Annotated in this window: 186 protein-coding genes and 2 tRNA genes (2 of these 188 cut by a window edge); 81 read left to right on the forward strand and 107 right to left on the reverse strand. The window is 40.0% G+C overall.

All coding sequences use genetic code 11. The annotated features are described in order from the left end of the window. The 8 genes from NXS00_RS13550 to NXS00_RS13585 all read left to right on the forward strand — a co-directional run. A protein-coding gene (locus NXS00_RS13550; RefSeq protein ID WP_258099754.1) for a sensor histidine kinase crosses the window boundary here: on the forward strand, positions 1–1,368 show its final stretch. It extends 1,431 nt beyond the left edge of the window; only the last 1,368 of its 2,799 coding nucleotides appear in the window; the start codon falls outside the window, past its left edge; the stop codon is at positions 1,366–1,368. A gap of 36 nt (positions 1,369–1,404) precedes the next feature. Continuing rightward, entirely contained in the window at positions 1,405–4,233 is a 2,829-nt protein-coding gene (locus NXS00_RS13555) for a sensor histidine kinase (RefSeq protein ID WP_258099755.1), read from the forward strand. A gap of 89 nt (positions 4,234–4,322) precedes the next feature. Continuing rightward, positions 4,323–7,076, forward strand: a complete 2,754-nt coding sequence (locus NXS00_RS13560; RefSeq protein WP_258099756.1) for a sensor histidine kinase — start codon at positions 4,323–4,325, stop codon at positions 7,074–7,076. A gap of 38 nt (positions 7,077–7,114) precedes the next feature. Next, complete coding sequence (locus NXS00_RS13565; RefSeq protein ID WP_258099757.1) at positions 7,115–9,931, forward strand: sensor histidine kinase; 2,817 nt, start codon at positions 7,115–7,117, stop codon at positions 9,929–9,931. Between the two features lie 80 nt (positions 9,932–10,011). Next, positions 10,012–10,509 (forward strand): NADPH-dependent FMN reductase, encoded by a 498-nt coding sequence (locus NXS00_RS13570; RefSeq protein ID WP_258099758.1) that lies wholly within the window; start codon positions 10,012–10,014, stop codon positions 10,507–10,509. A 2-nt stretch (positions 10,510–10,511) separates the two neighbouring features. Continuing rightward, positions 10,512–11,090 carry an RNA polymerase sigma factor gene (locus NXS00_RS13575; RefSeq protein WP_258099759.1) on the forward strand — a complete coding sequence of 193 codons (579 nt, stop codon included), beginning with the start codon at positions 10,512–10,514 and terminating at the stop codon, positions 11,088–11,090. Position 11,091: 1 nt separating this feature from the next. Then, positions 11,092–11,460, forward strand: coding sequence for a hypothetical protein (locus NXS00_RS13580; RefSeq protein ID WP_258099760.1), 369 nt, complete (start codon positions 11,092–11,094; stop codon positions 11,458–11,460). 89 nt (positions 11,461–11,549) lie between these two features. Next, complete coding sequence (locus NXS00_RS13585; RefSeq protein ID WP_258099761.1) at positions 11,550–11,765, forward strand: RNA-binding S4 domain-containing protein; 216 nt, start codon at positions 11,550–11,552, stop codon at positions 11,763–11,765. Between the two features lie 11 nt (positions 11,766–11,776). On the opposite strand, the gene NXS00_RS13590 is transcribed toward NXS00_RS13585, so the two are convergent. Both NXS00_RS13590 and NXS00_RS13595 read right to left on the reverse strand, forming a co-directional pair. Then, complete coding sequence (locus tag NXS00_RS13590; RefSeq protein ID WP_258099762.1) at positions 11,777–12,628, reverse strand: endo alpha-1,4 polygalactosaminidase; 852 nt, start codon at positions 12,626–12,628, stop codon at positions 11,777–11,779. 3 nt (positions 12,629–12,631) lie between these two features. Continuing rightward, positions 12,632–14,008 carry a TlpA family protein disulfide reductase gene (locus NXS00_RS13595; protein ID WP_258099763.1) on the reverse strand — a complete coding sequence of 459 codons (1,377 nt, stop codon included), beginning with the start codon at positions 14,006–14,008 and terminating at the stop codon, positions 12,632–12,634. A gap of 116 nt (positions 14,009–14,124) precedes the next feature. Here NXS00_RS13595 and NXS00_RS13600 point away from each other — a divergent pair, with 116 nt between their 5' ends. Then, entirely contained in the window at positions 14,125–14,661 is a 537-nt protein-coding gene (locus NXS00_RS13600) for a YfiT family bacillithiol transferase (RefSeq protein ID WP_258099764.1), read from the forward strand. Here the strand turns inward: NXS00_RS13600 and NXS00_RS13605 are convergent. Both NXS00_RS13605 and metG read right to left on the reverse strand, forming a co-directional pair. Further along, positions 14,658–18,458: a two-component regulator propeller domain-containing protein gene (locus tag NXS00_RS13605; RefSeq protein ID WP_258099765.1), complete on the reverse strand. Its 3,801-nt coding sequence runs from the start codon at positions 18,456–18,458 to the stop codon at positions 14,658–14,660. The genes NXS00_RS13600 and NXS00_RS13605 overlap by 4 nt on opposite strands. A 199-nt stretch (positions 18,459–18,657) precedes the next feature. Further along, positions 18,658–20,715, reverse strand: coding sequence for a methionine--tRNA ligase (gene metG, locus NXS00_RS13610; protein ID WP_258099766.1), 2,058 nt, complete (start codon positions 20,713–20,715; stop codon positions 18,658–18,660). A gap of 187 nt (positions 20,716–20,902) precedes the next feature. Here metG and NXS00_RS13615 point away from each other — a divergent pair, with 187 nt between their 5' ends. Continuing rightward, positions 20,903–22,759 carry a M61 family metallopeptidase gene (locus tag NXS00_RS13615; RefSeq protein ID WP_258099767.1) on the forward strand — a complete coding sequence of 619 codons (1,857 nt, stop codon included), beginning with the start codon at positions 20,903–20,905 and terminating at the stop codon, positions 22,757–22,759. Between the two features lie 282 nt (positions 22,760–23,041). On the opposite strand, the gene NXS00_RS13620 is transcribed toward NXS00_RS13615, so the two are convergent. Continuing rightward, a complete protein-coding gene (locus tag NXS00_RS13620; protein WP_258099768.1) occupies positions 23,042–23,773 on the reverse strand; it encodes a LytR/AlgR family response regulator transcription factor in 732 nt (243 codons plus the stop codon). A 740-nt stretch (positions 23,774–24,513) separates the two neighbouring features. Here NXS00_RS13620 and NXS00_RS13625 point away from each other — a divergent pair. Next, positions 24,514–26,289: an ATP-binding protein gene (locus NXS00_RS13625; RefSeq protein WP_258099769.1), complete on the forward strand. Its 1,776-nt coding sequence runs from the start codon at positions 24,514–24,516 to the stop codon at positions 26,287–26,289. A gap of 43 nt (positions 26,290–26,332) precedes the next feature. Here the strand turns inward: NXS00_RS13625 and NXS00_RS13630 are convergent, their stop codons facing one another. Both NXS00_RS13630 and NXS00_RS13635 read right to left on the reverse strand, forming a co-directional pair. Then, positions 26,333–28,219, reverse strand: coding sequence for a tetratricopeptide repeat-containing sensor histidine kinase (locus tag NXS00_RS13630; protein ID WP_258099770.1), 1,887 nt, complete (start codon positions 28,217–28,219; stop codon positions 26,333–26,335). 20 nt (positions 28,220–28,239) lie between these two features. Further along, entirely contained in the window at positions 28,240–28,872 is a 633-nt protein-coding gene (locus NXS00_RS13635; RefSeq protein ID WP_258099771.1) for a hypothetical protein, read from the reverse strand. 358 nt (positions 28,873–29,230) lie between these two features. Here NXS00_RS13635 and NXS00_RS13640 point away from each other — a divergent pair, with 358 nt between their 5' ends. The 12 genes from NXS00_RS13640 to NXS00_RS13695 all read left to right on the forward strand — a co-directional run bounded on the left by NXS00_RS13640 (position 29,231) and on the right by NXS00_RS13695 (position 43,470). Further along, positions 29,231–29,596 (forward strand): hypothetical protein, encoded by a 366-nt coding sequence (locus tag NXS00_RS13640; protein WP_258099772.1) that lies wholly within the window; start codon positions 29,231–29,233, stop codon positions 29,594–29,596. 21 nt (positions 29,597–29,617) lie between these two features. Then, complete coding sequence (locus tag NXS00_RS13645) at positions 29,618–34,555, forward strand: 2-oxoacid:acceptor oxidoreductase family protein (RefSeq protein WP_258099773.1); 4,938 nt, start codon at positions 29,618–29,620, stop codon at positions 34,553–34,555. Next, complete coding sequence (rsxC, locus tag NXS00_RS13650; protein WP_258099774.1) at positions 34,530–35,903, forward strand: electron transport complex subunit RsxC; 1,374 nt, start codon at positions 34,530–34,532, stop codon at positions 35,901–35,903. Before NXS00_RS13645 ends, rsxC begins: the two co-directional genes overlap by 26 nt. After that, the gene (locus NXS00_RS13655) at positions 35,896–36,894 is read left to right on the forward strand and encodes an RnfABCDGE type electron transport complex subunit D (RefSeq protein WP_258099775.1); all 999 of its coding nucleotides are present in this window, start codon (positions 35,896–35,898) and stop codon (positions 36,892–36,894) included. Before rsxC ends, NXS00_RS13655 begins: the two co-directional genes overlap by 8 nt. Before the next feature lie 97 nt (positions 36,895–36,991). Beyond that, positions 36,992–37,663, forward strand: coding sequence for an RnfABCDGE type electron transport complex subunit G (locus tag NXS00_RS13660; RefSeq protein ID WP_258099776.1), 672 nt, complete (start codon positions 36,992–36,994; stop codon positions 37,661–37,663). Beyond that, positions 37,660–38,316, forward strand: coding sequence for an electron transport complex subunit RsxE (gene rsxE / locus NXS00_RS13665; protein ID WP_258099777.1), 657 nt, complete (start codon positions 37,660–37,662; stop codon positions 38,314–38,316). The genes NXS00_RS13660 and rsxE overlap by 4 nt, the downstream gene beginning before the upstream one ends. Then, positions 38,309–38,887, forward strand: a complete 579-nt coding sequence (locus tag NXS00_RS13670) for an electron transport complex protein RnfA (RefSeq protein ID WP_258099778.1) — start codon at positions 38,309–38,311, stop codon at positions 38,885–38,887. The genes rsxE and NXS00_RS13670 overlap by 8 nt, the downstream gene beginning before the upstream one ends. 152 nt (positions 38,888–39,039) lie before the next feature. Beyond that, positions 39,040–39,234: a hypothetical protein gene (locus tag NXS00_RS13675; RefSeq protein WP_258099779.1), complete on the forward strand. Its 195-nt coding sequence runs from the start codon at positions 39,040–39,042 to the stop codon at positions 39,232–39,234. 11 nt (positions 39,235–39,245) lie between these two features. Beyond that, positions 39,246–40,103, forward strand: a complete 858-nt coding sequence (locus NXS00_RS13680; protein WP_258099780.1) for a ferredoxin reductase domain-containing protein — start codon at positions 39,246–39,248, stop codon at positions 40,101–40,103. A gap of 161 nt (positions 40,104–40,264) precedes the next feature. Beyond that, the gene (locus NXS00_RS13685) at positions 40,265–41,128 is read left to right on the forward strand and encodes an RnfABCDGE type electron transport complex subunit B (RefSeq protein ID WP_258099781.1); all 864 of its coding nucleotides are present in this window, start codon (positions 40,265–40,267) and stop codon (positions 41,126–41,128) included. A 769-nt stretch (positions 41,129–41,897) separates the two neighbouring features. Further along, a complete protein-coding gene (locus NXS00_RS13690) occupies positions 41,898–42,899 on the forward strand; it encodes an IS110 family RNA-guided transposase (RefSeq protein ID WP_258099782.1) in 1,002 nt (333 codons plus the stop codon). A gap of 379 nt (positions 42,900–43,278) precedes the next feature. After that, positions 43,279–43,470 (forward strand): hypothetical protein, encoded by a 192-nt coding sequence (locus tag NXS00_RS13695; protein ID WP_258099783.1) that lies wholly within the window; start codon positions 43,279–43,281, stop codon positions 43,468–43,470. A gap of 365 nt (positions 43,471–43,835) precedes the next feature. Here NXS00_RS13695 and NXS00_RS13700 read toward each other — a convergent pair whose 3' ends face one another. The 18 genes from NXS00_RS13700 to NXS00_RS13785 form a co-directional block, all read right to left on the reverse strand. Beyond that, positions 43,836–45,014, reverse strand: coding sequence for a sialidase family protein (locus tag NXS00_RS13700; protein WP_258099784.1), 1,179 nt, complete (start codon positions 45,012–45,014; stop codon positions 43,836–43,838). A gap of 12 nt (positions 45,015–45,026) precedes the next feature. After that, the gene (locus NXS00_RS13705) at positions 45,027–46,322 is read right to left on the reverse strand and encodes a TRAP transporter large permease (RefSeq protein WP_258099785.1); all 1,296 of its coding nucleotides are present in this window, start codon (positions 46,320–46,322) and stop codon (positions 45,027–45,029) included. After that, positions 46,309–46,773, reverse strand: a complete 465-nt coding sequence (locus tag NXS00_RS13710; RefSeq protein ID WP_258099786.1) for a TRAP transporter small permease — start codon at positions 46,771–46,773, stop codon at positions 46,309–46,311. Before NXS00_RS13710 ends, NXS00_RS13705 begins: the two co-directional genes overlap by 14 nt. Continuing rightward, positions 46,770–47,741 carry a TRAP transporter substrate-binding protein gene (locus NXS00_RS13715; RefSeq protein ID WP_258099787.1) on the reverse strand — a complete coding sequence of 324 codons (972 nt, stop codon included), beginning with the start codon at positions 47,739–47,741 and terminating at the stop codon, positions 46,770–46,772. Before NXS00_RS13715 ends, NXS00_RS13710 begins: the two co-directional genes overlap by 4 nt. Continuing rightward, a complete protein-coding gene (gene eda / locus NXS00_RS13720) occupies positions 47,738–48,394 on the reverse strand; it encodes a bifunctional 4-hydroxy-2-oxoglutarate aldolase/2-dehydro-3-deoxy-phosphogluconate aldolase (RefSeq protein WP_258099788.1) in 657 nt (218 codons plus the stop codon). Before eda ends, NXS00_RS13715 begins: the two co-directional genes overlap by 4 nt. Beyond that, the gene (locus NXS00_RS13725; protein WP_258099789.1) at positions 48,394–49,416 is read right to left on the reverse strand and encodes a sugar kinase; all 1,023 of its coding nucleotides are present in this window, start codon (positions 49,414–49,416) and stop codon (positions 48,394–48,396) included. The genes eda and NXS00_RS13725 overlap by 1 nt, the downstream gene beginning before the upstream one ends. Positions 49,417–49,418: 2 nt before the next feature. Next, the gene (gene uxaC, locus NXS00_RS13730; protein ID WP_258099790.1) at positions 49,419–50,825 is read right to left on the reverse strand and encodes a glucuronate isomerase; all 1,407 of its coding nucleotides are present in this window, start codon (positions 50,823–50,825) and stop codon (positions 49,419–49,421) included. Positions 50,826–50,922: 97 nt separating this feature from the next. Further along, entirely contained in the window at positions 50,923–51,690 is a 768-nt protein-coding gene (locus NXS00_RS13735) for an SDR family NAD(P)-dependent oxidoreductase (protein ID WP_258099791.1), read from the reverse strand. A 4-nt stretch (positions 51,691–51,694) separates the two neighbouring features. Next, positions 51,695–52,084: a VOC family protein gene (locus NXS00_RS13740; RefSeq protein WP_258099792.1), complete on the reverse strand. Its 390-nt coding sequence runs from the start codon at positions 52,082–52,084 to the stop codon at positions 51,695–51,697. Further along, the gene (gene kduI, locus NXS00_RS13745) at positions 52,084–52,920 is read right to left on the reverse strand and encodes a 5-dehydro-4-deoxy-D-glucuronate isomerase (RefSeq protein ID WP_258099793.1); all 837 of its coding nucleotides are present in this window, start codon (positions 52,918–52,920) and stop codon (positions 52,084–52,086) included. The genes NXS00_RS13740 and kduI overlap by 1 nt, the downstream gene beginning before the upstream one ends. A 169-nt stretch (positions 52,921–53,089) precedes the next feature. Continuing rightward, complete coding sequence (locus NXS00_RS13750; protein WP_258099794.1) at positions 53,090–53,695, reverse strand: NUDIX hydrolase; 606 nt, start codon at positions 53,693–53,695, stop codon at positions 53,090–53,092. A gap of 202 nt (positions 53,696–53,897) precedes the next feature. Beyond that, positions 53,898–55,640, reverse strand: coding sequence for a right-handed parallel beta-helix repeat-containing protein (locus tag NXS00_RS13755; protein ID WP_258099795.1), 1,743 nt, complete (start codon positions 55,638–55,640; stop codon positions 53,898–53,900). A gap of 5 nt (positions 55,641–55,645) precedes the next feature. Continuing rightward, entirely contained in the window at positions 55,646–56,554 is a 909-nt protein-coding gene (locus NXS00_RS13760) for an alpha/beta hydrolase (RefSeq protein ID WP_258099796.1), read from the reverse strand. Then, positions 56,535–57,848 carry a pectate lyase gene (locus NXS00_RS13765; RefSeq protein ID WP_258099797.1) on the reverse strand — a complete coding sequence of 438 codons (1,314 nt, stop codon included), beginning with the start codon at positions 57,846–57,848 and terminating at the stop codon, positions 56,535–56,537. Before NXS00_RS13765 ends, NXS00_RS13760 begins: the two co-directional genes overlap by 20 nt. Positions 57,849–57,947: 99 nt before the next feature. After that, on the reverse strand, positions 57,948–61,166 hold the full coding sequence (locus NXS00_RS13770; RefSeq protein WP_258099798.1) for a T9SS type A sorting domain-containing protein: 3,219 nt from the start codon (positions 61,164–61,166) through the stop codon (positions 57,948–57,950). Between the two features lie 67 nt (positions 61,167–61,233). Further along, entirely contained in the window at positions 61,234–62,784 is a 1,551-nt protein-coding gene (locus tag NXS00_RS13775) for a DUF4957 domain-containing protein (protein WP_258099799.1), read from the reverse strand. Between the two features lie 12 nt (positions 62,785–62,796). Further along, positions 62,797–64,581 carry a RagB/SusD family nutrient uptake outer membrane protein gene (locus tag NXS00_RS13780; RefSeq protein ID WP_258099800.1) on the reverse strand — a complete coding sequence of 595 codons (1,785 nt, stop codon included), beginning with the start codon at positions 64,579–64,581 and terminating at the stop codon, positions 62,797–62,799. 19 nt (positions 64,582–64,600) lie between these two features. Continuing rightward, positions 64,601–67,846, reverse strand: coding sequence for a SusC/RagA family TonB-linked outer membrane protein (locus NXS00_RS13785; protein ID WP_258099801.1), 3,246 nt, complete (start codon positions 67,844–67,846; stop codon positions 64,601–64,603). Between the two features lie 543 nt (positions 67,847–68,389). On the opposite strand from NXS00_RS13785, the gene NXS00_RS13790 reads away from it, so the two are divergent. Together NXS00_RS13790 and NXS00_RS13795 are read left to right on the forward strand one after the other, a co-directional pair. After that, positions 68,390–70,003, forward strand: coding sequence for a glycoside hydrolase family 43 protein (locus tag NXS00_RS13790; protein ID WP_258099802.1), 1,614 nt, complete (start codon positions 68,390–68,392; stop codon positions 70,001–70,003). Then, positions 70,003–70,944, forward strand: coding sequence for a pectinesterase family protein (locus NXS00_RS13795; RefSeq protein ID WP_258099803.1), 942 nt, complete (start codon positions 70,003–70,005; stop codon positions 70,942–70,944). Before NXS00_RS13790 ends, NXS00_RS13795 begins: the two co-directional genes overlap by 1 nt. A gap of 4 nt (positions 70,945–70,948) precedes the next feature. On the opposite strand, the gene NXS00_RS13800 is transcribed toward NXS00_RS13795, so the two are convergent. Next, entirely contained in the window at positions 70,949–72,148 is a 1,200-nt protein-coding gene (locus NXS00_RS13800) for a DUF4861 family protein (RefSeq protein ID WP_258099804.1), read from the reverse strand. Between the two features lie 279 nt (positions 72,149–72,427). Between NXS00_RS13800 and NXS00_RS13805 the strand changes: the two genes are divergently transcribed. The 8 genes from NXS00_RS13805 to NXS00_RS13840 all read left to right on the forward strand — a co-directional run bounded on the left by NXS00_RS13805 (position 72,428) and on the right by NXS00_RS13840 (position 79,695). Next, positions 72,428–73,465: a LacI family DNA-binding transcriptional regulator gene (locus tag NXS00_RS13805; RefSeq protein ID WP_258099805.1), complete on the forward strand. Its 1,038-nt coding sequence runs from the start codon at positions 72,428–72,430 to the stop codon at positions 73,463–73,465. Between the two features lie 116 nt (positions 73,466–73,581). Then, positions 73,582–74,976: a tagaturonate reductase gene (locus NXS00_RS13810; protein ID WP_258099806.1), complete on the forward strand. Its 1,395-nt coding sequence runs from the start codon at positions 73,582–73,584 to the stop codon at positions 74,974–74,976. A gap of 5 nt (positions 74,977–74,981) precedes the next feature. After that, positions 74,982–76,631, forward strand: coding sequence for a UxaA family hydrolase (locus NXS00_RS13815; RefSeq protein WP_258099807.1), 1,650 nt, complete (start codon positions 74,982–74,984; stop codon positions 76,629–76,631). Positions 76,632–76,661: 30 nt separating this feature from the next. Further along, positions 76,662–77,858 (forward strand): glycoside hydrolase family 88/105 protein, encoded by a 1,197-nt coding sequence (locus NXS00_RS13820; RefSeq protein WP_258099808.1) that lies wholly within the window; start codon positions 76,662–76,664, stop codon positions 77,856–77,858. A gap of 149 nt (positions 77,859–78,007) precedes the next feature. Beyond that, positions 78,008–78,337, forward strand: a complete 330-nt coding sequence (locus NXS00_RS13825) for a hypothetical protein (RefSeq protein WP_258099809.1) — start codon at positions 78,008–78,010, stop codon at positions 78,335–78,337. Positions 78,338–78,443: 106 nt separating this feature from the next. Continuing rightward, the gene (locus NXS00_RS13830; protein WP_258099810.1) at positions 78,444–78,725 is read left to right on the forward strand and encodes a type II toxin-antitoxin system RelE/ParE family toxin; all 282 of its coding nucleotides are present in this window, start codon (positions 78,444–78,446) and stop codon (positions 78,723–78,725) included. A gap of 9 nt (positions 78,726–78,734) precedes the next feature. Further along, on the forward strand, positions 78,735–79,025 hold the full coding sequence (locus NXS00_RS13835; protein ID WP_258099811.1) for a HigA family addiction module antitoxin: 291 nt from the start codon (positions 78,735–78,737) through the stop codon (positions 79,023–79,025). Between the two features lie 85 nt (positions 79,026–79,110). Then, the gene (locus NXS00_RS13840; RefSeq protein ID WP_258099812.1) at positions 79,111–79,695 is read left to right on the forward strand and encodes a hypothetical protein; all 585 of its coding nucleotides are present in this window, start codon (positions 79,111–79,113) and stop codon (positions 79,693–79,695) included. Between the two features lie 101 nt (positions 79,696–79,796). Here the strand turns inward: NXS00_RS13840 and NXS00_RS13845 are convergent, their stop codons facing one another. The 12 genes from NXS00_RS13845 to NXS00_RS13900 form a co-directional block, all read right to left on the reverse strand. After that, on the reverse strand, positions 79,797–80,765 hold the full coding sequence (locus NXS00_RS13845; protein WP_258099813.1) for a pectinesterase family protein: 969 nt from the start codon (positions 80,763–80,765) through the stop codon (positions 79,797–79,799). Beyond that, positions 80,762–81,556 carry a rhamnogalacturonan acetylesterase gene (locus NXS00_RS13850; RefSeq protein WP_258099814.1) on the reverse strand — a complete coding sequence of 265 codons (795 nt, stop codon included), beginning with the start codon at positions 81,554–81,556 and terminating at the stop codon, positions 80,762–80,764. The genes NXS00_RS13845 and NXS00_RS13850 overlap by 4 nt, the downstream gene beginning before the upstream one ends. Next, complete coding sequence (locus NXS00_RS13855; protein WP_258099815.1) at positions 81,556–82,302, reverse strand: rhamnogalacturonan acetylesterase; 747 nt, start codon at positions 82,300–82,302, stop codon at positions 81,556–81,558. Before NXS00_RS13855 ends, NXS00_RS13850 begins: the two co-directional genes overlap by 1 nt. Before the next feature lie 2 nt (positions 82,303–82,304). Further along, entirely contained in the window at positions 82,305–83,966 is a 1,662-nt protein-coding gene (locus NXS00_RS13860) for a glycoside hydrolase family 28 protein (RefSeq protein WP_258099816.1), read from the reverse strand. A gap of 151 nt (positions 83,967–84,117) precedes the next feature. After that, positions 84,118–85,266 (reverse strand): alpha-hydroxy acid oxidase, encoded by a 1,149-nt coding sequence (locus NXS00_RS13865; RefSeq protein ID WP_258099817.1) that lies wholly within the window; start codon positions 85,264–85,266, stop codon positions 84,118–84,120. Then, positions 85,263–85,592, reverse strand: coding sequence for an L-rhamnose mutarotase (locus NXS00_RS13870; RefSeq protein WP_258099818.1), 330 nt, complete (start codon positions 85,590–85,592; stop codon positions 85,263–85,265). Before NXS00_RS13870 ends, NXS00_RS13865 begins: the two co-directional genes overlap by 4 nt. After that, a complete protein-coding gene (fucP, locus tag NXS00_RS13875; RefSeq protein WP_258099819.1) occupies positions 85,589–86,890 on the reverse strand; it encodes an L-fucose:H+ symporter permease in 1,302 nt (433 codons plus the stop codon). Before fucP ends, NXS00_RS13870 begins: the two co-directional genes overlap by 4 nt. A gap of 17 nt (positions 86,891–86,907) precedes the next feature. Then, positions 86,908–87,690 carry an L-fucose dehydrogenase gene (locus NXS00_RS13880; protein ID WP_258099820.1) on the reverse strand — a complete coding sequence of 261 codons (783 nt, stop codon included), beginning with the start codon at positions 87,688–87,690 and terminating at the stop codon, positions 86,908–86,910. After that, positions 87,690–88,520 (reverse strand): amidohydrolase family protein, encoded by an 831-nt coding sequence (locus tag NXS00_RS13885; RefSeq protein WP_258099821.1) that lies wholly within the window; start codon positions 88,518–88,520, stop codon positions 87,690–87,692. The genes NXS00_RS13880 and NXS00_RS13885 overlap by 1 nt, the downstream gene beginning before the upstream one ends. Beyond that, positions 88,517–89,365, reverse strand: coding sequence for a fumarylacetoacetate hydrolase family protein (locus NXS00_RS13890; RefSeq protein ID WP_258099822.1), 849 nt, complete (start codon positions 89,363–89,365; stop codon positions 88,517–88,519). Before NXS00_RS13890 ends, NXS00_RS13885 begins: the two co-directional genes overlap by 4 nt. Positions 89,366–89,386: 21 nt before the next feature. Beyond that, entirely contained in the window at positions 89,387–90,166 is a 780-nt protein-coding gene (locus NXS00_RS13895; RefSeq protein WP_258099823.1) for an SDR family NAD(P)-dependent oxidoreductase, read from the reverse strand. Next, entirely contained in the window at positions 90,163–91,767 is a 1,605-nt protein-coding gene (locus NXS00_RS13900; RefSeq protein ID WP_258099824.1) for a UxaA family hydrolase, read from the reverse strand. Before NXS00_RS13900 ends, NXS00_RS13895 begins: the two co-directional genes overlap by 4 nt. Before the next feature lie 93 nt (positions 91,768–91,860). On the opposite strand from NXS00_RS13900, the gene NXS00_RS13905 reads away from it, so the two are divergent. Further along, the gene (locus NXS00_RS13905; RefSeq protein WP_258099825.1) at positions 91,861–92,883 is read left to right on the forward strand and encodes a LacI family DNA-binding transcriptional regulator; all 1,023 of its coding nucleotides are present in this window, start codon (positions 91,861–91,863) and stop codon (positions 92,881–92,883) included. A gap of 3 nt (positions 92,884–92,886) precedes the next feature. Here the strand turns inward: NXS00_RS13905 and uxuA are convergent, their stop codons facing one another. The 3 genes from uxuA to NXS00_RS13920 are packed head-to-tail and all read right to left on the reverse strand — an operon-like array spanning position 92,887 to position 96,184. Further along, positions 92,887–94,071: a mannonate dehydratase gene (gene uxuA / locus NXS00_RS13910; protein ID WP_258099826.1), complete on the reverse strand. Its 1,185-nt coding sequence runs from the start codon at positions 94,069–94,071 to the stop codon at positions 92,887–92,889. Between the two features lie 12 nt (positions 94,072–94,083). Then, a complete protein-coding gene (locus tag NXS00_RS13915; protein ID WP_258099827.1) occupies positions 94,084–94,911 on the reverse strand; it encodes an SDR family oxidoreductase in 828 nt (275 codons plus the stop codon). A 49-nt stretch (positions 94,912–94,960) separates the two neighbouring features. Continuing rightward, positions 94,961–96,184 carry a DUF4861 domain-containing protein gene (locus NXS00_RS13920; RefSeq protein ID WP_258099828.1) on the reverse strand — a complete coding sequence of 408 codons (1,224 nt, stop codon included), beginning with the start codon at positions 96,182–96,184 and terminating at the stop codon, positions 94,961–94,963. Positions 96,185–96,410: 226 nt separating this feature from the next. On the opposite strand from NXS00_RS13920, the gene NXS00_RS13925 reads away from it, so the two are divergent. From NXS00_RS13925 to NXS00_RS13950, 6 genes are all read left to right on the forward strand, one after another. Then, the gene (locus NXS00_RS13925; protein ID WP_258099829.1) at positions 96,411–97,673 is read left to right on the forward strand and encodes an IPT/TIG domain-containing protein; all 1,263 of its coding nucleotides are present in this window, start codon (positions 96,411–96,413) and stop codon (positions 97,671–97,673) included. A 525-nt stretch (positions 97,674–98,198) separates the two neighbouring features. Then, the gene (locus NXS00_RS13930) at positions 98,199–99,896 is read left to right on the forward strand and encodes a S8/S53 family peptidase (RefSeq protein WP_258099830.1); all 1,698 of its coding nucleotides are present in this window, start codon (positions 98,199–98,201) and stop codon (positions 99,894–99,896) included. 247 nt (positions 99,897–100,143) lie between these two features. Further along, positions 100,144–100,683 carry a hypothetical protein gene (locus NXS00_RS13935; protein WP_258099831.1) on the forward strand — a complete coding sequence of 180 codons (540 nt, stop codon included), beginning with the start codon at positions 100,144–100,146 and terminating at the stop codon, positions 100,681–100,683. Between the two features lie 135 nt (positions 100,684–100,818). After that, a complete protein-coding gene (locus NXS00_RS13940; protein ID WP_258099832.1) occupies positions 100,819–102,837 on the forward strand; it encodes an AIPR family protein in 2,019 nt (672 codons plus the stop codon). Between the two features lie 143 nt (positions 102,838–102,980). Beyond that, the gene (locus NXS00_RS13945) at positions 102,981–103,403 is read left to right on the forward strand and encodes a hypothetical protein (RefSeq protein WP_258099833.1); all 423 of its coding nucleotides are present in this window, start codon (positions 102,981–102,983) and stop codon (positions 103,401–103,403) included. 86 nt (positions 103,404–103,489) lie between these two features. Next, complete coding sequence (locus tag NXS00_RS13950) at positions 103,490–103,954, forward strand: hypothetical protein (protein WP_258099834.1); 465 nt, start codon at positions 103,490–103,492, stop codon at positions 103,952–103,954. 179 nt (positions 103,955–104,133) lie between these two features. On the opposite strand, the gene NXS00_RS13955 is transcribed toward NXS00_RS13950, so the two are convergent. The 7 genes from NXS00_RS13955 to NXS00_RS13985 all read right to left on the reverse strand — a co-directional run bounded on the left by NXS00_RS13955 (position 104,134) and on the right by NXS00_RS13985 (position 119,673). Beyond that, positions 104,134–106,563 (reverse strand): glycoside hydrolase family 2 protein, encoded by a 2,430-nt coding sequence (locus NXS00_RS13955; RefSeq protein ID WP_258099835.1) that lies wholly within the window; start codon positions 106,561–106,563, stop codon positions 104,134–104,136. A 1-nt stretch (position 106,564) separates the two neighbouring features. Further along, on the reverse strand, positions 106,565–107,737 hold the full coding sequence (locus tag NXS00_RS13960; protein WP_258099836.1) for a glycoside hydrolase family 88 protein: 1,173 nt from the start codon (positions 107,735–107,737) through the stop codon (positions 106,565–106,567). 7 nt (positions 107,738–107,744) lie between these two features. Further along, entirely contained in the window at positions 107,745–109,331 is a 1,587-nt protein-coding gene (locus NXS00_RS13965) for a RagB/SusD family nutrient uptake outer membrane protein (protein ID WP_258099837.1), read from the reverse strand. Next, positions 109,331–112,327, reverse strand: a complete 2,997-nt coding sequence (locus NXS00_RS13970) for a SusC/RagA family TonB-linked outer membrane protein (protein ID WP_258099838.1) — start codon at positions 112,325–112,327, stop codon at positions 109,331–109,333. The genes NXS00_RS13965 and NXS00_RS13970 overlap by 1 nt, the downstream gene beginning before the upstream one ends. A 224-nt stretch (positions 112,328–112,551) precedes the next feature. Beyond that, positions 112,552–116,706: a hybrid sensor histidine kinase/response regulator transcription factor gene (locus NXS00_RS13975; protein ID WP_258099839.1), complete on the reverse strand. Its 4,155-nt coding sequence runs from the start codon at positions 116,704–116,706 to the stop codon at positions 112,552–112,554. A 49-nt stretch (positions 116,707–116,755) separates the two neighbouring features. Then, positions 116,756–118,384 carry a right-handed parallel beta-helix repeat-containing protein gene (locus tag NXS00_RS13980; RefSeq protein ID WP_258099840.1) on the reverse strand — a complete coding sequence of 543 codons (1,629 nt, stop codon included), beginning with the start codon at positions 118,382–118,384 and terminating at the stop codon, positions 116,756–116,758. Continuing rightward, a complete protein-coding gene (locus tag NXS00_RS13985; protein ID WP_258099841.1) occupies positions 118,381–119,673 on the reverse strand; it encodes a T9SS type A sorting domain-containing protein in 1,293 nt (430 codons plus the stop codon). Before NXS00_RS13985 ends, NXS00_RS13980 begins: the two co-directional genes overlap by 4 nt. Positions 119,674–119,838: 165 nt before the next feature. Between NXS00_RS13985 and NXS00_RS13990 the strand changes: the two genes are divergently transcribed. Then, entirely contained in the window at positions 119,839–120,855 is a 1,017-nt protein-coding gene (locus NXS00_RS13990) for a Gfo/Idh/MocA family protein (RefSeq protein WP_258099842.1), read from the forward strand. Between the two features lie 96 nt (positions 120,856–120,951). Here NXS00_RS13990 and NXS00_RS13995 read toward each other — a convergent pair whose 3' ends face one another. The 3 genes from NXS00_RS13995 to NXS00_RS14005 all read right to left on the reverse strand — a co-directional run bounded on the left by NXS00_RS13995 (position 120,952) and on the right by NXS00_RS14005 (position 124,349). Then, positions 120,952–121,815, reverse strand: coding sequence for a hypothetical protein (locus tag NXS00_RS13995; RefSeq protein ID WP_258099843.1), 864 nt, complete (start codon positions 121,813–121,815; stop codon positions 120,952–120,954). A 114-nt stretch (positions 121,816–121,929) separates the two neighbouring features. Further along, on the reverse strand, positions 121,930–122,799 hold the full coding sequence (locus tag NXS00_RS14000) for a polysaccharide lyase (RefSeq protein WP_258099844.1): 870 nt from the start codon (positions 122,797–122,799) through the stop codon (positions 121,930–121,932). A gap of 71 nt (positions 122,800–122,870) precedes the next feature. Next, positions 122,871–124,349: a serine hydrolase gene (locus NXS00_RS14005; RefSeq protein WP_258099845.1), complete on the reverse strand. Its 1,479-nt coding sequence runs from the start codon at positions 124,347–124,349 to the stop codon at positions 122,871–122,873. A gap of 1,115 nt (positions 124,350–125,464) precedes the next feature. Between NXS00_RS14005 and NXS00_RS14010 the strand changes: the two genes are divergently transcribed. After that, positions 125,465–128,083 carry a carbohydrate-binding protein gene (locus NXS00_RS14010; protein WP_258099846.1) on the forward strand — a complete coding sequence of 873 codons (2,619 nt, stop codon included), beginning with the start codon at positions 125,465–125,467 and terminating at the stop codon, positions 128,081–128,083. Positions 128,084–128,291: 208 nt separating this feature from the next. Here NXS00_RS14010 and NXS00_RS14015 read toward each other — a convergent pair whose 3' ends face one another. Next, complete coding sequence (locus tag NXS00_RS14015; RefSeq protein ID WP_258099847.1) at positions 128,292–130,079, reverse strand: glycoside hydrolase family 2 protein; 1,788 nt, start codon at positions 130,077–130,079, stop codon at positions 128,292–128,294. Between the two features lie 298 nt (positions 130,080–130,377). On the opposite strand from NXS00_RS14015, the gene NXS00_RS14020 reads away from it, so the two are divergent. Further along, entirely contained in the window at positions 130,378–130,809 is a 432-nt protein-coding gene (locus NXS00_RS14020) for a hypothetical protein (RefSeq protein WP_258099848.1), read from the forward strand. Positions 130,810–131,036: 227 nt separating this feature from the next. On the opposite strand, the gene NXS00_RS14025 is transcribed toward NXS00_RS14020, so the two are convergent. From NXS00_RS14025 to NXS00_RS14035, 3 genes are all read right to left on the reverse strand, one after another. Further along, a tRNA-Thr gene (locus tag NXS00_RS14025) sits at positions 131,037–131,110 on the reverse strand. A gap of 102 nt (positions 131,111–131,212) precedes the next feature. Further along, positions 131,213–133,228 (reverse strand): DUF349 domain-containing protein, encoded by a 2,016-nt coding sequence (locus NXS00_RS14030; RefSeq protein WP_258099849.1) that lies wholly within the window; start codon positions 133,226–133,228, stop codon positions 131,213–131,215. A gap of 55 nt (positions 133,229–133,283) precedes the next feature. After that, a complete protein-coding gene (locus NXS00_RS14035) occupies positions 133,284–133,862 on the reverse strand; it encodes a YqgE/AlgH family protein (protein WP_258099850.1) in 579 nt (192 codons plus the stop codon). A gap of 168 nt (positions 133,863–134,030) precedes the next feature. Between NXS00_RS14035 and pdxH the strand changes: the two genes are divergently transcribed. Then, entirely contained in the window at positions 134,031–134,672 is a 642-nt protein-coding gene (gene pdxH / locus NXS00_RS14040) for a pyridoxamine 5'-phosphate oxidase (protein ID WP_258099851.1), read from the forward strand. 77 nt (positions 134,673–134,749) lie between these two features. Here pdxH and bshB1 read toward each other — a convergent pair whose 3' ends face one another. From bshB1 to NXS00_RS14075, 7 genes are all read right to left on the reverse strand, one after another. After that, a complete protein-coding gene (bshB1, locus tag NXS00_RS14045; RefSeq protein ID WP_258099852.1) occupies positions 134,750–135,469 on the reverse strand; it encodes a bacillithiol biosynthesis deacetylase BshB1 in 720 nt (239 codons plus the stop codon). A 54-nt stretch (positions 135,470–135,523) separates the two neighbouring features. Next, positions 135,524–136,480, reverse strand: a complete 957-nt coding sequence (gene trxB / locus NXS00_RS14050; protein ID WP_258099853.1) for a thioredoxin-disulfide reductase — start codon at positions 136,478–136,480, stop codon at positions 135,524–135,526. 100 nt (positions 136,481–136,580) lie between these two features. After that, positions 136,581–137,444: a sigma-70 family RNA polymerase sigma factor gene (locus NXS00_RS14055; RefSeq protein ID WP_258099854.1), complete on the reverse strand. Its 864-nt coding sequence runs from the start codon at positions 137,442–137,444 to the stop codon at positions 136,581–136,583. Between the two features lie 64 nt (positions 137,445–137,508). Further along, entirely contained in the window at positions 137,509–139,650 is a 2,142-nt protein-coding gene (pnp, locus tag NXS00_RS14060) for a polyribonucleotide nucleotidyltransferase (protein WP_258099855.1), read from the reverse strand. A 120-nt stretch (positions 139,651–139,770) separates the two neighbouring features. Then, positions 139,771–140,040 (reverse strand): 30S ribosomal protein S15, encoded by a 270-nt coding sequence (rpsO, locus tag NXS00_RS14065; RefSeq protein WP_258099856.1) that lies wholly within the window; start codon positions 140,038–140,040, stop codon positions 139,771–139,773. A gap of 77 nt (positions 140,041–140,117) precedes the next feature. Beyond that, entirely contained in the window at positions 140,118–141,818 is a 1,701-nt protein-coding gene (locus NXS00_RS14070) for an LptF/LptG family permease (RefSeq protein WP_258099857.1), read from the reverse strand. A 61-nt stretch (positions 141,819–141,879) separates the two neighbouring features. Further along, on the reverse strand, positions 141,880–142,272 hold the full coding sequence (locus tag NXS00_RS14075) for an START-like domain-containing protein (RefSeq protein ID WP_258099858.1): 393 nt from the start codon (positions 142,270–142,272) through the stop codon (positions 141,880–141,882). 345 nt (positions 142,273–142,617) lie between these two features. Here NXS00_RS14075 and NXS00_RS14080 point away from each other — a divergent pair. From NXS00_RS14080 to NXS00_RS14105, 6 genes are all read left to right on the forward strand, one after another. Further along, positions 142,618–142,691: transfer RNA gene (locus NXS00_RS14080), tRNA-Met, on the forward strand. Between the two features lie 176 nt (positions 142,692–142,867). After that, positions 142,868–143,122, forward strand: coding sequence for a GIY-YIG nuclease family protein (locus NXS00_RS14085; RefSeq protein WP_258099859.1), 255 nt, complete (start codon positions 142,868–142,870; stop codon positions 143,120–143,122). A 215-nt stretch (positions 143,123–143,337) separates the two neighbouring features. Further along, entirely contained in the window at positions 143,338–143,802 is a 465-nt protein-coding gene (locus NXS00_RS14090) for a hypothetical protein (RefSeq protein WP_258099860.1), read from the forward strand. Positions 143,803–143,893: 91 nt separating this feature from the next. Next, positions 143,894–144,748, forward strand: coding sequence for an ion transporter (locus NXS00_RS14095; RefSeq protein WP_258099861.1), 855 nt, complete (start codon positions 143,894–143,896; stop codon positions 144,746–144,748). 70 nt (positions 144,749–144,818) lie between these two features. After that, complete coding sequence (locus tag NXS00_RS14100; RefSeq protein ID WP_258099862.1) at positions 144,819–145,379, forward strand: DinB family protein; 561 nt, start codon at positions 144,819–144,821, stop codon at positions 145,377–145,379. 89 nt (positions 145,380–145,468) lie between these two features. Beyond that, positions 145,469–146,140, forward strand: a complete 672-nt coding sequence (locus tag NXS00_RS14105) for a hypothetical protein (RefSeq protein ID WP_258099863.1) — start codon at positions 145,469–145,471, stop codon at positions 146,138–146,140. A 19-nt stretch (positions 146,141–146,159) separates the two neighbouring features. Here the strand turns inward: NXS00_RS14105 and argJ are convergent, their stop codons facing one another. From argJ to NXS00_RS14145, 8 genes are all read right to left on the reverse strand, one after another. Further along, positions 146,160–147,377 (reverse strand): bifunctional glutamate N-acetyltransferase/amino-acid acetyltransferase ArgJ, encoded by a 1,218-nt coding sequence (gene argJ / locus NXS00_RS14110; RefSeq protein ID WP_258099864.1) that lies wholly within the window; start codon positions 147,375–147,377, stop codon positions 146,160–146,162. 23 nt (positions 147,378–147,400) lie between these two features. Further along, entirely contained in the window at positions 147,401–148,438 is a 1,038-nt protein-coding gene (gene argC, locus NXS00_RS14115; protein WP_258099865.1) for an N-acetyl-gamma-glutamyl-phosphate reductase, read from the reverse strand. Further along, positions 148,439–149,635, reverse strand: a complete 1,197-nt coding sequence (locus tag NXS00_RS14120; protein ID WP_258099866.1) for an aspartate aminotransferase family protein — start codon at positions 149,633–149,635, stop codon at positions 148,439–148,441. Positions 149,636–149,638: 3 nt separating this feature from the next. Then, positions 149,639–150,493 carry an acetylglutamate kinase gene (gene argB, locus NXS00_RS14125; protein WP_308709192.1) on the reverse strand — a complete coding sequence of 285 codons (855 nt, stop codon included), beginning with the start codon at positions 150,491–150,493 and terminating at the stop codon, positions 149,639–149,641. A gap of 100 nt (positions 150,494–150,593) precedes the next feature. Continuing rightward, entirely contained in the window at positions 150,594–151,412 is an 819-nt protein-coding gene (locus tag NXS00_RS14130) for a hypothetical protein (protein ID WP_258099867.1), read from the reverse strand. Further along, complete coding sequence (alr, locus tag NXS00_RS14135; RefSeq protein WP_258099868.1) at positions 151,412–152,572, reverse strand: alanine racemase; 1,161 nt, start codon at positions 152,570–152,572, stop codon at positions 151,412–151,414. The genes NXS00_RS14130 and alr overlap by 1 nt, the downstream gene beginning before the upstream one ends. Beyond that, positions 152,566–154,554 (reverse strand): hypothetical protein, encoded by a 1,989-nt coding sequence (locus NXS00_RS14140; protein WP_258099869.1) that lies wholly within the window; start codon positions 154,552–154,554, stop codon positions 152,566–152,568. Before NXS00_RS14140 ends, alr begins: the two co-directional genes overlap by 7 nt. A gap of 82 nt (positions 154,555–154,636) precedes the next feature. Then, complete coding sequence (locus NXS00_RS14145; RefSeq protein WP_258099870.1) at positions 154,637–155,860, reverse strand: ATP-grasp domain-containing protein; 1,224 nt, start codon at positions 155,858–155,860, stop codon at positions 154,637–154,639. Positions 155,861–156,132: 272 nt separating this feature from the next. On the opposite strand from NXS00_RS14145, the gene NXS00_RS14150 reads away from it, so the two are divergent. The 7 genes from NXS00_RS14150 (at position 156,133) to NXS00_RS14180 (ending at position 160,248) form a co-directional block, all read left to right on the forward strand. After that, positions 156,133–157,212, forward strand: a complete 1,080-nt coding sequence (locus NXS00_RS14150) for a TlpA family protein disulfide reductase (RefSeq protein ID WP_258099871.1) — start codon at positions 156,133–156,135, stop codon at positions 157,210–157,212. A 67-nt stretch (positions 157,213–157,279) separates the two neighbouring features. Then, on the forward strand, positions 157,280–157,834 hold the full coding sequence (locus tag NXS00_RS14155) for a BLUF domain-containing protein (RefSeq protein WP_258099872.1): 555 nt from the start codon (positions 157,280–157,282) through the stop codon (positions 157,832–157,834). Positions 157,835–157,895: 61 nt separating this feature from the next. After that, positions 157,896–158,078, forward strand: coding sequence for a hypothetical protein (locus NXS00_RS14160; protein ID WP_258099873.1), 183 nt, complete (start codon positions 157,896–157,898; stop codon positions 158,076–158,078). 116 nt (positions 158,079–158,194) lie between these two features. Then, on the forward strand, positions 158,195–158,854 hold the full coding sequence (locus NXS00_RS14165) for a DUF6090 family protein (RefSeq protein WP_258099874.1): 660 nt from the start codon (positions 158,195–158,197) through the stop codon (positions 158,852–158,854). Continuing rightward, a complete protein-coding gene (locus NXS00_RS14170) occupies positions 158,844–159,365 on the forward strand; it encodes a GNAT family N-acetyltransferase (protein WP_258099875.1) in 522 nt (173 codons plus the stop codon). The genes NXS00_RS14165 and NXS00_RS14170 overlap by 11 nt, the downstream gene beginning before the upstream one ends. 99 nt (positions 159,366–159,464) lie before the next feature. Next, positions 159,465–159,758, forward strand: a complete 294-nt coding sequence (locus tag NXS00_RS14175) for a type II toxin-antitoxin system TacA family antitoxin (protein ID WP_258099876.1) — start codon at positions 159,465–159,467, stop codon at positions 159,756–159,758. After that, positions 159,739–160,248, forward strand: coding sequence for a GNAT family N-acetyltransferase (locus NXS00_RS14180; RefSeq protein ID WP_258099877.1), 510 nt, complete (start codon positions 159,739–159,741; stop codon positions 160,246–160,248). The genes NXS00_RS14175 and NXS00_RS14180 overlap by 20 nt, the downstream gene beginning before the upstream one ends. Positions 160,249–160,342: 94 nt before the next feature. Here NXS00_RS14180 and NXS00_RS14185 read toward each other — a convergent pair whose 3' ends face one another. From NXS00_RS14185 to proB, 7 genes are all read right to left on the reverse strand, one after another. Continuing rightward, positions 160,343–160,762 carry a VOC family protein gene (locus tag NXS00_RS14185; protein WP_308709148.1) on the reverse strand — a complete coding sequence of 140 codons (420 nt, stop codon included), beginning with the start codon at positions 160,760–160,762 and terminating at the stop codon, positions 160,343–160,345. A gap of 15 nt (positions 160,763–160,777) precedes the next feature. Then, positions 160,778–161,086: a hypothetical protein gene (locus NXS00_RS14190; RefSeq protein WP_258099878.1), complete on the reverse strand. Its 309-nt coding sequence runs from the start codon at positions 161,084–161,086 to the stop codon at positions 160,778–160,780. Between the two features lie 48 nt (positions 161,087–161,134). Then, positions 161,135–161,407: a hypothetical protein gene (locus NXS00_RS14195; protein WP_258099879.1), complete on the reverse strand. Its 273-nt coding sequence runs from the start codon at positions 161,405–161,407 to the stop codon at positions 161,135–161,137. 453 nt (positions 161,408–161,860) lie between these two features. After that, positions 161,861–162,274, reverse strand: a complete 414-nt coding sequence (locus NXS00_RS14200; protein ID WP_258099880.1) for a hypothetical protein — start codon at positions 162,272–162,274, stop codon at positions 161,861–161,863. A gap of 149 nt (positions 162,275–162,423) precedes the next feature. Then, positions 162,424–163,548, reverse strand: coding sequence for an aspartate aminotransferase family protein (locus NXS00_RS14205; RefSeq protein ID WP_258099881.1), 1,125 nt, complete (start codon positions 163,546–163,548; stop codon positions 162,424–162,426). Positions 163,549–163,578: 30 nt separating this feature from the next. Then, positions 163,579–164,832 carry a glutamate-5-semialdehyde dehydrogenase gene (locus NXS00_RS14210; RefSeq protein WP_258099882.1) on the reverse strand — a complete coding sequence of 418 codons (1,254 nt, stop codon included), beginning with the start codon at positions 164,830–164,832 and terminating at the stop codon, positions 163,579–163,581. Between the two features lie 2 nt (positions 164,833–164,834). Then, positions 164,835–165,593, reverse strand: coding sequence for a glutamate 5-kinase (gene proB / locus NXS00_RS14215; protein WP_258099883.1), 759 nt, complete (start codon positions 165,591–165,593; stop codon positions 164,835–164,837). A gap of 202 nt (positions 165,594–165,795) precedes the next feature. Here proB and NXS00_RS14220 point away from each other — a divergent pair, with 202 nt between their 5' ends. The 5 genes from NXS00_RS14220 to NXS00_RS14240 all read left to right on the forward strand — a co-directional run bounded on the left by NXS00_RS14220 (position 165,796) and on the right by NXS00_RS14240 (position 169,171). Continuing rightward, positions 165,796–166,620, forward strand: coding sequence for an alpha/beta hydrolase (locus NXS00_RS14220; protein WP_258099884.1), 825 nt, complete (start codon positions 165,796–165,798; stop codon positions 166,618–166,620). Positions 166,621–166,691: 71 nt separating this feature from the next. Beyond that, positions 166,692–166,862: a PLDc N-terminal domain-containing protein gene (locus NXS00_RS14225; protein WP_258099885.1), complete on the forward strand. Its 171-nt coding sequence runs from the start codon at positions 166,692–166,694 to the stop codon at positions 166,860–166,862. A gap of 42 nt (positions 166,863–166,904) precedes the next feature. Continuing rightward, positions 166,905–167,891: a c-type cytochrome gene (locus NXS00_RS14230; protein ID WP_258099886.1), complete on the forward strand. Its 987-nt coding sequence runs from the start codon at positions 166,905–166,907 to the stop codon at positions 167,889–167,891. Between the two features lie 125 nt (positions 167,892–168,016). Continuing rightward, the gene (locus NXS00_RS14235; protein ID WP_258099887.1) at positions 168,017–168,511 is read left to right on the forward strand and encodes a hypothetical protein; all 495 of its coding nucleotides are present in this window, start codon (positions 168,017–168,019) and stop codon (positions 168,509–168,511) included. Positions 168,512–168,586: 75 nt separating this feature from the next. After that, positions 168,587–169,171 carry a hypothetical protein gene (locus NXS00_RS14240; protein ID WP_258099888.1) on the forward strand — a complete coding sequence of 195 codons (585 nt, stop codon included), beginning with the start codon at positions 168,587–168,589 and terminating at the stop codon, positions 169,169–169,171. Between the two features lie 15 nt (positions 169,172–169,186). On the opposite strand, the gene abc-f is transcribed toward NXS00_RS14240, so the two are convergent. Then, complete coding sequence (abc-f, locus tag NXS00_RS14245) at positions 169,187–171,079, reverse strand: ribosomal protection-like ABC-F family protein (protein WP_258099889.1); 1,893 nt, start codon at positions 171,077–171,079, stop codon at positions 169,187–169,189. Positions 171,080–171,225: 146 nt separating this feature from the next. Between abc-f and NXS00_RS14250 the strand changes: the two genes are divergently transcribed. From NXS00_RS14250 to NXS00_RS14265, 4 genes are all read left to right on the forward strand, one after another. After that, positions 171,226–175,452 carry a CHAT domain-containing protein gene (locus NXS00_RS14250; protein ID WP_258099890.1) on the forward strand — a complete coding sequence of 1,409 codons (4,227 nt, stop codon included), beginning with the start codon at positions 171,226–171,228 and terminating at the stop codon, positions 175,450–175,452. Between the two features lie 93 nt (positions 175,453–175,545). Further along, entirely contained in the window at positions 175,546–176,388 is an 843-nt protein-coding gene (locus tag NXS00_RS14255) for an ion transporter (RefSeq protein WP_258099891.1), read from the forward strand. A 26-nt stretch (positions 176,389–176,414) separates the two neighbouring features. Beyond that, positions 176,415–177,605 (forward strand): PQQ-dependent sugar dehydrogenase, encoded by a 1,191-nt coding sequence (locus NXS00_RS14260; protein WP_258099892.1) that lies wholly within the window; start codon positions 176,415–176,417, stop codon positions 177,603–177,605. A 28-nt stretch (positions 177,606–177,633) separates the two neighbouring features. Then, complete coding sequence (locus NXS00_RS14265; protein WP_258099893.1) at positions 177,634–178,605, forward strand: ABC transporter ATP-binding protein; 972 nt, start codon at positions 177,634–177,636, stop codon at positions 178,603–178,605. Between the two features lie 221 nt (positions 178,606–178,826). Here NXS00_RS14265 and NXS00_RS14270 read toward each other — a convergent pair whose 3' ends face one another. From NXS00_RS14270 to NXS00_RS14305, 8 genes are all read right to left on the reverse strand, one after another. Further along, a complete protein-coding gene (locus tag NXS00_RS14270; protein ID WP_258099894.1) occupies positions 178,827–179,225 on the reverse strand; it encodes a rhodanese-like domain-containing protein in 399 nt (132 codons plus the stop codon). A gap of 12 nt (positions 179,226–179,237) precedes the next feature. Next, positions 179,238–179,849 (reverse strand): rhodanese-like domain-containing protein, encoded by a 612-nt coding sequence (locus NXS00_RS14275; RefSeq protein ID WP_258099895.1) that lies wholly within the window; start codon positions 179,847–179,849, stop codon positions 179,238–179,240. An 8-nt stretch (positions 179,850–179,857) separates the two neighbouring features. Then, on the reverse strand, positions 179,858–180,460 hold the full coding sequence (locus NXS00_RS14280) for a YeeE/YedE thiosulfate transporter family protein (RefSeq protein WP_258099896.1): 603 nt from the start codon (positions 180,458–180,460) through the stop codon (positions 179,858–179,860). Position 180,461: 1 nt separating this feature from the next. Then, a complete protein-coding gene (locus NXS00_RS14285; protein WP_258099897.1) occupies positions 180,462–180,995 on the reverse strand; it encodes a YeeE/YedE thiosulfate transporter family protein in 534 nt (177 codons plus the stop codon). A gap of 2 nt (positions 180,996–180,997) precedes the next feature. Next, positions 180,998–181,939, reverse strand: coding sequence for an NrfD/PsrC family molybdoenzyme membrane anchor subunit (gene nrfD, locus NXS00_RS14290; protein ID WP_258099898.1), 942 nt, complete (start codon positions 181,937–181,939; stop codon positions 180,998–181,000). A gap of 6 nt (positions 181,940–181,945) precedes the next feature. Beyond that, a complete protein-coding gene (locus NXS00_RS14295) occupies positions 181,946–182,479 on the reverse strand; it encodes a 4Fe-4S dicluster domain-containing protein (RefSeq protein WP_258099899.1) in 534 nt (177 codons plus the stop codon). Next, a complete protein-coding gene (locus tag NXS00_RS14300; protein WP_258099900.1) occupies positions 182,476–184,713 on the reverse strand; it encodes a molybdopterin-containing oxidoreductase family protein in 2,238 nt (745 codons plus the stop codon). The genes NXS00_RS14295 and NXS00_RS14300 overlap by 4 nt, the downstream gene beginning before the upstream one ends. Before the next feature lie 335 nt (positions 184,714–185,048). Further along, positions 185,049–186,824, reverse strand: coding sequence for a methyl-accepting chemotaxis protein (locus NXS00_RS14305; RefSeq protein WP_258099901.1), 1,776 nt, complete (start codon positions 186,822–186,824; stop codon positions 185,049–185,051). 189 nt (positions 186,825–187,013) lie between these two features. Between NXS00_RS14305 and NXS00_RS14310 the strand changes: the two genes are divergently transcribed. Beyond that, complete coding sequence (locus NXS00_RS14310; protein ID WP_258099902.1) at positions 187,014–187,496, forward strand: deoxycytidylate deaminase; 483 nt, start codon at positions 187,014–187,016, stop codon at positions 187,494–187,496. Positions 187,497–187,502: 6 nt separating this feature from the next. On the opposite strand, the gene NXS00_RS14315 is transcribed toward NXS00_RS14310, so the two are convergent. The 9 genes from NXS00_RS14315 to NXS00_RS14355 all read right to left on the reverse strand — a co-directional run bounded on the left by NXS00_RS14315 (position 187,503) and on the right by NXS00_RS14355 (position 201,968). Then, positions 187,503–189,638: a T9SS type A sorting domain-containing protein gene (locus NXS00_RS14315; protein WP_258099903.1), complete on the reverse strand. Its 2,136-nt coding sequence runs from the start codon at positions 189,636–189,638 to the stop codon at positions 187,503–187,505. A gap of 243 nt (positions 189,639–189,881) precedes the next feature. Continuing rightward, positions 189,882–191,297 carry a T9SS type A sorting domain-containing protein gene (locus NXS00_RS14320; protein WP_258099904.1) on the reverse strand — a complete coding sequence of 472 codons (1,416 nt, stop codon included), beginning with the start codon at positions 191,295–191,297 and terminating at the stop codon, positions 189,882–189,884. A 146-nt stretch (positions 191,298–191,443) separates the two neighbouring features. Continuing rightward, on the reverse strand, positions 191,444–194,056 hold the full coding sequence (locus tag NXS00_RS14325) for an ABC transporter permease (protein ID WP_258099905.1): 2,613 nt from the start codon (positions 194,054–194,056) through the stop codon (positions 191,444–191,446). Then, on the reverse strand, positions 194,053–194,391 hold the full coding sequence (locus tag NXS00_RS14330) for a PadR family transcriptional regulator (RefSeq protein ID WP_258099906.1): 339 nt from the start codon (positions 194,389–194,391) through the stop codon (positions 194,053–194,055). The genes NXS00_RS14325 and NXS00_RS14330 overlap by 4 nt, the downstream gene beginning before the upstream one ends. A 195-nt stretch (positions 194,392–194,586) precedes the next feature. After that, a complete protein-coding gene (locus NXS00_RS14335; protein ID WP_258099907.1) occupies positions 194,587–197,043 on the reverse strand; it encodes a TonB-dependent receptor in 2,457 nt (818 codons plus the stop codon). A 99-nt stretch (positions 197,044–197,142) separates the two neighbouring features. Then, the gene (locus NXS00_RS14340) at positions 197,143–198,402 is read right to left on the reverse strand and encodes a sensor histidine kinase (RefSeq protein ID WP_258099908.1); all 1,260 of its coding nucleotides are present in this window, start codon (positions 198,400–198,402) and stop codon (positions 197,143–197,145) included. Then, positions 198,399–199,079 (reverse strand): response regulator transcription factor, encoded by a 681-nt coding sequence (locus tag NXS00_RS14345; protein WP_258099909.1) that lies wholly within the window; start codon positions 199,077–199,079, stop codon positions 198,399–198,401. The genes NXS00_RS14340 and NXS00_RS14345 overlap by 4 nt, the downstream gene beginning before the upstream one ends. A 43-nt stretch (positions 199,080–199,122) precedes the next feature. Then, the gene (locus NXS00_RS14350; RefSeq protein WP_258099910.1) at positions 199,123–201,510 is read right to left on the reverse strand and encodes a heavy metal translocating P-type ATPase; all 2,388 of its coding nucleotides are present in this window, start codon (positions 201,508–201,510) and stop codon (positions 199,123–199,125) included. Continuing rightward, positions 201,510–201,968: a universal stress protein gene (locus NXS00_RS14355; RefSeq protein ID WP_258099911.1), complete on the reverse strand. Its 459-nt coding sequence runs from the start codon at positions 201,966–201,968 to the stop codon at positions 201,510–201,512. The genes NXS00_RS14350 and NXS00_RS14355 overlap by 1 nt, the downstream gene beginning before the upstream one ends. A 136-nt stretch (positions 201,969–202,104) precedes the next feature. On the opposite strand from NXS00_RS14355, the gene NXS00_RS14360 reads away from it, so the two are divergent. The 4 genes from NXS00_RS14360 (at position 202,105) to NXS00_RS14375 (ending at position 206,601) form a co-directional block, all read left to right on the forward strand. Further along, a complete protein-coding gene (locus NXS00_RS14360; protein ID WP_258099912.1) occupies positions 202,105–203,415 on the forward strand; it encodes a PAS domain-containing sensor histidine kinase in 1,311 nt (436 codons plus the stop codon). A gap of 15 nt (positions 203,416–203,430) precedes the next feature. Beyond that, on the forward strand, positions 203,431–204,474 hold the full coding sequence (locus NXS00_RS14365; protein WP_258099913.1) for a response regulator: 1,044 nt from the start codon (positions 203,431–203,433) through the stop codon (positions 204,472–204,474). A gap of 63 nt (positions 204,475–204,537) precedes the next feature. After that, entirely contained in the window at positions 204,538–205,884 is a 1,347-nt protein-coding gene (hemN, locus tag NXS00_RS14370) for an oxygen-independent coproporphyrinogen III oxidase (RefSeq protein WP_258099914.1), read from the forward strand. A gap of 108 nt (positions 205,885–205,992) precedes the next feature. Then, positions 205,993–206,601, forward strand: coding sequence for a YceI family protein (locus NXS00_RS14375; protein ID WP_258099915.1), 609 nt, complete (start codon positions 205,993–205,995; stop codon positions 206,599–206,601). A 55-nt stretch (positions 206,602–206,656) separates the two neighbouring features. On the opposite strand, the gene NXS00_RS14380 is transcribed toward NXS00_RS14375, so the two are convergent. Then, positions 206,657–207,928, reverse strand: coding sequence for a hypothetical protein (locus NXS00_RS14380; protein WP_258099916.1), 1,272 nt, complete (start codon positions 207,926–207,928; stop codon positions 206,657–206,659). A gap of 24 nt (positions 207,929–207,952) precedes the next feature. After that, positions 207,953–208,483 carry a YceI family protein gene (locus tag NXS00_RS14385; protein WP_258099917.1) on the reverse strand — a complete coding sequence of 177 codons (531 nt, stop codon included), beginning with the start codon at positions 208,481–208,483 and terminating at the stop codon, positions 207,953–207,955. Positions 208,484–208,649: 166 nt separating this feature from the next. On the opposite strand from NXS00_RS14385, the gene NXS00_RS14390 reads away from it, so the two are divergent. Beyond that, on the forward strand, positions 208,650–209,489 hold the full coding sequence (locus NXS00_RS14390; protein WP_258099918.1) for a sulfurtransferase: 840 nt from the start codon (positions 208,650–208,652) through the stop codon (positions 209,487–209,489). A 318-nt stretch (positions 209,490–209,807) separates the two neighbouring features. Here NXS00_RS14390 and NXS00_RS14395 read toward each other — a convergent pair whose 3' ends face one another. From NXS00_RS14395 to sppA, 7 genes are all read right to left on the reverse strand, one after another. Next, positions 209,808–210,176, reverse strand: a complete 369-nt coding sequence (locus NXS00_RS14395; protein WP_258099919.1) for a hypothetical protein — start codon at positions 210,174–210,176, stop codon at positions 209,808–209,810. 98 nt (positions 210,177–210,274) lie between these two features. Beyond that, positions 210,275–210,904 (reverse strand): response regulator, encoded by a 630-nt coding sequence (locus NXS00_RS14400; RefSeq protein WP_258099920.1) that lies wholly within the window; start codon positions 210,902–210,904, stop codon positions 210,275–210,277. Then, a complete protein-coding gene (locus NXS00_RS14405; protein WP_258099921.1) occupies positions 210,891–212,603 on the reverse strand; it encodes an ATP-binding protein in 1,713 nt (570 codons plus the stop codon). The genes NXS00_RS14400 and NXS00_RS14405 overlap by 14 nt, the downstream gene beginning before the upstream one ends. 15 nt (positions 212,604–212,618) lie before the next feature. After that, a complete protein-coding gene (gene bioB / locus NXS00_RS14410) occupies positions 212,619–213,605 on the reverse strand; it encodes a biotin synthase BioB (protein ID WP_258099922.1) in 987 nt (328 codons plus the stop codon). A gap of 602 nt (positions 213,606–214,207) precedes the next feature. Then, positions 214,208–216,463, reverse strand: coding sequence for a tetratricopeptide repeat-containing hybrid sensor histidine kinase/response regulator (locus NXS00_RS14415; protein ID WP_258099923.1), 2,256 nt, complete (start codon positions 216,461–216,463; stop codon positions 214,208–214,210). A gap of 60 nt (positions 216,464–216,523) precedes the next feature. Further along, complete coding sequence (locus tag NXS00_RS14420) at positions 216,524–217,459, reverse strand: archaemetzincin (RefSeq protein ID WP_258099924.1); 936 nt, start codon at positions 217,457–217,459, stop codon at positions 216,524–216,526. 145 nt (positions 217,460–217,604) lie between these two features. Further along, complete coding sequence (sppA, locus tag NXS00_RS14425; RefSeq protein ID WP_258099925.1) at positions 217,605–219,344, reverse strand: signal peptide peptidase SppA; 1,740 nt, start codon at positions 219,342–219,344, stop codon at positions 217,605–217,607. 91 nt (positions 219,345–219,435) lie between these two features. Here sppA and folK point away from each other — a divergent pair, with 91 nt between their 5' ends. Together folK and NXS00_RS14435 are read left to right on the forward strand one after the other, a co-directional pair. Beyond that, entirely contained in the window at positions 219,436–219,933 is a 498-nt protein-coding gene (folK, locus tag NXS00_RS14430) for a 2-amino-4-hydroxy-6-hydroxymethyldihydropteridine diphosphokinase (protein ID WP_258099926.1), read from the forward strand. Next, positions 219,930–220,682, forward strand: a complete 753-nt coding sequence (locus tag NXS00_RS14435) for a sulfite exporter TauE/SafE family protein (protein WP_258099927.1) — start codon at positions 219,930–219,932, stop codon at positions 220,680–220,682. Before folK ends, NXS00_RS14435 begins: the two co-directional genes overlap by 4 nt. On the opposite strand, the gene NXS00_RS14440 is transcribed toward NXS00_RS14435, so the two are convergent. Next, complete coding sequence (locus NXS00_RS14440) at positions 220,679–221,995, reverse strand: DNRLRE domain-containing protein (RefSeq protein ID WP_258099928.1); 1,317 nt, start codon at positions 221,993–221,995, stop codon at positions 220,679–220,681. The genes NXS00_RS14435 and NXS00_RS14440 overlap by 4 nt on opposite strands. Positions 221,996–222,118: 123 nt before the next feature. Between NXS00_RS14440 and NXS00_RS14445 the strand changes: the two genes are divergently transcribed. Genes NXS00_RS14445 through NXS00_RS14470 form a run of 6 tightly spaced genes read left to right on the forward strand, consistent with a single transcriptional unit; the run spans position 222,119 to position 228,098 of the window. Continuing rightward, positions 222,119–223,609 carry an oligosaccharide flippase family protein gene (locus NXS00_RS14445; protein WP_258099929.1) on the forward strand — a complete coding sequence of 497 codons (1,491 nt, stop codon included), beginning with the start codon at positions 222,119–222,121 and terminating at the stop codon, positions 223,607–223,609. Then, a complete protein-coding gene (locus tag NXS00_RS14450; protein WP_258099930.1) occupies positions 223,602–224,345 on the forward strand; it encodes a class I SAM-dependent methyltransferase in 744 nt (247 codons plus the stop codon). Before NXS00_RS14445 ends, NXS00_RS14450 begins: the two co-directional genes overlap by 8 nt. Continuing rightward, positions 224,342–225,289, forward strand: coding sequence for a hypothetical protein (locus NXS00_RS14455; protein WP_258099931.1), 948 nt, complete (start codon positions 224,342–224,344; stop codon positions 225,287–225,289). Before NXS00_RS14450 ends, NXS00_RS14455 begins: the two co-directional genes overlap by 4 nt. Positions 225,290–225,294: 5 nt before the next feature. Next, positions 225,295–226,050: an FkbM family methyltransferase gene (locus NXS00_RS14460; protein ID WP_258099932.1), complete on the forward strand. Its 756-nt coding sequence runs from the start codon at positions 225,295–225,297 to the stop codon at positions 226,048–226,050. A 12-nt stretch (positions 226,051–226,062) separates the two neighbouring features. Beyond that, a complete protein-coding gene (locus NXS00_RS14465; RefSeq protein ID WP_258099933.1) occupies positions 226,063–227,343 on the forward strand; it encodes a glycosyltransferase family 4 protein in 1,281 nt (426 codons plus the stop codon). After that, positions 227,340–228,098 carry a glycosyltransferase family 2 protein gene (locus NXS00_RS14470; RefSeq protein ID WP_258099934.1) on the forward strand — a complete coding sequence of 253 codons (759 nt, stop codon included), beginning with the start codon at positions 227,340–227,342 and terminating at the stop codon, positions 228,096–228,098. Before NXS00_RS14465 ends, NXS00_RS14470 begins: the two co-directional genes overlap by 4 nt. Here NXS00_RS14470 and NXS00_RS14475 read toward each other — a convergent pair. Further along, complete coding sequence (locus NXS00_RS14475) at positions 228,095–229,345, reverse strand: glycosyltransferase (RefSeq protein ID WP_258099935.1); 1,251 nt, start codon at positions 229,343–229,345, stop codon at positions 228,095–228,097. The genes NXS00_RS14470 and NXS00_RS14475 overlap by 4 nt on opposite strands. A 162-nt stretch (positions 229,346–229,507) precedes the next feature. Here NXS00_RS14475 and NXS00_RS14480 point away from each other — a divergent pair, with 162 nt between their 5' ends. Continuing rightward, positions 229,508–230,299: a hypothetical protein gene (locus NXS00_RS14480; RefSeq protein WP_258099936.1), complete on the forward strand. Its 792-nt coding sequence runs from the start codon at positions 229,508–229,510 to the stop codon at positions 230,297–230,299. Here the strand turns inward: NXS00_RS14480 and NXS00_RS14485 are convergent. Further along, positions 230,268–230,686 carry the final stretch of a YfhO family protein gene (locus NXS00_RS14485; protein WP_258099937.1) on the reverse strand. It continues 2,002 nt past the right edge of the window, so the window shows 419 of its 2,421 coding nt (coding positions 2,003–2,421); the start codon falls outside the window, past its right edge; it ends in the stop codon at positions 230,268–230,270. The two genes, NXS00_RS14480 and NXS00_RS14485, sit on opposite strands and share 32 nt — an antisense overlap.

Below are 230,686 nucleotides of genomic sequence, written 5' to 3' on the forward strand. Positions count from 1 at the left end.
ACGAATGGATCTGGCGTTTATTACCTTGATGAAAACAATAAACTTGAAAACATCAATCAAACAAATGGTCTTAGTAATAATTTCCCTGACAAAATCTCTTCTATAGGTGATGACATTTACTTAATGTATGCCGATGAAATTGACATAATTAGAAATGCTTCAAATGACAAACTAGCAGAGTTGAAAATTGACCATTTATCAGGAATACCTGGTAATCTTATCGATTTCTCAAGTACAGACTCCACTATATTGGTTGTAACAGATAAGGGACTATATTCCATCCAACCTAAATTAAGTATAACCAAAAACAATGAGCCAATTCCATTAAGAATTGAGCATCTAACTGCTGACGAAATACAGATAAAATTAAGTAAAGATATAGAAGTAAGTCTACCTGCAGGAACAGAGCGGATCAGGTTTAAATATTCTGCACCTTTTTTCCAATTTGGCCAAGAAGCCATTTTCAGGTATCGAATTAGTGAACCTGACAGCAAGAATGATAGCTGGAATCAAACGAATGAAACCTTCCTTACTTTTGACAAACTAAAATCAGGTAGATATACATTTGAAGTGCAATGTCGTTCTAATATTTCTAGCTGGTCGGACACCCAAGCAGTATCATTTCAATTATTACCATACTGGTACGAACAAGTGTGGTTAAAATGGATAACCGCATTTTTCTCTTCGATTGTAATCATTCTTACTATTCAACAAATTAGAGCAACCATATTATCAAAAAAGAAGCTCAAAACGGAAAAGGTTTTTGCAGAATTATCTGCTAAAAAAGCTCAGTTTAAATCCCATTTTATATTCAATGCATTAAACTCCGTTAGAAATCACCTGTTAACAAATGAGTTAAAAGAAACGGATGATTTTCTAGTAGCCTACTCCAAATTGATGCGTAAAATGCTCGATGTATCAAATCAAGTATTAATTCCTCTTAGAGAAGAACTAGAACTCATTAACCTATACATGGGCCTTGAAAAGATGAGATTAAGAGATCAGTTTGAATATGATATCGAAATAGCCAACAATGTACAACTCGACAAGTTGAAATGCCCTGCAATGATTATGCAAGTCTTCGTAGAAAATGCTATTTGGCATGGAATCATGCCCTTAAGCGATACCGGGTTTCTAAGTATCTTCATTACTCAAAAAAAACACCAATATATCATAAGAATCACTGATGATGGAGTCGGGTTTAAAAGCTCGGAAATTAACAACAATCGCAAATCGTGGGGTACGCAAATCGTTAATGACAAAATCAATTTGATAAAAGAAACCTACGATACAGATATTCAAATCGAAATCGAAAGTAACAAAGGTGTAGGAACATCAGTTGCCATTTCTCTACCCATTAACTTCTGACTAATTTTAAGTCATCAACCACAATTACCTGCATAAGTGAGAGATCAACTACTGTTAATTGTATTTCTTATACTCATTAGCAATTCCCTTGTTGCACAAAACCTCGGTGAATCAATTAATTACACCGTTTCAGATGGTCTTCCGTCTAATACTATTTATGCTATAGAACAGGATTCCTTAGGTTACATATGGCTGGGAACCAATAAAGGACTAAGTAGGTTTGATGGCACTGAATTCGTTAATTACAGTCCAAAAGATGGTCTGGCTGATACTGAAATCCTTAAATTCTTCAAAGACTCAAAAAATAGAATCTGGTATTACACGCTCAATGGCAAAATCGGATACATAAAAAATGGTAGACTATACACAAAAGAAACAGGAAGCAATATAGATCCTATAAATCATCAAATTACCAGCATAATTGAATACAATAATCAGATCTATTTTTCCTCTAGAAGAAGAATCTTTAGTTATAATGATTCTCTAGATGAGTTCATCTCTGATAATACGATTTATCTGCTACCGAAATATTTTAAATCACACTCCGGATTATTACTAAAAACAGACACAAGTATCTTAAAGGTTTCCAAGACGGAATCGGGACATCTCTCTCTTTGGGATTCACATAACCTTAGAAACATTGGCTTCATGATTTCCAACAATCATAAACTTTATGGTATTTCGTCTTTAGACGACACAGGAAAGGAAAGCAGATACCTTCATGATTCCTCCTATTTAATTGAATATGATATCAGCAAAAAGCGATTACAAAAGACAATTTTAAATATTGGGTTAACTCATAATATGAAAAACCACACGGACAGCTCTTTCTTCATCTTTGCTGCCTCAGGAGTTTATCAATATCAACTAGCGAACCATGAACTAACTCAAATAAGTCCAGTCTACAAACCAACTGACATACTGGAAACCAAAAATGGTGATCTCTTAATTACCACTTATAACAATGGGTTGTTACTTTTCCATGAAAGCCCTAACACCAATTGCCTTATCCAAACTGACAGCATCAAATCAAGTTATTTGATAAATAATAAGATTTACTATGAAACTCTTTTTGCAAAAATAGGATCGTATGATTCCACAGGGTCCATTAATAACATTGACCTAAGTGACCTTCGGTCCATTGAAGATACTAAAAGTGGCGAACCATTAATTATTGGCTATCATCAAATAATATATGGTAAGACTGAAATAACTACATACTTAAGTGCTGTAACCAATGATCATGAAAATTTATGGTATGCAAAGCTTGATAATATTTATCAATTGAAGATTACTCCTGACTCCTTAATGCCGGTTAAGACTATTAAAAAACCTGTGCAAGGTAAGATTAGACATATGACTAACATTGATTCATGCCACTTCTTGCTTTTCAATGATTTAAATACCTACCATTTTGACTTATGTTCGTCCAATATTGATCTACTACCAATTAACTCTAGAATTAATGAAATGGTGAAAGCTAGAGATGGAACTATTTTGATGGCGACGAATGGAGATGGAATAATAGCATTCTCCGAAAAACATAAGATTTCAACGATCAATACGAATGACGGATTAACAGATAATTTTATTGACAAAATCGTTGTAGGAAATAATAATATTTGGGCATTAAATCGCAAAGGAGTTGACATTATTCAATTTCCTGTAGACTCTGGAGAGGTCAACATTCAACACCTTTGGGACCTCCCTGGTACTGTCAGAAGTATTTCGCCCACTACTTCTGGAATTTTAGCAACCACATCAACAGGTATTTATCACGTCAATGAAAACTATAGTCTCCCATATTCGCAAAGGCCAGTGGTTTTTATCGATTGGTATTCGATTAATGGCTCCAAGAGGAACTATGAATCTCAAAACATCCAAATTAGCCCCAAGATCAATCAAATTCAATTTCGGTTTTCGTCCCCTCTTACCAATATAGGAGAAAAAGCAAGCTACCGTTATCGAGTGATCAATCAAAATAACCTAACTGAATGGATTGATATTTCTGACAACACCCTAACCTTTGCCAATTTACAGCCTGGTCATGTAACATTGGAAATTCAAGCGAAATCAAATGAATTGGGGTGGTCAGAATCTACTCTGGTCAATTACGAAAAACATCCATATTGGTATGAACAATATTGGCTAAAGTGGCTAATTGCTTTTTTAACTTCTCTCCTACTAATTACCGTAATTGGCAGAATAAGGAGTTCTATCCAATATAGAAAACGACTTAAATCTGAAAAACTATTTGCTGAACTATCCGCTCGCAAGGCTCAGTTCAAGTCACACTTTGTATTTAACTCCATCAATTCAGTTAGGAATTATCTACTCAATAATGACCAAAAAACTTCCGATGACTATTTGGTAGCCTACTCCAAATTGATGCGTAAAATGCTGGATGTGTCCAATAAGGTATTAATCCCTCTCAATGAAGAGCTAGAATTAATTGAGTATTACATGTCTTTAGAACAAATGAGACTAAGACATCAATTTGAATATCAAATAGAAATAGCTAAGGATATCCGTACTGCTGACTTAAAATGCCCAGCCATGATTACACAGGTATTTGTAGAAAATGCAATCTGGCATGGTATTATGCCTCTAAATGACACAGGATTCATCAATATTTTCGTTGCTCTCCAACAACAAGATCATTACGTTATTCGGATCACTGATGATGGTGTCGGGTTTGACCAAACCGATATCAAACAGAAAGATCAGACATCCTGGGGTACGAGTATTGTTAAAGACAAAACCAAACTCATTAAAGAGACCTACAATGTCGATTTAAAAATTGAAATAGAAAGTAAAAAAGGAGTAGGTACTGAGGTCTCCATTTTATTGCCAATTAACTTCTAGTTAACTTCACCATCATTAAGAACAACCATCGCATTCTTTTGAGAAGATATTATCTGTTTGTATTTCTCATTTTAGTAATAAACGATTTTTTGAGTGCTCAGCATTATGAGACTACTGTAAACTATACAGTTGAAGACGGACTTCCATCTAATACCATTTATGCAATAGAACAGGACTCTCTAGGGTACATCTGGCTAGGAACTAACAAAGGGTTAAGCAGATTTGATGGTTCCGAATTCATTAATTATTCTGAAGAAGATGGATTGCAAGACACTGAAGTCCTGAAGTTTTTTAAAGACTCTAAACAAAGAATCTGGTACTACACAATCAACGGAAAGTTAGGGTATATCCAACATGCACAATTGCATAAAACAACCTGGCACCAGGACACTAAGCCCAACTTAAGGCAAATAATTTCTATAAAAGAGTATGAGAATCAAATCATTGTTACTACCCAGGCCCATATATACATCTATTTGGATAGTCTAAATCAATTCCAATCAGATAATAAAAAATATCGACTCGCTCGGGCATTTGAATCAGAAAATGGTTTATATCTTCTGACTGAAGATAAAATCTCCATTCTCAAATCTTCCGATATTTTCAATCCCCTATTTTGGGATAGTCTCATTTGGCAAAACAATTATTTTGTAGTGAATATCAACGACCATATTTATGGCTTCAGTAATATTACTGACTTTAAAAAAAACAGCTATTTCGATTATTCCATTCCAGAGAAAAAACAATCATTTTACTCTACAAGTTTATCAGGAATTTATAATGCCAAGATAGAGTCCGATACTACTATTTTTATTTTCAACGTCTCAGGAATTTATAGGTTCAACATTCTGAACAAAAAAGTTGAGTCGGTTTTATCCGCCTATATGCCAACTGACTTCATTAATACTACTAATGGTGACAGATGGATGACCACTTATCATAATGGACTTATTTTCTCACATAACAACTCATCCATCAAAGAAGTACTAAAAAGTGACAGTATTAAGTCTGCGTTCCGCATTAATTCAAAAATTTTCTTTCAAACAATGTTTTCTGACGTTTATGAAAAAGACTCTTCTCAATGCAGACTTATTTTCAACTTTCCAAATCTTAGAGAAATTATAGCATTTAATGGTGACACTCCATTATTTATAGGGTATCATGCCATCAAATATCAAAACTCTTATTCTAAAGCTTATCTTCCTTCCTATGCTTATGACAGTACGTCAATTTGGATTTCAGAGGGAGAACTCATACATCTCAATAAAGTTAGTCCAGACTCACTCATACGGATAAATTCAAGAGTTAGACCTAACCATGGAAAAATAAGACATTTTCAACCTCTCGACTCATGTTCCTTTCTTATCTACAATGATGTTCTAACCTTTACCTATAATTTTTGCACTCAACAAACCACCGCAGTTCCTATTCAATCAAGGTTGAATAAAATGATCAAAGACGAGAATAACCGAATATGGATTGGAACTAATGGAAAAGGAATCTACGTATTTCACAATACAGATTCAATTCAACATATAGGACTAGATGAAGGCCTTGATGACAATTATGTTGAACAAATAGTTATTGCAAGTAATCACGTGTGGGCCATGCACCGCAAAGGAATTGATTTGATCACAATAAATCCTAATTACGAAATTCAAAGCATTGTTTACATACGGGATTTACCAGGAGTACCAAGATCAATTTCCAAATCAAAAAATGGAATACTAGCCACAACATCTAGTGGAATCTATGAAATCAGTGATAAATATAACTCACAACCTCACAAAGCACCTGAGGTATTTATTGACTGGATACTATTAGACAATGATCAAAAGGCAATATTAAATGACGACCAATTTCAAATCCTTGAAACAACAGAGCAATTACAGTTGAAACTTTCTTCCCCAATCAAAAATTATGGACAACAAGTATTCTATCGATACAAATTAATCCAAAATGAAAAAGGTGGAAACTGGATCAATATTTCCACAAAAACACTAACATTTGGAAGGCTCCAGCCCGGGGATTACACTATTATCATTCAAGCAAAGTTTAATAATTCAAACTGGGGAAATTCGAGGGTGATACAATTTTACAAACATCCTAAGTGGCACGAAATCACTTGGCTTAAATGGCTAATTGCATTTCTAACCTCTCTTCTCCTAATCGCCATCATTGGCAGAATAAGGAGTTCTATCCACTATAGAAAACGACTTAAATCAGAAAAACTATTTGCGGAACTATCCGCTCGAAAAGCTCAATTCAAATCTCATTTTGTATTTAACTCCATCAATTCTGTTAGGAATTACCTACTCAATAATGACCAAAAAACTTCTGATGACTATTTGGTTGCCTACTCCAAATTGATGCGTAAAATGCTGGATGTGTCCAACAAGGTATTAATTCCACTCAATGAAGAGCTAGAATTAATTGAGTATTACATGTCTTTAGAACAAATGAGACTTAGACATCAATTTGAATATCAAATTGAAATAGCTAAGGATATCCGTACTGCGGACTTAAAATGCCCAGCCATGATTACCCAGGTATTTGTGGAAAATGCTATCTGGCACGGTATCATGCCTCTAAATGAAACAGGATTCATCAATATTTTCGTTGCTCTCCAACACGATCATTACGTTATTCGGATCACTGATGATGGCGTCGGGTTTGACCAGACTGATATCAAACAGAAAGATCAGACATCCTGGGGTACGAGTATTGTAAAGGACAAAATCAAATTAATTAAAGAGACCTATAATGTCGACTTAAAAATTGAGATTGAAAGTAAAAAAGAAGTAGGTACTGAGGTCTCCATTTTATTGCCAATTAACTTCTAGTTAACTTCACCACCTTCAACAACAACCATCGATTTCTTTTGAGAAAATATAACCTTTTCGTATTTCTCATTTCAGTAATACATCCTTTTTTGAATGCTCAGCACTATGAGACTACTGTAAACTATACAGTTGAAGACGGACTTCCATCCAATACAATATATGCCATAGAACAGGATTCTCTAGGATACATTTGGTTGGGTACTGATAAAGGTCTTAGCAGATTTGACGGAACAGAATTCATCAACTATACAGAGTCAGATGGCCTTACGGATAGCGAAATTCTAAAATTCTATAAGGATCCAGAAAATAGGATCTGGTACTATACCTTAAATGGAAAAATCGGATTTATAAAAAATGGTAAAATCCATAATCAGTTTAGAGGAAGCGCGATAGATATAGGAAGTCGCGTTCAAAGCATCTTTTTCTTTCAAGGTGACTTATTCACGCTTTCAAATTCAATAAATACAACGGCCAACATTGATGTTTCAAACACTCACCCTACAGTTAGAGCATTCATTGGTGACGAGCAAAACCTATATCTATTAAGCTTTTATTCAATCTATTATTTGGACAGTACCTCTTCTACTTTCAAAGAGATACCAATTTCCAACAAAACATCCGGCAGTTCTCTTAAAACAGAATATGAATATGCGACCTACGTAAACAAATTTATCCTTTCATATCGAACCAGACGATTTCTCACGTCAAAGACCCAATCACTTTTATATACTTTCAACACAACTAACAATCGTCTGGATTCAATTTCATTTAACAATGGCAACATATTAAATATTAAAAAGGCGACTGACTCTACGGCTTATTATTTTACCACACAAGGAGTTTTTTCATTTAACCCAAAGTCCGCGGCATTTATCAATATTAATTCATATGACTATGCTACAGATTATCTAATTGATGATTATGGAAACAGATGGACAACAACTTATCAGAATGGACTTTTTCTTGATTTAGCTAATAAAGAGATCAAACAGATCTATAAATCGACTGGTTTTAAATCAAGTTTTGAAATTGACTCAATAAAATATTTGGTCTCCAAAGATGACTTAATTTATACCTATTCGGACTCTGTGCTTTCACATCCCATACTAAGGCAGAATCAAATTGAACTAATCCATCCAACCTCATTTAAAGATCCGTTGTACATTGGTCGTTATGGCTATTACTATAAAAAAGATCACCTCAATGCTTACCTATCAGCATACACCATTCATTCAGATACCTTAAGTTATTATAGAGCTAACAAAATTGTACAATGTAAAATTACTCGAAATGGCTTAGATGAAATAAGAACCTTGCCTACCCTCAAAAAAGGTATAATCAAAAAGTTCATATCAATGAGCTCCAACGATTTCTTAGCGTATGATGATCGGGAAATTCTACAATTCAACTATGCAAATAGCAGCGTTAATTCAACAGTTGTGGATTCAAGGATAAATCACCTTTCGATAGATGAGAAACAAAGAATTTGGATAGGCACCAATGGAAACGGAGTTTTTTATGTTAAAGACGAAAAAGATACTGTTCATTTCAACTCAGCGCTAGGCTTGGGAAATGATTTCATTAAGTCGATCAGTCACCAAACTGATATAGCATGGGTTTTACATAATAATGGAATTGACCTTATCGAGGTAAATAAACCAATAGAACAAGCTATTACTCATGTAAAACCTATTCCCGGAAATATATACCATATATCGAGTTCAAAAAACGGAATACTGGCAACAACATCTAAGGGTATTTTTGAGGTTACCAATGATTACCCGTTAAATATTAAAAAAACACCTCAGGTGAACCTAGATTGGATCAAGACAGACAAAACTAAATTCATCACTTCTAAAGAAAACTTAGATTTTATCCCATCTACTCAACAAATTCAAATAAAATTTTCCTCTCCCTACTGGCAGCATGGTCAATCTATCGTTTACCGATACAAACTTGCTGAAACTACCGAGAGAAGTCAATGGATTCAAACCAGTAAAAACCTAATCACTAGTGACAATCTAAAACATGGAAAATATACCTTAGAAATTCAAGCACGGGCGAATAACACCAACTGGTCAGAGTCTTTTCTCTTACATTTCGAGATGAGACCTTATTGGTATGAGCAGGCTTGGCTTAAGTGGTTATTCGCTTTTTTATCTTCTCTCCTACTAATTACCATCTTTGGTCGTATAAGGAGTTCTATCCACTATAGAAAACGACTTAAATCTGAAAAACTATTTGCTGATCTATCCGCCCGAAAGGCTCAATTCAAATCTCATTTTGTATTTAACTCCATCAATTCTGTTAGGAATTACCTACTCAATAATGACCAAAAAACTTCTGATGACTATTTGGTAGCCTACTCCAAGTTGATGCGTAAAATGCTGGACGTGTCCAACAAGGTATTAATTCCACTCAATGAAGAGCTAGAATTAATTGAGTATTACATGTCATTAGAACAAATGAGACTTAGACATCAATTTGAATATCAAATTGAAATATCTAAGGATATCCGTACTGCTGACTTAAAATGCCCAGCCATGATTACCCAGGTATTTGTGGAGAATGCTATCTGGCATGGCATCATGCCCCTTAATGACACAGGATTTATTAATATTTTCATTGCTCTACAACAACAAGATCATTACGTTATTCGGATTACTGATGATGGTGTCGGGTTTGACAAAACTGATATCAAACAGAAAGATCAGACATCCTGGGGCACGAGTATTGTAAAGGACAAAATCAAACTTATTAAAGAGACCTACGATGTTGATTTAAAAATTGAGATTGATAGTAATAAAGGAGTAGGTACTGAGGTCTCCATTACTTTACCTATTTCATTCTCTTAATTCGCTGCTAAAAATAATTCTATCAATTTAAAATATAGTTGCTATGTAATCGTCTTTGAACTCAGGCAAAACGACGAACAATGAAAATTGCACTAATCATCAGCGATCACACCTCCGAAAGAAACTCTCTGAAAGTTGGGCTAGAACTTGAAGAAAGACTCAATGCATTAGGAGTTGACAACACATTATTTGATCTTCAAGACGACCACAATATCCAAATTGGAAGTTATGACTCAATAATTTTAGTAACCGAAAATCAGGGACCACTAATCAGTTTTGAGCTATACAGTATGATATTAACTAATCGTTCAGAATGGGCGGGGAAACTTCTTCTACCAATAATTACTACAGAAGAGGCCATTCTTGGTGAATCAGCTTATCAACAAATCAAAACCATAGTAAAATCACTAGGTGCTGAAGTAATCACTGAGCACACCATATTCACCAAACTTAGAAACAAATTTGACTCTGACATGAACCTTAAGGATCAGGAGCTTAACTTCGTGATTGATCGGCTGATACTTCTTATTCTTAGTGAAAGTAAACCTACACGCTCTAGAATGCGAATCATCGCCTGATCATGGAAGCCTATAGTATCAGCGTGAAGCAAAAGGACGAGCATATAGAACGGACCGTCAAGGAAAATAGTGGCAAACTACTTTCCTTCATTAGACGGTTTGTCAAACGTGATGAAGAAGCTCAAGACATTTTGCAAGACGTATTCTACCAGTTCGTAGTAGGCTATGATCAAATCAAATCCATTGATCAGATAACCTCCTGGTTATTCCGAGTTGCACGAAATAAGGCAACTGATAATCACCGAAAGATGAAACCTGATTCATTTTCTGAATTAGCATTCTCAGCTTCTGGTGACGAAGAGCCTCTTATGCTTGAAGACATTCTCCCAGACACAAGTGATCTTCCAGATAGAGAGTTGTTGAAAGATGTCATTTGGCAAAAACTCGAAGAGCTACTCGCTTTAATGCCTCCGAAACAACGTGAAGTATTTGTTCAGCATGAGTTCGAACAAAAAAGCTTTAAAGAAATGGCCGCCGTGACAGGCGAAACTGTCAACACGCTGATATCTAGAAAACGATATGCAATACTGATGCTACGTGAAGGATTGACAGAATTATACGATGAATTAATTAATGAATAATATGAGAAGGTTTAAGTTTTTAAAAATCATTTTGATGGTACTCATCTTCTTCTCACTGGTGAGTGCTGTAGTAATGACCCTTTGGAACTGGTTGATGCCAGAACTATTCGATCTAACTGAAATAGATATCTGGCAAGCCGCTGGAATACTGCTGCTTTCTAAAATCCTTTTCGGAGGATTTAAGAAAAACCATTATGGGCCAGATGGACCACCTTGGAAAAAGCATTGGCAGAAAAAATGGCAAAATATGCCCCAGGACAAGCGTGAGAAATGGAAACAACACTTTGCAAGCAAATGGTGTACCCCACAAGAGTCATCGGAAGAAAACACTTCCACAATAGAAGAGGAAAAACTGAAGGATGGTCATTAGACCATCCTTTATTATTTTTGAGGCCTATCGTAATTTTTACATCCGATTAATCCATTTTTATTAATATCATTCCTGCAATCAAAAACCCCATGGAAAAATTTAAACTAAAAGAAAACGAAGAGTACATTCAATTAAATGACTTAATGAAAGTCCTTAACTGGGTCAATTCAGGAGGAGAAGCTAAACAGGTGATTTTAGGCGAGCATGTAACGGTCAACGGTAGTATTGAAATGCGTGTTAGAAGAAAATTGCATACTGGAGATAAGATACAATGGGAAGATCAGTCTGCTGAAATTACATCCTGACATACAATTAGTTATTCAACGCAGTTGTAATGTTTGTAAGATTTGGTATTCTCATCCTCACAGATGTAGGACACTCCATCTCCATAAAATTCTAAATAATCAGCATATACTTTGTTGCATTGAGATTCTCCGTAGTGGTTGATAATAACCAACTTACCTTCAGACAAAAACTCTTTTGCTCCTGTGGTGTCCCACCAGTTTTTATCATCCGAATACGATTCATAAAGGACACCTTCAAACTGACTAACACCTTCGGTCATATTCTTGGCCATACATTTCATCCCTTTGCTGTGCACATAGTCGCATAGTGTATTACTATAAGCGATCCCCTCCTCTACGGTGACATTGAAACCATAGGCACTTCGATAATCATCATCAAACACCCAATCCATATTGTCAAACTCTACCCAATCACACCCAATTTCAGCTAACCAATCAACTCGCTTTTTTAGCACATCTACAATCCCAGTAGTAGTTTCATTGACAAAGTATTCACCTTCCCAATCACCCCATTGCTTAGTTACAAGAAATGGTTTCAGTTCATTAAAATCATCACGCCAATTTTCTCCTGCACCAATACTAATATAGGCTCCAACTTCGTTGCCCTGTGCCTGTATGCGAGCAATATCCTCTTCACTCACATTCTCGTAAGGATCGATCAGCACATAACCTGATTTAGCTTCTGAAAGTATCAAGGAAATTGGATCAGGATCATAGTTTTCCTGATAGGCGTGATTAAATACACATACAGCACCAACTCCTCCTATCGGTGCTATTTCTAAATCTGGTTCTGACGGTTCATCTCCCCCACAAGAGATCATTGCAATGGATAATAAAAACAATGTATATAGGTTTTTCAACATTGATTAAACTGGATTCAGTAGTGCTTCTATATCCTTTGCGATGTTTCCCGAAGGTCTTTGTGCTGTAGCATCCACTATATAACCCTCCTGATCTATTAATACAAATCGTGGAATACCTTTTATCAAATAGTCTTTCATTATTTGTGCGTCCCAAGCACCAGGAGCAAAAACGTGTACTCCTCCAAGCTTTTTAGCTACAACCATTTTCTCCCATGGTTCCTTTGTACTATCAATACTCACAGCTAAAAAAGTCACATTTTGATCTTTAAAACGTTCTTGTAACTTCTCCATGGCAGGATGCTCACCAATACAAGGCCCACACCACGTAGCCCAAACGTCAATGTACACTACACTACCTCTAAAATCCTCAATTGATAGCGTATCTCCATCTATACTCTCATAAGCAAAATCTGGTGCTGGCTTACCTTTAGCCAGCTTATTCCAAGATGCTACCAATTCGCTTATCTCAGACAACTTTTCAGTATCAGGATTCCAGGATTTCCATTTTTCGATAAGTTCTGATCTAAAATCTTCCGACAAATAGGCATATGATTGAATTATAACTTCCTGGATAAGCTCAATTTTTAAAGGTTTCAGCGAAACAACTGAGTCAACAGCTTGCGAATAACCTTCGTAATATGAAATTGAATTATCACTTTGTCTAATTTCCGAGGAGACATACCTAACCAACCCTCTTACATACCGCTTGAAGGATTTATTTTCAAGTTTCGATGAATCACCAATATTCAGCTCTGTGATAAACGAGTAAAACCCTTCACTGACATTGAAATCCTCCATTGGAATCTGAAGATAATATTCGTGTGACCCTTCATAATCCAACCGGTCAGTATAAGTATCCCAGTACAAATTTTCCTTTGTTTCTTCTACGAATTCCTTATCCAATAAATCTTTCAAATAGCTTATTTTCAAATTATTGATAGAATCCTGAGTTCTGATAAAATCATCTTCTTCCAGAATCATCAGATCTTGAAAGGACAACAAGCTATCATTCAACAAAGTCATGGAAGCTAGATAATTATTAACATCAGCAGCATCACCTTGGAAAACCAGCGTTTCATCAAATAAATCAGTATCTAAAGTAAAAGAGATCTCATCACCTGGATGAGCATATAAATACCCGATTTCATCTCCATGTTTGAATCTGATTCTTCCTGCCTTAGTCAAATCAATTTTAGAGGTAAAAGCACCAAGTTCATTGAGTGTATCTACTACCTGAAGTTCTCCATGTGTAAATGTTATGGTCTCTCCTTTCGGATTTGTGATTGTTCCAGAAATGGAAACCATCTTTTGCTCTTCTACTTTATCAGCACAAGAAATGATAAAAAATATGGAAACAATCAAAATGGCTAAGTTTTTCATGAGTGTGGTTTTACAGTTAATTACCTAAACTAAAATTTAATTAGACAATTAACCAGTTAATAGCCATATTATTATCAAATTGAACGTTATTAGCCACTTACATTATCAGCAACAAAATGAATCTTGAACTATTGAAATTTCCCATTGGACCATTCAATAAACCATCAGAATTCAGCGAAACCGATATCTTGGAATGGATTCGTGTAATTGAAACATTCCCTAATGAACTAGAAAGCTTATGCTCAGGACTTGATATTGAAGCATTAAACTGGGTCTATAGACCAGATGGATGGTCTATTAAGCAAGTAATTCATCACTGCGGAGATAGCCATATGAATAGCTTGATCCGCTTTAAGCTGGCACTTACAGAAGAACAACCAACTATACGCCCCTATCACGAGGATCTATGGGCAAAGTTGGAAGACAGTCAAGACGATGATATCTCCTATTCGCTGAGTCTATTGAAAGGGCTCCATTACCGATGGGTAAAGCTCTTGAAATCACTAACTCCTGATCAACTAGCGAGAACCTTTGTTCACCCTGAACATGGAGAGACATTTACCTTAGTAGAAACTATTGCCAACTATGCCTGGCACTGCAATCACCACAAAGCTCACATTGAGCAAGCTATTCAATACAAAGGCAGTTTTTAATCTTTCTTAAGCGTAAACTGATTTACCTTTTCCTTTAGGTTTTCAACAATATCGGATACTTCTCTGGTCTTGTTGGTATACTCTGACATTCCTGTGCTCAATTCTGAAGAAGAACTTGCTATTTCTTCTGTACCAGATGCGGTCTGTTCGGATATGACCACTACGCTTTCCATCAACTCTACAACTTTACCAACATCTGCAGTCTGTTGCCTGGTTGCCCCTACTATACGCTCAGAAAGTCTTAATGTTTGCGAATAGCTAGCTGCGAGTTCTTCAAAAGATACAGATGCGTGCTGCGAGGCTTCCACACCACCTTCTACGTTGGTGCTCATTTCACCAATTAATGCTGCTGTTGTAGATATCGCATACTGAACCTCACTTATCATCTCTTCGATTTCTTTAGTGGAGCTCCCTGAATCCTCAGCTAGCTTTCTTATTTGCTCTGCAACAACTGAGAACCCTCTTCCGGACTCACCAGCCTTTGCAGCCTCGATTGCTGCATTCAATGCTAACAAGTTCGTTTGACCAGCGATTTCCTTTATAATATTCAACACTCTGGATATTTCTTCAGATCTATTGGAAAGAATATTGATAGCTTTAGTCGTATCACCGCTAATCGACATTATTCGCTTCATAGTATCATCCACCTTATCAATCAGGTCCTTACCAACTGTGCTTTGATCAACGCCTCTCTCTGCTGCTGCATTAATAGACTCTGCCTGGTCTCCTACCTCTGTGGAGAACCTTAAGATACCTTCTAATAAGCTAGAAGCCTCGTCGATTCTTTGCACCTGACTCTGGGCACCTCTGCTCATCTCAGCAATTGATGCAGCAATCTCTTTGGTGCTGACATTCATTTCCTCACTGGTAACTTGCATTTCATCAGAGGATGATTTGATGGAATCTGTCTGGTCAATAATATCATCCAGTAATCCTGACAAATTTTCAAGTGCGACGTTGAGATTATCGGTAATCTTTTTCACATCACCTTTTGTTTCACCTGCATACCGAATACTAAGATCACTTTCAGCCATGGAATTAATGACCTTGTTGATCGCTGTAAATGGTGTGAGAATGGAGTCAAACAATTTGTTAATTGATTCTCCCAAGTCTCGCCATTCACCTTCTTTTGATTCCAAATCAATTCTGGCACTAAAGTTCCCAGACTCTACGGCTTCTCTAATGACATAATTGGTATCCTCAATTGCACCCTTGAGACTCTCCTGCTGAGCTTGAAGACTTCTGTTTCTCTCCATCACCTGGGACGTTGCCTCGTCTACCTTTTTCTGAAGCTCCCACTTCTGATGCTTAATTTGCTTTTGTCTCCAAATGGTCACTACTACAATAGATCCCATTACCACGATAAATAGAATCGTTCTGAACCACCAGGTAGCCCACCATGGCGGACGGACTGTTAGCGTCAGAATTTTTTCCTGACTAGACCAAACACCATCACTATTCGTTCCTTGAATATGAAGTAAATAGGTATCTGGATCCAGATTAGTATATCTAGCCTGACGATCTTCTGCAGAGGTATACACCCAGCCTTCATTAAACCCTTCTAGCTTGTATCTATATTTATTTGACAGTGGAGAAGTAAAGTCTAAAGCTGCAAATTCTATTGACAAAACATTCTGATCATGATCCAATGTCAATTCCTGCAAATCCACCAGGGATTTAGTAATCCACTTAGATCCATCCTTATTTGTGTATTCTTTAATTGACTTGTCAAATAAACGGATATCCGTAATCTCGATTTTCGGATGATAACTGCTTAATATCACCTCATCGGGATGGAAATAATTGAGCCCTTTTATACCTCCAAAATACATCTCACCAGTACTTGTAGTTACTGACGAAGTGTAATTAAATTCTGTCCCCTGAAGTCCATCGGCTACCGTAAAATTGATAATATCCTCTGTTGCTGGATTATATTTACTTAAACCTTTGTTGGTACTTATCCAGAGATTTCCCTTTCCATCCTCCTGAATTCCATTGATTACTGGATTCGCCAATAATTTTGTAACATTAGACTGACGAATAACTTGAGTATTTAACTCCATTATACTCATTCCATCAGCTGTTCCAATCCACAAATTACCGTAAGAATCCTCATGAAGTGCTCTAATATTGTTATTTGGAATCGTAGTTGAATCTCCTGCTACATTTCGAAAAACGGTAAATTTGCCTGTACTCCTATCCAGAAGATTCAATCCACCATCTTCTGTTCCAACCCAAAAATTCCTTTTGCTATCCTCAAATAGCGTGATAATAAGGTTACTGCTTAAAGTGCCCTCTTCGCCTCCTTGCATATAGTGGGTAAAACCATCAATAGCTGGATTATACCTGGCCAATCCACCACCTAACTCCCCCAACCAAATTACTCCTTCACTGTCTTCCAGAATGGCCCAAACATTTTTGCTATTCACTGAATATGGATTGTCTGCTTCTGGCAAATAGCTTTTAAACCTGCCCGTTTGTCTATCCAACTTACTAACTCCACCTGAGTATGTTCCAACCCATAAATATCCTTCACGGTCTTCTTCAAGAGAAATTGCTACATTACTGCTAATAGAATATGGATTGTTTTCTGAATGTTGATAATGTACAAATCGATTGGTTTTAGGATCCAGCCTATCCAATCCACCACCGTCTGTTCCAATCCAAACATACCCGTCTTTGGTTTCGTCTATGGCAATAACCGAATTGAAACTGATAGTATTCTGTACTCCTGGTTCTTCCTCAAATAATTTAAACTTCTTTCTAAACTTACTGTAGATATTCACACCCCCTCGGAAGGTACTAATCCATACTACACCCGAATCATCTTGTTTAATCTCATAAACAGCATTACTCGTTAGGCTTTCGTCATCAATGACATTTGAAGTTAATCTGGAAAAGTGTTTGGTATTAGGGTGGTATATATCAATTCCGTTTCCATCTGTTCCGATAAAAATTTCACCCGTTTCATCTTCATAGAAACAGGTCACAATATTCATCGACAAACCATTATCTGTTGTGAAATATTCAAATTTGTTCTGGCTTATCTGATATTTAATAGCCCCTTTCCCATCAGTTCCTATCCACAAATTTCCCTTCGAGTCTTTTAACAGAGGCTTTCGGTTGATCTCAGTTACTCTATGAGAACTCTTGTAAGGAATAAGTTCGAATCGTCTTTCTTTATAATAGAACTTAACAATCCCCTGTATATGCAGTCCAATCCAATAAATACCTGGCGACTCCTCCACAATATCAAACACTGTATTTGATGGGATACTACTCTCCTTTTCTGGATCATTAGTCAGTATTTCAAATTGCTGTTTCTCAGAATCAAAAATAGCCATACCACCTCCCTGGGTTGCGATGAGTAAATTATTATCTGGAGTAACAACTATTTTGCGGGCCTGAACGTGGGGAATTGGACCTTCGAAATTGGATTCATTTACTCTGGTAAAACGCTCTGTTTCCCAATCAAAAATGCTTAATCCACTTGTTCTTGTCCCGATCCAAATTCTTCCATCTTTATCTTCGGCCAGAGCAGTTATAACATTTCCACTTATGCTATTTGGATCAGCTGCATCCGCTTTATAAACCGTAAGTTTATATCCATCATATCTATTAAGACCATCAACTGTACCAATCCAAACAAACCCTTTAGAATCCTTAAGAGTGCAATTAACGGTTCCTGTAGACAAACCCTCATCTGGGGTTAGATGTGTGAATTTCCAACTTTCCTGTCCAGTGGCATACAAACTCGCCCACATCAACGTAAAAAATGCGAAAAGTCTGAATATCATTGTTTTTTGGTTTAAATGGTCGGGTTCAATTTACTATAATATCTTACTAATAATATAATGATTATGACAGACCTATTCAAAGTGATGATGAATCAGCAGTTAAAGGGAATGAAACCAAAACCTACTTTGTTGAAATAAACAAAAAAAGGCGCTCAACTGAGCGCCTCCATTTATTATTCTTTCAATTTAACACAAACCATCAACTGATTGTTGCCCCATTATCTGCCTCACTATTTGGAGTAACAGCTTTCAATGACCCATCGGCGTTTTCTGCAAAAAGTAACATTCCTTGCGATTCAATTCCCATTATTTTTCTAGGTGCAAGATTGGCCAAAACAGTTACTTTCTTTCCAATCATTTCCTCTGGAGTAAAGTGCTTGGCAATTCCACTAACTATCGTTCTTTGATCCAATCCTGTATCTACAGTAAACTTGAGTAGTTTGTTTGACTTCTCTACTTTCTCCGCAGTTTTAATCTCTCCTACTCTTAGGTCCATTTTCATGAAATCATCAAAAGTCATCTCCTCTTTTGCAGGTGTTACTTTTGACGCTGAAGCCTCAGCTTCATTTGCTTTCTTCGTATCCATCAATTTTTGTACTTGTTCTTCCACTACTTTATCCTCTATCTTTTCAAACAATAATACTGGCTCATCTATTTTCTGCCCTTCGTTCAACAAATCAATTGAACCTGCATCGCTCCACTTGGTATTTTCCTGATTCAACATACCTCTTAGCTTCTCAGATGTAAACGGCAAGAAAGGTTCAGACAATATGGTAAGACTACCAGCAATCTGCAATGCTAGATTCATGATGGTAGCAACTCTTGTTTCGTCTGTTTTAATCAACTTCCATGGTTCAGTGTCAGCGAGGTATTTGTTACCTACTCTGGCAAGATCCATCAGGTGATTAAGTGCTTCTCTGAATCTAAATTGTTCTAATGAAGACTCAACCTTGTCTCTGAATGTTTTTATTTCATCAATTACCTCTTGATCTCTGCCATCTAATGCACCTCTTACTGGGATTTTTCCATCAAAGTATTTGTGAGTAAGCACCACTGCTCGGTTGACAAAGTTTCCGAAAATGGCAACTAATTCGCTGTTGTTTCTTGACTGGAAGTCTTTCCAGGTAAAATCATTATCTTTTGTTTCTGGTGCATTTGCTGTCAACACATATCTCAAAACATCCTGTTTTTCAGGAAACTCTTCTAGATATTCGTGTAGCCAAACCGCCCAATTTCTTGAAGTTGATATCTTATTGGATTCCAGGTTCAAAAATTCATTTGCCGGCACATTATCAGGCAAAATGTAATCTCCATCAGCTTTAAGCAATGCAGGGAATATCACACAGTGAAATACGATATTGTCCTTACCTATAAAATGAACTAGACGAGTATCCTCTTTTTTCCAATAATCTTCCCAATTCTTGCCCTTATCCGCAGCCCAGTCTTTTGTGGCAGAGATATAACCAATTGGAGCATCAAACCATACATAAAGCACTTTACCTTCAGCGCCTTCCACAGGCACTGGAATACCCCAATCCAAGTCACGAGTCATTGGTCTTGGTCTTAACCCATTGTCCAACCAGCTCTTACACTGGCCAGCCACATTCGATTTCCATTCTTTGTGATCTTCAAGAATCCATTGACGCAACCAATCTTCATATTCGTTCAAAGGAAAATACCAATGTTTGGTTTCTTTCATTATTGGTGATTCTCCGCTAAGCATTGATTTAGGGTTGATCAATTCCGCTGGGCTCAAAGTGGACCCGCAGCTCTCACACTGATCGCCATAGGCTTCTGGAAAACTACAAGTTGGACAAGTCCCTTTGATATATCGATCTGCTAAAAATTGCTTTTCCTTTTGATCATAGAATTGTTCTGAAGAATGCTCTTCAAACTTTCCATTCTCATACAACTTCTTAAAATAATCTGAGGCAGTCTTATGGTGGGTTTCAGAACTGGTCCTTGAGTAAATATCAAAGCTGATTCCAAACTGCTCAAATGAGTTTTTTATTTGATTATGATATTTGTCTACAACCTGCTGAGGAGTAACCCCTTCTTTTCTTGCTCTTAACTCTATTGCTACTCCATGTTCGTCAGAACCACATATAAAAGCAACATCTTTCCCCTGCTGTCTCAGAAATCTCGCATATATATCTGCGGGCACATACACTCCAGCCAGGTGACCTATGTGAACAGGACCATTGGCATAAGGAAGTGCAGCTGTTAATGTGAATCTATTGTAATTTTTATTAGACATATCTCTCGTTGAAATTGAGGGCAAATATAGAAATAAAAGAGTCGGCCTGTCAACTGATATGGACGTATTCCAGTATAGAAATTAAAGCCTTACCACTAAGAGTTAACCAGTGCCTTTTGCATAATTTATAGACGAGGGTGAGTCTAAATTCATTTTCTTTGCCCGAATTTAAACCGAACAATGATTTATGAAGAAGTTGCTAATAGGAGCGCTCGGGCTCGTGCTGATGAATACATCTTTTTCTCAGGAAAAATATCAGGTAAACATTGATCTAGCTGCTACAGCTGATGACAAGGTACCTGTAGAGGTGTATATACCCCAGTCAGATAGTGAATTTGTAGAGTACCACATGGCTAAAGTAGTACCAGGGACTTACAGTATTTCAGATTTTGGTCGATTTGTTTCTGAGTTCAAAGCATACGATAGTGCTGGCAATGAACTGAGCACGGAAAACATCTCTACTAATAAGTGGAAAATAGCTAATTCCGGTAAGCTTGCGAAAATTTCATACCTGGTAGATGATACCTGGGATGAGTTTGAAGGGTATGGTGACAACATTATCTTCGAACCAGGCGGAACCAATATTAATAAAGAAGAAAACGCATTCGTATTAAACACTTTTGGTTTCATTGGATATATCGATGGACAGAAGTTCGTGCCATATGAAGTGGCAATTAAACACAGCGAAAATACGTATGGCGCTACTGCGCTTAAAAAAGAAGCAATCAGCTCGACAGAAGACGTATTTTATGCGGATGACTTCAATTATTTAGCAGACGGTCCAATCATGTACTCTGTGCCTGATACGGTGACAAGAAAAATTGCAAACGCTGAGATTATTGTGTCAGTGGTATCTCCGAACAAAATGCTTTCTGCTAAGGATGTAATGGATAACATCTATGACTTGATGGTTGCACAGAGCAACTATTTAGGTGGTGAGCTACCTGTTGATCGATATGCCTACCTGATCTACCTCAATGATGAATCAACTCTTTCTGGATCAATGGGAGCATTAGAGCATTCTTACTCCTCTGTGTATTCTCTTCCTGAGGCTGGAGCAGATAGAATTGGTCAAACTGTAAGAGATGTAGCAGCACATGAATTCTTCCACATTGTTACACCGTTAAACATACATTCTGAGGAAATTGGCAAATTTAACTACATAGAGCCTGAGATGTCAAAACACCTATGGCTTTATGAGGGAGTAACTGAATACAGCTCCATGCATGTACAGGTAAAATACAACTTGTATGGTCCCGACAAATTCATGTCTGAGATTCAGGATAAACTTAGAGTAGCAGAGAGATTCCCTTCTGTTTCATTCACTGAAATGAGTGAACGCATCCTGGAGCCAGATTTTGAGCGGATGTATTCCAATGTGTATTATAAAGGAGCATTGATTGGTATGTGCGTTGATCTTTATCTAATTAAATACTCTAATGGAGAAAAGGATCTTCAGTGGTTAATGAGAGAATTAGCGAAGAAATATGGCAAAGAAATATCCTTTCAGGATGACGAGCTTTTCGATGTTATCGAAGAATTGACTTATCCTGAAGTAAGAGCATTTTTAGATACTTATGTAGCAGGAAATGAGCCGCTACCAATCGCTGAAGTATTGGGTTGGGCAGGAATTAACTACACAGAAGAAAAGACCATAAAACAAACGTCTAGCTTCAGAAGCGGAATAGGCATTACCTTAAATGAAGATAGAGAAATTATGGTTGAAGAAGTGGATCCAGAAAGTGCATTTGCCACTGCTCTTGGTTACCAAACAGGTGATGTCATTACAGAAATCAACGGAATGGAATTCAATCTGGGTACCGCTCAAGAAGTAATTGAGGCTTACCAGGAAGAAGTGAAGGTTGGTGACAAGGTGAAGATTGTGGTGAAGAGAGAAACTAAAAAAGGTAAAATCAAAGAAAAGACTTTAAAAGCCAAAGCTCTAGAAGTCGATACCACTGTAAAACACTTCCTTGAACTGGACAAAGACCCTACAGAAGATCAATACCGCGTATTGCAATCCTGGATAGTAGCAGGAAAGTAAGGTATTGTAGAGATAAAGTTAAAAAAGCCACCTGAAACACAGGTGGCTTTTATTTTTTGTACTGGTTAGAAGTAGTTAGGCTTCTTAATACAAAACAGTTTTAGCTAAACGACCATGGCTGGGTCAGTTATTAGTTAGTCATTCTGGCTAGTCAATCATTATGATTTACCAAACGCTTGATTCGAAATTAGGTCGTCTAACTATCAAATGATAGCAATTGGTTATTTATCGTCCCAAGTGGTCATATATCAGGACTAACAGCCAATTAACTACTCAAGTAGACTATAACTGACCAAGCTCTTTCAACAATTGATCTTTCTTATTACGAGCAACATCCACAATTTGACCTGATTTTAATATCAATTGACCACCTCTACCCTTCTTATATACTTCAACCTGATCGAGGTTAACAAGAAAGGATTTATGAACTCTACAAAAACGATAACCATCAAGCGTACGTTCGAAATCCGCCAATGGTTTGGTCGCAATAATCTTCCGCCCTTCGTCCAAGTGAAAAATAGAATAATTCCTATCTGCTTCTACAAAACCTATTGTAGAAGGCTCTATCATATGTATTTCTTCTGCTGATGAGATCGGAATTCTTTCACTTTGATTTTTATTCAAAAGGTCTTTCAAACTGGCAACACTGACCATATTCTGACTATCTCTTACTTTACGTATTGCGTTGAGTAAATCTAGTTTGTCGACCGGTTTGACCAGATAATCAATGGCAGATGCCTTTAAAGCCTGGAGAGCATACTTCTCATGACCAGTTGTGAAAATAATCTTAGGAAGGGGAATTTGATTTCTTTGAATAAGGTCGAATCCAGAATATTGAGGCATGTCTACATCTAAAAAAACCAGATCAGGTCTCAACTTCAAAATCACCTCTTCGGCTTCAGGAACATTGCGTGCCTCTCCTATCACATGCACGTCTGTACTATTCTGGGCTATTAATAGCCTTAAGTTTTCCCTTGCTGATAACTCATCATCTATAATGACTGCATTTATCATGTGCTATACGGTCTAATGTCTTCAATTATGTAAGCTAGTAGGTCACACTTAATATATCAGTTGATAGTAAAAACCGAAACGCCCCATATCGACACAGCTGATGATTTAAACAAGCGTGTTAATTACTTTTCAACGATCACTACTTCAAAAAATTGCTGGTAATGGAGGATAAACAATAATCATTCCACTAATCGAAAACTTGAGAAGTTTGTAAGGCATCATGCCGACAACAGCAACTAAACTATAATACCGTTATGATCAACTAACTAATCTCCTTCTTACTTCGCAGGTTCCACACTCTTAATCAAAGTAGTTAATCTCGCATGACTATCTCAAATCTATCATTTACTAAGTTAATTCCCCCATTTAGAAGGAGTTTCTTTAGCTCATTGTAAAAATGAGAATTGATTTTATAGACTGTCGATTAATATCCCAGAGCTTCACATTTTCACAATCAGTGATAATTGTCCTTACCAACTAATCATCAACATCACTCCCAGAGACTTGGAGGAATTGCACCAACGTAAAAAATCAAGTTTGTCGTTCTTAATCCATTCAAACTATCTCTATACTGTTCACAACATCTACCCGCTGTAAAGGTTAATTATTGAAGCTGATACCGACTCACCTTTGAGTCGATAGCACCATGCAGCATATAGTTTAATCTATATCAGATTATATTGGCTTATTTTTAGGTTTGACTATGAGCCATATATATATTCGAGTATCAGTTACTACTTATGAAAAAACTGTTAGCCAGCTTAAGTCAGATTATCGAGGCATATGACACTCCTTATTACAAGATTCATCAAATGGCACTTCCATTTTTTGCAATTATTGGAGCAATTTGCAACCTGTTCTTTTATATTTTTCTGAAGTTTTTCACTGATTATGAAGAGAATATTTGGCTTAGAATCATCGTCATAATTCTTTTTGGAAGTCTTTTAATTTTACCAAGAGATAGAAAACTAACCAAAAAAGAAGCCTGGTACATGGAGTTTGTATGGCTCGCTACGCTTCCTTTGTTTTTTTGTATTCTGCTGTTCCTCAATGATCTGAATACCTATTGGACTATTTCGCTCTTACTTGCTGTAACATTTTATGCGTTGTTAGCCGATCCCATCAAGGGGTTGATTTTATATCCGTTAATATTCATTGGTGTCTTTAGCATATTCGTATTCTACTTAGGCTTTTCCATTGAAAACATGCAGTCGGTATACGAAAGCTTTTTCGTCACCAATCTGATGAATATAGTTATTGGAGGCTTACATGCTGTCACCAGGTCTGTTTTTCTGAAATTTGAGCTCACTAATGATATTATTGAAGAGAATAAAGTAGAACTCATCAAGCGACAACAAATTGCTGAAAAAGCGAGTAAAGCGAAAACGGATTTTCTGGCGAACATGAGTCATGAAATTAGAACCCCTCTCAATTCAATCATAGGTTTTAGTAGAGCGCTGGAAGAACAAAGTGAAGAACATCACTTTCCTGAAGAGTCAAATACTCTAATCGGATATATTAGAAACGCTGGAGAGCATCTAACAGAGCTCATCAACAATGTATTGGATCTGTCAAAGATAGAGGCTGGAAAACTGGAACTTTTCAAGCAACCTTTTAGGTTGAGACGCTTAATTGAAAATGTGTACCATCTTCATTTTCAACAAGCACAAAATAAAGGTCTTAATTTAGAATTTTCAATTGACCCTAAACTTCCAGAATTCATCTTATCAGACAGGATTAAGCTCAATCAAATTTTAACAAATCTGGTAGCCAATGCTATTAAATTTAGTCATTCAGGAACCATTTCTATTCAGGTCAACCATCAAGAAAACAAATTACTAATAGCTGTATCGGATGAAGGTATAGGCATTTCACCCGATCGACAAGCGGCAATATTCAACTCTTTCGAACAAGCGGACAATACAACTACCAGACGTTTTGGAGGAAGTGGTCTAGGTTTAGCGATTAGTAAGAAAATGGCCGAATTATTGGGAGGAAATATCACTTTAATCAGTCAACCAGGAAAAGGGTCTACGTTCTTTGTTCTTTTACCTTTCGATAAGGCCTACAACGACTATGCAGACAGTAAAGAGACCAATCAAATTATTAAATCTATTCCTACCAATAAGCAAATTCTGATCGTTGAAGACGATCTTATGAATCAACTGGTTATTAAAGGAATGCTCGCAAAGACTAAAGTTCCTCTTAAAATTGTTTCTAACGGCAAAGAAGCAATAGATTATTTGAAAAATGGAATGGAAACCAATTCGTTACCTGATTTGGTATTTATGGATCTACACATGCCGATTATGGATGGAGTGGAAGCGCTTGGACATATTCGTAATGAAATGAATCTTGGAAGCTTACCAGTTGTAGCTCTTACTGCAGATGCTCTAGCAGAGCAAAAAGCCAATGGACTTAGAATGGGTTTTTCTGAGTATATCACCAAGCCAATTGTACAAGAAGAATTGTTCCTTGTGCTGAATCAATTCTTAAACCAACCTACCAATATTTAGAGTTGTAACAACTGTTGTAAAAGACAGGAAATTCCTACTTGACCTACTTACCAGCTAAAGGAAGTTCTACAATAAATTTGGTACCCTCATTCAATTTACTGGTTACAGTCAGATTACCCTTATTCTTGTGTGTAAAGTCATTCACCAATTGTAAGCCAAGTCCCAAACCTGTTTCTCCAATAGTACCTACAGAAGTGTTCAGTTCTTCTGGGTTGAACAGATTGCTTAATCGCTCTTGGGAAATCCCCACTCCTGTATCTGAAACCTCAATTTGACAATACCCATTCGACTGAGTGGCCGAAATATTGACCGAACCGCCCATATGAGTATATTTAATACCATTATGAACCAGGTTTCTAATAATAGTAGAAATAGTGTTTTTATCACCGAAAAGGAATATTTGTTCTTCAGAATGCGTGTATTTCAACTTGACATCTTTTGCAACTGCATTGTCTTTGTACATATCGACAATTCGGTTCACTATTTCATTTAAGTCCAATTTCTCTGGAACATACGGAAATTGCCCTCTTTGATTCATTGCCCAGTTTAGTAGATTATCAAGAAGCATGATCAAGCGCTGCACTGAGCCTCCCATTTGTTCCACTATACCCGTAATCTTTTTAGGGTCACCATCTTTCAGGTACATCTGACAGACAGTAATTAATCCACCCAAAGTATGCACAGGCTCTCTCAAATCGTGGGAAATGATTGAAAAGTATTTATCCTTCGTATGATTCAATTGTTCCAGGTCGTCGTTCTGCTTTTCTAACTGCTTACTGAGCCTATTTTTTGATCGGAAAGATGTGAACACGATAATTATAAGGAAAACAAATGCGGCTAGCAATAGAGCTCCAGTAACAATAACTATCCGTGTATTCTTCTGTTGCTCCACCAGATAGTCTACTTCCTTCTGCTTGAGCCCAACTTCATATTCGGTCCGTAAATCCCCTAGTCGTTGTGTGGTTTGGAGATTTTGAATACTATCCTTATAGGCGTAATACTGTGTTTGATATTGAATAGCATCCTCTAGATTGTTCTTCTTTAATGACAGGCGATACAATATCTGTGATGCATCTCTTGCTTGCTCTTTTAATCCTGCATTTTTTGCGAGTTCTAATCCCTTTAAGGTATAGGTAAATGCCTCATCCTCTTGTTTCTCTTCTAGAAAGATTTTCCCAAGATGATTATAATAATCAGCCATACCATAATCATCACCTATTGGCTGTAGCATTTCTATGGCCTCAAACAACCCCTTTTTAGCCAAGTCTCTATCTCCTTTTTTCCAATAGATTAATGCCCTATTTCCAATGACATAGGCAATTCCAATTTGCATATCGATCTTCCTCAAAATTGTCTCTGACTCATCATAATAAGTCATTGCAGAGTCGTAATTACCAATGAGGTAATGATCATATCCGATATTTATAAGACTTAAAGCGAAATATTGTCGTCGATTGGATTTTCTTAGGATATTTACCGTTTTCACTCCATAGTAAAGTGCATTTTCAGAATCACCATTTTGGGTGTAACAAGTCGATATTTCTCCATAAATATCTTCTGCTAGTAAATCTCTAAACTGCTCTTTACCTTCTGCTTCCTCCGCGCTTTTAAACAGATATTCAAGGGCTCTGCTCAGATTACCCATAAAACGGTGAGCAATACCAATTTTGCAATTGGCCTTAATGCGGTATTCTAGGCTATTGGCTTTTTCTGCCAAAACCAATAATTTCTCCCCATATTCAAGTTTTTCATAAGCATCACTCGCAAAGGTAGATAGCCAGTAATAGGCCTCGAGTTCCTGACTAGGTGACAAAATTCCTTGTTCAATTACTTGTTTGATACTATCCGCCTTTAATTGATTTTGAGCAGATATATCAATGGAAATGAAACTAAAGATGAGTAAGAATATGGAAAATTTATAGCTGGCCATTGTAATAGAATATAGATCAATTAGTTTCCTGTACCATCATTCAAATCAACTTCAACCTCTACATCTACTATCCCGTTTTTTATCTGAATCTTTGGGTCTAATCGAACTTTCACACCCGCATAATCTTTTGACTCATATACAATATCGTACTTCAACATATTATGATCAGAATCATAATCATCAGGCACTTGCACAACCCACATTTTATAATCTTTAATTTCACTTGGTAAATCATCCAAAAACTCCAATGATTGATCATCAAAATCGATACTGTCAAGTGAATTAATACCTGCGCCAGAAAACCAAAAAATCATTTCACCAGGCATTACAGATGCCGTTATCGTGGTTTCTTCAATTTTCTGGTATCCATTAATTGAATCCGTATTCGTATTGTAAACCAATTCACCCTTATGAAACTTTATGACGGTAATGGACTTCTTTATTTTGTCAATTGCATCTTCTGCTCTACCATTCGTATTGCTTGATCCATAAGTAGTAGACAAATAAGAATCAACCAGTTCGGTTGCTGATTCCATATCATGATCTACCTCCTCAATAACCATAGGAAAATCATTATCCTTACAAGACAATAAACATGAAAAAAGGATTAGAACGATTATGGGAACTTTCCAATGTGTTTTGATGATGGTCATAATTTATATAGTAACAGGGTGGATTTAAGTAGCAACCAAAACAAAGGTCTTTAAAATAGTCTCAATTGGCAGCCATCACCCCAACCTCTTAGACTAACATTAAAATTTGAGCGATGAATAGCAGTATTTACGTGATCAACCTTAAAACATCACACAATCAACTATAAATCAATTATTTACACATAAATCAATCACTTTCCCATTCGCGAGATCCACTAAAAACCCTCACTAAAGTTTCAATTCTCACTTACTCTCTGACAAAAATCAACGATGTTGGTGACCATCTTCATGAGTACGGTAGGGTTTAGTAGATAATTTCATAATCAGAAATTCATCCTTTCTACTAAATCCTACAATCATGGAAAATCTACAATTAAATCTGGCTTTTGATAAAGGCGAAGAACTGCTTCGTATTGCTCAAGATGAACTATGCAGACCTGAAGAGGATGTGGTTCCTTACATGGTTTATGAAAAAGCTAAACTGGCTACTGCTGAGTATTTGATTAGCTATCTCACTCATTACGGCATAGAAGTACATTCAATAGATCCTGAAGTGCTACTCAATCAATGCCGAGAAATCAATAACACCTTTTACGAACTCAACATCACTCCACTTATCCAAGTAGGAAAAGACGATGATGTTTTCGTCAATATCAGCTCTGCTAGAGACTTTGTGACAATTGCTGAAAACACTAGGGCCATAGTGCTTCGAATATTCGGCTAGTCCAATTCACTAAGGAACAGTGTGAAAGGACGAATAATAGACGTAATAGAGCAATTCATCATGAAAGATTCTTCAAAACAATTCAAATATCCTGGTAAACGAATGGCATTGGATGGCAACACGGCCGCCATCATGTGTGAGCGTGAGTCCTCCGATGCTGCAGGTGCCTACCCAATCACTCCATCCACGCAGATGGGTGAATACTGGGCAGAAGAAGCGGCCAATGGCCACTTAAACATCTCTGATAAACCCCTCATATTCATTGAGCCGGAAGGTGAGCACGCAGCAGCAGCTGTTACGGCCGGTCTATCAATGACTGGTCAGCGTGCTGCTAACTTCTCTTCCGGTCAAGGGATTGCCTACATGCACGAATCACTATATGCCGCTGTTGGAAAGCGGCTTACTTATGTATTGAATATTGGTGCACGGGCCATGACCAAATCAACACTCAATGTACATGCAGGACATGACGATTACCATGCGATAGATGATACCGGTTTCTTTCAGATGTTTGCCAAAAACGCTCAGCACGTTGCGGATTTAAACATCATCACTCACCGAATTGCCGAGTTGGCGTTAACTCCTGGAGCAATCGCTCAAGATGGCTTCCTAACTACTCACCTAATAGAGTCTTTAAATGTCCCAGAAAGAGATTTGATCAAAGAATATCTGGGCCGACCTGATGACATTATTGAAACTCCTACACCTGCTCAGCGCATGATCTATGGTGATACCCGTAGACGAATTCCAGAGCTTTGGGATGTGGACAATCCGGTGATGGCTGGTATTGTTCAAAACCAGGATGCCTACATGCAAAGTGTGGCTGCACAGCGTCCATTCTTCTTTGATCACATTCAGGGATTGGCGGATCAGGCTTTCAATGAGTACTATCAGCTGACAGGGCGTAAATATAGCCGTGTGATGACTTACAGGGCTGATGACGCGGATTACTTGATCCTTGGTCAGGGCAGTGTGGTACCAAGTGCCGAAGCAGTTGTCGACTACCTTAGAAAAACACGGGGACTCAAAGTGGGTGTGGTAGATCTCGTCATGTTCAGACCATTCCCTGCTGATTTGATAAGTGAAATCTTAAAAGGTAAAAAAGGAGTCGTTATCCTGGAACGTCTGGATCAACCACTTGCAGTGGACGCTCCTATTGCACGTGAAGTGCGCTCTGTGATTACCAAATGTCTGGAAAATGGCATAGACAAGAAGAATCGTCCTTACCCAGAGTTAGATACCTATCAACCGAAAGATGTTCCGGCGATATACTCTGGATCATTCGGTATGGGTAGCCGTGACTTGCAACCTGAAGGCATCATCGGAGCAGTAGAAAACATGCTTCCTGATGGCAAGCACAAAAAGCAATTCTACCTATCCATTGACTTCATTCGAGAGAATGCTTTCACAGCGAAACAACGCGCACACCAGGAAACCATCATGGAGTCCTACCCTAAAGTCAAAGAGTTGGCAGTGAAGGGATCTGAGAATCCTAACCTAATGCCTCCAAATTCGATTACGGTTCGTTTCCACTCCATAGGTGGCTGGGGTATGATTACTACAGGCAAGAACATGGCTATGACCCTCTTCGATTTGTTGGGGTATGATATCAAAGCCAACCCAAAATACGGTTCAGAGAAAAAAGGTCAGCCAACTACTTACTATTTGGTGGCAGCTCCAGAACCAATTAAAGTCAACTGTGAATACAATTTCGTGGACGTGGTATTATCTCCAGATCCGAACGTATTCAAACACACCAATGCCATTGCTGGCTTGAAAAAAGGTGGTGTATTCATCATCCAAAGTGATAAGAAAAAACAAGAAGATGTTTGGAACGACATTCCTAAACATTATCAAAAACTGATTATCGACAATGAAATCCATGTGTTCTATGTAGATGGATTCAACATTGCTCGTGAAGAAGCCACAGATCCTGAGCTACAACTCAGAATGCAAGGTATCGCCTTCCAGGGTGCATTCTTCTCCGCTTCTCCTTTGATGCAAACTGCAGGGTTGACCGAAGAGACTTTACTGAAAGCCATCGAAGATCAGCTGCAGCACAAGTTTGGCTCTAAAGGTCAGCGAGTGGTTGATGACAACATGCGTGTGGTGCGAAGAGGTTTTGATGAAGTGAAAGAAATCACCAACAAAGTCATCTCCACAGAAACTAAAAAACCTGATGGCAAAGCGCTGTTACCTATTCCAAGAATGGTCACCGAGCTTCCAAAGAGCCAAAGCAAGCTGACAGATATCCACCGTTTCTGGGAACAAACCGGAAGTTTCTATCTGGATGGAAAAGGAAATGACAACATCACCGATCCTTTCATTGGTTTGAGTGTGATTCCTGCCAGCACATCCCTGTTCCGCGACATGACCGGCATTCGTTTTGAGCACCCGGAATGGGTTCCAAACAATTGTACGGCCTGTGGTAACTGTTACACCATATGTCCAGATACCGCAATCCCTGGATTGGTAAGTGATCTGGGCGATGTGCTAGACACTGTCGTGAAAAAAGTAAAACGCGAACATCCACAGCTAACCCATTTACCAAAAGCGGTTCGCAAAATGGAAAGCACTGTTCGTGAATTGTTTGATCAACCTCACGGTGACGCTACGGTTAACAACCTCATTCAGGACACAATTGATGAAATGATCAAAGCAGAGTCTGATCCAGTGTTCGCTAAAGAATTTGGTTGGTTCCGTGAAGAGCTTGGTGAATTCAACTTCGCTTTAACTCGTCCATACTATCACGTACGGGAGAAAAAAGAAAAAGGAAGCGGCGGTCTATTCAGCCTCACCATCAATCCAAACACCTGTAAAGGCTGTATGGAATGTATCAAGGTTTGTAACGATGATGCATTGCGTCCTGTCATCCAAACAGAAGGCACTATCGCTACACTTCGTCAAGACTGGGACTTCTGGAATGACCTACCAAATACTCCTGAAAAGTACAATCGCATAGACGATCTGGAAGAAAAAATTGGTCCATTAGAGACCATACTTCTCAACAAAGACGCCTATACCAGCTTCGCTAGTGGAGATGGTGCATGTCTGGGTTGTAGTGAAAAATCTGTCGTCCACTTATTTGTGGCAACAGTAGAGTCGTTGATGCAGCCAAGAGTGAAAAAGCATCTAGCCAAAATCAATGACCTGATATCCAAACTTGAGAATCATATTCAGTCAGAGTTGTTGCAAAGCGTAAAAGTGACTGACCCAGATTCGATAAGCAAGATCCTATCGGTTAGTGCCAACAAAGATTTGACAATGGCAGACATCACCAGCAAACTAGAATCCGACGCTGGTGGTGAACCGATAGATCAAGACTGGTTGCGTAGAGTCACTCAGAACCTTGCCCAACTGAAAAATTTGCGTGATCGCTATGAAGTGGGCACTACAGGACGTGGACGAGCCAATATGGGGATGACCAACTCCACTGGATGTACCAGTGTTTGGGGAAGTACTTACCCATTCAACCCGTATCCATTCCCTTGGGCCAATCATCTGTTCCAGGATAGTCCGTCCGTGGCAATGGGACTCTTTGAAGGTCACATGAGCAAGATGGCAGATGGATTTAAGGCGATTCGCAAAGCCGAAATGGAGCTAAGCGGCACTTACAATCCTGCAGAACATGACAGCTTCTTCACCTACTTCACCTGGCAGCAGTTTACCGATGAAGAGTGGCACCTGTGCCCTCCTGTAGTCTCTCTAGGTGGTGATGGCGCGATGTATGACATTGGATTCCAAAACCTATCCAGACTGATGGCATCGGGCAAACCGATCAAAGTGATTGTGGTGGACACACAAGTCTACTCCAACACCGGTGGTCAGGCATGTACTTCTGGATTCATTGGTCAGGTATCTGATATGGCGCAGTATGGTAAAGTGTGGAAAGGAAAACCAGAGCCTAGAAAGGAAATTGGTTTGATTGCCATGGCTCACCGCAATACCTACGTACTGCAAGGCACCTTGTCCAACACTTCGCACATGATCGAAGGATTCATCGATGGACTGATGGCACGTAGACCTGCCCTTTTCAACTTGTATACCACCTGTCAACCTGAACATGGTGTAGCGGATGATTTGGGGTCTACACAAGCCAAACTGGCTGTTGAATCCAGAGCGTATCCGGTATTCAAATACAATCCTGAAAACGGAATCAAAACAGCAGATGCCTTTGACCTGACTGGTAACCCGGCGATTACTGACATCTGGCCAACTTATGAATTGAAATATTTGGAGAATGGTCGTCAGAAAACGATGGAAGTAGCCATGACGTTTGCGGACTTTGCGATAACTGAAGCTCGCTTCAGAAAACACTTCCGCAATGCACCAAGAGACACCTGGAATGACAACATGATTCCATTAGCGAAATTCCTGGAATTATCTGTAGAGGATCGAATTGGTAAGTTCCCATTCATCTGGGCAGTGAACAGAAAACAAGAACTGACTCGCGTGATGGTAGCTAAACCAATCGTAGATTCTTGTGAAGAGCGCAGAGATTTCTGGCTATTACTCAAAGACCTTGCAGGCGTGAAAGAAGAGGAACAACCTCAAGAGGATGTGGAAGCAAGAGTGAGAAAAGAAGTGGTCGGTAAAATCGCTCAGGGATTGATGAAACTGGCTGGTGATGGCGAATTGGGAAGCCTGGTAATAGACGAGCCAGTGGCTGAAGCCAACGGAGAAGCACAGGAAGAAACTGCCGCTGCTCCTTCACTGAAGCCATGGTTGGAAACTTCCGAATGTACTGCATGTGACGAGTGCATGAAGATCAACTCAAAGATTTTTGCCTACAACGAAGACAAAAAAGCGATTATAAAAGACCCGAATGGTGGTCCATTTGAAGACTTTGTAAAAGCAGCTGAGAAATGTACTGCTGGTGTGATCCACCCAGGACTCCCTGCTGCTGATGCAAAAGGTGATCTAACCAAGTTGATTGCTAGGGCTGAAAAGTACAATTGAAGTGTTTAGTCGATTCAGAAATACGTTTAAACACGGTGTACATCCACCGGAGCACAAGGATGAAACCAATGGCCTGGCCATTAGACAATTCTCTTTTGCTCCGGTGATCACCCTACCAACTTCACAGCATTTGGGTAAACCATCCCGAATCCTGGTGAGAGAAGGTCAGCAAGTGGTCCGTGGACAGCTGCTAGCAGAAGCTGATGGCATGATGTCCGTTCCATTACATGCACCAGTGACTGGTGTGCTCAAAAAGATAGCCAATGTACCCACCATCTCGGGAAAAATGACTCCCGGGATATTCCTGCAGAGTCTGGAAGGTTCCAGCCAGGAGGTGATCGAAGGAACACCTGTGCCGCTGGACAGTTCGCCGGAAGAAATTCTTCAGGGCATCCAGAATGCAGGAATCGTGGGTTTGGGAGGTGCTGCGTTTCCTACGCATGTCAAACTCAAAATTCCAAAAGGAAAGCATTGTGACACGTTGCTACTCAACGGTGTAGAATGTGAACCCTTCCTGACCACTGATCATCGCGTGATGCTGGAACAACCAGAGGACATCTTCACGGGAGTACGCTACGTGATGAAAGCCACGGGAGCTCAAAAGGCCATAATTGGAATAGAGGCCAACAAGCAAGATGCGGCAGACTTTTTGAAATCTAGAATACCTGATGACCTTCCGCTGGAAGTGCGGGTAGTGCCTGTGAAATACCCACAAGGAGCAGAAAAAATGCTCATCACCAGTGTTTTGGGAGTAGAGGTTCCTTCCGGAGGATTGCCAATTGATGTGAATGTAGTGGTCATCAACGTGGCGACTACAGCGGAGATCGGGCGATTATTACCTCATGGAAGAGGCATTCAGGAACGCGTAATCACCATTACCGGGCCTGGCGTGAAGAAGAAAGGAAACTACCTGATTCCAATAGGCACTCCTCTCCGATACATTCTGGAAGAAGTGGGTGTGGAAGGCACCATCAAAGAAGTGTATATGGGTGGCCCAATGATGGGTGTTGCGGTGAGCAATCTGGATATCAGTGTCACCAAAGGAACATCTGGTGTAGTGGTATTTTCTGAAAAGCAGGTAACCACCGATCAACCAGAGTACCCATGCATCAAGTGTGCTGCTTGTGTAGATGCTTGTCCGCTTTCGCTCAACCCGTCCAAGCTTGGCATACTGGCCAAAAACGAAGCATATGACCTGATGGCGGACGAATACCATCTCATGGACTGCTTCGAATGTGGATCATGCTCTTATGTGTGTCCGTCACACATTCCATTGGTGCAGTACTTCCGCATTTCCAAATCGATTGTAAGAAAGCGAGCAGCTAAAAAACAACTAACCAATGCTTAACAAGACCTTACATATCAGCACCTCTCCTCACCTGACCAAAGGGTTGACCACCACGCAGATCATGCAAAATGTGGTATACGCCCTGTTGCCAGCTGTGGGCTATGCAGTGTATGCATTCGGCTTGGATGCATTCTTACTGATTTCAAGTACGACCATGGCAGCCATGCTCACCGAACACATGCTGTGCAAGTGGTCTCATAAAGACTCAACTGTTGGAGACTGGTCAGCGGTGATCACCGGTTTATTGCTGGGGATGACACTCCCACCCTCCTTTCCATTGTGGATGGCGTTTTTAGGCGGAGTGATTGCCATCGCCCTGGGTAAGTATGTCTTTGGAGGATTGGGCAACAACTCCTTTAATCCTGCACTGGTAGGAAGAGCTGTCTTACAAGCAGCCTTTCCGGTGGCCATTACTACCTGGTCCACTTCATTTATCCCACATCGGTTCACTGAGATCTCATCATCTGTGTTGGCCTTACCATTTATGAAACCAACCTATGATGCCGTATCGGGTGCCACTCCACTTTCTGCTTTTAAGTTTGATGGCGTAGTGGCTGACTCCTTAGACCTGGCTGTGGGAATGGTTAGTGGCTCTGCTGGAGAAACCAATGCCTTACTGATCCTGTTGGGAGGCATTTACCTGGCAAGCAGAAAGATGCTCAACTGGCGAATCCCTGTTGCGGTGATTGGAACCGTATACGTATTCAGCGCCACCCTCCACCTGATCAATCCGGAAGTTTATCCTTCGGGCTCGTTCATGGTGTTTTCAGGTGGGCTAATGCTGGGAGCCGTATTCATGGCAACTGACATGGTCGCCTCTCCACTAACCTCTTTGGGAGTGGTGATTTATGGAATATTGATCGGATCCTTAATTGTAGTCATACGCATATGGGGTGGATTGCCGGAAGGCGCGATGTATGCCATCTTGTTGGCCAATGCAGTGTCCCCTCACATTGACAAACTCACTCAAAACCGTGTTTATGGTACTTGAGCAGTGCTCAACCCAATTATAGAGAATTGTTAATGCCCAAAAATGACTAACAAGCAAATGACCAACTTCAGAGATAAAAGCAAAAACGACAACTAGCATGAGTACTGTAGCAACCAAACCACAAACACAAAGCTCCAAAATGATTCAGGTCATGGGTGGTCTGGGAGCATTGTGTGCTTTGCTGATCGTACTGACCTATGAAGGAACCGCCGAGCGAATTGCCCATTTGAAAGATGAAGCCCTGCAACAGGCAGTTGTTTATGTATTGCCTGGCTCCACTTCTACTGTTGAGTTTTACATTGATGCAGATCATCACATTTCCACTGAGTGGACAGAAAATGCGGTTCCCGTATTTGCTGGCTATGATGATGCTGGTCAATTGATTGGAGTAGCCATAGAAGCAGCCGGAAGAGGCTATGCAGATGTTATCAAGGTCCTCTACGGGTATGATCCTGTAAAAGAACAAATCATTGGATTTTATGTGCTGGAAAGCAAGGAAACACCTGGACTTGGTGATAAAATCGAAAAGGACCCCAGCTTCCTGGAAAATTTTGCGGAACTGGATGTATCCATTAGCTCTAGCGGCTCACTCAACAATGCCGTGGTAACGGTAAAGCATGGTGAAAAGAAAAATCCATGGGAAATAGATGGAATTACGGGTGCGACCATTTCGTCACGAGCTATTGGAGTCATGCTCAATGCGAGCACCAATGAATGGCTTGCGGTCATTCAGAAGAACCTAAGTGTTATCCAAAATCAAGGAAAATGAGCCAGCTAGTCAAAGAACCGAAACAAAAGAGCTTTTTTACCACGCTGGCAGAAAGTCCATCTACCAATGAGTTTCTCAAAGGGATCTGGAAAGACAATCCGATTTTTGTGCAGGTACTGGGCATGTGTCCGGTTTTGGCGGTAACCAACACTGCTGAAAATGCACTGGCCATGGGCTTTGCTACGACTTTCGTGCTGATGATGTCCAACATACTGGTATCACTCCTTCGAAATGTAATCCCTAAAGAGGTACGGATAGCCAGTTATATCCTGATCATTGCCACGTTTGTGACCATGACAGACTATGCCATTCAAGCCATCAGTGTCGATTTGCACAAAAGCCTTGGAGCATTCATCTCATTGATAGTGGTCAACTGTCTGATACTCAGCAGAGCAGAAGCTTTCGCCTCTAAGAACACTGTAATTCCCTCGATACTTGACGGACTAGGCATGGGTTTGGGATTTGTGCTGGCACTATTCAGCCTCGGAGCGGTCAGAGAACTACTTGGAAATGGCTCTATACTAGGATTTAGCATCTTTTCAGCCAATTTCCAGGAATGGATTGTCATGATCTTGCCGGCAGGAGGATTTTTCACTTTGGCCCTATGGCTGTTATTGTTCAACATTTTGAAAGAAAGGAGAAATCATGGATGAGTCATTATGGTACATCTTCATCAATGCCAGTCTGATCAGCAACTTCGTATTGGCGTACTTCCTGGGCATCTGTCCATTTCTCGGAGTATCAGGTAAGCTAGATACCGCGAGTAAAATGGGTGGCGCGGTGACCTTTGTGATGCTAATCAGCTCCATGTGTGCCTATGGCATCAATACACTGTTGGTAGCCATTGACGCTCCATTCTTGCAACTGATCAGCTATATCGTAGTGATTGCCTCCACCGTGCAATTGGTGGAGATGTTTGTGAAGAAAATGAGCCCTGCCCTATTTCGGGCATTGGGAATCTTCCTACCATTGATCACTACCAACTGCGCCATCTTAGGTTTAGCGCTATTCCAAACCAACAAAGGCTACGGCTTCTTACAAAGTCTGGTCTATGCTTTGGGAGCAGGAATTGGGTTCACCCTGGCACTGGTTCTTATGGCAGGCATTCGACAACAATTAGATTTTGCCAGTCCACCGAAGGTGGTCAAAGGAACGGTCATCACCCTGTTGATTGCCGGTATACTGTCTCTGTCTTTTATGGGATTTTCAGGATTAGGAGGATAGGAATCAATTTGATTGCCCCTAGCCCTAAAGGGAGCAAATTGATTTCTTCGCATTCCCTAAAGGAAATTAAAGGATGAAAAGGTGAAGAAAATTGAAAGAATAGAATTAAGGGAGATTATCAATAAGAAAATCTTTGACAAATAACTAAGCATATGTCATCACTCATTACATCAGTAGTTGTCATTGTTTCGCTCATGCTTGTTTGGAGCATCGTTCAGCGATTTTGGAAGCAGGCTTTCCCTGAAGATGTGGTGAACGATGATGCCCTGGCAGGACGTGACAGTTGTGGAAACTGTACGTGCTCAGGGACCTGTAGTATCAAAGCACAATTGCATCAAAAACATTAACAAATACAATCATGTCACATTTAGCAGATCTAGATCAACGCCCACATTTTCATGCTAAGGTGAAGCAGTCCAAAAGACTCACACCAGCAGAAGCTGATGAAATAAGAGAAATCACGCTGGAAGTTCAGGAACCAAACTTTGACTGTGCAGTCGATCAAAGTTTTGGGGTATTGGTGCCACACGAAAGTGAGTTTGGCACTTCGTTTCATCACCGACTATACAGCGTCGCTGATTTGCCAGACAAAAAATCAGGTAAGCAGACTTTGAAAATGCTGGTCAAACGATGTGCTTATGTGGACGAATTTAGCGGTGAGCAGTACCCAGGCGTAGCGTCCAGTTTCCTTTGTGATCGTCAACCTGGAGATCGTATTTTATTAACAGGACCTCACGGACTTCCTTTTGAGGTTCCTGAAGACAAAACTGCAAACTTGATCCTCATCGGTATGGGTACAGGCATTGCTCCATTCCGTGCTTTCATCAAACACATCTACCACAATGTGAAAGATTGGGAAGGCAAAATCAAACTGTTTTATGGCGCTAAAAGTGGTCTAGAAGTGCTCTACATGAATGACCAGGAGGATGACTTAAAGAACTACTACGATCAGGAAACTTTTGAAGCCATTCAGGCACTAAGCCCAAGACCACACATGAATGATCCTATTGCACTGGAAGAAGCCCTAACAGATCGCACCAAAGACATTTTGGAAATGCTCAACCAAACCAATACGTACATCTATTTGGCTGGTTATGAGCAAGTAAAAGAGTTGCTAGACAAAGCCTTTTCGACCATCATGCAATCCAATGAGAAATGGCTATTGCGTAAAGCAGAACTGATTGCTGGTAAGAAATGGGCAGAGATTATTTATTAGGAATAAGAAATTGATATTCGACTGTGTCAGGAAGTTAAGGGAATTGCTTTGACTATCCTCATCCTAAATCCTTCTCCTCGAAGGAGAAGGACTTTTTTTAAGAGGTCTTAACTTCCTAACAGACTGCCAAATTGAATTATTGCTCATAAACTAAAGAAATCATGATTGTTCTCATTGCTTTAGGTACACTAGGAGGTCTTACATTGCTGCTGGCCATCATGCTAATGGTGGCGAATAAGAAGCTATATATATACGAAGACCCTCGAATAGATCAGGTAGATGATATGCTCCCACATGCAAACTGTGGTGCATGTGGCTACCCCGGATGTCGACCGTTTGCTGAGGCGCTGGTGTCTGGGAAGGTCTTGCCTGGTAAGTGTACCGTAAGCAGTGATGAGTCCAGAGAACAAATTGCCAACTACCTGGGGGTGGCGCTGGGTAGTGAGGACAAACAAGTGGCACGACTTGCCTGTGCCGGAGGAATTAATGTGGCCAGAAACAAAGCGGAGTATAAGGGTCTTCAAAGTTGTAAGGCAGCCTCGTTGGTATCCGGGGGCGGCAAAGGGTGCTTTTGGGGCTGCCTTGGTTTTGGGGATTGTGAAAAATCCTGTGACTTTGATGCCATCCACATGAACCAGTATGGCTTACCGGTAGTAGATCTGGACAAATGTACCGCCTGCGGCGACTGTGTGGAGACCTGCCCAAAAGACCTCTTCTCCATCCAACCGATGAAGAACCATCTGTGGGTGGCCTGTAAGAACCTGGAACATGGCGATGCGGTACTGGAAGACTGTGCGGTAGGCTGTACGGCTTGTGGCAAATGCGCCATGGATGTACCGGGCATCATCAGCATCCAGCAAAACATTCCAATCATCGATTATAGCATGGGACAACAATCCATAGCTGCCATTCAGCGCTGCCCTACGGGCGCAATTGTCTGGCAAAACAACGACGGCTCAGTCACCAAAGGCGCTGAAAGCAAGAAAATCATTCGCCAAGGGAAGTTGGAGATGGCTGGGAGTTGACGGACTATGTCCGATAGTCCTATATATGTCATGTTTTACTGCAACAGTAGCTCGGTTGTACCGAGTGAAAGCTATTTAAAGAGCCTGGGGCTCAGGATATTTTGACCCTTCATTTTTGCCTTGATGCAAAAACGAAGCAAAAAAATCAAGGCTGTGAATAAATTCCTGAAATTCGGTCCATTCAGACAATGAATCCAAAATCGCACCGGCGACCCGATCCCTTCGGTCAGACAGTGGATTCAAAACAATTTTCATTGGCCGAATTTCTTTTAGAAAATTATTCAAGGCCATTCAAAATCACTAAATCAGTTCATTAATTAACCTCCCTTGCCAGGAGTCCATTAAGAGAGTGGAAATCTTCAGGACCTAATCAACACCCCTACGTCATTACGAACAAGCCTGAATAGGCATGATAAAGTAATCTCACTGAAATGAGAATACACTTTACTGCTTTATGGGATTCCTGCCCTACCCCGGCAGGCAAGCTTCGCAGGGCACCCGGCTAGGGAATGACGATTCGTTGAAAAATGCCATGGCTACCCGACCAGTCCCGATAGTTACCTTAGGTTTGTCCTTTGAAGAAATCAATGTTTTGTAGTTATAATTGAAGACCTGCCAGCGACCCAGCGATAGCTTTAGATGTTAAGGATCTAACCCGATATTTGGGACTGACAGGATTCAAGAACCAAGACCTGTATAAGATATCAGACAAACCTGTTAAGGTTATTAGGTAAAGGCTCTTTTACTTCAATTATCTAATCCTAAAACTATGAATTTTGAATCAGTAATCGGTATCGATGTAAGTAAGTTAACCCTGGATATTGCGTTGATTACGCAAGATGCGGAAGTGGAAAGTTTTAGAATTGAAAATAGATCAGAATCGATCCTAAGATTTTTCAAAAGTCTTTCAAAAAGGATAGATATAAATAGGTTATTGATTTGTGCAGAGCATACTGGGCATTATTGCTACCCGCTACGTAAGGCATGCTTAGAAAAGGGGTATTATCTATGGATTGAAGGGGGTGCAGAAATCAAGCAGAGGTCAGGAGTTACCAGATATAAGAATGATAAGGTTGATGCAATTCGAATTGCTGATTATGCTAAAAGGTATCAGGACAAAGCAGAAAGACAAAGAATTGAAGATGAGAAACTGGAGTCAATTAGATCTTTATCCAGCGAGCGAGAATTATTTATTAAAGAACGTGCTAAATACAAGACACAATTAAAGGATTTAAAAGGGTTTATCGATGAAGGGCTTTATAAAGCCAGAAGTAAGCGTCTTAAAAAGCAGGTAAATTCTTTGTCAGAATTGATTAAAGAAATAGATAAACAGATTAAGCAAATTTTGGAGAGTAGTGAAAAACTGGCAAATCAAAAGGTGATCCTTACTTCAATTGGTGGAATAGGTGATCAAGTAGCTATTAAAACAATAATAGCTACTGGTGGATTTGTCAAATTTAGCTCTGGACGGAAATTTGCCTGTCACGTAGGGGTAGCTCCTTTTTCATTCGAATCAGGTAGCAGTCAAAGATCTAGGCGAAAAACCTCATTTAAGACCAATATGGACTTGAAAAAAATGTTCCATATGGCAGCCCTCTCAGCAATAAAAATGAAAGGAGAGTTTAAAGACTATTTTGAACGGAAAGTTGCTGAAGGAAAAAATAAAATGACTGTGATTAATGCGGTAAGGGCAAAACTGATCAATAGAATTTTTGCTCTAGTTCGTGACAACAGATTAAATCAAAAAAATTACAATATTAACCTTGTCTAATCCATAAGAATATCGGGACGGGTAAAAACATGGCATATGAGCATACATGCCTACGCAGGAATGACGGTTAACCCAAAGCCTCTCCCCCTTAAGGGGGATTAAAGGGGGTTGAAAACAAAAAAGGTCCCAACGAAAGCTGAGACCTGTCTGCAAACAGTATAAATCGAATTAAAGAAGTGTGTTCAAGTAAGAATGATCGGTGACACGACTGTAGCTGGTCACCGATCAATGTTTAACCGTAACATATAGAATTCACCGTCATCTATATATGAATACAAAAGTAGAACCACCTTACATCGTTAACTATCACTTTTCCGTCAAATAGTATGACAAAAACGACATGCAGCATTTAGACATATTAACCTAATAGCAGTACAAAATGGAATGGGTTGTATTTGCTTTGACCATTGTCCTGAACAATTGTGGTGTGGTGATTATCTCAGGAGTAGATTGGGACAACCGATTCTATATTCCTATGGAAAGCGGAATTGTAGTATTATCTGGATATGGAGCGGATAAGGTGATCCAGGAAAGTATCAACTACATTTTCAATTCAGGCAATGAAGCTTAAAGCCTTTCGGTAGACCTTCGTAACCATACTATTCCACCAGCTATTCTTCCTGGGATAGTATTTGTCAATGGCGATGTTTTTCATTTGGCTCATGGTTGTCTTTGAGTTTTATATGATGATCTATGCAAAAGTACGAAGAGTATTTATAATAGTTTTCAATGAAACGTTGTATTTACAATTATTTACATAATCATAACATCATTTTGTTACGATATAAATAACTAAACAAGCACTTCGTTAAATACTACATAATTGATAATCCGCAGAAATCCATTACTTATTTCTCCCAAAAAATCAAATTCAATATTTTATTCTGAAGATTGAGGTAACTGGAAATAGAATTGATTGCATCTGCAGGAAAGCGATTATTCCTGGTCCTGTAGTTTAATTAATTCAGATATTGGAATAACTGTAATCTGCACATCTTCCTTGTTAGTAGCGTACCCAACATAGACGTGATCTTTCCAAACTATACTTTTAGGATAGCTGTAACCTACTCTCTTGTATTTGCCCTCATATCGCAAAGGCTGCAAGTCATCTGGTGATCCACTTCTCAATAGAATGGCCTGCTCAAAAACATCCCCAGCAGAACTCAGATAAATGGCCAATGGAATTCTGGTTTTGCTACCGGATGGATTGAATACCATGAATGCTGTGCCATGTGGAAGATTTCCAGCAGACTGTTTGGAACGTGAGTCTGGAATATCCGTCAGTTCAGGGTTCGTCCAGTTTTCTCCACCATCATGACTAATGGATGCGAGCTTTTGAAAGCTACCTGATTGATCACGAAAGATCATCACCACTCTTCCATCCTTTCGCACAAACCAACTCGGCTCCAACTCACGACTCATTTCTTCTTTGAATAGCAGGTTATTCATGTTTCCCTGAGTCCATCCTGTTATCCCCAAAGGATCAATAGTGTAATATGGTTTCGTATGCAATCCTGTCTGCACATGGAAAGCTGTTAGCAACCGTGAAGAAGTCAATTGTCTTAAGTCCTGTTCGATGATTCCTGCAATCCGATTCCCCTGATCACCAAGCACCCAGTCCGGTTGACTCCAGCTAACTCCATCCGTAGACAGCATGTATTGAGTAAAACCTCCTTTAGGTTGAATCGAGTCCGGCCAAACATTGATAAACGCCACCAGCGTATCTCCGTGAGACCACCAGCCTCCGCTCGTGGTAAACCCTTCATTCCATTCATTGGTTAAAGGCGTTGGTTCACTCCAATGTATCAAATCTGCACTGTAGCTATAATAAACCTTTGTTTCGGGAGCATCTTCATCTCTCCAGGAACTTTGCCACATAGCATAGAGCTTGTCCTTAAACGGATACAAGACCACTCCATGATTGTATTTATGATCATCGCTATCTGGCGCAAAAACTGTGTACGTCTCAACTCCTGGCAAGTAGTCTAAACCTAGGGTTTCAGGTTGAGAAGGATCCAATTGGACTGTTGTAGATATAGGGGTTTGTTGTGCAAAAGAAAAAAGGGTGAAAAGAAGACATAATACTAACAGTCCTATTTCACCCAGCAACTTCATATCTAATCGCTATTAGAATCCAAATACCCTAGGTAACCAAAGTGTCAAATCCGGCACATAGGTTACTAAAAGCAGCACTGCGATCATGGTAATAAACAGTGGGATCAATGGTTTGAGTACTTTCTCTATTCGAATATTGGCAACGCTACATCCAATAAACAAGACACTACCAACTGGAGGCGTACATAAACCAATACAAAGATTCAACACCATCACTATACCAAAGTGAATCGGATCCATTCCTAGTTTAGTCACCACAGGAAGGAAGATCGGAGTGAAAATCAAAACCGCAGGCGTCATGTCCATGAAGATTCCTACGAAGAGTAAGATCAAGTTGATAATAACCAGAATGACCACTGGATTGTCACTAAGTCCAATCAATAGGTTACTTACCTCCTGAGGAATGTTCTCATAGGACATCACCCAGGACATGCCCATAGAAGTACCAATTAGCAACATCACTATAGCCGTTGTTAGCACGGAATCCTCCAAAATCTTCGGAAGATCTTTGATCTTGACTTCCTTGTAAATCATGGAAAGCACTAGGGTATACAATACAGCTATGGCCGATGCTTCGGTAGCGGTAAATATTCCGGCTACAATCCCTCCGATCACTATGATCAAAAGCAACAAACTTGGGAAAGCAGCTAAAAATTTCTTCAATCCTTCTTTCAAAGATTCTCTCGAATCTCCTTTATAGCCACGTTTCATGGAGTAAACAGCAGCAACTGCCATCAAAGCAACCCCAAGCAATATTCCTGGAACATAACCAGCCATGAACAGCGCAGCAATTGACACACCACCACTCGCCAATGAATAGACGATCAAAATGTTGCTTGGAGGAATAATCAAACCTGTAGTGGAGCTTGTTATATTAATAGCCGCACTGAATTCTTTGTTGTAGCCTTCCTTTTCCATTCTTGGCCCCATGAAGCCACCAATTGCCGAAGCGGCAGCTGCTGCTGAACCAGATATTGCTCCAAAGAGCATACACGCCAGAATGTTTACAAACGCCAATCCTCCAGGAAGTGGCCCTACCAATACTTTTGCAAAATCAACCAAACGCCTGGCAATACCACCCCGATTCATCAATTGACCAGATAGTACGAAAAACGGAATCGCCAGTAAGGCAAAACTATCCAACCCTGTCGCCATTCTTTGCGCCAACGTGGTGAACGCAGTAATCGAAGGCATGGAAATGATCAAAGTGAGTGCTGAGGATAATCCGATGGAATAGGCCACAGGAACACCTATTGCCAACAGCACCAGGAAACTTAATACGAGGATTAATACTTCAGTTAGTGCCATTGTCAATCAAATAATTAGATATGGAATAATAAATGATGAAAATTCCGCTTATTGGGATAACCATATATATATAACCCAATGGGATCTGTAAACTTGGAGATAGCTGTTCTAATAGCAAGGTCAGATACACCAAACGACCTCCTCCTATCACCATAACAGTTACTACAAAAAGCACAACCAATGATGTAATGACCAATGAAAGCCGCTGTTTGCTCTTCCCTTCCAGTTTATTCGGAAGCAGATCTATGGCCAGGTGAAGTTTCTTTCCAGACGCATAAGCTGCTCCTAACAAACCCACCCAAATCAATAAGTAATTGGCTAATTCATCTGTGAAAATACTTGGCGAGCCCAGCAAATAACGAGAGGCTACCTGCCACAAGACATTCAACACCATGATGCCCATCAAGAAGGCAACAATGGATCCGAGTATTTTATCAATTCTTTCTCTCATTTTGCCTCTTCCTTTATCTTCAAAATCAATTCGTATAGCTCCGTCTGACCTTTGTAATCCTCATAAATTGACGACACTTGCTCAGTGAACTTCGACTTATCCGGACGAATGATCTCTACTCCCGCAGCAGCTACTTTCTCCAGACTTTCCTTTTCGGATTTGGCCCATTCGGCACGCTGAAAAGGTACAGACTCCAAAGCTGCTTGCTTCAACCAGCCTTGTTCCTGTGGCGTCATGTTTTGCCACCACTCCAGACTTACTAATAGCACATCCGGAACACTGGTATGCTCGTCTAGGGAGTAATATTTACAAACTTCATAGTGTCTGCTGGAATAGAAGCTTGGAGGGTTGTTCTCCGCTCCATCCACTACCCCTTGCTGTAAGGCTGTATACAATTCACCAAAAGAAATCGGTGTTGGGGAACCTCCTAAAGCTGTGACCATGTTCATGGCCGTGTTACTCTTCATCACCCGGATTTTCATTCCATCCAGATCCGCAGGAGCTTCTACTGGACGTTCTTTGGTGTAAAAACTTCGAGATCCAGCATCGTAATAGCACAATCCTCTGAAACGATACTTTTCACCTTCCTCCAAAAGTCCTTCCCCGATTGGTCCATCTAGCACCTCGTACATGTGTTCAGAGCTTTCAAATAAATAAGGCAGACCGAGTACTTTGAACTTAGGAGCGAAATTCTCTACAATAGCTGCAGATACTTTAGTGAGGGATAAACTACCGATCTGAAGAAGCTCTAGTAATTCTCTTTCATTACCAAGCTGGCCAGAAGGATAGATTTTCATGGTCATCTGACCTCCTGAAATCTCTTCCAATCTCTTGGCCATGAAGACCATTCCGGTATGGACCGGATGAGAGACATCAAGTCCATGGGCTAGTTTCAATTCTTTGGTTTTCGTTTGTTGGGTGCACGAAAAACCGATCATCATTAATAGGGCTAAGGTCAGGTTTCTCATGCTTTCAGGGCTTTGACGGTAGCGAGGGCATCCCTGACTACTTGTGACAATTCTTCAAATGCTTTATTCTTGATCATCTCTTTCGATATCAGTTGACTTCCCATACCTACACAGACCACCCCGGCACTAAACCAGGTTTCCAAATTGTCTTTTTCAGGAGTTACACCTCCTGTAGGCATGAGATTCAGGTGACCACATGGCCCTAATACGCCTTTAATAAACTTAGGGCCCAGCACATCTGCAGGAAAGACTTTCATCAGCACTGCTCCAAGACGCTCTGCTGTGATGAGTTCTGTCAAGGTTCCGCAACCCGGTGTCCAGGCTACATTTTTTTCTTTGCAGTAAGCTGCAACTTCAGCATCTACAATAGGTGCGACGATAAACTCCGCACCGGCTTCATAAAACTGCTCACACTGCGACTTATCAATGATAGTACCTACACCAAGCGCCATTCCGGGAAAGTCCGCTTTTTTAGATACCAGATATCTAAAAGAATCAATGGCTTTTGCACTACGATTGGTAAACTCAAACACTCTTATTCCGCCATCATAGCATGCCTTCACGACATCATAAGCCGTCTGAGGATCATCATGGCTAAATACCGGAATAATTCCGGTTTCTTGTACTTTATCAATTAGTTCTTGAGATGTCATTATCGTTGTATTTTTCCGAGGTTCTTCCCTCCCATATAAGACTCAATATCTTCTTTGGTGAAGAGGCTAAAATCACCTGCTACAGTCATTTTTAAGACGGAAGCCATCGTCGCAAAATTGACGGTATAGTCGAGATCCTTCTTATTGATCAAACCATAGATCATACCTGCCATGAAGGCATCTCCACCACCTATTCGTTCGATGATTGGAGTAACCTCTACAGGCTTAGCGCCATACATCTTACCGTCGTGGTAAATAGCACCTCCTACGATATTGTGATTAGCAGACTTCACCTCACGAAGGGTCATCCCCATATATTTTAGATTGCTATAGTCATGCTTCAAAGCATCGTAGCTTTCTTTGAGATCATCTGCTGATCCATAGTATTCCTTAACTGGCACTTTGGTTCCTAGCATCAAATTGGCAGTAGCCGGATCACCTAAAAGCACGTCTACATATCGAACAAGACCAGGCATGATATCCGCTGGTTTCTTGCCATATCTCCATAGGTTCTTGCGATAATTAAGATCCATGGAGATGGTCATGTTAAAAGACCGAGCTATTTTGATTACCTCCAGGCACACATCTGCAGCATTTTGACTGACAGCCGGTGAGATACCTGAGATATGCAGCCATTCGCTACCTCCCAAAGCTTCACTCCAGTTAAATTCCTTCGGGTCAAGTTTAGCAAAACTTGATTCCGCTCTGTCATAGATCACTTTACTTCCTCTCAACGCAGATCCCTGCTCCAGGAAATACAAGCCAAACCGACCGGAACCCTTGTAAACAAAGCGAGTATCCACTCCATGTTGCTTAAAAGTAGCCAATGCGTGCTCTGTGAGTTCATTGTCCGGCAACTTAGAAATCATTCGTGCATTCACGCCCATCTTTGCCAAACTCACTGCAACATTGGCCTCTGAGCCTCCATAATGCAGTTCCAATCGCTCGGACTGAGCAAATAGCTTGCTCGACTCAGTAGACAAGCGAAGTAGGATTTCACCAAATGTGCTTACTGCTCCCATAGTTATTCGTAAAAGCCAAAGTAATTGCGTGCATTGTAATAACAGATATTCTGAACTTGCGCTCCCAACCATTCCAGGTCATTCGGCAGCTCACCATTTTCAACATCTGTTCCTATCAAATTACACAAGATTCTTCTGAAATATTCGTGACGTGGATAGGAAAGGAATGATCGGCTATCTGTTAGCATTCCAACAAACCGGCTCAACATCCCCATATTGGACAGTGCGTTGATCTGCTTCTCCATACCATCTTTTTGATCCAGGAACCACCATGCAGAACCATACTGAAGCTTGCCTGGAATAGATCCATCATTGAAGTTGCCTATCATAGTGGCCATCGCTTCATTGTCTGCTGGGTTCAAATTGTAAAGGATCGTTTTTGCTAATTGATCTGTAGAATCCAATGCATTCAAAAACTTACTCAATGCCTTTACCTGAGAGAAGTCACCGATGGAATCGAAACCAGTATCCGGACCCAAAATGCCCATCATGCGATGGTTATTGTTTCTAATTGCCCCAAGATGGTACTGTTGCGTCCATCCTTTTGCATGGTACATTTTACTCAATTCAAACAATACTGTCATTTTGAATTGCTGCGTTTCCTCAAGGGACAACTCAGATCCTGAAAGCAATTTCTTCAACGAAGCATCAGCCTGTTCAGCAGAATAATCTACATCATACAACTGCTCCAATCCATGATCTGACAATCGACCACCATTTTCGTGGAAGTATTCCACTCTTGTTTGAGCTGCTTGCAAAAGAGTCTCCAAATTGACCACTTCCACTCCAGACACCTCACTTAAATTCTTCAAATAAGCCGTGTAAGCATTGATATTTTCCACAGCATACAACTTATCAGGACGGAATGTCGGTAAGATCTTAATCTCAAACCCTTCATTTTTCACCTGTTTGTGATACTTCAGATCATCTATTGGATCATCCGTTGAGCACACCACTTCCACATTCATTTTGCGAAGTAATCCGCGACAAGTAAATGGAGTTGACTTCAGTTTTTCCGAAGACTCATTGTAAATGGACTCGGCTGTTTTCGGATTTAAAATATCTGGAATATCGAAGTACCTTCTAAGCTCTAAATGAGTCCAATGATATAGCGGGTTTCTCAAAGTATCAGGCACTGTCTCCGCCCACTTGACAAACTTCTCTTTGTCTGGCTTGGAACCAGTAATGTATTCTTCATCTACACCATTGGTTCGCATAGCGCGCCACTTGTAGTGATCCCCTTCCAACCAGGCTTCGGTAATACTTTTAAATACTCTGTCCTCTGCAATATCTTTTGGAGAAAGGTGACAGTGATAATCTATAATGGGCATTTTGGAAGCAAACTCATGGTAAAGCTTCTTTGCCGTATCGTTTTGAAGAAGGAAATCCTCCGTTAAAAAATCTTTCATAATTACAAGTCAATTAATTGAAATGGAGGTAGCAAAAAACCTAGTGTGAAGAAGTATGAAATTCAGAAATCATTGCTACTCACCATTTCAAATGTTTTTATCGGCCCATCCAACCGCCATCCACGGTCAATATGGATCCATTCATATAGCTGGAAGCATTGCTCGCAAGGAATACCACCGGCGCTTTAAAGTCTTCAGGAGTCCCCCATCTTCCCTGAGGAATTCTGCTCAATATCGACTCACTTCTATTTGGATCATTTCTCAAGGCTTCGGTATTGTCAGTAGCAATGTATCCTGGTGCAATAGCGTTTACATTTACACCTTTGCTGGCCCACTCATTGGAAAAAGCCATCGTCAACTGGCCAATTGCTCCTTTGCTAGCAGCATATCCAGGTACCGTAATTCCACCCTGAAAAGTCAACAAGGAAGCTGTAAAAATTACTTTACCACTACCTCTGGAAATCATCTCTCTACCAAACTCACGAGTAAGGATGAACTGAGAGTTTTGATTGACCTCAATCACCTGATCCCAATATTCATCCGGATGTTCCGCTGCAGGTTTTCTCAGAATAGTGCCTGCATTGTTAATCAAAATATCTACTACGGGATGCTCTGATTTTACCTTCTCAATGAACGCATACAGAGACTTGCGATCTCCGAAATCTGCCTGATAAGCTGAAAACTTACGACCTAAGGCGGTTACCGATTTTTCCACATCACTTCCGGATAATTCCAGTGAAGCAGAAACACCGATAATATCTGCTCCAGCTTCTGCCAAAGCTTCTGCCATGGCTTTACCGATACCACGCTTGCAGCCTGTTACTAGCGCTACTTTTCCTTCCAGTTTAAAATCGTCTAAAACCATAGTCTTAATTCTTATTCAATCTATTTTTTCGTTGACAAACCTGAAGTGGTATGCCCCATGGATCACGAAGCATCACCAAATGTGTCCCCTGATCTGGACCTTTCTCTTCTACAAATGAAGCTCCAGCCGCTAATAATCGCTGTTTGTCTGATTCAGCATTTCTAGACTCAAAGGCCATGTGAAAAACCAAATGATGATTCTTAGAGTGATTGGTAATTGGAGCATTAGGATTTTGATACAGTTCCATGACTACCTGATCGGTTTCATCCGCCAGGAAGCGCATATATGGAGGTTCATCCTGCTCAAAGACCAGGTGCAGCCCAAGATGTTCACAATACCATTGTGCCATCTTAATAGGAGCCTCCACATTGAGTGCAAAATGCTCAAATCGCATTATCGAATGTTTTTAAGTTCTTGTCCATCCATATCTGTGAAGGCCTGGTTTTCACCAGCCATCGCCCAGATAAAGGAATAAGCAGCAGTTCCTGCACCAGAGTGAATAGACCATTCCGGAGAAATCACTGCCTGATGATTGTGAACAGCTATGTGACGAGTTTCCTGTGGATCACCCATAAAGTGCATAACTATTTGATCTTCTGGAAGATCAAAATAGAAGTACACTTCCATTCTTCTCAAATGTGTATGAGGTGGGAAAGTATTCCAAATGCTTCCTGTTTTGAGGGTAGTGAAACCCATCACTAACTGACAAGACTGAATACCACCTTCATGAATGAATTGATAAATCGTACGCTCGTTGCAATTCTCCTTACTTCCCAAATTCACTTCATTGGCATCTGCAAGTGTTGCCTTAGTGGTTGGGTATTCTTTATGAGCCGGGCTGGAGTTTATGAAATATTGAGCTGGAGACTCTGCATAATTGCTCGCAAAAGAAACCTGCTTCGCTCCTCTACCTATATATAAACACTCCTTATTAGCCAACTCAAACACTTCACCATCCACAGTAATCTTACCACTGCCACCTACATTGATAATACCCATCTCTCTGCGCTGCAAGAAGTACTCTGCTCTAGTCAACTCCTCATAAACCGGGAGATCTATTGCTCCGCTTGTAGGAACCGCTCCCATCGTCACCATTCGGTCATATAAAGAATACACCGCTGTGATTTTGCCTTTTTGCATCACCTCAGGGATCAAGAACTCTTTACGAATGTCTTCTGTCGTGTACTTCTTAAATGCTTCTGGACTTAGTGAATATCTTACCTCGCTCATTGTCAACTAATTAATTTCAAATATTATCTTCATTCGTCAGATTAAAACTGACTACCAATCATTCTCTAGAATATCTACTGTGTAATTTATACACAGTTTAAAAGATTTACAATTATTCTGTGTACTAAATACACATTTTTCAGATTATCATATTATTACGACTATATGACTACTTTTTCTTTATAGAATAGAGTTCTGGTCCACCCTTCACTCCTGCCTTTTTTTCATTAGTTGCAATCAGTAAATCCGTCTGTAAAATCTTCTTTCTGAAATTACGTCGGTCCAACGATTCATCAAGAATACTCTCATACAAGTCCTGCAATTCCTTTAGCGTGAATTTCTCAGGAAGCAACTCACCAAAAATTAAATTCTCCTTTAAGTTCTGACGAAGCTTTGCTAAAGCATCAACGGCCAATGAATTATGATCAAAACCTAGATTAGGCATTTCATTCACTGAGTGCCAAACCACATCGGAAACATAATTTTTGGCGATCACCGGATGATTTTCAGGTTTCACCAAGGCATAAAAACAAACTGTCACTACTCGCTTTACAGGGTGCCTATCCACCTCACTGTAACACTTCACCTGCTCTATATGGACGTTATTGATGCCTGTCAAACCGTACAATACTTTACTCACAGATTCTTCCATGGTCAACCCTTCTGTCATCATACCGCCGGGAAGCATCCAATAATCCTTGAATGGCTCCACAGAACGCTTCACGAGTAATATTTTTAACTCATTGTCCTGAAAACCGAAAATGGCACAGTCCACAGTGATGGTACATTCGTATGAGCTTGGCTTAACAGTCGTAATTAATGTTTCCAGTTTCTTCCGTTTTTTATTGAAAACTGTAATCTAAGTAATTTTAAATATTCTATGTATCTATGACACACTTGCTTCAGGCAATAAACAACCCGACTCCATCCAGGAGCCGGGTATTGATCAATCCTGGGATTAATCCGCCTTAGTATCTTTAATTCTCAAACTCAAAAGGTCCTAAATCAGGAGCAGAACCCTCAAATGAAATCCCCACATCTATACCCGCATCAATTAGATCACTTCCAGATTGAATTTTCACAAAATCTATATCCGGAAGACTTCCATCAGCTTTTCTAGGACTTTTCAGCAAGTCAATATCCACACTTACAAAATCAGATGTGTTTGTTGTGATGCCATTTTGCCATCCATTGTTAGTTATATCCGTAATGGTGGCCTGATATGAATCACCTCCACCGGCAAAAGAGATGGTATTCTTAATAGTTAAAGAATTAGCGATGTTCGAAGAACCAAAATTGATATTCCGACCATTATCGTAAGCACCACAATTGTACAAAGTCACATCACCTCTGTTGCTATTATGATCAAAACCATCCACTACATTCCCTGCTGCTATGCAGTTTTTATAAATAGCATGATGCTTCAATGACTTGTCGTCGCTACCACCAGTTTTGAAACCATTTCCATCACCCCCGCCTACTGAACCATCCTTTAATTGACCATTCAGAAATGCCCAACAGTTTTCGTAGGTAGTAGTAATGTTATCCGCGCCTCTCAAATAACCATCCCATCCATCATCCAGGTTTTGCCATGCTCTACATCCGATAAATTTGTTACCATCACCTGCATCTAGCTTACACGCAAAACCGTCTGCATTTTCAATCGAAGAATCAGCATTGTAATAGGAATCACAATTAAGTACTGTATTATTCGCTGCTCCATTTCCTATTTGCAATCCCGAATCAGCGTTTTCATAGAAATAGCAAAACTCCACCAAATTGTTGTTGCCACTGATAAACATTCCGTTATCTCCTGCATTGTAAACATCGATCCCTTTTACGTGCCAAAAATCACCTGAAAGTTGAATCCCTCTATTGCTTGAATTTTCAGCCATTGAAGAAAAATTAAACACGGGACGTTCTGAATCATTAGGATAACCAATCAAAGAGATAACATTACCTTCTGAGCCATCTCTGTTCATCGAAATTGTAGATCCAAATGCATACGATCCCCCTCTTACATAGATCTTATCACCTGGATTGGCATTGCCAATCGCCAATAGTAAATCATTCGAATTATCTACCACAGTTCCGTCTGTCACGACTACCACTCCACTAATGCTAATCTCTTTTTCCCCTTCAACTCCGGAAGCATCCGTAGCACGAACTTTAACCGTCACATTCCCATTTTTCAATGGCTTCAATAGACCCTCAGCGGTTATTTCTGCTACTGTTTCGTCAGAAACTGACCATTCAATGTCTTTATTGGTTGCATTGGCAGGCAATACTTCAGCGTTGAGTTGTTGCTCTTTTCCATCATCAATATTTTGTCCATTAATAGAAATCGACTCTACCAAGACCTGTGGCCCTTGAACACCAGAAACTTTTATTGATTTGGTGGCGAATACCCCGGATCCATCACTTGCAGTAGCTGTTACCGTGACTATTCCATTGGTAACTGCTGTTAATAAGCCCGAATCACTGATAGTTGCAACGTCCTCATTTGAAACAGTCCAGGACACCTCTTGATTTGTCGCGTTTTCAGGAGTTACAACCACTGAAAGCTGACTAGTACTTCCATCTTCAATAAACTCCCCTCTAATAGATAACGAAGTAACCAACACTTCTGAAGGTTCTGGTTCTTCAGCATTGCAGCCACCTAATAGGTGTACCAATAACACCAATACACTTACCATCCGCACTTCCATTTTCACTTTCATAGGTACTATTTGACTGCTTTTAAGGTTTTATTCAAAAATTCTAAAGTTCTCTCCACAGTAGGTTCAAACCAGGGAGTTAACAACCAAAAAGAATGAGGAGCATCCTCCATAAAATACACTTCAGTATGAATATCTGAGTTTTGCAATACGCGCATAAATTCCTCCCTACCAGCCAAAAACCTTGGATACTTACTTGCCAGGAACAATGTTGGTGGTGTAGTAGCATCAACATGAGTTAAGGCCGATGCTTCCTCCCAAACATTGGGTATTTCTTCATAGGTGCCTCCCAGCCACTGTGAAGCAACTTCACCTTCCTGTGAATCAGGATGCTTAAACGCCAACACACCATCCACATCAATGATCGCCTGCACAGGATAAGTAGTACCTATCAAAGCAGCCAATTGCCCTCCAGCAGAACAGCCCATTACAGCAATCTTGGTGGTATCCACTTGAAATTTTGAGGATTGATTTTTCAACCACTCAATTGCATCAATCAAATCATCCTTTCCTGCAGGGTATCTGGCCTCCAGAGACAATCTATACTCAGGAACCAACACCACATAACCAGCTGCAGCCACCTGCTCAGCCAATGGAGTCATCAAATCAGGTGCACCTGCCCGCCATCCACCTCCGTGAATCAACAAAACTGCAGGTTTCCTCCCTTCACCTTTTGGTAAAAACATATTCGCAGTGAGGGTGCGATAACCCAAATTCTTATACTCTATAGAGGATCTCGTTTCGACTGAATATGGATGAGAAGGCAAAACTCCTTCCACCTTTAAATCAGTGTAATATTTTGCCACCTTCTTCACAGTACTTTGCACAGTATAAGAAGTATCACGTGGTATTTGGGACACCAATTCCAGCACCAACAAAAAGGTGATTACCAATAAATTAGCTTTCAACCAACTCATTCAAATAAACTTCAATATTGGTATAGTGTTCTTGCAATCCTGTTTCTCCAGAATCATCACTATTTGGATTTAATCCATTTTTCTTTTCCCATTTGTCCGGCATTCCATCCCCGTCAGTATCCTTAGGTGCTTTTTTAGATTTTAACTCTGGATACCCTCCCACATCATTAGGTGAATCGATAATTCCGTTATTGCCATACGTATATTTGCCTTCGCAAACTTCCTTTACAATTCTTTGGTCTACTGGGTCTCTGTGAAGACTTGCACCAGCATTTTTCAAAACCATGTCAAACGATAGTTCTGCGGACTGTGTGGCAACTTCAGCGAACTCTACAGGCTTATCCAAAACCACAAAATCAAGCTCTTCTTTACTCACAGCTATACCTTGTATATTGTCTGAGGTAACCTCCTCATTGCCAACAAGCACATTACCAGACAGGTAAAAGTGACCATATGGCTTATAAGGATCTAAAATTTTATCTTTTTTGGATGCTGTTGCCGGACCAGCTTTGTAGGTGTTATTTATTAGGTTATAGTTTCCTTCTTCTCCGGCATAGCTATTGTTGGATCGCCAATTGTAGATCACGTTATTTCGGAAATCAGCAATTTCTTCTGATGGCTGTTTATGATATCGAGCACCCTGAAAACGGGGGTTCCTACTATTATGATGAGCAAATAAATTATGATGAAAACTAGCCTTCTTTCCACCCCAAATACCTCCATAGCCATGCTCACCTTTAGCATGTACAGAATTATTCAAACTTTCTGAAATAATGCAGTATTGAACCGTCGCATATTCATTGTCATAGACGGATACACTCTCATCAGTACTCCAGCTAAAGCTACAGTGGTCAATAATTAAATTTTGATTGTTTTTAGCACTTATGGCATCATCCTGAACGTTACGATCATCTCCCAATCGTGACCTGATGTAGCGTATAATCACATTATCACCTTTCACCTTTAGTGGATAATTCTTCAGACAAATTCCATCTCCAGGTGCGCTTTGTCCAGCAATAGTGACATTACCTTCATTGATGTCCAAAGGAGACTCTAACGCAATGGTACCAGATATACTAAATAGGATAATCCTTGGATAATCCTTCCTCAGCGCTTCCCTCAAACTACCAGGACCTGAGTCGTTTAAGTTATTTACTATCAACACTTTTCCTCCTCTTCCGCCAGATGCAAACCTCCCAAAACCCTCAGCACCAGGAAACGCCAAATCCTGAGCGGCCAGAGAATTCACAACAAAAAGGATGTAGAACAAAGAAGATAGAAACCTTAAATTCATAAATAGCTGCTGGTTATAAGAAATGTAAAAAGAGGCCGTCTCAAAAGAAGTCAACTAGACTCTGTTAACACTTTTGAGACAGATTCTTCAAATTTTAACTTACTCTTTGATAAATCTATTGGTGACTCGCTTACCATCTATCGATAACTCCAGGATATAAACACCTTTTGGCAAAGTAGATACATCCATTTCTGCTTTATTCTTCTGAATAGTTTTAGTAAAAGAAGTGACACGTGTACCGTCCAAACTATATACCTGAATACTTTCAGAAAGAATTGGTTCTGCAGTTGACACCTGAATCACTCGAGTTGTTGGATTTGGCCAAATAGCAATCTCACCATTCAAACCTTCTTCTCCCAACACAACACTACCATCCGTGTTTCCAGTAAGAGACAAGGCAACTGAACTCACCCCTACACTACTATGACCTAATTCACCGTTGTGATTACCTCCAGAAGCGCTATTGAGTCTTACATAAATAGTTGTTTCCCCAACATTACCATCTAGTGGTGCAAGAGATAATGAGGACAACCATAGCTCTCCATTGAATGATATTTGATAATCTGAAGGAACCGAAATCACGATACTTCCAGTTAAGTTGGAACCAGAAACAGTATAAGACTGAGCCTCTGAAGGTCTACCCAAAATCTGAGTAAAGCCAGTTAACTGACCTGATAAATTTATTCCAGGATCAGGAATTGTTTGCCCTGAAACCGTTACTGAAATACTCACCGCATCAGTCGATGCATGTACGATATCTCCTGAGTAGTCACCTGTAGTTGTTGCATTTAATCGTACATAAACTACCGTATTGGCAACTGTACCTTCACTGTCTGGCGAAATAGCAACCGTTGACGCCCAGGCCGAACCATCTAATGACAATTCGAAATTAGCAGGAGCTGCAATATTGAGGTCTCCAACCAGGTAAATAGCAGAAACGGTGTATGACTGTGCATCAGAGAAAGAACTTACACTTTCCTTAAACGATTCAAATGTACCGGAAGCTGTAATCTCAGGTACTACGGTTAATCCAGTTAAAGAAATTGCACGTGTTGTTTCTCCACTTGCCAGCATGAGGTCCCCATTATACTCTCCAACTTCCGCAGCATTCAACCGAACATAGAAGGATGTATCTGCAATCACTCCATCAACTGGAGTTAACGTAATTGCATTAGTCGTATAGTCAGATGATGCATAAGCAGATATTTCATAGCCTGCAGGTGGTGTAATAGACATATCAGCTTCAAGATTAGAAGCAGAAACACTAAACGACTTACCCTCTGTTGGAGAGCCTAAGTGCTGTAAAAAAGCAGATAGTGAAGAAGGTGAATTTAATGTTGGAGTTGGCCCTTCATCATCACCGGTGAATGTTGCCGGCAATCTGGTCTGAGATGGCGAATAAGCGCCTGTCACATCATGTACTATGTAATCGATGTATGCAGAATAAGTTGGACTTCCATTACCATCACCAAATCTGTAATAATTAGATCCAGTAGTAGTTGTAGTTACGGCAGTCAAAACCGGTGAAGGGTTTTCGTTTAAATATATTTTAACCACTCCTTCTGTACCACTACTCGCATCAACTGTCATTCTGAAAACATTCCAATCTGAAACATTCAACACTTCTGAAAGATCTACAGAAGCGCCTGATCTCTGTAATGACAACTCACCATTAGATCGGATATTTAACTGGTCTCTGAAACCATTAATATGCATGTCAATATCGGTCAACCTATCCGCTGCCAGATCCTTCGCCTTTACTCTCATCGCAACTGTTACTGCTGTTGGCACTGGATCAAAATCAGCCGTTTTGAACATCCCTGAAGCATCCGCTCCATCCAATGCCAAAATATTATTTCCAACAACTAGTGGATCAGACTCTATAGCCCATACCGTACCAGAACCGTTACTTGAACTCCAAGCCGGGTCCGCAGCGTCTGGTAGTTCATTCGCAGCATAAATTGACCATTCCCCAACAGGTGGTTTTGTAACTTCATTTGGAAGTCTGGTCTGCTCGGGAGAATATGCTCCTGTCAAATCATAACTCACATAATCAACATATGATGAATAAACCGGGCTACCGTTTCCATCACCAAATCGGAAATAATTAGAGCTGGTAGTTGTTGTGGTTGTAGCAGTCAAAACAGGATATGGATTTTCATTCAGATAAATCTTCACAATTCCTTCGGTCCCACTACTCGCATCAATGGTCATTCTGAAAACATTCCACTGAGCAACATTCAACGATTCTGACAAGTCTACAGAAGCACCTGATCTCTGCAAACTCAACTCACCATTGGAACGAATATTCAACTGATCTCTAAATCCATTGATGTGCATATCAATATCTGTTAAGCGATCAGCTGAAAGGTCTTTAGCCTTTACTCTCATAACTACAGTAACTCCAGTTGGCACAGGATCAAAATCAGCAGTCTTATACATACCTGATGCATCTGATCCATCAATTGCCAGGATATTATTACCTACTCTTACAGGGTCTGGCTCAATGGTCCAAACTGTTCCCGAACCATTACTTGAACTCCATGCAGGATCTGCGGCATCAAGCAAAACATCAGCATGATAGATAGTCCATTCACCAACAGGTGGCATGGTTACTTCATTTGGAAGTCTTGTCTGAGCAGGCGAATAGGCCCCGGTTACATCATAACTCACATAATCCACATATGCAGAATATGTTGGACTGCCGTTTCCATCACCAAATCTGAAATAATTAGAGCTGGTAGTTGTGGTAGTTGTAGCCGTTAAAACCGGAAATGGATTCTCATTAAGATAAATTTTCACAATTCCTTCAGTCCCACTACTGGCATCTATAGTCATTCGGTAAACATTCCACTTGGAAGTATTCAGCAAACCAGAAAGGTCTACCGAAGCACCAGAGCGCTGAAGACTCAACTCACCATTTGATCTAATATTTAATTGATCTCTGAATCCATTGATGTGCATATCAATATCTGTCAGACGATCGGCAGTTAAATCCTTGCCCTTCACTCTCATAACCACTGTCACTCCAGTTGGAACAGGGTCAAAATCAGCCGTTTTGAACATACCAGATGCATCTGCACCATCGAGAGACAATATGTTATTGCCAACCCGTACAGGGTCTGATTCAATCGCCCAGACAGTACCTGACCCATTACTGGAACTCCATGCAGGATCTGCAGCATCAGGTAGTTCATCCGCATGATAAGTAATCCAATCTCCAACTAGTGGCTGATTAGGATCATTCTGCGCTACCAGGCTATTTATTCCTGCTACAAATAGCAACAGGCAGCAAAAAAGGTTAGTTATTAATTTCATAATACCATTCATTTTTCTGTGTCGATTAATGAAAATCACTTCGTTTCTTTGATTCATTACCATGAGATTATTGTCTCCAACGTGCCGGACCAACTTCCTCATCAATCATCGTTTGATTGGTAATGGTAAAATCTCCATTTGCTGGATCCACTATTCCTGGATCAGCTTCTGAAGCATCAACAGAACCTGGATCTGTATATTCTCCTTCAAATAAACCAATGGCATTATAGTAGAAGTTATCACTATAGCTAGTAGTCACAGCTGGATCTATATCACCTAGTCGAGACCAGTTACCATAAATAGCTCCACCAGTTCCTTCCAATCCTGTCTCCACAAAAAGACATTGACTCACTTCAAGTGAATTACCTGCTCCTGACATTCTAAAGAAGCCTCTGTTATTGCTGTTGTCAGCAATACATGCTTGATAGAATGTACAACTAGTGAACACTACATCAGCAGGCACCTGCATTCTTAACAAAGAGCGTATACCTTTAGCAATTACAGTATTGCTCACAGTAAGTGATCCAACTACTCCTCCGCGGAAATCAAAACCATCTCCACCTCCACCAGGGATGTCATGAATGTATGAATCCAGTATGGTGATATCACCATAAGTACCTCCACTATTGCTGTAGATAATGTTGTTGTCGTAACCGCTTATTTCACAACCTTCAATTGTCAATGCTCCCAGGTTACACTCAGCAGCAGATGCATTAAAGAACTGACCATAGTTATTCTCGCCACGAACATCCAAATATCTAAGAGTAATAGAACTCACACTGGATGCACAGGTAAACTGACCCGTAACAACCGGCATGTCGTACCACTTTTGTCCTTCGATAGTGATGGATTTAGTGATTTCAGTACCACCGATATCATAGGTACCTGCTGCCACAATCAATGTAGCACCGTCTGCAGCAGCTGAAATTGCGGCAGCCAAATCATCATTAGCTGTTACAGTAGCCTCTTTAAGCGTTGAAAAGGTAACTGTTCCTCTTCTCTTGGTTCCATTGTACAATGTCACCGTATAATCAGTGGCTCCGGCCAAACCATCTATGGTTGCTGAACCTGCAGCGCGTTGACTATCGGAAATCTGCACTAATGTATTTCCAGGAGATACCAGCAAGTGAGTCACTTCACTACCTGCTGCCCACAATACAGTGGCATAGGTATCTTGTACATTTTCACCAGGTAAAGCGAGGAAAATTTGCTCAGGATCGGTTTTAACAGCCACCGTTGCCCATTTAGACTCTGCCAAACCTTCTTCTACCGCTTTAATTCTTGCGGAGTATACAGTCTCTCCTGAAAACGATTCTGTGTAGGTAATGGTACCTTGAGCAGGTATTTCATCCACAGTAGCAGTACTAACCGGATCTCCAGAAAAAACTAAACTATCCTGAAAGAACTCAATAATGTATTGATCGACAGATGGATCAGCAGTCCAGCTCAGTTCAATGTTTACTTGATTTCTAACTCTTGCTTCCAACCCTACAGGAGCAAAAACCCTTGAGGTATTTAACTCTTGAATGACCGGATCAATATCATCTTCACAGGCTATGGATATCATGGATATCACACAAAGAAAAACCCCTGTTAGTTTTGTTAATCTATTGTACATGATCATTAGGTTTTAGTTGAGTAAATCGTTGTTCAATTGTCCATTGCTACCGTCAACAAACACTTGCCAAATTGGCCAGAATTGATTTGCATCAGGATTGCCAACATATAGACTCTCTATTTTTTGATCATCTAGTTGTCCAGGGACTGCCCAGTTCATATTATCCGAATACTCTGATGATCGATCTTCCGTTTGACCTCTTTCCAGTCCATAAAACTCTAGTGTTTCATTATCATCCGCCAAACGATAGTACAAAGTACCTGGCACATTACTATATGCCCCAGACTGATTTCTCAAATCGTACATTTTCTGCTTTGCTTCAGCAAGTTTATCGCTTAGTAGATTCCATCTGATGAGTGCCTGCTTTCTTTGCATTTCTCCACACAATTCCAACTTATGCTCCTCAACAATGGCATTAAACACTCCATCTCCAGACAAACCATTCAAGTAATTTTCCACTTTGTCAGTCCAGTCTGCTGGATCAAACGCTCTCTGACGAATTTCTCTTAGGTATGGTTTAGCAGCTTCTGCCCCTTCTAGTTCGTAAGCAGCTTCTGCAGCCATAAGTAGAATTTCAGCATATCGCATGTACATGAAGTTGGTACCGTCATCATTAGATGCAGTCACTCTTACATTCTTCCATTCATAGCGATACTTACCAAACATCCATTGGTCGATCCCTGTAGGTTCTTGCTCTGCTACATCTTCCGCGGGGCTCACATCTTTCCACTGATAAGGAACACATGTCACATCACGACGAGTGTCTTTAGCATCATAATCATAAAATACGAATGGTAAAGGTCCTCCTTGACCACCACGAGGCTGGCCAGTATATTTATCTCTACTTTGGTGTCTCACAGCGAAAGTGAACAACCATCTTCCTCGACCTGAAGCAAATGGAATTTCCCAAAGAGACTCACCACCAGCAGTTACATCATCCTGGTTAAATTTTCTCCATAGATCCTCAAATGAAGATTCTAATCTCACTGTGCCACTCTCAATCACATCTCTACACTCTTGCAAAGCAATAGCGTACATATCTGCTCTAGCTAAATCTGGATCGTTGCTTAAGCGAACTCCATCACCATACTGAGAATAACCACCAGCAGCTAAGGCCAATCGAGCACGCAATCCTTTCACAAAAGCTTTATTGATTTGCTCAACTGTAGTTGTCACAGAAGATTCATTTGGCCACGGAACATAATTAGCTGCTTCAGCAAGATCTGCTAACAATTGCTTGTAAATCACATCCCTGCTAGAACGTGGCAAATACAAAGTTTCTGTTGCTATAGGCTCAAATCGAGCGGGAACATCACCCCAGGTTTTCACCAGGTCAGCATAATAGAATGCTCTTAACGTAAGAGCCTCTCCCAACAAATAAGCCATGTCCGGATCGTTTTCAACATCACCATAGGCTCTCAATCCTCTAATGCAGATGTTAGCACGTTCAATCCCTGAATACATCATTGCCCAGGCATTGTTGGTAGTATTCATCTGATCATTATTTGGTTTAGCATCATACTTTACCAAATCATAATTATCATCAGAATTATCTGAGCTATTGTGCCATTCAACATCCGTATTCATTCCATACCATGGAAGGTATCTTCCTCTGTAGGAGTTCGTTTGACCAAGCGGTTCCTTAATACCATCTACAGCACCTTTTGCCAGTGTGTAGACCGAAAAAATCTTGGACTCATCCAATGTGGATTTAGCTGGAGCTTCTAGGAAGTCCTCACATGAGGATACACCCATTAACAGAAGTCCTGCAAACATTATGTTTAATATCTTTTTCATTGCAAATTCAGTTTTGGGTTTAGAATGTCAGGTTTAATCCAACAGTTAATTGTCTACTTCTTGGATATGCTGAATAATCTACACCTGGAGTAAGTGGTGTTTTTCTTCTGGTAGAAACCTCTGGATCAAAACCAGTGTAGTTCGTCAACAAGAACAAATTGTATCCTGTCACATAGAATCTCAGGTTTTCAATTTTAGCTCTTTCTACTATTGATTTTGGTAGTGTATAGCCCAGAGTTAAGGTATTCAGTCTTAAGAACGATCCATCTTCCACAGCCCAGTCACTGAACACATATCGATCCATATAAGGAGACCACATGGTCGTATTTGCATTCGCAGCAGCTAACTGATCCATGTCCGTTATCAATTCTCCTGTATTCCAATCAATATTGGTCCATCTCTGACCTTCTTCCTGAATGTCAATTAGATTTCTATACTGGTTATTTTGATTGGCAGAAGTAAACTCTATCTTATTGGCATTGTAGATATCGTTACCATAGCTCCAGTTAAAGGCAGCTGTCAAATCAAATCCATAAGCATAACCATTGATTACAAATCCTCCTGTGTGAAGTGGGTTAGCATTACCTATGAACTTACGGTCATCTACCGTAATGGTATCGTTACCATCCAGGTCTCTTAATTTCATCATTCCAGGACGAGGAGTTAATATTCCGTCAGAGGTTACTACTCCTTCTTTTAAGATCCATTGATCGGTCGCTTCATCGTATCGCTCAAAATCACTCACCTCATATCGGCCGTCATTTACATAGCCATACATCATTCCTATTGGATCTCCTACTCTTGCCAAATAATCATTCGCAATTTGGGTGGATGCCCAACCAGTAGTCACCTCACTACCAATCAGCTCTTCCATTACACCTAGAGATTTGATGTTATTTCTGTTTAGTGCAATGTTAAAATTGACATTTAGGCCATAATCCTTTTTATCAAGTGCAATACCAGTTAATGAAAGCTCTAAACCTTTATTCTCTGTTTCACCCATGTTTCTGTACTGGTATTCATAACCTGTTCCTGAAACCGGGAAACGAATTAATAGATCCTTAGTATTGTTTTGATATGCTTCAATAGTACCTGTAATTCGTCCTTGCAACATACCAAAATCTATCCCTATATTCTTTGTTTCTGTAGTTTCCCATTTCAAATCAGGGTTTGCCATGATCGTTGAAGCCGCCCAGTAACTTGCTACATCATTGATATAAGTAGTGGTTTTAGATTCAAATGACTGTACCGTTTGACCTCTTGGGATGTTGTTATTTCCTGCTAAACCGTAACTAACTCTAAGCTTCAACAAGTGCATCCAACTAGATGTGCTGGACATGAAGCTCTCTTCTGAAATCTTCCAGCCTGCTGATAATGATGGGAAGTATCCCCAAACATTGTTTCCTTTGAATCTACTAGATCCATCAGCTCTATATACAGCGCTAACCAAATACTTACCTTCATAGTCATAGTTTGCTCGACCAAAGAAAGAAAGCAGTTTATCATCCGGGCTAAAGTTATTATCCGCATAAATGGAAGTTCCCTGAGTGGTAAGCTTGAATGCTTCTTCAGAACTAAACAACACCGGATATCCCTGTATCTCATATTCTAACTCATTAGTCTGTGTAAATAGCACTTCATGACCTGCCATCACTTTTAACTTATGAGGACCAACATTTAGCACATCATAGTTTACAGTATTGGTGTTTCGCAAGCGTAATTCCTTTCTATCGCTAAAAACCGCAGATGGTTGATTAGGAAATGCCGGAGATCTATCTCTTGCTTTGTAAGTTGTGACTCCATAAAATCTGTTATCCAGATAGTTGTAATTATCAACAGTAAAAGATGTAGAAACAGATACTGGTTCTATTACCTGCCAGGCGAAACTACCCGCAATGTTATAGTTTCTTCTTTGCTGTGATCTATTGTTATCATTAGTTGATCTAATCGGGTTTACCAGATCACTAGCTGTCTGCTCATTGGTATCATCCGTTAAGCTAACACCAGATATAGGAATAGGCGCATAAGCTACTGCATGCTTTAATCGAGAATCTGCGGATGAAACTTCATTTTGTTCGTTAGCACCACCGCCGTTAATTTCCGTATCTGAGTAACGTAGAGAGAAGTTTAAGTCTATCTTATCATTTGGCTGATTTTTGAATTTCAGCGTCACATTGTTTCGAACATAATCTGAACCGATCATGATGGCTTTATCTTCAAATCGAGCAAAGTTGGCAGAGTAGTTAAATTTCTCACCACCACCTCTTACACTTAGGTCATTACTGAAAGTAGTACCTGTACGACCATAAATCTGACGCTGCCAGTCATTAGCCTGTTGCCCTCTGTATAGATCAATGTCTTTATACAATCCAAAATAATCTTCATATGAAGAAAGGTCAGGAGTACCATTGTCATTTTCTCCATCAGAATCCAATACCGCATACTCATATTGCCATCTCACATAATCTTCAGGATCTAAGACATCAAGAGTTTTCGCAATTTTCTTTGCAGCAAAAAAGGAATTGTAGTTAACTGTAACTTTTCCTTTCACTCCACTCTTAGTGGTGATAATTACAACACCATTGGCACCTCTGGAACCATAAATAGCAGTAGATGAGGCATCTTTCAATACATCAATTGACTTGATATCTGAAGGTGACAAATCAGAAATAGTATTCACCGGAAATCCATCAACAATAAAAAGAGGAGAACTACTTTGGGTTAAAGACGCTCCTCCACGTACTCTTATTCTTACCTCAGCATCAGGTGATCCTTCAGTAGTGGTAATCTGAACCCCTGCCAATCGACCGGTCAAAGATTCAGCAACCGTTGATACCGGAACCTTTTTAAGTGACTCCCCACTAACAGAAACTACAGATCCAGTAAGATCTGATTTCTTTTGAGTTCCGTATCCCACAACTACCACTTCATCTAACGATTGAACATCCACTTCTAGCTGGACGTTTATGGTGGTTTTTCCAGCAACCGGAATCGTTTGATTGGTATAACCAACAAAACTGAAGATTAAAGAAGCATCTTCTGGAACCGGCAATTTATAATTACCTTCTATATCAGCAATTGTTCCATCTGAGGTACCGGCAATAACTACACTCACACCAGGCAAACCCTCTCCGGTCTCTTTATCAGTAACCCGACCAGAAACAGTCCGGGTCTGAGCTATAGAGACATTTATAAAGGCCATCATCACCATCGGTATGATGAGCACCTTTATCCATGAACTACTATTAACGGTTTTAGTACACATAATTCATCATGTTATAGGTTAGTCGATTTAATTAGAGAAATTGAAATGGTGATTCAATTCGTTTGTTTTGTACAATCGATTGCACTTCACCTGTAAAAAAAAGCTTTTCCGGCGATCAAATGAATACAATCCACCATTTAAGCAATCTATTTCCTTCATTCTTGTCATCATTTTGGTTAGAAAAGTTTCTCTAAACAAATCAATATTTATGATAATTCCGAATTATTCAATTACAATTTATGCAATGAAATAGGCATCAAACTCCACCTTAAATAAATTATTCAAATCATAAAATCGTTTTCATTTCATTTTTCATAATTAATCAAGCAATTCATTAAATGAACTCACAGCATTCCTTCATTTAATTAAATCAGATTTTTTTAAGCCTGATGATATTTTCTGGCGGATTGAGATTCATGCCCATCCTCTTTACAGGACCATTACCTAAATGACCATGAATTAAGTGAGCCATGAGCTTTCATAATCACTCTTTTTGTGCTATCCTTTGCACAAACAATTCCACAGTCTAATCAATTGTACCCTATGCATTCAAAAAAGCATCTGATTCTACTTCTTCTACTCCAACTTAGCATGCTATCTTACAGCCAAACTTCAGGGGTTTGGTCACCAGATAATGAAGACGACACATTTACCAACCCAATCATTCATGCTGACTACTCAGACCCTGACATTTGCAGAGCCGGTGATGATTTCTACATGACTTCCTCTTCTTTTAATTCAGTCCCAGGCCTACCTATACTTCACTCCACAGACCTGGTCAACTGGAAAATCATCAATTATGCAGTTCCAACATTCCCTGGGAGCTATTACGATATTCCTCAGCATGGCAATGGTGTATGGGCACCCTGCCTAAGGTTTCACAATGGAACCTTCTATATCTACTGGGGAGATCCTGACAGAGGCATCTACATGGTACAAACCAAAGATCCGGCTGGTGACTGGTCTGCACCTATTCTGGTTAAAAAAGCATATGGCAACATTGACCCGAGTCCACTTTGGGATGATGATGGACGGGTTTACCTCGTACATGCGTTCGCGCATAGTAGAGCAGGCATAAAAAGTACATTACAAGTAGTAGAGCTTAAACCGGAAGGTGATGAGATATTAGACAAAGGGGTGATCGTATTTGATGGACATGAAAATCATGAAACCATAGAAGGCCCCAAATTTTATAAGAGAAACGGCTATTACTACATATTTGCTCCGGCTGGAGGAGTACCAACCGGATGGCAACTCATTTTGCGATCTAAAAATATTTATGGTCCATATGAAGAAAAGATCGTACTAGCCCAAGGCAATACGGAAATTAACGGACCTCATCAAGGTGGAATGGTTGAATTAGACAATGGAGAATCGTGGTTCGTCCACTTCCAGGATAAAGAGGCATATGGGAGAATTGTCCATTTGGAACCCGTCAATTGGGTCAATGACTGGCCAATTATGGGCAACGATCCTGATGAAGATGGCACAGGCGAGCCAGTTATTACTTTCAAAAAACCAAGCTTACCAAAAACCAAGCCTGTAAATCCAGCTGATACCGATGAATTCAATGAACCAAAACTTGGTTTACAGTGGCAATGGAGTGCCAATCCACAACCCGGATGGTATGATTTGACTTCAAATCCAGGAAGCTTAAAACTAAACACACAGCCGGCTCCAGAAATGGCAACCAATCTATGGATGCAACCCAACCTGCTTTTCCAAAAATTCCCAGCTTTGGAATTTAGCAATTCGGTAAAAGTGGACGTAGCAAATCTGAAAGTTGGAGAAGAAACCGGCCTTTTGATATTTGGCAGAGATTATGCATCCCTTACTATCAAAGCACTTGATAACGGCTATTCTGTAGAGCAAAGAGTTTGCAAAAGTGCAGACAAAAACATACCAGAAACACTGAATGAGAAAGTATCAACTACTAAATCAGTCATCTACCTGAAAAGTGATATTACTGATGGAGGCATCACACAATTTAAATACAGCCTGGATGGTAAAAAGTACATCAACATCGGTCAACCATTCAAAGCAAGAGAAGGAAAATGGGTCGGAGCAAAAAGTGGACTATACGCACTTAAAAGTAAATCCACTGGCATCAGCGGTTTTGCCCTTATTGATTGGTTTAGAGTAAAACCAGTAAACTAATGAAGAATATAATCAGCGTTCTTACCCTGCTCATCACTATAAGTTGTTGTGGTCAATATGCTACAGAAATCACTGTAGACCAGACAGGTCACGGTGATTTCACTTCTATTCAAGAGGCTATTTATGCAACCAAGGCATTTCCAGAAAAGGACATAACTATTTTGATTAAAAATGGTGTTTATAAGGAAAAGGTGACCATATATTCATGGAACAATCGCTTAACCTTAGTCGGAGAAAACCCCGACAGCACCATCATCACTTTTGATGATCATTTTGACAAAATAAATTTGGGCAGAAACAGCACCTTTCATACCTATACTTTAAAAGTAGATGCCAACGATGTATCATTGAAAAATCTAACAATCCAAAACACATCAGGACCGGTGGGACAGGCAGTGGCGCTTCATATAGAAGGCGATCGAGTACAAGTGATCAATTGTCAAATACACGGCAATCAGGATACATTATATGGTGCTGGCGAAGGATTTAGGCAGTATTTTAAGAATTGTGAGATAGACGGCACCACTGATTTCATCTTTGGAGAAGCGACAATGGTATTTGAAAATTGTGCTATTGAGAGCAAGGCAAACTCTTATATCACTGCAGCCTCCACTACTCAAACCAGCAAATTTGGATTTGTATTTATTGGATGTGACTTGACGAAATCAGACGAATCAATTAACAAGGTATATCTTGGAAGACCGTGGAGAAGTTATGCTAAAACCGTCTTTATCAATTGCGAGATGGACTCTCACATCACTCCTGTTGGTTGGAACAATTGGGGATCAGCGGAAAAAGAAAAAACGGTCTTTTACGCTGAATATCAATCAGCAGGTCCTGGAGCTAATGACCAGAATCGCACCACCTGGTCACACATACTAAGCAAAAAAGAGGCTGCCAAATACCAACTCAATAACATATTCGGCAACTGGCAGCCATAAGATTTTATTCAACGGCGATTTTCAGAGGTTGATTCAATTTAGTAGCTTCTTTCAACAGTAATAGCTCGAATTCAGCCATAGAAGAAATTGGGTTGATACCTTTTTCCCATACAGCCATGAAGTAATAAGTCAATTCCTTTTCTGGATTGAATAACACCACGTGACTTCCTGCTCCACTAACCTCATCCTGAATGGAAGAATTTTCAACGATAATCGCCAATCCCATTTTATCATTATTCAGACTAAAGTCTCCATAAGTAGCAAAAATGCGATAATCACCATCTATTATATCCAAATATTCCTCACCTTCATTCTCCACCAATCCAGTGCAAAAACCTTCTAAAGGAGTAGAAAAATTCAATTTATGAGTAGTAAGCGCTGAGCCAGCCTGAATTCGAATGGTTGAAGTTAAATCTGTTGACACCCCTCCATCTTTCCATCCATAATAATTGGTAACTATTTCAGATTCCAGCAATCCATTCTTAGCAATGGCACAGGTTACTGAATCTGTTTCCTTGAATCTGAAAAGGGTATCATTTCTAAACTGACCGATAGATCCTAAACCCAGGGTCTTGCCTACTTTCAGCAAATCCAGTCCCCAATCACTTAATTCATGATAAGAATCAAACCCATCCTGACCAACGTCTTGCAACACAGGCTCAGGCTTGGTTTTACCAAAAACATCCATCCCGTTACGCCAGTCCAGATAGAATCGATATCCCATTTTATCTGACTCCCATCCTGGCCCTTCATAGCGAATAAAATACGTATGATCTGTATGCTGATCTGGTACTCTTAAAAAATCAAGGTTCACAAATTCACCACCAACATATTCCTCTTCAGTCCACTCTCCTCCTTCTTTTATAGATATCTCAGCCTGGGTTAATTTCTCTGATGTTTTTGGTGATTCCACAGTTTCAATCACCAACTCAGTGCTGGTGGAAGGCGGTAATGAAACCAGCACATTAACCTGATCATTTTCTCCATCATTGTCCAGGTCTACAAACTCAGACGGAACAATTTCTCCCCCTATTTTAATTTGATTTCCCTTCACACCCTCAGGCAACACATAAGTCACTACTTCAGCTCTTTGCATCGCTGATGGGTTCGTAATTTTAACAATTGGTGTATTTTCCTTTGGAGATGGCGAGCATGATGTCAATACCATAATTACTCCCACAAATGGTATAGCTAAGTTCTTCATAAGTTTCAGGTTTTAAGAGTATAGAAACTCCATTGTATGGATATTAAGTACCGAATTTATTAGTTTAAAACTAATTGCGCAATCGTTTACACTTATTTTTATATCAGCTACATTCGAATAAATTGCAATAATTGCAATAAAATCATTATTATAGAGCTATAAATTAACAATCTGCTCATCACAACTCCTTACAAGAAAGAGAAAATTGAGCAATCCATTACGCAAAAAGAGCGAATTTTCCTTCGTAACTTTGCACTGTTTGCGAAAACACCCAAGAGATTGAAAGGAAAAAAGACGACAATACACGAGATTGCTAAAGCGTTGAATACGACCGCCTCGACTGTTTCTCGTGCACTAAATAACAATCCTCGCATCAGTGAGGAAACCCGAAACAAGGTTTTGAAAATGGCTGAGAAATTGGGCTATGAACCCAACACCATGGCCGCATCTCTTCGTCGGGGACATTCAAAAATCATCGGCATTATTGTACCCTATGCAGATAGGATATTCTTCTCCTCCGTAATACGTGGCATCGAAGAAGAAGTCAAGAAATCTGGATACAATGTAATCATCTGTCAATCTTATGAAAAGATCGAAAATGAGGTGGACGATGTGAATGCACTAATGGCAGCACAGGTAGCTGGGATCATTATTTCGATCTCGCGCGAGACCAATAAATACGATCACCTGAAAAAGGTAATGAACAAAAATAAGCCACTCGTATTATTTGATCGGACAGCTGAAACCATTAACACTTCGTCTGTTGCGATAGATGACTTTCAAGGGGCGTATTCTGCTGTAAATCACTTAATAGAGAACGGATTCAAACAAATTGCCTTTTTCTCTGGCAACAAAAAAGTCAGCATTTTCCGTGAGCGTTTTAGAGGCTACCAAGCTGCTATGCGCGATAACAACCTCCTCATTCCTGATGAATATATCATCGAAGTTCCCAGTGATGTAGATCAAGGAAAGCTAGTAACTCAGCAACTGATGAGTTTACCAAATCCACCTGATGCCATTTGTTCTTCGTCGGATTTCTCAGCATTGGGAGCCATCAAGTGGTTAAAAGAAAACAACTTCAAAGTCCCTGATGATGTGGGTGTAATAGGGTTCGGAAACGATCCGTTTACACAATACCTGGAGCCGACTATGACATCTGTAGATCAAAAGAGTAAAGACATGGGAAAGACCGCCGCCCAAGTTCTACTGGAACAACTGGAAGGTAAAAACTCTATTGCCAGAAAAGTGCTCTTAAGCCCTGAGTTGATCATTAGAGATTCCTCTCAAAAACTAGCGATCAAGAAAGCCGCAGTATAAATTTTGAAGCTTACAGAATGCTTTTCATAATTTTTTGGTAGAATTGCGCAATCGTTTACGCAAAATTCACTACATTCACTCTAACCCCGTGAATGAGTACCTAAAAATGAATGGAAATGACAAAGAAAGATTTGCCAGTAAAGGTGATCCAATATGGTGAAGGAAACTTCCTAAGAGCCTTTGTAGACTGGATGATAGATATATTAAACGAAAAAGGTGAATTCAACGGTAGTGTAGCTATTGTTCAGCCTTTAGAAAATGGCTTAATCAATCTCCTTAACGAACAAAACTGTGATTATCATCACGTGCGTCAGGGATTGGAAAATGGTGAAAAAGTAGATGACATACGCAAGATCACCTGCATTTCAAAAGCCATCAACCCCTTTGAAGATACCCAGAGCTATTTTGCTTTAGCTACTGAACCCGAAGCTGAACTGATCTTTTCAAATACCACCGAGGCGGGTATTGCTTTTGATGATAATGACAAACCTGCAAGAGGTGCACTGGCCAATACTTACCCTGGAAAGCTCACACAACTTTTAAAAGCTCGTTTCGATCACTTTCATGGTGATCATGACAAAGGCTTAGCCATCATTCCATGTGAACTGATCGAGCAAAATGGCACCAAACTAAAAGAGTGTGTTTCTCAATATGTGAAATTATGGGGATTAGGTGCTGATTTTCAAAACTGGGTGGATCATGCTTGTTCATTTGCCAATACCCTGGTTGACCGAATCGTACCTGGTTATCCAAAAGACGAAATTGAAACCTTATTGGAGCGAATCGGTGAACCTGACAAGTTGGTGGTGAAATCAGAAACATTCCATCTGTTTGTGATTCAGGCCGAAGATAAAGTAAAGGATTTATTCCCAGCAGACAAATTTGGACTGAACGTCAAATTTGTCAATGACATCACTCCTTACAGAACGCAGAAAGTACGTATTCTCAATGGAGCCCATACTTCGATGGTGCCAATCGGACTATTGTATGGATTGGAGACGGTAAGCGAGACCATAGAAGATCAAGAAACCGGCAAACTTATTCATGAGCTAATTTATGATGAGATCGTTCCTACCATTCAAATTCCAAATGAAGACCCTAAAGAGTTTGCTGACGCTGTAATTACACGTTTCCAAAACCCATTCATCCGACATGAGTTGATGAGTATCTCTTTGAACTCAATCTCAAAATTCAAGGTGCGAGTACTTCCTACTTTCAAAGATTATATTGCATCAAAAGGTGAATTACCGAAACGAATGACCTTTTCATTGGCTTGCCTATTGAAACTTTATACATCAGACAAGTTTAACTTAAAGGATGACCAAAGCAATCTGGACTTCTTTGAGTCCATCAAAGTATTGAACAGTAAAAATCTGGTTGAAAAGGCTCTTTCCAATGTTGATTTCTGGGATGAAGATTTAACAGCCATTGATGGTCTGACAGAACAAGTTATCGGACACTTTGACTCTATTTCTTCTTCCGCAATGAAAGAAGCGATATACAACATTTAACACCTATGCGACAAGCAATTACCATAAATGAAAGCGACGATGTTGCTGTAGCCTTAAATGATTTGTCTGCTGGCACTCAAGTAAGCGTAAACGGAAAATCGATAACGCTAAAACATACCATTACAGCAAAGCACAAATTTGCACTTCAGGACTTTGCTCCAAATGACGAAGTACACATGTACGGAGTAGTGGTAGGCACGGCCAAGTCGGCAATCCAACAAGGAGAAGCCATTACCACCTCTAATTTGGGTCACAAATCCGAATCATTCAGTGCAGTAAAGCAAGGCGATTTTACCTGGAAAGCCCCAGATGTCAGCAAATGGAAAGGCCTGACTTTTGACGGCTATCATCGAAAAGATGGACAGGTAGGTACGGCTAATTACTGGTTGGTTTTTCCGCTGGTTTTCTGTGAAAACAGAAACATTGAAACCATCAAAAAAGCATTCAATAAAGCACTTGGATTTGAAAAACAGGATCCTTACGTAGGATTGGTGGACAACCTGGTTTCCAAATATGAATCGGGTCAATTACAAGAGGTAGAAACGCTGGCGGTGGAAACAGCAACAGAATCCCATTCAGAAAATCGGGTATTCGAAAACATTGATGGTATTCGCTTCCTGACACATCAGGGCGGATGCGGCGGCACTCGACAAGATGCAGAAGTGCTTTGCAGACTACTTTCTGGATACATCAACAATCCAAACGTTGCCGGTGCTACAGTATTGAGCCTTGGCTGTCAGAATGCACAGATCCAAATGTTTAAAGATGCCATGGACTCCATTAATCCAAACATGGAGAAACCGGTCATCATACTGGATCAGCAAGCAATGGGAACAGAGAAAGACCTGGTTAAAACAGCGATTACCAAAACGTTCTTAGCGTTGGTAGATGCCAACCAGCAAACACGTCAGCCAGCACCGCTGAGCAAACTCACCATAGGTCTTGAATGTGGAGGTTCCGATGGATTCTCCGGCATCTCAGCCAATCCATCTATCGGTTACACCAGTGATTTGGTGGTAGCACTTGGTGGAAAAGCGATCCTATCGGAGTTTCCTGAGCTATGTGGTGTGGAACAAGAACTCATAAACCGCATGAACGAAAGCGATCATGCCGAAAAGTTTGTAGACATCATGCGTCGATATGAAAAAGCTGCCATTGAAGCGGGTTCAGGATTTGATATGAATCCATCTCCAGGAAATATCAAAGATGGTTTGATCACGGACGCTATGAAGTCAGCCGGTGCGGCGAAGAAAGGCGGCACCTCTCCTGTAGCCGATGTGCTAGACTATACGGAATACGCGAATAAACCTGGTTTGAACCTGTTATGCACGCCTGGCAATGATGTGGAATCTACAACAGGTTTGGCTGGTTCTGGTGCCAATGTCATTCTGTTTACCACAGGTCTGGGAACCCCTACTGGAAATCCAGTTACCCCTGTCCTAAAAGTAAGCTCAAACACCAAACTTGCTGAGAAAATGCCTGATATCATCGATATAGATACCGGTGCTGTGATTCGTGGAGAAAAGTCCATCGAGCAAATGGGCGCAGAGATACTCGATCATATCATAGAAATAGCCAGTGGACGAAAAACAGCCAAAGCCATGGATTTAGAACAATACGACTTCATACCATGGAAACGTGGCGTATCCTTGTAAACCAGATCTCAACATCCCTAACCTTCCAAAATGATACACAGAACCATACTTCTTTCTCTAGCAGCTGCAGTACTTCATGCCTGCTCTCCTAAGACAGAACAAAAACAAGAAACTAAAGAGCAAGAGCCTATTTATGTACGAATGGCGGACTCTGAACTCCAACGCAACCCAGATCCTCGGTTGATAGATTTTCGGGAAAAGCCAAAATGGGAATATACCAATGGTCTGATGTTGCTTTCTTTTTATAAAGTCTGGAAAAAAACCGGTGATGAGCGATTTCTGAATTATGGAAAGGCTTACATGGATTCCATGATTACAGCAGATGGCAAAATCCTCACGTACAAACTGACTGATTACAACATCGACAGAGTAAATCCTGGTAAATTCCTGATGTTGCTCAATCAAATAGATCATAAAGCCAAGTATGATTCAGCCATCCAAACCCTGAGAGATCAGATGAAAGGTCATCCAAGAACTTCTGAAGGTGGTTTTTGGCATAAGAAAATCTATGAACATCAGATGTGGCTGGATGGATTGTATATGGGAAGCCCATTTCTTGCCCAATATGCAGCATTGTACAATGAACCGGAGCTTTTTGATGACATAGCCAAACAATTTCTGCAGATAGAGAAGCATTCATACAGTGAAGAAAAACAACTCTATTACCATGGATGGGATGAGAGTAAGAGTCAGAAATGGGCGGATCCGGAAACAGGACTATCACCTGAGTTATGGGGACGAGCTATGGGATGGTTTGCCATGGCAGTGGTAGATGTACTTGATTACTTCCCGGAAGATCACCCGAATCGCGACACGCTCATCCACATTGCCCAAAAAGTAGCAACTGGCATTGAAAAATATCAGGACAGCAAAAGTGGCGTATGGTATCAGGTGTTGGACAAAGGTGATCAGGAAGGAAATTACCTCGAATCCTCTTGCTCTAGCATGTTTGTCTATATGCTAGCCAAGGCTCTAAAAAATGGCTATATAGACCCCTCCTATCAGGCGGTCGCAGATAAAGGTTATGAAGGTATCTTGCAGGAATTTATCAAAGAAAATGAAGACGGTACTATCAGTTTAACCAAGGTATGCGGTGTGGCTGGATTGGGTGGTAACCCGTATCGTGATGGCACTTACGAGTACTATATCAATGAAATTATTCGAGACAATGACCCGAAAGGTGTAGGGCCTTTCATCATGGCTTCCTTGCTAATGGAAGAGAAATAACAATTTATTATTTGGTTTTAGATCGAGCACCCTGCGCATTTTGTGTAGGGTGTTTTTTGTTTAATATCATCCTATAACTTGACACGTACTGGTTAAAATGCTATTTTACCAGTTCGAAATATGTATTAAAAAACTCAAATTGATTAACTATGCAAAAATCACTTTTAATTGCTGTTTTCTTTGTTTTTGGTATAACAGCCTCTCAATCGACCTATGCCCGCAAAATGTGGGTATCTGTCAAAATCGACAATGCTACGGTGAAAGTGAAAGGTGATGAGATTTATGTTAAAGGTTTCCTACTTTCACTAGATCATTCCGAGGAATCAGCCGTCAATTATTTATTGGACACTAAATGGACTTTGGGAAGAAAATGTAGAATAATAGACAAATCCATAGAAGGATCTAAGTTCACCGCTGATGGCTCTGTCAAATCTGCTGTTAAAGCATGGAAAGAATGGCGGTGGCTTGCTGAGTCTTGATCTAAACTTGCTATAAAAATATTAGAAGACACCCAGCATGATGATGTTGGGTGTTTTTGTTTAAACTTTTTACTTATCTTGCACGTTAGTAACGCGTAACAGGACTATGATTATTTCATTCGGTTCGAAAGAGACGGAAAAGGTGTGGAATGGCGAAAGAGTTAAAAAGTGGCCTCTAGAAATTCAAACAATTGGAAGAAGAAAGTTAAGAATGTTAAACAACTCTCAATCTATTTTGGACCTAAGAATACCTCCTTCAAATAGGCTTGAAAAGTTGGGAGGAAATCTCAAGGAGTACTACAGAATTAGAATTAATGATCAATGGCGCATAATTTTTATTTGGGAAGACAATAACGCCAACGAAGTAGAGATTATAGACTATCATTAAAGTTAGATAATGAGCAAATTACCAAACATACATCCAGGAGAGGTTTTACAGGAAGAATTCCTCAAGCCAATGGAGATTTCTGCCTATCGTCTATCAAAAGACATTGGTATTCCGCAAACCAGAACCAGTGAAATCCTCAAGAACAAACGACGAATTACAGCTGACACAGCCTTGCGATTGAGTAAATATTTTGGAACCACAGCAAAATTCTGGTTGGGATTGCAGGATGATTATGACCTTGAAGAGGAACTTTCACAAAAGGCGGAAGAAATTGCTTCAATATCACCAGTTACAGCATAAATAAAAATACCCCGCTCTTGTGAGCAAGGTGACTGGAAATATGAAATTGGATCAAGTATTGTGCTTTATAAAAAGTAATTAAATAATGAGTAACAAGCCCAATCCATTTCTCTCCATTTGGACCAAACCTCGATGGACAATAGAGCATTTCACTCGCAAGCATGAGTCCGACAGCTTATACATTCTACCTTTTATATTTTACGGAATTTATGCTGGGTTAGAAATCAGTAAAGACGTTGAACTGCTATTTGACGCTAATCCTACTTTAGAAATCAAAATTGGAGCCAGGGCAACATGTATACTTTGTGCAATCGCATTAATTATTTTGATATTAGGTAAGGTACAACCATGGATCATTCAGTTAATAGGCCGGTTATGGAATGGCAAAGCCACAGTCAATCAGCTAGGAACAGTATCAGCACTCGCTCACATTCCTTATATACTAGTTTTGATCTATGAAATTATTGCTATGCCCTTAGGAATCGATTCATCCACTAATCCTTACTACTTCATTTTTTCTTATATAATTCAAATATTAGTGATTCGTATCACCATCATTGGTATTTCAAAGGCACAAAAATTCGGTTACCTATTTGCTCTGATGAATTGGCTTTTATCATTTTTACCGATCTTATTAATTCAGATTTGGATAATAATCATTCGAAGTTGATTTTAAAAGCCTCCAAATAAAAACACCCCGCTCTTGTGAGCAGGGTGACTGGAAATATAAAATTGGGGTTTCTTAAATGGAAGTTTGTTTCCTCTTTATGATCACTCATTCGGATTCCAATCTCCAAAGATCTTTTCTAACGTATACTCCTTAGCCTGTTCATCTGTCAGCTGATGACTCCAGCTGACTCTTTGATCCGGTGTATAACTTGATCCCGTATTCTGGCATTCTGCATAATAGGCAGTTTTCTCCTTCTCCTCCGAGCCCCAGTTATGCCATCCTTCTGGCTTGATAAGGTTACCTAAATCACAGTTCATGAACACGGTCTTGGCATAAGGTCTCCACGGTCTTCCCAAATACATACTGTTTGGTTCCGCAGTACCTGTTAGCCTACAATTCTTAAACACAAAACCATAAGGAGTATGCTCTTCTGTAGATGCTGCTGTGATGTACGCAGCACGTTTACAAAAGATTTCACATTCTTCAAAAACCGCAGTAGACCATCCAAAAATGAAATCGACATCTCCTTCAATGTAGCAGTTTTTATAGTATTGTCTACTACCCTTTCCATGCGGGTACAAGGTGTCCTGATGACCTAAAAAGCGACAATTGGTGAACTTTACCTTGTCGCCATCTACACGCACAGCAACTGCCTGACCAACGGGTCCAGAACTGTTCTCAAACGTAATATTCTCTGCCTCAAAACCATCTCCATAGATGAAAAAGGATGTAGAACCAGAAGTACCCATTTCTTCACCAAAGGCGTTCTTTTTACTAGCATAATCATCATATGTGAGCATGGTCCTTAAAGCATCTTCACCTATGAAACTGATGTTCGTTTTAGTAGCTGGCAGAGACAGTTTTTCTTTATAAACCCCGGGTTTAATTAATATGTAAGTTCTTGTTTTACGCAGATGTGGTACTGCATCAATTGCGTCCTGAACCTTAGTAAAATCACCAGTCCCATCAGCCGCAACTACAAAATCATAAGCAGATTGTTTTGATTGACCCTGAGCCAAACCAGTGAGTGAAATGAAAAGAATGGCTAGAAATGGCATTGTTAACCTCATTTGTGCAACGATTTAAGATCTTCAAAAACTAACTTAGCCACTGCCTCGGCTCCTGCTGGCTGGAAATGAGTATTGTCACGTTGACCGTTAGGATAGGCTTCGTAAACACCAGAATCCAAATTCATAAAATACTCTTTAGTCACAAAGTCCCTACCTTGCTCCGAGAAATAATCCATCGAGCGCTGATTCAGATCAATAAAAAGTACACTCAGCTCATCCGAAACCGCTTTTGCAGCTGCGGGATAGTCACCGTGCACATTCTCCAAATGACCATTCTCCCATGGGTAATTACGAGCTACTGGTGTCAGTATAATTGGTGTAGCGCCTTTGGCTCTTGTCTGCGTGACATACAAGCGTAAAAACTCTTTGTAGCCTTCAATATCCACATAGCGTTCGGTTTTAGTCTCCGCTGCGTCATTATGACCAAATTGCATGATCACCACGTCTCCAGGCTTCAGACTATCATAAACAGCTCTCCAGCGACCTTCCTGAAAGAAGGTCCGTGTACTTCTACCACCACGAGCTCGATCGTCAACAACAACCGAATCAGCAATGAACAATTCGGAAAACTCAGACAAATCTGCCTGGTCAAAAAAAGGTTGAAAAACCTGGCCCCATCCTGTAACAGGATAGCGAGTTTTCATATAATCTTCTCCCGGATCATAATTATCCGAATAATCCGCCATAGTTGAGTCTCCAATAAGGTAAATGGTGACTATTTTATTGGCTTGCCTTTGACAGCCAAACACCAATACTATGAGGATCCAAATACTTCCCAGATTTCGTTTCATCAGCGAGTTCCTTTTACAACATACCTTGTCAGACCCAACTTAAGTTCTTGTACACCATCCAGCACCAACTGAGCCATTTTACGTGCTCCAAGTTCATTGAAGTGGGTATTATCTTCTTTACCATTGGGATAATTCGGATGCTCTCCAGCCTCTAAATGGTGATAGAGCAGCATTGACTTGTCCTCACCCAATTCGCTAATCAGGTTCATTGACTTTTTCGTCATGTCAATTAGAGGAACATTCAGCTTGGCAGCAACATCACGAACCAACTGTGCATATTGTTCGTGAGAATCGACCAACACGCCATTTTCGAAACTTCTTCGGGTTACAGGAGTCAAAAGAACTGGATTAGCGCCAGCAGCTCTTGTCTCATTTACATACTGGGTCAAGTTGGCCTGGTATTGCTCAGGTGTGGTATATCGTCCAACCTTACTAGGCACTTCATCATTGTGTCCAAACTGAATAAAAACCCAATCACCAGCCTTCAAGGTTTCCTTCACTTTATCCCATCTTCCTTCCTCTTTGAAAGATTTAGTACTTCTACCATTCACTGCATGATTTTCTATTTTGATCGAATCATTGAAAAAAGTAACAAAAGGAACTCCCCACCCCATTTCTGGAAACGCATTGTCTTTTTTAATAGCACAAGTGGAATCACCAATGAGGTAGAGCACTGGCTGAGTGTCCTGTTTGATAGTCCAGGACATGCAAAACAAAACGGCGCAATAAATTACTACCTGTTTCATTTCTATTGAATCTTAATGGCTTTTTTACCTACTTGTGCACTCATTTCCACTTCAGATTTATCCAATCCTTTAGTAGTAATCTTATCCGATTTAGCACCCATCACTTTTACTTTTGTATTAGACGAATTGCTAGCAGCACTGAATCCTTCCAGCTTGATGTTCTTACCATTGTAAATGGTCAGCGGAAGACCTTTAGCTACTTTCACCGAGACATTCGTGAATGAAACTCCATCCGCATCGATGAGGTTAATGCCCTTTCTAGCTTCCAGATTGGAATTGGAAATATTGATATTTTTCAGATTCATCTCTGGCAATCCTTGAAAATACCCGGCACTTTCACAGCCCACTGCACGAATATTGGTCATGTAAATATCTTTGAATGAAGGAGTTTCCTCTGTGACCGGCACCATTTTCTCATCTACGATGGCTGCTTCCTGATCTTCTTCCAAAACTGGTGATTGTCCTCCATAGAATAAATTGAATCGAATAGGTTCAGTTGGAATATTGAGCATGTCAATATCTGAGATATAAATATTCTCAACTACGCCACCTCTCCCACGAGTACTTTTGAAACGCAATCCGGTGTCGGTACCCATGAACGTACATTTAGACACGTGAATGTTTTTCACACCACCGGACATTTCGCTGCCTACCACAAAACCACCGTGTCCATGGTAAACAATATTATTCTTGATGATCACATTGGCTGTTGGAATTCCTCTCTTACGTCCATCAACACCCTTCCCTGACTTGATGCAAATGGCGTCATCCCCAACATCAAAGGTGTTGTTGTAAATCAGCACATTGGTACATGACTCCAAATCCAATCCATCGCCATTCTGAGAATACCATGGATTACGAACATTTAAATTGCGTAGCGTCACATTCTCACACATGAGTGGATGCAGGTTCCAGGCAGGTGAATTTTGAAAGGTAGGACCATCCAGCAACACATTCTTCGAGTTGACAATACTCACCATCACCGGTCGAAGAAAATCCTTAAACACCTCAAAATCAGCCTGAGAAGTTGTTTTTGGAACGTTGAAAAATCCTGAAGTAGCTTCAGCTCCACGTCGGTAACTTTCTGACGGATACCATGTTTTACCGTTTTCACTGATTAATCCACCACTCTTCACCAGTTGATTCCATTGTGATTCAGACATTTTACTTTTCTTCACACCTCTCCAGGCATCCCCATTGCCGTCTATGGTGCCATTTCCTGTAATAGCGACGTTTTCCAGATTTTTCCCATTGATGGGTGACAAGCATCTGTAGGTATCCAACCCTTCAAAACTTGTACTAATCAATGGATAGTCATCTTTGTCAGCTGTGAAGAGTAGTAATGCACCGTCATTCAAATGGAGGTTTAAGTTACTTTGCAAAGTAATGGGACCTGTCACCCAGATTCCCCTTGGGATAATCACCGTACCACCACCATTTTTCACCACATCGGCAATCGCATCAGTAATGGCCTGAGTATTTTTGGTTGTACCATCTGCTACAGCTCCAAAATCAGCAATATTTACGTGGTATTCCGGAAAGGTAGGAATGATTACTTTGGGCATTTCAAACTCTACTCCTTCATATATCGACGATTCATCTTCCTGAGCAACGCATGCTGAAAATGAAAGGGTGATCAATAACAGGGCTAATATCTTTCTCATAATGTGCAATCGATTGTACAACTTCTCGAAGATAGACATATATAATCCGCAAATCCAAACTCAAATTGAGAAATCAGTAAAGAACAAGAAAAATAACTTATAGATTTTGTTATTTTTAAATTTATTGAAGTCTATTCTTGCAATCCTCTAGTTAGTCACCAGAATCCAAAAATTTAGGAAAGTCCTTTACCTGTTCACAGCATACTTGTTCCATGACTTGCTGTAGTTGAGTTTTCAACAAGGAAATAGCGTGATCGCCACCCTTCGTTCCTATAGCAGCCACACTATACATAAAGGTTCTACCCAGGAATGTGAAATCCGCGCCTGAAGCTAAGGACCTTGCAATATCTGGTCCCGAACGAATACCACTATCCATCATGACCGTCAACTTGTCCCGGTACTTTTCGGCGATATATTTCAGAGGCTTAATGGTAGAATTACCCGCATCCAACTGACGACCACCATGGTTGGAAACGATGATTCCATCCAGACCTAGCTGTACCGCTTTTTCTGCATCCAACTCACAAGCCACTCCTTTCAGCACGATCTTGCCTTTCCACATATCGCGAATTGGAGCGATCTTCTCCTCATTGAGTCTTCCAGAAAAAGTAGCATCCATGTATTTGCCCAACTGCTTCAAATCCAGCCCCTTTGGCATGTAAGGCTTCATGGTAGCGAAATTAGGTTGACCATTAAATAGCGTCCTTAATGCCCAATCAGGCCTACCCATAATTTGGAGCATGTTCGAAACCGTCATTTTTGGAGGCATGGCCAATCCGTTTCGGATGTCTCTTGGTCGAAATCCGAAGGTTGGCACATCACAAAGTAGTACTAACACTGGACATCCAGCAGCATCTGCCCGTTTGATGATGTCATCTCGTAATTTATTGTCTGCAGGGTGATACAACTGAAACCAGGCTCTGCCTTCAGTTAGCTCACTTGCACGCTCGATATCCATGGTTGTCACTGTACTCAGCACAAATGGAATGTTGTGCTCAAAAGCTGCTTTAGCCAATATCTCTGGTGATTTAGGCCACATAAGTCCCTGTAAACCTACTGGTGCAATACCAAACGGCGCATCGTACACATGACCAAACAACTCCGTTTTCATTTCGGACCTGGTGTGTTTCGTCAGATACTGAGGGATCAGCTGGACATCTCGAATTTCTTTAGTATTGCGCATGAGGTTGACGTCTTCATTGCAACCACCATCTAAATATTCAAAAGCAAATCGAGGTATTTTCTTCTTCGCTTTTCTAATCAAATCATCTATTGCCGGGTACCTGGAATCGTAACTCATAGTTCAAAAATTTTAGACATCAACACCCATTTCTCATCTGGCTTGGCGAAGGGCAATCGACTTTGGTAAGTATTCATCAAAGACTCCCACTCCCGCACTATTGGATTGCCTGCATCCATTTCAGCCTTGCTGTCAAACGAAAATGAATCAGCAGTTTCCATGAGCATGAAAAGCCTTGTTGCCACATGGTAGATTTCCATGTTCAGAATGCCTGAAGTCTTAATGCTCTCAAGGATTTCTGGCCAAACGTTTTGATGGTGTTCAATGTATTGATCAATTAGTGTTGAATCCTCTTTGAGATCTAGTGTCAGGACGTATCGTTTCATACCTGCTGATGTTTAGAAGAAACACGTTTGCCGTAAATGGCGATAATCACAAAACACAACAGCGGCAGCACGAAAGAGAAATTCACTTCTGATACGCCTAGTATTTGTAGGTCGGAATAACCTATTCCGCCCAAATCAAGTACCATTCCTTGCAATGTCGGCATCAATGCCCCTCCTACAATCGCCATCACCAAACCAGCTGCTCCTATTTTGGATTCATCCTCTGTAAGACCTTCCAATGCCACACCATAAATGGTTGGGAACATCAAAGACATACAGAACGAAATGGCCACCAACGAATAAAGCCCAACAATTCCCGTAATGAAAATGGTGCCCAGAGTGAACAATATGGCCAATACCGATAAACCCATCAATAGCTTGCCCGAGTCTACATATTTCAATAAAAAGGTACAGATGAACCTACCCAGGAAGAAACATACAAACGCAAAAAACTGATACGTTCCAGCCTCCTCTGCGGACAAACCAATTGCTTCTGCATATTGGTAAATGTAGGTCCAGCACATGATTTGCGCTCCAACATAAAAAGCCTGCGTGATCACTCCTTCTACATAAATACCTTTTTTGATGAGCGAGCCAAATACCTTGGACAAAGGCATGTGCATTTCTCCACCCTTTCCTTTCGGCATTTTATTAACAGCAATCAACACCAGTACTCCAATGACTACTAATCCTAGAATAACATACGGATCTCTGATCACCATTAAGTCTGCTGTGGTGATTACCGCCTTTTCAGATTCTGGCAATGCCGAAAAATCAACATTGTCCGATTGGAGCTTTTTCAAGACAAACTGCTGTGCAACTAGCAACCCCAGAATATTCCCAACAGGATTAAAGGCTTGAGCCAGATTCAATCGTTGAGTAGCTGTTTCCTGATCGCCCATTGCCAAGATATATGGATTGGCACTCGTTTCCAGAAAAGCGAGACCGAATGTCAAGATGTATAACCCCGCTAAAAAGAAAAAGAATTGCTCCGTTACAGCCGCAGGGTAAAACAGCAAGGCACCGGTAGCATACAGCGTCAAACCGATGATAATACCGACTTTATAGGAATACTTTCGAATAAACAATGCTGCTGGCAATGCCATGGTAAAATAGCCACCGTAAAAGGCCAACTGAACCAATGAAGCTTGAAAATTATCCAATTCCAACACCTTCTTGAATGCCGTCACCATGGGGTCAGTGACAGCATTGGCAAAACCCCATAAGGCAAACAATGAGGTAATCAATATGAAGGGTAAAAGGATGGACTTGGGAACTACGGGTGTATTTTTCATCATTTAGGGTGGGTTAAGGGTTATGAGATGGCTCTGTCTAAATGAACATATCCTCCGTCTACGAATAGCCACTGGCCGGTAGTGTGTGAGCTGCGTTCTGACAATAAAAATACAGCCATGACAGCAATCTCCTCTGAGGTGGTCATTCGCTGTTCGAATGGGATTCTGGAAGTTATTCGAGCGAGTGTTTCCTCTGGATCGCCAAGTGTTTTAACCCAGCTCTCATACTGAGGCGTCATTACTTCTGAAGGTACAATGGCATTGACTCGAATACCATAAGGAGCCAACTCCACAGCCCATTCTCGTGTAAGCGCCAATTGAGCTCCTTTACTTGCTGCGTAACCAGAAGTATTTCCCTGACCAGTTAAGGCGGTTTTGGAACTAACATTCACAATAGAACCCTTTGATTCCTTGAGGTAAGGAAAAGCAAAATGGACCAGGTCATAATAATGCGTCAAATTGAAAATGACCGAATCTTTGAATCGCTCTGGACTGCCATTGACCAATCCCACACCATCGTTCACTCCGGCATTATTCACCACTCCGTCTATTCGTCCAAACTCACTGAACACTTCGGAAACGATGTTTTTGCACACATCTCCTCTTCCCAACTCGGTATTGATGACATGTGATTTTCCTCCAAGCTCATTGATCCTTGACCACAAATCAGCAGAAGCTGAGGACGAGCGACCCACAATTACCGGAATTGCTCCTTCGTTGACAAGGTTCAATACAATGGCCTCACCAATTCCCTTGGCACCACCTGTCACGATGACAACTTTATCTTTTAGATGTAAATCCATTATTCTTTCAGTTTATAAAATGTAGAAGCGGTCTTTCCAAAGATGGCTTCTTGCTCATTTTCAGATAGTTCTGAAATACATGCCTTCAATGCATGAATTACCTGATCATATTCACCAGCGATCAAGCACACTGGCCAGTCTGATCCATACATGAGTCTTTCAGACCCGAAATGTTCCAGACAGAAATCAATATATGGTGACAAATCCTTGACTTTCCAGTCGGTCCAATCCGCTTCGGTAATCATCCCGGACAGCTTCACATGCACATGCTCAATCGCCGATAATTTCAGCATGTACTTAGCCCAATGATCAAATGAAGCTTTCGATATCATCGGCTTACTGATATGATCGATCACCAATGGCATTTCCGGTAAAGCCTTGACAAAGCTGACAGCCTCTTCCAATTGATTTTCCGTGGTAAGAATGTCATAAGTCAAGCCGCTCGCACCAATTTGAGTCACTCCGGCAATGAACTTTGGGTCCATCATAAATCCTTCAGGCTCTGCTTGCAGTATGTGGCGAACTCCTTTGAACTGCTCATATCGTTTGTAATGTGCGATTCGATCTGAGAGCTTATCTGCTTTCAAATCCAGCCAGCCAACAACTCCCTTGATCCAGGAATTCTGACTAGCCAGCTCCAGAAGAAATTCATTCTCTTGCTCTGACTGATCCGCTTGTACTGCCACACATCCCTCAACAGCATGTTCATCCAATAAAGGCTTCAAATCGGCAGGCATAAAGTCCCGCCGAATGACCTGCATCTCATCCGTAATCCAGGCGCCCTTCACAGGGTCATGTTGCCAGAAATGTTGATGAGCATCTATTTTCATCCTGGATAATCGATTACTTCCTGACGAGCAGTACCTAATCCTTCAATTCCCAACTCGATCACATCACCATGCTTCAAATATTTTGGAGGATTGAATCCAAGTCCAACTCCCGCTGGTGTACCTGTAGAAATGATATCACCCGGCATTAGACTCATGAATTGAGACAAGTAAGAAATAACTTCCTGCACATTGAATACAAAGTCATTCGTGTTTCCATCCTGAACTTTCTCTCCATTCAGTTTCAACCACAAATTCAAGCTATTTGGATTGGCTACTTCATCACTGGTTACCAGGTACGGACCTAGCGGAGCAAACGTATCGCAGCTCTTTCCCTTCACCCATTGACCACCACGCTCCAACTGAAATTCACGCTCGCTGACGTCATTGTGCAAAACATATCCTGCCACGTAATCCAAAGCTTCTTCTTTCGATACATAACTTGCTTTTTTGCCAATCACCACGGCTAGCTCTACTTCCCAATCAGTCTTCACACTGTTCTTAGGAATGACAATTTGATCATTTGGTCCAACCACAGAAGAACTTGCCTTGAAAAACACCACTGGCTCCGTTGGAACAGCCATTCCACTCTCTTCAGCGTGTTTTCTGTAGTTCAAGCCAATGCAAATAATCTTGCCTGGTCGCTTCACAGGAGCTGCCAAACGTACATCTGCTGCTACCTGAGTAGCACTGGCTGCATCAAATGATTGCTGAAGCTTCTCAAGCCCTCCATCAGTGAAGAAATCCTCATCAAAATCCTGAACCAAATGGCTCACATCATATCTTACTCCTGCTACTTCCACTCCTGGTTTTTCTGAGCCAGGTACTCCAAATCGTATTAACTTCATATTCTTAATTTCCTATATCTATTATGTATTGAGGGTCACAAAGCCACCATCAATTTTAAAATCACTACCGGTTATAAAAGAGGCTTCTTCAGAGCATAAGTACAGCACCAAACTCCCCATTTCATCAGGTTTTCCCATTCGACCAATTGGTTGCGTTTTAGAAAGTGTTTCAAACATCTCTTTCTCGTTTCCAGGATAGTTTTTAGCTAAAAACCCATCCACAAATGGTGTATGAACCCTTCCCGGAGAAATGCTATTGCACCGAATGCCATAGCTCAAACAATCCTTAGCCACTGATAAAGTCATCGCGTGTACAGCTCCCTTGCTTGTAGAGTAGGCAAATCGATCAGAAATACCCACATGTGCCGCCACGGAAGAAAGGTTGACAATCGATCCACCAGAGTTCTTCATAGCTTCCACTCCAGCCTTCAGCGTATTGAAAACTCCTTTAATGTTCACACTATAAATGCGATCAAAGTCTTCCACCGAAGTAGTGAGAATATTACCCACATGAGCAATGCCCGCATTATTAATCAAAATATCCAATGATCGACCTTTCAGAATGTCTCCAAACACCCTCTGAACTTCTTCATGATCCGCCACATTGCACGAATGAGCCTCTGCTTTTCCGCCTGCAGCCTGAATTTCTTCCACTACCGCAATGGCACCATCCAGATTCAAATCCAAAATGATGGATGTCGCTCCACTATCCGCCAAAGCCATCGCGATGGCTCTTCCTATTCCACTTCCACCACCAGTAATGATGGCCGTCTTATCCGTTAAATCAAACTTTTTACTCATAATGACACGCCTCTTTTCCAGGGTATAAAATCATTTTGTTCTAATTCCATTGCTTTGGTTGGTTCACCACTGGCTACAGCGATGATCTTTTCCAGCAACTCATTGCCTGCCTCTTCCAGCGATTTCCTTCCTTCCACCACTTCACCGGTATTCACATCAATAATGTCTTTCATTCGGTTGGCCAACTTGCTGTTGCTCGATACTTTGATGACTGGGGTAATCGGATTGCCTGTAGGTGTTCCTAATCCGGTGGTAAACAGGATAATATTGGCGCCTGAACCAGCCAGACCGGTAGTTGACTCCACATCATTACCTGGCGTACAAAGCAGGTTCAATCCAGCTTTGGTCACAGGCTCTGTATAATCCAAAATATCAGCAATAGGTGCCGTACCACCTTTCTTAGCTGCACCGGCAGACTTAATTGCATCGGTGATCAAACCGTCTTTGATGTTGCCGGGACTTGGATTCATATCAAATCCACTGCCTACTGCTCGTGCATTGGCTTCATAGGCACGCTGAATAGTCACAAACTTCTCTGCCAATTCTTGCGTCTCACATCGGTTGATGATGTTTTGCTCCACTCCATTCAGTTCAGGGAACTCACTTAGAATCGTAGCTCCTTTCAGAGCCACCAACACATCAGATACATATCCTAAAACTGGATTGGCAGAAATGCCTGAAAATCCATCAGATCCACCACACTCCAATCCCACTACCAACTTATCCAAAGTAGCTGGCTGACGTTTGATCTCATTGGCTTTCGCCAGTTCCTTCAAGGTATCGGATATCGCCTGAGTGATCAACTCTTCTTCGGAAGCAAGCTGTTGCTGCTCGAAGTATAATACTGGCTTTTCACTTCCGGTGTATAGTTCCTTTTGAATGGTTTGAAACCAATCTGCTTGCGCATGCTGGCAGCCCAGACTCAACACGGTAGCTCCGGCTACATTCGGATGATGCACATATCCAGCTAACAATCGCAATAATGTCTCAGCATCCTGGCGTGTGCCACCACAACCTCCATGATGATATAAGAATTTGATACCATCAACATTTGGGAACACCCGCTCAGTCGAATAAGTAATAGTGGAAACAGTGCTTGATAGTTGTTGGCTCACTAAACTTTCGTATTTATTGGGTTTGTAATACCCCAACTGCTTCACCAACGCCTCCTCGATAACTTTGAGGTTTCGGTTTTCACAAAACACCAGCGGAATGAACAACCAGTAATTAGCTGTTCCTACTTTCCCATTGGATCGATGGTATCCTTGAAATGTTCTGTCTTTCCAGGTATCGATCACGGGAGAATTCCAATCATAGGCTTCGCGATTATCCAATGATAAAGGCTCCGCATAATGCACGGTGTTTTGGGTGGTCAACAATGACCCGGATGGCAAATCCTTTTGGACAATCCCAACAGGAACACCATACATAATGACCTGATCACCTTTCGCCAGATCAGTATCCAGTAGTTTGTGCTTTTGGGGAATCGCATCCTTGAGGGATAGCTCTTTGTTCTTATACGAAGCAACTCCTGGTCCCAGGTCTTTTAGGGCAACCAGCACGTTATCTCGCTCATCAATTTTCAATAGTAGTTGTTCCATTGTCGTGTATATGTCTCCGCCAGACATTTTACATATATACAAAGACGTCTGATCGATTCTCAGAAAAACAGCCTATAATTGCTATGCACACTTGTGCGCAAATACAAAATGGCTCGCTATACCACCATAACTGAAATCGCCAAGAGACTGGGAATCTCCCACTCTACGGTCAGTCGTGCGCTCAATGATCATCCACGAATCAGTGAAGCGACCAAACAAAAGGTTCAGGAACTGGCAAAGCAATTGGGCTATCAGCGCAACACTTCCGCACATGCCTTCAACAAGGGACAGAGTAAGATGATCGGAATCATTGTGCCTGATTTAAGTACTCATTTTTTTGCGAAGGTCGTTCGAGGTGTACAGTCGGTACTGTCTCAGCAGGGCTACTGTATGTTGTTGTTTGATACATCGGAAAGTATGCAACGAGAATCAGAAGCCATTGCGAGCTGCATTGCGCATCGGGTAGATGGAGTTTTGGCAGCCATCTCCATGGAAACGAATGCCTTTGAGCATTTCCAACAACTTAGTCAACACGAAGTTCCGTTAGTGTTTTATGATCGGGTGGCCAATTTCCTGCCAGTGCCAAAGGTGATTAGTAATGACTATCAGGCGGCTTTTGATGCAACGAATCATCTCATCGATCGAGGATGCAAAAACATTGCGCACATTACAGCTAGTATCAACCTCAACAATAGTAATAACCGGTTGTATGGTTACATGGATGCACTAAGCGCAGCTAATCTGGAAGTTCAGGAGGACATGATTCACTATTACCGCATGCAACCCGAATCGATTGATTTGTTCATAGAGTCACTGCTCCACAAACATCCGGAAGTAGATGGGATCTTCGTATTCAACGATTACTCGGCTAACTACACCGTCAACGTATTGCGACAGCACGGCAAGCAAGTTCCTGAAGACATAGCCGTGATGGGATTTTCTGATGAGCCAGTAGCAACTCATATGACACCTCAGCTATCCACCATGAAACAGGCGGGAGAAAAAATGGGCCAACTTGCGGCCCAAAAAATACTATCTATCATTCAAAATGAAGAACCTATGGTTGATGAGAAGATCATCATCAACCCGGAACTGATCGTGCGAGCAAGTACCTAAATATTACTTGCCCATAGACTTTCTAATGCCTAATTCTAATCCGCGAAGCTCAGCCAACCCTCTCAATCGACCGATAGCAGAATAACCTGGATTGGTTTGCTTGCTCAAATCATCCAACATCTGGTGACCGTGATCTGGACGTATTGGCATTTTGTAATAAATACCAGCTGATTTGCGCTTCTCCTGCTCTTCTACCAGGGCTTTCATCACGCCGTACATGTCCACATCGCCATCCAAATGATCTGCTTCATAGAAGTTGCCACTGGCATCTCGTTTGGTTGCTCTCAAATGAATAAAGTTCACTTTATGCCCTAAGCGCTGCACCATTCCGACCAGGTCATTGTCTGGACGCACGCCATAAGATCCCGTGCAGAAGCACAAACCATTGTAAAAACTGTCGTAAGCATCCAGTAGTTGCACAGCATCTGCCTCTGTGCTCACTACACGTGGCAAGCCTAAAATTGGGAATGGAGGATCATCCGGGTGAATGGTCATCATCACTCCTGCCTCTTCCGCAGCTGGAATAATTGCTTTCAGGAAATCATACAGATTGGCTCTAAGTCCTTGCTCTCCTACTTCTGCATAGGTATCCAAAACTGCTTGAAACTGTTCCAGCGTATAGCCTTCTTCCGCTCCTGGAAGTCCCGCAATGATGTTCTTCACCAACAAGTCTCGTTGTGCAGTACTCATTTGATCCAATACCTGCTCCGCCTTCATGATCTGACTTCTGGAATAAGCTGTTTCAGCATCAGGTCGCTTTAATAAAAACAACTCAAAGGCTGCAAACTGTGCGGCATCAAATCGCAATGCTTTCGAACCGTCCGGCAACTCATAGGCCAAATCTGTTCGCGTCCAGTCCAACACCGGCATGAAATTGTAGCACACAGTGTCGATTCCGCACTTACCCAGATTGCGAATGCTTTGATTGTAATTTTCAATGTATTGCAGGTAGTTGCCTGTGCGCTTCTTGATGTCTTCGTGCACTGGAATACTCTCCACCACACTCCAGACAAGACCTGCAGCTTCTACCTCCGCTTTGCGCTTGTTGATTTCTTCAACCGTCCACACTTGCCCATTGGGAATGTGGTGCAAAGCCGTCACTATTCCTGTAGCTCCGGCCATTCGTATATGTGACAATGGCACCGGATCCTTCGGTCCGTACCATCTCCAGGTTTGTTCTAATCCCATGTTGTAATGTTGTTAAACGCCACTGTAAGCACTAAATCCTCCGTCAATCGGGATCACCACTCCGGTCACAAAAGCCGAAGCTGGATCACACAACCAAAGCAGCGTGCTGTTTAAATCCTCAGGGTTACCAAAGCGTCCCATTGGGGTTTGACTCAATATTTTATTTCCACGCTCCGTCAAGGATCCATCAGCTTGCGTTAACAAACTACGGTTTTGATCGGTCAGGAAAAAGCCTGGCGCCAACGCATTGACGCGCACACCGATTTTGGCAAAATGCACCGCCAACCACTGCGTGAAGTTGCTAACCGCTGCTTTCGCTCCGCTATAAGCCGGAATCTTCGTCAATGGCGTAAAGGCGTTCATGGAAGAAATGTTGATAATAGAACATCCCTCTTTGCCAATCATGTCTTTGCTAAATACCTGTGTAGGAATGAGTGTACCCAAAAAATTGAGGTTAAAGACAAACTCAATGCCTTTTGGATCCAAATCAAAAAAGGTAGTCAGATCGGTTTTTTCCAGATCATCTGGACTGAAATGCTCCGTTGAAGTGGTTCCTTTCGGATGGTTACCTCCAGCTCCATTGACCAAAATATCGCATGGTCCCAACTGGCTCAAGACTTCCTGATGTGCAGCTTCCATCGCCTCTTTATCGAGTACGTTGGCTGCTACGCCTATTGCAGTGCCACCAGCTTGAGTAATCTCATCTGCCAGCTGATCAGCAGCTTCTTTTCGTAGATCGAGTATCGCCAATTTGGCTCCTTGTCTGGCCAGGGTTTTAGCCAGCTCGCCGCAAAGGATACCGCCTCCGCCGGTGACCACAGCCACCTTATCTTTCATCATATTCATATATAGGTCTTTTCCGGAAATCCGGTTGTATGTTCAAACTAGTTTATTGAATCGAAACTGACACAGCAGTCGATAGCTCCACTGCCTCGGCTTTTAGAGCCGCTTCAAATGTATCAGAATTTTTGAAGCCCGCATTTTCCAACTCCCAGCCAGCTACAAAGTGAAACACATACTTGCCAGATGGATTGGGCTGAAGCAATGAGGTATAAGTGTCCGTTACATCGATGCTGTTCATGCTGTCCGCATTGTCAAATGACAGAAAGTTGTCGTTTGGGACCAACAATCCCATGCCCAAAACATCGTGATTTTCACTCTGCTCACCATGGGTATAGAGAATCTGATAAGCTCCAGAGGAAGTCTCCTGCTTACCGACCTTTTTCAGGTTCACAATTCCGGTCAGCAACGTATCTCCATCATTTGGAGCCAGCGAAATCTCAGACTGAAAGGAGCGCTTTCCTGCCCAAATGCTGATGCGTTCGGTAAGATCGTAGTTCGTACCTGCTACTTCCCATCCAGTATACTTCAAGTCAAAAACCGATCTCACCGGACCTTCTGTGATCACTTTATAGGAAGCAGTGCCCGTTTCACCCAAACGATAAATGGTGTCATTTTTCAGCATGGCCAATGCTCCTGAACCCAATGAGTTGCCCACCTTCAGCACATCCATCCCCCAGGATTCATCCAGCTCGTGGTAACTATCAGAAAGTCCAATGTTATTCACATACAATTGAGGGTTGGTTTTACCAAAAATGTCTTTCCCATTTCGGCGATCGAAGTAAGTCCGAAAAGCCACCAAATCACTTTCCCAACCCGGACCTTCGTATTGATACAAATACGGCAAACTCTGTGGCTCATGATCTTTCGGTCGCACTGCTTCATTCTGTTCAGCAAACTGCTCATTGCGCTCGGGACTCACACCCAGGTACACCTGCGTCTTTGGTTCGTAGCTAGGCTCCGATTCCACGGGCTTCATAATGAGTTTAGTATCTGCATTGGGAACCAAATCCACTTCAAAAACCACCTCATCCCATTGTCCATCGCCATCCAAATCATCGAACTGTACAGGAATCTCCTGATCGGCCAGTAAAAGCTTGAAATATTCGCTTTCAGTGGAACCAACTTCTGCTCTTGATAGAATCACGCGTAAGTTTTCTACAGACGCATCGCCAACATTGGAAATGATCAAAGTGGATTCATTGGACTCACAAGCACTTAAGGAGACCATTATGGCCATCGACACGAGGATTGGGTGTATAAACTTCATCATTGGATTTAATTATTCTATGTAATTTATACACACTTAACCGAAATACATATACCGTACACAATTCTCTACCTAATCTGTACGATTTTACTCCTGCCACCTCATTCGAAAGATTTCTGGATTTACCCAACTTTTCAGAATGTACTCACCTACCCCACTGCTGGATAATCAGGCTGATCAATGCCAGTAACTATGCAAGGTCACGATTATACAACTAACAAAAATGAAAATGCAAACATCAAGACTATTGAAAACGGCAAGTATGATCTGCTTGCTGGCTTTTGTATCTGTAAACCTGATCAGCTGCGGTGAAGATGAAGGCGGGAATGATCCACGAATCCCGGTGGTGCTCTCGTTTTCTCCAGACAGTGGTGAGCCAGGCGATAATGTAACGATTACTGGAACAGACCTGGATGATGCTACCGGCGTAACGATTGGTGGAGGAAATGCGGTGATTGTTTCCAACTCGTCTACAGAAGTGGTGGCAACAGTTCCTGAAGGGGCCTCAACTGGCAAAATCAATGTAAGTACTGCTGGAGGTGTTGGTCAAAGTGCTGGCGACTTCACCGTGATTGTGATTGGTGCAGCTACGGTAGCATCTGTTTCTCCTATTTCAGGACAAGTAGGTGATAACATCACGGTAACGGGCACCGACATGGCGACCGTTTCTTCGGTGAAAGTGGGTGACATAGAAGCCACGGTAGTGGGAACTACGGACGAAACCGTAGAATTCACGATTCCGGAAGGTGCAGAGATTGGAGCAAGTAGCTTAACGATCACCAACACGGGTGGTACAACGACCACTTCTACTGATGCTGTGGAGTTTTATGTATTCAAAACCAACGCTGACCTGATGATGACCTTCGACGGTGAGCAAACAGGTATTTTCACGGGTTCTCCAGACCCAGAAGAATCTACGATCTATGGTACATCTGACGATGCAACGGTACAGTCTGAGGCTGCAGCGCTTCCTGAAGCGATCGATGGAAACTTCTTCCAGTTTGAAGGGTACAGCTCTACAGACATCTCTGGCAACTATGCAACCATCGTACAAAACACCTCTGCACTACCAGCTGGTACATATGCAGAGTTTTTGGCAGGAGCATCCGAAAATGACATCTATTTCAACATTCAGATCAATGTAGGAGACTTGCCTGCAGACTATGATGGCGCGTTGTTTGGCTTACGTTTCCGATTTGATGGTGACGACTATGAGTTTACCCCCACTCCAACGGAGCTGACAGAGCTTGGCTTTGCGGCAGATGACAATGGCTGGTGGAACCTTTCCATTCCTGCTACATTGTTTGATGACGATGCAGCACTCGGCACATTTGCTTTCACAGATCTGCAGCGTGTAGGTGTGGCAGTAAGAAGAAACTATGGCTCTGGCGGAACTGCCGGACAGCAAGTAACTGAAGCGGATGGTGGTGTGTTCTACTCACAGAGTGTAGACAATGTGATCGTTACAGTAGGCGGACCATATAGCTACTAAAAGAAAACAATTTCCAAAGTGAAGGTGGGGCAGCAATGTCCTGCCTTTTTTTGTTCGGAAGAATATAGACTTGAGACAAAAGACATTAGACTTTTTGTACTTTCAAATCATAGAACTTAAAACCTAAACCCCCATTTCTCTGCTGTACGACCAACCCAAAACTCCTCCCCTCCGCTCTCTCATTTTCTCCGCGGTTTCATCTAGACGCTAGACCTGAGACACTAGACACGAAAAACCTAAAACATAGAACTTTAAACCTAGCAACTTAAAATCGTCCTACTTCTTCTCGGAATCCTCTTCCCTTGCCGGGCACCCCTACTTTAGGGTATTTAACCTCCTACACAGTGGTTTCAGTTGTGTGGTGTTAGGGAAAAGGGTATTTTAGATAAGTGCACAGAGTACGATACATTATAGTTAGAGGCCATTTTAGCAGCAAGAAATGTATTATAATCACAATTAATTTAACTTATATAATAGATTTTATCATAAATAACTGCTAAACAATATTTATGATTATATTTCTATATGAAGAAAATCATTTTTTTCACATTACTTAGTTTCTATTTTAGCAAGACTTGGAGTCAAGAAAGCAAGGCTAAAGTAAGAATCTTAATAAATAGTTCGTATGACGATTCTGATAGTTCGATTCAAGTATTAAATACTCTTTCCGATCTCCTCCCACACACAAAGGTTACTCTTGAAAAGGATAAAACTATTTCTCATTTACTTCTGGAAAAGTATAACTTCGGTTTTTCAAATCTCTATTCCACTGCCCAATTCCTATCTGAGAAAATCCTAAATATTAACGGATATAAAAAACCAGAAGACGTCAGAGCGGGCGAAATTCTTATTCCAACGATTGCACCGCGGGCATTGACAGAACCAAACCCAGATAACTTTAACAATATTTATCCAAAAATCTTAAGTTATACATCAACAATCGAAGCTGGTCAAATTTTCTTAAATAGAGAGAGTCTGGATGACTTCAATAGAAAAGGAGCCCAAGAAACTTATTTAGAAATTGAGGTTACTCTAGATCAGTTAGATTCTATTCAAGCAATGGGGTTAAAATATACCACAAGTAATGCTCCCCTAGAATTCCTTTTCGATTATGATATTTCAGCTCACCAATTCAATGACTACATATTAAATCTTGACTTGGATTCAATCAAGTCATTAGTCACTGAGAAGGGGATAAAAAGAAAGAGTTACTTATTTATTATGGATTCCGGGTGGCCTAATGAGGAATATTATGAAAAATCTCTTGGATCAATGATGCGAATTATAAATACAGGTCGGGAAAGTTTGGGCATGCAACCTCTAAAAATTGAATTTCCAAAATTCATTGAACCTACTTGCAATCACGTAAAACAAATCCATGCATCAATAAAGAGCTTTCTTGATCTTGAATTACATGCAGTAGAACTAATTTATATACCAATATCCAAGGAGCAAGGAGCGGACATAATGCTATCTGAACTTATTCGACTTCATAAAATTTTTTCAGACCATAGGTTAAGCGAAAATTTTAATAGTATAGACTTTGAACTTAAACGAAGAACCTTGAACAACATTGACAAACAAGTCAAGGCTATTATTCAAAAATTACCAGAACAAATTGGTTCAAATTGCAACTCTGAAAATGTAAGAACAGATTATAGTATTATTTATGCAATTCAAGATCTAGCGGATATCATAACCCAACGAGAGAACAACTCCTATTTTATTAACTTCTCTTGGAATCCAAAGAGAAATAGAACTCATTTAAAAACTACGGATGTGAAAAGAGGTTTTTTTGTGGTTTCTGCGGGAAATAATGGAAGGGATATTATTCGAAACAACACTCCATTTGGGAACTTAATTTCAGATCGAGGTGATGTAATAACAGCATTCAATATTAATCCAGATTCTCTAATGGCTAACTGCAAATCTGGAACCATCTCAGATCCAAGAAATACATTTCGAATTAAGGGAATCCCGCTTGGCTATTACGGAGATTTAAGTACAACGGACTGTGGGGGAACAAGCTTTTCAGCTCCTCGTATCTCTTGGTTATTGGCTCTAGGAGAATCTATTAGGTTTAATTATGAAGTTGAATCAAACATAAGACCAACAATTCACCAAGACGTTAGTAAATCTTTGGTTACTAATCCAATAAATGACTTCCATGCAATATGGTTTGATCCAATTAAATACTTAAATACTATAGAAAATGAGAACTAATTTTATCTTGCTTTTGCTCGCGGCGGTAGCTTTGAGCTTATTTAATTCTTGTTCGCCTAGTACAAGAAAAGCATATCAGACAATTGTAAAACCTTGTACTATTAATGATCTCACTGGTAAGATGCTGTTTTTCGGGCCTGCCAACAATCTTGGGCCTGGTGATGTACTAAGAAAGCAAAGCGGTGGTGGATTCGGTTTATCATTCAGGTTGCCCAGGTTGGTTGAATCTGAAACTGAGAGGGAAGGAATGATTGATATTTCAAATGAAGGCACTTGCGAAGGAGTGGCCAAATTGAGTAAAAAACTTTCTGGCAAGGTATCTGCAAAAGATTTTGTTGGTAGTCCTGAAGCAAGTGCCACTTTAAGCACTGCTGAAAACATAACAACCAAGATCACCAATTTTAAATGGATTACCCTTGAACAAACAATTTTTGAAGAAAAAGTTGATGTACTTGAAGATGGAAGTCGACTTTTAACTTCAATTTTAGATAACAATACATTCGTCATAACAAGGGCTCTAAGAGTGGAAGGACTTAATGTCACCTATTCTTTTAGTAGTGCCATTGGTGCGGATGCACAAGCCAAGTTCAACCAACTTGATGCTGGTCTCAGCGGAAATTGGACGAACAATACAACTTTTGAATTGACTGTAAATAAGCCATTTTATATTGCTGGAGAGCTAAGACCTTATTTAGAATCTGGTTTATCATCTTCCGGAACTAAATTTGGGGAAAACATTGAAATTTCTAAAAATGCAACAGTTGCTACGGATAAAGAAGAAATATAAAGACTTCTAACAAACACTAAATTGAATACACGAACTAAGTACTTTAAAAGGACATTGCAAGCTGGAGCCTCAGTGCTTCTAGCCACTGGGCGTATACTCATTTCATTTGGACTTTGGGTATAATCTCTTGGAAAAATGGCTAAGAACGATAAAATATTAATAGATGGTATCATTGATGATAGAGTCGATCTTAAAATACCGTCTAACAAAAGAGATGAAGCATTCGAGTATTTTTCATTTGAACAGACATTAAAAGACTATGACCTTTCCACTGATGAGATTAAGTATGGTAGTGTAGATGGAAGGAATGATGGAGGTATCGATGGGTTTTATATTATTGTAAACGGACATCTTTTGTCTGATCCTCAAAGTTTTAAATGGCCCAGATCTGGATCTGTGTTAGAGGTGTGGATAATTACTTGTAAACACCATGATACATTTAAGCAAGCACCGCTGGACAATCTAGCTGCAAGCATGGTTGAAATTCTTGATTTCACAATCGATAGTCCCAATTTGAAGGGTGACTATTCCGAGCAAGTTATAAAGTTCAGAGAAAACTTAAAGTTGGCTTATCGAAAAGTTTCACCTCGATTGAGTCAATTTTCCATAAACTTCTGCTATGCCTCAAGAGGTTCAACAGAAGAACTTGGCGATTCTATTGTTTCTCGATCTAAACAAATAACTCAAATTGCTAAGGACTCTTTCGGTAATTGTTCCTCTGAGTTTTTATTTCACGGTGCTTCCGAGTTAATTGAATTACATAGAAAGTCTCCAAACTTTTCGCTTGAATTACCTTTTAAAGAAGATCTATCCAGTGGCGAGCGGTACATCGTTCTAGTTGATCTAGAGGACTATTACAATTTCATATCTGATAGTGGTAAACTGAGAAGATATCTATTTGACTCCAACGTACGAGACTTTATGGGACTGAACAGAGTCAACGAAGATATTCGTGAAACTCTTTTAGACTCAGATTCTCCTGACTTTTGGTTACTGAATAACGGAGTGACAATATTAGCAACAGGAGCCAGTGTTATTGGTAAGTCAATTCAAATTCAAGACATTCAAATAGTTAATGGTCTGCAAACCTCAGAATCAATTTTCAGACATTTTCAAAATGGAGGAAACGATCCAAAAAATAGGTCAGTATTAGTAAAGGTTATTGTCTCTTCAAACGAAAAAGTAAGAGATACTATCATTAGAGCAACAAATAACCAAACTACAGTTGAACTTGCTTCGCTTCACGCCACCGACAAAATTCAGAGGGATATTGAAGACGTGTTGAAACGGAATGATTTGTATTATGAGAGGAGAACTAATTTCTATAAGAATCAAGGATTATCATCCGACCTATTAATTACTCCTCTCTATATTGCCTCTGGTTTTGTAAACTTAATTCTAAAATCTGCAGATCAGGCTAGTAGGCTTAAATCACGGTTTATGAGATCAGAAAGCTCCTATGAAAAAGTCTTTTCCCAAACCACAGACTTAAACGTTTGGCCAAAAATTGCTTTCATACTCAAATCCACAGATAGCTTTTTAGAAACTGTTCGCCCAGTTGGCGCCAGAGGGGGAGAGAGATTCTTAAAAAGTAAACGACAGTTTTTGAGCTTTTTAACAATATCAAGATTGCTTGAAACTTTCAATTTTTCTATAGCTGATGTTGTCCAATTTGACCTGAATAAGTATACGAATGATGAACTAAGATTTAGTTGGGATTTGATGGAATCACTTAATTCAGAATCTGATTATAGACCAAAGATGCAAAAAAGCTATCTCAATAAGCTTTGCATTAAAGCATCTGAAGAATGGAAAACAAGAGATGTCAAACGAATTGTAAAGGGGAAGCAGGTTGATGTAAAGTATAAGAAAATCAAGAAGGCAAAACTAAAAGAAGGCAAAAAAGTGACAATGGAATTTGCTATGCAAGTCCATATGGTGTTACCACCGCAACCGTGGAAACCAGGTGTTGATAGAGAGATTATGGACAAATTAAACTGCACAAGATCAGAATACTTTGACGCAGTGAAACTGTTAATTGATGAGGGATTACGAAATGAACAAAAGAACGGTGTTGTCTATGATATGGAAGGAAATGTCATTTCTTTTGATCCAGAAAGAGTAGATGAAGAAACATTAAAATTAAAAAGCTAAAACAACTAGCCACGATAAACACTAAAATGATTCACTAGCAGTGCGCATACTAGTTCTTTCAAATCTTCTGAAGGTTGACTTGTAAGTATGAATGAAAATAGTGTCTCTGACACGGCTTTAATCATATTCCCTTAATCCAAAATATGTCTCAGAAGCATACTAAACAAGACAAAACTCAATCCCAGAAAATCATAAAGAGTTTAAGTAAAATAAAAAAGGGAAGCACACAAAAGTATCCGCTAAGTAATGGAAATAGATTAGAGATCTACAGAATTAATGAGTTCTATTTTCAGGTTAGAATCGAAGCACTTAGAAGTAAACTGGCTCCGGTGTTGATTTGCAAAATAATAGACCGTACAAAGTTTAAAACTTTCCCTTTTATTTATCTCAAAGGGTTTTTAGTGTTAGGAATTGGTGGCTCTGTAATTGCTTTAATATTTTACTTAGTCGATTTAATTAAATCTAGCGCCATTTTAATACCTATGATAATTTCCTTGGGCTTTCAAGTGCTTTTGTTACCGCTATACTTTGTGATTCTTAAGTTTTTCAAAAAGACATTAAGCTGAAAATCTCCAAACAAAAAAACCAACCCATTCCTGAGTCGCATGCCTGAAAACTCATTCAATCTAAATTTTAGGTTTAATTTTAGTCAATGCCTGAACTCAAATTCCTCCACAAAGACCTTAGATCATCGCTTTCAATCAAAGAAATCCGACATATCATTGACAGTCTTGATGAAAAGGAAATACTGGAAAAAACAACTACTGATAATAGTTTTAAAATCGTCATAAGAGCGAATGACCATTTTGGATACGGACTCATATTTTTAGCCAAGATGGAAGAAATGAATAATGGAGAAACAGCAGTGCGAATATCTTCAGAAACGCGCCAAGATTTCGTTTGGCTCAATTTGATCTTTATTGGACTAATACTCTCAATCGTAATATTCGATAACATCCGAATTAATGGTGAAATTCATGATCTTACAACAAGACTAATGTTTGCGCTATCATTTGCAATAATTACGCTATTACTGAACTCTTACATGATTTTTGTTCCTAGCAGATTTTTGAAGCGAAAAGTAATCACAAGAATCAAAGCGCACTATACTAATTAACTACAAGTACCTTTAATTCATCATATTAAGAAGTACGCATCCTCCCACAAAAGCACTTTCCTTCCCCACCTCCAAACAAAAAAAACCGACCCATTCCTGAGCCGGCTTAATGATGAATGAAGAAGATTTTTAAAGACTTAAGACAATAGACTTAAGACTAGAGATTTTAGACTAGAGATTTAATCTATCACTGCACTAGTATTGGTTTTTAGCTTGATGGTCAGGAAAGTTCCTTTGAAACTTTGGTTGAGTACGGTCATAGAAAGCTGCTCAGCCCCTACCTCTGGCACTACTTCAATGGTCGCCTTCCCATTGGCCATGGCAATGACTGAGCTTCCATAGGGTGTCCCATAGCTTTCTATCACCTTACCCCCTGCCAGGCATTGGAAATACACCTTTTCCTCATAGTCCAACACCCGCTGTTGATGGTTGTCCAGCGCTGTTGCCGTCACGAGGTAATGGCCATTGTCCAGCAGTTCGTAATTCAATGCCAGTTCTTCCGGATTTCCGGCTTTGGTGTACGTATAGTTCACCTCCAGATCATCTTGAGCCAGCTGTTTGCCAGCAGCATTCATAGCCACCGCTTTCAGCTGATTGGCTCCTTCGGCAAACGTGAGGTCCCAATTCAGTCCACATGCGGGAAACTGCTGGATGTCTCGTTTTTTCACTCCCAGGCTTTTGCCATTGTGGAAGAGCTCTACCTGCGCCGCATTGCTGTACACGCTAATGTTTCTCGCCACGTCCTGTGGTCCGGAACGCTCCGTCCAGGTATGTGACTCGATGTAGGCAAACGGCTCTTCCGACCAGTAGCTCTTGAACACGTAGTACGCATCTTTTGGCTTGCCTGCACGGTCTTGCAGTCCTTTTTGGTTCATGTACGGAATATCATTTTCTGGTCGTAATGGCGTCCCAAAGTCTCTAAACGCCCACTGTGCATTGCCCACAAAGTCAGGATTGGTTTCAGATACACGCAGATGCCAATCGAACAGGTCCACGATATAGTTTTCACTCCAGTCTCCGCTTTGCGCAATGTTGGTCACCGCCACCTGGTTGATCGGCTCTTCCCACTCGTTGGGATTCAGCTCACCATCACCAGTAATCGGCGTTTCGGTGTGTCTACCCACATGCGAAGAACCACCATATTCCATGTGAATGAAGTGGTTGTACTTTTTCAGGGAGTTGTTCACGGCCTTTTCATAGTTCTTGTAAGTACCCGAATACCAGCCAGACCAAATGGACGGACTAAACACGTCCACGATATCTGCGCCTTCATAGTACTTGCGAATGGATGTCTTGCGGTACGGATCCAGCTCATGCGCCAGGTCATTGATTTCACTAAGGAACTCGTTGATTTTGGCTGGATCATCACCGTTTTCAAATTCCGGCAACCAGTAGATTTCATTTCCCAGCGACCACAGTATCACGCTTGGATGGTTGTAGTCCTGATCAATCATTTCGGTGAGTAAGCGTTTGGTGTTGGCCTTCCAAACGTCATCTCCTACGCCACCACGGCACCATGGCAGCTCATCCCACACCAAAATCCCCAACTCATCACAAGCCTTGTAGATCTCGGGATCTTGCGGATAGTGTCCCAGACGCACGAAGTTGGCCCCCATTTCTTTGATCGCTTCCATATCCGATCGATGCATAGCATTCGGTATCGCTGCACCAATGCCCGCATACTCTTCATGTCGGTGCGTACCACGAAGTAAGAGTCGCTTACCATTCAAGTAAAAAGGTCCATGATCTTTGAATTCAAACCACCGGTAGCCATAGCGATCGCTCACTGCATCCTGTTGTTTCTTACCATCCAGCAGCGCTACTTCTACAGTGTATAGTTGTGGATTGGACACATCCCAGAGCACTGGGTTCTTCTCAGAAAACTCGAAAGTCACCTGACCATCTTGAACAGCTGTCTCTTTGGTATAGACCACTTTTCCAGCTGGATTTTTCACTTTTAGGTTGATCTTATGGCCTTTGATGCTTGGTCCATCTACATCCACCTGGACGTTGGTTTGCCCAACAGCAGCACTGACACTTGGTGTAGCGATGGTCACATCTTCAATGAAGGTACTGCTCACCGTTTTCAACCACAGGTCTCTGGTGATCCCACCAAACAGGAAGAAATCCGATTGATTGGAAGGAATCAGCTGTTTGTTGTAGCTATTATCCACCCGGATCAAGACTTCATTTTCACCATTTCGGAGTTGCTCCGTGATCTCCACTTCAAAGCCAATGTATCCACCTACATGACCACCTGCTTTCACCTGATTGACATACACTTCGGTGACCATGTTGGAACCTTCAAAATACAGGAAGTAGCGTTTATCCGCCTGAGTCGCTATTTTCAGTGATTTCTTATACCAGCTGGCACTTCTTCGGTATCCCGGAATCACATCGGTGGCATCCAGAGCATTCCAGGTATGCGGAAGATCAATCCTACTCCATCCTTCACTTACCAATGCCTGATCCGGAGTTTGATAATCCTTTTCCAGGTACTCCCAGCTCTCGTTGATGTTGGTCATTCGCTCCTGTGACTGTGCCGTCAGCACCGCCACCAACAGTAGCGCCACCACCAACGCGTATGATCTTCCTATCGCTCTTCTCATGTTATTTCGTTTCCTTTTGTCTGACCAACGCCTCTAAGAAATAGTAATCGGCATAGTTGATCGGCACATCGATTTCATCATTTTTTGGCTTGTTCCCAGTGCTGTGATCCAGCAGAAACACGTCCTTATCTCCCGCTTGCTCGTGCAAATAGTTGGACTGCAGGGTATTGACTATTTGGTTGGCTTTGTCAATCATGTGGCCATCATTGGTATATCCCGCCAACTCATACAATGCCGATGCGGTAATCGCTGCAGCAGAAGCATCTTTGGGTTTATCCAAATCCGGATCGTTGTAATCCCATGCAGGAATCAGATCATCTTCTGGCAATTGACCAAAAATGTAATCGTGGATTTTAGCCGCCTGAAGTAAGAATTTTGGTTCTTTGGTAAATCGGTAAGCCATGGTAAAGCCATACAATCCCCACGCCTGGCCACGAGCCCATGAAGATTCATCGGCATAGCCCTGATGCGTGTATTTGCCCAATACTTCACCAGTTTCAGGATCATAGTCCAATACGTGATATGAACTGTTGTCTTCCCGGAAATGGTTTTCCAAAGTGGTCATCGCATGTGCATAGGCAATGTGGTAATACGTGGAGTCACCAGACAACTGTGTGGCTTTAAACAGCAATTCCAGATTCATCATGTTGTCAATGATCACCGGGTATTGCCACACGTCTTTGTTAAAATCCCATGAGCGTGTACATCCAACTTCCAGACTGAATCGACCGCTCAGCGTTTTCGCTGTTTGGATCATCACTTCCTTGTAAGCTTCATTGCCTGTTTGCTCCAGCGCATTGCCATAGCTACAATTGATTTTGAACCCTGTATCGTGGGTATGGTCATCAAACTGCTCCGGTTCCATCTTTTGAGTCCAGAATTCTGCGGCGTTTTTGAACCGCTCGTCTCCTGACAATTCATAGACCATCCACAATTCTCCTGGGAAAAAGCCACTGGTCCAGTCGCGGGTACCTACCTGGCGTACTTCACCATCTGGTTCTAAACAGCGAGGCATTCCCGCAGCCTGAGGATAACTCAGCATGGATTCTACTCTACTGCTCAGTTCTGGATTTTCTAATATTTTGGAGGATGCAACTGGTGCATCCTCCGTTTTAGTTGGCTGTTGGCAAGCGAACACACTGATTGCCAGCATCACCATTAAAGCTTGTCTCATTCGTTGATTAATAATGGTCGTTTTGGTCTAGATTTTCGTTTCTGTCCACATCGTTTTGGTACTTAGGAAACAAATAATCTCTGGATGGGTCAAAGGCTTGTTGTTCCAAACCTGAGGCACCGAAAGCTTCCACTCCCAGTTCTCTTCGCTTGATATCAAACCATCTCACTCCTTCAAACGCCAGTTCCAGACGTCTGTCATCCAGTACCAGGTTTCTAAAATTCCCCTGACTCATACCTGCAGTAACATCTGCTGGGAACGCGCGATCATTAGCAGGATCACCATCCAGTTCTCTTCTTGCTCTGCTGCGCACCTCATTCACATAGCCTTCCGCTTCTGCATTCGGTCCACCATTGATTTCATTCAATGCCTCCGCTGCTGTCAACAAGATCTCTGCATAACGCATCACCGGAAAATCTATTTCAGAATCTCGTCCATTCAATCCTGACGCAGCACCAGATTGCCCCAGGGCTCTGTAGTATTTAGCAATATGTGGTCTAGACACATTCAATGGAATATCTCCCCATGCTGTGTAAGGCGTATCTTCTCCCAGATAAGTCATTAGCGTATCAAAACTCACACTCTTTCTATAATCTCGGGAATCCCAGGTGTTGTAAGCCGCCAAAGTAGGCACGGCCACACTCCACCCTTCGCCAAAGCCAAAACGCTCGTCTTTTCGAGGACCGGTAACGGAAGCCAGGTAATCGGTAGATGGGTTTCCTCCACCGATAGAAGTAGCCGCATCGTTACCCGAAAAATCTACTTCAAATAGTACTTCTCTGCTGCTTTCAGGTATAGCCGGATCAAACAAATCTGCAAACTCACCTTCCAAAGCATACTGGAATGTTCCTGCATTGTCAATCACATATTTGGCTTCTTCATACGCTTTCTGGTAGTCACCAAGCGTTAGATACACCGAAGCAAGGAAACCTGCAGCTGTGCCTTTACCCGGTCTCCAGCGCGCGGATGGTACATCTGCCAGCCATTGCTTAGCAAACTCCAAATCTGCAATGATGCCTTCATAGGACTTATCCACTGGATTTTGCTCTAAGGTGTAGGCCAATGCCGGATCAGAAAACGCTGCATCGATGTATGGAATTTCACCAAACAAACGCACGAAGTAGAAATGGATAAAGGCTCTTAAAAAACGACCTTCCGCTACGGCTGGGTTAAGCTGCTCTTCAGGAGCATCCATACCCTCAGCACCTTCCAGTGCGTAGTTGATAGCAGCTAGTGCCTGATAGCCTTTTGGCCAGAACGCACTCACCATTCCATTGTTGGAGGACATGTTCATCTGATCAATCTCTATTCGACGTGCAGCAGTCGTTTGATCACCGATGCTCACCATATCACCTCGTAACATAAGGCTCAAACTCAATTTTCTACCCCAAAAAGCTTCGTGTTCTATAGATGAATACGCTCCGTAAACTCCGATGAGCACATCGTCAGGTGTCTTGAAAAATCCTTCCGGAGATAATAAACCCACCGGATCTTCCTCCAGATCTTCACACGACATGCTAAACAGCATGCACAGTGCAAATAGTGATGATAGTATGTATGATCGGTTCATGATGTTTCTTTTAAATGATTTCATTACAGTCCCAGGTTAAGTCCAAAGGTGAACGTGCGAACATTCGGATATCCAGCATAATCCAATCCACTCGTAGAGCTGCCATTACGGTAGCTCACTTCTGGATCCAATCCTGGATAATCAGTAATGGTGAATAGGTTTTGTGCACTGGCATAAACACGTAGCGAGCGAATGTGAACATTCTCTAAAAGCGCTCTTGGGAATGTGTATCCCAATACCACGTTTTTCATTCTCACATAACTTCCGTCATACACCCATCTGGAAGACACCTTGTAAGTTCTGCCACTAGAAGCCATCGGAATGTCCGTATTTGGGTTTTCAGGAGTCCATGCTCTCAAGGCTACTTTCGATGCATTGGCTTTACCAGAAAGGGTCTCCAACTCCATTTGCGTGAAGCTCATCATGTCATTACCATGAGACCCCTGGAAGAAGACATTCAAATCAAATCCTTTGTACTTGAACGTGTTGCCCAAAGACCAGATAAAGTCCGGGTTCGGATCACCAATGATGGTACGGTCTTGATTGCTCAATTCACCATCTGGTTCGCCATCAGCACCATTGATGTCTTTGAATTTCTCACCACCTGGCACTTGCTCAAAGCCTGAACCTGGAAGTATTGGATCTCCTACCTGATAGATGCCATCATATTGGTAGCCATAGAATGCGCCAATTGGCTGACCTTCTACTAGTACGTTAGTAATTCCCAACAACATGTGTCCAGGGCCATTGCTGCGGTATTCTACAGAGTCAGGAAGTTCCAGAATTCTGTTTCTATTGGTAGAAATATTGAAGCTACTCTCCCACTGGAAGTCACCAGTCAGGTTCACAGAGTTCACCGCAAATTCAAATCCTTTGTTTTCAATTGAACCTACGTTTTGGTACTGATCATCCACACCGATGTAGCTTGGAAGCTCTCTTCTGAACAACAAGTCTTTAGTAGTCTTTTGGTAGTAGTCCATCACGATGTTCACTCGACCTTTGATCAGACTAACATCAGCTCCAATATCAAATTGTGAGGTCGTTTCCCATGTCAGGTAGCTGTTCGATAGTTCGGTTGGTCCCAAAGCATTTAAACCTGCTACTGGAGGATTGAATGGAGATAATCTCGCTAACGACTGGTACGAACCAATCGCCTGGTTACCTACTTCACCGTAACTCACTCTCAGTTTCAACTGATCGATAGCAGAAACACCCTGCATAAAGTTCTCTTCCATGACATTCCAGGCAAATGCGCCGGATGGGAAGAATGCCCATTTATTGTTTTTAGAGAAGTTTGATGCACCGTCTTGTCTCGCTGTGAACGTGAAGATGTAGCGATCCATCAATGAGTAGTTGAATCGAGTATAGTACGACTTGATAATGGACTGACCGTAACCTGAAGACGGTGTACCTGGCTCAGCTCCCTGAACCAATGCCCAGAATCTACCAGCATCGTTGATAAAACCTGAAGATGATGCATTGAATCCTTCACCAGCGTTTTTCTGATAGGAATAGCCATTCACCCAAACAAAGTTGTGAACGCCAAAAGTCTTGTTGATGGTAAAGTAGTTTTCGCTCAGCAATGAGGTGGATTTGCTAGCGTTCAAAGAAGCGAACCCATCAGATCCTGCTCCACGAATAAGAGTCGTTGGCCAAAACTCTCCATCTCTGGTGTTGGTTACCCCAATACCTAAGGTCGTTTTGAAAGACAACCAATCGGTAAACTTCAACTCCGCAAACGTATTGGTCTGAAATCTATCAGTAACACGCTCACGATCGTATTGAGTAGCCATTGCGTATGGGTTGTCAATTTGATCTCCTACTTGCGCTACCGTAAACGACCCGTCATCGTTGTAAATACCCAAATCAGGGTTGAAACGCATCGCTGCACCCACTACACCTGCCTGGCCTGATCCACCACTGCCTTCCTGTGTTCTCACGCCAGATTCTTTGCTTCTTCTACCATACAGGTTCACTCCTACCTTTAGGAACTCTGTGGCTTTGATATCCAGGTTGGAATTGAAAGAGTATCTATTGTAATCTGATCCGATCACTACACCATCCTGATCAAAGTATGTTCCTGAAATGTAGAATCGAATATCCTCCGTACCTCCGCTTAATGATAGCTGATTGTTAGAAATAAATCCTTGACGATAGATCACGTCCTGCCAATCTGTGTTGGATCCCAGGTATTGATAGTTTGGAGAAAAGTTCTGAATGTATCCAGCAAACTCTTCACCATCTAATAGATCCAATTTGTTCGTGGTATTCTGCACGGAGTAAGAACTGCTGAAGTCTACCTTCATTTGTCCACTCTTTCCTTTTTTGGTAGTCACCAAAATCACACCGTTTGATCCTCTGGAACCGTAAATAGCAGTCGCAGAAGCATCTTTTAAGATTTCAATGGACTCGATATCCTGTGGAGGCGGCATTTCTGCTCCCACAAATCCGTCTACCACTCTGATTGGCTCAGAAGATGAGTTGACAGAGTTGGTACCACGCACACGGATACTAAAGTTGGCACCTGGCTGACCTCCATTGTTGGCCGAGATCTGCACCCCTGCTGCACGACCTTGCAAGGTTTGCACAGCAGAGAGGGCCGGGAAGGCGTCGATATCTTCTGCTTTCACAGAGGCAACTGCACCCGTCAAATCGCTTTTCTTGACTGCACCGTAACCTACGACCACCACTTCTTCGAGCGACTGTATGTCAACCTCCATCTGTACATTGATAGCTGACTGATTGCCAACAGTAACGGTCTTCTGACTAAATCCTATAAAGCTGAATACCAGCACGGCATCATTAGACGGAACGGATAAATTGAAATTACCATCCATATCCGTAATGGTTCCTTGTTGGGATCCCTCAATCAAGACGGACACCCCAGGCAACGACTCTCCATCTTCGGCAGAGGTAACCGTTCCTGTAATCGTACGACCCTGACCGAATCCATAGACTGTAACGAGCACCAATGCTAAAGACAGCATGGTCTTTAAGCAATTAGATGTTGTAAAATTCATGTTCATTCATTTTTGGTTTTGTTAGAATAGGTATATCATGAGTAGCACCATAAAGACGATGATCAGGCTAAGGGCTACTTCAATAAAACTGACTTTTTGTTTCACAATTTTGGGTTGTTAACTCAAGGTCAATCTTACGAGGATACCCAGTCACAATAATCCAGAAGTGGGTATACAGAAGTACTAAAAAGCACGAATAGGCCCTTTTGAGGCCTATTCAGTGATTATTCTTGATCAACTATTGAAAATTTTCCGGCGTATTCTGTTGGCGTTACGCCGTGATACTTCTGAAAGCACTTGCTAAAGTATTTTGGGTTATTAAATCCTACCTGATAGCTCACTTCAGAGATGGAAACCTTGTTTTGTTCCAGGATCTGAGCAGCTCGTTTCATTCGCATGGAATGAATAAATTCGTTAGGGGTTAAATTCGTCCAGGCTTTCACCTTGGTGAAGAGCATTGTTCTACTTACTCCTAGTTCGGATCCGAATAATTGAATATTGAAGAACTCATTGGAGATGTTTTGTTCCACAATTTCCAATGCACGCTTCAGCAATTTCTCATCAATAGAAGAAACGGTGATTTCCGCTGGCTTGATGATCGACTCATCAGAGAACTTTTCCCGTATTTTCTGATAGGTGTTGAGCAGATTTCTTGTCTTGAGCTTCAGCTCTTTCACATTAAATGGCTTGTTAATGTACTCATCGGCACCGGACTCCAACCCTTCAAATTTGAATATCAGTGAAGTTCTAGCCGTCAACAGCATGAAAGGAATGTGTGACGTCTTCAGGTTGGACTTGGTTTGGAAACAAAACTCAATCCCGTCCATTTTTGGCATCATCACATCACTGATAATAAGGTCTGGAACTAACTGAACAGCCTTTTTGAAGCCATCCATACCATTTTCAGCCTCCTCTATGCGGTACTGATCTTTGAAAACATCTACGATAAACTTGCGAACCGATGGATTGTCCTCCACAACCAATATACATGGCAGGGTTTCGTCATTGGATTGGATATCTCCAGGACTTGATTCTTCCTCCTCTTTTAACTCTGTTTGATTGATATCAAAATAAGTAGAGAGATCTTCACTGTCCTTGAAGTCTTTCAATTTCTGTTCTGGAGTCAGATGCTGATCTCCTTGTGGAAGCGTGATGGTAAACGTGGTGCCAGCTCCCTTTTCACTATTCACTTCAATGGTTCCAGAGTGCATTTCTACTACACTCTTAGCAATCGCTAAACCGATACCCGTTCCTTTTTGATGCTGGTGCTTTGGACTCGTTTCTTTTGACTGCACTTCATAAAACCGGTCAAAGATGTGATCGATATGCTCGGTATCCAGCCCAATTCCGGTATCCGAAATTGACGCTTTCATTTGTCCATTCTCTTCCCAGACCTTCAAACGAATGGTGCCATTTTCAGGAGTATACTTGAACGCATTGGAAATGAGGTTGTAAAAAACGCGTTCTAGTTTATCCCGATCATACCACACCCGAATAGATTCCTCTGCAGCTTCAAACTCATAGTTGATGTTGTGGATTTTTGCATACTGCTTGAAGGACAAGAAAATCTCTTCGATAAAGCGCACTACGTTGCCTTCGCCGGTATTCAGATTCTCGTGTTCATTCTCAAACTTCCTAAAATCCAACAGTTGATTGACCAGTTTAAGCAAGCGCACTGAGTTCTTCTCCATGACTTTTAGCTGCTTGTACACCTTATTGCTCCCTTTGTATTCTTGTAGAATCTGCTCTAAGGGACCCAAAATCAAGGTTAGTGGTGTCCTAAACTCATGCGAGATGTTCGTAAAGAAGCGAAGTTTCATTTGATGAATGGATTGCTGACGTTCATTCTCGAAATGCTCCAATTCTAATTGATGTCGAAGCTTTGATCGACTCATCATGATAGACGTCAACAAGTAAAGCGCCACAATGATGATCAACAAGTAAATCACAAACGCCCACCACGTTCTCCAGGGTGCCGGAAGTACTTTGATCTGCAACCGGGTGACCTCCTCTGACCAAATTCCGTCATTGTTCGCCCCTTTCACTTCAAACGTATAAGTATTCGGTTGCTGAATGGTGTAAGTAGCATTGGTCTTGGAAGTATTATTCCATTGATTTTCAAGACCAAGCAATCGGTACTGATAACGATTCTTGTCTGGATTGATGAAATTCGGAATCGCAAACTCAATACTGAAAATGGCTTGATCGTACTCCAGAACCAGTTCTTTCGTTTCAATGATGGACTGACTCAAAATACCGTCTTCAGCACCTACTTTCACGGATTGATTAAAGACTTTAAAATCTGTTATCACGGTATTGGGTGCGTAATGATTGGTTTTAATCTGCTTTGGGTAAAACGACGTAAGTCCCTGAGGACCACCAAAAAACATTCGCCCATCTTTACCACGGTAGCTCGAGTTGTTATTAAACTCATTAGAAACTAACCCATCCGATTGATCAAAGGTCAATTTGGTGCTGTCATTCAGATTAATTCGGGTAATTCCATGATTGGAACTCACCCATAGACTGCCCATTTCGTCTTCCAAAATGCCATGTACCACATTGCTGGTTCCTTCCTGGGAATCAAACAGTTGATAGCTGCTAAAGGAATTCGCTTTCGCATTGTACAAACTCAATCCAGACTCATAGGTCCCTACCCAAATCTGGTTTTTCTGATCTTCATAGATCACCAAAATATCCTCACCGGACTTTTTATGATCGTCGTAAAAGAAGCGCTCAAATTCATAGGTACCATTTTTCAAGTCACTGGCACTGAGAAAATTCAGTCCGTATTGGGTTCCAACCCACAAATTCCCAGCATTATCTCGATGAAGCAATCGGACCTGATTGTCTGTAATGGCCTTAGGATCATTAATCTCATATTGAAAAATCCGAGACTGTTTGGTCTTTATATTCAACAAGTGCAAACCTCCACCAAAAGTACCAACCCAAACCAGCGAATCATTCTCTCTCAAAATGGCATAGACACTGTTGTGAACCAGGCCACTTTGCGTATCGTAATGCTCATCAAATTGACCGGTTTTCGTATTGTACACATCAATACCCGCACTCAATGTCCCTACCCATAAGTGTTGATTCTCTAAATAAAGTGCCTTGATGTTGTCATTAGAAAGTTGACTATTGCTCCGTGTGATCGCATCAATCTCTCCACTTTTTGGATCAAACAAGTTAATCCCTCCACCTTCGGTACCAATGTAAATTTCTCCATTTACTCCTTCTACAATAGAGCTCACCACATCGTAGCTTAACCCATTGCCTGAAGGCAAATGCTCGTAATTGGTAAAGTTACCGTTGGTCTCATCGAGCATGTTGATGCCACCATAATACACACCCACCCAAAGTGTCCCTTTTCTATCTACAAATGTGGACTTGATGGTGTTTTTACTCAGGCTTTGCTCGTCATTTGGGTCATTGACGATGCTGATAAACTCGCCTGTTACGGTCATTTTATTCAATCCATTGTAGGTTCCTGCCCAGAGTACACCATCCTGATCATAGGTAAGGGATCGAACGTCATTGTGACTGATGCTTTTGGGGTCATTATCATCATGCAGGTAGCGGGTAAACTCCTCACTCTCCCGATCCAATTGATGAAGACCTCCTCGTGTTCCTACCCACAAGTTCCCGTCCTGATCTTCACTGATCGCCTGAACGAAATTATCATTCAGCGCATTGGGATTATCTGGCTCACTGATGTAGCGTTTGAATTGAAAATGGCCATTATCTCTGGAAATTAATCTATTCAAACCTCTGGAAGTACCTACCCAAATCTCTCCCCGACTATCCTGAAAAACCTCCACTACATAGTTCTTACTTAAACTATTTGGATCATCGGGATCATTCGACACTCGTTGAAACTGACCGTCTTTGTAGATATTCAAACCAGCACCGGTACCTATCCAGATTTCACCATTCTCCAATTGGCTCAAAGCCCAAATGCTGTTATTCGCTAATGAATTGGGATTGCTCTTGTCATTGAAATAACGATGAAATCGATCTTCACTGTAGCAATAACGATTCAGTCCATTGTAGGTACCAATCCACAGATCGCCTTTGTCACCAACGAGCACTTCAAGGATATCATTATTGGAAATAGAGGTAGAATCATTGGGGTCATTGCGGAAAACCGTGAAATTCTTCCCATCATAAGTATTCAATCCATCACGGGTACCAAACCAAAGCAGACCTTTATCATCCTGTGCGATGGAGATAACGGAACCTTGCGATAGTCCATCTCCTGTGGCCAAATGCCTAAACTGTACGGGCTGTTGGGCAGCCAGCTGGTCAAAACTTACTATCAATAACAACATACACCACAGCCTGGGTAAGACACGGGTAGTCATTTTATTCTTCATCATTCGTAGGGTTGGGAGTCTAATATTACACAATCATCACATCAACATGAAGCTACCTCTTAATTCTCTTATTTAGCTGATAATGGTATAATGAGGGAATCTCCTTGATTTCTTCATTGGTCATTTCCAGGTACGGATTAGGTCCGTATTCAATGGTAACCGGCAAGTTGCCATAGATGCCAATAAGTCTTGCATTCGGGCCATCTTTCATACCATTCAGAATCGCAGGTTCAGCAGACTCAAAACCATTTTGAAAATCAACCGCAATGTTCCACATGGTGGTGTAAGACCCATGTGATGGTTTCCAGTAGCCTGCTCCACCACCTTCGAACAGGCCATAGCTGCGATCCTCATCCAAAATAACCTTCACAGTAATGTTGTCGAACAAGTTCTGATGATTGGCACCAGCATGCTGATCAAGAAGTGGTTGCTGATCCACCTGACAGTTGGTGTACACGCTCTTCGTAGAGAACGTATTGAAACTTAAGGGATGACGCACCACATTTTTCACATGAAGATTTTCCACCAGCACATTATGCACACCACTCATAGAGACTGAATAATGAGCAATCTTTTCACCAGATGTCTCGATATCCTGAATGGTCACATTCGCCGTTTCCTCTGTCAAAATACCACTATCCGCATTTTCAATCTTCACATCACGCACCCAACCATTGAACAATCGAGTTAAGTAGATGCCATTGTAGCCTTCTTCCACATGATGCGCAATGTTTGGAGCCATTGGGAAGGTAATTCGTAAATGCTCAATGCCTACCTCTTCCAGATGTTTCCATTCCACCATTTTAGGCGTCCATTCAGGTCGAATGTCCATCAATAATGGGTCTTTGATAGTAATTTTGTTACCTGAGATTTTGGTAATGGTGGTTTGCTGTTGGATCAGCGAATGCTCTGGATAGTTCCAATGATGTGATCCAATCTTAAATTGCTTCTCACCATACATTGCCTGAATCAGTGAACTATTTTCACCTTCTTTGTTGTACCATTCAATCTGGACGACATCACCGACTTTGAGCTGATCAATCGTTGCCGCAGTGATCAGCTTCTCTCCTCTTTTTCCTTGACTTAGCGTTGCTAAAACAACTGGAGGCTCATCGTATTGATCCAGATAAGCTTTGGTCCGCACTCCTGGCTGTCTTGTCCAGATCACTCCTCCTGACCAGGCATATTGTGAAAATGGTAAGTCGATATTATTCTCCTTCTCCCGCTGACGTTTATCTAGTGCTACCAAATACTCCCTCAACTCCGCCAAAGCCGGAGGATTATCGAAATAACTCATTGGTCGAGGCACATAGATCTCGGTACCGCCAGAGCCACTCCCCGCTCCTCTAAGGATCAAATTGCTCCGCTCGATGTAGAGAATTTCACTTAAAATGACCCGTCCAGCGGGCATTTGGATCACAACTGGCCCATCCGTTTCATGAGCTTTCTTCAACAGTTCCAGCAGTGCTTTGCTATCATCTAATTCGTCATCACTCACAACACCATAATCTGTTGCTAGCAATACTTCACCTGTTGGATTGGGAATCGTCTGTTCTCCATTGTGGTAACCTGCATAGGAGAAATCTGGTAAATAGACTGATTGATCACTCAATACTTTAGGAATCTGAGCTTCCACTATCAAACTCATTACAACAAAAAACACTGTCAATACTCTACTCATTGCTTCACAAATCTTATCACTTCACCATTAATTGTCTTCAGAAAATAAACTCCAGCATTAAAAGCTTCCATGGATATCTCACTTTTGTTGGAAGTCAATAGTTTCTGTCCACTTAGATCATGAATCGAATAGCCAGCACCATTGAGTCCTTCAATTTTCAAAACAGACGATACTGGAATTGGATAAATCGTCAATTCCACTCTTTCTGATATACTAAGAATATTGCTCAGCAAATCATCATCATCATCGCTATTGGCTACAAAGCCTTCGGGCTGCTCACATGCATATTGTGACTCCTCAGGGTTACCCAATCCATCTTCGTCGGCATCTTCATACCAATCCTGACAGGTATCGACATTGTTCTGAACGTAGCCTTCCGGACGCTCACACTCATATACAAATGAGTTAGGATCACCTAATCCATCACCATCGGCATCTTCATACCAGACAGGGCACGCTCCGATTTCGGTCACCTGAAAGTCTGCAAACAAAACCTCCTCATCGCGTAAGGATGCTACATCATTCAAACTGCGGTAAATCCCCCACTTGGGACGCACAAAAGAAGCACCGGCACGCCACATGTCAATGGATTCGTTGGAGTATGAAAGAACCCCCGTACCATCCAAAAGCTCCAAACGAAAATCAAGCTTGCCGGTGTCTTCTGCGAACTCTGCTTTGCAGAATGCTTTCACCCATTTCCCAGCCATCAAAGACAAGTCTGCCTCCTTGACCGTCGTGTAATTGTTATTTCCTCTTCCGTGAATCAATTGCAGTTTATTGGGATCGCCTTTGCGAGGAGTAATCGTTAGTAAAGGATTGGCGGAATCCGTTCCTCCCACTACTTTAAGCTGGAAAAGATGTGTAAAATTCGAAGACGCCTGGAATCCAGCATCAATTTTGAAGTACCACTCATAAGTCACCACCTCTCGCTGAATAGCCTTCAAATAATCCGGTGAAGGATCATAGGCTTTTATTTCATTTCGCTGACGATCCACGTTCGTTTCGCACCTGTCGGTATCTATGTATTTATGAATGTAAAATTTGAATACATTTCGATCCAATTCTTCGTCATACACCTCTTCAATGTGCTTGAACATTTCATCATGATCACAATCTGGCACCTCCAATGGAGAACCTCCAAGAGCCTGCTCCAAAAGAGCATACGTATCTCCCGGACCATCTGCTGAGATGGTTGTTACGGTGGTCTCCTGAGCAAATAATGGAATCTGTAATCCTACCAAAGCCATAAAAAAAAGGACTTTGTGTAGTTGTCGGTTGGAATGGTTCATGCGCTGTTTGGTCTAAATTCAATAGCAACCCTAAACTTAGATCGGAATAGCACTCTGGCAGTTCAAAACTGGTAGTACAATCGTTCAAAAGGTGGTTATATCGCTTATTTGAGGTATTTATTCCTATTTTCGCAGGAAACTAGCATTGAACCAAAATTGATCCAGATGAGTAAGAAAATAGAAGGCAATACGGTAAAATGGGGCATCATTGGTGTAGGTGACGTTTGCGAAGTGAAGAGTGCACCGGCCATGAACCTAATTGCCAACAGCAAGATTGAAGCGGTAATGCGTCGTGATGCTGCCAAAGCCGAGGACTATGCGAAACGACATGGAGTAAGCAAATGGTACAGCGATGCTGACGAACTGATCAATGATCCTGAAGTCAATGCCATCTACATCGCGACTCCACCTGTGGCTCATCTGGAATACACGATCAAAGCTGCTAAAGCCGGTAAACCTGTCTATGTAGAAAAACCAATGGCACGGACGTTTGCAGAATGCCAGCAAATGATCGAAGTATGTGAAAAAGCAGGAGTTCCACTCTACGCCGCTTACTATCGCAGAACTTTGCCAAACTTCTTGAAAGTAAAAGAACTGGTGGCCTCAGGCGCCATTGGTGACGTGCGTATGGTGGAAGTGCGCATGGCCAAACCCTTAAAACCAAACATCATCACCCATCAGGAAAATCACTGGCGAGTAGACCCAGAGATCTCTGGAGGAGGCTACTTCTACGATCTGGCAAGTCATCAATTGGATTTCTTAGACTATCTATTTGGCCCAATTGTGAAGGCAAGTGGTACCAAAGCCAATCAAGCGAAGCTATACCCCGCAGAAGACATTGTGGTGAGCAGTTTTGAGTTCGAGTCTGGTGTATTAGGAACAGGCAGCTGGTGCTTTTCAACAGGAGAAACCAGCGACAAAGACCTGACCACCATTATCGGTTCGCAAGGTGAAATCAGCTATGTCTCTTTTGGCAGTAATGAAGTGACCTTAAAAACAGATGAAAAAGGAACAGAAACCTTCTCTTTCGACATGCCAAAGCACATTCAACAACCGTTGATAGAACAAGTAGTGGTTGATTTATTGGGAACAGGCACTTGCGTGAGCACAGGCGTATCTGGTGCCCGAACCAATCAGGTTATGGAATGGATGACTGGTTCTGGTAATTTAGTGAGTCAGTAATCGATGATTGGATGGTTCGATAATAAGAGAATTTTAATGTGTCATCCTGAGGCACGAAGGATCTATCTAACATTAATGAATTACATACTATAGTAACTACTTCCAAACCATCACCACCCCTACACTGAGCATCATGGCTTGATTAGTTACATCATTGAGTTGGGTTCTGGGTCTGGAACCATCAACCTTATAGAGTATATCAATACCTTTTCCAGTTGATGAATAAGAATGCTTAACTGATGCTTTGATATGAAAAATTGACTTCAACGGATATAAAAGTGCTAACTCATTAAACCAAACAAACCCCTTCGCTTCATGTCTAAAACTCACAGGTCGCTCAAACTCATCAATGAGGTTCCAATTGGCCTTAGCGTTATAATTCACTTGAGAATAAGTAGAAGATGCCTGAAAACGAAATGATCCTAGTTTATAATGTGACTTCAATTTACCAACGGGTCCTTTCCAGAAAGCTTGATAAGAACTATTCAAATTGGATTCAGCATTCACCAAATAGAACTTTTTACTAGTCCATTGATGACCGGCTCCAATAGTCATTTGAAACACTGAACGATCAACTATTTTGAATTGCAATAGTGGTGACAATGAAGCCGAAAATCCTTTATTAGCATCTTCTCTTGCATAAAAAACCTGATTTACCCGATTATCCTGTTCGTAATCAGTATCCGTTACCTCACCTGACACAAACCTCATCAAATCAGCCTGTAAACCAACTCCAAAACGTCGATGAATATCGACGTAATTATCAGTAGTCATTCCTACTCCAACTACATTTTTCCATTGTAGCTCGGAGAAGACATTGGGGTTTTCACCTTTCATATTTCCAGCTATGGACCAACTTAACTTTTCCAAAGAGGTAACAGCATCCAAACTCATTTCGGCCTTTTGAGACCAACTAAGAACTGGCGAAATTAATACTATGTAGATCAGTAAGTTTTTCATCGCATCAATAAACCGGAGCCTGAAACTCCATCTAACCCATCCATCATTTTTGGTGTCACGTTGTGGTTGAGTAAGACATTTATCAGGGTCACAGGCATCCGGTCTACCACATTTTTAGCTCATTTTCACCCACTTCAGGTCATCGAAATAGATATAGCCCACACTTCCGGATCCCCAGTAGCTCTGGCTACCACCTCGGAATACAGAGTAGTAAAGACCTTTAACTTTGCGCTTCGAGTCTGAGGATGCCCATTTGATGTTGTCTCTTCTCAACACTGTAGAACCATTCACTTTCATCTCGGCGGTGCCATTGTAGGAACTTCCAGTGTTGGATTTCATGTAAAACCCAATGGTGTACCAGGTACCTCGAGAAAGCGCTCCAGAACTTGGATACTTTGCTCCAAATGACTCTCCACAATTACTGGTCATTCCCTGATGATATAGGTAGGGCTGAAAGTACACTCGATTCGGGTCTGAATTCGGAGAATACCACATGGCACGCATACTACCGCCATTTCCTGCTTGCGCATCACTAGCTCTACAACCGGTCACTCCATCGCCCACCTGGAAGCCCCAGCCTACTTTACCTCCGCGACTCCAGTCAAACTGACTATGGAATCTTACTTTGTACTCCAACCAGTACTCCGTACCGTCAGACACATCAATTCTACTCTCCATACCTCCCGAGGTGCCGACTACATTGGCAGCCAAGGCAATACGCAGCGTATTGGATGAAATGTACGTCGAGCCTGCATCCCATCCAGAGATGTTTCCAAATGCAGACGAAGCATTGGAGGATGAAAACTGACCATTAGACTGTGTGAAATACACTTCACGACTAGAATAGATTGCTCTGGCTTCCGTAGCGTCCTCGTCGATGATTTCCGGAGTGACTAGATCTTCCTGGCATCCTCCAAAAAGTAAGCCTACTCCTGCAATAATGGATAGAGTCCACCCCTTCCATTGCTGATAAATGTTACTCATAATGAATAAAAATTAAAGGTTAGAAAAAATTAAACTGATCAATCAAATCGCGGTGGATTCCTTGATTTGGGTTAGGTGTTTTGTTGATTTTCGAGTGCTAACTCGATACGTTCTTTTAAGAATGCGACATAAGGTGTGGTTGGTGCTTTCATACTAATTGCCTGATCAAACACTTCTTTAGCTCGAAATAAATCTCCATTGATCAACAGCCCTTCCGACAAATTCAAATAAGCCTGAGGTGAGTCCGGATATTCGGCTACAGCCAATTCAAAAACCTGTATGGCCTCTTTTTCCATTTGTAATCGATGAAGAAGATTCACTCCAAGCTGGCCCAGTAAGGTCGGGTTAATTTCATAGGAAGATTCTGCTTTAGCATGCTCTTCCTCAAACCACGCTAATACCTCCTCCATGCACCTGCCTTCAGCCAGTAATTTGCTCATGACGATGTGAATTGGTGGTTTGACTGGTGTCAATTCTTTTCCTTGCAGGTGCCCAATCAACTGACTGGATATCAAAGCTGGATTGAAATCATCCATGGTATTGGTCCAAACAAAGACGCCTAGTTTCTCATCAGGAATCAAACTCATATCAGCACTGAACCCTCCTGCACCCCAATGATTGTTGAAAATCAAGTTCTCGTCTTCACGGAAAATATCCCATCCATAACCCTTGTAGGTGTCTTTTCCTGTTTTGTATTGTGTTTCAAAAAGACGTGTAGGTGGATGATTAAGTGTCCAATGCATCCAATGTTGCACATCATTTACAGTGGTGTGAAAACCATAACTTCCGACATTCTCTCGGGTGTATGGATAAATCTCGTTGGGGCGTTGCTCATAGGTTAACCAATGCCCAATATGATGTGGCATGGCAAGGTTCGCAGTGTCAAACTGACGGTAATCGAATGTTGAATGCTGCAACCCCATTGGATTCAGGTAGTGTTCTTGAATAACCTGTTCAAATGATAACTGACCAATGTGATGAAGTAAGTCTGCCGCAATATCGATATTATAAGGAGAGCGCTTAGCTCTTGTTCCTGCAGCAAACTCCATCGGCTGATAGACAATACTTTGAGTTGTAGCCGCCAGTGCCTCTTCATCAAACGCGGGCATGTCCCATGCAGGGCTGAAGTTGGGAATACCTGAAGTATGTGTCAGCAGATGATGAAGCGAAATGTCCTGGTAATCTCCTTCCAATCGAAAATAAGGAATGTGAAGTGAGACTTTGTCCGATAGTTGAAGTTTGCCCAGGCGTTCCATTTGCAAAGCTGTTGAAGCAATCATCACTTCCGATAATTCGCCAGCAAAGAACATCGTCTCTCTAGTAAATGGTAATGAGTCCTGAACTTGTCGTAATCCGCTGGCATAGCTGTAAACCTGATCACCACTAACGACCACAACCGCCAGTCCTGGTAATGGATTCGCCAGGTGTACTTGATCTAAGTAGTTGTCAATAGTTTCCGAATCAACGATGGCTTGTTCTTGCTTTTCACGACAAGCAAAAAGGAGCAGGAAACACACAATTGGTAATAGCTGTAATCTAAATGAGTTCATAATGCTAGTTTTTACACTATTCGCAATTTGTTACTCATTTCATTTCTGATAATTCAGTTTTAGTATTCCAATCGTACATAATGTTATGATTTTATAAATACATCATCACCAATCTTATCAAAATGTAATAGGCTAATTTCCGATTTGGAAAAGTCTAATAGTCACCTCAACCCCAGCCCTTCTCCTCAAAGGAGAAGGGTGTCTGAACTCTCCCCAACCCGTCTCTTGGTAAGAGAGGGGCTTCGATTCTTATTATTTTCTTAACTGTCTCATTTTTGGGGTGAGTTGGAAATAATTAACCACAAAACCTTGTCATTTCGACTTAGCCTGCCTGCCGGTAACGTAGTGAGAAGTCCATTTTCTCTTATTAGTCTCCCTTTGAGCAGACGCAAGATCACTCCTATTAGCTCGAGATGATTATTACATTAAATCGTCACTCCCCGAATCACTTGCATTCATCTTAATTATTAAGATTTGATTGAGTCGTGATTATAGGGGAATCTCATTTTGAATTACTATAGCTACTTTTCGTAATTTTCCTTCCCTGCCATGCAATTCCTACCTGCGCAGGAATGACGGTTCGATAAAACAGAAATAAGTGGATAATAATTAGTATTTGAATCACAAGACCTTATCGCTTCTATGATTTGAGATATTGCCATTTATACTTTGTCATTTCGACAATAGGAGAAATCTATCTCAAAAAGGGCATTCATATTGTTCAGAGAATAACCTTTACTTCTTAAACAGTATTGGCCATACTTACCTGAACTCTCCTCAACCCCTCTCTTGGTAAGAGAGGGACTTTGATTCTCATTATTTTCTTAACTGTCTCATTTTTGGGGTGAGTTGGTAATAATTAACCACAAAACCTTGTCATTTCGACTTAGTTCCACATTGAGTTGTCGTAAGATCACTTCGCTCAGCTCGTGATGACGATTAGATTAAGTCGTCATTCTCCTCCTCTAACACGGCTCAAGTGAGACACCAACATACCTACGTCAAAAACACGTCAGGACTTTTTGCACACCGCTATTGTACGATTATGTGCCATCCAAATTATGATTCTTGAACAGCTTTGGCATCACAATCGAAATTCCTAACACACCCTTTATATGATACATCATTCACGGCTATCTAACTGGATTCTGACCATTACAGCGATAGTCTTCTCAACATTCCAAATCGCTGCACAAGACCAACCATGGCGCAGTGAGCTCTATCCCTTCAACTGGCAAAGAGGTTATCAAGTCAACGGCAAATTCTTACATGACTTCTCTTTTGCCGGCTACCACAAAGGGGAAATAGAGATTCCCAATATCCAGCATAACATACTGGATGTCACTCTAGCTCCATTCAATGCTGACAACACGGGAGCAACGGATGCATCGTCAGCCATTCAGGCCGCAATCGACAGTGTAGCAGAACTTGGCTCAGGTGTTGTCTATTTGCCTGAAGGCACCTATGCAGTTAGTCCTGTCAACTCCTCTGCTTTACTAATTAGTCATGACAGCACCATTATTCGTGGAGCTGGCGTAGATAAAACCTTCATCCTCAATACAGACACTTACATGCGAAGTAAAACCGTCATTGAGTTTAGTCCAGGTAGTAATGGCTGGTACAGTCCAAGTGGCCAAAGTATTGAATTTACTGAAGATGCTGTGGAACACGATACCATCTTCCATGTGAATGATGCGAGTTTCTTTGAAGTGGGTGATCTGGTTATTTTGACATCTGACTTCACTAATGAATTCATAGAAGAACATCATATGACCGGTAAATGGAATAACTCCATTGAAGGAACCGCCTTTGCTCGCAGAATTGAAACCATTGACCTCTCAAACAACACCATTGAGGTGGATATTCCCATTCGATATTACTTGAAAACCAGAGACAATGCTCGTGTTTATCGAATTCGTCATCAGTTGACTGAATGTGGGTTAGAAAACCTATCCATTGGAATGATCGAAAATCCGAAAAGCGGCTATGAAGAGAATGATTACAATGTAGGAGGAACTGGTGCTTATGAAGTTCATGCAGGTCATGCCATTAAGTTTAAGTATGTAGAAAACTGCTGGATGCAAAACGTCAACACGTTCAAACCAGAAGCCAATACCGGTGATTTTCATGTACAGTCCAATGCTCTGGAATTGTACCAATCACGATTGATCACAGTGGCCAACTGTATTCTGCAAAAACCACAATACGAAGGTGGAGGCGGAAATGGATACATGTTTACGCTTAGAGGAAATGACTGCCTGATTACACACTGTCAGGGAATTCACGCACGCCACAATTATGATTTCAAGAAAGCACACAGCAATGGCAATGTGGTCTATAAAAGCCTAAGCAAAGACTCCAAATATGCCTCAGACTTCCACATGCATTTAAGTATGAGTAATCTCTTTGATAATCATACGGTTGACAATGATTTTCTGGAAGCAGTCTATCGGCCTTATGGAACGATAGAGCATGGCCACTCCTCCACTCAATCGGTATTTTGGAATACCAATGGTGAAAAATATCATGGCAACAGCAATCGCATTGTGGCCTCTGGTCAGTATGGCCATGGATATGTGATAGGAACGCAAGGAAATGCCACCGGAGTATCTCTTCCTACAGGCAACAATACCGAACCCATCGACCACCTGGAAGGTGAAGCGGAAGGGGTCTCTCTTCATCCAGTTTCACTATATGAAGATCAATTAGCAAGACGTTTACAAGGAATAACAGCCATAGACAGTACTGGCTGGGATGCACCAGTGATACAAGTGCTATCACCTACTACCAGTGGCCAATTATTCATTGATGAATTGTCATTTGATATTGCCTTTGGCACTAGTGAATCTGATGTTGAGAAGGTTGTTTACACAGCAAATGAAGAGGTGATCGCTGAAGTTACTGAACCTCCGTTTGAGTTTTCCTGGAGTAATCCTGCTAAAGATTGCTATGAATTCACTGTTCAAGCTTTTGCCAAATCTGGCACACCTTCCAACAAAGTAACATTGGATTTAATCATTGGCCTTGGTTGTGAAGAAAGCTATTATGGAACACCATTCAAGCTTCCTGGAAAGATAGAAGCAGAATATTTCAACAAAGGAACAAACGGGCTCTCCTATTTCGATACAGACCAAATCAACAATGGAGGTGATTACCGCCCAAATGAACCTGTGGATGTGCAACAATGCTCAGAAGGCGGTTTTAATGTAGGTTGGATTACAGATGATGAATATTTGAAATACATCGTTGACATACAGCAATCTGGAAACTATACCATGAGTTTTCGTACTGCCAGTGAAGAGTCCGGATCTATTCATTTCGATTTCCTGCAACAGCATGTCAGTGGAAATGTAGCTATTTCCAGTACAGACGGTTGGCAAAACTGGGAAACGAGGGAAAGTGAATCATTTCATTTGGAAGCCGGAACTGACACCTTAAAATTGAGTTTTACAGGAGGATTTAATCTGAATTATTTCGAATTAGCTGAGAACATAATATTGGAATCTGACCTGGCCAAAATTGAAATCTATCCAAATCCAGTTTCCACCCATTTCACGATCAACTCCAGTGAATTCGACCACATTACTGTTATAGACATGCTAGGTAAAACAGTTCTTACTCAAGATTTAGCAGTTTCAAGAAAAGTTGATGTAAGCGAACTTCAGAGCGGATTATACATCATAAAAGCTAGCAATGGAAGCGAATCGAAATCGTGGAAAATTGTCAAAGAATAAACAGTTGTAACTACTGCAGAAAATATCAATACAGATTCCTCATAAGATCGATTGATTGTTTGTTTATAAAGCCGGGGTTAGCTCCGGCTTTCTGTTTTTCTATGAGTTCAGGATTTAGCTAAGTTCCACCAATGTTCGATACACTTTCTAAATAATTTCAATGTTGTATTGACCATAAAAAAACCGGAGTTTCCTCCGGTTTCCATTGCTATTTCTTTAATTGAACTGGAGACTCCTGATAATACTCCTGAAGCGTGAAAAAAGCTTTCTTTCTGATCCCCTGGTCAGAGATCAACCCCTTACGATTCCAATAGTCCTGAATGTCTGGGAGTGGGCGTCTCGCAGAGAAGAAATCCATCAAAATCCATGGTGTAGTCCCACGCAGGAATGGAATATTCTTCAGCATTTCAATATTGTTTTCATACACAGCCTCCTGATATTCCTCTGTCCAGCGCTCTGTTGCTGTTCCATGCATGCCTTGCAATGCTCCTCCGCCAAATTCACTAATCACCAATGGCTTGTTGTAGGTCATTTTCCACCCGAGATCAGCGCAAGACTCTGGAGTACCTCCATACCAGCCGCAGTAGTTGTTGACACCAATCACATCCAGGTATTGTCCAAATGGATCATCTAACATACGGTAACCATCGATAGAGTGAGCTTCTAACGCACCTGTAAGGAGTCTGGTATTATCTGTGGCTCTGGCTGTTTCCGTAAGTCTTCTCAGGAAATCCGTTCTAGGCTCACTGATAGGTGTTTCATTAGCCACTGACCACATGATCACTGCTGCTCTGTTCTTGTCCCTGGTAATCATATCTACCAGTTGCTTCTGTGCATTGGCAAACACCTTGTCATTTTCCCAGTCAATGGTCCAGTATACCGGTATCTCCGACCACACCATCAGCCCCATCTCATCAGCTATGCGCACCATATCTTCATTGTGAGGATAATGCGCCAGCCTCACGAAATTGCAACCGAGTTCCTTGGCCCAATTAAGCAAGGTACGACACTGCTCTGGTGCCACTACTCTACCTGCCGTAAATGGTGCCACCTCATGGATCGAAATCCCTTTCAGGAATACCGACTCACCATTAAGCAAGATGTCCTGCCCCTTCACTTCTATGCTACGGAAACCAATCTTATCCGTCACCACATCTTCACCTACCGAGATCTTTACTTCGTAGCGTTTAGGGTCCTTATCAGACCATAACTTCAGTTTGCTTTTAAAACTCACTTTAGCCAAACCATTGGCATCAGGCTGTGCAGTAACCGATACTTTTGCTTCAGGAATCTCTACTTTCACAGTTTTCGGAGACTTTCCATCTAGCTGTACCCAGCCCTCTATTTCATTAAGCGATCCCTTTTTGATCTGTAGCGAATAGTCTTGCACGAAAGTCTTTGGCACTTCAATCAATTTAACCGAACGAGTAATTCCGCCAAAGTTGTACCAATCACTATTGACTGTTGGGATTTGCTCTAGCTTACGTTTGTTGTCGACCTTGACGATGACGAAGTTTTCTCCATCTTTTACCTTGTCAGTTACTTCAAAATTAAAAGGAGTAAATCCCCCCTGATGCTCACCTAGTTTTTCACCATTGAGATACACCTTCGCATCATAGTTCACTGCTCCAAAGTACAAGAATGCACGTTTATCTGATTTGGAATACAAGAAGGACTTCTTATACCAGACAGTCCCTTCATAAAAGAACAAATCGTCTTCCTGAGTATTCCAATCACCTGGTACATTCAATTGACTTGAGGTATCAAAATTGTACTCTACCAAATCACTTTCGTTGGCCATTTTCTGGTCCTTGAAGAATCCATTGGGATTTACCTGATATCGATAATTGTAATATCCATTCTCCATTGGATCTACGATATATCTCCATTTCCCATCCAGCAGAATTGCATCCCTATCAGCAACGGCAATAGTTGGCTGAGCATACACGTTCAAACCAACAAGTATCATCAGTAGAGTCAATAATTTGTTTAGCATATTTTATGTTTTTGATTCAAAACTATTCCTGGCAATCTGTAATTGATTGATTAATCATCCGAATAAGGGGTAAGGATAGTACACTACACAGCAAGATTGCAAATAAAGACCTGATAAGGTATTCCAAAAGTCGATCAGAAATAATGCATTGGAGGTCACGATTGATAGTCAAATAGTCTTAACTACTATACAATAGGAAAAAAATCAACTAATCTATCAATGCATTCCAAACAAAATATCACCTTTCATGATTTCCTTTGCTAATAATAAAATCTAATCGCCCAGCAGAAGTCATCACATGAACTACGACAAAAAAATATGGAGATATGTCGTTTCTGGAAAGAGTAAAGAAGAAATTCATCAACGAGGAATCCCGATGGATCACATCGAGACATTCTTCAATGACTGGAGCTGGAAAATAGAGCAGCTGAATGAACTAAAGCAAGATGAAGCCCAGGCCATCAAGGATGAGGTGGACAGATCTAGCGCAAAGTTCATCCAACTTAAAAACAAAAAGTGGCTACGTAGGTATACTTGTCCCCTCTGTCAAAAGAAGATCGAGCGTCAGCAAATCAGAACACACCTCAATGAAGTTCACCCGATCAGCGATTTACCAATAATCTCTGGTGACAGACGAAAGTTCAAGGAATGGTATGTGAAAGTGCAAATTAGAGAGGGCTTTCTCAAATATCTTGATGGACAGATCCTATACACTCCGATGAGTGAGTGACATCTTAAGCTATAAGTGTCGCTATTTTTATACAGAATCACCTAAACACCTTATCTAATTGATTTCCAGAATCTTAGAATAATTCAATTATTTCTATCAGAATAATACAGGAAAACAAGCGTTGTTTAGTCAGCTCAGAACCAATGACTTAGACGAAAAACCAACTTTACCCTAAAATGAAAAAACCCACTCAGTATATCTTCTAAGTGGGTTTTTAGTGCTTTGTGAGCCCCCAGTCGGATTCGAACCAACGACCTACTGATTACAAGTCAGTTGCTCTGGCCAGCTGAGCTATGGAGGCCTATCAAACGGCGTCCGCCGTGTTGACTGCTTTTGCTTTGTCTCAAAGCGGTTGCAAATATAGACTTACATTTAAATAATGCAAAACTTGAAGAAAGAAATTTTAAATTTCTTTTAGAACATCCAGTTGCTTCTTCAAATCCTCTAGCTCTTGCTCTGCTTTTTCGATCTTATCTTCGAAATCTTTCTTCAATTGATCTGCATTTTTCGACTGTGCAAAGAAGCCCATATTGGTCTTCCAAGTAGCGATATCATTTTCAATTGTAGAAATCTTGCGCTTAATAGCTCCTTCTTTTCTATGGATTTTCTGACCACTATGAGGACTGTTTTTCAACTTGCTCATTTGCACGTGAATTTTCAATTCACTTCGCTGGTCATCGGACAAATCTTCCAGACCGATTACTTTATCAGTTACTTCGTCGTAGCGACTATGTATCTTCTTGATTGCGTTTCTAGGAACAAATCCGATATCGGCATAATCATCCAATAGATTGTAAACCTCTTCTAGTTCGATGGTATCAGCCTTAATAATTTCCTCGATCTGCTTACAGATAGCTTCTTTCTTCTTGAGGTTATCCTCGAACTCTTTGTTCTTAGAGTCGTTCTGAGATCTTTTCTTCTCGAAGAAGTGGTCACAAGCCGCTTTAAACTGCTTATACACTTCATTTCTAAACTTCTCTGGAACCGGACCAATCTCTCTCCACTGGTTCTGTAATTTTTTCAGCTCATTGGCTGTCTTCACAAAATCAGTACTGTCCTTGATTTCTTCCGCCTTGGCAAGCAGCTCTTGCTTCTTCTTCAGGTTTTCCTCACGTTGACCCTCAAGAGCTTTAAAGAAGCTATTCTTATTATTGAAGAACTGCTTGAAATTACCCCAAAAGTGTTTGTTGATATCCTTGGCATTTTCGCGTGGAAGTCCTCCGATCTTATCCCACTCCTTTTGAAGCTCTAGCAATTCCTTCGTCTTCTTATTCCATTCAGTAATTCGATCTGAATCAAATTTAGCAAACTCAGCAGCTTTATCTCCCAATGCTTGTTTCGCATCAGCATTCTCGCCAAGTTCTTTCTTTAGTGTATCAAAATAATCCTTACGCTTAGAGTATACTGCATCACTAGCAGCCTTAAAACGCTGCCACACTGGTTCCTGATCCTCTTTAGGAATGGGACCAATATGCTTAAACTCTTCATGCAATTCATTTAACTGAAAAATTGCATCCTTTATGTTCTCAAGATCACTAAGCGCTTCTGCACGCTCACATAGCTCTTGCTTGCTCTCAAGATTCTTCTTGCGGTCTAATTCCTTTAATTCGAAGTAGATACTACGCTGATCATAAAAACGATCAATCAATGCATGGTAGTTGGCCCACATAGTCTTAGCCTGTGCACCAGGCACCTGACCTACACTTCTCCACTCCTCTTGTAGTTCCTTCAGCTTATTGATAGAAGCATTGCTTTCTTCTCCATCAACCAACTCTCTTAGATGTTCAAGGATTTCTTCTTTTTTGATAAGGTTAGCATCCTTATTCTTTTCAAGTTGGGAAAAATAGACCGACTTCTTATGACGCAGCTTTTCATACAGGTCATAAAACTCTGTATCTACGGCTTCACCTTTAAAGTCAAAATCCGCTGAATCATTACCCTCTGCCACAAAGGCTTCAAGAGCAGCATTTTTTTCAGCATCAAATATCTTATTGTATAAAGGACGAATTTCTTTCAATCCTTTATCCAGAATTCTCATATTTTCAACAGAAGCAAACTTCTTCAAAGTGTTGAACAACTCTTCTTTTGTTGGATTCTCAAAATCCAACTCCTCCAAAAGCTTATTCTCTTCTTCGTGATCATCATGATCGTCATCATCAGAATGCTCTTCACTTTCAGAATCAGCTTGTGCCTCTTCTTTTACAGCTTCTACAGGCTCAGCTGCTTCCTCTTTCACTGGCTCTTCTGAGGCAGCTTCAACAGGTTCAGCTACAGGCTCTTCAGCCTCCTCTTTAGTTTCTTCTGACACAACCTCTTCAGCTGTCTCTTCTTCCTTTTGTAATTCAGGGGTCTCCTGAACCTCATCCTGAATCTCTAGATTTTCTTGATTCTCAGGCAACTTGTTTTCCTTGTCTTCCATATCGGAACCTCTCTTTTGGTTGGCTACAAGCCATAAAACTAATAAAATCGGATCACTAATTCAGGCGGGGATCCGTAGGATAATTAGAAATTACCCGATACTTACCACCCATATTTTGCAAAGCTTCTCTCCAAAGCTCTTCTGGATTCATGTCAAATACCAATTCTGGAGTAGCTTTTTTATAAACAATCCATGACTTGGCCTTTAATTCGTCTAATAACTGACCATCTGACCATCCCGAATAGCCTATGAAAAACTTCAAATCATTTTCATCAACTACTTTGGTATTGATACTAGTTAGTAAGTTATCAAAATCTACCCCCCAATAAACACCATTTACAATTTCTTTATCACTAGCCAATTTGTTCGGCGATTTATGCAAAAAATGAAGGGTATTCTGCTGTACAGGCCCACCTACATACACAGTGGAATCAAACCCTTCAGCCTCTTCTATCAGCTCAGACAAACCAGAATTAGATGGCTTATTCAACACAAAACCAAACGAACCATTCTCATCATGCTCACATAATAAGATAACTGTTCGCTCAAAATTCGGATCCGGTAAGTACGGCTCCGATATAAGCAAATCCCCTTTTTCTGGTTCTATTAATTGATCTGTTGCGAAATAATCCATTTATGTTCTTTACGATCACCAGATTGGTAATCTTATAAAATTTAAACCTTTTCTTTCTAATCAGTTTTATAACTGAACGTGACTTTCATCACCTCCAAAGTCCTACCTTTGGTTTCATAACAAATAAAACAATTATTAACCTTAATTAGGAATAATCACACCTTAAGTATGAGTTTAGATTTAGCATCATTAAGAAAGGAGTACACCAAAGCCTCTCTTGATCTGGACAGTGTAGCTGATTCTCCAATTGAGCAATTCCAAAAATGGTTTACTGAGGCGCAAAAAAGTGAACTTACTGAACCAAATGCCATGATTGTTGGTACATCTGATGGTGCAGGACAAATCACTCAAAGAACCGTGCTTTTAAAAGCATTTGACACTAAGGGGTTTGTTTTTTACACCAATTACAAAAGCAGAAAAGCACAGCAGCTGGAGCAAAACCCTCATATTTCGCTGTTGTTCCCATGGTTTCAGCTAGAAAGGCAAGTGGCGGTAACAGGCATTGCTGAAAAGGTAAGCACCGCTGAATCTATGAAATATTTCATGAGCAGACCTTTTGGCAGTCAATTAGGAGCATGGGTTTCTCATCAAAGTCAGGTGATCACTTCGAGAAATATACTGGAAGTGAAACTTCATGAAATGAAAGAGAAATTCAAAGAAGGGAAAGTGCCGCTTCCAGACTTCTGGGGTGGTTATCGAGTGATTCCTTCCTCTATTGAGTTTTGGCAAGGAAGACCAAGCAGGCTACATGATCGCATCATGTATACTAAGAATGACAATGATTGGTCTAGAGAAAGGCTTTCTCCTTGATTTAATGATCACAGCAATAAAAAAGCCATCATGACACTTCGGTCATGATGGCTTTTTACTTTTAAATCGTTTATCAATTAGGATAAGTTGTAAAGATCTTTCACACCAATAAAGTCTTTGGTAATAAAACCTTCCGCATACTTCACCCCTATTCTGTGACCATACTCAATGGCTCTAGCCTCCACCATTTTCATGAATTCCGGCTTGGCTATATAGGTTTCTGGCTCCTTACTGTTCGGATCAAAAAACTGAGAACCATAGGCTTTAATGGCCTCCATTTTACGCTCCTGTGCAGAGGAAATATCTACAAAGAAATCTGGAGCTATAGAAGTGCTTTGAATGACATAATACACTTTCTTAGGCCTCCATGGTTTCTGCGGATCGCCTTGAGAGTTTAGTGTTTCAATCTTTACCAGACCTGCTTTAAAGCATGCTTCTTCTACCAATTGCGCACCTCTACCATGATCAGGATGTCTGTCATAAGTCGTATTGGTAATCACAATATCCGGTTGATACTTTCTAATCTTCTGAATTAGCGCCAATTGATGTTCTCTATCGTTACTGAAGAAGGCATCTTCAAACTCCATATTCTCGCGAACAGAAAGTCCCATGATTTTACCAGCCTCTGTAGCCTCTTCAATGCGCTGCTCTGGTGTACCTCTGGTACCCATTTCACCACGTGTTAAATCAATCACTCCCGTGGTATAACCACGATCTTTGTGAGCTATCAATGTTCCTGCACAAGACAATTCTACATCGTCCGGATGCGCTGCTATTGCTAGTATGTTGATTTTCATAACAAAAAAAGTCCCGACTCAATCGGGACCTTATCCTATTTTATGTTTTAGCTATTAAACTTCAGCTTCTTGCATTTCCACTTCCTTCTCAGCAATGAAACGCTCAGCATCCAATGCTCCCATACAACCACTTCCTGCAGCAGTTACTGCCTGACGGTAGTTTTTGTCCTGTGCATCACCTGTAGCGAATACACCTGGCACATTGGTTTTAGAAGTTCCTGGGATTGTTTTGATATATCCAGACTCATCCATATCGATGTAGTCTTTAAATATTGCAGTATTTGGTTCGTGACCTATCGCAACGAAGAAACCTTGAACTGGAAGAACTCTCTCTTCACCAGTTTGAGTATTTCTCACTTTCACACCTTCTACTTCTTCACCTCCTTCTACTTCTACAGTTTCAGTATTCCAAAGTACTTCAATGTTTGGAGCATTCATTACACGTTGCTGCATGATTTTACTAGCTCTCATTTCGTCTCTTCTTACCAGCATGTAAACTTTGTTCACAAGCTTAGATAAATAAGTTGCTTCTTCAGCAGCAGTATCACCCGCTCCAACAATCGCAACATCCTGACCTCTAAAGAAGAAACCATCGCATACTGCACAAGCAGACACTCCACGTCCATTTAAGCGTTGTTCGCTTTCAAGACCTAGCCATTTAGCTGCCGCACCTGTAGATATAATGACTGCTTCAGCTTCGATTTCATCTTTACCGTCTACAGTTACTTTATGTGGCCATCCTGAGAAATCAACAGCAGTGATCATACCGCTTCTGATATCTGTTCCGAATCTTTCAGCTTGTTTCTGGAAATCAACCATCATTTGTGGCCCCATGATACCTTCAGGATATCCTGGATAATTCTCCACATCTGTAGTAATCGTTAACTGACCACCTGGTTGACCACCTTGATATAATACTGGTTTCATACCCGCTCTAGCAGCATAAATGGCAGCTGTAAATCCAGCAGGTCCTGAACCAATGATTAATACTTTAACTCTCTCTTTAGCCATTATTTGATCTATTTTTCTAAATTCTTATTGACACAACGATTATCTCTCTTTATTGTATCAAAAAAAACACCAGAAAGGTTCAAAGTGTCATTTTGGCTACTTATCCGAGATAAACTTTGAGTGATTTGGATCTGGAGGCATGACGCAATCGTCTGATGGCCTTCTCCTTAATTTGTCTCACACGCTCGCGTGTCAGGCCAAATTTATCTCCAATTTCCTCCAATGTTAATGCATGACTACCATTTAATCCAAAATAATAACACACAACATCGGATTCTCTTGAAGTAAGCGTAGATAATGCCCGCTGAACCTCAATACAAAGGGAATCTGTAATTAAGGTATTGTCTGGCGTAACCTCCATGTCATCTTCTAAGACATCCAGCAAACTACTTTCCTCACCCCCAGCAAAAGGAGCATCCATTGAAACATGTCTGCCAGAGATTTTGATGGTATCAACCACCTCATCTTCAGTAATCTGAAGAAACTCTGCCAATTCGTCAGGTGTTGGCTCCCGCTCGAATTTTTGTTCCAGTTCAGAAAAGGTTTTGGTTACTTTATTTAATGAACCCACACGATTCAAAGGAAGTCGAACAATTCTGGATTGTTCCGCTAATGCTTGCAAAATGGATTGTCTGATCCACCATACAGCATAGGATATAAATTTAAAGCCGCGCGTTTCATCGAAACGTTGCGCGGCTTTAATTAATCCTAAATTTCCTTCGTTGATAAGGTCACCAAGTGTTAAACCCTGGTTTTGATATTGTTTGGCAACTGATACCACGAATCGAAGATTCGCTTTCGTAAGTTTTTCTAACGCTACCTGATCTCCTTCTCTAATCTTACGTGCTAATACAACTTCTTCTTCTGCAGTAATCAGATCAACCCTTCCAATTTCTTGCAAATACCTATCAAGAGATTCGCTCTCTCTATTGGTTATTTGCTTACTAATCTTGAGTTGTCTCATTTAGTCGGTGATTAATTGATGGCCGGAACCCTTCCGGCCGATGGTCTATCACCACTAAATTTAATTAGCTTTCCTCTTTCTTTTCCGGTTTAGGCAATAAAACTTTTCGTGATAAGCGGTATTTACCAGTTTTCTTATCGATATCGATAAGTTTCACCTTAATTTCTTCGCCTACCTCTAGTACGCCTTCAACTTTCTCTACACGCTCCCATTTGATCTCAGAAATGTGTAGCAAACCGTCTTTACCTGGTAGTATTTCTACGAAAGCACCGAATGGCATGATTGCCTTCACTTTACCTTCATACACTTCACCAATTTCAGGAACAGCTACGATCGCCTTGATTCTTCTTACTGCCTCGTCTAAAGACTCTTTGTTAGCAGCGAATACACTTACAAGACCACCTTTATCAGTTTCTTCGATCGTAACAGTAGCCCCAGACTCTCGCTGAATCTCCTGAACAATCTTACCACCTGGTCCGATTACCGCACCAATTTGATCTCTTTCAATGTTGATTTGAACAAGTCTTGGAGCGTTCTCTTTCATTTCATCTCTAGGAGCCGCAAGTGTCGTTTTCATCTCGTTCAAGATGTGTGTTCTACCTCTGTTTGCTTGCGCTAAAGCTTCCTTCAATACATCATAAGAAAGACCGTCGATCTTGATATCCATCTGACATGCAGTGATACCTTTATCTGTACCGGTTACTTTAAAGTCCATATCACCCAAGTGATCTTCATCACCTAAGATATCAGACAATACTGCATATCTTCCTGTTTCGCTATCAGAGATCATACCCATAGCGATACCTGACACTGGACTCTTAAGTTTAATACCAGCATCCATCAATGCCAATGCACCAGCACAAACTGTTGCCATAGATGATGAACCATTTGACTCAAGAATATCAGATACTACACGAATAGTGTATGGACTATCTTCTGTAGGGATCATTGGTTTCAAAGCTCTCATAGCAAGGTTACCATGACCAACTTCTCTTCTTCCAGGACCTCTGTTTGGTCTTACTTCACCAGTTGAGAAACCAGGGAAGTTGTAGTGAAGGATGAATTTGTTATAACCAGAATGAATTGCTCCATCGATCATCTGCTCGTCCATCTTAGAACCTAAAGTAACAGTAGTCAATGACTGAGTTTCACCTCTAGTGAATACTGCTGATCCGTGTGCAGTAGGCAATACATCTACTTCACTCCAGATAGGTCTAACTTGCTCTAAGTCTCTTCCATCAAGACGTTTCTTAGTATCCAACACACAGTTTCTCACTGCATATTTCTGAACGTCATGGAAATATTTCTTTACAAGGAAGCTATCTAACTCTTCTAGTTCTTCTTCAGAGAACTGAGCAAGAAACTCTTCTTTTACCGCAGCAAAAGCTTCGCCTCTTTCGTTTTTGTTAGCAGATCCTTGTTTAGCGATTTCGTAACATTTATCGTAACAGAAATCTTTAATTTTCTTTTCTAGCTCTTCGTCTTTAGGCTCGTGATCGTATTCACGTTTTTCAGTCTTACCTAATTCTTGAGCCAATTCGATTTGTGCCTGACACTGAATCTTGATCGCTTCGTGAGCCACTTTGATACCTTCTAGCATCTCGTCTTCGCTCACTTCCTGAGATTCACCCTCCACCATCATGATGTTTTCCATGGTACCAGCCACGATCAAATCAAGATCACAACCTTCCATCTCCTCTGGAGTTGGGTTTACCACATAAGCACCATCTTTAAGGATCACACGACACTCCGAAATAGGACCATCGAATGGAATATCAGAAACTGCTAATGCTGCAGATGCTGCCAATGCTGCTAGAGCATCTGGCAATACTTTAGGGTCAGCAGAAATCAATGAGATCATTACCTGCGTATCAGCATGGTAATCAGAAGGGAAAAGTGGTCTAAGCGCTCTATCTACCAATCTACTGATCAATACTTCGTAATCAGATAGCTTACCTTCTCTCTTCAAGAATCCACCAGGAATTTTACCTGCAGATGCGAATTTCTCTTGATAGTCTACTGAAAGTGGAAGAAAATCCACTCCTTCTTTTGCGTCTTTACTAGAAACTACGGTAGCTAAAACCATGGTGTCACCCATTCTCACTACCACAGAGCCATCAGCTTGCTTGGCCAGGCGGCCAGTTTCAATAGAGATCTCTCTACCATCAGCTAATGCAAATTTTTTAACCGTGTATTGAGGCTTCATAAAATGTTGAGTATTAAAATAGTGATAAGGAGCCTCTTACTTTTTACTTTTTTCTCCAGGCGCCTTAGATAAAAAAAAGGGAATCCTTGAGTTGAATTCCCCTATTATTTTCTTCTTAAATTACTTACGGATTCCTAGTTCCGCGATAATGCTTCTGTATCGCTCGATATCCTTTTTGGTTAGATAATCAAGCAATCTTCTTCTCTTACCTACTAATTTCATCAAGCCTAATCTTGTAGAGTGATCTTGCTTGTTTGCTTTTAAATGCTCAGTGAGGTGATTGATACGGTGTGTAAAAAGAGCAATTTGTCCTTCTGCAGAACCTGTATCTTCTTTTCCTTGACCGTATTTGGTGAAGAATTCTTCTTTCTTTTCCTTCGTTAAATACATTCTTTACTTTTTCTCTTGTTGTCCCTTAAAATCAAAGCGCAAATTTAAATGCTTTAATTTTAAAAACAATAATACTATTACTTACTTTTATTAAATCTAGCTTTTAACTTATCGATCCAGATGTTGTAGAAATCCGTATCGAACAATCTCGCATCTATTCTGGCCTGCCTCAAAAAGAACAGACCTATCGGAAGCAAAGATAAATCAGCTACCCAAACTGCAAAAGCCGGATCGATTAAACCTTCTTTCGCATTTTTCTCAAATATGATATTGATGATGTAATACGTTAGGAAAAACAGGATAGAAACTATCACTGGAACTCCCATTCCACCTTTTTTAATAATAGATCCTAATGGAGCACCTATCAAAAACATCACGATACAGGCAAACGCCTGACTATATTTCTTCCACTTCTCAATGATCCAACGGTTCAGATCACGATCCAGGTTATCTACACGAGAGCTCACCGAACTCAAATTCACCTTAATATTCTGAGCCTGGTTTTTCGCAGTTTGCAATAAATCCACCTTATTGGATTTTGCATTTAAGTAGTCCCAACTTAACGTGTCAATCAAAACCTGAGCAGTAGCTTTATCATTTCTGCGTGTATTTTTCAATGCTGTCGCACGGTCGATTGAATTTCTGGAAAGTTGTTCTCTCTTAGTGCGTGCTATATCTACTCGCTCTCTGATTGCTCTACCCTTAACTACAGAATCCTTATCCTGAACCTCTTCATTTTGTTGCTGCCACAATTCCCAATCAGGCAACATCGAAGCTTGCAATTCAGTTTTAACACTGTCTTCATCCTGGATTTCTTCTTGCTTTTCTTTTCTAAACTTAGCATCATACTCATCCACTATTTTCTTAAGTGGAATCTCAACGGAATCCAGATGATAAGTAAAGAAGCCCTTCGCATTTCTGAAGAAGCCATATTTTGTTTCTAACACTGAAAATCTCAATGAATCAATATCCTCCGTCAGTTCAGCAATATTCTTCATCTGACGATTATTCTGAAACAACTCTTTCTTCGTACGCTTCAAATCAAAAGAAGACAAGTTGAACACCATATCCATGCGATCAAACTTGGTACGATAGAAATCATCTACTTCTGCACGGGGTTTAGGCTCCTCGCTGTAATAATTTCCATTATACAATTCGAGCTTCAAATAGCGCTCATTGAGAATCATATACATCCTAGAGGAATCAGCCAGAATCACACGATTATTACCTCTTCCTCCAGTATGGTCATAGATAAGAACTTCTTTTAGCGTCTCATTGTCAGGTAATTTTTCCTTTACCTTAATGCTGTAGTCAGGAATACCATTGTAAAACACACCTTCCTTGATATCGAGACCCGGCTTTTTGTGCTTGATATCATACAGTAAACTATATGCTTGCAAATTAGCCGCTGGAACTACGTAGTTATTGAAGTAAAAAGCTCCAATGGTAAGAAGTACCACAAAAAAGAAGATTGGTCGCAAGGCTCTCAACAAAGAGATGCCCGCACTTTTTATGGCTGTTAACTCAAAATGCTCTCCCAGATTACCAAAGGTCATCAAGGAAGAAACCAACACACCTAATGGCAATGCAGCTTGCAACATATTCAAGCTGAAATAAAAAATAAGCTCAGCAAATACGTCGAATCCTAAGTCTTTGCCAACAAAATCATCGAAATACTTCATCATGTACTGAACCACCAAAATAAAAGTGGCCACTACAGTGGTAAGTATAAACGGACTAATGAAAGCCTGAAGTATGAGTTTATCGATCTTGCGCATTGGGTCCGCAAATATGCTTTAAGAAATACAAAAGGGAAAACGCAAGAAAGTTTGAGTTAGTTTATCCTCCTACAATTTCTTTTAGATCATGTATTAAGCTTTCATATAATTCTTCACTCTCTTCTGGATCCATATCACTGTAATCAGTCACACGAATAAATACTTCCTGAGTTAACTCATTCATATCTAGCTTGAACTCAACGTATGGAGGCTCATCTTCATCATCCTCCTCTTCTGTAATGAATTCAAATCTCACATGAGAATTGGTTCTGCTAGACACTATTCTAGCCTTGTTCTCGTCTCCATCCCACAAAAAAGTATAAACTTTATCTTCGTTAATATTAACATCATCTGCAAACCACTGAGCCAGCCCAGAAGCTGTGCTTAAATAAGGATAAAGCATCTTTTTGGATGCATTAATAGGGTATTCACCAATAAATTTTTCCTTCGACATAGGTGAGGAATTTTTAAAATCACGATAAAAAAAATTGAAATCGACAAATTGCTATGATAAAAAGAAAATCTTTTTACATTTGCACTCCTTTTACGGATGTGGCCAGCAGTTGAAGGTCGAAATGTTGCTCAATCGGCGGTTAATATAGGGGATTTGAACGAATTAAAAACAAAATCAAATCAACATTTAATTGAACATCCAAAAGGAAAAATAAAAATTCTGGCGAGATAGTCATGCCTCTGTCGGCAGACAGGCTCAGACTAATTGCTAGGAATGATTAGAGCGTCGGTTCGGCACGCGCAGTGTCATAACACGGAGGTCTAAGGTTCGAAAAAAAATGAATATGGCGAGGTAGCTCAGATGGTTAGAGCGTCGGATTCATAACCCGGAGGTCGGGGGTTCGATTCCCCCCCTCGCTACTAAAGCACTTCAGGAAACCGGAGTGTTTTTTTGTTATCACCAATCCTTTAGAAAGAATTACGTCGGATTCATACGCCGAAAGTCAGGCAGGTATCCGCAAATTGACAAACGGAAGTGCTACCGAGAGCTACAACAGTACTTCAAGAAACTGAAGTGTTTTTTTTATTTTACTATAATGAACTACCGCTTCGTATACGCACTATATTCTAAGACATACAATAAAATCTACATCGGACGAACCTCAAACATTAAAGCTCGTCTCATGAGTCATTATACTGGCCATAAAGGGTATACAATCAAGTTCAGACCTTGGACATTGATCTTCCTCGAAAAATGTGATTCATTAGCTGATTCAATCATTCGAGAAAAACAATTGAAATCTGCTCGAGGAAGAGACATGATCTGGAAACTAATCCAGTCTAAATACTAAAAGTGCCGGATTCATCCGCCAAGAGTCGGATTTATATCCGCCAGCTGGCGGACGGGGGTTCTACCAATAGCTACTAAAGCACTTTAGGAAACTGGAGTACTTTTCTTTATATCCATTATTCAAGCCTGGAATCTGCCTGACTTCCCTAACTGCATTATTTCAAGAATAACTTTAAATATTAACATTAACTTTGCGTTTAGGTTAAAATGAGTGTTATGAAACAGGTTATCTTCTTCAGTCTTTCTACAATTCTACTAATGTCTTCGTGTAAGAAAGACGATCAATCCATTTCTGCTGCCAATATTCTAGGATCTTGGACTTCTACAGAAAACCACATTACTGGCTGTACTGATGGAACAAGTAATGGCACCTTTTCCTTTGACTGTCCGAGTAACGATTGCAGAACTTTTGTTTTTGTAGTAGATACTGCGGTAGTCAACGATGAAAAAATCGTTAGCCAGTATTATTCTACTTCTACCTTCAACAATGGTGTGGCTGTGAATGAATCGGGAACTTTTTCCTTAGGAAGCGGAATCATGACTTTGTGTACAGAAATTGAAGATGAAGAAGTCTGCAGAAATGTAAATATTAATCTTAACGGTGATGTATTGTTGATCTTCAACACCAATGACGATACGGGCTGTGAAGAGCAAACTACTTACGAGCGAGCAACTAATTAGACTTTGATTAGAATACCGTGATTTCGCCTTAATTAAGCCCAAAAGGCTTATTATTGTATTAATCACCATGTCTGAACAAAGCAAAAACCCTTTGCGGTTAATCCTATATCGTCTAAAAAATTTAGATGAGTTAAAGAGATTTCTGGAAACCAAGGAATTTCAATACACTATCATTGGGTTGATACTGCTTAATGCTATCACAATTGGTATTGAAACCTCCCCTACAATCACCAACAGAGTTGGCGCATGGCTCACTCAGATAGACAAGTACATACTCATTATCTTCACACTGGAGATAGCGATGAAGATTGTAGCCTATCGCCATCGCTTTTTCACCAATGCATGGAACCTATTCGACTTCCTTATTGTGGCAATTGCACTAATTCCAGCTGCTGGACCTCTTCACATTCTTAGAACCCTTAGAATATTACGAACAGCACGCCTGATTAAAAATGTACCCAAGCTGCGTTTAATTATAGAATCGCTACTTAAGTCCATTCCAAGTATCGGATGGATAGCGGTTCTGCTATTCATGATCTTTTACATTTTCGCTGTAATAGGAACAGACCTCTATCAAGAAGATTTTCCTCAGTATTTCGGAGATCTTGGTAAAACATTCTTTACTCTTTTCCAGGTAATGACTCTGGAAAGCTGGTCTTCTGGGATTGCACGTCCCATGATGCAGGAGCTTCCAAATGCTTACTTGTTCTTTGTACCTTTCATTCTGCTGGCCACCTACACCACACTCAATGTGTTTATCGCTATTGTGGTCAACACAATGAATGAGTTGAATAGAGCAGAAATGAAAGATGATGAAACCAGAACTCGTGAATTAATTCATGAAGAGCATCACGAAATCCTCGCTTACCTGAAGAGTATTCAGCGTAAAATGAACAGCCTGGAAATAAGACTTGAGGAAAAAGAGAAAGATTCCGAGATCCAATAGCAGAACAAAAATCATATTACTCACAAAATGAATTAACATTCTACCTCGTTAAGTAGTTTTGTATGTAATTATGGAAAACAGATACCTGGACGAGTGGATTATACAAGCTGAAGAAGTACCAGCAAAAGTCGAAAGCCTTTTCAGCAAAATCACCGAAGAAGAATTGAATCATAAGCCAAACCCAGAGCAATGGAGTATTGGTGAGTTGATGGACCACATTATGGTTACCAATTCTTTATACTTTCCAAAGTATCAAAAAATCGTTGAAGGCAATCACCGAAATCCATTTTCTGCACGGTTTGATTATGTGACAGATTTTCTCGGAAAATCCATTCTACAATCTGTAGATCCTGAAAATCCCAAAAAGCTTAAAACCGTAAAGAAATTCGAGCCAGTTAAAAGTGAGTTCACTTTACAAAAGGTAGATGAATTTAAATCGCAGCAAGCAGCATTAATTGATCTAGTAAAGCAAACGGACACGGTCAACCACAACAAGACTTACATCTCCTCTCCTGCTGGACCACTCATAGTTTACTCTCTGGAATATGCTAATCGCATCATATTGTGGCACGAACTGAGACACATTCAGCAAGCAATTGAGCTACTCAAAAAGGAAGTTGTAGAAGCATAACTACAGTTCAGCTACCGAATTCAACAGTTCGGTAAAATCAATTACCAATCAACAATACTAAAGACTTGATTTGAACAAAAATCAAGCTCATGCAAACGCTACTAACATACTCACACGCCACTTCAGGAGGAATCGTTCTTCTTCTTGGTCTACTCAACTTCATCAACAGAACTGGCAATAAAAACCATGTTGTAACTGGACGAATCTATGTCGGTGCGATGTGGTGGATTTGTTTAAGTGCCTTCATTATTATCGCATTTTACCGATTCAGTTTCTTCTTAATGGTTATTAGAGTTTTAACCTTCTATTCATCATTTGTAGGTGTTCGAGTATTGCGCAGAAGAAAGTCCAACAGTGAAAAGTGGTATGATTGGTTAGTTTCAGGATTAACAGCCGTCTTTGGATTGGGACTGATTGGATATGCGATAGCTATATTCATCCAGGTGGGCTCTTTCCATTGGTTAGGAGCACTATCAGTCTTGTTTGGTTATTTCAGCATGAGCAGTGGCATCAGAGATATTCGATTCTTCTTATCCAACAGAAAAAGAGAAGACCTGTGGTGGTTATCTCAGCATATCAATGCCATTGGTGGTAGCTATGTTGCAGCCATCACCGCTTTTGTAGTCCAAAACAGTCGTTTGTTTATGCCTGATGATTACAACTGGTTAGCATGGGTACTTCCCCCAGCACTACTTACTCCTGTGATCTCAGGACTTGCAAAGCGCTACAAACAAAAAAGAGCCAGACTCGCTGGCTCTTAATTGATAAATAGGCAATTGATTACGTGGTATACATTGAATTGAACATCACATAATCGGTTGTCAGGTCTGTCCCCCAGCCTATAGCTGAAGCTCTTCCTTCTCTTAATTTCATTTGAATGATAATCTCGGATTGCTTGAGAATCCTTTTCACCAGGTTCATGTCGAACTCTAGTGGTCTACCCTGCTCTAGCATCTTCACCTCCTCTGTAGAGTTACCTAACCAGAGATCTACCTTTGCTGGATCAAAGTTTATACCACTTCTACCCATAGCTGCCAGCACACGTCCCCAGTTAGGATCACGGCCGAACATGGCTGTTTTCACCAATGAAGAGTCTGACACCACTCGTACGATCTTTCTCGCATCTTCTTTTGACTTGGCTCCATCCAGGCGATACTCAATGAATTTACTAGCGCCTTCACCGTCGGAGATGATCAACTTAGCAAGGTGAGTCATTAGTTCATGAAGCTTCTCTTTGAATGTGATATAGTGTGGATCACTTGTGGAAGTAATCATCTCATTATCAGCTAAGCCATTAGCCATAATACTCGCCATGTCATTAGTAGATGTGTCACCATCCACTGTGATCATATTGAATGAGTCATTTACAGCCTCCTTGAAAGCTTTATCCAGTAGCTTTTGGTCGATATTCAAATCAGTAAAAGCAAAAGCCAACATGGTAGCCATATTGGGGTGAATCATTCCAGAACCTTTCGCAATTCCTCCTATATTGATGGTATTGCCATCAATTTCAAACTCAACAAATCCCTCTTTAGCGAAAGTATCTGTGGTTAGAATAGCATTCGCAGCAAAACTTCCGGCGCGAGAATTTTCAGAAATCTTTTTGACGTTTTCTTTAATTCCTTCAACTACCTCTTCTGTTGGAAAAGCTTTTCCGATGATGCCCGTAGAAGCTACCATTACCTTATTGGTATCGATATTGAACTCTTTGGCAGCTGCTTCAGCCATTGCCAAAGCACCTTCTTCACCCTGTTTTCCAGTTACTGCATTAGCATTACCAGAATTACAGATGATCGCCTGAGCCATATTGTTGGTTTCTTCCAAATGCTTTTTCGTCAACTTGATTGGTTCCGCTACCACCAAATTTTGAGTGAATGTGGCCGACACCTTCGCTGGCACTTCCGAATATAGAATAGCAAGATCACGACGCATGGATTTCACCCCTGTGTGGGCTCCCCAGCATTTGATCCCTCTAACATTCGTTATGTTTCTTATCATGTTCACAATTACAATAGTTTAGTTTATGGTTGTAATGGAGTTATGTTTAAGCCCGCGGTTTCTTCTAACCCGAGCATGATATTCATATTTTGAACAGCTTGTCCTGCAGCACCTTTCACCAGATTATCAATCACGCCAATACTAATGATCGTATTGGTACGATCGTCATAAGTCACGAACAAGTCACAATAATTGGTACCTCTTACCTGCTTTAAATTAGGCAAATCATCACCAACTCTTACGAATGGCTCATTATCATAGTATTCATGATAGAGCTTGTTCAGGTCTTCTGAAGAAATGTCTCTAGTCGGACGTGTGTAGCATGTGGAGAGTATTCCTCTGTCTACTGGCAGCAAGTGAGGTGTAAATAATACCGATGCTTCCGAATTGGCATACTTACCAATGATTTCTTGTATCTCTATCGTGTGACGGTGACTCTTCACGCCATAAGCAGTGAAGTTGTCATTAACTACTGGAAAATGCGTATTTGGTTTAGCTTTAATTCCCGCACCAGTCACACCTGTTTTGGAATCAACCGTAATGTGATTCTTATCAATAATGCCTTCTTTCAGCAAAGGAGACAATGCCAAAATAGCTGAAGTTGGGAAACACCCTGGATTGGCTACTAATTTCGCCTCTGCAATTCGTTTTCTGAACAATTCAGGTGATCCGAATACCGCAGCATCAAACCCTTGCTCAAAATTGTGATCTTTCTTATACCAGGCCTCGTAAACCCCTTTGGAAGACAATCTAAAGTCTCCACTGAGGTCAACAATTTTAAAATCTTTGTCATGGTTTTCCTTCACAAAATCCATGGAAACTCCATGTGGTAATGCTAGAAAAACAAGATCTAATTCATAATTGGGAATATCCTCGATACTCACCAATGTCGGCTCAAATATTCCTCGATACTGCGGATGCACATCTGAGAATCTCTCACCCTTTCTGCTTTCTGACGTAATTGCACTGATATGAATATCCGGATGATTGATAAGGATTCTTACCAACTCTGATCCGGTATATCCGGTAGCTCCTACTATAGCTACGTTAAATTTTGACATTTATCTATGTTCTTTAATTGATTTCAATAATACTTCGATAACTGTTTCTATATCCTCCTGAGGAATATTCAATGGAGGAACCAAACGCACTACATTACCTGCAGTAGCATTGGCTATCACATGATGCTTCAACATCATTGTTGTTACGATTGGCTTTGACTCAACTGTTAGTTCAATCCCTAACATCAAACCATAACCTCTAATTTCTTTTATCTCTGGATAGTCTGCTTTAACAGACTCTATTTTATCTTTTACCCATTGACCTTTCTTTTCAGCTTCTGCCAATAAGTTTTCTTCTTCTATCACTTCGAGATTTGCTAATGCTGCGGCACATACCAATGGGTTTCCACCATAAGTAGTACCATGGTCTCCCCAATCGATCGCCTGACCTGCTTTTTCGGTAGCTAATACTGCACCAATTGGCACTCCAGCTCCTAATCCTTTCGCAAGTGTCATTACATCTGGCTTTACTCCAAAATGCTCATGAGCAAACATTTTCCCTGTTCTAGCTATACCACACTGAACCTCATCAAATACCAATACAAGATTGTGCTCATCACAAAATGCCCTGAGATCTATTAGGAATTGCTTGTCCGCAGGATTAATACCACCTTCACCCTGAATCGGTTCCAACATGATCGCTCCTACTTCATCCGTCACCATCGATTTGATAGCGTCCAAATCATTAAAAGGAGCATGCATAAATCCTTCTGGGATTGGAGCAAAACCATTCATCATGGCTTCTTTACCAGTGGCAGCAACTGTAGCCAGTGTTCTTCCATGAAATGCATTTTTCATGGCAATGATTTTGCTGCCTCTTCCATTTTTGGAAGCGTACTTACGAGCAATTTTGATAGCTCCTTCACCAGCCTCAGCACCACTATTGCCAAAAAACACTCTTTGCATTCCTGACAATTCTGCTAACTTCTTGGCCAACTTCACTTGAGGTTCGCTTAAGAAAAAATTGGAGATGTGCACCAATTCATGGGCTTGTTTACTGATGGCCTCAGCCACTTTGGGGTGACAGTTTCCAACATTGTTCACTGCAATTCCGGCAAGAGCATCAATGTACTCATTACCCTCCATGTCCCAAAGCCTGGATCCACTACCTTTTTTGAATGCTAGCGGATACCTTTTGAATGTTGGTAAATAATATTGTTGATCTAACTGATGTAATTCTTCTGTTGAATAACTCATTGGTTATTTTGATATGATTGTTCCTGTTTGGTTTTGATTAATAATTGCTTCAACTAAAGTACCTTCTTTGGTACCGTTAATGATTCGAGCAGACTTAGCTCCCTGATCCAATGCAATTTGGCAAGACTCGATTTTGGGGATCATGCCGCCTACGATGACTTCATCAAAAAGAGGGGCCAACTCATCATAAGCAAGTTCCTGGATCAAAGAATCTACATCATCTTTGTCCATCATCAATCCATCAACATCTGTCAATACAATGTAATCATCTGCATCAACAGCACCGGCAACTGCACCAGCCATCATGTCTGCGTTGATATTAAAGGTGTGTCCCTCTTTGCTCGGTGCAACACATGCCACCACAGGGATATAATTCTTATCTAGCAAGTCGTTGAGAATCGTAGGGTCAATACTGTCGATATTTCCAACCTGACCTAAATCTATTTGACTGTCTCCATCATGATGATATCTTCTGGAAGCTTTGGCTAGTCCACCATCCTTACCACTTATACCTACGGCACGATGCCCAAGATTATTAAGTAAAGTCACTAAACCTGAGTTTACTTCTCCAAGCAATGTCATCTCGATGTACTTCATTGCTTCTGGAGTCGTTTTCCTGTGACCTCCTATAAATTCAGATTGGATTTTGACTGTTGTTAAAATGTCATTGATGAATGGTCCTCCGCCATGCACTACAACTACGCGCTTACCAGCTTGATGGAGTTTTCCTATGTCTTTCATCACGGAAAGCTTGATCTGATCATTGACCATAGCATTTCCGCCATACTTGATAACTATTGTTTCTTTCTGGTCGATAATACTGTACGTTAAAATTTCAGGATATAAAGAATGCTCTATTTAATAAAGAGGTGAAGAGCATAAAATGTTTGAAAAAAAGCAAATTTAAGCATTTTATTTAACCTCTTCGGAGCAATCGACCTTACTGGATGGCATTCTATTACTGAGATTGCACACTATCAACTCGCTTCAAAAGCTCAAAATTTTGCTTCACTTGACTAGTGTTTTCAGCTTGTTTCAAACTCAATTTTCGAATAGTATGTGACTGATCTGAAACCGCATTTCGAACCTCTTCTAAGCGCTGGGTATTATTGGTTGTCTCTTGTAAAATATCGGCTATCTCTCTTGATTGTTGCATTACTGAATCAAGTGTTTCCTGTTGTTGCATCTGACTCAATCCTATTTTGGCAGTTCGATCATTCAAAATTCGTAATTGAGAATTCAACCGATCAGCTGTTGCTTGATAGTTGAAATACAGCCCAACGGCATTTACCAAAATCAAAGTAGCACAACCTCCGATTAAAATATTTTTAAATTTTTTAAGATCTAGTGATCGAAGGGATATAAACTCCCTATTTACAAGATCCTGAAGTGAATGATTGACTCTAAACTGTTGGCTAGCCAATGATAACAGCTTGGCAGAAACAGCAATATCCGGTAAAAACTGAGGGATAACCCCGTCACTTCGCTCTCCACAATACACTGTATTGTCTACCATTGGTAAAGACTGCCAACTCGATACATACCCACGCTTTTCCAGATAGCTTATTAGATCCATTACTTCCAGCAAGTAGCTCATCTGATTATTGAGAGTGCCTGAAGCATGAACTACCAGCAATTGCTGATAACTACTCATTTCCAGTTTCCCCATTTCAATTCCCCAACCTGGTCGTATAAAATCAATGAGCGAAACAACATTGGAAGCACCATTAACCAGGCTTCTTACAATATGTCTTTCATTATCACTAAATGGCCTCATTACTTAACAATGGTTCGTGGAATAGCAGCAGGAAGTCTACTCAGCATCTCATTGTTCATCAATTGAGTCACCTGGGTAAAGGAGCTAATATTAATGGTATTGCTCTTTTGACGTCCAACCAATACCACTTCTTCTCCAACCTCTACACCTTTGATATGAGAAACATCTACCATGAATAAATTCATATTGATTAGTCCAACAACAGGAGCCTTTTTCCCTTTGATGAGTACATGCCCACGATTAGACTGCCCACGTGGGTACCCATTGGAATAACCAAGTGGCAAAACCGCAACTTCCATATCTCGAGTAGCCTGGTAACTAGTACCATAACCGATAAACTCCCCTTCTTTTACATGACGAAGGTCCATGATATCCGTCTTCCAGGTAAAAAGCCTTTTCAAAGCACCATTGGAGCTAGTAGCACCGATTTCCTGCAAGTGTGCATAGTAGATATCCGGGCTTGGCCAAAAGCCATATTGGGCTACACCAATCCTGACCATATCATATACCGTATCAGGATACGCTAATGCAGCTGCAGAACAGGCAATGTGTTTGATTTTAGGCAGGACATTCTTCTTCTTGCATTGTTTCAAAAACTCTTTGTAACGAGCATGCTGAGAATCGATTTTAAACTTATTGGCGAAACTCTCAGCTCCCCCGAAATGCGTACATAATCCGGTAAACTCGATAAACTCCGCATTCTTCTTTAAGAAAGTAAGCGTTTTAGGAAAGTCTGAAGCTTGCATCCCAGTTCTATTGGCGCCTGTCTCCACCTCTATATGTAAATGCGCTTGCTTTCCAAGGGCTTTCGCTTTGTGAAGGACAATTTCCAATCGCTCGTAATTGAAGACAAAAAATTCAATGCCATTTTCAATAGCCCAATCAATGTCTTCGTCATACAAAATACCCATGACCATCACGTCAGCTTTAGCTGATTTGGCATCCAAGACTTCTTCTGCCTCAAAAGCTGACGCAGTAGCAAAGTGATTCACTCCAGATTTCTCGGCCATACGAACAAAAGGTCCAATTCCATGGCCATAGGCATTGGCTTTTACTACAGATGAAATACGTACTCCATCACCTACCTTCTTGCGAATGAAGTTGATATTGTTGGTTAATGAAGATTGACTCAGCTCTATTCTTGATGAGTGTCTTACCATATTTTTTGTTGATTATTCCAGGTATATGACTTACCCCAGCTGGACTTAGCCAGGTTATCTACTTCTTTTAGTTCCGAATCTGGAACCTGATTTACTTTATGAGCTACATCTAAATGGCTATAATGAAATGCGTAAATACGCGCTGCAAACTGTGCTATTGGCAAACTGGACTCTCCGTGTTTTTCTCCAAAACCAAAAACGGCGGGTTTAATCCCTTGTCCCCAATCTTGTCGTCCTTCGTTGTTCGGGTTTAAGAAATAAGCTCTAGCTTTTCCATTTTGATCTTTAGCTATTCGCAACAAGGAAATGGCGTGAAACCCAACCATATCTCCTTTGGATGACGTGATAAATATCCCTACTGGATTTGGATAAGACATCTCCCGATCTCCGTTGAAGTCTGGATGAAATGCGGCATAAAAGATTCGTATAAAACCTTCAAAATCCAGAATAGAGTTGGTCAAATAATCATAGCAGGAGGCAAAACTCAATTGTATCCACTGTCCATACATTGCAGGGTTTACCCACTTATGCGGATCTTCAGCTCTTCCTGCAGATCGCTTCATCATCTCGTTATATATCTTATCCAGATGTGGTACTAACAAAACAGAAACCGGATCGAGATTGTAATCCAATTTCTCAACCAATCCTTTGCCTAGTTGATTAGAAACCAAATCGTGATTTTCAAATCGCATGATCAGGTTGTTTTGAGTAGCAACCGTGATGATCATGTCTATGAGCTTAGCAGGTGCATGCTGACTCCACATACTCAGTCCTCTTGCTGACTGACAAGTAGGATTATTACCTTGTCCAACTCCAAGAGGCTGTCCCAACATTTTAATAACTCCACCTAACAAGTATTGCTGAGCTGTCACATCCATATCTGGATGAATCAAAGATTTGATGATCCGCTTTTCTACTTGCGGGTTCAATTTGATCTTCCTTAAATTCTCCAACCCAACTCGCACAGGACGTCTGGAGAACAGGTTTTTACCCAACATTCGAGCCAATCCATAAATGCATTGACAGTTATCGGGACTAACAATTTCTATAATTAGCGTAGAAACTAACTCATGAAACTTTTCCCATTCGGCTTTACCTCGATCATTAAGATCCAGGCAATTTGGCACCAACTCAGGATGTTCCTTCACCAGTTTCTTGAGCAACAACGGATGGTATTGACTGACCAAACCTGTTTGATGCATGTAATAACCGAAGCTATCAGCTTCGTGCGATAGTGTTCTAAGGTTGGCATTATCCAAAAAGTCCTGATAATCTTCCAGTGTTTGATGCAGAATCGAATTCTGGGAAGGTTTGTAGACTGCATTGATATATAACCTTACAGATTTATCAACTTCACGATCACCAGAAGTATCAAAACGAGCATCTACCAGACGTATTAATTCGCGCGCTTTTCTAGTCACTATCGGACGCTGCTCGCAAATCAAACGGATTTCCTCAGCCAACTTATCGTATACGCCACCCAAATCAATCTCTGAAATGATGAATCCGAACAGATTAAAGGCCTTCTTCAGCTCACGCTCACTCATGACAGTGCGTGTCTCTTCGGCTGGTTCTTTTAGTGCAAACTCTAGATTATGAACCACTACTTCTTCCAGGAAATTCTGTGCTTCTTTGGCGTTAATCACCTCACTTTGCTGATCTCCATTGGCATAAGCCAATAACCGAAGCTCAGAGAGCAATTCAAAACTAGAAGAAGGATGACCGGCTTTTAAGGTTCCTTTCACAAGTGCTGGAACTAACTTATCTGGTTCATTCCAAGCCGTACCGAAGAAAATACCGGCCTGATCTAGCTCGCCGCTTTTCTCATATAAATAAGACAATCCATCTCTAGTCAGACTGAGAATATCAATCTGTGATGCGAGCTTGGCTGCTTTGTCTCTTTTGGTAAAATCAGGAGCCTCTTTGAATTCTAAAAAACTGTTTTCAAAATTTTCGAATACCCTATTTGAGGTTTCTTGCATTGTTGATTTGGGTCAATAAAGAACTTCTCGACAGCCATACCCATCGAGAAGCAACAAATAATTGTATCTGATTATCAATTAATTACACATAGAAATCTACTTCTTCATAATGAAGCAGCAGCTCTGTCATTCGGTCTGGATCTTCACCTTTGAAGTTGATCGTACCAAAGTGATTTCCAAAACCTTCTCTGTTGTCACTAATCTTCTGTGTGCTCAAAGGCGGAACTAGCGTGTGATCCACAAAGTATGGTTCGTTATTCAGCTCCTCAGGGATTTCAAGTTTCGAGAAAGTACGTTTCTGAGGGTAGATCATCACATTACCATTGTAGTTATCAGGGAAATAATCCTTCGATGGGAAGATTTCGTCCAGTTCCTCTTCAGTAATATTTGGGTCATGGCATAGCACAAATGCAGCTAATGCATCAAATCCCCAGGATTTACTCGCCAACTCTAAAATGTGACCTCCAGGGATTCTACAGGCCGTTTCTCCAAAGTTCAATTCATCATTCTCAGTCAGGAACCACTCTGGATGCACCATACCATATTCGATTCCGAAGATGTCTACCAACTTCTGCACATGCTTATATATGAGTTCACGCTTAGAATTGAGATAATGTCCTTCTGGAATGAAGTTAGAATATCCTAAATGCACGTATTCTGTGATATTCAAGAAACGCACTTTTCCTTTGTTGATGAACGCCTCACATGAGAATTCTCGACCAGGCAAGTGACTCTCAGCCAGACATGGGAAATCACTATCCTCACACTTCTCATCTATATCTTTCATAGACTTCAACAGCCTATGCCCCACTGTACCAGCTGAAGCAAACGGCTTGATGTGTACCCAGCTATCCTCTTCACCGTCCAATTGAAGATTAGCTTCATTGAGACGTTTCATGAAGGCTTTGACTCCTTCTTTGTTGTAAACCTCTTCAAATAGGCCTACTCGTAATCCACCAATGAGCGCTTTACGCTTCATCATTGCTTTATTTCTAAACAAGAAAGCACGGTTTAACACACGTGGATCACCACGATAGATTGAATTGAGAGCTCCGGCCCACTCTACTGTTTCCTCAAACAACGGAACAGCTACATCCACTCCATAGGGTTGTAATTTTTCAAATAGATCTAACGAATTAGAGGTATCACTCCATTCATTTAGTTGATACGAGACGAATGGAATATTATTCTCTTTTGCATAGGGTTCAAAATCAGGAAAGGAAACCACTACATACGGTTTCCCAAGCTTTTCCATACTTTCGATTACGGGCAAACTCCACCCCATCAATGCGAAACATTTAGCCATTATAATTATCGATTTTTGGTTTCAAGAAATTATAAAAAAGGACAGATGTATCCTGTGGCGAGAGAAAAGGGCACGTATGTCCTGTTGTGGATGGATACATCTATAATAAGTAAGGAATACCGGTGTAGAATGTTCCGAAAAATCTCAATCCATTAGCTGAGTACAGTGATTTCTTAGAATAATGAAAGGTTTTTAGATATTTTGACGCGCATTTCCGAAATACCTGTCATTCATTTAACTTAACGGAACTACACTTAGAGCCTTTGATTAATATGAAACGATCTTACCTCCTACTTGTCATCATTGTTGCATTTTCATGTGCACAGCAAACACCGGAAGAGCTACTTTCCATAACAAGAGATAAGTATAATTCAAGTAATTACATCAGTTTAACAGCAACCTCCTACTGGCCTGACATGCTTGGCATTGTCGATACGACACTTTATAAAATGGAGTTTATAAATGATGGATCACCATATCTTGGATATGGATTTGTAATTAAGAAAAGGAAGGCCGATGTAGTTTATCTAGATGGTATGTTTCAAAGGTTTGAGCATATAAAGACAGCTCTTAAATCATATGATTCTGCTAGTCTAGCCACTAATAATACTCCACTTACCAAGAGTACAGTTATACAATACAACCCTCTTACACTTCTAGAAATGGATTGGAATTTTTCAATGGACAGTCTTCTTGAGAATAAAAAAATGATGGTTTACGAATCTTTAGAAAGGGATACCGTTTATGAAGGATTAAAAGTGAAAGTATTTTTCAAACTTTATATTAATCCTGCTTCAAACCAAGTGGCTCAATTTGAGCGACTCGCATATCAAGATGGGAATCTAGGACAAAAAATGGTCTGGACTTACAGAAATTCTCAATTTGATAATGAAAAGACCGCTTTACATTATGATTTGCCTGAGAGTTATGTTTCCATTACTGACTCAGGATATGAATTGATGAAAGTAGGTGATAAAGCACCGGATTTCAAAGGAATTACGTTGGCTGGAGATAGTATTTCTCTTTCTCAGTATCTGGGTAAAAAAATATTGGTTGACATATCCGTCATTAACTGTGGATATTGCAAAGAAGCATTGGAATACATTAATCAATCAAAAAACATCATTGAGAATATCGAAACAGTCTATATCAATCCCGAGGACGATATTGACCGTATGCGTTTATATAAGAGACAGGTTGCTATTCCATTTCCAGTAATTGCGGGTCGAGAAGATCTAGGCAGAGCATTTGGAGTGAATGGATACCCCACTTTCATTGTCATCAATGAAGAAGGAATCATTGAACAAGTACAACAGGGATACACCAAAGAGTTTTTAGATCAGTTTATGTAAATATCTAAAACACTTGAATTGATCAATTAGTTGATGGCGCATATTATAAACTAAATACCACCAACTAATGACTGTAAAAGAACTTAGACAACAGCTACATGACTGGGTAGACCGGGGAGATACCAAAATTCTGAAAATGCTCTATGCCATCAGCAAAGTATATTTCACAGAGGCCAACCCTACCCGATCGGATTCACCTCTATACCGTCTGGTCTATTCCAGTGTCAGATCAGAATCGTGCGATCAGGATTGTATTGATAAAATTTTAGCCAGCTCAGTAAAAAACAATCCATCTAAAGAACTTACCGGAATGCTTCTGTATTCTGAAGATCGTTTCATCCAAATCCTCGAAGGGCCTTTGGTTAATGTAATGGAGACTTACAACATGATACTAAAAGATCCAAGGCATGGCGGATCAGTAATTAGATATTGTGCTCCCACTGAGGAACGTTATTTTGAAGATTGGCACATGGGTTCTAAAAGTATCGAGGAACATGCCTTGGAATTCAAGACGGATATCTCTTCGGAAGAAAAGAAACTGTATAACTCCCTGGCAGACGGGAATCTTGCTTCCTATAGAGATGATAGTCTAAGAATGCTTAAAACGTTTCTGGCGTTCTAAAAAGTATCAAGCTACTTTTTTTGGCATAGCCCTTGAACTTTTACTATTAAAACCAATAACTATGACATTTAAAGTAATAGCAATATCACTAGTAATAATCGGATTTTTAGGATTAACATTTGGAGTATTAGGCATCTTCGGCACCCCTGTAATCGCTCTTAATGGATGGGCAATGGCCATTTTAGGCTTTATTTTCTTCCTATCTGGAATGGGCCTTTTAAAACGTCAGTTAGACTCCAATTAATCATTATTGCATTCTCATTCTGATAAATGGAATTGCCAAATCGGTAAAAATATGATCAATTCCATTTCATGAATTTTCTTTTTTTGGTAGTTTGGTTGGAGAACTAACCGAACTCCATGAAGAAAATTAATTGGCCTGATCATTTGACCAACCTGTTGGTAGTAATTCTTGGCATTACCATTGCGTTCTATTTGGAAGGATGGAAAGAAAGTAAAAAGAGCTATAAACTCGAGCAACAATACCTGAGTAGCCTAGCTACAGATTTACACAGCGATAGAATTTACCTGGACACCTTATTGGTCATTAACCGATCCATGGAGAAGAGTTTGAACATTCTCACTGGAGCTACCATCGGTAAGGCGTACAATGAAGATTCGCTCTTATTTCATGTATATTCTACGCAATACATCCCTCCATTTCAGCCTCAATCGGTCACCTATGAATCTTTGAAATCTACAGGCAATCTAGACCTAATCAAAGATTTTGAGTTAAGGAATCGGATTGTAGAGCTTTACGAACAGTTTTACCGTGGAAGTAAAGAATATGATAAGGCACTTACTAATCATACTGACTCCTATGTTCAGCCGTATTTCATCCGAAACCTTGACTTTATAGATGGTGGACGAGTAAAAACTGATTTCTTAAAGGATAAAGAGGTACGAAATATGTTGTTTGCAGAAAAGAGTATTGCTCAAATGCGCACTACTTTCTACAAATCCTTAGACTCTCAATTAGACTCTCTCATTATTCAAGTAGATCGGGCAATTGAAAAATAACATCAATATATCTCTTAGAAATCTTCATGAAGACCAGGCTGAGGTACTAGCTGAATTGGCCAATAATAAGAAAATATGGGACAATGTACGAGATTTCTTTCCTCATCCATTTACAACTCTAGATGCGATTGACTTCATCAAGAAGCAAAAACTGAATGAACCAGCAACACATTTGGCCATTTATTATGGAGATGATCTCACGGGAGTTATTGGCATAGATCCCATGAAAGATGTTTTCCGCAAAACCGGATACATTGGATACTGGATTGGCGAACCTTACTGGGGTAAAGGTATAGCAACAAAAGCCATCCAACTAATGACCGATTATAGCTTTCAAAATTTAGACTTGATCAAGATTCAGGCTGGGGTATTTGGACACAACATGGCATCTATTCGTGTGCTTGAGAAGGCCGGATTTAAGCTAGAAGGCAACCTGAAAAAAGCGGCTATTAAAAACCAGCAAATCGTTGATGATTTGATCTATGGGATGATTAATCCAGCATTTCAATAGCAACAAGTCAATCTCATTATTTTAAACAATAAATCCGTAAAACATAAAACAAATACGGCATTTAACCGTATTTTTACAAAACACTAATATGATACAGAGATGGACACTAATGAAGTAGCAAGGTTTGACGCTAAAATGTCAGTCTTGCACAAAAAGTTATTGGAGGAAGCTGCTAGTTTGAAAGGGTTTCGAAATTTAACTGAGTATGTAATTACTACTATGGTTGAAGACGCAAAGGCTGTAGTTGAAGAATATTCAAAGGTTTTGTATTCAATTGAAGATAAAAAAAGAATTATGAAAATCTTGAATGAGCCAACAGAGCTATCTGATTCATTCTTGAAAGCTTCGCAAAAACGAAGTAAAAGATTAGATAATGAAATTTATAACAGTTGATTTTGATAAGAAATATAATAGAGAACGTTTTTCATGCAGTCATGATTCACTAAATAATTATCTAAAAAGGCAAGCCACCAAAGAATCAAAAGCAGGGCTGGCCAAAGTTTATTTGTTAGTAAATACCTCGAACGAGGTTATCGGTTACTATTCATTATCTTCTTCAGAACTCCCAAAGGATTGCATTCCAGATGTAATGCTGAAAAAACTACCCAAAGGCTATACTGGATATCCTGCCATATTATTAGGACGACTAGCAGTTACCAAAAATGAAACAGGAAAAGGATTAGGAGGAGAACTTTTAGTCGATGCCATTCACCGATGTGTTATTCATTCTCTTTCTATTGGTACTTGTGTAATTATGATTGATCCAATAGATGAGAGTGCTACTAAATTCTATGAGAAATTCATGTTCAAACGATTGCCTGATTCTGATAGAATGTTATTACATATTGACTTCAATCTTCGATCACACTTTGGACTAGAATGATTTGATCAACCTTCAAATAACAGAGTTCAATTGGATTATTTCATCACCCAAAATATCCCCTGTAGGTGATAAAAGAGCCAACCAGAAAAAATGATCACCAATTCATGTTAATAGCAGAATGATTATTTCGATGGCTCCAGTAAATCCCACCGATTGCCATACAAATCCTCAAATACAGCAACGGTACCATAATCAAAAACTTCTGGAGGTCGACAATCACAACTCCTCTATCAATCATTGCTTGATAGTCTCTCGAAAAATCATCAGTATACAAAAACAGAAAAACCCTTCCTCCAGCTTGATTGCCAATACTCTGACGCTGTTTATCATCCGCTGCCTTTGCCAGCAACAAGGAACAGTTTTCATCTCCGGGTGGAGATACAACCACCCATCGCTTGTGCTTATCCAATGAAGTATCCTCTATGAGCTTAAAGCCTAATATATTGGTGTAAAAATCAATAGCTTCAGCATAGTCTTTTACTACTAAAGCAATTTGAGCAATACGTTGGTTCATTGTACTCTAATCGAATTAGGCTAACCTATTGGACTTCCCTCCATCATGCTCTTGAATGTAAACGTAAAAAGGTGCTAATATGTCAATAGAAGTAATGCGATCTTTTACATTTATATTCAAGAAGTGTTCCTCAAAAATAGAATATGCTTTTAGATTACAAAGCTCCCTCAAACCATCATTATATTCCTCAATACACATACCATCTACTTCCTCAAAATATACTGCATCTTCAAGAATATCAGAATAGTTAGAGAATAATATAGGCCCCATTGGCCCCATCACAAGGTTATCTAATCTATTATTTAAGGAAAGCTCTGTTGGCATGAGATACTTTGGATTTAAGGAACCGTAAGTATTGAACTGTACACTCCCTTAAACAGAATCAAAAAAGAATACCAAAGCTTGAATCGGTTTCTTATCCTCACTTAAGTCAATAAGCCGTTCAATCTCGGCATTAAATTCATCTAAAATATCCTCGCTTGAAATCATAGAATCAATGAGATCTACCATCTTAATCAAATGATGCCTGACCTTTTCATTTATTTTTTCATGATCGGATTCATCATATTCGTTCAACGTATCTACAAACGATTTCTTCGCATGGACATAGGCATCATGACAGGAAAGAATTGATTCTTCTTTCATTTATTTAAATTTATAGTGGTGCGGAAGATTATTAAATATTCGTTTGTCAAATTACGTTTAACTGACGAATTGCCACCTAACAAATGTTGAAATCGTTCTGTCTCATAAAAAAACACCTAATTTTAGGTAACTAATAATAATGACAACTTAGTTCTAAAGGATTAGAATTCAGACAAGGTGAATAATCTCTTAATTATTGCTGAAAAACTCCTTTCAATTACCGGAAAAACAAATATCTAAGCAAGTAGCTAACTCAATTAGCAAAATGAAAACGGCGCATAAAATATCATTTCCTTCAAAGCATAATCAACTTACTTTCTGAATCACCTAAGCCTTTCTTACTTACTAATACCTAATAGGTCAAACAGTCACCCATTTTATTCTGTACATCATCAAAGACTTCACATATGACTTGTCTACTCACTTTTTACCAATTGGAACTCATATTAAATATCATATAAAAAACATAATCAGTATTAGAGCAAATGCACTTACAACGGTTGTGAAAATTCCAGTATTCCTTGACTTAGTCCATCCAGACATTCCAATTACTGTAAGTAATGAAACAACACCTAACATATAACTCAAAATACCAATAATTCGAGGCTTGGTTAAGTCGGCATTAGTCACTTCAAAAGGATATCCTTCAGTAGTTTTCATTAAAATATTGGTGAGCGCAAATACAGCTACTAAAAAACATCCAGACGAAATCGTTGATACCTTCAGAATTGCATTATGCAGCCTATTGGAGTTGGAATTTATTATCAAATTAGCTGTGATGGCGATGGAAAACCCAGTCAATAACGCACATGTCAAGATCAAATGACCAGCTAATTGATTCCAGTAATCAAAAGAAAGTTCAAACATAATAGTCTTTTAGATGCCCCAACAAATAAAACGATAGGTAAAGCGTCATTACTTTACATCATTCAAAATAACGGATTTCACACTCCCTGACAACAAAAAACCTCCAAAATCATACAATCCTGGAGGTCTTCATTTTGTTTTGAGTCCTATTACAAGGCCTTCTTAAACTCTTCCAAAAATTTATCCGCCTCAGTCTTGGATAAATTCAAAGCAGGTAACAATCGAATAGTGTTTTTACCTGATGCGGAACCGGTAAATACATGATGATCAAACAATAACTTCTTACGTAGTTCGGCAACTTCAAACTCCATATCGATACCAATCATCAAGCCTCTGCCACGAACCTCTACTACTTTATCTATACCTTTTAGCTCATTCATGATGTACTCACCTACATTTTTGGCATTTGCTAAAAGTTGCTCTTCTTCTATAACTTCTGCTACAGCTAATCCTGCAGCACATGCCAGGTGATTACCTCCAAATGTCGTTCCGAGCATTCCATACTTTGCTTCAAATTTTGGAGAGATAAGCACCCCTCCTATTGGAAAACCGTTACCCATGCCTTTAGCCATTGTGAATAGATCTGCCTCTACCCCATAATGATCATGAGCGTAAAAATCTCCTGTTCGTCCGTAGCCACACTGAACTGCATCAGCAATAAATACGGCTTGATACTCATCACATAAACTACGTATCAATTTCATGAATGACTCGGATGGAATATTGATTCCACCAATACCCTGTATTCCTTCTACAATTACAGCTGCAATTTCATTCTCTGTAAAAGCTTGTTTTAAAGCCTCCTCATCATTGAACGGGAGTATCAGCGCATTTTCAGTTTCATTTACAGGAGCAACAATATTCTTATTATCTGTTACTGCAACAGCTAAAGAAGTACGTCCATGAAATCCTTTAGTAAAAGATATGATCTTCTTTTTGCCCGTGTAGAAAGACGCTAGCTTCAAAGCATTTTCATTAGCTTCCGCTCCACTATTACATAGAAACAGATTCCAATCTGGCCTTCCTGCCAATGCACCTACTTTTTCCGCGAGTTGTTCCTGGAGCGGATTTTGAATTGAGTTGGAATAAAAGCCAAGTTTCTGTACTTGATCGGTTATACGCTTCACATAATGTGGATGGGAATGTCCTATAGAAATGACCGCATGTCCACCATAGAGATCAAGGTATTCTTGCCCATTCTTGTCATACACATAACTTCCTTTTCCACTTGCTATCTCAATCGGAAACAATGGATAAACATCAAATAATGCCATTTATATCAAAAAATAATCTTCCAAAACTTCTTAACCTCTCACTTGTCCATCTCCACGAACTACCCATTTATAACTGGTAATTTCTCTAAGACCCATTGGTCCTCTGGCATGTAACTTTTGTGTACTAATTCCAATTTCTGCGCCAAGCCCAAACTCACCTCCATCCGAGAAGGCTGTACTTGCATTCGAATATACGCACGCCGCATCTACCTGTTGTAAAAATAGCTCAACAGTCTCCAAATTTTCTGACACAATCGCTTCGCTGTGTTTAGAACTATACTGTGCTATATGATCTAGCGCTTCTGTCAATGAATTAACCACTTTGATGGACATCTTGTGAGACAACCACTCAATGCCGAAATCATCAACATCGGCAGCAATTAATAACTTTTGATCATAAGAAGATTGCAATGCTTCAAATGACAATTGATCTGCATGGATTTCTACTGCATATTCTGCGTCCATTCCCTGGACAATAGCTGACAAATCTGTCAATCGATCTTTATGAATGATCAAACAATCCAAAGCATTACAAACACTGACTCGCCTCGTTTTTGCATTCTGAACAATGGCTTTGGCCTTAGCTAAATCAGCATCCACATCCACATAAGTATGCACGATACCCGCACCAGTTTCAATGACCGGAATGGATGCATTTTTACGAACAAAATCTATCAATCCCTGACTTCCACGAGGAATAATGCAATCTACCAGACCCTCAGCGGTTAGTATCACCGGTAAAGCCTCACGCTCAGCTGGAGCCAGAAGAACCGTATCTTCCAAACCATACTTACTTAAAACTTCACGAATCACTGAAACGATAGCTTCATTAGAGTCTGCAGCATCACGGCTGCCTTTCAGCACACACGCATTTCCCGTTTTGAAGGTCAATGCAAATACGTCAAAAGTAACATTGGGCCGGGATTCATAGACAACACCTATTACGCCAATAGGTACCGATATCCGTGCGATTCGAAGACCGTTTTCCTTCACATGCTCATCCAACACTTTACCCAAAGGATTAGGCAATTCTGCCACTCGCCTCATGTCACTGGCAATCGATTGGAGACGTGAAGCATTCAAAAGCAAGCGATCATATTTTGGATCAGTGGGATCCATTCGATCCAGATCCTTCTGATTAGCCTCTAGAATAATAATCTCTTTTGCTAGAGCAAGATCAGCTACTTCATTAAGTATTTTCTTCTTTTGATCACCCGAAATAGCAATGAGTTTTCGACTTGCACTTTGGATGGCTTCTAATTGTTCAATCAACTGCTTTTCCACTCCTACTTGGTTAAAAATCTGGTCCCTATCTCTTTCCCTTGTATAATGTCCAATACTACATTATCCACCTTTCCATTGGCTATATACGTTTCAACTCCATTGACAGCACATAAATTAGCAATGGCATATTTGGATTGCATGCCTCCTCTACCCAACCCAGACTTCTCAGTGGAGATGTATGATTTTACAACAGTATCATTCAATGGAACTACATGAACTACCTTTTTATCCTGATCATAGATACCATCCACATTACTTAAAACAACCAACTTCTTAGCCCTAACCATTCGAGCTGTTAATCCTGCCAACTCATCATTATCTGTGAACATCAACTCCGTAAGGGATACGACATCATTTTCGTTGACGATAGGTATAATTCCTTCTGATAGCAATCCTTCAAAACAATTGATCATGTTTTGATAATGCTCTCCTTCTGTAAAGTCTTCTTTGGTAGCCAAAACCTGAGCACATACCACACCATACTCTATGAACAACTCGAAATATCGCTTCATGAGCGTGGTTTGACCAATAGCGGAAAACACTTGCCTCCTGATGGCTTCATCTTTGATCTGACTCTCGCCTAACACACTCTTACCAGCACCAACAGCACCAGAAGACACCAAAATGGGGCACCAGCCTTCTCGTTTTAGTTTCACTAATTGAACAACTATCTCTCTGAATATCAGCGCATCCAGCTTACCATCTTCTCTGGTGAGAACATTAGTACCCACCTTCACAACTATTCTGTTCTGTTGACTCATGAATTAACCATTTGTGGGGTGAAAGATTAATGTAACGGAAAATTAATCCGAATTTGAGGCATGTAAAAATTATATTTTACCAAATCACCATATCATAAAATTATATTTTTAATTACTCAACTTCATAGCGCAACCGTTAATGAAGTTTTACCTTAGCGCATCTATCGAAAATCACTCTTTTTTAGCTACTACTATTGAACATATGAAAAGGCTATTATCAATCTCTTTTGCTCTTATTTTAGGGCTTACATCCTACGCTCAAACTACGTACAAAACGCACACTAACCTGAGCTACTACGAGGTAAAAGATCAAACAGCTTACATGAAAGAAAGATGCAAGCTTGATTTATATGTACCCGAAAGCATCAATGGGTTTCCTACAGTAGTCTGGTTTCATGGTGGTGGATTGACAGGAGGATCGAAAGAATTGCCTGAAGCTTTACAAAATAAAGGAATGGCCGTAATTGGAGTTAACTATCGTCTTTCTCCAAAAGTAAAAGTGAAGGATTGTATTGCGGATGCTGCAGCTGCTGTTGCTTGGGCATTCAAGCATATTGCAGAGTACGGAGGAGATCCTAATTTAATCTTTGTGTCTGGTCATTCTGCAGGTGGTTATTTAGCAAGCATGGTTGGCATGGATAAGTCCTGGTTAGCAAAGTATGAAATTGATGCCAATGATATAGCTGGACTTATTCCATTTAGTGGTCATACTATTACTCACTTTACAGCAAGACAAGAAATGGGCATGCCGGGCCATCAACCATTAATCGACGAGCTAGCTCCACTCTATTTTGTAAGAGCTGATGCTCCGCCATTGTTGCTGATCACTGGAGATCGTGAATTGGAAATGCTGGGTAGATATGAAGAAAACGCTTACATGATGCGAATGATGCGCGTTGCTGGCCATCAGGATACGCGTCTGATGGAAATGGATGGCTATGGACATGGCATGACTTACCCAGCCTTTCCACTACTGGTAAATGAAGTTAGTCGAATTAAAAAATTGATTTATCCAGAATCAAAATGACCTGATCCTGTATTTGGAAATATCAAAATAAATCCTGTAATTCAGATTGTTAACCAACAAACTATTCTCAAATGACTGCAGGATACATCATTGCTCTGGCTTGTGCCATATGGGTGATCTATGACGTGGTAGCCAAACAATCCCGTATGAGTGGTGGCTCCAAACTACTTTGGATCATATTCGCACTTATCTTCAACATCATCACTGCCATTGTCTACTATTTTGTTGTCAAGAGAAAATAGACAAACCGCTAATCTATTATCTAACAATTACTAGCCAACAAAATGAAAATCCTTAAAATTTTAGGCATACTCGTTGCCGTTGTTGTCCTATTGATCATAGTGGGTATTTCTTATATTAAGGTAGGGTTACCGAATGTAGGAGAAGCCCCAGAAATGGCCATCAAAGAAACTCCTGAAGTACTAGCGCGAGGAGAATACCTTGCAAACCATGTAGCGGTATGCGTGGATTGTCACTCCAAGAGAGACTGGACAAGGTTCTCAGCACCCCTAGTCCCTGGCACATTCGGACAAGGTGGTGAAGTCTTTGATCATGACTTTGGTTTTCCGGGAGTATTCACCTCCAAAAATATAACTCCTACAGGAGTGAAAGACTGGACTGATGGTGAGTTATACCGCTTAATCACAACCGGTGTAACTAAATCTGGTGAGCCTATATTCCCAGTTATGCCATATGGATCTTATGGCAAAATGGCCAAAGAGGATATTGAAGCGATTATCGTTTACTTAAGAAGTCTTCGACCTATTGACAATAAAGTTGCCGCCTCTAAAGCAGACTTCCCTATGAGTCTCATTTTAAATACCATTCCTCAACCTGCAAATCCACAACCTATCCCAGATAAATCTGATCAGGTAGCCTATGGCAAATACATCATGACTGCTGCTGCGTGTAGCGATTGCCATACTCCTCAAGATGATAAAGGTCAGCGCTTGATGGATAAATACATGGCTGGTGGTTTTGAATTTAAACTACCTGGATATGGAGTTGTGCGTTCTGCAAACATTACCCCTGATGCGGCTAATGGAATAGGCTCATGGAATGAAGACTTTTTCGTACAGCGTTTCAAAGCATATGCTGATTCCTCTTATGTACCTCACAAAGTAGCTGAAGGTGAATTCCAAACAGTGATGCCATGGATGATGTATGCAGGCATGGAAGAAGAAGATTTAAAAGCGATTTATGCATATCTTATCTCCTTGGATCCGAATCCAAATAAGGTTGAAAAATTCACTTCAGAGGTGACAATGTGAGCAACTTAACCCGCGGATTTTTAATAAGCCATTCTGACCGAGCTGTCAGAGTGGCTCTTTTTTTATTGCCAATTGTAAGAAAATAGAAATTGTGACAACTAATTAATTGAACCAAACATCTGCATATGGCTCTTCAATTGATTAGTAAGAAAAGAAATTACATCTTGTCTAAAGATGACAAGCCGCTTGGTTTACTCCAATTCCCAAAGTGGTATTCGCATAATGCCGTGCTAGAACTGAATAACAGAAAGTACGAATTAAATAAAAGCGGCATGTGGTCTAGTTCCTATACGGTTCGTACGGGAGGATTCAATACTGGGAAAGTGAGTATGAATTGGAAGGGAGGAATGAGTCTGGAAATTGAAGACCATAACAGAAAGCCCATTAAGCTTGGTATCAAACATAAGGGATTTTTAAAAACCAAATTCATCATCACTGATGAGTCTAAAAATCAGATAGCTCTTTTATCCAGTGCAAAAAGCTGGATGAAAATGAAAAGTGATTTTGACATAGAAGAAATAGCACCTATCCAAAACCTTGACATGAATCTCGCCTACCTGTTAATTGTTTTTTGTATAGACTTGTACCTTTCGAATATGGCTGCAGCTGGTGCCGCATGAGGAGTGGGTTAACTAATAAGTATGGTTGAAATTAATGGGAAACAATATAAAGTATGGACATGAAAACATCACAGCATGCTTCACTATATCGTCAATCCTGGGATATTAATCAATGAATTGGTTTTAGGTCAAAGGGTACCAAATGAGATTTACTTCGAACAAGTAGCAGACACACAGTTAATGGAACGGCAATATATCAAATGCCGGCACTGTGAAACGATGCGCGATGGCAGAACCTGGTCAAGCCAACATAATACAGCATTCAAAAACTGGTTCGGATTATATTGCCCTTCATGCGAAGGAGTAATTCCTTGTCTAAGAAACGCTACAGCATGGCTCATTTTAGCAGTTACTTACCCTCTTTGGTTCTGGTGGATAGATAAATGGAAAAATAATTGGCTGGCAAAGCAGCCTGCCAGATATAAAAACATTGATGTTCAGGAAATAACTGTTAGTAAAACCAACTGGGTAAAAGCAGGTATCATATATGGATCCATCATGTTCATCCTGATGACATTCCTATTTCCATTAGTGATGGGAGAAGCCATTACGCTCAAATCCATACTTATTGCAATTCCCGTCTGGGCAATTGCAGGCTTACTATTTGTACTACTATTAAAATGGTGGATGGGAAAGAGAATTAAATCCGGAATAAACTGATCTAAACTATCTTAATCATCCCATTTTCTCGACAAGCTCCTCCCACCTGGTGTGGAGCTTCTCCAATTCTGCCTTTTTACTATTGTATTTATTGGTCAGCTTACCCATCTTCTGATCATCTTCATAAACCTCAGGCTTGGCCATATCCTCTTCCATAGAAGCAATTTCAGTCTCCAAAGACTCAATTTTAGCTTCCGTTTGAGCTATTTCTTTTTCTAGCTCTTTCTGAGGTTGCTCATGTCTGGGTTTGGTATTGACAGAATCTTTCTTATCCTTCTTTGCCTCTGCAGATTCAACTGGCTTTTTCTTCTCCTGCTCTTTGGTATACCACCAGTGCCATTCTTCGTAAGTCCCTGGATATTCTTTGATCTCCTGATCCTCAATCCACCAAATCTTATTCGCAACATTAGCTATGAAATCCCTGTCGTGACTCACCAGCAGGAAGGTACCTTCGAATTGTTGAAGCGCCTGTACCAATATGCTTACCGAAAGCATATCCAGGTGGTTCGTTGGCTCATCGAGCATTAAGAAATTAGATTCAGAAATCAACGTTTTAGCCAAAGCCACACGAGACTTTTCTCCCCCACTCAGTACTTTAATCTTCTTAAATACTTCCTCATCAGAGAACAAGAAACAACCTAGCACATTGCGCAATTCTTGTTCAGTTTTACCCGAACCAGCCTGTTTTAGTTCTTCTAGAATTTCATTATCTACACGCAACGATTCCAGCTGATGCTGAGCATAAAAAGCTGTGGAGACATTATGTCCTGGCTCCATTGCACCCTCATGCTTTTCTGTTCCTGCCACTATTCGAAGTAAAGTAGACTTACCTTTTCCGTTTGCTCCGATCAAGGCAATCTTATCTCCTCGCTCAATGTGAGCATCAGCATTCTTCAGAATCTGAAGATCTCCATAAGCTTTAGAAATATCAGTTAATCTGGCTACATGCCGACCTGATTGTGTTTTGAATTTGAACCTGAAATCAACCTGCATGGTATCGTCCACCACTTCTTGAATTCGATCCATTTTCTCCAGCATTTTCATTCTGGATTGCGCTTGTTTCGCTTTAGTTGCTTTAGCCTTGAAGCGTTCAATGAAACGTTCTGCTTCTTTTATCTTTTGCTGCTGATTCTCAAAAGCATTCTGTTGAATCTCATTTCTGAGCTCCTTTTCTTCTAAGTAGAAGTCGTAATTACCAGCGTACATGTTTAACTGATAACCGGTTACTTCTACAATTTTATTAATGGATGCGTTAAGAAAACGTCTATCATGCGAAACGATGATCACTGCTCCTTCATAGGATTGCAAGTAGTTCTCCAACCATTCAATAGATGGTAAATCCAGGTGGTTGGTAGGCTCATCGAGCATGAGCAAAGAAGGCTTTTCTAAAAGAAGCTTGGCTAACATTACTCGCATTCGCCATCCTCCAGAAAACTCTTTTAACGGTCTTTGCAGGTCTTTTGTGCTAAAACCTATTCCTTCCAGAATTTCTTCCGCTTTGGCTTGCATAGAATAACCTTCATTGGTTTCAAATCTATCTTGAAGCTTAGCCAATTTATCTACCAATTCATCTCGATAGTTCTCTTCCATTTCCTTGAGAACTTTATCGATCTGCTCCTGAATTTTCAACGTTTCTTCAAACGCCTGCATGGCGACATGCAGAATAGAATCATTCGTTAGATAGGACAACAAATCCTGATTAAGGAATCCAATAGAGGTATCATTACTCATATTGATCTCTCCTGATGTAGGCTGGTAATCTCCTACTATCATCTTCAGCAAAGTAGACTTACCTGTACCATTAAGACCTATTAAACCTATCCGGTCTTTTGGCCCTATGAACAAAGAAGCATTGTCATATATTGGGCGATCGCCAATGTAATAAGAGAGATCATTGATACTAATCATGCTGCAAATTTATATGACCAGCATTGGTATACAAGACGAATGTTTCAATCCTCCAAACTTCTTACGTTGTTTAAGAATAGCATCTTGCCTATCGATTGTTTATTTTTAAGATAACTTTCTCATTAGAGGACACTAACTGAACTGTCATGCGCCTACTTTTCACCCTTCTAGCATTTTTCATAATTTCCTTTCATAGTCATGCCCAATCATGGGAACAAGTCTTTAGCAAAGCTGAAGCACAATTTGCTAAAGGCAAATACACCAAGGTTCAAAAGCAGATAAATAAGCTTAGATCAAAGCATATAGCTAAAAAATACGGTGGGGACTCATCCCTTTATGCGCTAACATATGTGATGGAAGCAAAAACACACCAGGCTATTGCAAATTACGACCTGATGTATAAGAATATTGATTTGTCGCTATCAAAACTAAATAATTGGAAGAACGGACATCAGTATAATTACGCCATGGGACATCTCAGAATTGCTGACATCCTATTGGATTATGGTAATTATAAGAAAGCAGACAGCATTGTAGCCATTGCAGAAGGTCTGTCCTCTTCCTACTTACAAAGCGATGTTTTGGAAATGGAAATCAAAATACGCAGAGCCATTACCAATGTAGAGCTTGGTTATTACAATAAAGCGCAAAAAGTGGTTGAAGAGCTTATAAATGTTTGGCCAACCAAACTGAAAATATCTTACAACTATGAGCCGGTAACTTCTGCTGATGAAGCCTATAAAAATCAGCTCCTTGTTCGTCTGTTTACAGTTGAAGGAGAAATTCTAAGACGAAAAGGTGAATATGCCAAAGCTGTTGAGGTTTTTGAAAAACGAGAAAAACAGGTTAACAGACTAGCTGAAGCCAAAACACCTGCATATGTTGAATTTCGTGTTGCTCAAGCTAACACCTACCTGGATTACGGGAATTCTTCGGAAGCTAGAAAAATAGCCGGAAGAGTCACTGCCTTAAAACCTCCAGGACGGCTGTATGAAAAAATCGCTGATGTAGACATTAGAGCATGTTTGGAAGAAGAGAAGTTCACCGATGCTGTAGGGACCTACAATACCTTAGAGTCATCACTCATCAAAGCTGGGGTTAAAAGAGATTACGCCTATTTCATTTCTAAATTTTATGCGACACTCTACAGAGTGTATGAGAATGATCCCAATCAAAATGTAATAACTCGACTGAGTGGAATTCTTTCTCAATCCAAATCACTAGTCCCAGCTGATCATAGAGTCAGAACCTACACATGTGACGCTGCACTGAATTATATATTTCGTTCCAACAGAAGTCAGAACTATCCATATGCCGAGAAGTTCTACATGGACTTAGGAAAATCGCTCAACCTCAGATATAAAGAGAACACACTTGCTTTGGACATTTACAAAGTAAATTTTGCTGGATATTACCTTAAATACTCCGAGCAGCCACAAAAAGCTTTTCAAATGCTGGCCAGCGAACCATACAAACAGGCTCTGGAAGAGCTATCTACCATTCACCCTGACTATGTTCGAATTGTTAATGATTTAATCGACTATTTCGCTTTAGTTGGGAATTTTGATTACCCAATTAAACTGACACAGGAAGTGGTAGATGCCATGAGACTCAACCCTAATACAGACAAAGAAGATCTTGGAGATAAACTTGTAGAACTTGCTAGACTACAGATCGAAGGAGGTTATTATAAGGAAGCGGAAACCAATACAGATGAAGCTCTGAAACTGATACGACGAGGCGGTGAACGAAAATCAGAAGAGTATGTCAATGCACTTAACAACGCCGCTTACCTATACGGTACAATTGGGTTATATAATGAAGCGATCAAACAGCTTACCAAAGCAGAATCAATATTCAATAAAATCACAACAGCCAATAAGGATTTAAAATTTAACTCCATTGTAGACTTAGCTTTTTTATACACCCAAATGGGTGAATATACGCAAACTGAAATGCTTCTTAAAGAGGTCATCAGCGAAAGACGAAAAGTCTATGGTGCCAATAGCAGACGCCTTATCAAACCCTATTCTGCTATCGGTGAAATGTACCTTATCAAAGGCGAATATCCAGAAGCCGAAGAGAATTTCAGGAAAAGCTTAGGAGTGGCTGAACAACTTTTTGGAGACACCACATTGATTTTTGCTAAAAACCTGAGCTACATGGTGAAGCTCTACATTGAACTAGGTAACTACAAAGCTGCCCTGGTGAATGCCACAGATGTTCTAAAAATCAGAGAAAAGACTTTAAGAGAAGATCACATACTGTTTGCCGACACTTACAATGACCTTGGAAACATTCATTATAATCTTGGAAGTGATCTTCAGGTAGTTGATAAATACTACCGATTAGCCATGGACATTACCGAAAAGAACTTTGGTCAATCTCATCCACTCTATGCAGAAGCTCTTAAAAATGTAGCCTTTGTTCATGTACAAAGAAAACAATACGATGAGGCCTTAAACATGCTGAATCAAGCCGATGAAATTTGGAAAAACACATTGAGTAACCTTAATAAGAGCTCAGGAGAAGTTGCAAGGATAAAGGGTGACATCTATAGCTTCAGGGGACAGTTCAAAGAAGCTCGTAAAGAGTATGAAAAAGCTGCCAGATATTTTAGAATACTATTTAATACAGAGCATCCAGACTATCTAAACACCCAAAGTCGATTAGCTAGAGCCTATTGGATCAATGGAGAAATCAGTAAGGTAGAATCTATCCTCAGCGAAACCACAGCATCTTATCTCAATTATACCAAGGAATACTTCCCTACCCTTAGTGAAGAAGAAAAAGCGAAATTTTGGAATAAGATCAAGTCTGACTTTGAGTTTTACAACACTGTGGCTGTGGCTTATAGTGTAGAAAAAGAGAAGTACCTAGAAAACATGTATGATTTTGCACTCGCTACCAAAGGCTTGCTTCTCAATTCATCTATTAAGACCAGAAACAGTATTCTCAATAGTGGAGATGAAAAACTCATTTCACTTTTCAATGAATGGGTACAGAAAAAAGAATATCTAACTACGACAGTTGCTCAAAACCAGGAGCAACTAGCCGAAAATGAGGTAGATGTCCCGAAATTGAAAGATCAAATCGCGGTATTAGAGAAACAACTGAGTGAAATGTCAGAAGCATTTGCTGAATCGTATGAATACCAAGCCTATAGTTGGACAGATATTCGAAAATCGTTAAATGAAAACGAAGCGGCTGTAGAAATCATTCGATACCGGGCATTCGACAATAAGTTTAATGAAGACAGTATCAGATATGCTGCACTAATTGTCACAGCTGAAACCAAGAAAAACCCATATCTCGTCTTATTAAAAAATGGTAAAGATATGGAGACAAGGCACTTCCTTGCTCATAGAAACTTAACCAAATACAAAACCAAAGACTTTCAGTCCTTTGGTGTATTCTGGGATAAAATATATGAAAAGGTAAAAGATAAAGAAATCGTATTCTTATCACCTGATGGTGTTTACAATCAAATCAATGTTGAATCCTTAATGGTTGATGATGCCACTTATGTTATTGATTTGCAGAACATCCGTGTCATCAATAGTACCAAGACCATAGCCGCGATGCGCTCAAAAGACGCACGAAAAGCTAAAAAGAACGAAAAACCTCAAGAAGAATTCAATGCCATGCTCATGGGCAATCCACAATATTATGCGAATAATGAAAATAAAAATATCGCTGTAAGAGAAGCTAACCGTGGAAAGCAAGTGTTCGTCCCTCAACTCCCGGGAACAGAAGCTGAAGTGAATACAATCACAGATTTGCTAAAAGAAAAAGGATGGAAAATAGAATCCTATTTGGGCACCAACGCCACTGAAGACCAAATTAAAAAAGCTCAAAACTATACGCTCATACATATTGCAACCCATGGATTCTTTGAGGATCAGAAAAAGCGTGAAAAAGAAGACACCAACATTTTGTTTGAAGATGATGACAACCCACTTGAAAGAGCAGGATTACTAGCTGAAGGTGGAGGTGATGTATTGGTCAATGCCACGAAAAACTATAATATTCAAGACGGAATTCTTACAGCGTATGAAGCCATGAACCTGAATTTCGAGCAAACAGAATTGATTGTGCTTTCAGCATGTGAGACAGGTCGTGGAGAAATACAGCAAGGTGAAGGTGTATTCGGATTGCAACGTTCGTTTTTGGTAGCTGGAGCCGACGCTATAATAATGAGCTTATTTCAGGTTTCCGATGAAGTGACGCAGCTACTTATGGTAGAGTTTTATAACAATTGGATGAGTGGTCAGGACAAACGAACCGCCTTTACCAACGCGCAGTTGAAGATTAAAGAGACATACAACGACCCTATTTATTGGGGTGCTTTCACTATGATTGCGAAAATCTAATCACTTAGAAGGTTTTACTACCATCCGTAAAAACACTGAGTACGCTTTGGGGACTGCAAATTATATTTGTACCTACATTAAACAGGTGCCTTTATGACACAAACCAAGATGCGAAATCTCATCGAAACCTCCTGGTTTCAGCGCACAATTGTTGGTTTAATATTAGCTAACTCTATATTAATTGGATTAGAAACCAGTCCCGAATATATGGATGCATTCGGGACCTATATTGATCAAATAGATCGCATCATCTTGTTTGTTTTCGTTTTAGAAATACTACTTAAACTTTATGCATACGGATGGGAGTTTTTTAAAAGCCCATGGAATTTATTTGACTCCATTGTCATATTGGTTTCTGTCATTCCAAGTGTTGGGGCGTCATTTGCTGTCATGCGAGCATTACGAATACTCCGAACACTCAGGCTACTAAAAAACATACCGAAACTTAAGATCATTATTGAATCGTTATTGCATGCCATACCAAGTATAGGATGGATTGGAGTATTACTAATGATCATATTTTACATCTTTGCAGTAATCGGAAATAACCTATTTGGAGATGCTCATCCAGAATATTTCGGATCGTTAAGTGACTCGTTGTTTACTCTTTTTCAAATCATGACATTGGAAAGTTGGTCTTCCGGAATTGCCCGGCCGATTATTCAGGAAATGCCATTTTCCACTATCTACTTTATTGTTTTCATCTTAATTGCCACTTACACTACGCTTAATATATTCATTGCAATTGTAGTTAATACCATGAATGAATTGCACCAAAGAAGTTTGCAAGAAGAAGAACAACATATCAAGCAATTTGTCCATGTAGAACATGTTCAACTTATTGATCACATGAATGCGCTACAAGATGAACTGACCGAAATCAAGAGCCTGTTAAAATCACAACAGCAAAATAATCCTAAACAAAAGTCCAACTAATCTATTATCCAAGAAATATACTTTTCATGAAACACTTATATACCCTCAGTCTAATCACCCTATCAATGCTATTTGGTTGTAGCACTTCATCTACTCAAGAGGAAGAGAAAACATCCACACCCACCTGGAGTGCCACAAAAGAAACAGAAGGTCTACAAGACATGACGGGTATTGAATTCGATCAATTGACATTACCCGAAGGATTTAAAATTGAATTATATGCTCGTGTAAACAATGCAAGGTCACTAGCGCTTAGCCCATCTGGTGTAGTGTATGTAGGTAATAGACGAGGTGGAGATGAGGTGTATGCTTTGAAGGATCTGGATGGAGATTTTAAAGCAGACGTTCGATATGTGCTAGATACTGGAATGCGCATGCCCAATGGTGTAGCATTCTATGATGGAGACCTATATGTAGCTGAGGTAAGTAAACTCTGGAGATACGAAAATATAGAAGAGGATTTCACTAAGGTTAGCAAAACTCTGATTTATGATGATTTTCCTACGGATGCTCATCATGGGTGGAAATACATCGATTTTGGTCCTGATGGCAAACTATATGTGCCTGTTGGTGCCCCATGTAATATCTGCGAAAGTAAAGACAGTATCTATGCGTCTATCACAAGAATGAATCCTGATGGATCTGGAAGAGAGGTTTATGCACATGGAGTGAGAAATACCGTTGGTTTCACCTGGCACCCAGAAACTGGTGATATGTACTTTACTGATAATGGCAGAGATGCATTGGGAGACACCATTCCTCCGTGTGAATTAAATAGAATTACCGAAGCTGGTCAGCACTTTGGATACCCTTACTGTCACGGAGGTTATATAGCTGATCCAGAGTTTGGAGATAAATATCCGTGTGAAAACTTTGTAAAACCCGCGCAGCAACTTGGACCACACGTAGCCCCTCTTGGTGTCAAATTTAATAATGGAAATATGTTCCCTGAAGAGTACAAAAATTTAGCTTTCATTGCTGAACATGGCTCATGGAACAGGACTCCGGAAGCTGGACACACAGGACACAAAATCACTACGGTAAAAATAGAGAATGGTCAGGGAGTTGCTTACGAAGACTTCATCACTGGGTTTTTAAATAAAGAAACGAATCAGGCTTGGGGTAGACCGGTATCTATTGTATTTCTTCCAGATGGGTCTATGTTAATTTCCGATGATTTGAAAGGAGCAATTTACCGCGTAAGCTATACTGGCTAATTTTTCCAGTATATCTTCGCCTCTCGAAATGAAACCAATCTTAGAGGCACATAACATACACAAATCCTACGAAGGCAGGACAATATTAGAGAACATCTCCCTTGGGCTCACCATCGGAGATGTTCATGTTTTATTAGGTCCTAGTGGATCAGGGAAAACCTCTCTATTACGAATTCTTGCTGGACTCCTTGACCCTGATTCTGGCCATGTAACTTTAGACAATGAGGTCATAGAAGGCCCAAAAGACCGTCTGGTGCCTGGTTATGAAGAAATTAGCATTGCCCATCAAGACTTCAAGCTAAAACACAAAATGACCGTAATGGAGAATATCCGTTACGAACTGCTTGCCTATACCAAAGAATACCAGCAAGAACGCATCGAAACGCTTTTAGGTCTGTTTAAGATACAGCATCTTCGGGATAAGGATATTTCACTAATATCTGGTGGTGAAAAACAGCGTGTGGCCATTGCCAGAGCTATGGCGCATGAGCCGGATGTTTTACTGATGGACGAACCATTCTCCAACTTGGATCTTGGCACGAAATCCTCACTCCTCAGCGAGATCAAAACGCTAGCCAAGGAGACTGAAACTGCCATTTTATTAGTCACTCACGATACCAGAGATGCACTAGAAGTTGGGGACCTGGTTTCTGTAATGCATCAAGGTTCAATTATCCGCCAAGGAACACCAAAAGAAGTCTATGAAGATCCACAAAATGAAATCGTGGCGAATCTATTTGGACCTTTTAATTTAATCGATAAGGATCATTACGAATTGTTCAAAATTTTAAGTAACAGCGAAAAAATCGGTATTTGGCCGGAAAATGTAGTCATTGATAATGAAGGACAAATTACCACTTCAATCACACGCACTACTTTCATGGGGCATTACTGGAAGAACGAATTGATTAATGAAAAGTCCCCCATTCTTTGCTACTCTGCTCATAAGCATGAAGGACAGCAAAAAATAAAAATAAATCAGTTCTTTGAGTTACTATAAGTGATTTACCTAGGCATATCTCTTAGTATTTTTCACTAATAATGCTCATAACTGTATTGCAATCATCAGCATTCAATAAATTCATCGAATCATAACCGATATTGTACCAAAATCTTTGGGTGAAAATCAAATAATTCATTAGGTTCACAATACAGGCGGGCCAGATAGAAAGTATCTGGCGGAATAAAGAATCCAGTCACACTTGTGATTGGGTTCTTTTTTTAAAGCCTATATACAAAGATTGAATCATACCCCATTTGTGTCAGTAACATCCAGGATTCATTCGCATGAATTCGTTCATCAGAGATGATCACTTTAGGCCTTGATTGCCCGATCAGTTCTAAACTTTCATCATTGAGCAATTGAGATAATGGGACATTTACAGAGTGATCCAGATGATCAACAAGGAAGGACCTTTCATTTCTGATATCAATCAAAATTGGGTCCACGAGTTGTGATAGCCCTGTAGAGTCCAATCGATAACCCGAATGCAGTACTTTACCATGCATCTCTTTTGCTGTTAGCTCAAACTGGCTTTTGTCTGCATAAAAAGATACAATCAGCAAGAAGCCAAATAGTGATAAAATAATAATGCCTAGTGGTCTTATGGAAGATTTCATGATTTTCAATTTTTAGCTACAACCACCTTGTACTTTTTTCTTCTTGCGACCTTGTATTGGTGCAATTGGAGTAAACTCAATTTTAGGAAGAGATTTGGCCCCAGTGAAGAACTGACGGGAAGCCATTCGCTTCTCATATAAGTCAAACTCATCTTTCGAAGCTGTCTGAGGAGGAAGCGGTGGATCTAAAATCAAATCATTCCATTCATTCAAGCCGCCTTTCAACAAATAATTATTCTTAAAACCTTGTTGCTTCATGATCATCCACACTTGTGTAGCCAACTCATCATCCAGTCCATAGATGACATTTTTCTTAATGAATTGATCAAATAAGTAGGCATAGTTTTCGGTGAAGATGGAATCTATTGGAATATTGATCGCACGAGGAAGTGGATCTTTGAATTCGCTAGCTGGTCTTACGTCTATCAACTGAATGGATGGATCTCCAGATATCAACAAATGTGCTAATTCATCGACAGAAACATAATTAGTCTCCAATAGCATCTCCTGCAACATCTCTCGCTCGTTCAATGCAATAGAGTCATTCTTTCGGCCAGGAAGCATTGCTCCTGTAATACCCAAAGCCAATACGATTACGGTTAAAAGCTCTCTACTTTTCATCATTTTAAGGTTTAGAGTTCTTTAGTGATATCTGGTCGTTTAAATTTTTTCTCAGCCCACTCTCCTACCCAGAACATAATCACTGCAGCGATAATTACCAGGAGAACAAGGAGCCCATCAGAGATGCCTATTGTGGTTGAGAGTTTTATCCCTCCCAGGTAATTTTTCATATAGATATCTATCCAAAATGGATAGGTTTCTCCGAATATGAAAATACCGAGCAAACTCCCACCTAAATAAGCCAAAGCATCCAGTTTACCAATTGCTGCTGCGCAAACACTTGTTCCTGGACAAAAACCACCAACAATGAATCCTATTCCCATGATGACTCCTCCAATAATGGCAGAGTTGATAAAGTATTCATTGACATAGATGATACTGGTATCAAGCATCTCAAAGTAATTGAGGAATAAGATGCCGATCATGGCCACTAGAGCAGCTGTAAAAAACACCTTCAGCACTGTGGTATCATAGCCGTAAAACATTCCAGCCAATTTTCGGCTAGAACTGAAGCCGGCTTGCTCCAGCGCAAACCCAAATCCTATTCCAATGATGAAGGCAATTAGAAAATTAAGCTCTTGTGAGATTTCGTATATTGGAATGACAGGTCCCATGTTAAATCCAGTTTTTTCTAAAGAAATAAGCAAATACGTAAGCCGTGCCGAATATGGCCACCATCGTTACAAATCCTGCAAGTGAGAGAGTGGCCATTCCGCTCAGAGCAGCCCCACTGGTACATCCACGCCCAAACTGTGACCCAAATCCAAATAATGCTCCTCCCAGTATAGCCATAACAATTCTTCGTTTTTTTGTGATATTGGGAGAGTGCTCCGTCTTTAGAGACAGTCTACCAGATACAGCGCCAGAAATGAACCCTCCGACTACCACTCCAAGAACTTGAAATACTAGCCAACTATTCATAGGGTTTTGACCATTAGCAATGTATTTCCCATAGAATCCAGATTCTTCGGCTTTTGTATGAGCAACAGTTTCTACTGTAGTAACAACCACACTTTTCATTGCGCCACTTGCTCCCAATCCTCTACCTGTCAGATAAAATGACAACAATAAAACAAGCCCTAGTATAACCCCTGCTAAATAGGGGTTCATATACTTCGTTTTTCCGGTGATATAATTGTGATGTGACATGATTAATATAGATATCTACTCGCCTGACCGGCATAAACAATAATGAATCGTAACATGATGTTTCCTACCAGAATGAGTATCACTGGTATGATTACAGGAATCTTCTGACCTCTTAGCTCCAATAATTCCAACAGAGCAGGAACGACCATTCCTATGAAGACAACAAAAATCCAGAATGGCAAAGTGTATTGACCTCCGAGAAATAACTGAGCAGCTTCAATTTGCACCTCAGTACTTGCCAGCAATCCCATAAACAAGTGAATAATGAAGAAAATCTCTACTCCTATGATCACCAGATCTAGCTGACTAAATAGCTTTCTCTCCAATTCATTTTTAGAGAACCCCATAATTACTGCTGCTCCTGCTGATAATCCTGAAGCCAAAAACAGGGGTCCTAATATGGACGTGTTCCAAAGTGGTCTGGCATTGAAAGCTGACAATAGAATCCCAGTATAAATCCCTAAAATCACTGAGTAAAACACCATGATCCAGGCCAATACTCTTCGATACTTTATGAAGAAGGCTTCTAATGCATATAACCATTTAAACTTCCAGTCCCAATTAGGAAATACTTCTCGTACATAAGTAGCACTCCAAACAATTGACAAAGGAGTTTCTACCATCAAAGTCCACGCACCCCAGGACATAGGAGATTGAAGGCGAATAGTGGTGTAAAGCCTCCAGAAATACAACTTGTGATGCAAATCCAGAAACAGCGCGCCAAGTCCCAGAATCAATATAACTGGTGTAATCATTGGAGCCCATTTTATCGCTGCAGGCAACTCCTTATCCTTACCTCGGAGGTAATAAAACGAAGCAAAAAACAAGATTCCTGCTGCAAGTCCTCCTACAAAAAGGTAAAAGGCTATCTCCCATCCCCAAATATGAAGTAGTGGATCAACCTTGTGATTCATTCTACCACTAATGATGATTTCTTCTTCCATGACAGTTTAGATTAAGAAGTACAATTGAGGATCAGTACCGGCCTCAGTTTTAAGTCGTTTGTATTTACGCTCCTTGATTTTCTTAGAAACGTCACTATTTGGATCATCCAAATCACCGAAGTACAAGCAGTTGGTAGGACAAACCTCCACACATGCTGGTTGCTCCCCTTTTCGCACTTTATGAATACAGAAGGTGCACTTATCTACATATCCGTCAGGATGAGGGTAGCGTGCATCATAAGGACAAGAAGCAATACAAGCACCACAACCAATGCACAGATCAGGAGTAACTAATACCACACCACCCTCTTCTATATGACTTGCTCCCGTTGGGCAGCAACGTACACATGGAGCATTGGCACAATGATGACATCTTTCTGATCGATATTCCGTCTCCAGATTTGGGTAAGTACCTGTAGTCGTTTCTACAATCCAATCACGGCAGAAGCCAACAGGTACTTTATTCTCTATTTGGCAAGCAACAACACAGTCGCTGCACCCTACACACTTCTTGGTGTCAATAGCCATTGCGTATCTCATGATGCTTCTACAGTTTCAGGTTTTTCAGTCAATATGGTTACAAAATTTCCACGCATGCCTGTACCTCCCATTGCTGGATCGTACATCACATTGCTAATGAGTTCTGTATCGCTCGCACCCTTTCCAAAGGCGCGACTTAGTTTCTTTTGTGTATGCCCAAATCCATGAGCCATGTAGACAGAGTCCCAACGGATTCGCTCAGTGATTCGAACCTTAATGGAGAAAGTAGACACCTTTTCATCTTGATTTTTCAACCAGACATACTGCCCATTTTTGAGTGCCCATTGTTTTGCCACCTTAGGGTTCACCCAAAGCTCATTTTCAGGCATAATATCCACTAGATTAGGATTGTTAGAGGTTCTGCTGAATGTATGTGCAGGAGCCCGGCCATAATTCAACCGATAGAAACCAGGCTGTGGCTGAGCGTGTTCTGTATACACTGGCATTGGAGGAAATCCAGCATTAGCAAGATCCGTCGCATAGAGTTCTATCTTACCCGTGTTGGTATTGAAAAGATTCTCCTGACCTTCCAGGAAGTACAAATCATCATATTCCCGTTTCAACTTTTTCACTCCAATCTTTTGCATTTCTGCCAAAGAACTTCCCACTTTTTTAAGCTGCCAATCCAGCACTTCCTCTATGTCCTTATACTGGAAGTATTCATCCAAACCTAGCTCAAACCCTAATTGCTGAGCAATCCACCAGTCAGGTTTAGAATCATATTTTGGCTTTACTGCTGGCATTCGTAGAGAAATGACCGGCTCTCTATGTGGAGAATTTCGGATGCTATCATAGCGCTCCAGATAAGTACATTCTGGCAGCACCACATCAGCATAACCGGTAATCTCCATTGGCATGGTATCAATAACAACCAGCAGATCCAATGCCTCAATTGCTTTGAAAGTGCGCTCCTGATCAGGCAGTGTATGTATCAAATTTGTGCCGTTGACAATCCATCCTTTGATGTTCCAGTCTCTATTCTCATTTGGAATGGTCGCATCCACCAAAGCGTTCGAAACGACCTCTGTTGCCAAATCGAATTTTCCATCTGCCGCATCCTTCCAGGTATGCTTTGGGTTAGGATATGGTGGATGTGGAAAATCAGGGATACTCACCTTATCAGGATTGTAAAATCCACCTCTTCGACCCCATGATCCAAGTAGTGCATTCAAAATAGCTACTGCTCTCAACCGCTGAGTATCATCACCATACCAGGTCACATGTCTACCAGGATGTACAATAACCGCTGGGGACGCATTGGCCATTTCTTTGGCAGTTTCCCTGATTACTTTGGGTTCTATGGTCGTAATACCATAGGCCCACTCCGGTGTGAATGTTTGAACGTGATCCTTCAATTGATCAAATCCAAAAGTGTTTTTCTCCACATATTCCTTATCATACCACTCTTCATTGATAATGACATGAATCCAGGCAAGCAACAATGCAATGTCTGTGGAAGGCTTTATTGGTAACCAGAATTTGGATTTACTGGCCGCCGTAGAAAATCGCGGATCAACAGTAATGATAGTAGCACCTTTATCTATGGCCTCAGACATTTCCTGAACCTGGCCATTGTGCATGTTTTCACCAATATGACTACCTATTAACACTAAACATCTGGTATCTCTGATATCGGTACGCTCTGGTGAATAGACTCCTTCTCCAAATGTAGAGATAAACGCTACTTCTCTTGGTCCTCGGCATTGTGCAAAACTTGGTGCTGTAATGTTATAAGACCCATACGCTTTCAGGGTATGACCTAGGAACTTACCACCAGAACCATGAGTAAATAATGCCATGCTATCAGGTCCGTACTCTTTGGCGATAGTTTTCATCTTATCTCCTATCACCTTGAAAGCTTCAGACCAGGAAGCTTTTTTAAAGACTTGTTTACCGTTTTGTTCTACGCGAATTAGTGGTGTTTTTAATCGGTCTTCATCGTGGTACATACCTACTCCAGCCGTACCTCTCGGACATAATCTTCCATTGCAGTGTGGATCATCTTTATGACCTTCCAGTTTCCAAATTTCTCCATTTTCATCCTTGGTCACCCATCCCGCACATTTCCAAAAACACACCTCACAGTACGTTGGAGTTTTAGAAGTAAATGTTGGTGTAGGGATTGCACTATTAAGAAGATCGCCATTTGCCCAGCTGAAAACTGAACTTCCTATGGCGGCAGTTCCGATTCCAGCTCCGGAAATTTTAATAAAGTTTCTTCTGTTCGTTTTCATGTTGGTGCTCTTGATTGCAATAGCAAGGTAGAATAGCACCACTGGAGGCCAAATGACCCTTGAACGAGTCGCCCGTGATTAGGATCACGATTATATGTAACCTAAGTTACAGAGAGTTAATATGTTATTGATTATATAATAAAACCCCACGATCGGTGGGGTTTTGGTGTAGACAATACACTCATAGATTGTAAAAACTGTGACGTATTAGTCCGTACACTATAAAGTTTCTTTCGACTGGTCTCAATCCTCTTTGTGATTGATTTGATATGATGAAGGTAGATAGTATCTATGATAGATTCATTGACAAAGTATAGAATTACCCTTGATTAATCTCATTGGAAATCATCTTCATCTGGACTAAATAACTCTACAGCATCGCCATCATCAAATTTCGTCAAAACCAATTGATCAGTCACTTCCTTCAATGAATCTGAAATAAGCCTAAACTGGGAAATTTTATGGTTAAATGACTCCATTCCTGAAGATAACTCTGAGGCAGAACTTGCGATTTCTTCAGTTCCCGCAGCAGTTTGCTCGGCAATGACGACAATATTTTCAGATATAGAAACAACTGAAGTGATTTTATCCATTTGCTCCTTCACTGATTGGAGGATCTCACCTGATAAGTGTAAACTACTCTTGGAAGAGTCAAAAATCTTTTGGAATGTCTCAGAAGCTTCTTTTGATTTGACCTGTCCTACCCCAATACGTTCATTCATTTCATCCATGGCTTGACTGGCATCTGAAGTATCTTTTTGGACATTAACAACCAATTCTTCAATCTCTCTAGCAGACCTCTTTGAATCTTCAGCCAGCTTTCTAATTTCCTCCGCTACAACCGCAAAACCGCGACCAGCATCCCCTGCCTGGGCTGCCTCTATTGCAGCATTCAATGCCAACAAATTAGTTTGTGACGATATTTCAGTAATTACACTTAGTGCCTTACTTATTTGACTCGATCGATCTTCCAAGACTTCCATGGATCGATTAGCATTGGAAGCATATTCTGAAATCTCAGAGATACTTTTAAGCACTTCGTCTGACATTTCCATCCCTTGAGCACTAAGATCAGACCCTATTAAGGTGGTCTCATTGATTTCCTCTACTTTCTTACCCATTTGCTCAGAGGTATTACGTACCATCTCTACAACTGATGATGCCTCATCCACTTTGACTACCTGTGTTTGTGCACCCGTACTCATTTGACCAATAGAAGCTGCAATTTCACTGGTATTGATACTCATCTCCTGGCTTGTAAGCAACATTTCTGTTGATGAGCTCTTTATTTCTTCAGCATTAGAAATTACTCCTCTGAGTAAACTCTCCAGCTTCTCTAGAGCATCATTTAAATTATTCTTTAATCGACCAATATCTCCCTCAGCTTTCTGAATATACCTTCCACTAAAATTACCTTGTGATAATCCTTCAACAATTTGATTTACCTGAGCAATTGGTGTGGCAAAAGTTATTAGCAGCTCATTAACGGAAAAACTTAATTCTTTCCATGCCCCACTTTTATCTCCAATATCAACTCTTACACTAAGATTGCCATAAGTCCCTGCCTCTTGAACTACACGCTTGATATCATCAATTCCTCCCTTTAACTGATCTTGCATTAAGACCAAAGATTTTCCGAGACTATCCGAATCACTTTTAACAAAGTAATCAGCATCCAAATTTCCCTTGCCTATTTCTTCTGCAAAAGATCCAACTTCTTTTATAGTATCTATATACTTATCAAATGACTTAAATACATCCCCAATTTCATCGTTCTTGACCATGTATTTTTGATCAATAGTGATATCAGTATTTCCCTGCCTTAAAACTTCCAACCCTTCTGTTATTTGAAGAATAGGGTTTCTGACTTTTTTGATTAGAAAATGGAAGATCGCGAGCACGCCACCTACACCCATAGGCACAGCCCACAATAAGTGCTTTAAGCCAAAGTTTCCTGCAATAAATCCTAGAAAAGCTATGATGGCACAGACAACAACAATCCTTACACCCAGCCGGAACAGAAATGAATTCCTTAAAATGAAATAAAGCACACCTATTAAAAAGATGACGCTACAACTTATGGCAATACTGAAAATTCCAAAATCGCTCATTTATTGGTGGTATTTTAATTTGAAAATTGTATGTTATGCTTCACGAACCGGGTATAAATATGTCACAAAATTCAATCAGAACCTATAAATTTTGGCTTAGTTCAGTCAGAAAAACGGCCAGTATTTAAATCCTTTCGATAAATACCAAAAATCCCATAACTATTCAATTTGATCACATAATTTTGACCTATGAATAAGCCTGAATTTGATGATATCTTTATGGAGTTGGCAGTGAATCTCGCCAAGAAAAGTCACTGTATTAAAAGACATGTAGGTGCTGTACTAACCAAGGATACCCGCATCATCTCTATCGGGTACAATGGCCCACCAGCCGGAACACACAACTGTGACGATGAATTTCCTGAAGATGGGTGTCCAAGAGACTCGAAAGGCGGCTGTTCATTAGCTATCCATGCCGAACAGAATGCCATACTTTATGCGGTAAAAAACAAAGCTACGGTAGAAGGCTCTACACTTTATGTGACGTTATCTCCTTGTCTAGCCTGTGCTCGAATCATCTATACTGCAGGCATTGATAAAGTAATCTATCTCAACTCCTATGCCGAGCATAAGAAAATAGCTAATGACGAAGGCGTTGACTTCTTACGCAAATTTGGTATTACTGTAGAAAAATATCAAGGTCAGATCGAGCACGTCACTGACCTTATATAAGCAAACTTACTTTTTAACTAGTCTAATCAAGGTAGTGAAATCAGGCCCAGAAACCTTCATTAAATAGACTCCACATGGAGTAGTTGCATTCAATTGGATTTCATTTGAATACAAGAAATCACCACTTTGAAGTGCTACTCCATACAAATCAAGTAATTCCCATTTCATATCTGCAGTCGCATTTTGCACTGTCACAAAATTCTGTTGTACTGGGTTTGGATAGAGTGAAAGCTTGATATTGGCCGTAGGATTGCCAACTCGCTCAACAGCTACAATTTCAGTAGTTCCATCAAAATCAGTTTGACTTAACTGGTAATAGATCACTGGATCAAGAACTACAGGGTCAGTATAGCTATAGCTATTCAATTCATTAGAATCTCCACTACCTGCTACTCTTGCAATTTCAGTAAATTCAACTCCATCCCGCGATTTACTGATGGTGAAAAAGTCATTATTAAGCTCAGAACTTGTAACCCATTGCAAGTAAACTGACTGGTTTACTTTTTCTGCTTTAAACGATTGTAGGGTAATTGGCAAAGGAGTAACTCCTCCTCCAGTAATAAAATTCTCTAATTCGATATAGCCATCATCAGATAACTGGTCAATGGTTTTGGACTGGTCACTACCTCCACCACCATCTACCCATGCATCATCACCTGAATCAAAACTACCTGCATATACAACACCGTCTCCTGAATAACTTCCTTGACCCGAAGAACCTTCTTTTGTGAAGTTACCACTAACAGCTATTATTCCTCCAGAAGCAACCGTGATTTGATTTTTAAGGGTAAGATCTCCCATCACCACCAAAACTCCTCCTGGCTTAATATCCAAAATATCAGAATTACTTCTAAAGGTTAAATTTCCATACACCACCAATGTATCAAAAATTGTCATTGTCTTAGCCCCCGAACTGGCGGTAGTCACTGAGCCTCCTGTATAGATATAGCCAAAAATGGACACGTCACTACTAATGTTTGTTCTGGAAGGAGCTGTACCATCTACCCAATTGGAATTGGTTTCCCAGGCACCATAAATATTACTTTTAGTACGCTCCAAATTATTGTCATATGCTGAACAATCTCCACAACAACCATCTCCACATGCAGTATCACCAGATGTTGAAGATGTAGCTGTACCTGAATAAGATCCACCGTAGCTCAATGTTCCTCCATCTACCGTGATCGACCCGTCATTAGCTACATCCTCCGTTACGTAAACAGTACTTCCGGAATTGATATCAATATCAGCTAACCAATTATTATCCAGATTACCTTCAATAATTACATCAGAATTCGTGACGTCAAATGAAGATTCGTTGGACATAACAAAATCGCCATTTGAAACACTAATTGAACTGCCATTAGAAGCTGTAATTGATGCTTGATAACCATTTGTGAGATTTCCCGAAGAAACATTCAAATCTGACCCATCTAAATCTATAACTACACCATTATTGGTAGTTAAAGCTCCACCTGATCCGAATTCACTATCGGTAAACAGAAAATTAGAATATTGACTGATATTTACCGTTCCGTTAACATCTAACTGTGAATCTGTTACCGTAAAATCAACTGAATTTCCAGTACTAAAATTACCACCAACTTCAATTGATGAGTTGTTGATCAAAACATAATCAGTGAACTGGCTAGCAAAAAAATCTCCTCCTGTTGTTATCGTTGAATTGTTTAATGTGACCGGTCCTCCACCACCTTGAAAATCCTCGGTATATCCAGCTCCAACATGAAGACTTGCAGAAGACAATGTTAGCCCTCCATGATATCCTCCGGTGTATCCATTAGTTAAATTCACCTCAGTAGTTGAAAATGCAAGGATGGAATTATTATTTGTTGTGATTGCATTAGCATTGATTGTACCACCAGACACTGTGTAGGTTGTTGTACTTCCGACATAATTGACAATGATATCTCCTGTCACTGTAAGAACTGCACCTCCAGTTAGAGTCAAATCTCCATTCAAATAAAGATTGCCATCTATTTCTATAGAAGTATTGATAGTACAGCTGCTGGTGAGTGTAACATTTCCAGATACGTCACCGGTCGGACACTGAGTATATCCAGTAGTCTGTATCAGATAGAATCCAATGAAAAAATTAACTGCTATAAAAAATGATCGTATCATGCGTTTTTCTACAAATGGTTGCTGGTGATTCACTTGTAAGCTTATAAGTAAATCACTTAGTAAAAGTACGCACGGAACAACCTGACTAGTAAGAAATATTCGTTAAATAGGACTAAATAAAGGACTTATTGTACTAAAAGGGAGATTTTCACCTATATACATAAGCCAATACCCTGTTGAATTGCTGTGTAAAAGGTATGAGAATAGTAAATTGTTTATTATAGGCTAATAATAACCTGAGGCTTATTTAACCACAAATCGCATTGATCTACTTTCACCTGAAGCTGACTCTACTTGCAAGAAATAGTGACCATTATTTAAACCATCCACGGATATTTTAGATGAATCGATAAAGTCTCCACTTTTCAATGCAATACCAGAAAGTGAAATAATTTTCCATGACAATTCAGCTGTAGCTCCAGAAACATTGATAGAACCATTACTATCAACCATATTAGGCAATAGGCTCATTTGGCTCAGTTCACCCTTACCCAACACGATTACCTTAAGTTTTTCATAAGAGCCATCATAGTCTGTTTGAGATAATTCATAATAAACTGGCTTATTTTTGGACGAACCACCAATGTAATCTTCATACTGATAATAGCTAATACTATTTGTAGTCCCAGAACCTTGCACGAAGGTTAGATTAGTAAATTCCAAACCATCAAACGATCGTTTTATAGTAAAATAATCATTATCCACCTCTGTGGCAGTAGACCAATCTAAAACTACCATATTCCCCCTTTCTCTTCCTTCAAAGTTTATTAAGGTTACCGGTAAAGCTACTTCTCTGGTAACACTACACTCTATTCGATCTGAATCTCCAGGTGTACCATCTAAGCTTTCACAAGTACCTCCGACGACAACAGATCCACTACCTCCGTCTATATCCATTGGTTCTCCACTTAAATCCAAATTCCCACCTACAACGAAAGCACCGTCGACATTGTATCTTGTATTACCTCCACCAGCAGTAAAATCGCCTGTAGTGGTAAACGAACTACCGTTATAAACGTCCATCTGGGTATTATTTCCAAGATTTACGTCCCCATTAACTTTCACATCTCCATCAACAGTAACAGTCGCTCCATTTCCGGTGGATAACCCTCCAACTTCTAAGGTTCCGGTATTATACACATCAAAATCCAAATTATTAGCAACAGCTACCACTCCATCAAAAGTAATATCTCCTCCAGCTGTAATCCTACTACTATTACCACCAGAGGTTACTCCGCCTGTAGACACCAATGTACCTCCATTATCAACGGTAATAATTACATTACCAGAACCTGAGTCAATTTCTCCATTCACAATTAATGTCGCCCCTCCTTGCACATAAATGGTCAAATTCGCACTGTTAGTTATATCTCCATTAACTGTCAAAATAGCTCCAGAGTACAATGTTATAGAAGTAGCTTTGGTAAAAGCCATGCCAGTCAAAGTCAAATTGATTGAACCATCTACAACTGTGTTGAGATTATTTACATCGGATGTAATATCATCACCATCTACAGGAGCTATCCCGCCCTCCCAGGTCGTAGTGTATTGCCATTGTCCCCAATTTGTTATGATATCACGAGTTGCAGCATTTGCAACAAAAGATGTTAAGAAAACAAAAGTGAGAAAAGCAGAGAATTGAATTAATCTATTAGCCATATTGGTGATTTACTTATTCGAGCAAAGTGATTCACTTACTCAACTAAGCAAATCAGTTAGTAAAAGTACGTACCAATATTTTCACACACAATATGATTCTCCATAAACCGTATAAAATCAACAACTTAAGGGCAACTTTTTCAACATTACTCCTCTTTCAAAGCGTCCACCGGGTTTTTAATAGCTGATCGGTACGTTTGATAAGAAATAGTAATCAATGAGATTACCAACATTAACAGCAGTGGTATTAAAAAAATCATAGTGTTTAAACTGATTCTGTCTACATAACTTGATAGCCAGAAGTCTCCCACATAAAATGAAATAGGAATAGCTAAAACCGCCGAAATCAACACTAGCCTTACAAAGTACCTGGAGACTCCATAAAACAATTGATCCACTCTAGCGCCCATAACTTTACGTAAGGCTATTTCTTTCTTCTTTCTTTCCAATATGAATGCTGTCAAGGAAAACAGCCCTATACAAGCTATGATTATAGCTAGAACCGATGCTCCAGTAAACATTTTACCAAAGCGTTTTTCCCCTTCGTATAGTCTCTGAAATGAATCATCCATAAATTGGCCATCCATCGGATAACCTGGTAATAAATCAGCCCAGGTTTTGTCAATATGATCCAACGCATCAGTGATGTTCCCTTTAACCTTAATTGAAGCAAAGTGGTTCGCAAATGGAGTAGATGCTGAGGACCATCGGAACAGCAAAGAGCTTCCCTGATTTTTGGCAGAACGCGTAACAAAATCTCTAACCACTCCTATCACGCGAAAATCCTGCCCTCCACCTCTGGACAAGGTTTTGCCAATTGGATCCTTCCACCCTAATTCCGATTGTAATTGTTCATTGATGACAATGGTCATTGAATCACTTTTCAATCCAGGTTCAAAAAATCTTCCCTCAGTTAGTTCAAGGCCCCAAACATCAAGTATATTCGGATCCGCAAACACATTCAGAGGGTCAACAGACACCACGTTCTCACCTGTTGAATGATATCCCCAATCAGCTATTATACCTGATGGATACCCACTGGTGAATGCAACATTCGATATATTGGAATTACCCATTAGCAGAGATTTGAACCGATCCATTTTGCTCACTATTTTGTCGGCATCAGAAAGAATAAACACCTGTTCGGCATCCAAACCTAAATTGCGGTTACTCATATGACGCAGCTGTGCATAGACGATGAATGTTGCAACCATTAAAAACATGGATATAGCAAACTGTAAAACCACCAAAGAAGATCTCAGTCTTTGGTTTCCTCCAGTCTTTGACTCTCCCTTCAAAGCAGCTATAGGTTTAAAAGAAGACAGAAAACTAGCTGGATATAGACCCGCCAAAAGTCCCACAACAACCCAAATAACAAAGAACCAACCAATATTTCTTAGACTAATGATGTCCAGCACTTCATATTGGTTCTCACTAATCAAATTAAAATAAGGCAAAACCAATAGTGTCAGTCCTATTGCTATAAAAATGGCCGCTCCTGTTACCACAAAAGACTCAACCATAAACTGCTGGGCTATCAAATTTTTCACTGAACCTAACACTTTACGTATGCCGATTTCCTTGGCTCTCAATGAAGATTTTGCGGTTGCCATATTGACATAATTGATACAAGCCAACAGCAGTATGAAAAGAGCCACCAAAGAGAAAATGATTAGATTATTGTAATTTCCCGGGGTTCCAAGTGTTAATCTGGGATGGTGCAAATGAATATCCCGCATTGGTATGAGCACAAAAGTGTGCTGATTGTTGTCCTGAACAAACTCCTGATAAGAATTGTACTGAGGATTGAATTTCAATATTTCATCACCCATATATTTCTCTATGAACGAAGGAAACTTCGATTCTAAAATCTCAGGATCAGCACCTGGAGCTAATTTGAAATATGAATAAAAGTTATTTCCAGTCCAGTTTCCCGTAGTAGCCCATTTCTCCCATGGTATAGATTGTATGATCTGGTAAGGAATAGTAGTTGCTCGTGGAGCGTCTTTAACCACAGCTTTAATCACACATTTCACCTCATCAATTTCGATCGTTTCTCCAATTGGATCCTTCTCAGGAAAGTACTTTTGTGCCATACTCTCCGTCAAAACAACATCATTAGGTCCATTTAAGGCTGTCTTAGCTTCACCTCTAATGAATGTGTTCGGAAACAAATCGAAGAACGTACTATCCGCCATCAATACATTCTGTTGTTTAATAAATTGGTCTCCTTGCTTAATCACTACTTCTCCTAAGCCTCCCAATCGGGTACCATTAAGTATTTCAGGATAGTCAGCTTTCATGTATTTGACCAGTTGAGCAGGAGTATATGGTCCTCTGCCATTGATTGTTACTCGATAGATGTCTTCCACTTGAGGAATGTCTTTATCAAAGCTCGTTTGGTGACTCACATGTGTGAGAATGATTACACAACATGCGATACCAATTGCCAACCCCATGATATTTAACAGGGATTGAACCTTATTTTTAGCCATGTTTCTAAAAGAAACTTTAAAGTAGGTTTTGAACATTCCGAATGGACTTTTAGGTAGAAAATCATCAAGATCCTTGATGTAACGCCAGCGAAAAAAACGGATAACATTCCAGGTAAACTTCCACCTGGCCACATTAGGAGAGTGTTCAGCCTCACGATCAAAAAGCTCATAAAGATCACCTTCTATTACCTCTACATACCATGGTTTACAAAACCACTGAAGCAATTTCATGGCGAACTTTGGAGGCTCAGGTTTGCTTCTCATTTGTTTTGAAGTAAAGCCTCTGGAATTTGACTAAATAAAGTATTCCGAACTCGATGATTGATCTCCAACACCTGGATTCCGAGATTGGTCACTTTAAAAAAGCGCTTTCTTCTTCCTCCTCGTTCGGCTGTTGCCCCTCCAAGGTAAGACTCCAGGTAACCTTTCTTTTCCAATCGATCCAGAGCAGTGTGTACACCACTGATATTGGCTTTTCTTCCGGTTTGAGATGCGATCTCATCAAGAACTTTAACACCGTATGCATTTTCATGCAGTATAGCCGTGATTAACAGCACCAATTCCTCAAATTCTCCGAGTTGAACTTTCTCCTCTTCCATTATTTTCACAATTGTAAATTAAATACGATCAACTACCTAAAAGGTTTCTTTCACAATTGTAAATTATATATAATTTGGGAATGAATGGCTATAAAATAGAAAATCCGGCCTCCCAACTGAAGTCGGAAGTACCGGATAATCATCAATCTAACCAAACTAAACTAAAATGAAATATATCTTTTGATACCTTACTTCTTAAGGTTTGAAATCATCTCCTCCACCTTCATAACCATTCTCACCACGACCTCCTTCTTTGCGTTGATCTCTATCCGATTGATTCAATCGATAGTTCAATGTCAACACAAATTGTGGTCCTCTTCTCCATTGAAACTCTGACTCAGAAATATAGTTTGAAGTTTCTGTTTCAAATCGATATTTTCTGGAGTTAAACAAGTCTCTTACACTAAGTGCTAAAGAGCCTTTTTTGTTCCACAAATCTCGAGAAAAACCTAAATCCAATACGGTTATCGCTTCTCTTCTTCCTTGAGGACGATTTTCAGGTGCACGGTAATTCAAGTTTACCTGTGTTGTAAATAACTGTTTTATTTTAATATTGTTACTGATTCTCGTAGAAAAGGTTACTGTTTCAGCATAAAGGTCCTGGTCGTAAGCAAAACCTTCAGTGATTTGTCTGTAGAAATTAAAGTTTCCACTCAAACGATACCACTCAGTAAAATCCTGATTGGCGTTCACCTCGATTCCATAAGAATTCTGAACACCTAAATTCTCTGTGTAAGTGTAGGTAATGTTTCCATTTGCTCTAGGACTTACTCGCTGAATAGGGTCATCAGTATGACGATAATAGATACCGTAATAAATAGAAGAACTTTCAAAATTCTGCAAGTACCCAAACTCATAAGAGTCTGTAAATTCAGGTTGCAACTCTGGATTTCCAACTCGGAAACTTCGGTTATTTGTGAAAGAACTCAAAGGACTCAAGTCTCTATATCTTGGTCTATTGATTCTTCTACTATAGCTCAATTGAAACTGAGACAATCCCTTTGTTTTGTAAGTAAAAAAGGCACTTGGGAAGAAGTTCACATAATTGAAACGAATATCACTTGCTTCTGTAAGTTCACCACTGATATCTGTAACTTCTGATCGCAATCCTAATTGCCAGGAAATCTTCTCTAATTGATCACTAACGATTCCATAAAAGGCATGGACATTTTCGTTGTAGCTGAAGTCAAATGTGAAGGAATCAATTTCGGTAAATACCTCCCCATCTGTTGAGTTTTCAACGACATAATCGTTATATACTTGTCTTATAGTACTTCTGTACCCCAGTTCAACTTTCGCTTTTTCACCAAAAGGGCGCACATAATCCAGTTGAAGCATTAATTGATTCTCTCCCTGAACATTATCTACATATTGGAAAGTTGATTCTTCCACCTCACTAGGACTCGCGCCTAAAGTTTGGATGATATCAGAAACTTCATTTTCGTAATTATCTTGATATTGAATATTGGCAGTCAGCTGATGGTCTTTTCGTTGAAAATCTCTTACATAGTTTAATGAGTACTCCTGATTTCTATCTACCTCTTCTTCGGTGTCTTCTCTGAGCGTATACATCTGCAATTCTCTATCCGCATCGTAATCTAGAATCGTCAGGTCATTGTAATTGAGGTCATTTGAATAGCGATATAACATCGAAGCTGTCAACGTACTATTTTCACCCACGTTGAAGTCTGCTCCAAAACGTACGTTATTAGAAAAACCACCTCTAGATCGATCATAACTTTGATCCGAGAACGATGTATTGTCTCTCAGTGCATAGCTACCATCTGTTTGATAAACGGTATCCTGAAAAAAGAACTGCTGGTTGGTATAGCTAGTACCTGGAGCTCTTCTGTAATCAAATCCGTAATTCACGAAGAAATTCACCCAGTTCTTTCTGAAGTTCATGTTGATACCAGCACCATGATTGTGAGGATAACCTGTAGTAGCTTGAAAAGATCCATTCAAACCTTTTTGAGCGTCTTTTTTCAAGATTATATTAATGATACCTGCCTGACCTTCAGCATCATATCTTGCTGATGGATTGGTGATTACTTCTACACTTTCTATCAGATTACTTTGAAGCTGTCTCAGAGCATCACTGCTTGACATTCCTACTAAACCAGATGGCTTACCATTGATTAGAATCCTTACATTGGTACTTCCTCTCAGCTGTACATTACCCTCTACATCCACAGCTACGGAAGGTAAATTATCCAACATATCAGAAGCTGAACCTCCAAGATTACTCAGGTCCTTTCCTACGTTATATACTTTCTTATCAAGATTTAGCTGCATCTGAGTACGCTCTGCCTGAACTACTACTTCTTCCAACTCTGTATTAGATGGACTCATGTTGATAGTACCCAAGTCACGACTATTGCCAGATAACTCTACCGCTATTTCTTTCATTTCATATGTAACAAATTGAATTCTTGCTACATACTTTCCGTTTTCAACTTTAATCAGGAATTTACCATCCATATCTGTAACCGCACCTGTAATCAAGCTTGAATCAGATGCGTTTAATAAGCTGATGGTGGCGAAGGCCAGGGGCTCTTTGGTGGAGCTGTCCACGAGTTTACCAGTAACTGAGCTCTGGGCATGAGTCAGCACTGCTGTTAATAGCATTAGGATGGTTAATAATTGTTTCAAGGTTTTTTGAATTTTAAGCAAAGCTACAATCACAGTTTGAGTCAATTTTGTTGGAATTCTGAAGGAATTCTGAGGAAGAATTTCCCTTCACCGTTTAGCCTACCAACTGACTGTAAAACAATGTTGTTCGTCCGCTCGTGTATATTTTATGTCAAACTGATGCTCAGTGCAAATTCTTTTGACAATACTAAGCCCCAACCCTAGCGAATCCGGATTGTCAGATCCTTTTTTGAATCGATTGAAAATATCATTTGCGTCAACTTTCAGAGCTTCACCCGTATTTTTCACTTCTAGTTTATTAGGCATTAATCGAACATAGATTTCGCCTCCAGAATGGTTATGCCGTACAGCATTGTTTAATAAGTTGGTAACCAGTAATTCCAAAAGCACCAAATTACCAGCGACCTGAACGTCTGGGGATACTTCTGAGAACATCTTGATCTCTTTCAATTCCACCAATTCTTTGAAATCAAATAAGAATCGGCTAACCAACTTCGTCATATCAACAGAGCTAAAATCTGAGAACTCCTGATTCTCGATCTTGGTCAATAAGGAAAGTGAATTACCAAGTTTGCTCAATCTTTTAAGTGCATACAACGCTGACGAAATCAATTCCATTTGCTCTTCAGTTAGCTCATCGTTGCTTTCCATTAACAGCTCCAATTTACCCTGAGCGATAGACAAAGGCGTTTGAATCTCATGAGATGCATTCTCTGAAAACTCTTTAAGAGCCAGATAGTCTTTTCGGGCACCACGCATCATATTAATAATAAACTGGTTTAATTTCTTGAATTCTGAAGTAGAGGTGTTGGGAAAAAACTCTTCAAATTCGTGTTTCACAGAAAAATTTCTAATGATGTCCAATGTTTTCTGAAAAGGACCAAACACATAAAATGAGGCTATGAGACTCAAAACTAACGTGACAACAAAAAGTAGCAAATAAGTCTTCACCATAGACTCCTGAACAGCATCTTTGATATCATCCTCCTCGACTACCAGGTCATATAAGGTGATCTTGTAGTAGGCTTTATCATTGATCTTTTTAACAACATCAAGCTTGGAATGCGGCTCAATGCGTTGAAGGGTAATATGTGTTACCAGAGTATCAGAAAACATAGGTTCTGTTTCCTGAGCGGTACTATCTAGTGGCGTTATAATCAGTTTTTCTCTCCGAATCTCTTCAGTGGGCATTCTTCTTTCCAAATACCTAATTGCTGACTGAAGTCTTTCTTCTAGAAAATAGCGTTCTTCCAACGTAATCTCTCTGCTCATAGCATTGTAGGAGAACATAGCTCCTACAACAAAGACCAGAGAGGCAATAAGCATGAAGAAAAAAGTGATTTTAACAATCAGTTTCATGCTGACTTCTTGAATTTGTAGCCCACTCCATATACCGTGTGGATATAGTCATTACCACCAGCCTGAGTAATCTTCTTTCTAAGGTTTTTGATGTGCTGATATACGAAATCAAACGAATCTGCTGTATCCATATAATCTCCCCATAGATGCTCTGCTATAGACTGCTTCGTTAGCACACGATTTTGATTAAGAAGTAGGTATTGAAGCATTTCAAACTCCTTTCTAGTCAGGTCTAGGAGTGTTTCATTTATCTTCACTTCAAAGTTGTCGGTATTCAAGGCAATTTCCTCAAAGCGAACACTATTGTCTCCTTGCTGGTTTTTGCGTCTGAAAATTGCTTTCAAGCGTGCATTAAGCTCTGCCAGGTGGAACGGTTTAGGGAGATAATCATCTGCACCAAGGTTCAATCCTTGTATCTTATCATCTAAAGCATTCTTCGCTGAAATGATCAAAACACACAGATGAGGCCAGTTTTCTTTGATCGCCTTTAACAAATCCAACCCATTACCATCTGGCAACATTAGATCTAGCGCTACCAAATCATATTGATAAGCGTAAAGCTTCTCTACTGCCTGCTGATAGTTAGAGGCAACTTCACAGACATATCCTTCCTGGTTGAGGTAAGCACGGATGTTGGTACTCAGCTGCTCATGGTCTTCTACGACTAACAGTTTCATAGGCAGCTAAAGTAATTATGATTTCTGAAGGAATTTTGAACCGCTAATCTTTCTTAAACTTTAGTTTACCGAACAAGCTTACCGCTAGTGTAATAAAACCCACCACTGTAACGGAAGATAATGGCATCAAAATAGCTGAAACAACAGGAGTCAAGTTGCCTGTGATCGCAAAAGACAGCCCTACCACGTTATATCCAAATGAAATAATAAATGCAGCAATGACCACTTTCATCACCATTTTTGAAAACTGCATTACAGGATCTAGCTTCACGATGGAGTCAGCATCTATCAAGGCATCACAGGCTGGACTAAACTGATGCACATCTTCACATACAGCAAAGCCCACAGTAGCACTTTTCAAAGCACCAGCATCATTCAGTCCATCTCCAATCATTAAAGAGTTCGTAGATAATTCATTTACATAATTGAATTTATCAACTGGCTTTTGCTGAAAATGAAGTTGATCAAAATACGGCTCGAGATTAGTCTTCTCACTAGTATTATCTCCAGACAAAAGATGGAGTTTGAACTTCTTTCTTAAAGAATCTAAACTCTCAAAAACTCCGGAACGATAACCAGAATTGATTTTGAAGTATCCAACATACTGATCACCCAAAGCCAAATACACCTTAGAAGAAAGTGAAGTATGTTCCTCATCAACACCTATAAAGCTGGCAGAACCAATTTTAACTTCATACCCATTGATACATGCTACCAGTCCTTTTCCTATTTCTTCATGAAACTTATCAATTGGTAATTTCTGAACACTATCATCAAATTGTTTTGCTAGTAGCTTACTCAAAGGATGTGCAGAATTAGCGCAAGCTGTTTTAATGATTTGCTGATATTCCAAAGTCAGTGGAGATCCAACAAATTTGATTCCGTCAGAGTTGTTTTTGGTGAGCGTACCCGTTTTATCAAAGACCAATTCTTTGATGTCAGCTATTCGCTCTATAACAGATGCATTTTTTAAATAAATACCTTGGCGACCTAATATTCGCATTCCATGCCCCAACCCAAATGGTAAAGCCAGCGCCAATGCACAAGGACAGGCAACAATCAAAACAGCAGCAACTACATCCCACATAATTACTGGATTGGCGAAGTACCAATAAACTCCAGATCCTACAGCTAAGACAAGAATAATAACTGTAAAGTATTGACTTACCTTATCAATTAGATTCTCATATTTACGATCGCTTTGCTGATTACCATCATTCCAGATCTGAGTCAGCTCACTATTATCAACAGCCTTCTCCAGCATCAGATGCAATTGCCCACCTACCTGCCTCCCACCAGCAAACACCTTCTCACCTGCTCTTTTAGAGATAGGTTCCGCTTCTCCAGTCACAAAGCTGTAGTCGATATTCGCTTCTCCCTCAGTTATGATTGCATCGGCGGGTATTAACTCAAGATTGTGAACAACAATCTCATCTCCAGGTCGCAAATCCTGCAACATAACATAAGATTCTTTTCCATCCTTTACTATAAGAACTGAAACAGGGAAATAGGATTTATAGTCTCGTTCGAATGAAAGTGCCTGATAAGACTTATTCTGATACCACTTTCCTATTAATAAGAAGAATACCAACCCATTGAGTGAATCCACATATCCCGGACCAGCTGACATCACAATTTCATATGCACTTCTTCCAAAAAGAGTAAGAATCCCCAATGAAATTGGCACATCAATATTGAGATACTTATGAGTAATGCCAGCCCAGGCACTTTTGAAGTAATCTTGTGCAGCATAAAAAAACACAGGTAAAGCCAGAGCCAGGTTTAACCAGCCAAACAAGGCTTTGAACGTCTCCTCAACTTGAAATCCAGCATCCAGATATTCTGGAAGACTAATAAGCATACTGTTACCAAAACAGAAACCAGCAACAGCAATTTTCATTCCCAGTCCGTTGGATTGCTTTTTTGCCTTTGACTGATCAACACTTTCCAGATTGATCAATGGCGGATATCCCAGAGTCGCCAACATGATGGCTACTTCTTTAAGCGACATGTCATTTAGGAAAGAAACAGCGATCTCTTTCTTAATGAAATTAACTTCAGCTCTCAGAATTCTCGGATCAAGTTTTGGAAGATGCTCCAGTAAGTAGATACATGAACTACAGTGGATACCAGGAAGATAAAGTTTGACGACTGATTGCTTTTCATCATGAAAGCGATAGAGTCTGTTGGCTACTTCTACATTTTCGAGATATGCGAACTTTCGTTCTATGACTGATTGATCCTCTACCTTTCCGGCTTTGAGTTCGCCACTGGCATAATATTGTTGAAGATCACTTTGCTGAATTAATTCATAAACAGCCTGACACCCATGACAACAAAAATGATGCTCATCAAAAATAAGTTGTTCGGATTCACATGTGTCACCACAGTGGTAACACTGAACAGATGCTGCAGATTCTGTTTTTAGCATTACGCTACTAGCGTTTTGGCATTAATCAAATTGTTCGGTGCAATTAATACAGGAGTATGACAATTTGCGATGATTTCGGAGGTATGACTGCCTGGTCTGTTATCCACTCCATTACTATTTACTCCTATGATCACCAGATCGTAATCATTTTCTCGAATATGTTGGCATATTTCCTCGTGTACAGCGCCTCCTAAAATTACCGGATGGTATGTTACTTTGTATTGGCTATGCAAGTCCATACAAAAAGCGTCCATTTGCAGTTTAATTTCGTCGATTGCATCAAGATCACTCAAGTCCAACTCCCCTTTTCTACTATCAAACTTGGCACTTGAAGGAAAAACATGGAGAAGAGTAATCTCAGTGAAGCCCTCTTTTGCCATGCTAGAGCCTAAATGTACGGCGTTCCATGCGGCCGAAGAGAAGTCAGATGGAATAAGAATGTTTTTAAATGCCTGCATTTTTTCCTAATCTTATTCTGCAAAACTATTGTTAGTCGCACATTGGCACTCTGATGGCAGTCAGAGTAAAAACTGAAAAATGTCATACCCATAATTTTTCACTAGATTAGCGGGTAACAAAAAACTGATTTTTGTCATGGAATTGTCCAGTGAATATTTGATGTCACGGAGCGGACTGGAGCTCCTCAATAAGATTTTTTTAAGTGCAGGTGAAGGCATCATAATTGTCAACTCACAGGGTGAGATTGTTATGGCCAATAAGCGATCAGAAGAGCTTTTTGGCTACAATGAAGCAGAATTATTGGGAAAGGTAATAGAGAACCTAATTCCTAAGGAATATCATCACAAGCACGTAAAAGATCGTCAAGGATACGTTTCTCATCCTAAATCTCGCCCTATGGGGATTGGTAAGGATTTAGTAGGTCTAAAGAAAGATGGCACTACCTTCCCATTGGAAGTGAGTCTTAGTTTCATCATGCACCTAAACCAGAAACTTGTTGTTGCTTTCATCACTGATATCTCTACTCGAAAACAGCAAGAAGCCGCTCTGGCCGAAAGTAGAACGAAACTGGAGCAATATGCTCATGACCTGGAGACCAAAGTACGTGAACGAACTAAAGAATTGGAACACCTCAACCTGGGTCTTAAAAGTCAAATAAGAGAACGAAAACTTGCAGAAGCTGCTCTCAAAGAAAGTCTTGAAGAAGTCAAAAAAGCAGAAACGGAGATATTAAAAGCTCTGGAAAAAGAAAAAGAACTCAATGAATTGAAATCACGATTCATCTCCATGGCTAGTCACGAATTCAGAACGCCTCTTACCACTATCCTATCATCAGCTAACTTAATAGGAAGATATCCGGAAGGTGACGATCAAGAAAAACGAGTAAAGCATATTAATAGAGTTCGAAACTCTGTTCAGAACTTAACTAACATTCTGAATGACTTCCTGTCATTAGAAAAACTTGAAAGTGGAGCAATCTCTCTGAAGATAGTCCAGTTCTCACTTAAAGAAATTTATGACGAGATTATGGAGGCTATGGAACTGGCATTAAAGCATGGACAGGATATTAACTCAAGTTTCGATCCAGAACTAAACCAGATTATCTCTGACCAACATTTAATAAAAAATATTTGTCTAAATCTGCTATCAAATGCTATCAAATACTCACCTGAAAACTCGAATATTGAATTCAGCATTCGAGAAAGTGAAGACTCTGTCATAGAGATTAGAGTAAAAGACGAAGGAATTGGCATACCCAAAAAGGAACAAGACAAACTTTTCCAACGATTTTACAGAGCTGAGAATGCGACCAATATACAAGGCACAGGTCTCGGTTTAAATATAGTCAAGAGATACCTTGATTTGCTCAAAGGAGAAATCAGATTTACAAGCAAAGAAGGCCTCGGCACGGAGTTTATTGTTAATTTTCCGTATCGAAAACCATAACTTTAAAGCAGCTTCATGAAGAAAAAGGTCCTTATAATAGAAGATCAACCAGAGGTTAGAGAAAATATTGCAGAATTATTAGAGTTATCCAACTATAACCCCATCACAGCTGAGAATGGTAAAATTGGTGTTAAAAAAGCTCTTCAAGAACAACCCGACATAATTCTTTGTGATATTATGATGCCTGAAATGGACGGTTATGAGGTTCTTTATTTGATAAGTAAGCGTCCAGAAATAGCCTCTACGCCTTTTATTTTCCTTACGGCCAAGTCTGAGAAAGCAGATTTCAGAAAAGGGATGAACATGGGAGCTGACGACTATATCACTAAGCCATTTGAAGAAATGGAGCTACTTGGCGCTATAGAAAGAAGGTTAAATAAATACGAAAAACTATCAACCAAAGATGAGCTTTCGGAGTTTGTAAAACAAGCTAAAAGCTATGCTGAGCTTGAAGACCTGGAAAACACCAGCAAAACAAGAAACTTTAAGAAGAAAGACATCTTGTATCGTCAAGGTGATTTTGCTTCTTACGCCTATAAAATCAAAACAGGTAAAGTAAAGATTTACCAAATCAATCAAGACGGTAAAGAATTTATCATCGACATTCTTACAGAAGGACAGTTCCTCGGTGAGAATGCTTTGATTCAAGATACAGATCGTACAGAATTCGCTCAAGCTCTTGAGGACACTGAAGTAATCATGATTCCTCGTAAAGAGTTTCAAGATCTGATCTTTCAAAACAGAGAAGTGTCTGGTAAATTCATCAAAATGCTATCTAAAAACCTCCTGGAAAAAGAAAGCAGCCTAATGGAAATGGCCTATGACACGGTGAGAAAAAGAACTGCAGATGCTTTAATGAAGCTTTATGGCACTTATAGTGAAAGTACCGGTGCCACAAAATTTGAAGTCTCCAGAGCTGACCTTGCCAGCATGGTAGGTACCGCTACTGAGTCTGTGATACGAATGCTTTCTGAATTCAAAAAAGATGGTTACATCAAGATTGAAGGAAGTACAATCCATGTATTAGACGCTGAAAAACTTGGAAGCATTCGCTTTTAAAAGTCAAGAAGCAGACTGATTATTGTCATGAGCTGATCCTAAGATTGGGGGTTCCTTTGTGTCATGGAAAACCTGATCAAAAAATACAACGTTCCTGGACCAAGATACACCAGCTATCCTACTGTGCCCTTTTGGGAAACTGAAAGACATACAGAAAGAGACTGGCGCCAATCTGTCAAGGACGGGTTTTGGAGAAGTGGGAAAGAAATCAGTCTGTATATCCATTTACCTTTTTGCGAAAGCCTTTGCACCTATTGTGGTTGCACCACGCGAATCACTAAAAATCATAGTGTAGAAGGTAGATATATAAGCTATCTACTTAAGGAATGGAATATCTATGTCAGTACATTTGGTGCCAGACCAATTGTAAAGGAAATCCACCTAGGTGGAGGAACGCCAACATTCTTTTCTCCTGAAAACCTGGAGTTTTTGATCAATGGAATTCTGGAAAACAGTACATTGGCTGACAACTACGAATTTGGGTTTGAAGGTCATCCAGGCAATACTACAGAGGCACATTTAAAAGCACTATCCAGACTCGGCTTTAAAAGAGTGAGCTTTGGCATTCAGGACTTTGATCCAGAAGTTCAAAAGACCATCAACAGAAAACAAACCTTTGAGCAAGTCAAAGAGGTTACCAACCTGGCTAGAAAATACGGATTTACTAGTATCAACTTTGATTTGATCTATGGACTTCCAAAACAAACAACTCGAAGTGTAGCCAAGACTATTGAGCAAACCATACATCTGAACCCTTCGCGAATTGCATTCTATGGATATGCACATGTGCCCTGGGTGAAAGCTGCACAAAAATCTTTTGAAAAGTTTTTGCCTCTTCCTGAGGACAGAGCCTCGATGTATCAACTAGGCAAGCGCATGCTTACCGATGCTGGATATAGGGATATAGGAATGGATCACTTTGCTCTTAACCAAGATAAGTTGTACCAGGCTTTTGATCAGGGACAATTACATAGAAACTTTATGGGGTATACTACTCAAGATACTGATCTCTTGATTGGACTGGGAATGAGTTCGATAAGTGATAGCTGGACAGCCTTCAGCCAAAATGAAAAGCTCATTTCCAATTACTATGAACGCCTTGATAAGGATGAACTCCCAATTACCAAAGGACATCAACTTACAATTGAAGACTTAAAAATCAGACGGCATATACTTAACCTAATGTGCAAATTTGCAACCAATTGGTCTTCTGAAGAGCTATTAGAAATAGGCATTGGTTTCAATGTTGAGTTGCTGAATAACTTAAGCAATGATGGACTGATCTATTGGGATGAATTTGGCATAGAGATACTCGATGCTGGTAGACCATTTATTAGAAATATCTGCATGGCTTTGGATTCCAGACTTTGGAATGCTCAAAAGTTCTCCAGATTTAGCCAGACAGTTTAAAATATTTTTGCTTTCTTGTACATATTTAAGGCTTGCCAAACAATTGGCAAGCCTTTTTCACTTGTTACTTATAGCTATTTTTGGCACAAGAGTTGTTGATTATCATTTATGAAGCAAACCATCCTTACCAGTTTTTTCACCCTTGTTTCACTCTTAGCTTTTAGTCAATCAACCAAAAGAAACCATGAGGTCACGGTTACTTCAAGTAAGTTCACAATCGAAGGATCTACGAATGTCAATCAGTTTAAATGTTCGTTGGAAGAGTACCTACCATCAGACACCTTAGCAATCAAAAGCACCTGGAATAATAAACGGATTTCCTTCGAAAACTTGATCCTGACCTACCCTGTTTCATCCTTTGACTGTGGTATTGCCGCAATGAATCAAGACATGCAAAGCTTGCTGAAGAGCGAGGATTATCCCACAATGATTTTGCATATTGAGGACATTGACTTAAAGAATAAACAAGAAGCTATTGAAACCTTGTACGTGAGTTCAAAAGTGAAGCTAACAATAGCTAATGTAACACGGGAGGTTTCAATCAAAGATGGGATAGTCACAAATCACTCAGAGAGTTCTTTGACCTTTTCTGGAACAGTGGACATCAATATGAAAGATTTCCAGATGGAGCCACCGGTGAAATTCTGGGGAATGGTGCAGGTAAACGAAAAACTCACAGTCCGATTTGCTGTGAGAATGGAAGTAAAGAATTTATAAAATAAAAAGAAGCCGTCCGCCTAAAGGCGAACGACCTCTCAACTAAACAGGACCGTTAGAATCCGATGGTAGCCTCTAGAACTATACCATCAAACTGACCATCCTGAAAATCTGTACCATTCCAACCATCTCCATCATATGCTTGCTTCACGTATTCAAGTTTGGCTAGTACATTTTTGGTTAGGAACCAACCTCCACCTATGTTCAATCTGTTGATTTTCTTAGTTGCAGCTCCGTCGATATCTTCACCACTTACCGCATTGTATCTTCCACCCAGATAGATATTCTCTTCAGCTCCGAATCTGTAGATTACTTCGGCACCAGTTTGAGTGTAAGCACCTCCTACTTCATCGTTTCCATTACTTGCATTTTCAAATACTCCGAAGAATTCAAGTCCCTGGAATTTCACAAATGGAGTGATCTGGAAAGAGTTGATATAGCCACCTACTGGTGCGTAGTTAAAGCCTGGGTTGAATCGACCAGTTCTGAAATCAGAGCTACTGTAAGTCAACACGTTGTAGTATCTAGCACCTGCTCTGTCTCCAGCATACAAGTCATTTCTAGTACTTTGATCGCTCACAGTCAAGAAAGACCCTGTTAATCTAACTCTCAGATCATCGTTGATTTGCTTATCGTAACCAAGTTTACCGAAGAACACAAATCCTTTATCAGGGTTGTTCAGCACATTTTGATTTAATCGACCGTTAGTAATACCTACCACCGCTAGCAAACCATTGTTTTGAACTGTTACTTCTGCAAAGGGTTCTGTAGAAAATGCATCCATGATGTAGTTACCTACAAATGGGTTGTAGATTGCACGAGCGTTATCAGATCTTCTAAAGTGTGTGTCACCATAGTTGAATTCATCCATACCTACTCTAATCGTTGTATAATTCATCAGGCCACTTAAGAAACCAGGTTTGATGAAATCGAGCTTGTCCATTTGAATGTATCCACCTTTCACATAAGCTTCTGTGTGGTGACGAGAAGATAGATAAGTTCTCAAGTGCATTCTCAAACCATCGGCTAGCTGAACGTCAAGATTTAAGTTAGCTGTTGGCAAATTGAAGTTGTTTCCGATATCTGGAAGCGTGTCACCAGCGTTGGTATGACTTAGGCCCTGGAATTGCAAAGCAAAATCACCTCCAACCCATACTTTTAGACCATCAAACTCAACATCGTTTTCCTTTGACGTTTCAAATACATTCAGGCCATCTTTATTATTACTTCTAAAGTACTGTAAACCTGTTTGTTGCGCGAAGAGCACTGTAGTAGTTAGCATCGCTAACACCACCAATATAAGAGATTTTGGATTTAACGTTTTCATAATTGTTAGCTTGTTTATAGTGTATTAGTTGAGAATAAAATTGTATTCGATTGATACTTCGTCACCTGTAGTTAAGGTTCCGAACATTGCCGTAGGTGGTTCTATACCAAACTCAGACATTACCAGGCTTACCTGACCGGAGACTTGTAATAACCCGTCTTGAAGTTCTTTGGTAATTGCAGTGAATGGGACTTCTTTGGTTTTACCTATAAGACTCAATGTGCCTTTACCATTGATTTTGCCATCCGTGATAGTTAGCTGACTTGCCTTGAAAGTGATATTTGGATATTCTTTAGCTTCTAGCGCGTCATAGGTCTTGTCATCCATGATAGACTTGCCACTCTTGATTGATTTAGAAATTACGGTTACTTGTAGGTTATTGATGGTTTGACCATTCAACGCTCCTTTCACAGTATATTCATTGATCACACTCTCCCAGTCATGTACTGTAGATGTGCCCTTTACTAAAAACTCACTCTTTGATGTATTAGCTTCAAAGGTTCCTTGTCCTGCAATTAGTCCCCATAAAAGGACTGTGGTGATAATCGCCTTCATTGTTGATTCTCTGTTTAGTTGATGATGCAAACATAGAGGGGCGATCAAGGCTGTGGTATGACGGATATAGCCATGATAGCTGAACCTAATCAGGAAATAATTTGACCAATCGCAACTCTGCAAATGATGAATGTCATATTGCTTATATTAGCTGAAAACAGCCCATATGAATCCTCTGATAGAAGTAACTGAACTACAAGAGATTGCAGATCCTAACCTTATAATCATCGACGCATCTGGTTCACCCGTTGCAAAAACATCTTTCGAAGAGGAGCATATTCCTGGAGCAATTTTTATGAGTCTAAATGAAGACTTATCAGCAATTGATGATCCTGCAAAAGGAGGAAGACACCCATTACCTCATCCTGAGAAGTTTGGAAAGACGCTATCTCGATTTGGCATATCCATTCACAGCCATGTCGTAGCTTATGATCACCTGGGTGGTGGTAACGCAGCTGCAAGACTTTGGTGGATGCTCAAAGCTCAAGGGCATAAACGAGTTCAGGTGTTAAATGGAGGTTTTCAGTCATGGAAGGCAGCTGGAAATACGATCTTAAGTGGGCTATCTAAACCTAGAAGTATAGAAACTCCATACCCAACAGGTGATTGGCAATTAGGTATAATAGATTTAAAAGATGTTATACAGGCAAGCTCAGACTCCTCAAAGATTATCATTGACGTACGAGAAGGTTTTAGATATGATGGAGAAAGTGAACCAATTGATTTGGTGGCAGGCCACATTCCAAATGCAATCAATATGTTCTTCAAAAATAACTTAACCGAAAATGGCTCCTTTAAATCGGCAGAAGAACTAAAAGAACTTTATCATCCGATTACTGCTAAACTTAAAAAAAATGAAGTAATTGTACACTGTGGCTCAGGAGTTACTGCTTGTCATTCGATCCTGGCACTGGCTCACGCAGGATTACCTCTACCACTGTTATACGTAGGATCCTGGAGTGAGTGGTCCAGAAATAACCTTCCAATCACAAGTCTGCATTCCTAAATTGAATGCGAAGAGGATCTGTATGTCCATGACCAAGAATAGAATTTGAACAAGACGCTTTTGATTGGAATAGCGAGTGCCTGTTAGGGACTTGTTTGATACTCCTGCCTGGGTGTATTTTGATAAGGTCCCTGACAAAACATCTTCGTATTCAATCAACAGTATAGCCGTGAGTGAATTGGGCATTTGGCACCTTCCCTCTTTTGGAGATGTTTACGAACATAAGTTCTATAAGAAATGACAAAAGAAAAGCCCGAATGCTTGGCACCCGGGCTTCTTGTGAATGATCACCACTCACGACCTATTGATGTTATTTAATTATTTACTGCCAGTCATACCTCCGCCATCATCAGCTTTGCGTACTTTCTTATCCTTGGCATACATGGAATCATTTCTCTCATCAACCCATGGCTTTCTATTCTTATACTCCGGCCCTTTTAATTGTTCTTCTTGAGTACCAAGAGTTACCAATACTTTTTTACCAGACTTTCTCTCTAAAGGAGTTGCATTCTTTGCTTCTGGACCTTTAAGAGTCTCTCCTGATTTGGTAAAAACCTGAGTTTTTTCCACTGGATTTTTCCATGGTTTTCTATTTTTATATTCAGGACCTTTTAGTTTGCCAGTCTGCGCAACTGCACCGAAAGAAACCATAAGTCCGAGGGTTAATGCTATTGCTAAATTTTTCATGACGTTTATTGGTTTTGTTACATACAAATTAACGCCATATACCCCCTCGAGTAATTCCAAAAAAAATGGTAAAATGTACTCCGTATTTTTACGGATGCCTAGATGAGATTCAATTTGACCGCTTTCTTGATCAGCTCTGCGGTATTCTGAACATTGAGTTTTTTCATCATATTGACACGATGTGTTTCAACCGTCCTGGAGCTAACGAACAATTCATCGGCTATTTCTTTCGTTGTTTTACCATCAGAAACCAACTGAAGCACTTGTAACTCACGCTCTGATAGCTGCTGAGGATCATCTCCTTCTAACGACATATTTCCTACCATGAGTTGAGAAATCTCACTATTAAAATATTTCCTTCCAAAGGACGCTTCTTTAACGGCCTTCGTGAGTTCCTCTTTGTCAGCATTTTTCAATAAGTAGCCAAAAGCACCACTACGAGCTGCTTTTACCACATACTGACCATCAGCATGCATAGTTAAGACAACAAAACGAATGGTTGGAAATTTCTTTTTACACTGCTTGATAGCTGATATTCCATCACCTCCAGGCATGGTCACATCAATTAAAACAACTTCAGGCAAAGTTGACTCAAAAAATGAAAGCATGGACTCCACTGAATCAGCTTCGCCGATCACTTCTATGTCTGAATTACTTGAAAAGATGGAGCGTATTCCTTCACGAAACAGCTGATGATCATCCACAACTAATACTCTAATCTTGCTCATTTATTGGTATCTCTACTTCTATTGTCGTTCCTTGTTTGCTGGTTGTTAACTCAAAAATACCTCTTTCTATATTTACTCTCTCTCGCATATTGCGAATACCATTTCCATTATGCACCTCTTCTGGGTCAAATCCAGTTCCATTATCCTTGATAAACAAACTAATACGATCATCAAACTCTGTCAGTGACACCTTTAGATCTGCTGCACCCGAATGTTTGAGCACGTTGTTGATTGCTTCCTGGGCAATACGGAACAAGGTTATTTCAATTTGGCTCGGAATTTCTAATGATTCATTGCGATCATATTGATATGTTACTTTGATCTCTTCATTTTTCAACTGTTTGATCACGTTACGAATCGCTTCTCCAGCACCAAAGTCCATCAAAACACTTGGCATTAGGTTATTAGATATCCTTCTCATCTCATTAATGGTACCATCCAGCATGTTTAATAACTCATGCTTTGAGTTGGTATCTATAGTGGAAGACTCAATTTTTAACCGAAGCAATGTCAACAGCGGTCCTAGTCCATCATGAAGTTCCTTTGACAAACGTGATCTTTCCTTTTCCTCTCCAGATATTAGAGACTTTTGATTGGCTCGTTTGAGTTTCTCTTCATTAACCTGATAAGCTCTCAAACGATCTTTCATCTCTATTAAAGATGCTCCCAGCTTATCTTCATTACTAAGTAACTGGTATTCAGCATCAAAATCACCCTGACCAATTCTATCAGCGAACCCAACAGTCTGATCCATGGCTTTTACTAGCCCATTGAGCGCCTGAAACATTTGCCCCAGTTCATCATTACCTATATTGTTTTTGTTGACAGGATTAAAAACTCCTTTTGCCATACTAGCTAAATGCTGCTTTGCCTTCAACACTGGACTAACTAGCTGTGTGGACAATTCATAGCTGACAGCAAAAATGGCCACTAGAATGATTATAAGTACGACTATTAAGTTCTGCCTTAAACTACTCAAAGGAAACAAAGCCTCTTGCTCATCAATTTCTGAAATGATGACCCAACTCAATTCAGAGTCAACCAAAAGCTCATATACACTAAAAACTTTCACCCCACGGTAATCATCAATGATGTTCTTACCCGTTTCACCTTCTAAAGCGTCTCTAACCGACCTGGTATTTACTAATATCTCCTGAGGATTTTGATTAGGAAAAAAGCGCGAACTGGTTCGCATGCGCTTATCGCTTCCAACTAAGTAAGACTCTCCTGTTTCACCTAAACCTGTTCGTTCTATGAGGATACTCTGTAAATTAGGCCTAACAATGGCCACGTCGCATCCTTCAGATTCGCGAATCTGCAAACTGATCGTCAATCGACCATAAGGATCATGAGTTGATATATCTTCAATAGCCACAGATTCACTGTCCTTAAACCGAATGGGGAAACCGTGAATAATAGTGTCTTTGGAGATGTGACCATGGAATAACACTTCTCCGTATTGCTCACGGAGCTTCAGGTCATTTCTTTCAATAAAGCTTTCTTCAATACCTTGAAGTCGCTGCCTGATTTGTGATACTTTGAGTTGCTTAACAGAGCTAAGCTGAAGGAAAACGCGCTCTTTGAGGGCAGCTTGAAATTGATAGTAATAGAGGGTGGTGATCGCAAAAACGATGGCCATGGCGAAGATCATCATCACCAGGGCCAACTTGTTGCGTATTTTGATATCTATGAATCTCATCCTACAGTAGGATGATTAAGCCATATTAAATTTCTCAGCCGCAGCTCCTTTGAATGATTCACGAGGCTTCAAATTAAGTGTCATGAACATTTCCTTATCCTGATCTACTTCAGGATTTGGTGTAGTTAACAATTCATCACCAGCAAATATGGAGTTAGCTCCGGCTAGGAAACACAATGCTTGCTCTTCTAATGTCATTGAAACTCGTCCGGCTGATAGTCTTACTTGTGCTCTTGGCATGATAATTCTAGCAGTTGCAATCATTCGCACCATATCCCAAACAGAAACACGTGGCTGCTTCTCCAATGGTGTTCCCGGTACTGGTACAAGAGCATTTACAGGTACAGACTCTGGATGCTCTTCCATCGTTGCCAATGTGTGAAGCATTCCAATTCGGTCTTCATTGGTTTCACCAAGTCCTATGATTCCGCCAGAACAAACAGAGATATCTGCTTTTCTCAAGTTATCAATGGTATCTAAACGGTCATCGTACGTCCTGGTTGTAATGATTTCTTCGTAGTGATCCTCTGACGTATCCAAATTGTGATTGTATGCATACAATCCTGCATCCTTCAGTTTTTTAGCTTGATCTTGGTTGAGCATGCCTAGCGTACAACACACTTCCATTCCAAGAGCATTAACTCCTTTTACCATATCCAGGACTTTATCAAAGTCTCTATTATCTCTTACCTCTCTCCAGGCAGCCCCCATACAGAATCGCGTGCTACCATTCTCCTGAGCATTTCTTGCCTTTTCCAACACAAAATCCACATCTAACAATTTGTGAACTTTTACATCCGTATGGTATCTAGCTGCTTGTGGACAGTAAGAACAATCTTCAGAGCACCCGCCAGTCTTGATAGACAACAAGGTACAAACCTGAACTTCATTAGGGTCATTGTATGCTCTATGAACAGTAGCTGCTTCATAGATCAATTCCATCACAGGCTTATCAAATATCTCCTTGATTTCTTCTTTCGTCCAGTCGTTTCTTATTTCCATGTTATTCAGGTCAATTTGTAACTAGATGCTAAACTAATAAAGAAACCACAGGTCATTAATGAGCAATCACTATTAATTCTTTGACAACCACAAAAAAGCAAAGCTCAGGATTTAATTATCACCCAGAGCTCCGGCCAATGCAAAATTTATTGACATTTCGGGTTTTCCCTCCATATCATATCTGCATGCTGATCGAATGACAAATACAAACACTCCACCTGCTGTAGCTTTGGTGTTAGTTGAAATGATACTTATCTATCGTTTGATGAATCAACAATGTCTAAAAATTGCGAATTCGATTAATTACCATCTGAGTAAATGAAAACCTTACTGACACAACCTACTTCAAAATTTCAAAGTCAAAAAATCCAACGAATAAATGCTCGGGGCTTCAATAATCTTAATTGCTAAAAATTGGTTCTGAGTTTATTCAACTTCAATAATGTCGAATAAGTACAAAGTCCAATTTCATGTCAAAAAGACATTCAATATAGAAGTCAGTTAGATATGACTATTAATTGAACGTCGCAAATTATTAGATAAAAGAAGATTCTCATGAATTTGCATCCACACCAACAGAAAACGTCCTCCAAGTAAAAGCTTTAAATAGAAGCCAAAGCCTCATAAAGCTTATCTTGCTCTATTGGCTTTAAAAGAAATCCATCAAAAAGCGTAGAGAATGATTCTTGACCTGCCATAACATCAGCCGTCAGCGCAAAAATTGGTGTATTTTGATTTGGATTAGATGTTGTACGAATCCTTTGCGCTGCTTCAAAGCCATCCATCTGAGGCATATGGATGTCCATGAGAATACAATCATAGGTCTGTTCTCCAGCCAAACGAACCACTTCCTCTCCATTGGTCGCGTGATCACTGCTTAATCCCCATTTGCCGAGTAGTTTTAGAGACACCATCGCATTGATCATGTTGTCTTCTGCTAGCAAAATGGATTTATTGAGTATTTCTGGTTTAAGAGCTACCGCTTTTTTCTCTTCTGACTCTGTTCTGGTCAGCTCTATTTCAAAATAGAATCGAGATCCTTCACCCACTGTACTATCGACCAAAATGTCACTTCCGTGCAACTCAATGATTTTCTTCACAATAGCGAGACCTAATCCTGAACCTCCATGCTTTTTAGTCTTATGGGAATCAGGCTGTGAAAAACTTTCAAACAAATGATCTACAAATTCTTCAGGCACTCCACTTCCTGTATCGGTAACTGAAAACAAAATCTTGTCACGAGTGTCATTTTGAAGAATTAGTTCAGCTTCCATTTTTACAAATCCCTCGTCTGTAAACTTTATGGCATTACTGACCAGATTACCCAACACTTGAGTAATACGTGTCTCATCCATTAAGTAACTATCTGACAATCCTCCTTTCAAGCTGAGATTAAGCTCAATTTTCTTATCCACAGCCAGACTCATGTAGGTATCTCGAATATTCTCCAGCAAGCTACACAGCTTTACAGGGGCAGATTCTAGTTTCAGCTTTCCTGCATCCAGTTTATTGAAATCAAGTATATCATTGATGATCCGCAGAAGGTTATTGGAGGAGAATTGAAGCGAATTGAGTAGGTTCACCTGATCTTCTCTGGCTGTTTCCTGGAGGAATGAAGTAATGGTAGTCACAGCATTAAGGGGGGTTCTTATTTCATGACTCATCGTTGATAGGAAATCCTGCTTCATCTTGGAGGTTTGCTCGGCTTTATTCTTCTTATCAAGAATCTCAGCCTTTTCCCGATCCATCTCAGCTTCCTTTTCCATGCGCTCCATTGTGGCGATAGCCTCATAACTATTAACCACACGCTGAGTCTGATGGTCAATTAACGTTTCCTTTTCCTTCATGTAAGCCTCTATGAACTTCAGAGCAGAAGGCAAGTCATTTCGTTTCTTGTAAATCTGATAAAGCAAGTAATTGCTCTTCGACTTAATGGCTACAAAATTATTGAAGCTAGCAAAGTTTAAAGCACCTCGTAGAGCTTCTATAGCTTCATCATGCTCATCTGACTCATAATAGAGTACTCCTAGTTTATGATAACACATACCAAGCCCCCAAAGCTCTCCATTCATCCGATGCAAGCGAATAGCTTCTAAAAAAGCCTCCTCAGCCTGACGATGCATTTTCTTCTTCGTATAGACTTTGCCCTTTCCATACAGTGAAAATGCCATCCCTTTTTTATCTCTGACCGCATTTTTCATGGTCATTGCTTTGTCCAGAAGCAAATCAGCTTTGTCTACCTTACCTTGATTCAAATAGATTCCAGATAAAGGATTGTAAGCATCTGACTCCAATACTAAATCTCCCACCTTTTGAGCAGCAACTATCGATCTTTCGTATGCTACAATAGCATTTTTATCATCACCAAAATGCTCATAGATAGCTCCTATCGATTGTTGGACTTTTGCTTGATTGTAGTAATCTTCAAATTTTTTATAGATCTCCAAACAATCCAAAAAGTAGATTAATCCAAGATGATAATTATCAGATTGATGGTATATTCTGCCCAGACTGAACTTGGCATGAGCAACTTGATAGTCATCTCTTAAAACCTGGTAGGTACCTATTACTTCTCTCCCAACATTTATAGCCCTACTGGAATAACCAGCCACAATAAACCGATCTCTTAGTTTGGCCTTAGTTATCGCCATAAGACCAGCATCATCCGTTTTTATACTTTGTGTAAGTGCTTTCTTAGCATACTTCACCCCATCTTCTAGATCATCATGATCCAGATCGGCTTTGGACACCAGGTCAAAAACCTTTTGGGCTTGGAGGAGATTGGTGGAATACATCAGTTGGTTGACGAAAAAGTTATTTTCGGATTCGAAAAATACGAAAAATTCAATTGAAATCATCAACTATTGACTGAATGTTAAACAAATTGATATTTATCATTCAATCAGATCAATTGCACCTTACATTTTTGATTTACCTTTTTTATCAATCGAAGATTTCAAGTACTCCTCCAGCTTTTTATAATATCTGGATTTAGAATAGAAACCATTTTCTTCAGCGAAATTGATTAAAGAATCACACCTCTTATGTAAATCTAAATTAGTATTCCAGCTCAGCTTTGCTAAACACCCAGAGCATAACCACGTCGGTTTAGTATCTGCTTCATGAAGATTGTTGCTACCATTCATTAAACATTGATACTTTTTACAATGCTTCATTGATAAGATATGACCGATCTCATGTGACGCTGTTCGTATTAATCGGTTCAAGAGATATCTGTTATTTGATAGACTATCAGCATTACTTTTAAGTCGAAAAATCGAAGAGACTCCTACCCTATCCTTAAGTGAGGCCTGTCCAAACACGTAATTCCATTTATCCGATGGATACAAATCTTTATTAGTTAAAGCCATATAAGCAATTGCATCATTTGGAATACTTGGAACTAAGAATTCATGTAAAATATATTGAGAATTTAATTGTTCTGTCTTCCACTTTATTCGGCGATTTTCAGTTGAAATAACAGAATCTTTCAGCGTAGGCAAAAGCACTACCTCTATGCCAAAAAACGCTTCCAGATATTTATCCAGCTTTTCAAAAACTACTAACTCATCAACATTAAAATCTCCAAGTGGAAGAAGGTAAATCCTACTTAATAAATCTGAGGGTTTGTTAGGATTGCTATCGACATATTCTGTAAAAGTTTGACCATACTCTTCATGAGTATACAACCACTCTCCAGGCCGTGGTTCATCTAATTTCTTGTTAAGACGATCCAACCTTCCAAGCCCAGAAAAAGTAAAAGGTTTGGTAGTATTCTCTTTAGAAATCTCTCTTGAATTACACGCTCCAACAATTATTAATGTAACTATCAATAACTCTCTTGCAAGTTTCAATACATTTCAATTTAGACTAATTATCAAACGAATAATTTCAAAACAACATACTTTTATCATTTATATTTTAATTAAAGAGCATAAAAAAACCATCCCGAATTTCTATTCAGGATGGTTTTTCAAAATATAATCAAGAGTTTCTACTCTATTGTATAATCAAATCTCCAGGCATTCTCGCCTGGATACCATTCATTCTTTCCAGCGATTTCACCTTTTCTAAATACGGAGCGAATACATCTGCCTCGTTTGCAAACACTTTCACTTTTGCCTCACTCAAGTCCTGAATTATTTGCTCAATAAAAGACTTTTGCTCAGGGTAATATCTAATTTCATAATCATCTGAAATACCAGCTTTGTCCGCAGCAATTGCAATCGCTGTTTCATATGAACCTAAGATATCTACCAAACCTCTTTCATAAGCTTGGGATCCACTCCAAACTCTTCCTCCGGCATATTTCTTTAACTCTGCTAAAGGCATATTTCTTCCTTCAGCAGCTTTGGTAGTAAAAGTTTTATATCCATCTTCTACCTGTCCCTGAATAATTGCTCTCTCATATTCTGACAATGGACGGGAGATCGTCATGATATCAGAAAACTCCCCTGTATTGACCGACTCATTGGTAATACCCAATTTATTTTCCAAAAAGCTACCTATGTTAAACATCATACCGAATATCCCAATCGACCCGGTAATGGTATTAGGTTGAGCCACTATGGTATCACATGGCATAGAGATAAAATAGCCTCCTGAAGCTGCTACATCTGACATTGATGCAATGATTGGTTTCACACCTTTAGTCAACATGATCTCTCTCCAAATGATATCAGAGGCAGTTAAGCTTCCACCTGGAGAATTCACTCTCAAAACGATCGCCTTAACTGCATCATTTTCTCTAGCTTTTCTTATTTCCTTAGCAAACTGATCTCCTCCAATGGCATCATTTGCTGAACCCATCACGATATCACCATTGGCCACAATCACAGCAACTTTATTGGAAGAATAACTAGATGAAATAGTTTTCATATACTTAGAATACTTCATCAAAGTCAAATCCTTACTTTCCGCAATGCCCACTTCCCTCTTCAAAAGACTAACCATTTCGTCTTCATAAGCTACTTTTGATATCAAGCCTAAACTAGCAGCATCTTCAGGAAACCTTACTTTCATTTGATCTGAAATCCCCCTTAAAGTCTCAATTGGAATCCCTCTTACCTCTGATACATTCCTCAAATAGGTATTATGAACAGAAGTGATCAATTCAGTCAATTGAAGTCGATTCTCTTCACTCATTGATTTCCTTACGAATGGCTCGATATAACTTTTGAACTCTCCAACTCTGAAAATTTGAGGTTCAATATCTAGCTTATCGAATAAGCCTTTGAAGAACGTCACACCTGCAGTCAAACCATTAAATTCTAAAGAACCTTCAGGATTTAAGAAAATCGAATCCGCTGTAGACACTAAATAGTAATCACCTTCACTCAAGTAGGTTCCATACGCATGTACGAATTTCCCTGAGGCCTTAAAGTCCAATATGGCATCACGGATTTCTTGCAAAGACGAATATCCTGCCTGTAGAAACTGTGGTTCCAGATATATCCCTGTCACATTATCATCATTCTTGGCAACTTCAATCGAATGGATCAAGTCTAGCAAGCTGATTGTTTTAGGGCCACCACCAAAAGTCTCCTGAAAAGGATCATCTAAAGCCTTTTCTACTATGACACCATTGAGATTCAGGTGAAGAACTGTGTTTGGTTTCACAATTGGAACATCCTCTGTACTTGCTGCTGCTCCAATAATTCCCAAAAGTATAAATAAACCTAATAATGAAAAGATGAATAATCCGACCAGAACGGCCAATAGATTACGAAGAAATGCCATGTGTTGTCTTTAAAATAGTACTTAGTTTTACAAATCTAACGATACCGTCTCTTTAAGACGGTTGATCTTAACAAATGTTTGATCACTTTTGATGAAAGGAATTTATCTATTACTAGGAACCAATTTGGGTGAACGGCTGGGAAATTTAAAGCGTGCTGCTGAGATCCTTGAAACATTTAACATGACAATTGTAGATTATTCGTCTGTCTATGAGTCTGCTCCTTGGGGCAAGGTGGATCAGCCATGGTTTCTTAATATGGTTTTGAGAGTAGACACTTTGATTTCTGCGGACAACTTACTGGATGCTTGTATGGAAACGGAAAGACGGATGGGGAGAATACGGGAAGAAAAATGGGGCGAACGCATCATAGATGTCGATATACTTTACACAGAAAATGAAGTCATTGAAGAAAATGATCTAATTGTTCCTCATCCAGGTATTGCAGATCGAAAATTCACATTAATGCCACTTGCAGAAATCGCTCCCAATGAGGTTCACCCGACCATTGGCAAAACCAATACCGAACTTCTTAAGGTATGTAAAGACACTCTGGAGTGTAAAGTTTCGGAGTATGAGTTAATTCTATGAGTTTAATAGACGTCCTGATTCTCATTAGCGTCGGATTTGTAACAGGTGTAATTAACACGCTTGCTGGTGGCGGATCACTGATCACACTGCCTATATTTATATTCATGGGCTTACCCCCTGTTGCAGCAAACGCCACCAACCGAATTGGCGTCTTTCTTCAAAGTGTTGTAGCGGTTGGAGGTTACAAGAGCAAAGGTGTATCGGTATTTCCATTTGCAATTTATGTATCCATTACGGCAGTAATAGGAAGTATTATCGGAGCGTACTTCGCCATGGATATTCGAGGTGAAGTATTCAATAAGATCCTGGCCATTGTTATGCTTCTGGTAATGGCTCTAACTATACTCAAGCCCTACCTCATTAAAAAAGGCGAAGAAGAAGTTTTTACTCCAAAAAGTAAAGCCTTAAGCATCATCCTATTCTTCTTTGTTGGGCTCTACGGTGGATTTATTCAAGCCGGTGTAGGTTTCTTGATTATTGCTACTTTAACAGGCATACACGGACTCAGCATGGTTAAAACCAATAGCATTAAGTCCTTTGTAATAGTGTGCTATACGGCAGTTGCACTAGTCATTTTCATTATAGAAGATCAGGTAAGATGGGATTATGGCTTGACCCTGGCTGCTGGCAACTCAGTAGGTGCCTGGGTTACCAGCAGATGGTCAGTTAATGTGGACGACAAATGGGTCCGTCTATTTCTTTTGATTACCGTAATTGGTATGGCAGTTAAATTATGGTTTTTTAGTTAATGATAATAAACTTCCAATTTTGGTCTTAAGCTTTCATTTGGATGCTCACTTGATGCGAAAAAAGCAACTTTGTACACTGCTTCTACATCATGTTTAATTAATAAACCATGGTTAGATGACGGGTTAGCATACATATCCTTGACTAATTCTGTAACCTCAATATTATCATAATCAATTTCATCTCCAGGTCTATTTTCAACAATAACTTGATCTTCTTCAGAAATTTCAGGCTTATTATTCCAGGTTACTGTCATTTCATTCCAATCTTCCAAAACTCTATTAACACTAAAGGTATTATTACCGGAATTGTGAGGATGGTATGATATTCTATAAACTGATGTATTATTATAAAATAAGGATAAATAGGCTGCATCTATTATCGCATTTTCTGGTAGATCAGACAAATCAAAGTCTATTAAAACATGATGTGTCTCAAAACTCCCATTAACAGTCCATGAATAAAGGTGAATATCTTCATAATCTCCATAATTATTATCTGGCATCAACAAACTTACCAAAGCATCGTTACCTGTAGTTGGTCCTGGTCGAAATGTCATTACATTACTTTCAGCAATTTTAAAGACTACCGTCAAAGGAACAGTTCTATAAGTCAATAGATCTGCCGCTGACAAAGACCTCACTTCAGAAAGACTATCTCCTAGTATAAATTCAATATCAATTGTTGTAAAATCACTTCTCAATGTTACTACATTAATAGAATCGCTTAACTCCTCAGTAAACAATTCAACCCCATCAGCAGTAACTTTAAGGTCAACAACCTCAAATGAAGTTGATTCACCATTTTGAACCAAACTACTAACCAGAATCTGAACGGTTGGAACTATTTCATAACCTAATGCAGCATACCCCAAATCTTCAGGATCAATCGAAGAGGTAGGTATTACCTCGAGACTTAAGTTATTAACTTCATCAGCACTAATGGTAAATTGTACTGGTAAAGGTTTCTCAACTAAGGTACCCAATGCAGAACCTTCCATTGGTGTAGCGTAAATAACCTCACCCGATTCATTGAGAAGTAAAAACTTAGTAACCTCATAATCACCTATTTCTAAGAGAACAGGCTCTGATTGAAATCCGTAAACATCAACTTCATAGTTGCTGAGCACAAGCTCACCATCCATCTCGACAGAAATAATAACAGAAGACACTTGATCCTCCAAAATTCTACCGTTACGTACATCAGTTATAACACTAGCAGATAAAATTACACTCCCTTGAGGGACAGATTCGTCTTTATTACACGAACCACATAGAACAACAAGGCCTAAAAGGCCGAAGATTAGTTTATTCATTATAGCTTTTATTTGTATTGGATCAAATATAAATGAATTTAGAAAAACTTAATATTTCAAAAATCCAACGCTCCAAAAGGATTTGAATTAATAATAGCGATCTTCGCATGACAATTATAATTCATGGGAATAGTAATAAGGCAGAGTTTTTGGACATCACTAATGATGTATGCTGGGGTAGTAATTGGATACATTAACACCCTCGTACTTTTGCCTAAATATCTTGAGTTTGATCAAATCGGTTTGATCCGTTTAATTCAATCAAATGCCACAATGATGATTCCTGTTGCTGTACTGGGAATGAGTGGTTCAGTGGTTAAATACTTCCCCTCATTTAGGAACAACAAGGATACTAGAAATTCAATAATTACGCTTCATTTATCAATTCTACTAATATCAAATTTACTGATTGCATCGCTTTCCTATTTTTTCATTGATCAAATTGCGCTGTTTTTTGAGGAGAAATCATCAGCGTATATAGACTATATTTTTATTACAATTTTAATACTTTCCTTTCAGTCCTTTTTTGAATATTTATTTAGTATATCACGATCAAATCTCAACATAATATTTCCTTCTTTTCTCAAAGAAGTAGTCTTAAGACTAGCAAGTTTAGTATTGGTATTATTATATGGATTAGAAAAGATTGAGTTCGGACAATTCATCGTATTTCTTTGTGGATTTTATATGTTGAATTCGGTACTATTTATCTCTTACTTAATTGTTAAAAAACATTTTGCACTAAATTTTCATTTCCAATCCATAGAGAAAAAATTATTTAAAGAATTAATTAACTATTCAGGTTATACACTCCTCACAAGCATCGGAATTTCGATCATTACCAACATCAGTTATTTGATGACTTCTAAGTTCTTAGGACTAGAAGCGAATGGAATCTTTACGACTTGTATGTTCATTGGTATCATCATAGAAATGCCTAAAAGGGCTATGAGTTTTATCGTTGGCCCCCTTGTTTCTGATACTTTCAAGAGAAATGACATCAATCAAATTGAGCATATTTATCAGCGAGCTAGTCTGAACCTTGGAATCATCGGCATGCTTATTACCATTGGAGTAATTACTAACTTGGATGATTTCTTTCTAATGGTATCTAAAGGTGAGCAAATTGCATTGGGATACTGGGTAATTATTGGGGTTGGTTGTGCTAAACTTATCAGTATGATATTTGGTCCAAGTGGTGAATTATTGCTTTTCTCTCAACTCAAAAACTTCATGCTTTATTTGATGATGTTAAGTGCCTTTTTGATAGTATTTCTTAATTGGTTACTTATTCCTTCTTTAGGCCTTAATGGTGCTGCTATTGCGTTTTTCCTAACAACATTTTCAGATCAACTCTTTCGATTTATTCTGATCAAAACCAGACTTAAAATTCGATTATTCGTTAAACAGCACATACTTCTCATCTTGATTGGCATCAGCACGGCTTTTATCATTTCATCGATTCCATTTTATATCAATCCCCTCTTGAATATTCTAATTCGTTCTATCATCACTTCAGTTATTTTCCTAGGATTGATCTATATCTTTAAGGTCTCAGAGGAAATCAACTTTACTATTAATAAAACACTAGCCAGAATTTTTAAAAATGCTTAATACAAAGTTAGATGAAAGTATTAATGAGCTAATCGCAATAAATAACGAAGGGTGGTTTGCAGAATACTTAAACCAGCATTCCTCCAGGTTTCTTTCTGACCTTAAGGAGGTGATAAATATCTTACCCGATAAGAATAAACATATTGCTGACTTTGGCGCCGCACCGTTTGCAACGAGCTTAGCGTTAATTAAAACAGGTTACACAGTCGACAGTTATGACATTGCACCAGAAAGATTCCAGGATCTAACATCATTAGGGCTAACAGTTAAAAAAATAGATTTAGACAATTGGTCAAAAGAAACAGAAACTCGCTATGACTTAATTATTCTCACAGAAGTATTCGAACACCTGAGAGGAAACCTAATTAAAACCTCGCAAAATCTTCATAATTCGCTTAAGACTGGTGGAATAGTATATCTAACTACCCCAAATTCTAGATCTATTACAGGCCTATATAAACTGCTTTTTAAAGGAACATCTTATGCCGTTTCACGAGATCTGTATTTTGAGTGGAACAAGCTTAATACATTGGGCCATATGGGTCATGTAAGGGAATATACATTAAAAGAACTCGAGCTCTTTTTTGAGCAAATAGGATTTGAAGTAATGACCTCTAAATCAATACCGAAGAAATTAGGATCAGGATTTAAGAACGAAGTGTTTTTCAAAATAGAACAACTCTTTAATCCTCTACGTCTTGGATCTGGGGCACATTTGATCCTTAAAAGAAAATGAGATTACTCTTCCACATAGGATATCCCAAGTCTGCCAGTTCAGCATTACAAAAAGGTTTTTTTGACATACATCCCGATATTCAATTTTTTGGAAGGATACCCACACACAACACAGGATCTAAAGTAATTGAGGTCAATCACCAATCACTCTTTCTAGCTAATCAATCATTGCATCAATGGCATGATGAGCTAGTCAGTGATAAATTTTCAATTCATGATTCTAAGAAACAACTAAACCTATTTCTTTCGGATAACCCTTCTTCAAAAGTCAAAGTCTTTAGCAGTGAATTTATAACTAGCGTCTTTTTTTGCCACCCTGATATATTCAACAAAATCAGTCGCTTGAAGCAGCTTGAATTTACTGATATTATTTTAGTCATACGCAATCAAGTAGATTTAATCAAATCGCAGTATAGAGAACATCCATTTGATCCACATGATCTAGTTCATGGAAAACCGGTCACATTGGACGAATGGATTAATCATTCCAATACGCTTGATCACAGTTATCTAGGGTCCTTAATGTATGATAGAATTATCGAATATTGTTATGAGTTATTTGGCAAAGAACACGTCTTTATAACTCCCTTTGAATCATTGACAAATGACCCAAAGTCTGTGGCAATTGAATTAAGTGATTGGATGGGCATCAACATGAGTGATAGTCAAAAACTCTTAACAAATCTTCCGCGTGAAAACTCTGGAGTCTCCATGAGGTATAACATAACTAGAAATCTTAAGAAAAAAATTCTTGGTGAATTCCCAATATCCAATTATTTACCCAACAAACTGAATGAGTTAATTAGGTCGAAATTAAAAAAAGGAGCAAAAGCTCATTACAGTATTACTCAAGATTCGATTAACTTTTTGAAACTTCAATTTTCGGAATCAAATAGAAAAACACAAAACCAATTAGACAAAGGCTTGCCTGCAGGTTATTTATAAATTTTATGCTAAAACTCAGCAAATACTTCTTTAGACTTTATTGTTTAATTAGCTTCAAAAAGCTAAATCACACACATTTTGGAACCAACTATGGTGGCTGGAAAATCCCGGATGATCGAATAGATGATTTAGATATATTACTGAGTGCTGGAATTGGACTTGATATGTCTTTTGAAATAGATTTAGCAAATAGTGTCCCAAGTTTAACCGTTCAAATGTTTGATCCTACTCCCCTCTCCGTAGAGCATGTCTCCAACTATTTTAAGAATTCGCAAACTAACACACCCACCATTATTAACGGTGGACATAAAAGGCATCATCTCGATAGCGAGAACGAGCATTACAAAATCTTACCAAAAGAAAAGTTAGAAAACTTCACTTTCCATAACCTCGGTTGGAGTAAAACCCCTGAGAAGTTTAAATTCTATTTACCGGAAGGGAAAAATATGATTTCTTATTCAACAGAAAAAAAAACGGACAATTATTTAATATGTGAATGCAAACCAGTTAGTGATCTTCTACCACAATTACAGATTCAGTTAAGTAACAAATCCATTATCAAAATGGACATTGAGGGTTCAGAATATGGTGTAATCGATGACTTAAGAAAAAACAAACTTCTACCGAGTGTATTATTGTTCGAAATACATGTTTTTAATTGGAAAAACTTCCTACAACTAATTAAGACCACATACACATTACTATTTTCAGGTTATCGTTGCTTCTATATGGATGGCGATAACTACGGGTTTGTTAAATAAAATTCTGTTTCAATGAGGAAATTAAAAGTTGGTCTTTACTTCAATAATTTTGGCTTTTCAGGTGTGGATTTATCAAATCCTGAACTTGGAAACCCAGGAATTGGTGGAACACTCTTCAATTTTGTAACACTTCCTTATTATTATTCACGACATGTCAATGATGAAATAGAATGGTACTTAATTGGACCTAATAATAGTGTATTACCAACCAATATTAATCCTATACATATTGACAAACCAGAAGATCTGTCCCAGGTTTTCGAGACGTACTCCTTTGATTACTTTATATGGAAACCAGCTAGAACTAAGTTTATCATAGGGTTATTAGAGAAATATCAAATTAGGGGAATAGCATGGTGTCATAATATTCCTGAGCCAATAGAACTTAATCAACTAGCAAAAAGTAGATATGTAAAGGCTGTCTCATGGGTTGGTCATGAGGCCATGGATGTAGTTAGAGATCACGCTATTATTAATAAATCTACTGTGATTTATAATGGATTTGACCCTTCACCATATTTACAATCTCCAAATTTGGATAGAGACCCAAACCTGGTTGTCTACCTTGGAAGTTTACACCCAGCAAAATGCTTCCATTTACTTGCTCAAGCCTGGCCTAAAGTTTTAGAAAAACGACCAAATGCAAAACTTGTGGTAATCGGATCAGGCAAATTGTACAATAGAAACTGTCAATTGGGTCCTTTTGAATTAGCCGAAGAGAGTTATGAAAGAGTGTTTACCGCTCCTCTTTTGGATGAAGAAGGAAAAATTGACAAGTCAATTCATTTCGCTGGACTTTTGGGATCAGAAAAAATTCCCATTATGAAAAGCGCCGCTGTTGGAGTTATTAATCCTCACGGCAAAAGTGAAGTATGTCCTGGAAGTGCAATAGAATTTCAAGCTTGCGGAACCCCAGTGGTGGCAGGTGCTCGCTATGGTAATCTGGACGTAATTATTGATAAAGAAACGGGATATTTGGTAAATAACCAGGAGAAATTAGTTGAAAAAATATGTAAGCTTCTTAATTCGCCCGAATCGATTCAAATAATGGGTGCAGCGGGAAAGTCATTTATAGAGCAAAAATTTTCCCAGAAGAAAATAATGGGTGATTGGAAGAGTCTATTTGAACGATTAGAAAAAAACGAAGTTATTGGCCCATACCCAATGAAAAGCAACTGGTCTTTCAATATGAAAATAGTTTTTGAACTATTGAGAGTTATCAAATTCAAAATTGGAATTTTCAGAAATTTGCCCTCCATCTATGAATTCATAGAATCACGAAAGAACAAATGACTATCAAAAAACCACTTATAAGCATCATTACTGTTGTTTACAATGGAGAGCACGTAATCGAGCCGACAATTCTGAGTGTGATCAACCAATCTTTGAAAGATTTTGAATACCTTATCATAGATGGTGATTCTACGGACAACACGCTAGCCAAAGTCAATACTTACAAAAACCAAATTACAGCCATTTATTCCGAAAAAGACAAAGGCGTCTATGACGCCATGAATAAAGGTTTAAGACTAGCTAAAGGTGAGTATATTCTATTTCTCAATGCTGGGGATGAATTAGCTACCCCCACCACATTGGAAGCTATATTCAACGCTAACTCTAATTCTGACTTACTCTATGGTGAAACCTTGATAATGTCTCCTGATAAACAAGTAATAGGAAGCAGAACTGAACTTACCAGCAGAAAACTTCCTAAACAGCTAAAAAAAGAAGATTTTCTGAATGGACAAGTAGTTAGTCATCAATCATTCATTCCGAAAATTGAGCTATGCAAACCGTACAATTTGCACTATAAATGTAGCAGCGACATCAACTGGATGTTAGAAATAATGAATCGTAGTGAGACCATAACCAATGTTAATCTTCCAATCTCTAAATATCTTCAAGGTGGAATCTCAGACGTTCAATTAGCAACTTGCTGGAAAGAACGATTCTATATTCTTAAAAAACATTTCGGTTTATCGATTGTCTTATGGCAACATTTAAAATTCGCTATACGCTTTTTGAAAATCGGTGCATATAAATCCTAATTATAGAGTTTGATATACTTTTGAGTAATCACATGTTCTGAATAATTTTCCAGGATATGCTCTCTAGCTGCTATCGATACGGACTGATAGCACTCTTTATCCTCTTTTAGCTCCAGAATTCTTTTAACTACAGTTTTTACATCTACCTGACTAACTATAAATCCGGTTTGTTCATTAAGGACAAGATCTCTCAACCCCCCAGCATCAAAGGCAACTACAGGTGTACCACACGACAATGATTCCATGGTAGTATATGAAAGGCTTTCCTGTCTAGAAGTTTGCAAATAGCAATCTGCCACATTGTAGAGTGTAGCCATTTCGGATTGATCAGTTATTACTCCTACATGTACTGCCTGGATATTTAGAGATTCGATTCTTTTAGTTATTACAGGATCTTCATTCCCAAATAACATTAAATAAAACCTATCATCCAGTGCTGACATAACCTCTAGTACTGATTCAAACCCCTTATTTATGTCACGCAAATCTGCAGCACCTGCAGTCACAATAAATTTATCATCAGGAATTGCAAACTTCTTCTTAAAAGCCTTTTGAACATCCAAGCTTAAGATATTAAACACCTGCGTATCAATAGGGTTACCAATTAAGTTTATTAACTTCCCCTTATGAGGTTTACTTTTTAGGATTTGGTTCTTCATCCAACTACTTACAGCAACCAGTTCACCTTGATAATGTTCGAATAACCGTTTTTTTTCCAACAAGTTCTTAGAAGGAATTGACGATCCATTTTTAAAATAAAAACAATTGTTACACTGATTCTGATATTCCTCACATGATTGTGGTAAATGACAGCCTCCTGTCATCACCCACCAGTCATGATAGGTCCAAACTACTTTTTTAATTCTTGACAACTCAACAATCGTTTTGAGCGACAGCATTCCTAAATGAGTCCAATGAATATGAATCACATCTGCATCCTTTATCGCAGGATGGTTCAGTATCGACAATCCTCGGTTACCATTTGAAAACTTGTATAAGAGTTTCCGATCTATTCCTGCCAGGACAAGTCCCAGTCTTTCTAGAATAAAACCTATCCAGAATAATATTTTTTGGCTGATATTTAAGGCGAAAGAAAAATAAGTTTCGCAGGGAATCCGAACAGAGTTCCCAAGGACATATCCATACCTAACATCTACATTGTTTTTTTTGAGCGCTTTATACAACCTTTGCGCGGCAACAGCTGCCCCACCTTTATTTTCGAATGTACTGAGTATCAGTATTTTCATTAATAAATAATTGTTTTATTAAGTAATCTAATGATTGAGACTCCTATACTTATCCTTGTTTTTAATCGACCTGACAAAATAAAGCTTTTGTTAAATGAGCTTAAACTTTTTAAGCCAATTAAAATTTATATCGGAGCAGATGGACCCAGAAATCAAAAAGAAATGTCGCTTACCAACGAAGTTCGCAAAATAATCGACAACAGCATCAATTGGGAATGTGATGTTTTCAAACTCTATCGAGAGGAGAACTTGGGACTGAGAGTTGCCGTGAGTCAATCTATCACCTGGTTTTTTGAAAATGAAGATGCTGGTATTATTCTAGAAGACGACTGTTTACCATCGAGTGCTTTTTTTAAATACGCCGATACACTATTAAAAAAACATTATTCCGATCACAAAATTTTTCACATATCAGGCAACAACTTACGACCAACGAATGACCATTCCTACCACCTCAGTAAATATCCAAGAGTATGGGGTTGGGCTACCTGGAAGCGCGCCTGGAAAAGCTACGATGATAGTGATGACTTCATTTCTCAATTGACTAAAAAGCAAATTAAAAAAATGTTTCCTCGAGCCATTGACAGAGCTTTTTGGTCCATCATTATCGATAAGATGAAATTACCCAATGGAACCTTAAAAAGAAGATCTTGGGCCTATTTTTGGGCGTTAAACATTAGAAGTCAGCAAGGATACGCTATCCAACCAGAACAAAACTTAATTCATAATGTAGGATTTTCCTTGGATTCAACGAACACTAAAGCAGACTCAAGACTCGAACGACTATCCAGTAAAAACACTGCTGCAGCCAGTGAAATAACAGTCATTGACTACCCTTCTTATCAGGAAGAAAAAGACAATGACTTTGTTGATAATATCCTAATTGAAAGTCGAATGAGTTATTTCAAAATCATTGTGAAAATTATTTTCCCCTTCTTGAAGCCAAGACATTAGGAAAATAGCTTTTAGCAATCAATAGACCCAACCCAATTACTAACAACACCGTAGAGCACCAAATTATGAACTTGCCACTTGAACTACTCAAAGGCTCATACCTAAACTCTATTTGATGCTCACCTGATGGCAATTCCATCCCTCTCAAAACATAGTTCACTCTAACATAGTCTACTTCTTCTCCATCCACATATGCATTCCAACCAGGTGCATAGTAGATTTCCGAAAACACTGCAAATTGAGACTCATCAGACATATATGAATAAATCATTTTCTCAGGATGATATTTTTTTAACTCTACAGAACCTTCGGCAGAATATGTCTTTTCAGACATAGCAGGAAACTTCGATTGGTCTACAATTGCCTCGTTCGCCGGATCAATTTCAC

This window comes from Marinoscillum pacificum, from assembly GCF_024714495.1.
Taxonomy (GTDB): domain Bacteria; phylum Bacteroidota; class Bacteroidia; order Cytophagales; family Cyclobacteriaceae; genus Marinoscillum; species Marinoscillum pacificum.

Bases quoted from the DNA above. Each gene is read 5' to 3' on its own strand.
- NXS00_RS13995 (WP_258099843.1), bottom strand. From the start codon at position 121,815: ATGAAAAACTTACTGATCTACATAGTATTAATTTCGCCAGTTCTTAGT.
- NXS00_RS13575 (WP_258099759.1), top strand. From the start codon at position 10,512: ATGGAAGCCTATAGTATCAGCGTGAAGCAAAAGGACGAGCATATAGAA.
- NXS00_RS14000 (WP_258099844.1), bottom strand. From the start codon at position 122,799: ATGAGTAACATTTATCAGCAATGGAAGGGGTGGACTCTATCCATTATT.
- NXS00_RS13830 (WP_258099810.1), top strand. From the start codon at position 78,444: ATGATTATTTCATTCGGTTCGAAAGAGACGGAAAAGGTGTGGAATGGC.
- pnp (WP_258099855.1), bottom strand. From the start codon at position 139,650: ATGAAGCCTCAATACACGGTTAAAAAATTTGCATTAGCTGATGGTAGA.
- NXS00_RS13950 (WP_258099834.1), top strand. From the start codon at position 103,490: ATGCCTGAACTCAAATTCCTCCACAAAGACCTTAGATCATCGCTTTCA.
- NXS00_RS13695 (WP_258099783.1), top strand. From the start codon at position 43,279: ATGGAATGGGTTGTATTTGCTTTGACCATTGTCCTGAACAATTGTGGT.
- NXS00_RS13810 (WP_258099806.1), top strand. From the start codon at position 73,582: ATGACAAAGAAAGATTTGCCAGTAAAGGTGATCCAATATGGTGAAGGA.
- NXS00_RS13690 (WP_258099782.1), top strand. From the start codon at position 41,898: ATGAATTTTGAATCAGTAATCGGTATCGATGTAAGTAAGTTAACCCTG.
- NXS00_RS14280 (WP_258099896.1), bottom strand. From the start codon at position 180,460: ATGGGACCTGTCATTCCAATATACGAAATCTCACAAGAGCTTAATTTT.
- NXS00_RS14260 (WP_258099892.1), top strand. From the start codon at position 176,415: ATGAAACACTTATATACCCTCAGTCTAATCACCCTATCAATGCTATTT.
- NXS00_RS14415 (WP_258099923.1), bottom strand. From the start codon at position 216,463: ATGATTTCAATTGAATTTTTCGTATTTTTCGAATCCGAAAATAACTTT.
- NXS00_RS13825 (WP_258099809.1), top strand. From the start codon at position 78,008: ATGCAAAAATCACTTTTAATTGCTGTTTTCTTTGTTTTTGGTATAACA.
- NXS00_RS14275 (WP_258099895.1), bottom strand. From the start codon at position 179,849: ATGATGAAAAGTAGAGAGCTTTTAACCGTAATCGTATTGGCTTTGGGT.
- NXS00_RS13835 (WP_258099811.1), top strand. From the start codon at position 78,735: ATGAGCAAATTACCAAACATACATCCAGGAGAGGTTTTACAGGAAGAA.
- NXS00_RS13855 (WP_258099815.1), bottom strand. From the start codon at position 82,302: ATGAAACAGGTAGTAATTTATTGCGCCGTTTTGTTTTGCATGTCCTGG.
- NXS00_RS14270 (WP_258099894.1), bottom strand. From the start codon at position 179,225: ATGAAATCTTCCATAAGACCACTAGGCATTATTATTTTATCACTATTT.
- abc-f (WP_258099889.1), bottom strand. From the start codon at position 171,079: ATGATTAGTATCAATGATCTCTCTTATTACATTGGCGATCGCCCAATA.
- NXS00_RS14390 (WP_258099918.1), top strand. From the start codon at position 208,650: ATGAATCCTCTGATAGAAGTAACTGAACTACAAGAGATTGCAGATCCT.
- NXS00_RS13890 (WP_258099822.1), bottom strand. From the start codon at position 89,365: ATGAAGTTAATACGATTTGGAGTACCTGGCTCAGAAAAACCAGGAGTG.
- NXS00_RS13925 (WP_258099829.1), top strand. From the start codon at position 96,411: ATGCAAACATCAAGACTATTGAAAACGGCAAGTATGATCTGCTTGCTG.
- NXS00_RS14230 (WP_258099886.1), top strand. From the start codon at position 166,905: ATGAAAATCCTTAAAATTTTAGGCATACTCGTTGCCGTTGTTGTCCTA.
- NXS00_RS13570 (WP_258099758.1), top strand. From the start codon at position 10,012: ATGAAAATTGCACTAATCATCAGCGATCACACCTCCGAAAGAAACTCT.
- NXS00_RS13710 (WP_258099786.1), bottom strand. From the start codon at position 46,773: ATGAGAGAAAGAATTGATAAAATACTCGGATCCATTGTTGCCTTCTTG.
- NXS00_RS14205 (WP_258099881.1), bottom strand. From the start codon at position 163,548: ATGGCATTATTTGATGTTTATCCATTGTTTCCGATTGAGATAGCAAGT.
- folK (WP_258099926.1), top strand. From the start codon at position 219,436: ATGAAAGGAATTTATCTATTACTAGGAACCAATTTGGGTGAACGGCTG.
- NXS00_RS13865 (WP_258099817.1), bottom strand. From the start codon at position 85,266: ATGAGTTACGATTCCAGGTACCCGGCAATAGATGATTTGATTAGAAAA.
- NXS00_RS14385 (WP_258099917.1), bottom strand. From the start codon at position 208,483: ATGAAGGCGATTATCACCACAGTCCTTTTATGGGGACTAATTGCAGGA.
- NXS00_RS13595 (WP_258099763.1), bottom strand. From the start codon at position 14,008: ATGAAAAACTTAGCCATTTTGATTGTTTCCATATTTTTTATCATTTCT.
- NXS00_RS14020 (WP_258099848.1), top strand. From the start codon at position 130,378: ATGAACTACGACAAAAAAATATGGAGATATGTCGTTTCTGGAAAGAGT.
- NXS00_RS13795 (WP_258099803.1), top strand. From the start codon at position 70,003: ATGAAGAATATAATCAGCGTTCTTACCCTGCTCATCACTATAAGTTGT.
- NXS00_RS13625 (WP_258099769.1), top strand. From the start codon at position 24,514: ATGAAAAAACTGTTAGCCAGCTTAAGTCAGATTATCGAGGCATATGAC.
- fucP (WP_258099819.1), bottom strand. From the start codon at position 86,890: ATGATGAAAAATACACCCGTAGTTCCCAAGTCCATCCTTTTACCCTTC.
- rpsO (WP_258099856.1), bottom strand. From the start codon at position 140,040: ATGTATTTAACGAAGGAAAAGAAAGAAGAATTCTTCACCAAATACGGT.
- NXS00_RS13635 (WP_258099771.1), bottom strand. From the start codon at position 28,872: ATGACCATCATCAAAACACATTGGAAAGTTCCCATAATCGTTCTAATC.
- NXS00_RS13895 (WP_258099823.1), bottom strand. From the start codon at position 90,166: ATGAGTAAAAAGTTTGATTTAACGGATAAGACGGCCATCATTACTGGT.
- NXS00_RS14375 (WP_258099915.1), top strand. From the start codon at position 205,993: ATGAAGCAAACCATCCTTACCAGTTTTTTCACCCTTGTTTCACTCTTA.
- NXS00_RS14010 (WP_258099846.1), top strand. From the start codon at position 125,465: ATGATACATCATTCACGGCTATCTAACTGGATTCTGACCATTACAGCG.
- bioB (WP_258099922.1), bottom strand. From the start codon at position 213,605: ATGGAAATAAGAAACGACTGGACGAAAGAAGAAATCAAGGAGATATTT.
- NXS00_RS14185 (WP_308709148.1), bottom strand. From the start codon at position 160,762: ATGAACCAACGTATTGCTCAAATTGCTTTAGTAGTAAAAGACTATGCT.
- NXS00_RS14195 (WP_258099879.1), bottom strand. From the start codon at position 161,407: ATGAAAGAAGAATCAATTCTTTCCTGTCATGATGCCTATGTCCATGCG.
- NXS00_RS14475 (WP_258099935.1), bottom strand. From the start codon at position 229,345: ATGAAAATACTGATACTCAGTACATTCGAAAATAAAGGTGGGGCAGCT.
- NXS00_RS14105 (WP_258099863.1), top strand. From the start codon at position 145,469: ATGCAAACGCTACTAACATACTCACACGCCACTTCAGGAGGAATCGTT.
- NXS00_RS14445 (WP_258099929.1), top strand. From the start codon at position 222,119: ATGGGAATAGTAATAAGGCAGAGTTTTTGGACATCACTAATGATGTAT.
- NXS00_RS14255 (WP_258099891.1), top strand. From the start codon at position 175,546: ATGACACAAACCAAGATGCGAAATCTCATCGAAACCTCCTGGTTTCAG.
- NXS00_RS14235 (WP_258099887.1), top strand. From the start codon at position 168,017: ATGGCTCTTCAATTGATTAGTAAGAAAAGAAATTACATCTTGTCTAAA.
- NXS00_RS13670 (WP_258099778.1), top strand. From the start codon at position 38,309: ATGGATGAGTCATTATGGTACATCTTCATCAATGCCAGTCTGATCAGC.
- NXS00_RS13715 (WP_258099787.1), bottom strand. From the start codon at position 47,741: ATGAGAAACCTGACCTTAGCCCTATTAATGATGATCGGTTTTTCGTGC.
- NXS00_RS14180 (WP_258099877.1), top strand. From the start codon at position 159,739: ATGAAATTTATAACAGTTGATTTTGATAAGAAATATAATAGAGAACGT.
- NXS00_RS14190 (WP_258099878.1), bottom strand. From the start codon at position 161,086: ATGCCAACAGAGCTTTCCTTAAATAATAGATTAGATAACCTTGTGATG.
- NXS00_RS14470 (WP_258099934.1), top strand. From the start codon at position 227,340: ATGACTATCAAAAAACCACTTATAAGCATCATTACTGTTGTTTACAAT.
- kduI (WP_258099793.1), bottom strand. From the start codon at position 52,920: ATGAGCGAGGTAAGATATTCACTAAGTCCAGAAGCATTTAAGAAGTAC.
- NXS00_RS14440 (WP_258099928.1), bottom strand. From the start codon at position 221,995: ATGAATAAACTAATCTTCGGCCTTTTAGGCCTTGTTGTTCTATGTGGT.
- NXS00_RS13930 (WP_258099830.1), top strand. From the start codon at position 98,199: ATGAAGAAAATCATTTTTTTCACATTACTTAGTTTCTATTTTAGCAAG.
- pdxH (WP_258099851.1), top strand. From the start codon at position 134,031: ATGAGTTTAGATTTAGCATCATTAAGAAAGGAGTACACCAAAGCCTCT.
- uxuA (WP_258099826.1), bottom strand. From the start codon at position 94,071: ATGGGATTAGAACAAACCTGGAGATGGTACGGACCGAAGGATCCGGTG.
- NXS00_RS14350 (WP_258099910.1), bottom strand. From the start codon at position 201,510: ATGCTAAAAACAGAATCTGCAGCATCTGTTCAGTGTTACCACTGTGGT.
- NXS00_RS13780 (WP_258099800.1), bottom strand. From the start codon at position 64,581: ATGAAAAAGATATTAAACATAATGTTTGCAGGACTTCTGTTAATGGGT.
- hemN (WP_258099914.1), top strand. From the start codon at position 204,538: ATGGAAAACCTGATCAAAAAATACAACGTTCCTGGACCAAGATACACC.
- rsxE (WP_258099777.1), top strand. From the start codon at position 37,660: ATGAGCCAGCTAGTCAAAGAACCGAAACAAAAGAGCTTTTTTACCACG.
- NXS00_RS14165 (WP_258099874.1), top strand. From the start codon at position 158,195: ATGAAGAAAATTAATTGGCCTGATCATTTGACCAACCTGTTGGTAGTA.
- NXS00_RS13765 (WP_258099797.1), bottom strand. From the start codon at position 57,848: ATGAATTTAAGGTTTCTATCTTCTTTGTTCTACATCCTTTTTGTTGTG.
- NXS00_RS14315 (WP_258099903.1), bottom strand. From the start codon at position 189,638: ATGATACGATCATTTTTTATAGCAGTTAATTTTTTCATTGGATTCTAT.
- NXS00_RS13940 (WP_258099832.1), top strand. From the start codon at position 100,819: ATGGCTAAGAACGATAAAATATTAATAGATGGTATCATTGATGATAGA.
- NXS00_RS14075 (WP_258099858.1), bottom strand. From the start codon at position 142,272: ATGTCGAAGGAAAAATTTATTGGTGAATACCCTATTAATGCATCCAAA.
- NXS00_RS13605 (WP_258099765.1), bottom strand. From the start codon at position 18,458: ATGATATTCAGACTTTTCGCATTTTTTACGTTGATGTGGGCGAGTTTG.
- NXS00_RS14355 (WP_258099911.1), bottom strand. From the start codon at position 201,968: ATGCAGGCATTTAAAAACATTCTTATTCCATCTGACTTCTCTTCGGCC.
- NXS00_RS14240 (WP_258099888.1), top strand. From the start codon at position 168,587: ATGCTTCACTATATCGTCAATCCTGGGATATTAATCAATGAATTGGTT.
- NXS00_RS14055 (WP_258099854.1), bottom strand. From the start codon at position 137,444: ATGAGACAACTCAAGATTAGTAAGCAAATAACCAATAGAGAGAGCGAA.
- NXS00_RS14465 (WP_258099933.1), top strand. From the start codon at position 226,063: ATGAGGAAATTAAAAGTTGGTCTTTACTTCAATAATTTTGGCTTTTCA.
- sppA (WP_258099925.1), bottom strand. From the start codon at position 219,344: ATGGCATTTCTTCGTAATCTATTGGCCGTTCTGGTCGGATTATTCATC.
- NXS00_RS14310 (WP_258099902.1), top strand. From the start codon at position 187,014: ATGAATAAGCCTGAATTTGATGATATCTTTATGGAGTTGGCAGTGAAT.
- NXS00_RS13740 (WP_258099792.1), bottom strand. From the start codon at position 52,084: ATGCGATTTGAGCATTTTGCACTCAATGTGGAGGCTCCTATTAAGATG.
- NXS00_RS13685 (WP_258099781.1), top strand. From the start codon at position 40,265: ATGATTGTTCTCATTGCTTTAGGTACACTAGGAGGTCTTACATTGCTG.
- NXS00_RS13615 (WP_258099767.1), top strand. From the start codon at position 20,903: ATGAAGAAGTTGCTAATAGGAGCGCTCGGGCTCGTGCTGATGAATACA.
- NXS00_RS13630 (WP_258099770.1), bottom strand. From the start codon at position 28,219: ATGGCCAGCTATAAATTTTCCATATTCTTACTCATCTTTAGTTTCATT.
- NXS00_RS13870 (WP_258099818.1), bottom strand. From the start codon at position 85,592: ATGAAACGATACGTCCTGACACTAGATCTCAAAGAGGATTCAACACTA.
- NXS00_RS13915 (WP_258099827.1), bottom strand. From the start codon at position 94,911: ATGATGAAAGATAAGGTGGCTGTGGTCACCGGCGGAGGCGGTATCCTT.
- NXS00_RS13970 (WP_258099838.1), bottom strand. From the start codon at position 112,327: ATGAATTTTACAACATCTAATTGCTTAAAGACCATGCTGTCTTTAGCA.
- NXS00_RS13760 (WP_258099796.1), bottom strand. From the start codon at position 56,554: ATGAGTTGGTTGAAAGCTAATTTATTGGTAATCACCTTTTTGTTGGTG.
- NXS00_RS13815 (WP_258099807.1), top strand. From the start codon at position 74,982: ATGCGACAAGCAATTACCATAAATGAAAGCGACGATGTTGCTGTAGCC.
- NXS00_RS13985 (WP_258099841.1), bottom strand. From the start codon at position 119,673: ATGAACCATTCCAACCGACAACTACACAAAGTCCTTTTTTTTATGGCT.
- NXS00_RS13655 (WP_258099775.1), top strand. From the start codon at position 35,896: ATGCTTAACAAGACCTTACATATCAGCACCTCTCCTCACCTGACCAAA.
- NXS00_RS14250 (WP_258099890.1), top strand. From the start codon at position 171,226: ATGCGCCTACTTTTCACCCTTCTAGCATTTTTCATAATTTCCTTTCAT.
- argC (WP_258099865.1), bottom strand. From the start codon at position 148,438: ATGTCAAAATTTAACGTAGCTATAGTAGGAGCTACCGGATATACCGGA.
- trxB (WP_258099853.1), bottom strand. From the start codon at position 136,480: ATGGCTAAAGAGAGAGTTAAAGTATTAATCATTGGTTCAGGACCTGCT.
- NXS00_RS14305 (WP_258099901.1), bottom strand. From the start codon at position 186,824: ATGAGCGATTTTGGAATTTTCAGTATTGCCATAAGTTGTAGCGTCATC.
- NXS00_RS13800 (WP_258099804.1), bottom strand. From the start codon at position 72,148: ATGAAGAACTTAGCTATACCATTTGTGGGAGTAATTATGGTATTGACA.
- NXS00_RS13990 (WP_258099842.1), top strand. From the start codon at position 119,839: ATGAGTAAGAAAATAGAAGGCAATACGGTAAAATGGGGCATCATTGGT.
- NXS00_RS13775 (WP_258099799.1), bottom strand. From the start codon at position 62,784: ATGTACAATAGATTAACAAAACTAACAGGGGTTTTTCTTTGTGTGATA.
- NXS00_RS13935 (WP_258099831.1), top strand. From the start codon at position 100,144: ATGATTGATATTTCAAATGAAGGCACTTGCGAAGGAGTGGCCAAATTG.
- NXS00_RS13920 (WP_258099828.1), bottom strand. From the start codon at position 96,184: ATGATGAAGTTTATACACCCAATCCTCGTGTCGATGGCCATAATGGTC.
- NXS00_RS13975 (WP_258099839.1), bottom strand. From the start codon at position 116,706: ATGATGAAGAATAAAATGACTACCCGTGTCTTACCCAGGCTGTGGTGT.
- argJ (WP_258099864.1), bottom strand. From the start codon at position 147,377: ATGATAAGAAACATAACGAATGTTAGAGGGATCAAATGCTGGGGAGCC.
- NXS00_RS14140 (WP_258099869.1), bottom strand. From the start codon at position 154,554: ATGCAAGAAACCTCAAATAGGGTATTCGAAAATTTTGAAAACAGTTTT.
- NXS00_RS14395 (WP_258099919.1), bottom strand. From the start codon at position 210,176: ATGAAAAATTTAGCAATAGCATTAACCCTCGGACTTATGGTTTCTTTC.
- NXS00_RS14345 (WP_258099909.1), bottom strand. From the start codon at position 199,079: ATGAAACTGTTAGTCGTAGAAGACCATGAGCAGCTGAGTACCAACATC.
- NXS00_RS13755 (WP_258099795.1), bottom strand. From the start codon at position 55,640: ATGAAAGTGAAAATGGAAGTGCGGATGGTAAGTGTATTGGTGTTATTG.
- NXS00_RS13880 (WP_258099820.1), bottom strand. From the start codon at position 87,690: ATGGATTTACATCTAAAAGATAAAGTTGTCATCGTGACAGGTGGTGCC.
- NXS00_RS14225 (WP_258099885.1), top strand. From the start codon at position 166,692: ATGACTGCAGGATACATCATTGCTCTGGCTTGTGCCATATGGGTGATC.
- NXS00_RS13945 (WP_258099833.1), top strand. From the start codon at position 102,981: ATGTCTCAGAAGCATACTAAACAAGACAAAACTCAATCCCAGAAAATC.
- NXS00_RS14220 (WP_258099884.1), top strand. From the start codon at position 165,796: ATGAAAAGGCTATTATCAATCTCTTTTGCTCTTATTTTAGGGCTTACA.
- NXS00_RS14365 (WP_258099913.1), top strand. From the start codon at position 203,431: ATGAAGAAAAAGGTCCTTATAATAGAAGATCAACCAGAGGTTAGAGAA.
- NXS00_RS13640 (WP_258099772.1), top strand. From the start codon at position 29,231: ATGGAAAATCTACAATTAAATCTGGCTTTTGATAAAGGCGAAGAACTG.
- NXS00_RS13675 (WP_258099779.1), top strand. From the start codon at position 39,040: ATGTCATCACTCATTACATCAGTAGTTGTCATTGTTTCGCTCATGCTT.
- uxaC (WP_258099790.1), bottom strand. From the start codon at position 50,825: ATGAAAGATTTTTTAACGGAGGATTTCCTTCTTCAAAACGATACGGCA.
- NXS00_RS14455 (WP_258099931.1), top strand. From the start codon at position 224,342: ATGAGATTACTCTTCCACATAGGATATCCCAAGTCTGCCAGTTCAGCA.
- NXS00_RS13885 (WP_258099821.1), bottom strand. From the start codon at position 88,520: ATGAAAATAGATGCTCATCAACATTTCTGGCAACATGACCCTGTGAAG.
- metG (WP_258099766.1), bottom strand. From the start codon at position 20,715: ATGTCTAATAAAAATTACAATAGATTCACATTAACAGCTGCACTTCCT.
- NXS00_RS14015 (WP_258099847.1), bottom strand. From the start codon at position 130,079: ATGCTAAACAAATTATTGACTCTACTGATGATACTTGTTGGTTTGAAC.
- NXS00_RS13700 (WP_258099784.1), bottom strand. From the start codon at position 45,014: ATGAAGTTGCTGGGTGAAATAGGACTGTTAGTATTATGTCTTCTTTTC.
- NXS00_RS14285 (WP_258099897.1), bottom strand. From the start codon at position 180,995: ATGTCACATCACAATTATATCACCGGAAAAACGAAGTATATGAACCCC.
- NXS00_RS13955 (WP_258099835.1), bottom strand. From the start codon at position 106,563: ATGAGAAGAGCGATAGGAAGATCATACGCGTTGGTGGTGGCGCTACTG.
- NXS00_RS13770 (WP_258099798.1), bottom strand. From the start codon at position 61,166: ATGAAATTAATAACTAACCTTTTTTGCTGCCTGTTGCTATTTGTAGCA.
- NXS00_RS14405 (WP_258099921.1), bottom strand. From the start codon at position 212,603: ATGAGATTCATAGATATCAAAATACGCAACAAGTTGGCCCTGGTGATG.
- NXS00_RS14160 (WP_258099873.1), top strand. From the start codon at position 157,896: ATGACATTTAAAGTAATAGCAATATCACTAGTAATAATCGGATTTTTA.
- NXS00_RS13585 (WP_258099761.1), top strand. From the start codon at position 11,550: ATGGAAAAATTTAAACTAAAAGAAAACGAAGAGTACATTCAATTAAAT.
- NXS00_RS14005 (WP_258099845.1), bottom strand. From the start codon at position 124,349: ATGAACTCATTTAGATTACAGCTATTACCAATTGTGTGTTTCCTGCTC.
- NXS00_RS14150 (WP_258099871.1), top strand. From the start codon at position 156,133: ATGAAACGATCTTACCTCCTACTTGTCATCATTGTTGCATTTTCATGT.
- NXS00_RS13735 (WP_258099791.1), bottom strand. From the start codon at position 51,690: ATGGTTTTAGACGATTTTAAACTGGAAGGAAAAGTAGCGCTAGTAACA.
- bshB1 (WP_258099852.1), bottom strand. From the start codon at position 135,469: ATGAAAATCAACATACTAGCAATAGCAGCGCATCCGGACGATGTAGAA.
- NXS00_RS13660 (WP_258099776.1), top strand. From the start codon at position 36,992: ATGAGTACTGTAGCAACCAAACCACAAACACAAAGCTCCAAAATGATT.
- NXS00_RS14400 (WP_258099920.1), bottom strand. From the start codon at position 210,904: ATGAGCAAGATTAGAGTATTAGTTGTGGATGATCATCAGCTGTTTCGT.
- NXS00_RS13705 (WP_258099785.1), bottom strand. From the start codon at position 46,322: ATGGCACTAACTGAAGTATTAATCCTCGTATTAAGTTTCCTGGTGCTG.
- NXS00_RS13785 (WP_258099801.1), bottom strand. From the start codon at position 67,846: ATGTGTACTAAAACCGTTAATAGTAGTTCATGGATAAAGGTGCTCATC.
- NXS00_RS13725 (WP_258099789.1), bottom strand. From the start codon at position 49,416: ATGGGAGCAGTAAGCACATTTGGTGAAATCCTACTTCGCTTGTCTACT.
- NXS00_RS14200 (WP_258099880.1), bottom strand. From the start codon at position 162,274: ATGTTTGAACTTTCTTTTGATTACTGGAATCAATTAGCTGGTCATTTG.
- NXS00_RS14090 (WP_258099860.1), top strand. From the start codon at position 143,338: ATGAAACAGGTTATCTTCTTCAGTCTTTCTACAATTCTACTAATGTCT.
- NXS00_RS14300 (WP_258099900.1), bottom strand. From the start codon at position 184,713: ATGAAAACGAACAGAAGAAACTTTATTAAAATTTCCGGAGCTGGAATC.
- NXS00_RS14265 (WP_258099893.1), top strand. From the start codon at position 177,634: ATGAAACCAATCTTAGAGGCACATAACATACACAAATCCTACGAAGGC.
- NXS00_RS14120 (WP_258099866.1), bottom strand. From the start codon at position 149,635: ATGAGTTATTCAACAGAAGAATTACATCAGTTAGATCAACAATATTAT.
- NXS00_RS13840 (WP_258099812.1), top strand. From the start codon at position 79,111: ATGAGTAACAAGCCCAATCCATTTCTCTCCATTTGGACCAAACCTCGA.
- NXS00_RS14380 (WP_258099916.1), bottom strand. From the start codon at position 207,928: ATGAAAACGTTAAATCCAAAATCTCTTATATTGGTGGTGTTAGCGATG.
- NXS00_RS13850 (WP_258099814.1), bottom strand. From the start codon at position 81,556: ATGAAACGAAATCTGGGAAGTATTTGGATCCTCATAGTATTGGTGTTT.
- NXS00_RS13960 (WP_258099836.1), bottom strand. From the start codon at position 107,737: ATGAGACAAGCTTTAATGGTGATGCTGGCAATCAGTGTGTTCGCTTGC.
- NXS00_RS14460 (WP_258099932.1), top strand. From the start codon at position 225,295: ATGCTAAAACTCAGCAAATACTTCTTTAGACTTTATTGTTTAATTAGC.
- NXS00_RS13845 (WP_258099813.1), bottom strand. From the start codon at position 80,765: ATGAGGTTAACAATGCCATTTCTAGCCATTCTTTTCATTTCACTCACT.
- NXS00_RS13580 (WP_258099760.1), top strand. From the start codon at position 11,092: ATGAGAAGGTTTAAGTTTTTAAAAATCATTTTGATGGTACTCATCTTC.
- NXS00_RS13790 (WP_258099802.1), top strand. From the start codon at position 68,390: ATGCATTCAAAAAAGCATCTGATTCTACTTCTTCTACTCCAACTTAGC.
- NXS00_RS14175 (WP_258099876.1), top strand. From the start codon at position 159,465: ATGGACACTAATGAAGTAGCAAGGTTTGACGCTAAAATGTCAGTCTTG.
- NXS00_RS14330 (WP_258099906.1), bottom strand. From the start codon at position 194,391: ATGGAAGAGGAGAAAGTTCAACTCGGAGAATTTGAGGAATTGGTGCTG.
- NXS00_RS13680 (WP_258099780.1), top strand. From the start codon at position 39,246: ATGTCACATTTAGCAGATCTAGATCAACGCCCACATTTTCATGCTAAG.
- NXS00_RS14145 (WP_258099870.1), bottom strand. From the start codon at position 155,860: ATGGCTAAATGTTTCGCATTGATGGGGTGGAGTTTGCCCGTAATCGAA.
- NXS00_RS14360 (WP_258099912.1), top strand. From the start codon at position 202,105: ATGGAATTGTCCAGTGAATATTTGATGTCACGGAGCGGACTGGAGCTC.
- proB (WP_258099883.1), bottom strand. From the start codon at position 165,593: ATGAGTCAACAGAACAGAATAGTTGTGAAGGTGGGTACTAATGTTCTC.
- NXS00_RS13600 (WP_258099764.1), top strand. From the start codon at position 14,125: ATGAATCTTGAACTATTGAAATTTCCCATTGGACCATTCAATAAACCA.
- NXS00_RS13620 (WP_258099768.1), bottom strand. From the start codon at position 23,773: ATGATAAATGCAGTCATTATAGATGATGAGTTATCAGCAAGGGAAAAC.
- eda (WP_258099788.1), bottom strand. From the start codon at position 48,394: ATGACATCTCAAGAACTAATTGATAAAGTACAAGAAACCGGAATTATT.
- NXS00_RS14480 (WP_258099936.1), top strand. From the start codon at position 229,508: ATGTCGCTTACCAACGAAGTTCGCAAAATAATCGACAACAGCATCAAT.
- NXS00_RS13860 (WP_258099816.1), bottom strand. From the start codon at position 83,966: ATGAGAAAGATATTAGCCCTGTTATTGATCACCCTTTCATTTTCAGCA.
- NXS00_RS14295 (WP_258099899.1), bottom strand. From the start codon at position 182,479: ATGAGATACGCAATGGCTATTGACACCAAGAAGTGTGTAGGGTGCAGC.
- NXS00_RS14340 (WP_258099908.1), bottom strand. From the start codon at position 198,402: ATGAAACTGATTGTTAAAATCACTTTTTTCTTCATGCTTATTGCCTCT.
- NXS00_RS14320 (WP_258099904.1), bottom strand. From the start codon at position 191,297: ATGGCTAATAGATTAATTCAATTCTCTGCTTTTCTCACTTTTGTTTTC.
- NXS00_RS14435 (WP_258099927.1), top strand. From the start codon at position 219,930: ATGAGTTTAATAGACGTCCTGATTCTCATTAGCGTCGGATTTGTAACA.
- NXS00_RS13590 (WP_258099762.1), bottom strand. From the start codon at position 12,628: ATGTTGAAAAACCTATATACATTGTTTTTATTATCCATTGCAATGATC.
- NXS00_RS14030 (WP_258099849.1), bottom strand. From the start codon at position 133,228: ATGGAAGACAAGGAAAACAAGTTGCCTGAGAATCAAGAAAATCTAGAG.
- NXS00_RS14100 (WP_258099862.1), top strand. From the start codon at position 144,819: ATGGAAAACAGATACCTGGACGAGTGGATTATACAAGCTGAAGAAGTA.
- NXS00_RS13900 (WP_258099824.1), bottom strand. From the start codon at position 91,767: ATGGAACAACTACTATTGAAAATTGATGAGCGAGATAACGTGCTGGTT.
- NXS00_RS14085 (WP_258099859.1), top strand. From the start codon at position 142,868: ATGAACTACCGCTTCGTATACGCACTATATTCTAAGACATACAATAAA.
- NXS00_RS13965 (WP_258099837.1), bottom strand. From the start codon at position 109,331: ATGAAATCATTTAAAAGAAACATCATGAACCGATCATACATACTATCA.
- NXS00_RS14130 (WP_258099867.1), bottom strand. From the start codon at position 151,412: ATGAGGCCATTTAGTGATAATGAAAGACATATTGTAAGAAGCCTGGTT.
- alr (WP_258099868.1), bottom strand. From the start codon at position 152,572: ATGGTAAGACACTCATCAAGAATAGAGCTGAGTCAATCTTCATTAACC.
- NXS00_RS13820 (WP_258099808.1), top strand. From the start codon at position 76,662: ATGATACACAGAACCATACTTCTTTCTCTAGCAGCTGCAGTACTTCAT.
- NXS00_RS13980 (WP_258099840.1), bottom strand. From the start codon at position 118,384: ATGAGTAGAGTATTGACAGTGTTTTTTGTTGTAATGAGTTTGATAGTG.
- NXS00_RS14325 (WP_258099905.1), bottom strand. From the start codon at position 194,056: ATGAGAAGCAAACCTGAGCCTCCAAAGTTCGCCATGAAATTGCTTCAG.
- nrfD (WP_258099898.1), bottom strand. From the start codon at position 181,939: ATGGAAGAAGAAATCATCATTAGTGGTAGAATGAATCACAAGGTTGAT.
- NXS00_RS14450 (WP_258099930.1), top strand. From the start codon at position 223,602: ATGCTTAATACAAAGTTAGATGAAAGTATTAATGAGCTAATCGCAATA.
- NXS00_RS14035 (WP_258099850.1), bottom strand. From the start codon at position 133,862: ATGGATTATTTCGCAACAGATCAATTAATAGAACCAGAAAAAGGGGAT.
- NXS00_RS14155 (WP_258099872.1), top strand. From the start codon at position 157,280: ATGACTGTAAAAGAACTTAGACAACAGCTACATGACTGGGTAGACCGG.
- NXS00_RS14070 (WP_258099857.1), bottom strand. From the start codon at position 141,818: ATGCGCAAGATCGATAAACTCATACTTCAGGCTTTCATTAGTCCGTTT.